Raw genomic sequence first — 203,855 nt, 5'->3', positions numbered from 1 at the left:
GGCCGCGCGGCCGGGGGGACCCCGCCGGGTGGACCGGGGCTGGCCGGATCCCCGGGGCCCCCGGGGGGCCCCCCCACGGGGGGGCCCGGCGGGGCACAGCGGGGGGGGTCGGGGGTCGTCGGGGGCCGCCCGGACGGCGCCGGCCCGCCCCGGCCCGCGGGGGACGCGGCCGATCCGGACCGGCGCCTTCGTGCGCTGCGGCGCCTTCGCGTGCCGCGGCGTCACGGGGTTCACGGCGCCACCGCGCCATGGCGCCACGGGGTCACGGGTTCACGGCATGCGCGCAATACGCGCCATACGTGTCACGCGCGTCGCGGATGCCACGGGCGCCATACGCGTCAGGCGCGGCCACGGATACCGCGGGCGCCGTGGGTGCCACGGGCGTCATGGCGCCATGCGTGCCACGGGCGCCATGCGCGCCACGGCGCACGGGTGCCACGGGGCCTCGCGCGCCACGGCGCACGAGTGCTACGGGCGCCGTAGGTGCCACGGGCGTCACGGCGCATGCGTGCCACGGGCGCCATGCGTGCCACGGATGCCATGCGTGCCACGGATGCCATGCGCGCCACGGGTGCCACGCATGCCAGTGGGCGCCCCGCGCGCCCCGCGCGCCCCGCGCGCCCCGCGCGGCCGCACCCCGGCTTCGCCGGTCAGCGGCAGCCGCTCACGCGTCCCTGGAGCAGGCGCGACAGGGCCGCGTGCACGTCGTCCAGGGAACGCTCCGGCTGGAACGACTTCCAGTCGAGGGCCGCCACCAGGACCATGCCGACCAGCGCCGCCGCCGTCAGCTGCACGTCGATCTCGTCGCTGAACTCGCCGTTGCCCACGCCCTCGCGCAGCACGTCCTCCACCACCGCGACGGCCTGCTGCCGGACCACCATCAGGGTCGACTGCCACGCCCGGTTCGTGCGCCACAGCTCCGCCACGTACAGCTGCGTGAAGGCCGGGTAGCGGTCGATGAAGACCAGTCCCGCGCGGATCATCGCGTCCAGGGCGTCGACCTTGCTGCCGCCCCGGCCCGCGGTCTGCTCGGCCGCGTCCCGCAGGGAGGCGGTGAGGAGGCCCACGCCGTGCCGCAGCAGTTCCTCGAACAGGACGGACTTGCTCGCGAAGTTGTAGTACACCGTGCCCTTCGCGACCCCGGCACGCTCGGCGATCTCGTCCACGGTCGTGGCGGAGAACCCCTGCTCGGCGATGAGCGTGACGGCCGCCTCGTAGAGCTTCTGCCGGGTGGCCTCGCGGCGCGTGCTGCCGCCCGACGCGGCACTGCTGCTTTCCATGGCCCTGATTGTCACAGGAACCTTTCCGGGAGAAGTGACGGAGGCACTCACAGGCTCAGCTCCGGGTGCAGCCGGTCCAGCGTCCACACCTGGCGCCTGCGGGCCGCCACGGCGGTCAGCGCGAGCGCGCCGGCGGTGAACGCGGTCAGCACCACGCACGCCTGCCACACCGGCCCGAGTCCGCCTCCCGTGATGAGCCGCCGCAGCGCCTCGACGACGTAGCTCATCGGCAGGTACGGGTGCAGCGCGTTGAAGAAGCCGGGGCTGGTCTGCACCGGGTACGTGCCGCCCGCCGAGGTCAGCTGCAGCATCAGCAGCGCCAGGACGAGGATCCGGCCCGCCGCCCCGAAGCGGGCGTTCAGCCACTGCACGATCGCCGCGAAGCACGCCGTCACGAGGAACAGGAAGGCCACCGTCCCGGCCGCCCGGACCATCTCCAGGCCGACGGCCCAGTGCAGCACCGACATCAGGGCGACCGTCTGGAGCACGCCGATCGCCACCACCGGCAGCCAGCCCGCCAGCGCGATCCGCCAGGCCGGGGCACCGGCCGCGAGGGCACGCCGGTTCATCGGCGTGATCAGCATGTACGCCACCATCGCGCCCACCCACAGCGACAGCGGGATGAAGTACGGGGCGAAGCCGGTGCCGTAGTTCGGCGCCTTGTGCAGGTCGTGGGAGGCCATGCGCACGGGGTCGGCCATGACCTCGGTGCGGCGGTCGCGGTCCTGCTTGTCGTAGTCGGGGATCTTCTCCGCCCCGTCGTGCAGGCCCCCGGCGAGCTTCCCGGAGCCGCCGACGAGCTGGTAGATGCCGCCGTTGAGGTCGTCCGCACCGGTCTTCAGCTTGCCGACGCCCTTGTCCAGGTCGGCGGCGCCGGTCTTGGCCTTGCCGAGCCCCGTGTGCAGCTTCTTGGCCCCCGCGGCGACCTTGGCCGCTCCGTCGTTCAGCTTGTTGATCTTCTTGACGGCGTCGTCGAGGTCCTCGGCGAGGTGCGGTGCGCGGTCGGCGAGCGCCTGGGACTGCTTCTGCAGGGTGGCCAGGTGCTTGTCCAGTCGGTCCAGGTCGCCGTCCTGGTCCGCGATCAGCGTGTTGAGGTCGTCCGCGATGAGGGTGACGTCCGCGGCGGCTTCCTTGGCCTTCTTCAGGTCGGCGCAGGCCGCGTCGGACAGCACCGGGTCGTCGCAGCGCCGGGCGTACACGTCGCTCAGCGTGCCGGAGGCGGCGCGGGCGTCCTTGGCGGCGGTGGGGGCTCGCTCCACCAGGGTGTCCAGGTGCTTGCGCATCACGCCCGAGAAGTCGGCGACCAGCCGGGCCGTGTCGCCGATGGCCTTCTCGTTGCCCTTGAGGAACGGACCCACCTTGCCGGCCGTGCCGTTGACCCGGTCGGCGAGCTGCTGCGTGCCGTCGGCGACACCCCGGGTGCCGTCCTCCACGGCACCGGCCCCCTTGGTGAGCTTCGTCAGGGCCGTGGACAGCTCGCCGCTGCCGTCCTTGGCGTCCTGCAGGCCGTCGGCGAGGTCCTTGGACCCCTTCTCTGCCTTGCCGATGCCGCCCTTGAGCCGGTCGGCACCCTTCGCCGCCTTCACGGTCTCGCCGTGGATGCCGGAGAACGACACGAAGATCTTGTCCAGGAAGTTCCGCGAGGTCTTCGTAGAGGCGGCCTGGCGCACCTCGCTGAAGACCGTCCGGGAGATCTGCCCGACGATGTAGTTGTTGGCGTCGTTCGTGCGGACCTGGAGGGCCCCGGTCTCCGGGGACTTGCCCGAGCTGGAGGCGATGCGCTCGCTGAAGTCGGCCGGCATGGTGAGCGACAGGTAGTAGGTGCCGTCCTCGACGCCCCGGCGGGCCTCCTCGGCGCTCACCTCGCGCCAGTCGAAGGTCTTGCTGTCGTGCAGCCGCTCCGTGATGTCGTCGCCCGCCGTGACCTTCTTCCCGTCGGCCGTCGCCCCCTTGTCGTCGTTCACCAGGGCCACCGGGATCCGGTCCAGCCGGCCGTACGGGTCCCAGAACGACCACAGGTACAACGCCCCGTACAGCAGCGGCAGGACGAGCAGCGCGACCAGTGCGGCGCGCGGCAGCTTCCCCCGGCCGAAGCGGCGCAGCTCAAGCGCGGCGAGTTTCGGCGAACGCATCGCCCGTCCCCTTCCCCTGTCCGGCCCGGCCGGTCTCGTCGGCGTGGCCGTCGTCGGCGGTGCCGGTCTTCTCCGCGGTGCCGGTCTTCTCCGTCATCTCGGTGGTCTCGGTGGTCTCGGTGGCCTCGGCGGACGGGCCGTTCCCCGCGGCCCGCCGGCCGGCGTCGTCGCTGTCGCCGGCGTCGTGGTCGCCGTCGCCCTCTCCGTCACCGTCGTGGTCCCGGTGCGTGGAGAGGCGGACGGCTCCCTCCGGTGCCTCGCTGCACACCGCCACCACCGTGGTCCCCGCCTCGGTGAGGGACCTCAACAAGTCCCACACCTGCGCCCGTTCGGGTCCGGCGAGCTTCAAGTCCGCGTCGTCGACGCCCAGGAGGCGGGGCCGGGCGATCAGTGCGAGGGCAACGGACAGCCGCAGCGCCTCCAGGCGCTCCAGGTCGCGCACCGCCGTGCGGGGCCCCTTCGGCAGTGCCTCGACGTCGAGCCCGGCGGCGTCCAGTGCCTCGTCGACGCGACGCCGCGACTCCGCCGCCCGCTCGCTGCGCGGACGCAGCAGCCCGCGCAGCGAACCGCCGAACCGCCGGTGGAGCAGCGCCCGTTCGCGCAGGTGCTCGCCGACGGTCAGGGCCGGGTCGAGGTCGGTGACCCCCGGGACGTGTGCCAGGGCGCTGAAGCGGCGTACCGCCGACAGCTGCTTCGGCAGCCTGGCCTCGCCGACCTCCGCCGTGCCCTCCGCGACCTTCATCCGCCCCGTCAGCGCCAGCAGCAGGCACGTGCGGCCGGACCCCGACGGGCCCTCCACCGCGACGAGCGATCCCGGCCCGGCGTCGACGGACACCCCGCGGACCGCCCAGCCCCGAGGCCCTTTCACCCCGAGCCCGTCGGCGACGATCCGCACCCCTCCCGTCCGTTCCCCCACGAGACTCCCCAATATTTGAACTGACTGGTCAGTGCAAAAACTACTCCGAACCTACGAGCGAGGCAAAACCGCAGGTCGGATCGGATTGTCAGTGCCATACCGCACGATGGGGGCATACGGCACTGACGTGCCGTCACACAGACGACAGGAGGTTCGTCATGGCCACCTACAACGCAGCAGCCGCCCGCCGGCGCCGCGCCACCGGCCCTGCCCCCTCACTGACCGGCCCGGCGAGCGATGTCCACCCCGTGCTGCGCAGGGCCTCGGCCCCGCCCGCCGCCCTCGACCTGCTCGCCCAGGCGCGCGCGGGTCTCGAAGAGGCCACCGTCCTGGAAACCCCCAACGAGCGCTACGCGACGGCCCATCTGGCCGCGCTGCGCACCGCCGCCGCCGTGCTCGCCGCCCGGGGCCGGCCCGAGACGTCTCCCCGGGCCCGGGCCAAGATCCGAAGCGCCTGGGAGGTGCTCCCGGAGATCGCGCCCGAACTGGCCGAGTGGAGCGCCCTCTTCGCCGCCGGCGCCCGGCGCCGCGCCCGTGCCGAGGCGGGCATCCAGGGCGCGGCCGGCGAGCGGGACGCCGACGACCTGATACGGGACGTGTCGATGTTCCTCCGCCTCGTGGAGCGCATGCTGGTCCTCCAGCCGGTGCTTCCGCAGCCCCGCGCGGACCAGGACCGCCCGGAGGGCCCGGACCGGGAGCGGGACATGCCGGACGCGGGCTGACGGACCCCGATCCTCGGGGTAGGGCCGGGTGCTCGCCGCGCGGCCGTCCACGGACCGGGGCAGCGGGTCGTCCCACCCGAGGCAATAGGGTGGGGGACGCCTGAGGTCTTCCCCGCCCGCTCGTACGGCGCCGGGGGAGGCACCCCGTTCGCGCCGCCGTGCAAGAGGCGGTGCCGCGCCGAGGAGTCAACTGCCGTGCCGGACCCGATGCGCCCCCGCGCCTCACTCCGTACCGCCGTGGTCTGGGAGGTCCTCCAGGACGCCCTGGACCGCCGGGTCAAGGCCACGGGCCGGGAGTCGCTCGACGTCCTCGACACCGGGGGCGGCAGCGGCAACTTCGCGGTGCCCGCGGCCCGCCTCGGCCACCGGGTCACGGTCGTCGACCCCAGCCCCAACGCGCTGTTCGCCCTGGAGCGCCGCGCCGCGGAGGCGGACGTCGCCGACCGGGTCAAGGGCGTGCAGGGCGACGCCCACGGCCTCTTCGACGTCGCCGAGCGCGGTGGCTACGACGCGGTGCTGTGCCACGGCGTCCTGGAGTACGTCGACGACCCGGCCGAGGGCATCCGCAACGCCGTGGCCGCGCTGCGCTCCGGCGGCGTCCTGAGCCTGCTCGCCGCCGGTCTCGGCGGTGCCGTGCTCGCCCGGGCCCTCGCCGGGCACTTCAAGGAGGCCCGGCAGGCCCTCGACGACCCGAACGGACGATGGGGCTCGGGTGACCCGGTGCCGCGCCGGTTCACCGCCGAGCAGCTCACGGACCTGGTCGAGGGCGCGGGCCTGCGGGTCGCCTCCGTGCACGGCGTGCGGGTCTTCGCCGACCTGGTGCCGGGCGTCCTGGTGGACACCGAGCCGGGAGCGCTGGAGGCCCTGCTGAAGCTGGAGGAGGCCGCCGCCGGCCTCCCGGCGTTCCGGTCCGTCGCCACGCAGCTCCACGTCCTGGCGGAGTCGGCCGGGGCCGAAGAGCCCGCCGGGGGCGCGGGGACCGGCGATGCCGGTGGGGCCACCGGGACCGCCGGGAGTTGAGCAGCCTCCTGAGGCACCGCCGCTGATCAGCGGCGCTGCTGCGCATGGAGTACGCCACAGGCCCCCCGAATGGGGGCTTCGCGCCGTATGATCGAGGGAGACCGTTCCGGCATGACGGGTCGGCCGCCGGGGAATGGAAGCCTCAGCGAGCCGGATGTCCATGGCGGGTGCCGGTTGGCAATTGGCGCAGAGGGGCGGGTTTCACGGGGGCGATTCCCTGCCTATCCTGAAGGGACCCCCCGGGTCGCCCCGGCGACTGCACGATGAGGAGGACTCCGTGCCGCTCTCGGAGCACGAGCAGCGCATGCTCGAGCAGATGGAGCGAGCGCTGTACGCCGAAGATCCCAAGTTCGCGTCGGCGCTCGAGGGAAGCGGGCTGCGTACGTACACCCGGCGGCGGGTCTACCAGGCGGTCGCGGGCTTCCTCGTAGGTATTGCGCTCCTCATGGCCGGAATGGTCGCCAAGCAGGTGTGGCTCAGTGTCGTGGGCTTCCTCGTCATGCTGGGCTGTGCCGTGCTGGCGGTGACCGGATGGCGCAAGGCGCCCAAGCCGGGCGAACAGCAGGCCGCCGGTGCCGCCGGAGGGCCGCAGGCCCGCCGTCAGGGCCGCTCGCGGCGCTCCATGATGGACCGCATCGAGCAGCGCTGGCAGAAGCGCCGTGACGAGCAGGGCGGCCACTAGCCCCTCGAATGGCCTCTTCCGCGCCACGTGATCCCATGTGTCAGGGGGTGACCACCGACTCGGTGGTCACCCCCTGACGCATGTGCGCGCACTAGCGGAAGCGGGCCGGAACCCGGGCGCCGGAAGGCCGGGGCCGACCCGCGGGCCCGGCCGGATGCCCGCGCGGTGCCTCAGCCCTGCTGGCCCGACGCCTTCCGCCAGGTCGGCCGCAGGGCCAGGGCCCGTGCCCGCACGCCCGACCACCAGGCCGATGCCGCCCACACCACGCGGACCGTGGAGCGGGGGGCCACACGGGCGCGCAGCCTCGTGGAGCGGCCGGCCGCCGCGCCGAGGCCCGCCGCCGCGAGCCGGACGTCCTCCGTCAGCCCCGCCACCGGCCGGGGCCGCGGCGCGTAGAGGGCCTGCTCCACGGCGTCCGCCAGCCGGTGCACCGAGGCCGCCGCGGTGGCGTCGAGCCGGCCGAGCCGGACGATCCGGGCGGCCGCCTTGCGCGGGGTCCAGGACTCCTCCGGCACGATGCCGAAGTCCCACGCCGTGTCGGTCAGCTCCTGCCACAGGGCCAGCGTGTGCGGCACGGCGTCCGCCTCACCCCGCCCGTGGGCCCCGAGCCGGGCCGCCCGGGTCCGCATGCGCCACAGCATCGGCGCCAGTGGCAGGGCCAGGACCGCCAGACCGGCCAGCGTCCAGAGCGCTAGCGCGTACCACTTCGGGCCGTCGTCACCGACGGGGAGCGCCGCCTGCGGGGACTCGCTCGCGCAGCCGCCGTCCAGCTTCTTCTGCTCCGGCGTGCACTCCTCGCTGCGCGAAGGCGCCGCGGACGGTGCCGCGGACGCCGACTCCGACGGCCGCGCGGACTCCGGCACCGAGCTGTCCGGGGTGTCGGGCAGGGTGTACGACGGCATCGAGCCCCGGTTCGGCGTGGGCTCGAACCGGGTCCAGCCCACCCCCTCGAAGTACAGCTCGGGCCAGGCGTGCGCGTCCCGCAGCCCCACCGACACCGAACCGTCCGCCTGCGGGGAACCCGGCGCGAAGCCCACCGCGACCCGGGCCGGTATGCCCAGCGAGCGGGCCATCGCCGCCATGGCGAACGAGAAGTGCACGCAGAAGCCCTGCTTGTCGCGCAGGAAGCGGGCGATGGCCTGCGAGCCGCTGCCGACCTGCACCTGCGTGTCGTACTCGAAGCCGCCGGTCACGGCGAACCAGTCCTGCAGCTTGACGGCCTGGGCGTACGGGTCGGCCGCGCCCGCGGTGACCTTGCGGGCGGTGCGCGGCACCGACGACGGCAGGGATTCGGGCAGCTCGGTGAAGTCGCGCAGGACGTCCGCGGGCGGCGGACCGGCCGACGCCAGCTGCTTGGCCGTCGGCTGCACGTCGAGGCTCTCCACCTGGTAGGTCAGCCCGCGGGTGTTCTGCCCGTGGTCGCCGACCAGGGTCATGCCCTGCGGTTCGTAGCGCCAGTTGCCGCCGATCCGCACGCTGCTCGGCGGGTACGGCATCGGCAGCCAGTCCTGGGCGTACCAGTCCGCCGCCGAGATCGTGGTGGCGACCTCGGTGCGCTTCACGTCGGGGCTGAGGCCGGCCGGCGTGGGGAACGTGCCGTCCGGGACGGCCGTGATGGACCGGCGGGACGGCTTCCAGGTGGTGCCGTCGAAGTCGTCCAGCGACACGATCCGCAAGTACAGGTCGGTGACGTCCGGCATCTTCGTCCGCACGGACAGCACCTGCCGGTCCTCGTCCGCGTTCAGGTTGTCGCGCAGCGACACCAGGGGGTTCACGGCGGAGATCGTGCCCCCGCCGCCCGCACCGCCGCCCGCGCCCGTCCCCACCGAGTCCAGCAGGCCGCCGTTCATCGCCGGCAGGCCCAGCGGCACCACCAGGGCGATGCCCAGCGCGACCACGCCGATGCGCCGGCCCGTGCGGACCGGGGCGACGGTGCCCGTCTCCTCGGCTCCGGCGGTGCGTGTGGGCCCGCCGAAGACCCGGCCCCACTGGGAGAGCCGGTCCCGGCCCTCGGCGAGCAGCAGCATGAGGTAGCCGGCGGCCGCCAGCACGAACCACAGCCAGTCCGTGCCGCCGTCGGAGAGCCCCGCCGCGACCGAGTACAACGCGAGCAGCGGAAGCCCGGCCGGGGCGGCGCTGCGGAAGGTCACCGCCAGGGTGTCCACCAGCAGGCCGATGATCAGCACTCCGCCGATGAGCATCAGCCGGATGCCGTCGGAGTCCAGCGGCGCCGGGATCGCGTAGCGGGCGATGTCGTCGCCGCCCTGCTGGAGCAGGACCGCGAAACGGTCCAGGGCCTGCGGGCCGGGGATCAGCCCGGCCAGGGCCTGCTCGCGCGCGAACAGGAAGGTCAGCAGCACGACCGTGACGACGGCCTGGGCCGCCACCGTCAGCGGCCGGGGCAGCGGCACCCTGCGGGCCGCCGTGCCGACGGCCGCCTGCACGGCGAGCAGGAACGCCGCCTGCACGATCCACGTGGCCGGCTGGACCAGGGGCAGCAGCGCGCACGCGGCCAGCATCGTGGCCGCCCAGGCCCCCAGGGTCAGTCGTATCCGCCCGCTCATCGCGGTCCCTCCCCGCCGCTCGCGGCGGCCACACCCCGGCGCTCCCGGTCCGCCTGCCGCCACAACCCGTCCAGGGAGGCGCCCCGCGGCACGCCCAGGGCCGTCCAGCCCGCCTCGCGCAGCATGCGCAGCCGCTCCCCGCTCATGTCCGACGGGCCGGGCACGTCGCTCGGTTCCCGCACCCACGTGCGGCTGTCCAGGACGAAGGCGACCGCCCCGGGGCTGCGCTGGCGCATCCGGCCCAGCACCGCGGCCTGCTCCTCGTCGAGGTCGCCGAGGAAGGCCACCAGCAGCCCCTCGTTGCCGCCGCGCAGCACGTCGTAGGCGCGGGACAGGCCCGCCCCGTCGGAGTGGTCGATCACCGCGAGGGTGTCCATCATCAGCCCGGCCGCGTCCGCCGACTCCTGGCTGACGCCGGCGAAGCCGTCACCGCCCTCGCCGGGCACCGTGCTGCCGGTGTCCGTCAGCAGCCGGACCGAGTAGCCCCGCTCCAGCATGTGCACCAGCACGGACGCGGCGCCCGTGACGGCCCACTCGAAGGCCGAGTCCGGTCCGGCGCCCCGGTAGGCGATGCCCCGGGTGTCGAGCAGCACCGTGCACCGGGCGCGCTGGGGCTGCTCCTCGCGGCGGACCATCAGCTCGCCGTAGCGGGCGGTGGAGCGCCAGTGCACCCGGCGCAGGTCGTCGCCGTAGCGGTAGCCGCGCGGGATCACGTCGTCCTCGCCGGCCAGGGCGAGGGAGCGCTGCCGTCCGTCGCCGTACCCCTGGGCCTCGCCGGCGAGCCGGACCGGTGTCAGGGGCTCCACCCGCGGGATGACCGTCAGCGTGTCGTACGACGAGAAGGAGCGGGTCAGCTCGCACATGCCGAACGGGTCGGTCAGGCGCAGCTGGAGCGGGCCCAGCGGGTAGCGGCCGCGCAGGTCGGAGCGGACGCGGTAGGACACCTCGCGCCGGCCGCCGGCCTCCACCCGGTCGAGCACGAAACGAGGCCGGGGCCCGAGCACGTAGGGCACCCGGTCCTGGAGCATCAGCAGGCCGGTGGGCAGCCGCGAGACGTTGTCCATCCGCAGGTGCACCCGCGCCTCGCTGCCGGCCGGCACGCGTGCGGGGGAGAGGCGGCGGCTGCCGGCGACCCGGTAGCGGGTGCGGTAGAGCACCGCCGCGCACACCAGCGGCAGCACCGCCAGGAGCAGGCCCACGCGCAGCAGGTCCCCCTGCCCGAGCACATAGCTGCACACGGCGGCCGCGACTCCGGCGGCCAGGAACGAGCGTCCGCGGGTGGTCAGACCGGCCAGGGCGGTGCGGATGCCGCCCTTCTCACCCCGGTCGGCCACCGCCTGCCCCGTCCCCGCGGCGCTCATCACAGCCTCCGGGGCGGGTGCGAGGGGTAGGCCGGTGCGGCCCGGCCCACCGCGCCGTAGCCGCTCTGCTGCGGCGTGGACGGGACCGGGGTGCCCTGCAGGATCTCCTCGACGACCTGCTCGGCCGTGCGGCGGTTGAGCTGAGCCTGGGCGGTGGGCAGCAGACGGTGGGCCAGGACGGCCACGGCGAGGGCCTGCACGTCGTCCGGCAGGGCGTACTCACGGCCGCTGAGGGCCGCGGACGCCTTCGCCGCGCGCAGCAGGTGGAGCGTGGCGCGCGGGGAGGCGCCCAGTCTCAGGTCCGGGTGCGTGCGCGTGGCACCGACCAGTTCGACCGCGTAGCGCCGGACCGGCTCCGCGACGTGCACCCCGCGCACCGCCTCGATCAGCTTGAGGATCTCGTGCGCGTGCGCCACGGGCTGGAGGTCCTCCAGCGGGGAGACGCCGCCGTGCACGTCCAGCATCTGCAGCTCGGCCTCCGCGCTCGGGTAGCCGACCGAGACGCGGGCCATGAAGCGGTCGCGCTGGGCCTCCGGCAGCGGGTAGGTGCCCTCCATCTCGACCGGGTTCTGCGTCGCCACCACCATGAAGGGGCTGGGCAGCTCGTAGGTCTTGCCGTCGATGGTGACCTGGCGCTCCTCCATCGACTCCAGGAGCGCGGACTGGGTCTTGGGCGAGGCGCGGTTGATCTCGTCGCCGATCACCACCTGCGCGAAGATCGCGCCCGGCTTGAACTCGAAGTCGCGCCGCTGCTGGTCCCAGATGGACACGCCGGTGATGTCCGACGGCAGCAGGTCGGGCGTGAACTGGATGCGCCGCACCGAGCAGTCGATGGACCGCGCCAGCGCCTTGGCCAGCATGGTCTTGCCGACCCCCGGGACGTCCTCGATCAGCAGGTGTCCCTCGGCCAGCAGCACGGTCAGCGAGAGCCGTACGACCTCGGGCTTGCCCTCGATCACGCCTTCCACCGACTCCCGCACGCGCTCCACCACGGCGGTCAGATCAGTGAGGCTCGCTCGATCGTCATAGGTCGTCACCCGGCCCTCCTCGGCCTTTCCCGCTCTCCCAGGGAGCACGGGTTACCCCAATTTCCCGGGCCGGCGCCGCATGGACGCGGGCCGGCCCACCCCGAACCACGGGCATCACGCGCGCACGGCCCCGCGCGACGCCACTCCCGCATTCTTGCTGCCGTTACCGATTCGTGTCACTCGACTGTGGACAACTGGCCGCGATATGTCGGCCTTGAGGCCATTCGAACACGTGACTGACAGGATTTCGACAGCGGGCCGTTTCCGTGGTCCTGCGGTGGGCGGCCCACGTCACCGGGCCGCGGGCCCCGGTCAGGAGGCCGGGTCGACCTCGCGCAGCAGGCCGGTCCTCACGTCGAACACGAAACCGCGCACGTCGTCGGTGTGCGGCACGAACGGCGAGGTGCGCACGCGCTGCATCGACTGCCGCACGTCCTGGTCGACGTCCCGGAAGGACTCCACCGCCCACGCCGGACGCTGGCCGACCTCGGCCTCCAGCTCGTTGCGGAAGTCCTCGGTGAGGCTCTCCAGGCCGCAGCCGGTGTGGTGGATGAGGACCACGCTGCGCGTGCCCAGCTTGCGCTGGCTGATGGTGAGGGAACGGATCACGTCGTCGGTGACGACGCCGCCCGCGTTGCGGATGGTGTGGCAGTCGCCCAGCTGCAGGCCGAGGGCCTTGTGCAGGTCGAGGCGGGCGTCCATGCAGGCCACGACGGCGACGTTCAGGACGGGGCGGGCGTCCATTCCCGGGTCGGTGAAGGAGGCGGCGTAGCGGGCGTTCGCCTCGACGAGACGGTCCGTGACCGTGCCGCCACCGTTCGCGGCGTTCTCCGAACCCGTGGGAACCGATGCAGAAGTCGTCATAGTCATGACGTTACTGGTCGGGCCCCCTGCGAACCTCCTGTGAGAGTGGACAAAAATTGTCAGCCGGACGGGGTTGTGAGGTATTGCACAGGCGTGCGCCGGCGGCTCCCGCGCCGGCGGCTGCGACGCGCAGGCCGGTTGATTGACCGCGAGACACCGTGGACTAAAGTGACGCGAAGCGGGAGGCGGGACCTCCTCGCTGCCATGACTTCCCCGGAGACCCCGGCGACGACCGGAGATCTCCCCGCGTGCGCGGCGCGTACGTACGGCTCGGCCTCCTCCCGCTCCCGGTCGGCTGACGCCCCCGGCGCCGCCGGATCTGAGAGGGCCCCTTGAGCCAGAGTCGACACGTCCCGGTGATGCTCCAGCGGTGCCTGGATCTGCTGGCACCCGCCCTGGAGGGCCCGGACGCGGTGGTCGTCGACTGCACCCTGGGTCTCGGCGGCCACAGCGAGGCCCTGCTGGAGCGGTTCCCCGGCGTCCGCCTCGTCGCCCTCGACCGCGACAAGGAGGCCCTGCGCCTGTCCGGCGAGCGCCTGGCACCCCACGGCGAGCGCGCCACCCTCGTGCACGCCGTCTACGACGAACTGCCCGAGGTGCTCGACCGGCTCGGCATCACGGCCGTGCAGGGCGTCCTGTTCGACCTGGGCGTGTCCTCCATGCAGCTCGACGAGGCCGACCGCGGCTTCGCCTACGCGCAGGACGCCCCCCTCGACATGCGCATGGACCAGACGACCGGGATGAGCGCCGCCGAGGTCCTCAACACCTACCCGCCGGGCGAACTCGTGCGCATCCTGCGGGCCTACGGCGAGGAGAAGCAGGCCAAGCGGATCGTCGCCGCGATCGTGCGCGAGCGCGAGAAGGAGCCGTTCACCACCAGCGCGCGGCTGGTCGAGCTGATCCGCGACGCCCTGCCGCAGGCCGCCAAGCGCACCGGCGGCAACCCCGCCAAGCGGACCTTCCAGGCCCTGCGCATCGAGGTCAACGGCGAACTGTCCGTCCTGGAGCGGGCGATCCCGGCCGCCGTGAAGGCCCTCGACGTGGGCGGCCGGATCGCCGTGCTGTCGTACCACTCGCTGGAGGACCGGCTGGTCAAGCAGGTCTTCGCGGCCGGCGCGGCCACCACCGCGCCGCCCGGGCTGCCCGTCGTGCCCGAGCGCTACCAGCCGCGGCTCAAGCTGCTGACCCGGGGTGCCGAACTCCCCACCGAGGAGGAGATCGCCGAGAACCGGCGTGCCGCTCCCGCGCGACTGCGTGGAGCACAGCGCATCAGGGCGGACGTCGAGTGAGCCGCGGCCGGCCGCCCCGGACCGAGGAGCGTGAGTGAGCAGCAAACCCGAACTGAAGGGCAGAGCGGCCCGTCTCGCGCGGCTCTTCCCGAACGGCCCGGGCCGGGCGGCCCGTACGCCCTTCGTCCTCCTGGTCGTCCTCCTCCTCGGCGGCGGACTCATCTGCCTGCTGGTGCTGAACTCCGCCCTGAGCGAAGGGGCGTTCAAGCTCGACGACCTCCAGCGCGAGACCAAGAGCCTCACCGACGAGGAGCAGGCCCTCCAGCGGGACATCGACGCCTACTCCGCGCCCGAGGCCCTCCAGCGCCGCGCCCGCGAACTCGGCATGGTCCCCGGCGGCGACCCCGTCTTCCTCGGCCCCGACGGCAAGGTCAAGGGCGTCCCGGGCCCCGCCTCCGGCGTCCGCCGCACCGACACCCGCATCCCCCCGGTCCTCGCCCCCGAGGCCATGACCGACGGCCCCACCCAGACCCCCGGCAGGTGACGGAAGTGTCCGACAGGGAACCGCCCCGCCGCCGCGTGCCCGGCCCCGCACGGCCGGCCCGCCCCGACGCCCGGCGCCGCCCCGGTCCGGGCGCCCGCCCCGCCCGGCGGCCGTCACCGGGCCGCCGCCCGGCCCCCGCCAAGCAGCTGCGGCTCGGCAGCCCGCGGCCCCGCCTGCGCCTGGTGGGGCTCGCCCTCACCCTGGTCCTGACCGCCTTCGTGGTGCGGCTGTTCCAGGTGCAGGCCGTCGACGCGAGCACCTACGCCGCCAAGGCCGAGCAGAACCGCTACGTCGGGCAGGTGCTGGCCGCCGACCGCGGCGAGATCACCGACCGGTCCGGCGTGGCCCTGGCCACCAGCGAGGACGCCTACGACATCACCGCCGACCCCACGATGTTCGCCCCGGACATGCTGAAGATCGACGACGGGCCCGAGCAGGCGGCGGCCCTCCTCGCCCCGATCCTCGGGCAGGACCAGGAGGACCTGGTCGGCAAGCTCCGCCCGAAGAACGAGGCCCTGCGCTACGTCAAGCTCGCCTCCCGGCAGACCCCGCAGGTCTGGAAGCAGATCAAGGACCTGAAGTCCGCGCTCGCCAAGAAGGCCGAGACCGACAAGTCCGCGCGCAACGTCCTCGGCGGTGTCTTCTCGGTCGCCACCAGCAAGCGGGTGTACCCCAACGGCGACCTCGCCGCCGGGATACTGGGCTGGGTCAACTCCGAGGGCAAGCCCGGCGGCGGCATCGAACTGCAACTGGACAAGCGCCTGGCCGGCAAGGACGGCAAGATCCGCTACGCCCAGTCCGGCGGCCGGCTCGTCCCCACCGCGGGGGGCGCCACCGAGACCCCCGCCGTCCCGGGCAGCGACGTCGAGCTCACCATCGACCGGGACATCCAGTGGGCCGCCCAGAAGGCCATCAGCGACCAGGTGAAGGAGTCGGCCGCCGACCGCGGCTACGTCATCGTCCAGGACACCCGGACCGGGCAGATCCTCGCCATGGCGAACTCGCCCGGCTTCGACCCGAACGACCTGTCCGGGGCGGATCCCGCCGCCCTGGGCAACGCGGCCCTCCAGGACGCCTTCGAGCCCGGCTCCACGGCCAAGGTCATGTCGATGGCCGCCGTACTGGAGGAGGGCGTGGCCACCCCGGCCACCCACGTCGTCGTGCCCAACCGGCTGCACCGCGGCGACCGGCTGTTCAAGGACGACATCGACCACCCCACCTGGGACCTGACGCTGAACGGCGTCCTCGCCAAGTCCAGCAACATCGGCACCATCCTGGCCACCGGCCAGCTCGGCAAAACCCAGGCCCGGTCCAACAAGGTCCTCTACGACTACCTGCGCAGGTTCGGCCTCGGCCACTACACCGGCCTGGGCTTCCCCGGCGAGACCCCGGGCATCCTCGCCCCGCCCGCCAAGTGGTCGACCTCGCAGCAGTACACGATCCCTTTCGGCCAGGGTGTGTCCATCAACGCGATGCAGGCGGCCTCCGTGTACTCGACCATCGCCAACGGCGGTGTACGCGTCGAGCCCACACTCGTGCGCGGCACCAGGGGACCCGACGGCCGCTACACCCCCGCCCCGAAGCCCGCGAAGACCCGGGTCGTCAGCGCGAAGACGGCCAGGACCCTCGCACAGATGCTGGAGTCCGTGGTGGACGACCAGGAGGGCACCGGCACCAAGGCGCGCATCCCCGGGTACCGCGTCGCGGGCAAGACGGGCACCGCCAACCGCGTGGATCCGGCCACCGGCAAGTACCACGGCTACACCTCCTCGTTCGCCGGGTTCGCGCCCGCCGACAAGCCCCGCATCACCGTCTACTGCGCCATCCAGAACGCCACGCAGGGCAGCTACTTCGGCGGGCAGATCTGCGGGCCGGTCTACAAGCAGGTCATGGAGTTCGCACTGAAGTCCCTCCAGGTCCCGCCGACCGGCGCCCCGCCCGCGAAACTCCCCGTCACCTTCGAGCGCTGACCGGCCCCAGGCCCAGGTCAGCACGGAACACACCAGGAACCACCTCGTGACGACGATCACTCCCGGCCCCGGGAACCACCACGGCCCCGGCCCCTCGCTTCGCCCGGAGGCGGGTACGCCCGGTACGCTCACCGCCGTGCCACACGCTGATCAGTCCCAAACCACCCAGAAGGGCCATCCCGTGACATACCCCGGGCCGCCCAGGCCGGTGCAGGTGTCCGCCACACCTCTCGCGGAACTCGCCGGTCAGCTGGGTGCTCCCGCGCCGCGGGGCGCCGCCGAGGTCACGGGCATCACCCACGACTCGCGCGCCGTCCGCCCCGGAGACCTGTACGCCGCCCTGCCGGGCGCCCGGCTGCACGGGGCGGACTTCGTCACCCAGGCCGCGGGCCTCGGTGCCGCCGCCGTGCTGACCGACCCGACCGGCGCGGAGCGCGCCGCCGCGTCCGGACTGCCGGTCCTGGTCGTCGACGACCCGCGCGGACGGATGGGCGAACTGGCCGCCACGATCTACGGGCACCCCGGCCGGGACCTGCTCCAGATCGGCATCACCGGCACCTCCGGCAAGACCACCACCGCCTACCTCGTCGAGGGCGGGCTGAGGACGGTCCGCGCCACCGGCCTGATCGGCACCGTCGAGATGCGCATCGGCGACGAGCGCATCAAGTCCGAGCGCACCACCCCCGAAGCCACCGACCTGCAGGCCCTGTTCGCCGTCATGCGCGAGCGCGGTGTCGAGGCGGTCGCCATGGAGGTCTCCAGCCACGCCCTGGTCCTCGGCCGGGTCGACGGCTGCGTCTTCGACATCGGCGTCTTCACCAACCTCAGCCCGGAACACATGGAGTTCCACTCCGACATGGAGGACTACTTCCGGGCCAAGGCGCAGCTGTTCACGCCCGAACGCGGCAAGCTCGGCGTGGTCAACGTCGACGACGAGTACGGCCGCAGGCTGGCCAACGAGGCCACCGTCCCGGTCGTCACCTACTCCGCCGAGGGCCACCCCGACGCCGACTGGCGCGCCGAGGACGTCGAGATCGGCCGGCTGGACTCGACGTTCACCGTCGTCGGCCCCAAAGGGGAGCGGATCGCGGCCAGGTCGCCGCTGCCCGGCCCGTTCAACGTGGCCAACACCCTCGCCGCGATCGTCGCCCTGGCCGTCGCCGGGCTCGACCCGCAGGCCGCCGCCGACGGCGTCGCCGCCGTCCCGGGCGTGCCGGGCCGCCTGGAGCGCGTCGACGCCGGCCAGCCGTACCTCGCGGTCGTCGACTACGCGCACAAGACCGACGCCGTCGAGTCCGTGCTGCGCGCCCTGCGCAAGGTCACCGAGGGCAAGCTGCACATCGTCCTGGGCTGCGGCGGGGACCGGGACACCACCAAGCGCGAGCCGATGGGCGCCGCCGCGGCCCGGCTCGCCGACACCGCCGTACTGACCTCCGACAATCCCCGCTCCGAGGACCCGCTCGCGATCCTCGCCACGATGCTGCAGGGCGCGGCGTCCGTGCCGGCGCACGAGCGCGGCGAGGTGCAGGTCTTCGAGGACCGGGCCGCCGCGATCGCCGCCGCCGTCGCCCGCGCCGAACCGGGCGACACCGTGCTGGTCGCGGGCAAGGGCCACGAGCAGGGCCAGGACATCGCCGGGGTGGTCCGTCCCTTCGACGACCGCCAGGTGCTCCGCGAAGCCATCCAGAAGACCCAGGGATGAAAATCCAGAAGACCCAGGGGATGAACTTGTGATCGCCCTCTCCCTCGCCGAGATCGCAGAAGTCGTCGGCGGGCAGACGCACGACATACCGGATCCGTCCGTCGAGGTCACCGGCCCGGTCGTCCGGGACTCCCGCGAGGCGGGACCGGGCAGCCTGTTCGTGGCCTTCGCCGGCGAGCGGGTGGACGGCCACGACTTCGCGGGCGCCGTCGTCGAGGCGGGAGCGGTGGCCGTCCTCGGCACCCGTCCCGTCGGCGTGCCCGCGATCGTCGTGGACGACGTGCAGAACGCCCTCGGCGCCCTCGCCCGGCACGTCGTGGCCCGGCTCGGCGCCACCCTCGTCGCCCTCACCGGCTCGGCCGGCAAGACCAGCACCAAGGACCTCATCGCGCAGGTGCTCCGGCGCAAGGCCCCCACGGTGTTCACGCCCGGCTCGCTCAACAACGAGATCGGGCTGCCGCTGACCGCGCTCAGCGCCACCGACGAGACCAAGTTCCTCGTCCTGGAGATGGGCGCCCGCGGCATCGGGCACATCCGCTACCTCACCGGCCTGACACCCCCCAAGGTCGGTCTGGTCCTCAACGTCGGCAGCGCCCACATCGGCGAGTTCGGCGGCCGCGAGCAGATCGCCCAGGCCAAGGGCGAGCTCGTCGAGTCCCTGCCCGCCGAGGCCGACGGCGGCACCGCGATCCTCAACGCGGACGACCCCTACGTCCGGGCCATGGCCTCCCGTACGAAGGCGAAGGTGCTGTTCTTCGGAGAGTCCGGCGAAGCGGACGTTCGTGCCGAGAACGTGCGACTCACGGACACCGGACAGCCCTCGTTCAGGCTTCACACACCCTCCGGTGCAAGTGATGTGACCATGCGCCTGTACGGTGAGCATCACGTGTCGAACGCGCTCGCCGCGGCCGCCGTCGCCCACGAGTTGGGCATGTCCGCAGACGAGATCGCCCTCGCGCTCTCCGAGGCGGGCTCCCTCTCCCGCTGGCGGATGGAGGTCACCGAGCGCCCGGACGGCGTGACGGTCGTCAACGACGCCTACAACGCGAACCCCGAGTCCATGAAGGCCGCGCTGCGCGCGCTGGTGGCGATCGGCAAGGGGCGTCGTACGTGGGCGGTGCTCGGCAAGATGGCCGAGCTCGGGGACGAGGCTCTCGCCGAGCACGACGCGGTCGGACGGCTCGCCGTCCGGCTCAACGTCAGCAAGCTCGTCGCGGTCGGTGGCAGGGAAGCCGCCTGGCTGCAACTGGGCGCATATAACGAGGGTTCGTGGGGTGAGGAGTCGGTGCACGTGTCCGACGCACAGGCGGCGGTCGACCTGTTGCGCAGCGAGCTGCGCCCGGGGGACGTCGTACTCGTGAAGGCGTCCCGTTCGGTCGGGCTCGAGACGGTGGCCCAGGCGCTGCTCGAGACCGGTGCCGAGGGTGAGGTTTCCGCCCGATGATGAAGCAGATCCTGTTCGCGGGAGTCATTGGTCTGTTCCTCACGCTGATCGGCACCCCGCTGCTGATCAAGCTCCTCGCGCGCAAGGGCTACGGCCAGTACATCCGCGACGACGGCCCGCGCGAGCACGCCAGCAAGCGCGGTACGCCGACCATGGGCGGTATCGCCTTCATCCTGGCGACCGTCGCCGCGTACTTCCTGGCCAAGGTGATCACCGGGTACGTGGATCCGGACGTCGACGCGGCGCCCACCTTCTCCGGCCTGCTGGTGCTCGGCCTGATGGTCGGCATGGGCCTGGTCGGCTTCCTCGACGACTACATCAAGATCGTCAAACGGCGTTCGCTGGGCCTGCGGGCCAAGGCGAAGATGGCCGGCCAGCTGATCGTCGGCATCGGCTTCGCCGTGCTGTCCCTGCAGTTCGCGGACAACCGCGGCAACACCCCGGCCTCCACCAAGCTGTCGTTCATCACGGACTTCGGCTGGACGATCGGCCCCGTGCTGTTCGTCGTCTGGGCGCTGTTCATGATCCTCGCCATGTCCAACGGCGTGAACCTGACCGACGGTCTGGACGGTCTGGCCACCGGCGCCTCGGTGCTGGTCTTCGGCGCCTACACCTTCATCGGCGTCTGGCAGTTCCAGGAGTCCTGCGCCAACGCGCAGACCCTCACCAACCCCGGCGCGTGCTACGAGGTGCGCGACCCGCTCGACCTCGCGGTGGTCGCCTCCGCGCTGATGGGCGCCTGCCTCGGCTTCCTGTGGTGGAACACCTCGCCGGCCAAGATCTTCATGGGCGACACCGGTTCGCTCGCGCTCGGCGGTGTGCTCGCCGGCCTCGCGATCTGCTCGCGCACCGAGCTGCTGCTCGCCATCCTCGGCGGCCTGTTCGTCCTGATCACCATGTCCGTGGTGATCCAGGTCGGTTCGTTCCGCCTCACCGGCAAGCGCGTCTTCCGGATGGCGCCACTGCAGCACCACTTCGAACTCAAGGGCTGGTCCGAAGTCCTGGTGGTGGTCCGCTTCTGGATCATCCAAGGCATCTGTGTGATCGTCGGACTGGGCCTCTTCTACGCGGGATGGGCAGCGGACAAGTGACCTCCTCGGAGCCCTTCGACTTCCAGGGCAAGCACGTCACCGTGGCCGGGCTCGGCGTCTCCGGCGTCCCGGCGGCCAAGGTGCTGCACGGCCTCGGCGCGCGCGTCACGGTCGTCAACGACGGCGCGGACGAGCGCGCGCGGGCGCAGGCCGCCGAACTGGAGGCGCTCGGGATCACCGTGCGCCTCGGCGACGGCGACAGCCTCCCGGAGGGCACCGAGCTGATCGTCACCGCGCCCGGCTGGAAGCCGGACAAGCCGCTGTTCACGGCGGCCGGGCAGGCGGGCGTGCCGGTCTGGGGCGACGTCGAACTGGCCTGGCGCCTGCGCGGCCCCGACGCGGCTCCCTGGCTCGCCGTCACGGGCACCAACGGCAAGACCACCACCGTCCAGATGCTCGCGTCGATCCTGAAGGCGGCCGGCCTGCGCACCGCCGCCGTCGGCAACATCGGCGTCTCGCTCCTGGACGCGGTCCTCGGCGAGGAGACGTACGACGTCCTGGCCGTGGAGCTGTCCAGCTACCAGCTGCACTGGGCGCCCTCGCTGCGCGCCCACTCCGCGGCCGTGCTGAACCTCGCCCCCGACCACCTCGACTGGCACGGCTCCATGGAGGCGTACGCCAAGGACAAGGGCCGCATCTACGAGGGCAATCGCATCGCCTGCGTCTACAACGTGGCCGACAAGGCCACCGAGGACCTGGTCCGCGAGGCCGACGTCGAGGAGGGCTGCCGCGCCGTCGGCTTCACACTCGGAACCCCGGCCCCCTCCCAACTCGGCGTCGTCGAGGGCATCCTGGTCGACCGCGCCTTCGTCGAGGACCGGCACAAGAACGCCCAGGAGCTCGCCGAGGTCGCCGACGTCGACCCGCCGGCCCCGCACAACATCGCCAACGCCCTTGCGGCAGCCGCCCTCGCCCGCGCCTACGGCGTCCCCGCCAAGGCCGTACGGGACGGCCTGCGGGCCTTCACGCCCGACGCCCACCGCATCGCGCACGTGGCCGAAGTGGACGGCGTGGCCTGGGTGGACGACTCCAAGGCCACCAACACGCATGCCGCGGAGGCCTCGTTGGCGGCGTACGAGTCCATCGTGTGGATCGCGGGCGGACTGGCCAAGGGCGCGTCCTTCGACGAACTGGTCGCCAAGTCGGCGCCCCGGCTGCGCGGCGCCGTCCTCATCGGCGCCGACCGCGCGCTCATCCGCGAAGCCCTGGCGCGACACGCCCCGGAAGTACCGGTCGTCGACCTCGACCGGACCGACACTGGGGCGATGCGCGCGGCGGTCGAGGAGGCCCGGCGGCTCGCCCGCCCCGGCGACACGGTGCTGCTGGCGCCGGCGTGCGCGTCCATGGACATGTTCGTCAACTACAACAAGCGCGGGGACGCTTTCGCGGACGCCGTTCGTGAACTCGGCTCCGCCGAGGGCTGACCCGGGTTCCGCCTCGCCCGGCGGGGACGCCGGACGTACCTGGGAGGGACGCGTGACACGGATGCGGCTGGTGCCCGAGCAGCGGCCTGACGGCCCGCACGGCAAGGCGATCCCCTCCGGCACGGCGGGGTGAGCGCGGATGCCCACCAGCCGCACCGGACGGCCCCCCGTGGCGCGCGCCCCCAAGCGCCCCGCCCCGTCCCGCTCCCTGCGCGACAACCCCGTCTCGGCCTTCTACGACCGGGCGCGCAGGGGCTGGGACCGGCCGCTCACGGCGTACTACCTCATCCTGGGCGGCAGCGCGCTGATCACCGTGCTGGGGCTGGTGATGGTCTACTCGGCCTCCCAGATCACCGCGTTGCAGATGTCCCTGCCCGGCTCCTACTTCTTCCGCAAGCAACTGCTCGCGGCCGCCATCGGCACCGGACTGCTGCTCGCCGCCTCCCGCATGCCGGTGCGGCTGCACCGCGCGCTGGCCTACCCCATCCTCGCGGGCGCCGTCTGCCTCATGGCCCTGGTGCAGGTGCCGGGGATAGGAGTGTCGGTCAACGGCAACCAGAACTGGATCGCCCTCGGCGGCTCCTTCCAGATCCAGCCCAGTGAGTTCGGCAAGCTCGCCCTGGTGCTGTGGGGCGCCGACCTGCTGGCCCGCAAGCAGGACAAGCGGCTGCTGAACCAGTGGAAGCACATGCTGGTGCCGCTGGTGCCGGCCGCGTTCATGCTGCTCGGCCTCATCATGATCGGCGGCGACATGGGCACCGCGATCATTCTCACGGCCATCCTGTTCGGCCTGCTGTGGCTGGCCGGGGCACCCACGCGGCTGTTCGCCGGCGTGCTGTCGGTCGCCGCCGTTCTGGGCCTGATCCTCATCAAGACCAGCCCCAACCGCATGGCGCGCCTGCAGTGTCTGGGCGCCACCGAGCCGCAGTCCGGCCCGGTCGACTGCTGGCAGGCCGTGCACGGCATCTACGCCCTGGCCTCCGGCGGGATCTTCGGGTCCGGGCTGGGCGCGAGCGTGGAGAAATGGGGCCAACTACCCGAAGCCCACACCGACTTCATCTTCGCCGTCACCGGTGAGGAACTGGGCCTCGCGGGGACGCTGTCGGTCCTCGCCCTCTTCGCGGCTCTAGGCTATGCGGGTATCCGCGTGGCCGGACGCACGGAGGACCCCTTCGTCAGGTATGCCGCGGGAGGCGTGACCACCTGGATCACGGCCCAGGCCGTGATCAACATCGGTGCGGTGCTCGGTCTGCTGCCGATCGCCGGTGTCCCCCTCCCGCTGTTCTCCTACGGAGGATCCGCCCTGCTGCCGACCATGTTCGCCATCGGGCTGCTGATCGCCTTCGCACGCGACGAGCCCGCTGCGCGGGCGGCGCTTGCGATGCGGCAACCCCGCTTTGGTAGAAAGCGGGGGGCTGGGGGCACCCGTTCCGGTCGGAGCCCCCGGAGATGGAACACGATGCGACGGCGTGCCTCGGTGGCGCGTCCGTCCGGAGAGCGGTGAATTTCGGTGCATGTCGTACTCGCCGGCGGAGGAACCGCGGGCCACATCGAGCCCGCGCTCGCCCTCGCGGACGCCCTGCGCAGGCAGGATCCGACCGTGGGGATCACGGCCCTGGGCACGGAACGCGGGCTCGAGACCCGTCTCGTACCCGAGCGCGGGTACGAACTGGCGCTGATCCCGGCCGTTCCGCTGCCGCGCAAGCCCACCCCCGAGCTGATCACCGTCCCGGGTCGGCTGCGCGGCACGATCAAGGCGACCGAGCAGATCCTGGAGCGCACCAAGGCGGACGCCGTGGTCGGCTTCGGCGGCTACGTCGCCCTGCCCGGCTACCTCGCGGCCAAGCGCCTGGGCGTGCCGATCGTCATCCACGAGGCCAACGCCCGCCCGGGCCTGGCCAACAAGATCGGCTCCCGCTACGCCAGCCAGGTCGCCGTGTCCACCCCGGACAGCAAGCTGCGCGGCGCCCGGTACATCGGCATCCCGCTGCGGCGCTCCATCGCCACCCTGGACCGCGCCGCCGTACGCCCCGAGGCCCGGGCCGCGTTCGGGCTGGACCCCAACCTGCCCACGCTGCTCGTCACGGGCGGCTCCCAGGGCGCCCGCCGGCTGAACGAGGTCGTCCAGCAGGTCGCGCCCTGGCTTCAGCAGGCCGGAATCCAGATCCTGCACGCGGTCGGACCGAAGAACGAACTGCCGCAGGTCCACCAGATGCCGGGAATGCCCCCTTACGTACCGGTAAGTTACCTGGACCGGATGGACCTCGCGTACGCCGCGGCCGACATGATGCTCTGCCGCGCGGGCGCGATGACCGTCGCCGAACTCTCCGCCGTCGGGCTCCCGGCCGCCTACGTCCCGCTGCCCATCGGCAACGGCGAACAGCGGCTCAACGCCCAGCCGGTGGTCAAGGCCGGCGGCGGGCTGCTGGTCGACGACGCGGAGCTGACCCCCGAGTGGGTCCAGCAACACGTCCTGCCCGTGCTCGCCGATCCGCACCGGCTGTACCAGATGTCCCGCGCCGCCGCCGAGTTCGGCCGCCGGGACGCCGACGACCTGCTCGTCGGCATGGTGTACGAGGCGATCGCCGCCGCTCGTGCACACCGCTAGGCCCGTATGACGGAAGGCAGGGGAGCGTGGCCGGATCGACCACCGCCGAGCGCGGTGAACGGCAGCAGAGGTCGTCCGGCCCGCCGCCCGCAAGACGCCTGCGGCGGCGCCACGTTCGTGTGATCGTCATCCTGGGCCTGGCCCTGGTCTTCCTCGGCATCCCGGGCGTCTGGCTGCTCTACGGCTCCGACTGGCTGCGCGCCGAGCACGTCTCGGTGTCGGGCACCCGGGTGCTGACACCGAAACAGGTCCAGGCGGCCGCGGACGTCCCGATCGGCGATCCGCTCGTCTCCGTCGACACCGGCGCGATCGAGGCGCGGTTGCGCCGGGAACTGCCCCGGATCGACTCGGTGGACGTCGTCCGTTCCTGGCCCCACGGAATCGACCTGGACGTGGTGGAGCGGACTCCGGTTCTGGTGATCCGCACAGGCGGCAAGTTTGTCGAAGTGGACGACGACGGCGTCCGTTTCGCCACGGTGCCCGAAGCGCCGAAAGGCGTACCCGCACTGGAGATGACGCTGTCCAGGTCCGGATCCGCCGCCGCGAGCCTGCGCCGCTTCGGCGAGCCCCGGCTCGTGCGCGAGGCCGTCGCCGTCGCACGCGCCGTCCCGGCCGCCGTCGCGCGCGACACACGGACCGTCAAGGTCCGTTCCTACGACGACATCTCGCTGGAGTTGCGGGACGGCCGCACCGTCGCGTGGGGCAGCAGTGAGAAGGGCCCCGCGAAGGCCCGTACCCTCACCGCCCTGATGAAAGCAACGCCCGATGCGGGGTACTTCGACGTGAGTGTGCCCACCGCTCCCGCGTCATCGGGGAGTTGACGCACATCAGCGCAGGCCAGCACCCTGGTTGGGCAGTGCTACGGCTGATCACATAGGGTGAAAAGAAAAACGGGAGGTTCGGCGTGTTCGTTGAACGTGCGCCACTTGTCGACTTAGTGTCCTGTTCAGAAGACTCCAAGGAACGGACACACTGGTAACCCTAAACTTCAGGGTTAGGGTTCGGGTCGGCGATACGGACCGTCCCATTCGGCATCAGTCGTCGGGTCGCGGGGCGCAAGGCGCCACGGTGAACCGGCGACACGTAACTCGAGGCGAGAGGCCTTCGACGTGGCAGCACCGCAGAACTACCTCGCAGTCATCAAAGTCATCGGTGTCGGCGGCGGTGGTGTCAATGCCATCAACCGGATGATCGAGGTCGGTCTCAAGGGCGTCGAGTTCATCGCCATCAACACCGACGCGCAAGCCCTGTTGATGAGCGACGCCGACGTCAAGCTGGACGTCGGCCGGGAACTCACCCGCGGACTCGGCGCCGGAGCCAACCCGGCCGTGGGCCGCAAGGCCGCCGAGGACCACCGCGAGGAGATCGAGGAGGTCCTCAAGGGGGCCGACATGGTCTTCGTGACAGCCGGTGAAGGCGGCGGCACCGGCACCGGCGGCGCGCCCGTCGTGGCCAACATCGCCCGCTCCCTGGGCGCCCTCACCATCGGTGTGGTCACGCGCCCGTTCACCTTCGAGGGGCGGCGCCGGGCGAACCAGGCGGAGGACGGCATCGCCGAGCTCCGCGAAGAGGTCGACACCCTCATCGTCATCCCGAACGACCGGCTGCTGTCCATCTCGGACCGCCAGGTCTCGGTCCTCGACGCCTTCAAGTCGGCCGACCAGGTCCTGCTCTCCGGTGTCCAGGGCATCACCGACCTCATCACCACCCCCGGCCTCATCAACCTGGACTTCGCCGACGTCAAGTCGGTCATGTCCGAGGCCGGCTCGGCCCTCATGGGCATCGGCTCGGCCCGCGGCGACGACCGCGCGGTGGCCGCCGCCGAGATGGCGATCTCCTCGCCGCTGCTGGAGGCGTCCATCGACGGCGCCCGCGGTGTCCTGCTCTCCATCTCCGGTGGCTCCGACCTCGGCCTGTTCGAGATCAACGAGGCCGCCCAGCTGGTCAGCGAGGCCGCGCACCCCGAGGCCAACATCATCTTCGGCGCGGTCATCGACGACGCCCTCGGCGACGAGGTCCGGGTCACCGTCATCGCCGCCGGGTTCGACGGGGGCCAGCCCCCGGCCCGCCGGGACAACGTCCTCGGCTCCTCCTCGGCCAAGCGCGAGGAGCCGGCCCCGGTCCGCCAGGCCGAGAGCCGCCCGTCCTTCGGGTCGCTCGGCAGCGTGACCCCGAAGGAGGACCCGGAGCCCGCGCCGAAGCCGGTCGAGGACATCCCGGTCGCCCCGCCGGTCCCGCCGGCGCCGCGGACCTACTCGGACAGCGCGGCCGAGGAACTGGACGTACCGGACTTCCTCAAGTGATCCTTCTGACGTGATAGGACAGCGCGAAAGCGTGAGCGGCGCGCACTTCGCCTTCACCGACCGGTGGGGCGGGGTGAGCGCCGCTCCGTATGAGGAGCTCAACCTCGGCGGAGCGGTCGGCGACGACCCCGATGCCGTACGCACCAACCGGGACCTGGCCGCCAAGTCCCTGGGCGTCGCACCCGACCTGGTCGTCTGGATGAACCAGGTGCACGGCGCGGACGTGGCGGTGGTCGACGGCCCGTGGGGATCGTCGGCCGGTCTTCCGTCCGTCGACGCGATCGTCACCACGCGCCCGGGTCTCGCCCTGGCCGTGCTCACCGCCGACTGCGTGCCGGTGCTGCTGGCCGACCCGGTCGCGCGGGTCGCCGCCGCGGCTCACGCGGGCCGGCCGGGCATGGTCGCCGGGGTCGTCCCGGCCGCGGTGCGCGCGATGACCGAACGGGGGGCCGAGCCCTCCCGCATCGTCGCCCGCACCGGACCCACCGTCTGCGGCCGGTGCTACGAAGTGCCCGGCGAGATGCGCGCCGAGGTGTCCGCCGTCGAGCCGGCGGCGTACGCCGAGACGAGTTGGGGCACGCCGGCGGTCGACGTGAGCGCCGGAGTGCACGCCCAGCTGGAACGGCTCGGGGTGCGCGACCGGGAGCGGTCACCGGTGTGCACGCTGGAATCGCACGATCACTTCTCGTACCGCCGCGACCGCACCACCGGTCGGCTCGCGGGCTACGTGTGGCTGGACTGAGGGACATGACGGAGCGCAAGGACGAACTCGCCGCGAACCTGGCGAAGGTGGAGCGGCGCATCGCCGACGCATGCGCGGCCGCGGGGCGGGCACGCGAGGAGGTGACCCTGATCGTGGTCACCAAGACCTACCCCGCGAGCGACGTCCGCTTCCTCGCGGAGCTCGGCGTGCGGCACGTCGCCGAGAACCGCGACCAGGACGCGGCCCCCAAGGCCGCCGACTGCTCGGATCTGCCCCTCACCTGGCACTTCGTCGGTCAACTCCAGACCAACAAGGTCCGTTCGGTGGTGAATTACGCGCATTTCGTGCAGTCCATCGACCGGGCCAAGCTGGTCACCGCCCTCTCCAAGGAGGCCGTCCGGTCGGGGCGCGAACTGGGCTGCCTGCTGCAGGTCGCCCTGGACGCCGGGGAGAGCGCCCGGGGGGAGCGCGGCGGCGTGGCGCCCGACGGCGTCGGCGAGTTGGCGGATCTGGTGGCCGGCGCCCCGGGGCTGCGGCTCGCCGGGCTGATGACCGTCGCGCCGCTCACCGGGGAGTACGCGGGACGTGAACAGGCGGCGTTCGGGCGGTTGATGGATTTGTCGACCGACCTGCGCCGGAGTCATCCGGCTGCCACCATGGTCTCGGCAGGGATGAGTGCGGACCTCGAGCAGGCCGTGGCGGCCGGAGCGACACATGTGCGCGTCGGCAGCGCGGTACTCGGAGTCCGCCCCAGGCTCCGGTAACGTCGCCAAGAAGTCGGACCACAGCAGAAAATATGGTCATTGCCGCCGAAAGGCGGATTCAAGGACCACGTGGATCGCAGGCACTTGGCAGTCGTCAGCCGATCCACCACAGAGCGGAGGACTCAGAGCATGGCCGGCGCGATGCGCAAGATGGCGGTCTACCTCGGCCTCGTGGAGGACGATGGGTACGACGGCCGCGGATTCGACCCCGACGACGACTTCGAACCCGAACTGGACCCGGAGCCCGAGCGGGACCACCGACGGCACGAGCCGTCCCACCAGCCGCACGTCTCACATCAGCCCCAAAGGGACGAAGAGGTACGAGTCGTACAGCCGCCCGCTCCCCGCGAACCGGCCGCCCGCTCCGCTTCGCTCCCCGCGGAATCCAGCCGCCCGGCGCGCATCGCGCCCGTGGCTTCCATCACACAAGAACGCGCAAATCTGGAGAAGAACGCACCGGTGATCATGCCCAAGGTCGTGTCCGAACGAGAGCCTTACCGGATCACCACACTCCACCCACGGACCTACAACGAGGCCCGTACCATCGGGGAACACTTCCGTGAGGGCACCCCGGTGATCATGAATCTGACTGAGATGGATGACACAGACGCGAAGCGACTTGTCGACTTTGCGGCCGGTTTGGTGTTTGGTCTTCACGGCAGCATCGAGCGGGTGACGCAGAAGGTGTTCCTGTTGTCGCCTGCTAACGTCGATGTCACGGCGGAGGACAAGGCCCGCATCGCAGAGGGCGGGTTCTTCAACCAGAGCTGAGACGCACCACCGGGAACATCAGTACACAACGCAACACAGCAGGGCACAGGGGAGAGGGAAGCAAGAGGTCATGGGCGTGGTTTTGGATGTCGTCTACATCGCGCTGATGTGCTTCCTCATCGTGCTCATCTTCCGGTTGGTCATGGACTACGTCTTCCAGTTCGCCCGCTCGTGGCAACCCGGCAAGGCGATGGTGGTCGTTCTGGAGGCCACCTACACTGTCACCGATCCACCGCTCAAGCTTCTGCGGCGGTTCATTCCGCCGCTGCGTCTCGGGGGCGTGGCGCTCGACCTGTCCTTCTTCGTACTGATGATCATCGTCTACATCCTGATCACACTCGTGCGGAACGCGATGTGAGCGATGTGACAGCTACGGTCTTGCCGACTGCCGACGACTACGTTGAGGTGAAGAGATGCCGTTGACCCCCGAGGACGTGCGGAACAAGCAGTTCACGACCGTCCGCCTCCGAGAAGGCTATGACGAGGACGAGGTCGATGCCTTCCTCGACGAGGTCGAAGCCGAACTGACCCGCCTGCTCCGCGAGAACGAGGACCTGCGCGCCAAGCTGGCCGCGGCCACGCGTGCCGCCGCGCAGAATCAGCAGAACATGCGCAAGCCCCCGGAGCAGCAGGACCAGCAGCAACAGCAGCAGGGCATGCGCGGTCCGGGCGGTCCCGTCCCCGCCGGCATATCGGGCCCGCCGCAGCAGCAGATGGGTGGCCCCATGGGTGGTCCGCCCCAGCTGCCGAGCGGTGCCCCGCAGCTGCCCGCCGGTCCCGGCGGTCAGGGCGGCCCCCAGGGTCCCGGCCCGATGGGCCAGGGTCCGGGTCCCATGGGCCAGCCCCCGATGCAGCAGATGGGCGGCCCGATGGGCGGCCCCATGGGCGGTCCGATGGGCGGCCCCGGTCAGCAGGGTCCCGGTGGCGACAGCGCCGCCCGTGTCCTGTCGCTGGCCCAGCAGACCGCCGACCAGGCGATCGCGGAGGCCCGTTCCGAGGCCAACAAGATCGTCGGCGAGGCCCGTTCGCGTGCCGAGGGTCTGGAGCGTGACGCCCGTGCCAAGGCCGACGCCCTGGAGCGGGACGCGCAGGAGAAGCACCGCGTCGCGATGGGCTCCCTGGAGTCCGCCCGCGCCACGCTGGAGCGCAAGGTCGAGGACCTGCGCGGCTTCGAGCGCGAGTACCGCACGCGCCTGAAGTCGTACCTGGAGTCGCAGCTGCGCCAGCTGGAGACCCAGGCCGACGACTCGCTGGCCCCGCCGCGCACCCCGGCGACCGCGTCCCTCCCGCCGTCCCCGGCGCCCTCGATGGCTCCGGCCGGCGCGAGCGCCCCGTCGTACGGCGGCAACCAGACGATGGGCGGCGCCCCTTCGCCGTCCGCCCCGTCCTACGGTGGCCAGCAGCAGATGTCCCCGGCGATGACCCAGCCCATGGCGCCGGTGCGTCCGCAGGGTCCGTCGCCGATGGGTCAGGCGCCCTCGCCCATGCGGGGCTTCCTGATCGACGAGGACGACAACTGACGGCCTGACGGCCGGTAGTACGGCGTAGCGGTCGGCAGCGTTCAGGGCGAGGCCCCGGGATCCCTCCCGGGGCCTCGCCCTTGTGCTACGCGCGTTCGCCTGCTCACCCGCCGGCGTTCGGCCGTACGCACCTGCGTTCACCGTCCGCGACCCCGTTCCGCGTACGCAACGCCGAAGGCCCGGTTCCGCCGAGATGTTCGGCGGGACCGGGCCTTCGACGGTGCGGCGGTTACGCCTTGCGCAGGCGGAACGTGAGGGTCAGGCCCTCGTCGGCGAAGGGCTCCCCGTAGGCGCCGTCCGCCTCGCCCTGGGCGAAGTCGACGGCGAGGACCTCGTCGGCGATCAGACCGGCGTGGTCGGTCAGGGCCTCCACCGTCGCCCGGTCCGTGGCGGTCCAGCGCAGCGCGATGCGGTCGGCCACGTCGAGGCCGCTGTTCTTGCGGGCCTCCTGGATCAGGCGGATCGCATCACGGGCCAGGCCCGCGCGGCGCAGCTCCTCGGTGATCTCCAGGTCCAGGGCGACCGTCGCACCGGAGTCGGACGCCACCGACCAGCCCTCGCGCGGGGTCTCGGTGATGATGACCTCGTCGGGGGCCAGCGTGACGGTCTCGCCGTCGACCTCGACGGACGCCGTGCCCTCGCGCAGCGCCAGGGACAGGGCGGCCGCGTCCGCGTTCGCGACGGCCTTGGCCACGTCCTGGACGCGCTTGCCGAACCGCTTGCCCAGCGCGCGGAAGTTGGCCTTGGCCGTGGTGTCCACCAGGGAACCGCCGACCTCGCTGAGCGTCGCCAGGGACTCGACGTTCAGTTCCTCCGTGATCTGCGCGCGCAGTTCGGTGTCCAGCGTCTCGAAGCCGGTCGCCGCGATCAGCGCGCGGGACAGCGGCTGCCGGGTCTTGACGCCCGACTCCGCGCGCGTGGCGCGGCCCAGTTCGACCAGGCGGCGCACCAGCACCATCTGCTTCGACAGCTCCGGGTCGATGGCGGACAGGTCCGCCTCCGGCCAGGACGACAGGTGGACCGACTCGGGGGCGCCCGGGGTGACCGGGACGATCAGGTCCTGCCACACCCGCTCGGTGATGAACGGGGTCAGCGGGGCCATGAGCTGCGTCACGGTCGCGACGACCTCGTGCAGGGTGCGCAGCGCGGCCTTGTCGCCCTGCCAGAAGCGGCGGCGGGAGCGGCGCACGTACCAGTTGGACAGGTCGTCGACGAACGCGGACAGCAGCTTGCCGGCGCGCTGGGTGTCGTAGGCGTCCAGCGCCTGGGTGACCTGGTCGGTGAGGGCGTGCAGCTCGGACAGCAGCCAGCGGTCCAGCACCGGGCGGTCGGCCGGGGCCGGGTCGGCCTCGGACGGGGCCCAGTTCGACGTACGGGCGTACAGGGCCTGGAAGGCGACCGTGTTCCAGTACGTCAGGAGGGTCTTGCGGACGACCTCCTGGATGGTGGTGTGGCCCACGCGGCGGGCCGCCCAGGGGGAGCCGCCGGCCGCCATGAACCACCGGACCGCGTCGGCGCCGTGCTGGTCCATCAGCGGGATCGGCTGCAGGATGTTGCCCAGGTGCTTGGACATCTTGCGGCCGTCCTCGGCGAGGATGTGACCGAGGCAGACCACGTTCTCGTAGCTGGACTTGTCGAAGACCAGCGTGCCGATCGCCATCAGCGTGTAGAACCAGCCGCGGGTCTGGTCGATGGCCTCGCAGATGAACTGTGCCGGGTAGCGGGCCTCGAACAGCTCCTTGTTCTTGTACGGGTAGCCCCACTGCGCGAACGGCATCGAGCCCGAGTCGTACCAGGCGTCGATCACCTCGGGCACGCGTGTGGCGGTCTTCCCGCAACCGCCCTGCGGGCAGGCGAAGGTGACCTCGTCGATGAACGGGCGGTGCGGGTCCAGGCCCGACTGGTCGGTGCCGGTCAGCTCGGTGAGCTCGGTCAGGGAGCCGACACAGGTCAGGTGGTCGTCCTCGCAGCGCCAGATGGGCAGCGGGGTGCCCCAGTAGCGGTTGCGGGACAGCGCCCAGTCGATGTTGTTGTTCAGCCAGTCGCCGTACCGGCCGTTCTTCACCGTGTCCGGGAACCAGTTGGTGCCCTCGTTCTCCGCGAGGAGGCGGTCCTTGACGGCGGTGGTGCGGATGTACCAGGACGGCTGGGCGTAGTAGAGCAGCGCGGTGTGGCAGCGCCAGCAGTGCGGGTAGCTGTGCTCGTACGGGACGTGCCTGAAGAGCAGGCCGCGCTCGTCCAGGTCGGCGGTGAGCTTCTCGTCGGCCTTCTTGAAGAAGACGCCGCCGACGAGCGGGACGTCCTCCTCGAAGGTGCCGTCCGGGCGGACCGGGTTGACCACCGGCAGGCCGTAGGAGCGGCACACCTTGAGGTCGTCCTCACCGAAGGCGGGGGACTGGTGGACCAGACCCGTGCCGTCCTCGGTGGTGACGTACTCGGCGTTGACGACGAAGTGCGCCTCGGCCGGGAATTCCACCAGCGCGAACGGGCGCTGGTACGTCCAGCGCTCCATCTCGGCGCCCGTGAACGTCTCGCCGGTGGTCTCCCAGCCCTCGCCGAGTGCCTTGGCGAGGAGCGGCTCGGCGACGACGAGCTTCTCCTCACCGTTCGTGGCGACGACGTAGGTGACCTCGGGATGGGCGGCGACGGCCGTGTTGGACACCAGGGTCCACGGGGTCGTCGTCCACACCAGCAGCGCGGCCTCGCCGGCGAGCGGGCCGGAGGTGAGCGGGAACCGGACGAAGACCGAGGGGTCGACGACCGTCTCGTAGCCCTGCGCCAGCTCGTGGTCGGACAGGCCCGTGCCGCAGCGGGGGCACCAGGGGGCGACGCGGTGGTCCTGGACCAGCAGGCCCTTGTTGAAGATCTCCTTCAGCGACCACCAGACCGACTCGATGTACTCGGGGTCCATCGTGCGGTACGGGTCGTTCAGGTCGGTCCAGTAACCCATGCGGGTCGTGAGCTCTTCGAAGGCGTCCGTGTGCCGGGTCACCGACGCACGGCACTTCTCGTTGAACTCGGCGATGCCGTACGCCTCGATGTCCTGCTTGCCGGAGAAGCCGAGCTCCTTCTCGACGGCGAGCTCCACCGGGAGGCCGTGGCAGTCCCAGCCGGCCTTGCGGGCGACGTGGTAGCCGCGCATGGTGCGGAAGCGGGGGAAGACGTCCTTGAAGACGCGGGCCTCGATGTGGTGGGCGCCGGGCATGCCGTTGGCGGTGGGCGGGCCCTCGTAGAACACCCACTCGGGGCGGCCCTCGGACTGCTCCAGGCTCTTGGCGAAGATCTTCTGCTCGCGCCAGAAGTCGAGCACGGCGTGCTCGAGGGCGGGCAGGTCGACCTGGGCGGGTACCTGGCGGTACGTCGGCGATGTCATCAGCGGGCTTCCTCCGGCGGACTTGCTGCCTTCCGTCCGGAGGGACGAGAGCTACGTCTGCCTGCGCCGCCTTCGGCGCGCTCCCGCGGTACCACCCTCCTTGGCCCCCCGGCACGGGGTGTGCGCCGGTGAGCCCCCTCATTGGGGTCGCGATGCCGGGTCTACTGGCCGCTGCCTGGGCTGCGGCGTTCTTCCGGCGGCTCCGGGGTGATCTTCACGTCGCGCTCGCCCCCGGGCTTCCACCGTCCCCGGGTCGCTCTGGGCTGCGTACGCCGCTACTCGTCCCCATCCACGCTTCTCGCTCCGCCCAGTGTACGGCGCCGGGCGGGCGGCGGCCGACCCGCTTTTCCGGGCCGGGCGGGGGCCGTCCGGAGGGCCGGGAGGTCCGCCGGGGGTGGAATGGGTTTGATGACCCGATTGGAGCGGGTATGGGTGTTCGGATCCTGGGACGCCCTGACCGGCGGATTACCAGGCGGGGAGCTGGGCACAACGGATGCAGGTCCGCCGCGCGGCGTGCGCGAGGCGGGCGAATCGGGCGGTGTGCCCCGTTGCCGCGGGACTCGAGTCGATTTATCGTCCCAGCACGATTCGCGAGCAAGATCACAATATGTGAAGGGGCCGCGGCCATGGTGGCGAAGAAGACCGCCGTACAGCAGCCGGCGTCCGGCAGATCCGCGAGGTCCGCCGGCGGCGCGGCCAAGGACGTCGGCGGGAAGAAGTCCGCGCAGGCGGGGTCGGCGGGGCGGGCGGCGAAGGGGGCGGCGCAGAAGGCGACCGAGGGGGCGAAGGCGGTCGTCCGCAAGACGAAGGCGGCGGTGAAGAGGACCTCCCCGGGCGGTACGGACGCCGAGGGCGGGACGGACACCCCGGGGGCGATCGAGGGCGGGAAGGCGGCGACGGAGACGCGGAAGCCCGCGGCCGGCAAGGCGGCGACGGAGGCCCGGAAGCCCGCGGCCGGCAAGGCGGCCGGGAGGGCGGCCGGAGGAGCGGCGGGCGGAGGGGCGCCCGTGGGGAAGGCGAGTGACGGTGAGGGCGGGCCGGTCCCGAGGCGGTCGGCGTCCGGGGAGGTGGATGCGCGGAAGCCCGCCGGCGGGGAGTCGGCGACCGGACCGGCCGTGGCCGGGAGGGCGGCGGGCGGAGAGGCGCCCGTGGGGAAGGCGAGTGACGGCGAGGAAGGGCCGGGCCCGAGGCGGTCGGCGTCCGCGGCGGCGGATGCGCGGAAGCCCGCCGTCCGGGAGTCGGCGACCGGAACGGCCGCGACCCCCAGGACCACCGCCAAGAGGGCCACCTCCGAGAAGGCCACCCCCAAGAAGGCTTCCGAGAGGGTCACCGCCAAGAAGGCCACCGCCAAGAAGGCCGACCCCGGGAAGGCGACGGGCAAGGAGGCCGCCGCCACGAAGACGCCGGGGAAGAAGAAGACCCCGGCGCGCAAGGCGGCGGGCGGCACGGCGAAGGCGGGGGAGACCGCCGCGGAGAAGGGCGCCCGGGGCCTCGCCGGGCAGGGCGCCGCGGACACGAGCACCACCACGCAGGGCGCGACCGGAAAGGGCACTGCCCGGACCGGCGCGGTCACACAGGACACGGCCGGCAGCAGCACGGCCAAGAAGGCGGGCGCGGCCCACGCCGCGCAGCAGACGGGAGCGACCACGGTGGGTGCGAAGAAGACTCCTGGCGCGGCGACGGCGGCCAAGACCGCCGTGCCGAAGGCGCGCGGCGCGGCCGAGCCCGGTGAACTCGCGGTACGTCCGGGCGAGGACCCCTGGACGGCGGAGGAGGTCGACGAGGCGCGGTCGGAGCTGATGTCGGAGGAGACGCGACTGCGGGAGGAGATCGCGTCCTCGGAGCGGTCGCTGGCCGGTCTGATGCGGGACTCCGGCGACGGCGCCGGGCACGACGAGGCCGACACCGGCAGCAAGAACATCACGCGCGAGCACGAGCTGGCCCTGGCCGCCAACGCGCGCGAGATGCTCGACCAGACCACGCGCGCGCTGGAGCGCCTCGACACGGGCACCTACGGCCTGTGCGAGAACTGCGGCAACCCCATCGGCAAGGCCCGGATGCAGGCCTTCCCGCGGGCCACGCTGTGCGTGGAGTGCAAGCAGAAGCAGGAGCGCAGGTACTGACCGGGGCCGAATGCCTCCTGAGCACGTGGATCGCGGCGGGCGTGTCGTACCCTCGTGCTCAGTCAGGCACCTAGGCGAGGGACTCACGTGGCAGAGGCGGAGCGCATCATCGGTACGCCGGACACTCCGGACGCGGCCGGGGCCGGGCGGGAGCGGCCCGGCGAGGACGCGGCGCCGGGCGGGCGCTCCGGTTCCGAGGGCGCTCCCGCCGCAGGGTCCGGCACCGACCGGACCCCGGCGGCCGCCGGCGCCGACGGGGCCGAGGGGTCCGAGGCCGCCGGGCGGCCCCGGGGCAGGCGCCGGATCGCGGTCCTGTTCGCGGTGGCCGCCTTCGCCTACGCCCTGGACCTGGTCAGCAAGCTGATCGTGGTGGCGAAGCTGGAGCACCACCCGCCGATCGAGATCGTCGGGGACTGGCTGAGGTTCGAGGCGATCCGCAACGCGGGCGCGGCCTTCGGCTTCGGCGAGGCCTTCACCGTGATCTTCACCGTGATCGCGGCGGCGGTGATCGTGGTGATCGCCCGCCTGGCCCGCAAGCTGTACAGCCTGCCCTGGGCGATCGCGCTGGGGCTGCTGCTCGGCGGTGCGCTGGGCAACCTCACCGACCGGATCTTCCGGGCTCCCGGCGTCTTCGAGGGCGCGGTCGTCGACTTCATCGCGCCCAAGCACTTCGCCGTGTTCAACCTGGCCGACTCGGCGATCGTGTGCGGCGGCATCCTGATCGTGCTGCTGTCGTTCAAGGGGCTCGACCCCGACGGGACCGTCCACAAGGACTGAGCGCGCGTACGGCCCTGCCGGAGCCGTCCGGCATACTCGACGGGTGAGCACGATTCCCGAGATCCGTACCCTGCCCGTGCCCGACGGCCTGGAGGGCGAGCGCGTCGACGCCGCCATCTCCCGCATGTTCGGCTTCTCCCGGACCAAGGCCGCCGAGCTGGCCGCCGCGGGGAAGGTCACGGTCGACGGGTCGGTGGTCGGCAAGTCGGAGCGCGTGCACGGCGGCGCCTGGCTGGAGGTCGAGATGCCGCAGGCGCCCGCGCCGGTGCAGGTGGTGGCCGAGCCGGTCGAGGGCATGGAGATCGTCCACGACGACGACGACGTGGTCGTCATCGTCAAGCCGGTCGGCGTGGCCGCGCACCCCTCGCCCGGGTGGACCGGCCCGACCGTCATCGGGGGCCTGGCCGCCGCCGGGTACCGGATCTCGACGTCCGGGGCGGCCGAGCGCCAGGGGATCGTCCACCGCCTCGACGTCGGCACGTCCGGCCTGATGGTGGTCGCGAAGTCGGAGTACGCGTACACGTCGCTCAAGCGCCAGTTCAAGGAGCGCACGGTCGACAAGCGGTACCACACGCTGGTCCAGGGCCATCCCGACCCGACCAGCGGCACCATCGACGCGCCCATCGGCCGGCACCCCCAGCACGACTACAAGTGGGCGGTCACCGCCGAGGGCAAGCCCTCGGTGACCCACTACGACCTGATCGAGGCGTTCCGCGCGGCGTCCCTGCTGGACGTGAAGCTGGAGACCGGCCGCACCCACCAGATCCGCGTTCACATGGCCGCCCACCGCCACCCGTGCGTCGGCGACCTGACCTACGGCGCGGACCCGACGCTCGCCAAGCGCCTGCGGCTGACGCGGCAGTGGCTGCACGCCGTGCGCCTGGGCTTCGAGCACCCCGGGGACGGCCGGTGGGCGGAGTTCTCCTGCGACTACCCGGAGGACCTCCAGCAGGCCCTGGACCAGGTCCGGGAGGAGACGTACGCGTGAGCACGGGGACGTACGTCGTGCGGGTCGCGGAGGACGCGGCGGACCGTGAGGCGTGCTTCGCGGTGCGCAAGGAGGTCTTCGTCGGCGAGCAGGGCGTTCCCGAGGACCTCGAGTACGACGCGTACGACGCCGGGGCCGTGCACGTGCTGGCCGTCCGGGAGGACGGGGTGCCGCTGGGGACCGGGCGGCTGCTGTGGGGAGCGGCGGCCGTGGCACAGACCGGTGCGGACCCCTCCGTGGGGTGTCTGGGCCGGCTGGCGGTGACGGCTCACGCGCGCGGGCTCGGGGTCGGGGCCGCCCTGGTGCGGGCCGTCGAGGAGGCGGCACGCGCCCGCGGGCTCGTGGCCATGGATCTGCACGCGCAGACGCACGCGCTCGGCTTCTACGCGCGGCTCGGCTACGCGCCGTACGGGCCGGAGTATCTGGAGGCCGGCATTCCGCATCAGGGGATGCGGCGTTCCCTCTGAGCCGTCCCGGGCAGTGCCGCGGGGGGTGCCGAAACGGTTTGCCCAGGCAGTCGCGTGGCAGTCTTGAGATCAGTCGTGTGCACCTCTGACCTCCCGGAGCGCTGACCGTGGATCAGCTGGCCCTGCTGTTCGTCCTGCTGCTCGGGGCCGTGATCAGTGTTCCGCTCGGGGACCGGCTCGGCGTCCCCGCTCCGGTGCTGATGACGCTCCTGGGCATCGTCCTGGCCCTGCTGGAGTTCGTGCCGAACGTCGAGATCCCGCCGGACCTGATCCTGCCGCTGCTGCTGCCGCCCCTGCTGTACGCGGCCGTACGGCGTACCTCGTGGCGGCAGTTCACGGCGAACAAGAGACCCATCTTCCTGCTGGCCGTGGCGCTGGTGTTCGTCACCATGGCCTGTGTCGCCGCCGCGGCCGACGCGATCGTGCCGGGCCTGCCGCTGGCCGCCGCGTTCGCGCTCGGGGCGCTGGTGGCGCCGCCCGACCCGGTCGCCGCGACCGCCGTGGCCGGCCAGCTCGGGCTGCCGCGCCGCCTGGTGTCCATCCTGGAGGGCGAGGGGCTGTTCAACGACGTCACGGCCATCGTGCTCTACCACGTGGCGATCGCCGCCGCCGTCAGCGGGACGTTCTCGCCCTGGAAGGCCGGTCTGGACCTGGTGCTGTCGGCCGTCGTCGCGGTGGCCGTGGGGCTCGCGCTGGGCTGGGGCGCCAACAAGCTGATGGACCTCCTCGGCGACGCGGTCCTGCAGATCGGGCTGACCCTGCTGGTGCCCTACGCCGCCTACGTGATGGCCGAGGAACTGCACGGCTCCGGCGTGCTCGCCGTGCTGACCACCGCGCTGTTCCTCGCCGAGCACGGCTCCGACGCCGACGACGTCATGACGCGGCTGGCCGGGCACACCTTCTGGAACATCGTCGACACCCTCGTCACCGGTGTCGCCTTCGGGCTGGTCGGCCTGGAGCTGCACAACGCGATCAACACCGCCTCCGGGCGGTGGGGCGAGCTGCTCGGCTGGGCGGCGATCGTGGTGTGCGTGGTCGTGTTCGTACGGCTGCTGTGGCTGCTGCCGGCGACGTGGCTGACCAAACGGCTGCACGCGCGGCGGGACTACGACGAGGACATCCCCGTCAGCTGGCGCGAGACCGTCGTCATGTGGTGGGCGGGGATGCGCGGGGTCGCGTCCGTCGCACTGGTGCTGGCGATCCCGCTGGAGACCGACAGCGGCGCCCCGTTCCCCAGCCGCGACGAGATCATCTTCATCGCGTTCGGCGTGATCATGGCCACGCTGGTGTTGCAGGGCCTCACCCTGCCCTGGCTGGTGCGGCGCCTCGGTGTGAAGGCCGACACCGACCACGAGAAGGAGTTCGCCAAGTCCCTGGCGCTGCGCGCCGCCAAGGCGGCCAAGGAGCGGCTGCGGGAGATCGAGGAGGACGAGGAACTGCCGGAGGAGCTGTCCGAGCAGATGCTGCGCCGGGCCATGGACATCGCGGTGCGCATCAGCCCGGAACTGGCCGAGGACGAGCGCCGCGAGGCGTACCGGGAGCGCGCCCGGCGGGTGAAGCGGGTCCGGCAGCTCCAGCAGCAGATGCTCAGCGCGGCACGCCACGAGGTGCTGTCGGCGCGCAGCGAGCCGGGCGCCGACCCGGAGGTGGTGGACCGGGTCCTGCGGCACCTGGACGTGCGCAGCCTGCGATGAGCTCGCGCCCGCCGCCTGACGGGTCGTAAGGTCGGGCGCATGGCACGCAACGTGGTGATCAGTGGTGGCGGCACGGGGATCGGGCTCGCGGCGGCGCGGGTCTTCGCGGCGGACGGCGACCGGGTGCTGCTGCTCGGCCGGCGGGCCGGGGTACTGGAGCAGGCCGGCGTGCCCGGCGCGCTGACCTACGCGGCCGATCTCGCCGAGCCGGACGAGGTGCGCGGAGTCGCCGCCTTCGTGCAGCGGGAACTGGGCGCCGTGGACGTGCTCGTCCACAGCGCCGGGGGCACCGGACTGCTCGAGGCGGACGCCGGGGGCGACGGCGACGCGCTGCGTGGCGTCGCCCACACCTGGACGGTCAACTTCCGGCTCAACCTGCTGACCGCCGTGCTGCTGACCGAGGCGCTGAAGCCGCGCCTGGCCGAGCCCGGCGGACGGGTGCTGTTCCTCGGGTCCATCGCCGCCTACCGGGGGTCGGGCAGCGGGGCCTACGCCGCGGCCAAGGCCGGACTGCACCCGTACGCCCACGACCTGGCCCGGGAGCTGGGCCCGCGCGGCATCACCGTGAACGTCGTCGCGCCGGGGTACGTCGAGGACACCGAGTTCTTCGGGGACGCGATGGCCGCCGAGCGGCGGGAGCGGCTCATCTCCGAGACGTCCACCGGGCGGGCCGGGACCCCCGGCGACGTCGCCGGGACCCTGCACTGGCTGGCCTCACCGGGCGCCCGGCACGTCACCTCGCAGATCATCCAGGTCAACGGCGGCGCCGAGCGCGGCCACTGACCACGCGAGCACGCGGGAGGGCCGCCCGCGTGCTCGCGGGCGGCCCTCCCGAGCGGGGGCGCGGGCCGGACTCAGCGGTCGGTGCGGCCCGAGCCGTGGTACCGGCGCTGCGGCACCGGCACGGCGTCGTGGGAGAAGCGGTGGCCGCCCCGGGACGGGGGCAGGACCGCGTCGGCGGTGTTCACCCGCGGCAGGGCGTAGGGGTGCTCCGCGGTCAGCCAGCGGATCATCTCCTCGCGGACGGTGACCCGGACGGTCCAGATGTCGTCCGCGTCCTTGGCCGTCACCAGCGCCCGCACCTCCATGGTGCTGGGGGTGCTGTCCGTCACGGACAGGCTGTAGGCGCGGCCGTCCCAGGCCGGGCACTCGCGCAGGATGTCGCGGAGCTTGTCGCGCATCGCCTCCACGGGCGCGGAGTGGTCGACGTGCCAGAACACGATGCCGGTCATCTGCGGCGTGCCGCGCGACCAGTTCTCGAACGGCTTGGACGTGAAGTACGACACCGGCATGGTGATCCGGCGCTCGTCCCAGGTGCGGACGGTCAGGAACGTCAGCGTGACCTCCTCGACCGTGCCCCACTCGCCGTCCACCACCACCGTGTCCCCGATGCGCACCATGTCGCCGAAGGCGATCTGGAAGCCGGCGAACATGTTGCTCAGCGTGGACTGGGCGGCGACACCGGCGACGATGCCGAGGATTCCGGCCGAGGCCAGCAGGGACGCGCCCGCCGCCTTGAACGCCGGGAAGGTCAGCAGCATGCTCGCCGCGGCCACCACGCCGACGATCGCGGACACCACCCGCATGATGAGCGACACCTGGGTGCGCACCCGGCGCACCCGGGCCGGGTCCCGGTGCGCCCGGGCGTGGGCGTACCGGCTGTAGGACGTCTCGACGATCGCCGCCGCGATCCGGATGACCAGCCAGGCGGTGGACCCGATCAGCACCAGCGTCAGCGTCCGGCCGACGGCCTCCTCGCGGCTCTGCAGGAGCTGCGCCTGGTCGTAGGACCCTCTCAGCAGGGCGGCGCACAGCACGAGCTGGTAGGGGATGCGGGCACGGCGGAGCAGACCCCACAGCGGGGTGTCGTGGTGCCGTCGGTCGGCCTTGCGCAGAAGGAAGTCGGTGGCCCAGCCGATCACCAGCGTGAGCACGACCGAGCCACCGACCACGATCAGCGGTCGTAGCAGGTTCTCCATGCCACCGAACCTAACCGGCTCACCGGGGGCATGAACATGTGACTTCCGCTGCGTCCTGGGTACTGCCGTGATCCCGGGCCCCCACACCCGGCTGGCACCATGGCCCCATGAACATCATGCTCTTTCACTCCACCTACGGGCTGCGGCCCGCCGTCCACCAGGCCGCCGACCGGCTGCGGTCGGCCGGGCACCAGGTGTGGACGCCCGACCTCTTCGAGGGGCGCACGTTCGAGGCGGTCGAGGAGGGCATGGAGCACAAGGAGAAGATCGGCAAGGACGAGCTGCTGAGGCGGGCGGTGCTGGCCGCCGCGCCCTACTCGGAGCGCGGGCTGGTCTACGCCGGGTTCTCGCTCGGCGCCTCCGTGGCGCAGACCCTCGCCCTCGGTGACGACAAGGCGCGCGGCCTGCTGCTCCTGCACGGCACGTCGGACATCGCCCCGGGCGCCACGGCCGAGGACCTGCCGGTCCAGCTGCACGTGGCGGAGCCGGACCCCTTCGAGACGGACGACTGGCTCAGTGCCTGGTACCTGCAGATGGGGCGCACCGGAGCCGACGTCGAGGTGTACCGGTACGCCGGGGCCGGTCATCTGTACACCGACCCCGACCTGCCGGACTACGACGCGGAGGCCGCCGAGACCACCTGGCGGGTGGCGCTCGGCTTCCTCGAGACCCTGTAGCCGTTACACCGGGTCGTAGGTGCGCTCGAGCTTCTGCGTGCCGCTGCGGGTGCGGTACGAGCGGGACCACTTGGCCGTCGCGTCGCGCTTCGCGCGGTCGGAGACGACGTAGAAGTCCATCTGCGCGCGCTCGGCCGTCAGGTCCAGGACGCCGAAGCCGTGCCGGTCGGTGTCGACCCAGTGCACGTGCCGGTTGGCCGCGCGGATCACCGGTGAGGCCACCGCGGAGACCGTGCCCTCCGGCACCTTCACGATGTCGTCGAGGTTGTCCGAGGTGACCGAGGTGACGACGAACTCCGTCGCGGCCGACGGGGACAGCGGGTAGGTGCCGGCGTCGACCGGCACGTCGTTGGCCCACGCCATGTGGATGTCGCCGGTGAGGAAGACCGTGTTGCGGATGGCGTTCGCGCGCAGGTGGGCCAGGATTTCGCGGCGGTCGTCGGTGTAGCCGTCCCACTGGTCGGTGTTCAGGGCGAGGCCCTCCTGCGGCAGGCCCAGCAGCTTGGCGAGCGGCTTCAGCAGGTCGGCGGAGAGCGAGCCGATGGCGAACGGCGAGATCATCACGGAGTTGCCGACCAGGCGCCAGGTGGTGTCGGACGCCTTCAGGCCCGCCTTGAGCCAGTCGAGCTGGGCGCGGCCGGTGAGGGTGCGGTCCGGGTCGTCGACCTCGCCGTTGCCGACCTTGACCTGCTGGGAGCGGAACGAGCGCAGGTCGAGCAGCGAGAGGTCGGCCAGCTTGCCGAAGCGCAGCCGGCGGTAGGTGGTGCCCGCGAGGGCGGGGCGCACGGGCATCCACTCGAAGTAGGCCTGCTTGGCGGCGGCCTGGCGGGCGGACCAGGTGCCCTCGGCGCCCTCCGTGTGGTTCTCCGCGCCGCCCGACCAGGTGTCGTTGGCGAACTCGTGGTCGTCCCAGATCGCCACGACGGGGGCCGCCGCGTGCAGCGCCTGGAGGTCCGGGTCGGTCTTGTAACGGGCGTGCCGGGTGCGGTAGTCGGCCAGCGTGACGATCTCGTGCGCCGGGGCGTGCGGGCGGACGACCTTGCCGCGGGTGCCGTACTCGCCGGTGCCGTACTCGTAGATGTAGTCGCCCAGGTGCAGCCAGGCGTCCAGGTCGCCGCGGGCCGCGAGGTGCCGGTACGGGGAGAACCAGCCGGCCTCCCAGTTGGCGCAGGAGACCACGCCGAAGCGCAGGCCCGTGACGGCCGCGTCGTGCGCGGGGGCGGTGCGGGTGCGGGCGGCGGGGGAGTCGGTGCCGCCGGCGGAGAAGCGGAACCAGTAGTCGGTGGCCGGCTCCAGACCGCGGATGTCGGCCTTCACGGTGTGGTCGGAGGCGGCCGTCGCGAGGGTGGAGCCCTTGGCGACGATGTGCGTGAACGCCTTGTCCCGGGCGACGATCCAGCCCACCTCGGTGTCCGGGCCGGTACCCGAGCCCGGTATCGCCTCGGGGACGGGCGTCACACGCGTCCACAGCAGGATGCCGTCCGGCAGGGGGTCACCGGAGGCGACGCCGTGCAGGAAGGCGGGGGCCTGGTCCACGGCGCGGGCGGGCAGGGTTGCCGCCAGCGGCCCGGCCAGGACGGCAGTCGCCGCCGCGGCCTTGACGACCGTACGGCGGCGTGGAGTGAGGGAGTTGAGGCCCTCGGACGTGTTCGATGATCTGTATCGACTGGTCACGGCCGATCAGGTTACCGGTCGGTATGACCCACGGCGGGCGAACTCCGGAAGTTCGCCCGCTGTTTGAGTAGTCGCTGCTCACATCCCCCCGGCCGGCCCGCGCGCGGCGCCGCTCCGTGCTACGGCGGACCGGGCACGCGGACCGGCCGGGGGGGGGCGTCCGCTGCGGCTACTTCTTGAGCGCGGCGTCGATCGCCTTGTTGAAGTCGGCGGTGGTCATCGGGGCGCTCTGGCCGTCGCTGCCGGTGACCTTCTTGCCGTCCATGACCAGCGAAGGCGTGCCCTGGAAGCCGTACTTCTCGCCGTCGGCGTCGAACTTCTCGCCCATGACCAGCGCCCACTTGTCGTAGGTGCCCTTCTTGACCGCCGTCTGGAAGGTCTTGTTGCCCTTCAGGCCGTCGACGGAGTTCGCCACCTTGATCAGGTAGTCGTCGTCCTTGAACTTGTCCTCGGTCTCCTCCGGGTGGAACTTCGTCGAGTACAGCGCCGTCTTGTACTCCAGGAAGGCCTCGGGGCTGACGTTCAGCGCGGCGCCGAGCGCGCTCAGGGCGTTCTTGGAGCCCACTCCCGGCACGTTCCTGTCGATGAACGTCGCACCGACGAACTGGATCTTGTACTTGCCGTCCTCGACGTCCTTGTCGACGGTCGGGCCGACGGCCTGCTCGAACGCGGCGCAGGCCGGGCAGCGCGGGTCCTCGTACATGACGAGGGTCTTCTCGGCGCTGTCCTTGCCGATGACGACCGTGGTGCCGTCCTTGCCGGACGTGTTCGCCGGCTTGACGAGCTTGGCGTCCTTGGCGGCGTCCCATCCGTCGGGCTCGTTGGCCTGGACGACCGCGTAGCCGATGCCGCCGGCTATCGCCAGGACGGCGACGATCGAACCGGCGACGATGACCTGCCGCCTGGTCTTCGCGCGCTTGGCCTCGCGCTCGCGCTCGATGCGCAGCCGCTCGCGGGCCGCCGTCTTGGCCGCCTGGCTGTTCCGCTTGCTCATGGTGGTGTTCTCCAGTGGGGGACGCGCACACGCCGGTGCGCGGACTGCGTGAGGGGGACTGCGGGTGCTCGGGGTGCGCCTCAGACGAGGGCGGGCGAGCACGGCGGTCCACGCCGTCCCAGGGAGTACGCGAGGAGCCGGCCGCGGGCGCCGGCCCCGCGGCGGGCCGCGGGTGCGGCCGGCCGGCGTCCGGCGGGGGACCGCTCCACCGCGACCGCGGCGACCGCCAGCAGCAGCGGCCGGAACGTCGTCGCCGCCACCGCCCGCAGCAGCTGCGCGAGGGCCCGCTCGCCCCGGCGCAGCCAGAGGGCGGCCGTGAGGCCGACCCCGAGGTGCGCACCGAGCAGCAGCCAGGCCGTGGCCGGGTCGGCGTGGGCGATCGTGGCGGCGAGCCGCTCGGTGCCGGTGGCGTCGGCCACCCGGGCCAGCGGACCGCCGACCTCGCCGCCGCCGCAGAGCACCTCCAGGCCGACCGAGCGCAGCGGGCCCGCGACCGGGCCGCCCGCCCGGCCGTAGCAGGCGTGCTGGCCGGTGGTGAACACGGTGTCGGCGGCCAGCTCCAGCGGGACCAGCAGGGCCGCGATCCGCGCGAAGGAGCGCTCGCGGCCCGCCAGGGCGAACGCGAGGGCGAACACGGCGGCGGCGACCGCGGTCACCGTGCCCACCGGCAGCGGGACCCGCGACAGCAGCACGTGCGACGCGGTGCTGAGCGTCACGACCACGGCCGTGAACAGCGCCGCGCGTACGGCTCTGAGCGGGATCCCGGATATGTCCATAGCGATAGGAGAGTCTGTCACGCGGGCCGGTAAGAGACCCCTAAAGGGTGCCTGTGAAAGGTGCCGTTCGTCACAGTCCCGGGATGCGGCCGTTGCGGAACAGGTCTACGAAGATCTGGTGGTCGGCCCGCGCGCGGGCGCCGTAGCCGTGGGCGAAGTCCACCAGCAGGGGCGCGAAGCCCTCCTCGTCGGCCGCGATCGCAGCATCGATGGCCCGTTCGGTGGAGAACGGCACCAGGGACTCGCCGGACTGGTCGTCGGCCGCCGCGTGCATGGCGGCCGTCGCCCGGCCGAGGTCCGCCACCACCTGCGCGATCTCCTCGGCCTCGTCGATGTCCCCCCAGTCGAGGTCCACCGCGTACGGCGAGACCTCGGCGACCAGCTGGCCCGCGCCGTCCAGCTCCGTCCAGCCCAGCCACGGGTCGGCGTGCGCCTGGAGGGCCCGCTGGGAGATGACCGTGCGGTGCCCCTCGTGCCGGAAGTAGTCGCGGATCGCCGGGTCGGTGATGTGCCGGGAGACCGCCGGGGTCTGGCCCTGCTTGATGTAGATCACCACGTCGTTCTCCAGGGCGTCGCTGTGCCCCTCCAGCAGGATGTTGTACGACGGCAGCCCCGCGGAGCCGATGCCGATGCCGCGCCGGCCCACGACGTCCTTCACGCGGTAGGAGTCCGGACGGGTCAGGGAGTCGTCCGGGAGCGTCTCCAGGTAGCCGTCGAACGCGGCGAGGACCTTGTACCGCGTGGCCGCGTCCAGCTCCACGGAGCCGCCGCCGGGCGCGAAGCGGCGCTCGAACTCGCGGATCTCCGTCATCGACTCCAGCAGCCCGAACCGGGTCAGGGAGCGGGCGTCGCGCAGCGCGTCCAGCAGCGGGCCCTGCGCGGTGTCCAGGGTGAAGGGCGGCACCTCGTCGCTCTTGGCGCCGGTCGCCAGCGCGCGTATCCGCTCCCGGTAGGCGACGGCGTAGACCGTCACCAGTTCGGAGATCTGCTCGTCGCTGAGCGCCTTGGCGTACCCGATCAGCGCGACGGAGGCGGCGAAGCGCTTCAGGTCCCAGGTGAAAGGACCGACGTAGGCCTCGTCGAAGTCGTTGACGTTGAAGATCAGGCGGCCGGTGGAGTCCATGTACGTGCCGAAGTTCTCCGCGTGCAGGTCGCCGTGGATCCACACGCGCGAGGTGCGCTCGTCCAGGTACGGCAGGCCGGGCGTGCTCCCGGCCCGCCCGGCGTCCTTCTCCTCGTCCAGGTCGTGGTAGAAGAGGCACGCCGTGCCCCGGTAGAAGGCGAACGCCGAGGCCGCCATCTTGCGGAACTTCACACGGAACGCGGCCGGGTCGGCGGACAGCAGCCGGCTGAAGGCGGTGTCGAAGACGGCGAGGATCTCCTCACCGCGTTGCTCGTCGCTGAGCTGCGGGAACGACATCGCTGGGTGCCTCCTGGTGCAGACGTCTGCGGGCGGCGGGTCCGCCCCTTGCCTAACGTGCGGTGGCCGGCGGGAGTGCCCGCGGCCCACGCCGAGACGGTACGCGGGTCAGCCCTCCGGCTGTCGGTGCCGAGGCATAGACTTCGACGCTGTCCCCCAGACTGTCCGCAGCCTGTCGGGCCCCGTCCGCCCACGTCTTCCCTGGAGGCCGCAGCCGTGTCGAAGCCGCCGTTCACGCACCTGCACGTCCACACCCAGTACTCGCTGCTGGACGGTGCCGCGCGGCTGAAGGACATGTTCGACGCGTGCAACGAGATGGGCATGTCGCACATCGCCATGTCCGACCACGGCAACCTCCACGGGGCGTACGACTTCTACCACTCCGCGCAGAAGGCCGGGATCACCCCGATCATCGGCATCGAGGCGTACGTCGCGCCCGAGTCCCGGCGCAACAAGCGCAAGATCCAGTGGGGCCAGCCGCACCAGAAGCGGGACGACGTCTCCGGTTCCGGCGGCTACACCCACAAGACGATGTGGGCCGTGAACAGCACCGGTCTGCACAACCTCTTCCGGCTCTCCTCCGACGCGTACGCCGAGGGCTGGCTGCAGAAGTGGCCCCGGATGGACAAGGAGACGATCTCCCAGTGGTCCGAGGGGATCGTCGCCTCCACCGGCTGCCCCTCGGGCGAGGTCCAGACCCGGCTGCGGCTCGGCCAGTTCGACGAGGCCCTCAAGGCCGCATCCGACTACCAGGACATCTTCGGCAAGGACCGCTACTTCCTGGAGCTGATGGACCACGGCATCGACATCGAGCACCGCGTCCGCGACGGCCTGCTGGAGATCGGCAAGAAGCTCGGCATCCCCCCGCTGGTCACCAACGACTCGCACTACACCTACGCGCACGAGGCGACCGCCCACGACGCGCTGCTGTGCATCCAGACCGGCAAGAACCTCTCCGACCCGGACCGCTTCAAGTTCGACGGCACCGGCTACTACCTCAAGTCCACGGACGAGATGTACGCCATCGACTCCTCGGACGCCTGGCAGGAGGGCTGCGCCAACACGCGCCTGATCGCCGAGATGGTCGACACGACCGGCATGTTCGAGAAGCGCGACCTGATGCCGAAGTTCGACATCCCGGAGGGGTACACGGAGGTCAGCTGGTTCCGCGAGGAGACCCTGCGCGGCATGCACCGCCGCTTCCCGGACGGCATCCCGGACGACCGCATGAAGCAGGTCGAGTACGAGATGGACACCATCATCTCGATGGGCTTCCCGGGCTACTTCCTCGTGGTCGCCGACTTCATCATGTGGGCCAAGAAACAGGGCATCGCGGTCGGCCCCGGCCGAGGCTCCGCGGCCGGCTCGATCGTCGCCTACGCGCTCGGCATCACCGACCTCGACCCGATCCCGCACGGCCTGATCTTCGAGCGGTTCCTCAACCCCGAGCGCATCTCCATGCCCGACGTCGACATCGACTTCGACGAGCGCCGGCGCGTCGAGGTGATCCGGTACGTCACCGAGAAGTACGGCGCCGACAAGGTCGCCATGATCGGCACGTACGGCACCATCAAGGCCAAGAACGCGATCAAGGACTCCGCGCGCGTGCTGGGCTACCCGTACGCGATGGGCGACCGCATCACCAAGGCCATGCCCGCCGACGTCCTCGGCAAGGGCATCCCGCTCTCCGGCATCACCGACCCGAACCACCCGCGCTACAGCGAGGCCGGCGAGGTCCGCGGGATGTACGAGAACGAGCCGGACGTGAAGAAGGTCATCGACACCGCCCGCGGTGTGGAGGGCCTGGTCCGGCAGATGGGCGTGCACGCGGCCGGCGTGATCATGTCCAGCGAGACCATCACCGACCACGTCCCGGTCTGGGTGAGGCACACCGACGGCGTGACGATCACGCAGTGGGACTACCCGAGCTGTGAGTCGCTCGGCCTGCTGAAGATGGACTTCCTCGGCCTGCGCAACCTCACGATCATGGACGACGCCGTCAAGATGGTGAAGGCCAACAAGGGGATCGACATCGATCTCCTGAGCCTCCCGCTCGACGACCCCACGACCTTCGACCTGCTCCAGCGCGGCGACACGCTCGGCGTCTTCCAGTTCGACGGCGGGCCCATGCGCTCCCTGCTGCGGCTGATGAAGCCGGACAACTTCGAAGACATCTCCGCCGTGTCGGCCCTGTACCGCCCGGGCCCGATGGGCATGAACTCCCACACGAACTACGCGCTGCGCAAGAACGGGCAGCAGGAGATCACGCCCATCCACCCCGAGCTGGAGGAGCCCCTCAAGGAGGTCCTGGACGTCACCTACGGCCTGATCGTCTACCAGGAGCAGGTGCAGAAGGCCGCCCAGATCATCGCCGGTTACTCGCTCGGCGAGGCCGACATCCTCCGCCGCGTGATGGGCAAGAAGAAGCCCGAGGAACTGGCGAAGAACTTCGTCCTCTTCCAGGAGGGCGCCCGCAAGAAGGGCTTCAGCGACGAGGCCATCCAGGCACTGTGGGACGTGCTGGTCCCCTTCGCCGGCTACGCGTTCAACAAGGCGCACTCCGCCGCGTACGGACTCGTCTCGTACTGGACGGCGTACCTCAAGGCGAACCACCCCGCCGAGTACATGGCCGCCCTGCTCACCTCCGTGAAGGACGACAAGGACAAGTCGGCCGTCTACCTCAACGAGTGCCGCCGCATGGGCATCAAGGTGCTCCCGCCGAACGTCAACGAGTCGATGTCCAACTTCGCCGCGCAGGGCGACGACGTGATCCTGTTCGGCCTGTCCGCCGTCCGCAACGTCGGCACGAACGTGGTCGAGTCGATCATCCGGTGCCGCAAGGCCAAGGGGAAGTACACCTCGTTCCCGGACTACCTGGACAAGGTGGAGGCGGTGGTCTGCAACAAGCGCACCACCGAGTCCCTGATCAAGGCCGGCGCCTTCGACTCCATGGGCCACACCCGCAAGGGCCTCACCGCCCAGTACGAGCCGATGATCGACAACGTGGTCGCGGTCAAGCGCAAGGAGGCCGAGGGGCAGTTCGACCTCTTCGGCGGCATGGGCGAGGCCGAGACCAGCGAACCGGGCTTCGGGCTCGACGTCGAGTTCTCCACCGACGAGTGGGACAAGACCTATCTGCTCGCCCAGGAGCGGGAGATGCTCGGTCTGTACGTCTCCGACCACCCGCTGTTCGGGCTGGAGCACATCCTGTCCGACAAGGCCGACGCGGGCATCTCCCAGCTGACCGGCGGCGAGCACGCGGACGGGGCGGTCGTCACCATCGGCGGCATCATCTCCGGCCTGCAGCGCAAGATGACCAAGCAGGGCAACGCCTGGGCCATCGCCACCGTCGAGGACCTGGCCGGCTCCATCGAGTGCATGTTCTTCCCCGCGACGTACCAGCTCGTCTCGACGCAACTCGTCGAGGACGCCGTGGTGTTCGTCAAGGGCCGGCTCGACAAGCGCGAGGACGTGCCGCGTCTGGTCGCGATGGAGCTGATGATCCCGGACCTGTCCAACGCCGGCGCGAACGCCCCCGTGGTCCTCACCATCCCGGCCACCCGGGTCACCCCGCCGCTGGTCAGCCGCCTCGGCGAGGTCCTCAGCCACCACAAGGGCGACAGCGAGGTCCGGATCAAGCTCCAGGGCCCGACCAAGACCACCGTGCTGCGGCTGGACCGGCACCGGGTCAAGCCCGACCCGGCGCTCTTCGGCGACTTGAAGGTGCTGCTCGGCCCGTCCTGCCTGGCCGGCTGAACCGGCCGGCGCGGACCTCCGGCGCGCGTGAGGGGCGTACCCGGTACCTGGTACGCCCCTCGTGCACGTGTGTGGGAAGGTCTAAAACCCTCTACACAGACGTCAGTTGTGGCCGAAGCTGCGCTTCCGCTTGCGGGTCGCCACGTCGCCGGGGGTCAACTCGACCTCGGGCTGGGCCTCCGCCTCGGCCGCCGGACGGCGGTCCGCCCGCTGCCCGCGGTCGGTCGGACGCTGCTGCTTACGGTCACGGTTCTTGTTCTTGGCCATGGTGATGCCTCCTGTGGGGGATCTAGGGGCCAGGGCCGGGACCAGATTCACACACGCCGGCAACGCTCGCATGTCGGGCAATCACCGTGCGTGACAGGGGTAGTCGGAGAAGGGCGGGGCGAAACGCCACGCCGAAGATCGAGTTCCGGCCGTTAACCTCCGCGCCGTCGGGCAGACTCGAAGCGAGCCCCGAAGCAAACCTCCTGGGAAGCGGGTGAGTCGCGTGGACCGCTGCATCGTCCTGGTGGACGCCGGATATCTGCTGGGAGCCGCGGCGAGCCTTCTCGCCGGGGAGCCCTCGCGGTCCCGCATCACCGTCGACCACACCGCCCTCATCCAGGCGTTGCGCGAGCGCGCCGAGTCCGACACCGCGCAGCCCCTGCTGCGCATCTACTGGTTCGACGGCGCCCCCGACCGCGTCCCCCAGCCCGAGCACCGCCGGCTGCGCGTCATGCCCCGGGTCACCGTCCGCCTGGGCGCACTGACCCGCAGCGACGGTCGCTGGGCACAGAAGGGCGTGGACGCGGCCATGCACGCCGAGCTCACCGAACTGGCCCGCAACCGCGCCTGCTCCGACATCGTCCTGGTCACCGGCGACGGCGATCTGCTGCCCGGCATGATGGCCGCCAAGGAGCACGGCGTCGCGGTGCACCTGTGGGCCGTCCAGGCCGCCGACGGCGACTACAACCAGTCCGAGGACCTGGTCGCCGAGGCCGACGAGCGGCGCGTCCTGGACCGGACGTGGATCACCAAGGCCGTCCGCGCCAAGGAGCACACGGGGGTGTGCGCCCCGCAGCCCGCGCCCCGGCCCGAGATCGCCGCGATCCTCTCCGCGCCCCTGCCGGACTCCGCCCTGTCCGCCCCGTCCGAGCGGCCCGCCTCGCAACCCGACCACCAGGTGGCCGGCCCCGCGGCCAACGGCACCGGCGAGCGGGTGCCCGCCGCCGCCAAAGGGGTCCCCACCCCCAAGGACCTGGCAGCCCTGCGGGCCCCCGGCGCCCAGCCCGAGCGGCAGCCCTCCTCCGCCACTCTGCGCTGGTCCTCCGACAAAGGGTGGGTCGACCGGCCCGCGCCCGAGCCCCCCGAGGCCGCCTCGATGCCGACGCTCGCCCAGCTGACCACCGCCGAGCAGCGCTGGGCCGACCGCGAGGAGGACATCACCACGGTCGGCGGCGACCCCTTCGAGGTGGGGCAGGTCTTCGCCCGGCGCTGGGTCGAGCGCCTCGGCGACCACGGCCACCTGCAGAAACTGTCCGGGATGTACCCCCGCATCCCGCACCGCGTCGACGGCGAGCTGCTGCGCTACGCCGCCCGCTTCGGTCTGCTCGCCCACAAGGACGACCAGATCGACGAGCGGGACCGCTACGCCATCCGGGCCGGCTTCTGGAAGGAGATCGGCGTCCGCACGGGTGTGGAGCACGCCCCGGCCGGCGACTGAGAATTCCCCGGGCGGATTTCCCCTCACCCGCCGCCCCGGGAGCGGGACGGGGTCCCGGACCCCGTAGTCTCGTCCCTTGTGAGTACGCGCGCGGCACAGGCATTTCGGCACGATGGGGACATCGTGTGCGCGGTGCGCGGGCTGACCAAGACGTATCCGGCCGGGCGGGGCCGGCGCGGAGTGCCCGCCACCCCCGAGGTCCGGGCCACGGACGACGTGCACGTGGACATCCGCCGGGGCGAGATCTTCGGCCTGCTCGGGCCGAACGGCGCCGGCAAGTCCACCCTCGTGCGGCAGCTCACCGGGCTCATGCGGCCCGACCGCGGCAGCGTGGAGATCCTCGGTCACGACATCGTGCGCCACCCGGAACGGGCCGCGCGGATCCTCGCCTACCTGGGTCAGGAGTCGACCGCCCTCGACGAGCTGACCGTGTCGCTCGCCGCCGAGACCACCGGGCGGCTGCGCGGACTGGACGCCGCGCGGGCCCGCGCCGAGCGGGACGCCGTCCTGGACGAACTGGGCCTCGCCCCGCTGGCCGGACGGCCGCTGAAGAAGCTCTCCGGGGGCCAGCGGCGCCTGGCGTGCTTCGCGGCTGCCCTGGTCGGGAAGCGGCCGCTGCTCGTGCTGGACGAGCCGACCACCGGCATGGACCCGGTGGCGCGGCGGGCCGTCTGGTCCGCCGTCGACCGGCGGCGCGCCGAGCACGGGACGACGGTGCTGCTGGTCACCCACAACGTCATCGAGGCCGAGACTGTGCTGGACCGGGTGGCCGTGCTGGACCGGGGACGGGTCATCGCCTGCGACACCCCGGCCGGGCTGAAGGAACGGGTCGCCGGCGAGGTGCGGGTCGACCTCGTGTGGCGTCAGGCCGCGCCGCTGCACGTCCCGGAGGTGGCCGCGCTGCGGGACCGGGTCGCGGAGTCGGGCCGCCGCTGGACGCTGCGGCTCGGGCCCGAGGAGGCCCGGGCGGTCGTGGCGACCGTCACCGGCGGGGCCGCCTTCGCCGCGCTGGACGACTTCACCCTGACCACGCCCAGCCTGGAGGACGTCTACCTGGCCCTGGGCGGGGCTGCGCAGCAGGGGCTGGTGAAGGCGTGAGCCGCGCCGGTCTTGAGCAGCCGGGCCCCACCGTACGTACCGACTGCCGCAGTGGACCCGACGAAGGGGAGCAGCGCGACGTGAGTGTCGTACCCGCCGATGTCCTGCCGGGCGGTGCCCTGGCCGCCGAGGAGCCCGCCGCGGGCGCGGCCGAGCTCGGTCCCCGGGCGCGGCTGTGGCCCTCGCTGGCGGCCGTGTACCGGGCGCAGCTGTCCCGGGCGCGGGTGGCGCGGATCCCGCTGCTGTTCGTGGCGACCTTCCAGTCGGTCGGGATCATGATCCTGATGCGCGGGGTCGTGGACGACGGGGCGGAGGCGCAGGCGGTCGTCGCCGGCTCCTCGGTCCTGGTCGTCGCCTTCGTGGCGCTGAACCTGCTCGCGCAGTACTTCGGTCAGCTGCGGGCGAGCGGCGGGCTCGACCACTACGCGACCCTGCCGGTGCCGCCGGCGGCCGTGGTGCTGGGCGCGGCGGGCGCGTACGCCTCGTTCACCGTGCCCGGGACGGTCGTGACGGCCGTGTTCGGCTGTGTGCTCTTCGGGCTGCCGCTGGCCCATCTGTGGATCCTTCTGGCCGTCATCCCCCTCGCGGGCGCCGCGCTCGCCGGTCTGGGGGCGGCCCTCGGGCTGCTCGCGCCCCGGCCCGAGCTGGCCACGCTGCTGGGGCAGCTGGGCATGTCGGCGGCGCTGCTGCTGGGGGTGCTCCCGGCGGACCGGATGCCGGAGTTCGTGCGCTTCGCGCGGGACCTGCTGCCGTCCACCTACGGGGTGGAGGCGTTCGCCCGGACGTTCGGGCCGGACCCCGACTGGGCGTTCGTGCTGGGGGACCTCGCCGTGTGCGGGGCCGTGGGCGTCGTCTCGCTGGCCGTGGCGACCTGGGCGTACCGCCGGGCGGCCGTCCGGTGAGTCGGGACGGGTCGTCCGGTGACGCGGCACACAGGCGGGCCTGGCACGATGACAGGGTGACCGCACCGCTGACTCCGCCACCGCCACCGCACGACCACTCCGCTCAGGGACCGTGGCAGCCGCCGGCCGACGGGCCCGTGGCACCCGGCTCCGAGCACGCCGGGCACACCGCAGACGGCTGGTACGGACAGGACGGCCCCGGCATGAGGACGGAAGTACGCGAGGCCGGTGTGGTCGCCGTGGCCGTGGCCCTCGGCGGGCTGCTGCTGGGCCTGCTGTGGTGGAAGCTCGCGCCGCACGTCCCGCTGGTCGGGGACGCGAGCGGCGGGAACTGGGTCGTCTACCTCAAGGACACCGAGGGTGAGCAGGCGATCGGCGTCGACGGCACGTTCGTGCTGCTCGCGCTGGCCTTCGGGCTGGTCAGTGCCCTGGTGGTGTTCTTGCTGCGCCGGCGCGGGGGCGTGCCGCTGGTGGTGGGGCTGGCCGTCGGCGGTCTGCTCGGCTCGCTGCTCGCCTGGCGGGTCGGGGTTTGGCTCGGACCCGAGCAGGACGTGATCGCGCACGCGCGGGAGGTCGGCAAGGGGGTGACGTTCTCCGCGCCGCTGAAGCTCGGGGCCAAGGGGGCGCTGCTGGCCTGGCCGCTCGCCGCCCTGGTGGTGCACCTCGGGCTCACGGCGCTGTTCGGCCCCCGGGACCCCGAGCCGGACTTCGCGGACGGGCCGCACGGAGGGCAGCCGCCGGCCACGTAGCCGGCCGGCGCCGAAACCGGCGGGGCTGCGGCGGCGCGGGGAGCGGTGGGACGGGCCCGTGCCGGTAGCTCGCGGGCCGGGGCCTCGCGAGCCGTACGTCGTCGTCCACCCGGGCGCCGCCGTTCCCGCCCGCGCCGGGCGCCGCCTGCCCTGTGGTGTCGTGCCGCGCCGCTCGCTCCGGGCGTCCCGAGCCGGGAACGGCGGGCATCGTCGCCGGGGAGCGGCGGCCCGTGCCGTGTCGTGAGGGCGGGGCGCCGCCCGCCCCGTGGGGTCGCGCCGCGCCGCCGCGCCGGCGTGGGGACGTGGTGCGGCCCGGCCGGGACGGGCGCCCGCGGCCGGGGGAGCGCGTCCGGTCAGGACGGGCGGCCGATCGGGGCCAGGACGGCCTGGGTGAGGGTCGCCAGGGTGTCCGGGGCGAGTTCCACCTCCAGGCCCCTCCGCCCCGCCGAGACGCAGATCGTCGCGTGGGCCGACGCCGAGGCGTCGAGGACGGTCGGGAGCCGCTTGCGCTGGCCCAGCGGGGAGATGCCGCCCCGGACGTACCCCGTGGTGCGTTCGGCGAGCGCCGGGTCGGCCATGGTCGCCCGCTTGCCGCCCACCGCCGCCGCCAGGGCCTTGAGATCCAGCTGGCCCGCCACCGGGACCACCGCGACCGTCAGCGCTCCGTCGACGTCCGCGACCAGGGTCTTGAAGACCCGGTCGGGGGAGACGCCCATGGCCTGGGCGGCCTCCTCGCCGTAGGAGGGGTGGGCGGGATCGTGGTCGTAGGCGTGGACCGTGTACCGCGCCCCGGCCGCCGTGAGGGCCACCGTGGCGGGTGTGCCGCCCTGCTGCTTCTTCGCCTTCTTCGCCATGCCGGTCCGCTCAGTTGAGACTCATCGGGCCGCGCGTCAGCTCCGACGCCGGCAACGACGGCAGATTACGGATGATCGCCGTCTCGGCGCGAAGGAGTTTCAGCTCGTCGCGCAGGCGGGACGCCGTGTCGGGCGCCTGGAGCAGCCGCTGCTTGGTCGGGGTGTCGAGCATCATCGCCGCGGCGACGAGGTAGGACACCACGCCCGGTTCGTCGGGCAGGTCCGCCCCGGTCGTCAGGGACCGCTCGCGGGCGCCCGCCAGGCGCTTCTGGTACTGGCGGAAGGAGCGCAGCACGCCCTCCGCCAGCGGCGCGGCCTCGTCGCCGGGTTCCTCCGTGAGCGGCTCCAGCTCGGCCGTGAGGAACGGGCCGGACGCCTCGACCGAGAGCAGCTTCACCCGGGTGGTGCCGGTCGCCAGCACCTCGAAGGAGCCGTCGGTGCGCTCCCGGAGGGTCGCCGCGTCCGCGATACAGCCGACCTTGTGGAACGCCTTGACCGGGTCCGGCCCGAAGCCCGCGGCGGGCCCGCGCTCGGGCACGGCGGTCGGATCGGGCATGCCGGGGGAGCTCGGGGCCACCTCGTGGCCGTCGCGGATCGCCACGACGGCGAACCGGCGCGGCTCGTCCTCGGGCGTCTTCAGCAGCTCGCGCATCATGGCGCGGTACCGCTCCTCGAAGACGTTGAGCGGGAGCACGAGCCCCGGGAACAGCACCGAGTTCAGGGGGAAGAGGGGGAGCCGGACGGTGGTCACGACCCCAGAGCCTAATGGTCGCCGCCGCGGACCCGTCCGCCCCGTTCACCCTGTGGATGCCGGGGCGGCTCCCCGGCCGCCGCTGCCATGACCTGCTCGCGCACGTCCAGGAAGTGGCCGAGCGGGTCGTCCGACATCCGGTCCCAGGGGAAGGAGGTGGCGTACGGGCCGTTCAGCCGCAGCTGTTCGCGGGCGTCCTGCCAGCGCTCCAGGCGCACCAGGACGAAGACCAGCAGGTTGCGCATCCGGGCGGGCCAGGGGTCGGCCACGGGCAGCAGCGGGGACAGGGCGATCGCCCGGTCGGCGGCCGCGTCGAGCCGTTCGCGCGGCACCTCGGGCCCGCAGCCGTCGGTGAGGTAGCCGAAGGCGGCCCTGACCGGCAGGGCCTGGACGAGTGCGCCGGCGGGTGCGTCCTGGGCGGCCCGGTCGGCGAAGTCGAAGCACTCGCGGTGCGAGCCGTGCCAGGAGGCGGCCAGGTAGCGCAGGGCCGCGACATGGCAGCCGTAGTGGTGCGGGGCGCGGCGGACGGCCGCCGCCCACAGTTCCTCGAAGTAGGTGTGCCCGGCCTGGGCGCCCCGGGCGTGGTCGAGTGCGAGGCGCCACGGCACGGGGTCGCGCTGGTCGCCCCGGGCCGCCGCCGTGATCAGCGGACTCACCTCGCGCAGCAGTTCGGCCCGGGCCGGGGAGTCCCAGGCGCGGTCGACCGCGAGCTGCGCCCCGACCAGGAGCGCGTCGGGGTCCTTCGGGGCGAGGGCCAGCCACGCGTCCAGCCAAGCGGGGCGCGAGCGGGCGAAGGCTGCCAGCCGGGTGACGTACCGGTCGCGTCGCTCCCACTCCCCGGCCGTCCGGGTGGCCAGGAGCAGGGCGGCGGCCGGGCCGTGCTCGCCGCGGGCGGCCGCGACCAGCGCCGGGCTCAGCCGTGCGTCGGGCGCGTCGAGCAGCACCTCGTCGTCGTCCGGCCGGCCGGCGGGGTGGGGGGTCCTTGTCATCCGGCTCGCGCGGATGAACGGCAACTGCATGGCCATGGTGCCGACCATTGAAAGTCGGCCGCTCGGGGCCGCGCCAGATCGTTCCGGCAAATCGACGAAAGTTGTATGCCCCGTGGTCAAGAGAAGGTAAAAACGTGACCGTTCTTCATCTTTGATCACAGGGTGCACATCACGTGCGCCGCAGCAGCCGGGTCGCGCCCGCCGCGACCGTCGTCGCCAGGATCCAGCCGAGCAGGATCATCGCCGTCGCCAGCCACTGCCACCCCCCGCGCAGCTGCCAGAAGCCCACCTGGCCCAGGTCGACGACCGGCAGCAGCAGGTCGAGGGTGAAGAGCACCGGACTCCACTCCGGGTGCTCGCCGCGCTTCATCGGCGGGTGCCCGGCCTGCGCGAAGGCGACGGAGCCCGCCGCCCACAGCACCACCATCCACACCGCCGCCCGCCCCGGCCGGTAGCCGTAGGCGACCGTCCAGTCCTGCGCGTAGCCCCACACCTTGGCCGCCGGCGGCAGGCTTTCGCGGTGCCGGCGCTGCTTGGCGAGCAGCACCTCGCGGGCGCCCTGGTCCTCCCCGCCCGCCCGCAGCACGGCCGCGAGCCGCTCGTACGGCTCCGGGTTGTACTCGGCGGTCGCCGCGGCGACCCACCGGAGCCGCTCGTCCAGCGGGAACGGCCCGCGCGGCACGAGGTTCTCGTAGGCGAAGCCGCCCATGTGCAGCCGCCCGGGGCCGGGCCAGGCGTCCGCCCGGTCCATCAGGTTGACGACCTTCGCCCCGGACAGCACCACCCGCCCGCGCGCCGGCCGCTCCCCGAGGAACCGCAGCTCCGGCGTCTGCACCCGGCGCAGCGACACCTCCTGGTCGTCCGCGAGGGTGAACCGGGCCAGCTCGAAGTCGACGGCGTCGCCGAACCGCCCGTCGTCCAGCCGCATCCCGCCCTCGCAGGCGAACCGCTGGATCCGGGTCCCCTCCGCCGGGGTCATCCCGCTCATCGCCTGCGCCCCCACGCCCGCCGGGGTCAGGTACAGACTGCGCTCGACGGTCAGCTGCGGGGCGTTCAGCGCCAGCCGGGCGTACGGGTGGGTCAGCCGGGCCCCGCGCAGGCTCAGCGACACGCCGACGGTCGCCGCGCGCAGGCTCAGCTCGCCGTGCGACTCCAGCAGCTCGGCCTGAAGGTCCTGGCCGACGGTCAGGCCGTCCGCCGCGATCGACCGGCCGCTGCGGTCCCGGTGCACGACCGCCTGGTTCAGCATCAGGTCCGTGCCGATCTGCGCGTCGGTGAGCCGGATGCCGTGGTGGAAGCGGCAGCGCGGCAGGTGCAGGTCCCCCTCCGTCTGCACCCGGGCCGCCTCCAGCCGCGGCACCGAGCAGTCCACCATCCGAAGGGTCGTGAAGCGGGCCTCCGGCAGCAGCACGTCCTGCTCGAACCGGCAGCGGCGCAGCTCCACATAGGGCTCCACCGTGCCGCCCGCGAGGTCCAGCGAGCCGCTGACCTGCACCCCGACCAGCTTCAGCGACGCCACCCGCCCGGCCAGGGCGGGCGGTCCGTCCAGCAGCAGCCAGCACACGATGCGCGCCCGCACGGTCCGCTCCGCGTCCCACGGCCCGCCCGCGTGCGGGTCGTCCGCCACGGCGTCCCCACTGCTCAGGTCGTACACGCTGCCGTTGCGGAACGCCTGCCACATGCCCGCCTCGGCGGCGGTGAGGTCGTCGGGCAGCTCCCCGGCGCGCACGCCGTCCCCCTCGGTCACAGGTCTCCCTCCCTCCCCGGATACTCGCGGGTTGGTCCCTTCGTACAACCGTTCATGCCCGCAGGGTGACGGTCCGAAAGCACGGAGTGAGGGCGAAATGAGGGCGGTCTTCCGGAATCCGCGGCGCGTTGTATCAGCCATTGATACGCGCGGACAGTGCCTCACCCGGGTCTGAGAGAATTGAGCACGTGATCTCCCGAATCGATCTGCGCGGCGACGCCCTCGTCGAGGGCCCCGCCCTGCGTGACCTGCTGCCCCGAGCCGACTTCGATGTACAGGCCGCCCTGGACAAGGTGCGTCCGATCTGCGAGGACGTGCATCATCGGGGCGACGCGGCGCTGATCGACGCGGCCGAGCGGTTCGACGGGGTCCGGCTCGACCAGGTGCGCGTCCCCGCCGCCGCGCTCACCCGCGCGCTGGAGGAGCTCGACCCGGCCGTGCGCGCGGCCCTGGAGGAGTCCATCCGCCGTGCCCGGACCGTCCACCGCGCGCAGCGCCGGTCCACGCACACCACCCAGGTCGTGCCCGGCGGAACCGTGACCGAGAAGTGGGTTCCGGTCGAGCGCGTCGGGCTGTACGCACCCGGCGGCCGGTCGGTCTACCCGTCCTCCGTGATCATGAACGTGGTGCCCGCGCAGGAGGCCGGCGTGGAGTCCGTCGCGCTCGCCTCGCCCGCGCAGGCCGACTTCGGCGGTCTGCCGCACCCGACGATCCTCGCCGCCTGCGCCCTGCTCGGCGTCGACGAGGTCTACGCGGCCGGCGGTGCCACGGCCGTCGCGATGTTCGCCTACGGCACCGAGTCCTGCGCCCCCGCGAACATGGTCACCGGCCCCGGCAACATCTGGGTCGCCGCCGCCAAGCGCTACTTCACCGGCAGGATCGGCATCGACGCCGAGGCCGGCCCGACCGAGATCGCGGTCCTCGCCGACGACACCGCCGACCCGGTGCACATCGCCTCCGACCTGATCAGCCAGGCCGAGCACGACCCGCTGGCCGCCGCCGTCCTGGTCACCGACTCCGCCGACCTCGCCGACGCCGTCGAGAAGGAACTGGAGCCGCAGGTCGCCGCCAGCAAGCACGTCGAGGACCGCATCGTCCCGGCCCTGTCCGGCAGGCAGTCGGCGATCGTCCTGGTCGACGGCGTCGAGGAGGGCCTGAAGGTGGTCGACGCGTACGGCGCCGAGCACCTGGAGATCCAGACCGCCGACGCCGCCGCGGTGGCCGACCGGGTCCGCAACGCCGGCGCGATCTTCATCGGCCCCTGGGCGCCCGTGTCGCTGGGCGACTACGCCGCCGGGTCCAACCACGTCCTGCCCACCGGCGGCTGCGCCTGCCACTCCTCGGGCCTGTCCGTGCAGTCCTTCCTGCGCGGCATCCACGTCGTCGACTACACGCGCGAGGCGCTGGCCGACGTCGCGCACCACGTGGTCACGCTGGCCGAGGCGGAGGACCTGCCGGCCCACGGCGCGGCGATCAAGGCGAGGTTCGACTGGAAGGTTCCGCAGGGCAAGTGAGCGACGTGACGATCGACGATCTCCCCGTACGCGACGAGCTGCGCGGCACATCCCCCTACGGCGCGCCCCAGCTGGACGTCCCCGTACGGCTGAACACCAACGAGAACCCCTATCCGCTGCCCGAGCCGCTGGTCGAGCGCATCGCCGAGCGGGTCCGGGAGGCGGCCAGGAACCTGAACCGCTACCCCGACCGGGACGCGGTCGAGCTGCGCACCCGGCTCGCCGCCTACCTGACCGACACCTCCGGCCACGAGGTCGGTCCGGCGAACGTCTGGGCGGCCAACGGCTCCAACGAGGTCATCCAGCAGCTGCTGCAGACCTTCGGCGGCCCGGGCCGCACGGCGATCGGCTTCGAGCCGTCGTACTCGATGCACGCGCTCATCGCGCGGGGCACCGGGACGGGCTGGATCTCCGGGCCCCGCGGTGCCGACTTCACGATCGACCTCGCCGCCGCCGAGCAGGCCATCGCCGAGCACCGGCCCGACGTGGTCTTCGTCACCACCCCCAACAACCCCACGGGCAACGCCGTCCCGCGCGAGACCGTCCTCGCGCTGTACGAGGCCGCGCAGGCGGCGAAGCCGTCGATGGTGGTGGTCGACGAGGCGTACATCGAGTTCAGCCACGGCGACTCGCTGCTGCCGCTGCTCGAGGGGCGCCCGAACCTCGTCGTCTCGCGCACCATGTCCAAGGCGTTCGGCGCGGCGGGCCTGCGCCTGGGCTACCTGGCCGCCCACCCGGCCGTCGTCGACGCGGTCCAGCTGGTCCGGCTGCCGTACCACCTGTCCGCCGTCACCCAGGCGACCGCCCTGGCCGCCCTGGAACACACGGACACGCTGCTCGGTTATGTGGAACAGCTGAAGGCCGAACGGGACCGCCTGGTCACCGAGCTGCGGGCGGCCGGCTACGAGGTCGTCGACTCCGACGCGAACTTCGTCCAGTTCGGGCGGTTCGACGGCGAGGGCGGCGCGCACGCGGCCTGGCGCTCGATCCTCGACCACGGGGTGCTGGTACGGGACAACGGCATCCCCGGGTGGCTGCGCGTGTCGGCCGGCACCCCCGAAGAGAACGACGCGTTCCTCGACGCGGTCCGTGCACTGAAGAAGGAGCAGAGTCAATGAGCCGCATCGGACGCGTGGAGCGGACGACCAAGGAGACCTCGGTCCTCGTCGAGTTGGACCTCGACGGCACCGGCAAGACGGAGATCTCCACCGGCGTCGGCTTCTACGACCACATGCTCGACCAGCTCGGCCGGCACGGTCTGTTCGACCTGACCGTGAAGACCGAGGGCGACCTGCACATCGACTCGCACCACACGATCGAGGACACCGCCCTCGCCCTCGGCGCCGCCTTCCGGCAGGCCCTCGGCGACAAGGTCGGCATCTACCGCTTCGGCAACTGCACGGTCCCGCTGGACGAGTCCCTCGCCCAGGTCACCGTCGACCTGTCCGGCCGCCCCTACCTCGTGCACACCGAGCCGGAGAAGATGGCGCCGATGATCGGCGAGTACGACACCACCATGACCCGGCACATCCTGGAGTCCTTCGTGGCCCAGGCGCAGATCGCCCTGCACGTGCACGTGCCCTACGGGCGCAACGCGCACCACATCGTGGAGTGCCAGTTCAAGGCGCTGGCCCGGGCCCTGCGCTACGCCTCCGAGCGCGACCCGCGCGCGGCCGGCATTCTCCCCTCCACGAAGGGCGCCCTGTGAGCGGCATCTCGACCCTGCTGATCGTCGTCGGCCTGTTCCTCGCCGGCGGTGTCTACTCGTTCGTGAAGCAGAAGATGCCCAAGGGCCTGATCGTGCTGCTGTCGATCGGCGCGGCCATGTGCCTCGTCGCCGGCGTCGTGCGACTGGAGGTGTGGAATTGAGCAGCCCCCTGAAGACGCGGAAGAAGGTCGTCGTCTTCGACTACGGCTTCGGCAACGTCCGCTCCGCCGAGCGCGCCCTCGCCCGCGCGGGAGCCGACGTCGAGATCACCCGTGACTACGACAAGGCCATGAACGCCGACGGCCTGCTCGTGCCCGGCGTCGGCGCCTTCGCCTCCTGCATGACGGGGCTGCGCGAGGCGCGCGGCGACTGGATCGTCGACCGCCGCCTGTCCGGCGGCCGGCCCGTCATGGGCATCTGCGTCGGCATGCAGATCCTCTTCGCGCGCGGCATCGAGCACGGCGTCGAGAGCGACGGACTCGACGAGTGGCCCGGGTCGGTCGAGCCGCTCCAGGCCGAGGTCGTGCCCCACATGGGCTGGAACACCGTGGAGGCCGCGCCCGGTTCGCGGCTGTTCGCCGGCCTCGACGCGGACGCCCGCTTCTACTTCGTGCACTCCTACGCCGTCCACGACTGGTCCCTGGAGACCCACAACCCGACGATCGAGGCCCCCAAGGTCACCTGGTCCACGCACGGCAAGCCGTTCGTCGCCGCCGTCGAGAACGGCGCCCTGTGGGCCACGCAGTTCCACCCCGAGAAGTCCGGCGACGCCGGAGCCCAGCTGCTGAACAACTGGATCGGAACCCTCTGATGGCTTCGAAGCTCGAACTCCTGCCCGCCGTCGACGTCCGTGACGGCCAGGCGGTCCGCCTGGTGCACGGCGAGTCCGGCACGGAGACCTCCTACGGCTCCCCGCTGGAGGCCGCCCTGGCCTGGCAGCGTTCCGGGGCGGAGTGGCTGCACCTGGTCGACCTGGACGCGGCGTTCGGCACCGGCGACAACCGCGAGCTGATCGCCGAGGTCGCCGGGGCCATGGACATCAAGGTGGAGCTGTCCGGCGGCATCCGCGACGACGACACCCTCGCCGCCGCCCTCGCCACCGGCTGCACCCGCGTCAACCTGGGCACGGCCGCCCTGGAGACCCCCGAGTGGGTCGCCAAGGTCATCGCCGAGCACGGCGACAAGATCGCGGTGGGCCTGGACGTGCGGGGCACCACCCTGCGCGGCCGCGGCTGGACCCGCGACGGCGGCGACCTCTACGAGACGCTGGAGCGCCTGAACAAGGAGGGCTGCGCCCGCTACGTCGTCACCGACATCGCCAAGGACGGCACCCTCCAGGGCCCCAACCTGGAGCTGCTGAAGAACGTCTGCGCGGCCACCGACCGGCCGGTCGTCGCCTCCGGCGGCGTGTCCTCCCTGGACGACCTGCGCGCGATCGCCGGTCTGGTACCGGCCGGTGTCGAGGGCGCGATCGTAGGGAAGGCGCTGTACGCGAAGGCGTTCACCCTGGAAGAAGCCTTGGAGGCTGTGTCGTCATGACGTCCGAAGCCGTACGGCGTGTGCAGAGCGGAAGTCCCTGGGAAGAGTCCTTCGGTTTTGCACGGGCCGTGGCGGCGGGTGACCGTGTGCTCGTCGCGGGCACGACCGCCTTCAAGGGCGACGTGCTCTACGGCGAGGGCGACCCCTACGAACAGGCCAAGGTGGCCTTCACCACCGCTCTGGAGGCGATCGCCGAGTTCGGCCTCACCGCCGACTCGGTGATCCGCACCCGGGTCCACCTGGCCCACGCGCGGGACGTGGAGGCGGTCGGACGGGCCCACCAGGAGCTGTTCGACGCCGTGCGCCCGGCCGCGACCCTGCTGGTCGTGCAGGGGTTCATCGACTCCCGGGTCCTGGTGTCGGTGGAAGTCGAAGCATTCAGAGGCACTCCCTCAGCGGAACACTAGAGGAGCACGATTCATGACCCTGGCGGTCCGAGTCATCCCCTGCCTGGACGTGGACAACGGCCGGGTCGTCAAGGGCGTCAACTTCCAGAACCTGCGCGACGCGGGCGACCCCGTCGAGATGGCGAAGGTGTACGACGCCGAGGGCGCCGACGAGCTGACGTTCCTGGACATCACCGCCTCGTCGGGCGACCGGGAGACCACCTACGACGTGGTGCGCCGCACGGCCGAGCAGGTGTTCATCCCGCTCACGGTCGGCGGCGGCGTGCGCACGGCCGAGGACGTGGACAGGCTGCTGCGGGCCGGTGCCGACAAGGTCGGCGTCAACACGGCGGCCATCGCACGCCCGGAGCTGATCCGCGAGATCGCCGAGCGCTTCGGCCGCCAGGTCCTGGTCCTGTCGGTCGACGCGCGCCGCACCGCATCGGGCTCCTTCGAGGTGACCACCCACGGAGGCCGCCGCGGCACCGGCATCGACGCCGTCGAATGGGCCCACCGGGCCGCCGAGTTGGGCGCGGGGGAGATCCTGCTCAACTCGATGGACGCGGACGGCACGAAGGACGGCTACGACCTGGAGATGATCCGCGCCGTCCGCAAGCACGTCACGGTCCCGGTCATCGCCTCGGGCGGCGCGGGCGCCCTGGCCGACTTCCCGCCGGCCGTCGAGGCGGGCGCGGACGCGGTCCTGGCCGCGTCGGTCTTCCACTTCGGCGACCTGCGCATCGGCCAGGTCAAGCAGACCCTGCGGGAAGCGGGCCACCCGGTGCGGTGAGCTCCCGCCCCACAGAGATGCCCCGGCCGCGCCACGCGACCGGGGCCTTCTCAGATCCCGAGCTGCTTCGACTGCCGGAGCTTGGTGATGGCGTTCTCGTCGCCGGCCAGGTCCACCTTGGCCGCGCTCTGGCGGCCGTAGGAGAACAGGACGAGTTCGGACGGCTCGCCGGTGACCGTGACGACCGGCGTGCCGCGGTGGGCGACCGCCGTCTGGCCGTCCGGGCGGCGCAGCACCAGGCCCGTCGGGACACCCCGGCCCATCAGCCGGGCGGTGCGCTCCAGGCGGGACCACAGCGCGTCCTGGAAGACCGGGTCGAGCTCGCGCGGGGACCAGTCCGGCTGGGCGCGTCGCACGTCCTCGGTGTGGACGTAGAACTCGACGATGTTCGACGCCTCGTCGACGGGCTTGAGGGAGAACGGGGAGAAGCGCGGCGGACCCGTGCGGATCAGCTGGATCAGCTCCTCGTACGGCTTGTCCGAGTACTCGGCCATCACCCGGTCGAGCCGGGACGCGAGCTGTTTGATCAGCATGCCTCCGGCGGCGTCCGGGCGGCGCTCGCGCACCACCACGTGGGCGGCGAGGTCCCGGGTCAGCCAGCCCTCGCACAGGGTGGGCGCGTCCGGGCCCGCGGTCTCCAACAGGTCGGCGAGGAGAAGTCGTTCACGCTTGGCATGGGTCGACATGCGGCCAGCCTACGACCGGCCCCCCGGTCCGCCCAGCGGACGTGCCGGTCGGACCGCCGCGCCGGTCCGCCCAGTGGACACCGGAGAGGGTCCGGCGGCGCGGCGCGGCACAATGGTCGGCATGACCAGCACGCCCGACCGGCCCGGCCGCCTCGACCCGGAGATCGCCGCGCGCCTCAAGCGCAGCGCCGACGGCCTCCTGCCCGCCATCGCCCAGCAGTACGACACCAAAGAGGTGCTCATGCTCGGCTGGATGGACGACGAGGCCCTGCACCGCACCCTGACCACCGGCCGGTGCACGTACTGGTCGCGCAGCCGCCGCGAGTACTGGGTCAAGGGCGACACCTCCGGCCACGTCCAGTGGGTGAAGTCCGTCGCGCTGGACTGCGACGCCGACACACTCCTGGTCCAGGTCGACCAGGTCGGCGCGGCCTGCCACACCGGGGCGCGCACCTGCTTCGACGAGGACGTGCTGCTGAAGGACGGCGGCACCGGCGCCCCCGGCACGGATCAGTAAGGTCACTGGCCATGGACCTCGAGACGTTCCGCAAGCTCGCCACCGACCGGCGGGTCATCCCCGTCACCCGCAAGCTCCTCGCCGACGGCGACACCCCGGTGGCGCTCTACCGCAAGCTCGCCGCGGAGCGCCCCGGCACCTTCCTGCTGGAGTCGGCGGAGAACGGCCGCTCCTGGTCCCGGTACTCCTTCGTCGGCGTCCGCAGCGCCGCCACCCTGACCGAGCGCGACGGCGAGGCCCACTGGCTCGGCGCCCCGCCCGTCGGCGTCCCCACCGGCGGCGACCCGCTCGCCGCGCTGCGGGCCACCATCGAGGCCCTGCACACCCCCCACCAGGAGGGCCTGCCGCCCTTCACCGGCGGCATGGTCGGCTACCTCGGCTACGACATCGTCCGCCGCCTGGAGAAGATCGGCCCCGGCGAGCGCGACGACCTCCGGCTGCCCGAACTGACCATGCTGCTGACCAGCGACCTCGCCGTCATGGACCACTGGGAGGGCTCGGTCCTGCTGATCGCCAACGCGATCAACCACAACGACCTGGAGACGGGCGTCGACGAGGCCCACGCGGACGCGGTGGCCCGCCTCGACGCCATGCAGGCCGACCTGACCCGCCCGGTCCCCCAGCCCCCGGCCGTGCTCCCGCCCTCCGAACTGCCCGCGTACACCGCGCTGTGGGGCGGCCCCGACTACCAGGAGGCCGTCGAGGACATCAAGGAGCGCATCCGGGCCGGCGAGGCCTTCCAGGTCGTGCCCTCCCAGCGCTTCGAGACGCCCTGCACGGCGAGCGCCCTGGACGTCTACCGGGTGCTGCGGGCCACCAACCCCTCGCCGTACATGTACCTCTTCCGCTTCGACGGGTTCGACGTCGTCGGCTCCTCGCCCGAGGCCCTGGTCAAGGTCGAGGACGGCCGGGCCATGGTGCACCCCATCGCGGGCACCCGCCGGCGCGGCGCCACCCCGCAGGAGGACCAGGCCCTCGCCGAGGAACTGCTGGCCGACCCCAAGGAGCGCGCCGAGCACCTCATGCTCGTCGACCTGGGCCGCAACGACCTGGGCCGCGTCTGCGAGCCCGGCTCGGTCGAGGTCGTCGACTTCATGTCCGTCGAGCGCTACTCGCACGTGATGCACATCGTCTCCACGGTCACCGGCCGGGTGGCGCCCGGCCGCAGCGCCTTCGACGTCCTCACCGCCTGCTTCCCGGCCGGGACCCTCTCCGGCGCCCCCAAGCCCCGCGCGATGCAGATCATCGACGAACTCGAGCCGTCCCGGCGCGGGCTGTACGGCGGCTGCGTCGGCTACCTCGACTTCGCCGGCGACTCCGACACCGCCATCGCCATCCGCACCGCCCTCCTGCGCGACGGCACCGCGTACGTGCAGGCCGGAGCGGGTGTCGTCGCCGACTCGGACCCCGTCGCCGAGGACACCGAGTGCCGCAACAAGGCGGCCGCGGTGCTGCGCGCGGTGCACACCGCCAACCGGCTGGGCGGGGCCTGAGACGAACCCCGGGTGACGTATCGCCCCGGGTTCAGGCGATAGTGGAGTACGTGACTGCCGTACCTCACCCCCGTTCCGAAGCCGCCGGACCCGCCCGGGCCGGCCGCCTGAGCCTCGCCGTCGCCCTGCTGGGCGGCGCGCTCGGCGCGGCCGTGGCCCTGCTCGCCACCCGGCAGCAGTGGTCGGAGGGCACCGCGACGGTGGCCGGCGGCGCGTTCCCCCTCACCGCCAGGGGCAGCGACGTCACGGGCGTCCCCGCGGCGCTCGCCATAGTCGGCCTCGCCGCGCTCGTCGCCGTGTTCGCCGTGCGCCGCGCCGGCCGCCTCGTCGTCGCCGCGCTGCTCGCCCTGTCCGGCGCCGGCATCGTCGTCGCGGCCCTGCTGGGCGCCTCCGACAGCTCCGCGCTCGACGAGCAGGCCGCCCAGGCCACCGGCGACACCTCCGCCTCCGTCGGCGCCCTCAGCCACACCGCATGGCCGTACATCGCGGCCGCCGGCGGCGTCCTGATCCTGCTCGCCGGGCTGCTCGCCCTGCGCTACGGCCGCCTGTGGCCGGGGATGTCCGGCCGCTACGAACGCGGCGCCGGCCGGCCCCAGCCGCGCCGCGCGGCCCCGGCCGCCGACCCCGAGCGGCCCGAGGACCTGTGGAAGGCGCTGGACCGGGGCGAGGACCCGACCGGCGCCTGAGCCGCACGGGTGAGCGCCGGGCCCACCCCCGGTGACCCGGCGGGCGCGCGTGCGGGACAATGTCCCCGAGCGTCCTGCTCAGACACGCACACAGCAACGAGGAGCAAGCAATGGCGGGCAGCAGCCACGGTCACACCCCGGCCGCCTGGACCGGTGTCATCATCGCCTTCATCGGTTTCTGCGTCGCGGGCGCCTTCATGGTGATGGACCAGCCCGCGGGCTTCTGGGCGGGCATCGCGCTCACCCTCCTCGGCGGTGTCGTCGGCGGCATCATGCGCATGATGGGCCTGGGCCAGCCGAAGGAGCACCACCAGCCGCACCAGACCACCGGCGACCGCGAGCCGGCGGGCGCCCAGGGCTGAGGACGGCGCCCTCGGGCGTCCTCGCACGAGGGGCGGCCGGCACGCACGTGCCGCGGCCGCCCCTCGCGCGTGCCCGGGGCACAATGCCTGGTGTGAACACCGACCGCCGCCGGGTGCCGACCGGCCTCCCGGGCCGTCTCGCGGTCCCCGCCGGGGTGCTCGCGGCCGTCGCGGCCGCCTTCGCCTACGTCGGCGCGGTGGACCCCAACGAACCCGGCCACTACCCGGCCTGCCCGCTGCTGCGCTACACGGGCCTGTACTGCCCCGGCTGCGGCGGGCTGCGCAGCGCCCACGCCTTCGTCCACGGCGACCTTTCCGCCGCCCTCCAGGGCAACGCCCTCGCGGTCGCCGGCTACCTCGCCTTCGCGGTGCTCTGGACCGTCTGGGTGGTCCACGCCGTCCGCGGGCGCCCGCTGCGGATCGACCCTCCCGCCGCGCTGATGTGGAGCCTCGGGGCATTGCTGCTGGTCTTCACGGTTGTCCGGAACCTGCCCTTCGGTGGCTGGCTCCATCCTTGATCCACTCCGGTATGTCCAGGTAGTGGGACCGGCGTCAACCGGATGTGAGGCCTACGCCCCGCTGCGGATACCATCGCAGTGACCATCGGTTTTCGATCGGTCGCTGGAACTGTCAAGAGTCTGGAAGGGGGCCGCTCGCGTGAGTGTGCTCGACGAGATCATCGACGGAGTCCGAGCCGACCTCGATGAGCGGCAGGCGCGCGTCAGCCTCGACGAGCTCAAGGAGCGCGCGGCGAAGGCTCCCGCCGCCAAGGACGGCGCGGCCGCACTGCGCGGCGACGGCGTCAAGGTCATCTGCGAGGTCAAGCGCTCCAGCCCCTCCAAGGGCGCCCTGGCCGCCATCGCCGACCCGGCCGGCCTCGCCGCGGACTACGAGGCGGGCGGCGCCGCCGTCATCTCCGTCCTCACCGAGCAGCGCCGCTTCGGCGGTTCGCTCGCCGACCTGGAGGCCGTGCGCGCCCGGGTGGACATCCCGGTGCTGCGCAAGGACTTCATCGTCACCTCGTACCAGCTGTGGGAGGCCCGCGCCTACGGCGCCGACGTCGCCCTGCTGATCGTCGCCGCCCTCGACCAGCCGGCCCTGGAGTCCCTCATCGAGCGGGCCGAGTCCATCGGGCTCACCCCGCTGGTCGAGGTGCACGACGAGGACGAGGTGGACCGCGCCGTCGACGCGGGCGCCCGGGTGATCGGCGTCAACGCCCGCAACCTGAAGACCCTCGAGGTCGACCGCGGCACCTTCGAGCGTGTGGCCCCCGAGATCCCGGACCACATCGTCAAGATCGCCGAGTCCGGCGTGCGCGGCCCGCACGACCTCATCGCCTACGCCAACGCCGGCGCCGACGCGGTCCTGGTGGGCGAGTCCCTCGTCACCGGCAAGGACCCGAGGACGGCGGTGTCGGACCTGGTGGCCGCCGGCGAACACCCCGCTCTCCGGCACGGCCGGAGCTGATCTGCCGCTAGGCTTGCCCCGATGACGACCATCCTGACGACCGTGGACCGGTACGCCCGCCTCGCGCGCGGCTGCCGCCCCCGCGGCTGCCGTGCGCCCGCCCGCCGGGTCCACGGCCGCCGCGTCCGGTACGTCATCGGCGACGAGCCGGGCCAGGTCAACGGCATGCGATGGCAGCGCGCCCGTTAGGGGCGCGGGGAACTGCGCGACGCCACACACGGCCCGCGGTCGACGACACAGCCCTGCCCCCACGGCGATCAGTGATCCACCCACACTCACCGTGAGGTATCCGCATGCCCAGCCAGTTCTTCATCCCCGACCCCGAAGGTCAATCACCCGACCCCGAGGGCTACTTCGGGGCCTTCGGCGGCAAGTTCATCCCCGAGGCCCTCGTCGCCGCCGTCGACGAGGTGGCCGTCGAGTACGACAAGGCCAAGCACGACCCGGAGTTCGCCAAGGAGCTCGACGGCCTCCTGGCCGACTACACCGGCCGCCCCTCCGCCCTCACGGAGGTGCCCCGCTTCGCCGAGCACGCCGGCGGCGCACGCGTCTTCCTCAAGCGCGAGGACCTGAACCACACCGGCTCGCACAAGATCAACAACGTGCTCGGCCAGGCTCTGCTCACCAAGCGCATGGGCAAGACCCGGGTCATCGCCGAGACCGGCGCCGGCCAGCACGGTGTCGCGACCGCCACCGCCTGCGCCCTCTTCGGCCTCGACTGCACCATCTACATGGGCGAGATCGACACGCAGCGCCAGGCCCTCAACGTGGCCCGCATGCGCATGCTCGGCGCCGAGGTCATCGCCGTGAAGTCCGGCAGCCGCACGCTCAAGGACGCCATCAACGAGGCGTTCCGGGACTGGGTCGCCAACGTCGACCGCACCCACTACCTCTTCGGCACGGTCGCCGGACCGCACCCCTTCCCGGCCATGGTCCGCGACTTCCACCGCGTCATCGGCGTCGAGGCCCGCCGCCAGCTCCTGGAGCGCGCCGGGCGCCTGCCCGACGCCGCGATCGCCTGCGTCGGCGGCGGCTCCAACGCCATCGGCCTGTTCCACGCCTTCATCCCCGACGAGGGCGTCCGCCTCATCGGCTGCGAGCCCGCCGGGCACGGCGTCGACACCGGCGAGCACGCGGCGACCCTCACCGCGGGCGAGCCGGGCATCCTGCACGGCTCCCGGTCCTACGTCCTGCAGGACGAGGAGGGCCAGATCACCGAGCCCTACTCGATCTCGGCCGGCCTGGACTACCCGGGCATCGGCCCCGAGCACTCCCACCTGAAGGACTCCGGCCGCGGCGAGTACCGCGCGGTCACCGACGACGCGGCCATGCAGGCCCTGCGCCTGCTGTCCCGCACCGAGGGCATCATCCCCGCCATCGAGAGCGCCCACGCCCTGGCCGGCGCCCTCGAGGTGGGCCGGGAACTCGGCGAGGACGGGCTGATCGTGGTCAACCTCTCCGGGCGCGGCGACAAGGACATGGACACCGCCGCGCGCTACTTCGGCCTGTACGACACCGACGCCCAGGTCGCCGAGGACGCCTCCGGCACCGCCGAGATCGAGGGGGACGCCAAGTGAGCGGCAACATCCGGCTGTTGAGCGACACCCTGGCCGCGGCCCGGTCCGAGGGGCGCGCGGCGCTGATCGCCTACCTCCCGGCCGGCTTCCCGACCGTGGACGGCGGCATCGACGCGATCAAGGCCGTCATCGACGGCGGCGCCGACGTCGTCGAGGTGGGCCTGCCGCACAGCGACCCGGTCCTGGACGGCCCCGTCATCCAGACCGCCGACGACATCGCCCTGCGCGGCGGCGTGAAGATCGCCGACGTGATGCGCACCGTCCGCGAGGCCCACGCGGCCACCGGCAAGCCCATCCTCGTCATGACGTACTGGAACCCCATCGACCGCTACGGCGTGGAGCGGTTCACGGCCGAGCTGGCCGAGGCGGGCGGCGCCGGGTGCATCCTGCCCGACCTGCCCGTGCAGGAGTCGGCGCTGTGGAGGGAGCACGCGGAGAAGCACGGTCTCGCCACCGTCTTCGTCGTCGCCCCCAGCAGCAAGGACGAGCGGCTCGCGCAGATCACCGCGGCGGGCAGCGGCTTCGTGTACGCCGCCTCCCTCATGGGCGTCACCGGCACCCGCGCCAGCGTCAGCAACCAGGCCCAGGACCTGGTGGAACGCACCCGGGCCAGCGGGACGGACCTGCCGGTCTGCGTCGGCCTGGGCGTCTCCACCCCCGCCCAGGCCGCCGAGGTCGCGGGCTTCGCCGACGGCGTGATCGTCGGCTCGGCCTTCGTCAAGGCCATGCTCGACGCGCCCGACGCGGCGGCCGGCGTCGAGGCCGTGCGCACGCTCGCCGGCGACCTCGCCCAGGGCGTGCGCGGACAGGCGTAGCACGACCGGAAGTCATACGGGTCCCTCGTACGGGTGGACCTGGAGCCGGGGAGGCGCGGTGCGTCTCCCCTGTTCGTTTCCGGGGTGTGAGCGAGAAGAACCGTGAGGGAAAGCGCACCGCCCGTGAGCGGCTGGCGGTCGAGCGCGAGAAGCAGAAGTCCGCGGACAAGCGCCGGCGCGCCCTGATCGTGGGCGGTGCCGTCGTCGGTGTCCTGGCACTCGCGGCGGTGATCGGCGTCGTCGCCGCCAACGCCGGGAAGGACGAGGGCGACGAGGCCTCGGGCCCGGTCGTGGCCCCCTCGGGAGCGCAGGGCAAGGACAGCCTGGCCATCCCGGTCGGCAAGGACGGCGCCAAGTCCACGCTCACGGTGTGGGAGGACTTCCGCTGCCCCGCCTGCAAGTCCTTCGAGACGGTCTACCGGCCGGTGATCCACGAGCTGACCGAGGCCGGCCGGCTCAAGGTCGAGTACCACCTGGTCACCCTCATCGACGGCAACATGCGCGGCAGCGGCTCGCGCAACGCGGCCAACGCGGCGGCCTGCGCCCAGGACGCCGGGAAGTTCCCCGCGTACCACGACGTGCTCTTCGACAACCAGCCGCAGGAGGTCGACGACGCCTACGCGGACAACGCCAAGCTGATCGAGCTGGCCGGCAAGGTGGACGGCCTGGACACGCCCGCGTTCCGCACGTGCGTCGAGAAGGGCACGCACAACGCCTGGGTCGCCAAGTCGCACCAGGCGTTCGACAAGGGCGACTTCTCCGGCACGCCGACCGTGCTGTTCGACGGCAAGAACATCTACCAGGACCGGACGATGACCCCGGCCAAGCTCAAGCAGATGGTGGAGCAGGCGAACCAGGGATAGGGGGGCGCCCCCCGGCCCCTGTTATGGACCCGTAGCCGGGCCGCCCGCCCCGGGCCCGGTCCGGCACGGTAGCGTCGACCTTGCCATGGAACTTGCCTTCATTCCCAGCCCGTCGCGCGGGGTGCTGTACCTCGGCCCCATTCCGCTGCGCGGCTACGCGTTCTGCATCATCATCGGCGTCTTCGTTGCCGTCTGGCTCGGCAACAGGCGGTGGATCGCCCGGGGCGGGCGGGCCGGCACGGTGGCCGACATCGCTGTCTGGGCCGTGCCCTTCGGCCTGGTCGGCGGGCGCCTCTACCACGTGATCACGGACTACGAGCTGTACTTCAGCGAGGGCCGTGACTGGGTGGACGCCTTCAAGATCTGGGAGGGCGGCCTCGGCATCTGGGGCGCGATCGCGCTGGGCGCGCTGGGTGCCTGGATCGGCTGCCGCCGCCGGGGCATCCCCATGCCGGCCTACGCCGACGCCGTCGCGCCCGGCATCGCCCTCGCGCAGGCCATCGGCCGCTGGGGCAACTGGTTCAACCAGGAGCTGTACGGCAAGCCCACCGATCTGCCGTGGGCCCTGGAGATCACCTCCTCCTCCGACGGGCGGGTCCCGGGCACCTACCACCCGACGTTCCTGTACGAGTCGCTGTGGTGCGTGGGCGTGGCGGTGCTGGTCATCTGGGCCGACCGCCGCTTCCGGCTGGGCCACGGCCGGGCGTTCGCCCTGTACGTCGCCGCGTACTGCTCGGGCCGCGCCTGGATCGAGTACATGCGAGTCGACGACGCGCACCACGTCCTGGGCCTGCGGCTGAACGTGTGGACCGCGATCCTGGTGTTCCTGCTCGCGGTGACGTACTTCGTGGTGTCGGCGAAGAAGCGGCCCGGCCGGGAGGACGTCGTGGAGCCGGGGGCGACGGCCCCGGCGGACGAGTCCGGAGCCGGTGCCGGAGCCGACGGCGAGGAGAAGACCGAGGCGGCGGACGAGGGCGGCGAGCCCGCCGGGAAGACCCCCGGCGAGCCGGCCGGCGCGGCGGAGAAGGACGAGGCCAGGGACGCGGCCCGGGACGAGGCGGGGTCGGGCAAGAAGACCTGACCGACTCTCCGTGCACGGCATCGAGGGCGCCCCGGGACGAACCGGGGCGCCCTCGCCGCGTCCCACCGGCGCCGTGCCGCACCTCGCGGACGCCCTCCCCGCGGCGAGCCGCGGGCGGCAGGCTCGGGGCCCGGCGGCGGAGCAGTAGCCCGGTGGCGGCTGCCGCGGGCCGCGGGCGGGGCGCCGGGGTACTCGCACGCGGCGCGCCCGGGACGTCACATGAGGCGCGCCCGGGAGGTCTCATGTGCGGCGGGCCCGGGCCTCCTCGGCGGTGGGCGGGGGCCCGGCGGAAGTCTCCCTCGCGGTGCCGCCGGCGGTCGTTCAGGTCGGCTGACCGCAGGTCGGGGGCGGGGTGCTGCGGGGTCTCGCAGGTGGCGAGGCCGGCGGGTCTCGCCGGGGGCTCACCCGTGGCGCGTTCCCGGGTGGGTGCCGGGGCGGTGGGTCAGGGAGAGGGTGCGCCGGGCCGCCGCCACCGTCGCCGCGTCGATGAAACGGCCGTCGGGCAGGGCCTGGGCGCCCGGGTCGGCCGCCGCCGCCTTGAGGACCGACTCGGCCCGTTCGATCTCCTCCTCGGTGGGCAGGTAGGCGCGCTCGATCACCGGGAGCTGGCGGGGATGGATCGCGGCCCGGCCGAGGAAGCCCAGTGCGCGGCCGTGGGCGCAGGAGGCGGCCAGACCCGGCAGGTCGCGGATGTCGGGGTGGACGGACTGGGCCGGTGGGGGCAGCCCCGCGGCACGGGCGGCCACGACCACCCGTGAGCGCGGCCAGTCCAGGCCCCGGTCGTCGCGCACGCCGAGGTCGGCCCGCAGGTCCGCCTCCCCGAGGGAGATGCCGCGCAGTCCCGGGTGGGCGGTGGCGATGGCGTACGCCCGTTCCACGGCGAGGGCCGACTCCACCAGGGCGTGCAGACCGGCGGTGACCCGGCTCGCGACCCGGACGATCTCCGCGGGCGAGGTCACCTTGGGCAGGCGCAGCCCGGACAGGCCGGGCGCCCGCCCGAGGGCGGCGACGTCCTCCTCGCCCCAGGCGCTGCCCGGGGCGTTGACGCGGACGTGGACCGGGACCGGCGGCGCCTCGGCGAGGAACTCGGCGGTGGCGGCCCGCGCGTACGCCTTGCGGTCGGGGGCGACCGCGTCCTCCAGGTCGATCACCACCGCGTCGGCGCCGTGGGTGAGGGCCTTCGCCACCACGTGCGGCCGGTCGCCCGGCGCATAGAGCCAGGTGAGGGGGTGCCCCGTCACAGGGCGCCCTCGGTGCGCAGTGCGGTGAGCTCGGCCGGGGTCAGGCCCAGTTCGGTGAGGACCTCGTCCGTGTCGGCGCCGTGCGGCCGGCCCGCCCAGCGGATCGCGCCGGGCGTGGCGGACAGGCGGAAGAGGACGTTCTGCATGCGCAGCGGACCCAGCTCCGGGTCGTCGACGGTGGTGACGGTGTCCAGGGCCTGGTACTGCGGGTCCGCCATCACGTCCCGGACGTCGTAGATCGGGGCCGCCGCCGCCTCGGCCTTCTCGAAGGCGGCCAGCACGTCGGTGCGGGTGCGCCCGGCGATCCAGGAGCCGACCGCCCCGTCCAGGACGTCGGCGTGCCGGGCCCGCTCGGCGCCGGTCGCGAACCAGGGCTCGTCGATCAGCTCCGGGCGGCCGACCAGGTGCATCACGCGCTCGGCGACCGACTGCGCCGAGGTGGAGACCGCGACCCAGGAGCCGTCCGCCGTGCGGTACACACCGCGCGGCGCGTTGTTGGGGGAGCGGTTGCCGGTGCGCGGCTGGACGTGGCCGAGCTGGTCGAACCAGAGGGGCTGCGGGCCGAGGGCGGCCAGGATCGGCTCGATCAGGGCCATGTCCACGACCTGGCCCTCGCCGGTCCGCTCGCGCGCCGCGAGGGCCGTCATCACGGCGTACGCCGTCGTCAGCCCCGCGATGGCGTCGGCCAGGCCGAACGGGGGCAGGGTCGGGGGCGCGTCCGGTTCGCCGGTGATCGCGGCGAAGCCGCTCATGGCCTCGGCGAGGGTGCCGAAGCCGGGCCGGTGTGCGTAGGGGCCGAACTGGCCGAACCCGGTGACGCGGGCCAGGACCAGCCGCGGATTGGCGGCCGACAGCTCCGGCCAGCCCAGGTCCCACTTCTCCAGGGTGCCGGGGCGGAAGTTCTCGACGATCACGTCGGCGGTGGCGGCCAGGCGCAGCAGCGTCGCGCGCCCCCCGGGCCTGGACAGGTCCAGGGTGATGGTGCGCTTGTTGCGGCCGAGCGTCTTCCACCACAGCCCCACGCCGTCCTTGGACGGGCCGTGGCCGCGTGAGGGGTCCGGCTTCGAGGGGTGCTCCACCTTGACGACGTCCGCGCCGAAGTCGCCGAGCAGGGTGGCGGCCATCGGGCCGGCGAAGAGGGTGGCGAGGTCGAGGACGCGCAGACCGGACAGGGGAGTGGGCTGGGGCACGGTCATGGGCGGTGCATCTCCCGGTGCGTGAGGTGGGCGAGCGTGTCGAAGCCGATGCCGTCGAAGTCGCCCACCGACGTGGCCAGACGGTTCTTCAGGGGGGCCGTCCAGTGGTCCGGCAGCGCCGCGGGGTGCCCGGCCAGCAGTCCCGCGATGCTGCCGGCCGTGGCGCCGTTGGAGTCGGTGTCCCAGCCGCCGCCGACCGCGCGGCTGATCGAGCCGCCGAAGTCGCCGTCGGCGTGGGTGAGGGCGGCGGCGATCAGGGCGGTGTTGGGGACGGCGTGCACCCAGTGGTGGCCGCCGGCGTGGACGGCGTGGAGTTCGTCGACGACCGTGTCGAAGTCCTCGTGCTCGCCCGCCAGTCGCACGGCGTGCCGGACGGCCGCGGCGAGGCGGGAGCGCGGGGGGACGACGGTGAGGCCGGCGTGCAGGCAGGCGTGCACGTCGTGGTCGCCGCTCGCGGCCGTCGCGATCGCGGCGGCGGTGAACATCGCCGCGTAGACGCCGTTGCGGGTGTGGGTCAACGTGGCGTCCCGGTACGCCTGTTCGGCGGCGGCGGCCGGGTCGCCGGGGTGGGTCCAGCCGTGGACGTCGGCCCGGATCAGGGCGCCGATCCACTCCCGGAACGGGTTGCGGTGGCGGGCGGTGTGCGGGGGTTCCAGGCCGCAGAGCAGATTGCGGTAGGCGACGCGCTCGGCGGTGAAGGTGCGGCCCGCGGGGAGTTCGTCGAGCCAGGTGCGGGCCACGTCGGCGGTGGTGAAGGCCGTGCCGTGGCGCCGGAGGAGGATCAGGTTCAGCAGCGGGTAGTTGAGGTCGTCGTCCTCGGGCATGCCGTCGATGTTCTCGGCGAGGGAGGTGGCGGCCGAGCGGCGGTTCCAGGGGTGCTCCCGCAGCAGGTCCGCCGGGACGCCGCGGGCGGTGAAGTAGCCGGCGAGGGGCCAGTTGCCGGTGGAGCGGGCGAGCCGGCGGACGGCGTCCAGGGGCAGCTTCTCCACCGGTTTGCCCAGCAGGCAGCCGGCGGCCCGGCCGAGCCAGGCGGCCTCCAGGCGATCGGGGGTGGTGGTGGGCCGGCTCACCGGGGCGGGCCAGTCGGGGCAGGCGGCCCTGATCGCCTCCAGACCGGTCGGCTCGTCGTCCGCCGACGCGCTGGGCAGGTCGGCCAGTTCGTCCAGGAGGTCCTCCGCCAGGCCCCGCAGGTAGCGGGAGGCCGGGGTGGGGGAGGCCCCGGCCGTCAGCGGGGCCTCGGGGCCGCCCGCCGCACGCCAGCGGGCCGCGATCCGCGACGGCTCGCGTCCGTCCTGGGCCGCCTGGCGCAGCTCGTGGCCGATCAGGTCCTCCGGCTGGACCCAGGTCAGTCGGAGCATTCCCGGCCTCCGAGCACGGCGAAGGCCCGCTCGTGGGCGCGGCGGCGGGCCACGTCCTTGGCGAAGATCTCGCGGGTCACGGCCGTCAGCGTCGCCGCGGGTTCCCACAGGTCCAGGCGGCTGGCCTCCGCCACCGTCTTCGCCCACTCCTCGGGCACCGGCGACCCGAGGGCGCCTGCCAGGGCGCCCGCCATGGTGGCGATCGAGTCGCAGTCGCGCCCGTAGTTGACGGCGCCCAGGACCGCGTGGCGGTAGTCGCCGCGCGCGACGGTCACCATGCCCAGGGCCACCGGGAGTTCCTCGATGGCGTGCAGCCGGGACGGGCGGCGGGCGCCGAGGGAGGGAGCCCGGTAGTCGGGGCCCACGGTGTCGTACGGGGCGACCGCCTCGCGCAGCGGGGTGAGGGCCGACTCGAAGTCGGTGTGGCGCGCGGCCTCCTCGCAGACCCGCTCGATCGCCGCGCGGGTGCCGTCCTTCGCCAGGGCCAGGCACGCGGAGACGACCGAGTCCGCACTCGCCCCGGGGGCACAGGCCGCCGCCACCGCCGCGGCCAGCACGCCCGCCGCCTCACGGCCGTACGACGACTGGTGCGCGCCGGCGATGTCCAGGGCCTCGGCGTACGCCGCCCGCGGGTCGGCCGCGTTGACCAGGCCCACGGGCGCGGCGTACATGGCCGCGCCGCAGTTGACGATGTTGCCGGTGCCCGCCTCGCGCGGGTCGGCGTGGCCGTAGTGGATGCGGGTGACCAGCCACTTCTCGGCGAGGAAGAGGCGCTGGAGGGGGAGCGCCTCGGTCTCCAGCTCCGGGATCCAGCGGGGTTCGGTCATCAGGTCGGGGACCAGGTGGTCGGCGATCGCGTAGGCGTCGAGGTGGTCGCGGACCCGGGCGTAGACGCGGATCAGGGCGTGCGTCATCAAGGTGTCGTCGGTGACGTGGCCGTCGCCCTTGTGGTACGGCGCCAGGGGGCGGGCGGTGCGCCAGTCGTCGCCGTGCCAGGGGCCGACGACGCCGTGGACGCGGCCGCCGTGGCGTTCCAGGATCTGCTCGGGGCTGTAGCCCTCGACGGGGCCGCCGAGGGCGTCGCCGACGGCCGCGCCGACGAGGGCGCCGGTGATCCGCTCGTCCAGTGAGGTGTTTTGGTGCGATTCGGGCTGCATGGGCGCATCATCCTCCCGGCCGGGCCGGTTGCGCGGCTTCCAGCAGCCCGGCGAGTTCCACGAGGTCGGTTCCGGTGAGGCGGGGCAGGACGCAGCCGGAGAGGGTGCGGCAGGTCTCCCGCCAGGGCGCCGGGACGGACGCGCCGCCGCCCAGGGCCCCGGTGAGGGCTCCGGCCAGGGCCGGTGCGGAGTCCGCGACACGGGACAGGCACGCCGCGGCCGGGACGGCCTCGGCGATGCAGCCCCGGGCGGCGGTGGCCAGGGCGAGGGCCACCGGCACGGTCTCGGCGGCGGCGATGCCGTAGCTGTAGACGTGGTCGACGATCTGGTGCTCCAGGGACGGGACCAGGGCGAAGGTGCTGTCCGCCGCGGCGGCCAGGTGCAGGGCGTGCCGGGCGTTGCGGCCGATCTCCGTGGACGCGGGCAGTTCGTCCAGGGCGGCCGCGACACAGGCGCCGACGTCCGCGCCGGCCAGGGCGAGGGAGAGGGCCGCCGCCATCGCGCGGGCGCCGTGCACGCCGTCGCCGTCCTGGGTGTAGCGGGCGTCGAACTCGGCCAGGGCGGCGGCGCTCGCGGGGTCGCCGGGGTGGGCCGCGGCCAGCACGCAGGCGCGGACGCAGGCGGCGTCGTCGAAGTAGTGGGGGTTGTCGTGGCCGGTGGCGGGCGGGCGCAGGCCGGTGGCGAGGTTGCCGAGGCCGGCGCGGACGGAGATGCGGGCCCGCAGGGGCAGGACGGCGGACTCGATCTCCGGGGCGCGGTCCGCCGCGGCGGCGACCTCCCCGGCGACGGCGTTCCAGGTGAGGTCGATCGCGGCGCGGATACGGCGGTCCCGGCCGAGGTCGTCCAGGACGGTGTCCTCGCCGGCGCTCAGGAGGGCCTCGGCGGCGAAGGCCGCCCACTCGGCGTCGTCGGACGGGCCGAGGCGCAGGGGCTCGGGGGGCTGGTTCAGGGCGATGGGGACGGGCAGGGTGGTCGTGGCGTTCTGCTCGGCGAAGGTGTCCAGTTCGCGGGTGAGGCGGCGGGTCCAGTCGGGCATGCGGGCGGCCCGGTGCCGGGCGGCGGGCCAGCCCGCGGCGTCGCCGGCGGCGAGACCCAGCAGGAGCCCTTCGGTCCGGCTCCCGGCCCCGGCTCCGCCGTCGGCCCGGCCGTCTCCCACCCGGGCACCGCCCGTGACGGTCACTCGCAGGGTCCTGGTCTCCCGTGGGGGGAGCGGGCCGTCGGCGGGCGGTGCGTCGTGCGGTGTGGCGGCTGCCTGCCGGGCACCACCGCGCTGTGTCAGCTGGTCCGCAGTCATACGCAGTCCTCCGTTTCGGTCCCCGCCGGGATGACGTCCGCAGGAACCGGCTGGGGAACCGGCGGGGAGGGTTCCGGGGACGCGGACGGTGACGTCAGAAGATCCGCCACGTCCAGGACGTGGTAGCCGGCCATCGCCGGGAGGCATCGCCCGCGCACGGGACCGATGGGCGCCGCCCACTCGGCGGGGATCGCCGGCACGCCTTGGGTCGCCCCGGCCAGGGCACCCGCCACCGCCGCCGTCGTGTCCGCGTCGCGGCCCATGTTGACCGCGGTCAGGACGGACTGCTGGAAGTCGCCGTCGGCCGCCGCGTACGCGCCGAAGGCGAGCGCGACCGCCTCGGGGGCGAGATCGGTCCAGGGGTAGCCGCCGATGACGACCGCGGAGCGCACGGCGCGTTCGCCGCGGTGGGCGGCCGTGACGGCCCGGCGCAGGCAGCGCGCGGTCCACGAGTCGTCGGGGACGACCGCGAGGGCCGCGGCCACCACCGCGATCACCTGGGCGCCCGCCATGGCCGCCGCGACGCCCGCCGCCACCGCCCGGCCCCCGTAGATGCCCTCGCCGTCGTGGCTCACCGAGCCGTCGATCGCGACCAGCCGGGCCGCCTCCGCCGGGCGGCCCGCGGCGAAGACGCCGAAGGGGGCCGCCCGCATGGCCAGGCCGTCGCTCCAGGCGTGCCGGTGCTGGGCGGAGATGGGTGCGGCCAGGCCCCGGCGCAGGTTCTCCAGCGTGCCGCGTTCGCTGAAGCCGGCGCCCCGGAAGGGGCCCTCGTCGCGGTCGGCGATCAGTTCGTGCCACGCCGACTCCACATGCGCCGGGGTGAGCGCGGAGCCGTGCCGGGCCAGCAGGAGGCCGGAGAAGATCGCGTACTCGGTGTCGTCCGTGCCCGCCGGGTGCTCGGCCACGTACCCGGTGATGCGGCCCCAGCGCGCCCGGATCTCGGAGGGCTTCATGTTCTCCGCGGGAGCCCCGAGCGCGTCACCGACGGCCAGGCCCAGCAGGGCGCCCCGGGCCCGGGCGCGCAACCCGGTGGCGTCCTGGGCGTCCGGGGCGGAGGGTGTGCCGGCGGTCGATGCCATGGGGCATGTGTCCCACCGGGGCGCGCGACGCGAGCATCGGCGGCCCCAGCATCACCCGGTCGATGCCGGGCAGGAGAATGGGCCCAGGGTTCCATGAAGGGTAAAACCGCAGGTTAGCCCAGCCTTTCCTTGCTGGCGGGGACGGAATTCCGGGCGTACTTTGGGGGTTGTACAAATCTGGAACCAGTCCAGACAAGGGGAGCGGATCTTTCATGGCGATCATCGAGACCGAGGCGGCGCTGCACGAGGCGCACCGGGACAACCACACGCACCGGGACGTCAACGGCGGCTGGCTGCGTCCCGCGGTGTTCGGCGCCATGGACGGCCTCGTCTCCAACCTGGCCCTGATGACCGGTGTCGCCGGCGGGGCGGCCGGTCAGCACACCGTCGTCCTCAGCGGACTCGCGGGCCTGGCGGCCGGTGCCTTCTCCATGGCCGCGGGCGAATACACCTCCGTGGCCTCCCAGCGCGAACTGGTCGAGGCCGAACTGGACGTGGAGCGGCGCGAGCTGAAGAAGCACCCGAAGGACGAGGAGGCCGAGCTGGCCGCCCTCTACCAGGCCCGGGGTGTCGAGCCGGGGCTGGCCAGGGAGGTCGCCCGGCAGCTGTCGAAGGACCCCGAGCAGGCGCTGGAGATCCACGCCCGGGAGGAGCTGGGCATCGACCCCGGCGATCTGCCCTCGCCCACCGTGGCCGCGGTGTCGAGCTTCGGCTCCTTCGCGCTGGGCGCCCTCGTCCCGGTGCTGCCGTACCTGCTGGGCGCGAGCACGCTGTTGCCGGCCGTGCTGCTCGCGCTGCTCGGACTCTTCCTGTGCGGCGCGGTCGTGGCCAGGGTGACCACGCGGACCTGGTGGTACAGCGGCCTGCGGCAGTTGCTGCTGGGCGGTGCGGCGGCCGGTGTGACGTACGCCCTGGGCACCCTGTTCGGAACGGCCGTAGGATAGCGCGGTCCGGACTTATGCAGTGAGCTGCATAGATTTTCGTTACTCGCTGGTTTCGACGGTGTGGCGACCGGGCATGAGCCGTAAGCGCCGCGGGCAATGACGCCCGTCGCGCACTCGACGGGGTGGGCGACGGCGCCCGCTCCGCCCCCCGGGCCGAGGCCGACTGATCCGACCGATCGTTCCCTCCGGTCTCCCACAACCTCCACCACCACCGGTTCGGTGACCCGTCCGCACGGCCGTGGTGTCCGCATGATGGAACGGATTATCCCGCTTCCCGAGAACCGATCCATCATGTAACCTGCACGAAATTTTGCGATCACGCGAGGGCCAACGTCGTCCCTCGGCACCTGCTCCCCCAGAGCCCAAGAGCCTGGGAGGGGCCCCCAGCCACCTGACGACGACGGGAGAGCCGATGCGTACGCCGCGCCAGCCGTCCCAGCACTCCACGAACGGCCGGAACTGGTCCTTCATGGATGCTCGCCCTGCTGCGCAGGGTATGTACGACCCCCGCAACGAGCACGACGCCTGCGGCGTCGGCTTCGTCGCCACCCTCACCGGCGAGGCGTCCCACACCCTGGTGGAACAGGCTCTGACCGTCCTGCGCAACCTCGAGCACCGAGGCGCCACCGGCTCCGAGCCCGACTCCGGCGACGGCGCGGGCATCCTCTCGCAGGTCCCGGACGCCTTCTTCCGTGACGTGGCCGGATTCGAACTGCCCGCGGCGGGCTCCTACGCCGTCGGCATCGCCTTCCTGCCGGAGGACTCCACCGCGGACGCCGTCTCGCACATCGAGACGCTCGCCGCCGACGAGGGCCTCACCGTCCTCGGCTGGCGCGAGGTGCCGGTCGCGCCCCAGCTGCTGGGCGCCACCGCCCGCTCCACCATGCCGGTCTTCCGCCAGCTGTTCGTCGCCGACGGCTCCGCCGCGCCCGCCACGGGCATCGCCCTGGACCGCAAGGCGTTCGTGCTGCGCAAGCGCGCCGAGCGCGAGGCCGGCGTCTACTTCCCGTCGCTGTCCGCGCGGACCGTCGTCTACAAGGGCATGCTGACCACCGGCCAGCTCGAGCCCTTCTTCCCGGACCTGTCCGACCGCCGCTTCGCCTCCGCGATCGCGCTCGTGCACTCCCGGTTCTCGACCAACACCTTCCCGTCGTGGCCGCTGGCCCACCCGTACCGCTTCGTCGCGCACAACGGTGAGATCAACACCGTCAAGGGCAACCGCAACTGGATGGTGGCCCGCGAGTCGCAGCTGGTGTCGGACCTGTTCGGGTCCGACGACAAGGCCATCGACCGGATCTTCCCGGTCTGCACGCCCGACGCCTCCGACTCCGCCTCCTTCGACGAGGTGCTGGAGCTGCTGCACCTGGGCGGCCGGTCCCTGCCGCACTCGGTGCTGATGATGATCCCGGAGGCGTGGGAGAACCACGACTCCATGGACCCGGCCCGGCGCGCCTTCTACCAGTACCACTCCACGATGATGGAGCCCTGGGACGGCCCGGCCTGCGTCACCTTCACCGACGGCACCCAGGTCGGCGCGGTCCTCGACCGCAACGGCCTGCGCCCCGGCCGCTACTGGGTCACCGACGACGGCCTGGTCGTCCTCGGCTCCGAGGTCGGCGTGCTGGACATCGACCCGGCCAAGGTCGTCCGCAAGGGCCGCCTCCAGCCCGGCCGCATGTTCCTGGTGGACACCGCCGAGCACCGCATCATCGAGGACGACGAGATCAAGGCCCAGCTCGCCGCCGAGAACCCCTACCAGGAGTGGGTGGAGGCCGGCGAGATCGAGCTGTCGGACCTGCCCGAGCGCGAGCACATCGTGCACACCCACGCCTCGGTCACCCGCCGCCAGCAGACCTTCGGCTACACCGAGGAGGAGCTGCGCGTCATCCTCGCGCCGATGGCCAAGGCCGGCGCCGAGCCGATCGGCTCGATGGGCACCGACTCGCCGATCGCCGCCCTGTCGGACCGGCCGCGCCTGCTGTTCGACTACTTCACCCAGCTGTTCGCGCAGGTCACGAACCCACCCCTGGACGCCATCCGCGAGGAACTGGTCACCTCCCTGCGCAGCTCCCTCGGCCCGCAGGGCAACCTGCTGGAGCCGAACGCGGCCTCCTGCCGCAGCGTCCTGCTGCCCTTCCCGGTGATCGACAACGACGAACTCGCCAAGCTCATCCACATCAACGCCGACGGCGACATGCCCGGCTTCAAGGCCGCGACCCTCTCCGGCCTGTACCGGGTGCACGGCGGCGGTGACGCGCTCGCCGCGCGCATCGAGGAGATCTGCGCCGAGGCCGACGCCGCCATCGAGAACGGCGCCCGCCTGATCGTCCTGTCGGACCGCCACTCCGACGCCGAGCACGCGCCCATCCCGTCGCTGCTGCTCACCGCCGCCGTCCACCACCACCTCATCCGCACCAAGCAGCGCACCCAGGTGGGCCTGCTGGTCGAGGCCGGGGACGTCCGCGAGGTGCACCACGTCGCGCTGCTCATCGGCTACGGCGCCGCCGCGGTCAACCCGTACCTGGCGATGGAGTCCGTCGAGGACCTGGTCCGCGCCGGCACCTTCCTGCCCGGCATCGAGGCCGAGCAGGCCATCCGCAACCTCATCCGCGCCCTGGGCAAGGGCGTGCTGAAGGTCATGTCCAAGATGGGCATCTCCACCGTCGCCTCCTACCGCGGCGCCCAGGTGTTCGAGGCCGTCGGCCTGGACGAGGCGTTCGTCGCCACGTACTTCAACGGCACCGCCACCAAGATCGGCGGCGTCGGCATCGACGTCGTCGCCAAGGAGGTCGCCGCCCGCCACGCCAAGGCCTACCCGGCCTCCGGCATCGCCCCGGCGCACCGCGCGCTGGAGATCGGCGGCGAATACCAGTGGCGCCGCGAGGGCGAGCCGCACCTGTTCGACCCGGAGACCGTCTTCCGCCTCCAGCACTCCACGCGCTCCGGCCGCTACGACATCTTCAAGAAGTACACCGAGCGCGTGAACGAGCAGTCCGAGCGGCTGATGACGCTGCGCGGCCTGTTCGGCTTCAAGTCCGGCCGCGCGCCGATCTCCGTCGACGAGGTCGAGCCGGTCTCCGAGATCGTCAAGCGCTTCTCCACCGGCGCCATGTCGTACGGCTCCATCTCGCAGGAGGCGCACGAGACGCTCGCCATCGCCATGAACCAGCTGGGCGGCAAGTCCAACACCGGTGAGGGCGGCGAGGACCCCGAGCGCCTGTACGACCCGGCGCGCCGGTCGTCCATCAAGCAGGTCGCCTCCGGCCGCTTCGGTGTGACCTCCGAGTACCTGGTCAACTCCGACGACATCCAGATCAAGATGGCCCAGGGCGCCAAGCCCGGCGAGGGCGGCCAGCTGCCCGGCCACAAGGTCTACCCGTGGGTCGCCAAGACGCGGCACTCCACGCCCGGCGTGGGCCTGATCTCCCCGCCGCCGCACCACGACATCTACTCCATCGAGGACCTCGCCCAGCTGATCCACGACCTGAAGAACGCCAACCCCCAGGCGCGCATTCACGTCAAGCTGGTCTCCGAGGTCGGCGTCGGCACGGTCGCGGCCGGTGTGTCCAAGGCGCACGCGGACGTGGTGCTCATCTCCGGCCACGACGGCGGCACCGGCGCCTCGCCGCTCACCTCGCTCAAGCACGCCGGCGGCCCCTGGGAGCTCGGCCTCGCCGAGACCCAGCAGACCCTGCTGCTCAACGGCCTGCGCGACCGGATCGTCGTGCAGACCGACGGCCAGCTCAAGACCGGCCGCGACGTGGTCATCGCCGCGCTGCTCGGCGCCGAGGAGTTCGGTTTCGCGACCGCGCCGCTCGTCGTCTCCGGCTGCGTCATGATGCGCGTGTGCCACCTGGACACCTGCCCGGTCGGCATCGCCACCCAGAACCCGGTGCTGCGCGAGCGCTACACCGGCAAGGCCGAGCACGTCGTGAACTTCTTCCGGTACATCGCCGAAGAGGTCCGCGAGATCCTGGCCGAGCTGGGCTTCCGCTCCATCGAGGAGGCCGTCGGCCACGCCGAGGCCCTCGACGTCACCCGCGCGGTCGACCACTGGAAGGCGCAGGGCCTGAACCTGGAGCCGCTGTTCCACGTGCCCGAGCTGCCCGAGGGCGCCGCCCGCCACCGGGTCGTCCCCCAGGACCACGGACTGGAGAAGGCGCTCGACAACGAGCTGATCAGGCTCGCCGCCGACGCGCTCGCCGCACCCGGCGCGGGCGAGGCCCAGCCGGTGCGCGCCCAGGTCGCGATCCGCAACATCAACCGCACGGTCGGCACCATGCTCGGCCACGAGGTGACGAAGAAGTTCGGCGGCGCGGGCCTGCCCGACGACACCATCGACATCACCTTCACCGGCTCCGCGGGCCAGTCCTTCGGCGCGTTCGTGCCGCGCGGCGTCACGCTGCGCCTGGAGGGCGACGCCAACGACTACGTCGGCAAGGGCCTGTCCGGCGGCCGGATCGTCGTCCGCCCGGACCGCGCGGCCGACCACCTCGCCGAGTACAGCGTCATCGCCGGCAACACCATCGGCTACGGCGCCACCGGCGGCGAGATGTTCCTGCGCGGCAAGACCGGTGAGCGGTTCTGCGTGCGCAACTCCGGCGCGACGGTCGTCTCCGAGGGCGTGGGCGACCACGGCTGCGAGTACATGACCGGCGGGCACGCGGTGGTGCTCGGCGAGACGGGCCGCAACTTCGCGGCCGGCATGTCCGGCGGCGTCGCCTACGTCATCGACCTCGACCGGGACAACGTCAACGCCGGCAACCTGGACGCCGTCCAGGCACTGGACGACGCCGACAAGCAGTGGCTGCACGACGTGGTCCGCCGCCACCGGGAGGAGACGGGCTCCACCGTCGCCGAGAAGCTCCTGGCCGAGTGGGACACCGCGGTGGAGCGCTTCAGCAAGATCATCCCCAGCACGTACCAGGCAGTGCTCGCCGCCAAGGACGCCGCCGAGCGAGCCGGTCTCTCCGAGACCGAGACCCACGAGAAGATGATGGAGGCGGCGATCAATGGCTGACCCGAAGGGCTTTTTGAACCACGGGCGCGAGCTCGCCACGTCCCGCCCCGTCGAGGAGCGCGTCCGGGACTGGAACGAGGTCTACGTCCCCGGCTCCCTGCTGCCGATCATCAGCAAGCAGGCCAGCCGGTGCATGGACTGCGGCATCCCGTTCTGCCACAACGGCTGTCCGCTCGGGAACCTCATCCCCGAGTGGAACGACTACGCCTACCGCGAGGACTGGGCCGCCGCCTCCGAGCGTCTGCACGCGACCAACAACTTCCCGGAGTTCACCGGCCGTCTGTGCCCGGCCCCGTGCGAGTCGGCGTGCGTGCTGGGCATCAACCAGGCGCCCGTCACCATCAAGAACGTCGAGGTCTCGATCATCGACAAGGCGTGGGAGACCGGGGACGTCGCCCCGCAGATCCCCGAGCGCCTGTCCGGCAAGACCGTCGCGGTCGTCGGCTCGGGCCCGGCGGGTCTGGCCGCCGCCCAGCAGCTGACCCGCGCCGGCCACACCGTCGCCGTCTACGAGCGCGCGGACCGTGTCGGGGGCCTTCTGCGGTACGGCATCCCCGAGTTCAAGATGGAGAAGCGGCACATCAACCGCCGTATCGAGCAGATGCGCGCGGAGGGCACCCGCTTCCGCACGGGCGTCGAGATCGGCCGCGACCTGAAGGCCACGGACCTGAAGAAGCGCTACGACGCGGTCGTCCTGGCCGTCGGCGCGACCACGGCCCGCGACCTGCCGGTGCCCGGCCGCGAACTCAAGGGCATCCACCAGGCCATGGAGTACCTGCCGCTGGCCAACAAGGTGCAGGAGGGCGACTACGTCACCACTCCGATCTCGGCCGAGGGCAAGCACGTCGTGGTCATCGGCGGCGGCGACACCGGCGCGGACTGCGTGGGCACCGCCCACCGCCAGGGCGCGGCCTCCGTCACCCAGCTGGAGATCATGCCCCGCCCGGGCGAGGAGCGGCACCCGCTCAACCAGCCCTGGCCGACCTTCCCGATGCTGTACAAGGTCACCTCGGCGCACGAGGAGGGCGGCGAGCGGGTCTACTCCGTCTCGACGACCCACTTCGAGGGCGACGAGGACGGCAACGTGCAGTGGCTGCACCTCACCGAGGTGGAGTTCATCGACGGCAAGCTGACCCCGAAGCCGGGCTCCGAGCGCAAGATCCCGGCCCAGCTGGTGACCCTCGCCATGGGCTTCACCGGCACCGACCGGGAGAACGGTCTGGTCGAGCAGTTCGGCCTGGAGCTCGACGAGCGCGGCAACATCGCCCGCGACGGCGACTACCGGACCAACGTGCCGGGCGTGTTCGTCGCCGGGGACGCCGGCCGCGGCCAGTCGCTCATCGTCTGGGCGATCGCCGAGGGCCGTTCGGCGGCGCGCGGGGTGGACCGCCACCTCACCGGCGCCAGCGACCTGCCGGCCCCGATCCGTCCCACGGACCGTGCGCTGATGGTCTGAGCGCACCCCCTGAACGTCCCGCACAAAGGCGTGCGGAACACCGACGGCGCCTGCCCACTGTCCCCGACCGGACCCCGGGCAGGCGCCGTCGAACTTCCCCCGGGCCCCGCCGCGGGCCCGGGCCTGTCCGCCCGGAACCTCAGCCGTCGCGGCCCTCGTCCGGCCACACCTGGATGTGGTCCTCCTCCAGCTCCAGCAGCACCCGGTCCCGCATGTCCAGGGCCGCCGTGTACTCGGCCGGCAGTTGCAGCCGGCCGGCCCGGTCGAGCATGGCGTACTCACGGGCCACCGTGGACTCCTCACCGGCCTCGTCGACCTCGGTGCGGCGCAGCACCTCCGTGGAGGTCCGGCCGTCGCGGATCGCCACCGTGCGGCGGACCTCGCCGGCGACGGCCTGGTCGTGCGTGACGACGACGATCGTGGTGCCCAGTTCCTCGTTGGCCCGGCGGAACGCCGCGAAGACCTGCCGCCCGGTCGCCGAGTCCAGTTCGCCCGTCGGCTCGTCGGCGAGCAGGACGGCCGGGTCGTCGGCCAGGGCGACGGCGATCGCCACCCGCTGCTGCTGGCCCCCCGACATCTGCGGCGGCCGCCGGTCCCGGCAGTCGGCGACCCCGAGCAGGGACAGCAACTCCTCGGCGCGTGACGCCCGTTGCCTGCGCGGACGCCCCGCCAGCTGCATCGGCAGGACGACGTTCTGCGCCGCCGTCATGTACGGCAGCAGGTTGCGGGCCGTCTGCTGCCACACGAAACCGACCACCTCGCGGCGGTAGCGCAGACGCGCCTTCGCGTCCATCGCCAGCAGGTCGCGCCCCGCGACCCGCGCCGTCCCCGCCGTGGGCACGTCCAGGCCCGCCAGGATGTTCATCAGCGTCGACTTGCCGCTGCCGGACGCCCCGACCAGGGCCATCAACTCGCCCTCGCGCACCAGCAGGTCGAGGCCCTGGAGCGCCTGCACCTCCATGGCGTCCCCGCCGCCGCGCCGGCTGAAGATCCGCACCAGCCGGTCGCAGGCGATCAGGGCGTCGTGGCCGTAGGCGGGCCGGTCGCGGTGGTGTGCCGCCCGCTGCTCCAGCTCCGCGAGCGACCGTGTCGTAGCGCTCAACGCAAGTCTCCTGCCCTGAGGTGGGTGATCGGTGTGCGGCGCCCCGCCCACCAGGCCTGTGCCACGGCCACCGCCGCGGCCAGCAGCAGCGCGCCCGCCGCCGGCAGGGCCAGTGACCACACGTCCGCGCGCAGCACGGCACCGCCCGGCACCGTGACCCCGTACGCGTCGGCCAGGGCGAGGCGGTCCAGGTCGATGCCCGGCGCGAGCAGCCGGACCGCCGCCCAGCCCACGGCCACGCCCCCGCCGGCCGCGAGCAGCGCCAGGGGAAGTGCCTCCAGGCCCAGCAGCCGCCTGCCCTGACGGGCCGTCAGGCCCAAGGTGCGCAGCCGGGCCAGCAGGGCCGCCCGCTCCGGTGCGGTCCGGACCATGCCGAGCACCAGGGACAGCAGGGCGTAGCCGGTGCTCGCGGCGACGGCCCACAGGTAGATCCGTTCGGCGCCGGACTGCAGCGGCGAGTCGGACAGCGCGGCGCGTTCCTCGCTGCGCAGGGTGACCGACAGCCCGGCGCCCGTGCCGCGCACCGCCGCCCGCAGCGCGGCCCCGTCCAGTCCGGGACCGGCCGCCAGCAGGGCCGTCGCGCCGCCGGAGCGGGGCAGACCGGCCGCGTCGACCAGCAGGAAGTCGCCCTCCGGGATGGCCGGGGTCCCCGGCCGCACGGCGGTGATCCGCACCGTGACAGGCCCGCCGTCCGTACCGATCCGGTGCGGGGCGCGGCCGAGCCGCTCGGCGACCCCGGGGGAGGCGACGGCGCCGAGCACCCCGCCCCCCGACGCCAGCCGGTCGGCGGTGAACCCCCCGAGGCCCGTGCGCCGGGCCAGTGCCGCGTAGGCGTCCGGCTCGACGGCGACGACCGTCAGCGACCGCTTGTCCTCGGACACGCGCTCCGCGGCGTAGGACACACCTACGGCCGCCACCTGCCGCACGCCCGGCACCTCCCGCACCGCCCGCTCCAGTCCCGCCGGGAGCGCCGAGCCGTCGGAGGTGTCCACCCGTGCGTCCGCGCCGGTGCGCAGCAGCGCCGCCCGGTCCCGGGCGTCCGCCACCCCGCTCAGCACCGAGCCGCCGAACGCGGCCGTCGTCAGGGCCGTCAGCAGGGCCAGCAGCGGCAGCGTGGCGACCGCCGCCGGTGAGCGGCCCGCCCGGGCCAGCGCCAGGAACCCCACCGCCCCGCGCAGCCGCCCGGCCGGGCCGGAGGCCCACCGCAGGGGCAGCGGATACAACCGCACCAGGACCAGCGCGGCGACCAGCCCGACCAGCACCGGGGCGGCGCTCACCAGCACGTCCGCCGTGTCCTCGGCTCCCCGGCGGCGCAGGGCCGCCACCGAGCCCGCGGCCAGCACCAGCAGGGTCAGTTCGGCGACCGTGCGCCGCCCCCCGGGCCGGGCGTGCGTGAGGTCGCCGCGCCCCGGGTGCGTGCGCGGCCTGCGGTGCGCCACCACCGCCCGCACCGGCAGCGCGGCGCAGGCGAGCACGGCCACGGCGCCCGCCCCGAGCACGGACGGCAGCAGCCGGGCCCCGTCCACGGCGAGCACCGCCAGCAGCAGACCGCAGGCGGCGGCCGGCAGCGCCGGGACCGCGCTCTCCGCCAGCAGCCGCCGGCCGATCCCGGCCAGGGAGCCGCCCCGGGCCCGCAGCAGGGCCAGCTCGGTGTCCCGGCGGGCCGCGGCCAGGCCACCGCTCATCACCAGGACGACCACGGCGACCGCGGCGATCCCGACGGCCCCGACGGCGACCACGGGCGTGATCGCGTCACGGGTCCGGGCGTACCCGCCCACGACCTCCTCCAGGCCGGTGAACACCTGCGCCGTCGGACCGGCGGCACCGCGCATGCGCACCAGTCCCGGGCCGTCCTCCAGGGACGCCACCCGGTCGAGCAGCGCCGGGGCGTCCGCCGCGGTCAGCCGCTGCGTGGCGGGCGCGAACCGCCAGTACCGCTCCGGCTCGCCCAGCCCGCCGAGCAGCGCCGGGGCCGCCTCCGGCGCGAGCAGGAGGCCCGCCTCCCAGTAGAACTGCGGCGGACGGCCCCCGTCGCTCGCCAGCGCCGGTGAGCGCACGATGGGCTCCGCCGACCAGTAGCTGCGTTCCGGATGCCGGGGTTCGAGGACGCCGGTGACCCGGACGGTGAGCGGCCGGTCCGGGAAACCGGCCAGGGTGAGCGTGGATCCGGCCCGCAGCCGCAGCGTCCGGGCCGTCTCGGCGGTCACGGCCCCCTCCACCGTCCTGGTGTCCACGCCCACCGGCCGGCCTGCGGCGGGCAGCCTGCCCTCGCGCACCGTGGCGTGAGCCGCCGCGCCCGACTGCGCGAGCAGGGTGAACCGGGGCGGCAGCCCGTCCGGGCGGGGCAGCCACGCGTCCAGGGCCTGCAGGCTCTTGCCGGTCCGCACGCCGTGCGCCGACTGGGCCGGGTCCACCCGCAGCGGCCGGGGCAGCAGCGACCGCGCCCGGGCGTCCACCTCGGCGAGCGCCTCCGGCCGGACCTCGTCCGCCCGCGCCCGCTCCGGCTGCTCCAGACCGGGCTGGGCCGTCTTCAGCTCCAGCACGGTCGACCCGGGGGCGGCCGAGACCACGGCCTCGCGCAGCCCGTGCGTCTCGTACGCCTCCACGGCCCGCGGCAGCACCGCCGCGAGGAAGGCCGTGACCAGCACCAGCACCCCGAAGGCGACGGTGGCCCAGGGGGCGGTCCGCAGCCGGGTGCGCACCCAGGAGGCGTCCGCGACGCGCGTGTCCCACGGCATGTCAGTCCTCCCCCTGATGCCGCAGCGCGACCGCCGGCTCGGCGCGCGGCAGCGCCGACGCGGCCGTGATCAGCACCAGCGGCGCGGCCACCCCGGCGACGAGCAGGGCCACCTGCCCCACCGGCAGTTCCACGAGGACGGGCGGCACCGGCCGCGCCGCCCCCGACGTCAGCACGATCAGCGGCACCACGGCCCGGGTCAGCACCGTGCCCAGCACGAGCCCGGCCAGCAGACCCACCCCGACGAGCAGGCTCTGCTCCGTGGCGACGAGCCGGGCGAGGTCCCGGCGGGGCGTGCCCAGGGCGCGCAGCACCGCGAACTCCGCCGACCGCTCCCGCCGCGCCCCGGCCGCGCTCACCGCGAAGCCCCCGGCGGCCAGGGCCACGGCCGCCACCGCCACCGCCGTCAGCGCCGCACGCGGCCCGGCGCCCAGCGGATCGCGCAGCAGATCCGCCGCGGCCTCGTCGCGCACCAGCACCTGCTGCGCCTCCAGGTCCGGCCGCGCCCGCAGCGCCGCCGCGACCTCGGCGGCCCTGCCGGGCGCGGCGCTCACCCACCACTCCGTGGGCGTGAGCGCCGTGGTGCCCCGCTGGGCCAGCACGGCGTCCACGGCCCGCAGGTCGAGCAGCAGCGCCCCGCCGGCCACGCTCCGCCCGGCCGTGTCGGTGCCGGTGGTGGGCAGTTCGCGCACCACCCGGGCGATCCGCACCCGCAACTGCTCCCCGGACAGCGGGACGTCGACGCTGTCGCCGGGCGCGGCACCCGAGGCCCGCAGGAAGTCCCGTGTGGCCACGGCGGCCAGGGTGCGCGGGGCCCGGGCGCCGGCGGTGTCGGCCCGCACCGTCCACACCGGCACCGCGCCGTACCCGTCGTCACCACCGGCACCGGTCGTGTACGACAGGGACAGCGGCGCCGTGTCCGACGCGGCCGGTGCGGCCGCGCGTGAGAGGACCTCGCCGTTGCGGGTCACGGTCCGGCCGCCCTGCCAGCGGGTCCCCGGGGCCACCCGCACGGTGCGCGCGGGACCGTCGGGACCCGTGGCGAGCAGCCGCTCGACGGTGAGGCGGTGCCGCTCGGCACGGTCGGCCGGAACGGTGTCGTCGAGCTGCAGACCGGTCAGCCGCAGCGGTCCGGCCGGAGCGGCACGGCGGCCCGTCGCCGTCCGGTCCAGCTCCAGCGCCACGCGGTGGACCCGGCCGTCCACCGGGACGTTCCCGGCGCCCAGCCGGTAGGCGATGCCGTAGGCGTCCTCGACCACCACCGTCAGCAGGGGCGTACGTCCCGACGGGGAGCGTCCGCCGGGGGCACGCTCGTCGGTGATCCGCACGTCCAGTGCCAGGCGCCGCGTGCCGTCGGGAAGCCGCACGGCCCGGTCCACGCCGGGCGGGGGCGGGGCCAGGGCCCGCAGCAACTCGTCCGGCGGCTCGTCGGCGAGGTCACCGCGCATCAGCATCCCGTCACCGGCGCGGGAGGTGTCCAGCGCGAGCACCGTCGCCTCGCGGTCCCCGGACAGACTCAGCGCGGCACGGTGCGCGGGGGCGGCCGCGCGGGCCCCGGGCAGCGCCGCGTAGAGCCCGCTCTGGCCGGGGCTGCCCGGCCGGTGGTCCAGCACCCGGACCGCGGCGCCCGTGCGGAAGTCGGCCTGGTCGTCCTGCGACCGGTCCCAGGACGCGCCGTGCCCGACGGCCAGCATGCCGGTGGCGACGGCGACGATCAGCAGCAGCACCGGACCCGCCCCGCGCAGCGGACGCCGGCTGAACTGCCAGCCCGCCAGCGCCGCCGGCAGTCCGCGTCCGCTCGCCGACCGGCGTTCCGCCAGCCGCGCCGCGAACGGCAGCACACGCAGCGTCAGCACCGTGCCCGCCAGCAGCGCCAGCGCCGGCGCCGCGACCAGCAGCGGGTCCAGGCCCAGCCGCCCGGCCCGGTCCCGGCCGATCACCCCGCCGCCCGCCGCGCCGGTCTGCCGCCGCAACTGCCAGTACGCCACACCCGCGATCAGCAGCAGGGCGAGGTCCGCGCCCGCCCGCACCGGGGCGGCCGACGTCGCCGCCCGCACCCGGCGCAGCCGCGCGGGCGCGTCCGCAGCCCCCGTCAGTGCGGGCGCCACCACCGCCACCGCGCACACCAGCGCGACCCCGCCCGCGACCAGCCACACCCCGCCCGACGGGGCGCCGCCGAGCCGGAGCCCGATCCGCTCCAGCGAGGACCACCCGGCGAGCAGCCGGGCCAGCGGCCCCGACAGCAGCGCGGCACACACCGCGGCGGGCACCGCGAGCAGCAGCGCCTCCAGCCCGGCCAGCGACGCGATCCGGCCCCGCGAGGCGCCCCGGGCCCGCAACAGCTCTGTCTCGCCCGCCCGTTCACTGCTCAGCAGCCGCGCCACCAGCAGCAGCGCGTACCCGGCGAGCAGCACCAGCTGCAAGGAGACGATCAGCAGGGTGGAGCGGGACACCAGCAGGGCCCGCTCGACGCGGTCCAGGACCTCGGGCAGCCCGGTGCGCACGTCCGCCGAGCCGCCCAGGGCCGGCTCCTCGCGCAGCAGGGCGGCCGACCGGACGGTCGCCGTGCGCAGGGCGCCGAGGGAGCCGGTGGTCAGCCCGCGGTGGTCGGCCGTCGCCACCCAGCCGGTGCCGCCCCGCGTGACACGGCCCGAGGCGAGCACCGCCCCGTCGGCCAGCAGCGGCCCGTACGTGGTGAAGGCGACCGTGCGCACCCCCTGGCCGCCGAGCGTGTCGGCCTGCCAGTACGGGTCGGAGCCGTCGGCCGCCCGGTACACGCCGGTCACCGCCACGCGCACCGGCTCACCGCCCAGCCGGTCGGTCAGGGTGAGGCGCGCCCCGGGCCGCAGCCTCAGCCGGTGGGCGGCCGCCTCCGGCACGGCGACGGGCACGGCTCCGCCCCGGGACGCCGCAGTCGCGGTGGGTAGCGCGCCCGCGACCAGCTCGACCCGGGACCGGTCCAGGGCGGCCAGCAACGTCAGATCGGGCTGCCCGGCACGCGCGTCCGCGCTCTGCAGCGACCGGGGCAGCGCGTACGGCCCGGAACGCTCCAGCCGCCGTACCGTCACCGGCAGCCCGCCGAACGCCTCGCGCGCCCCGCGCTCCACCGCACGCTGCGCCGCACCCCGCTTCCCGGGCGGCACGTCCGCCTCGACCACGAGGGAGGCGGCGGACCTGGACCTGCCGTCCAGCGTGGAGCGCAGCGCGGCGTCCCCGACGGAACCGGAGAAGGCCGTGAGCGCGGCGAGCACCGAGGTGGTCAGCAGGGCGGCGAGCAGGGCGGCGACGATCAGCAGCCGATGCGCGCGCAGACGCAGCAGCACCAAGCCTGTCACTGTTCCCCCACCCCGTCGGCCGAGCCGCTCCCTCCCCCGAACCCGCCATGCATATCACGGAGTCGGCGGCCCAGCACACGTGTGCGAAGGGGAAGCCGTTCCGCTCTTGACCATCCGGCGGGTTCCGTATGGGATGCGGTGATGACCGAGAACACCGGCCCCGCAACCGGCGCCGCCCTCGCCGACGGCCCGCCCGGCGAGCCGATGCTCCGGGTCGAGGACGTGCACCACTCCTACGGCACGGGCGCCGCCGCCGTGCACGCCCTGCGCGGGGCCTCGTTCGCCGTCCGCCGCGGTGAACTCGTCGCCCTCAAGGGCCGTTCGGGCTCGGGCAAGACCACGCTGCTGCACCTGATCGGCGGCCTGGACTCCCCGCAGAGCGGCCGCGTCGTCGTGGACGGCACCGACCTGTCGGCGCTGGACGACAGCGGACTGCTCGCGCTGCGCCGCGACCGGATCGGGTTCGTCTTCCAGTCGTTCGGCCTCATCCCCATCCTGACCGCCGCCGAGAACGTGGGCGTGCCGCTGCGGCTGCGCCGCGCCGAGGTACGCGAACGCGAGGAACGCGTGGCGCTGCTGCTGGCCCTGGTGGGTCTGGCCGGGCACGAGACACAGCGGCCCGCCGAGCTGTCCGGCGGCCAGCAGCAGCGGGTCGCCATCGCCCGGGCCCTCGCCAACCGCCCGGCCCTGCTCCTCGCCGACGAGCCGACCGGGCAGCTCGACGCCGCCACCGGCCTGGCGGTGATGGAACTGCTGCGGGCCGTGGTGCGCAGCGAGGGCGTCACCGCCCTCGTCGCCACCCACGACCCCCAACTCCTCGGCCTGGCCGACCGGGTGCTGGAACTGAGCGACGGAGTGGTCGTCGAGCAGTGAGAAAGTGACGCCATGGCCGCGATCAGTCTCAGCACGGTGCGGGAACGCGCACCCGCGCTCGTCGAGTCCTACACGAGCGCCGGAGTGTCCCTCGTGAAACACGGGCTGGACGGGCTGCGGGCCGCGGTCCATCTCGTCGTCGACCACTCCGGCTCCATGAGGCCGTACTACAAGGACGGCAGCGTGCAGGCGCTCGCCGACCGGGTGCTCGGCCTTTCGGCGCACCTCGACGACGACGGGACCGTGCCGGTGGTGTTCTTCTCCACGGACGTCGACGCCGAGACCGAGATCGCCCTGGCCGGACACGAGGGACGCATCGAGCAGATCGTGGCCGGCCTCGGCCACATGGGCAGGACCAGCTACCACCTGGCGATGGACGCCGTCATCGACCACTACCTCGACAGCGGCACGGCCGAGCCCGCCCTGGTCGTCTTCCAGACCGACGGCGGGCCGGCCGACAAGCTCGCCGCCGAGCGCTACCTGTGCAAGGCGGCCCGGCTGCCGCTGTTCTGGCAGTTCGTCGGCTTCGGCGACCCGCACAGCAAGCAGTTCGACTTCCTGCGCAGGCTCGACGAACTGGCCGTACCGGGCAAACGGGCCGTCGACAACGCCGGGTTCTTCCACGCCGGCACCGACCCCCGCACGGTGCCGGACGCCGAACTGTACGACCGGCTGGTGGGTGAGTTCCCCGCGTGGCTCACGGCCGCGAGGGCCGCCGGCATCGTCCGGGACCGCGGCACCCGCTGAACCGCACGCCCCCGCACGCCCCGGCCGGCACACCCGCCCGGCACGGCGTCACGTGTCGCACTCCAGCACGGCGTCACGTGTCGCACTCCAGCACACTCCGGCACAGCGCGCAGCGGGCCCGCACCCGGCCCTGCACCGGCACCCTGATCCGCTGCTCGCACGTCGGGCAGGGGAACGAGACCCGCAACCGCCCTCCCACGTCCGGCGAGAAGACGTACCGCACCCCCGGCTGCGGCCCCTCAGGCGCGAGCCGCCGGTCCCGGGCGTAGCGCCGCCGGCCCGCCCAGCCCGCCGCCGTCAGCGGCGGCTGCCGCCCGTCCCGCCGCGCCAGCTCCATCCCCCTGCCGTACGCCGTGTACGCCTGCGCGCTGGTGAACCACACCGACGGGTCCTCCCCGAACACCAGCGCCCGCTTGGCCAGCACGTACCCGAACTCCTCCGGCGTGAGGTACCCCAGCTTCTGCGACGACACCCCGTCCTCCCGGTAGGCGTCCAGCAGCAGCCAGCCCGCCCCCAGGTACGCCGCCGCCGTGTCGGTGAGGATCTCGTTGTCCCGCACGCCCGGGAACGACAGGTCCAGCCGGTGCAGGTACACATGCGTCACCTCGTGCGCGAGCGCCGCCCCGATGTCCCGCCGGTGCGTACGGAACCGGTCGTTCAGCTCCACGAAGTACTCCGGCCCCGCCGCCAGCTCCACGTTCGCCGCGTGCCGCATCTCCCGGAAACCCACGATCAGCCGCGCGTCCGGCAGCCGGTAGTGCCGCACCAGCTCCCGCGCCACCCGCTGCGCCCCCAGATGCAGGTCGTCCGTGTCGCAGAACGCCACGTCCGCCGGGACCACACTCGTCGCGAACGTCCGGACGGTGACGTGGGACAGCCGCCGGTACAGCGCCGTGACGGCGGCGCGCACCGTCTCCAGATGCGGGTAGCCGTGCTCGACCGGCCCGTCGTTCGCCACGCCTCACCCCCAGGACGCCCGGGAACCCGCTTCCACTGTACGAGGACGCCCCCGCCCCGGGCCGCCGAGGCGTGAGACGCCCCGCGGCCGGGCGGCCCCGTCCCCGTAGGCTTCCGCCCCATGACCACCAGCAACACCGGTACCGACGACGCCCGGCCCGGCGTCCGCGAGGAACTCGCGCGGCTGCGCGACAGCATCGACAACATCGACGCCGCCGTCGTGCACATGCTCGCCGAGCGCTTCAAGGCCACCCAGCAGGTCGGCCTCCTCAAGGCCCGGCACCAGCTGCCCCCCGCCGACCCCGCCCGCGAGGCCCGCCAGATCGCCCGCCTGCGCGCCCTGGCCGAGGACGCCAAGCTGGACCCGGCCTTCGCCGAGAAGTTCCTGAACTTCATCGTCGCCGAGGTCATCCGCCACCACGAGCGCATCGCCGAGGAGGCGCTCAACGGCACCGCCGAGGAGGCGCGCAACGGCACCGCCGTCCCCGCCGAGACCCCCGCCGCCACCGGCGACCGGCCACCGGGGGAGTGACACCGCCGCCCGCGCCGGGCATGCTGCGCTGAGCACAGCATGTCAGCCGGCGCGTACTGCGCGTCAGCGTCCCGGACCTACTCTGGTCCTCCACGAGGGAGGGGGCGTCGGGCCATGCCGTCGGATACCAGGATCCTCATCGTCGACGACCACGAGGACACGCTGTACGCGCTGGAGAGCGCCCTGGCCCCCCTGGGCCACCGCATCGGCCGCGCCACCAGCGGTGACGAGGCGCTCAAGCAGGTCCTGCGCGGCGGGGTCGGCCTGCTCCTGCTCGACGTGTGCATGCCCGGCCTCGGCGGCCTGGAGGTCGTGCGCTACATGCGCCGCGTCGAACAGACCCAGCACATTCCGGTCATCCTGCTGACCGGTTTCGGAGTCGACCACGCCCTGGCCACCACCGCCTTCCGCCTCGGCGTCGCCGACCTCCTCCTCAAACCCGTCGACCCCTGGTCCCTGCGCACCAAGGTCCGCTACCTCTACGACGCCCACCGCCGCCACCTCGCCCTGGAACGGGAGGTCCGCCGGCTGCGCGCCCTGGCCCGGGAGCACCCCGGCACCCCCGCCCACCCCGCGAGTCCCGTCCTGCCCCACCCCGGCGCCCACGTACCCACCCAGCGGCCCCAGGGGGCGCACGCCGGGGAGCTCGAGAAGGACCGCGGCTGAGACCGGACATTGCGCACGTACCGATCCGCCTCTGTGCCGTGCCGACCCCATCAGGCAGCATGTCTGCATGTCCGTACTGACGCGCGACGAAGCGCAGGCCCGAGCAGAGCTCCTCGACGTCCACCGCTACACCGTCGAACTCGACCTGACCGGCGGTGACGAGACCTTCGGCTCCCGCACCCTGATCACGTTCGCCGCCCGCGCGGCCGGGGACACGTTCGTCGAGGTCAAGCCCGCCGAGCTGCACTCCGCCACCCTCGACGGACAACCCCTGGACCCCGAGGCCCTCGACGGCAACCGGCTCCCGCTGAAGAACCTCGCCCCCGGCGAGCACGAACTGCGCCTGGACGCCCGCATGCGCTACTCCCGCACCGGCGAGGGCATGCACCGCTTCACCGACCCCACCGACGGCGAGACCTACGTCTACACACAGCTGTTCATGGACGACGTCCAGCGCGTCTTCGCCGCCTTCGACCAGCCCGACCTGAAAGCCGTCTTCGACCTGTCGGTCACCGCCCCGCAGGGCTGGACCGTCCTCGCCAACGGCCTCACCGAGCACCGCGACGGCGTGTGGCGGGCCGCCCCCACCCCCCTGATCTCCACCTACCTCGTCGCCGTCGCTGCCGGCCCCTGGCACTCCGTGCGCACCGAGCACCGCGGCCTGCCCTTCGGCCTGCACTGCCGCCGCTCCCTCGCCCCCCACCTGGACGCCGACGCCGACGAACTCCTCGACGTCACCCGCGCCTGCTTCGACCGCTACCACGAGAAGTTCGACGAGCCGTACCCCTTCGACTCCTACGACCAGGCCTTCGTCCCCGAGTTCAACGCGGGCGCCATGGAGAACCCCGGCCTGGTCACTTTCCGCGACGAATTCGTCTACCGCTCCGCCGTCACCGACACCGAGCGGCAGACCCGCGCCATGGTCATCGCCCACGAGATGGCCCACATGTGGTTCGGCGACCTCGTCACCCTCAAGTGGTGGGACGACATCTGGCTGAACGAGTCCTTCGCCGAGTACATGGGCTACCAGACCCTCACCGAGGCCACCCGCTTCACCGACACCTGGACCGACTTCGCCGTCACGCGCAAGTCCTGGGGCTACGACGCCGACCAGCGCCCCTCCACCCACCCCGTCGCCCCCGAAGCCGTCGACGACACCGCCTCCGCCCTGCTCAACTTCGACGGCATCTCCTACGCCAAGGGGGCCAGCGCCCTGCGGCAACTCGTCACCTGGCTCGGCGAGAAGGACTTCCTCGCCGGCATCAACGCCCACTTCGCCCGGCACAAGTTCGCCAACGCCACCCTCGCCGACTTCATCGACAACCTCGCCGGCGCCACCGACCGCGATGTCCACGCCTGGGCCGACGCCTGGCTGCGCACCACCGGCGTCGACACCCTCACCCCGCGGATCGTCCCCGGCGAACAGGGCCTGTGCGCCCTCGCCACCGACCGCGCCGGCAGCCGCCCGCACCGCGTCGCCGTCGGCCTGTACGACCGCGACCTCGGCGACGACGGCGGACAACTCGTCCTGCGCGAACGCCTCCACCTGGACCTCCCGCAGACCGCGGACCACCCCATCGGCAAGCGCCCCGCGCTGCTCCTCCTCAACGACGGCGACCTCACCTACGCCAAGGTCCGCTTCGACCCCGAGTCCTTCGACACCGTCCGCAAGGACCTGTCCGGCCTGCCCGAACCGCTCACCCGCGCCGTCGTCTGGAACGCCCTGCGCGACGCCGTACGCGACGGCGAACTCGCCCCCGCCGCCTACCTGGAGACCGCCCGGGCCCACCTGCCGCTGGAGACCGACCTGGCCGTCGTCCAGGGCGTCCTCGCGTTCGCCTCCACCCACCTCACCGACCGCTACCTCACCCCCGGCCGGCGGCCCGCCGCCCTCGCCACCCTGTCCGAGCTGTGCCGCGACCTCATCCGCCGCACCGAGGACGGCGACAACCCCGGGCTGCGCCTGATCGCGGTCCGCCACCGCATCGACGTGGCCGCCCACCCCGACACCATCGCCGCCTGGCTCGCCGACGGCACCGTCCCCGGCGGCCCCGAGCTCGACCCGGAGCTGCGCTGGCGCGTGCTCGCCCGGCTCGCCGTCCTCGGCGCGACCGACGAGGCCGCCATCGAGGCGGAACTCGCACGCGACCCGAGCGCCACCGGCCAGGAGGGCGCCGCCCTGTGCCGGGCCGCCCTGCCCGACCCGGAGGCCAAGGAACGCGCCTGGCAGGCCATGTTCGGCTCCGACGACCTGTCCAACTACCTCTTCACCGCCACCGCCCGCGGCTTCTGGCAGCCCGAGCAGAGCGACCTCGTCGGCCCCTACGTGCCGCGCTTCTACACGGACGCCGTCGCCCTCGCCGACCGGCGCGGTCCCGCCATGGCCGACGCGGCCGGCCGCTGGGCCTTCCCCGCACACGCCGTCGACCCGGACAACCTCCGCCTCGGCGAACAGTGCCTCACGCAGGCCGCCCCCAGCCCTGCCCTGCGCCGCAAACTGATCGACCAACTGGACGACCTCAGGCGCGCACTGCGGGTCAGGGACGCAGCGGAGAACTGACCCGGGGGACGCACGGCGGGCGGGACGGCCACGAGGACCGCCCCGCCCCGGGCATCGCAGCGGCCCGGGGGCACGGACGACCCCATCCCGGTGTCACCGGTAGCCGGCAGGACACGATGCCGGACCGGCCACCCCGGTGCCACCGGCACCCCGCGGGGCACGACGGCAAGTCGGCCGCGCCGATGCCACGGCACCCGGCATGACGCCACGCGGGAGCGCCCCCGGCATCCGGCACGACGCCACGCGGGGGCGCCCCCGGTGCCCGGTATGACGCGGCGGCGAGGCGGCCAGCCCGTGCGCCCTCCCCGCAACTGACGATTCGCGCAGGAACACCTCCGGCCCGGTTGCGTCGTTGGGCTGTTCGGGCGGTTCGCCCCGTGTCCCGGAGGTCAGCTCATGCGCACGCCGTCCCTCGCCTCGGGCCCCGAAGGGCCCCGCGCCCTGCGACCGCTGCTCGACACCGTGCTCGACGCGCTCGACACCGGTGGCCGGACCCGCGGCGGGCCCCTGCCGCCGGGCGGGCCGCAGGCGGTCGCCGCACGGCTGCGCCGGACGGTGGGGGAGATCCTCCCCGACCACGGCGACCCGCAGGCGCTGCACACCCTGGTCCGTGCCGTCGCCGAGGGCGCCGCCGACCCGGCCCACCCCCGCTGCGCCGGCCACCTGCACGGCCCGCCCCTGGCCGTCGCCGCCGCGGCCGACCTCGCCGCATCCGCCCTCAACCCCTCCCTGGACTCCTGGGACCAGGCCCCGGCCGCCTCCGAGCTGGAGGCGATGGTCACCCGGGCCCTCGCCCGGGAGATCCACGGGCCCGGCCCCGGCCCGGACGCGCTCGTCACCACCGGCGGCACCGAAGCCAACCACCTCGCCCTGCTGCTCGCCCGCGAGGCGGCCCGGGAGGCCGGCGGCGGGACCGTCCGGCTCGTCGTCGGCGGCAACGCCCACCACTCGCTGCCGCGCGCCGCCTGGCTGCTGGGCCTGCCCGACCCCGTCGTCGTGCCCGCCCCCGGCGGCAGACTGGACCCCGCAGCCCTCGACACGGCCCTCACCCGCACGAAGGGGCCCCGGCTCGTCGCCGCCACCGCCGGCACCACCGACGCCGGCCTGATCGACCCGCTGCCCGAGATCGCCGGCCGCTGCGCCTCCCACGGCGCCCGGCTGCACATCGACGCCGCCTACGGCGGAGCGATGCTGTTCAGCACCCGGCACCGCGCCCTGCTCGACGGACTCGACGCCGCCGACACCGTCACCCTCGACCTGCACAAACTCGGCTGGCAACCCGTCGCCGCCGGCCTCCTCGCCGTCCGCGACCCCCGCGACCTCGCCGCCCTGCGGCACCGCGCCGACTACCTCAACGCCGACGACGACACCGACGCCGGACTGCCCGACCTCCTCGGCCGCTCCCTGCGCACCACCCGCCGCCCCGACACCCTCAAGCTCGCCGTCACCCTCAAGACCCTCGGACGCAGCGGCCTCGGCGCGCTCGTCGACCAGGTCTGCGCCCACGCCCGGCAGTTCGCCGCCCTCGTCGACGCGCACCCCGGCTTCGACCTGCACGCGCCGCCCACCCTCAGCACCGTGCTGTTCCGCCCCGCCGGCGCCCCCGACACCACCGTCGCCGCCGTACGCCGCGCCCTGCTCACCGACGGCACCGCCGTCCTCGGCCGGGCCCGCCTCGACGGCCGGCTCTGGCTGAAGGCCACCCTGCTCAACCCCGCCACCGGCCCCGACGACCTGGCCGCCCTGCTGCACCTCGTGGCAGCACGCCGGGCGGCACTCGAGGAAGGACACACCCCCCGATGAACCCCGACCACATCCCGGCACCCCGCCCGCACCACGAACCCGACGCCCCGCGCGACCTCGTCGGCATCGGCATCGGCCCCGCCAACCTCTCCCTCGCCGCGCTCGCCCACCCCCTCGGCGACCTCGACACCGTCTTCTACGACCAGCGCCCCGCCTTCGGCTGGCACCCCGGGCTGCTCATCGACGGCGCCACCATCCAAGTGCCCTACCTCGCCGACCTGGTGACCCTCGTCGACCCCACCAGCCCCTGGACGTTCCTCAACTACCTCAGATCCCGCGAACGGCTCTTCCCGTTCTACTTCGCCGAGCGCTTCCACATCCACCGCGCCGAGTACGACGCCTACTGCCGCTGGGTCGCCGAGAACCTGCCCGGCCTGCACTTCGGCCACCAGGTCGACGCCGTGCGCTGGAACCCCGAACGCGACCTGTTCGAAGTCGACTTCACCCAGCTCGACGGCGACGGGGAAGCCGAAGCCCTGGGCCGCACCTACACCCGCAACGTCGTCCTCGGCATCGGCACCGAACTCTACGTCCCCGACCCGCTCAAACCCCTGGTCCAGGCCCCCGGCGTCCCCGTCGTGCACGCCGCCGACTACCTCGACCACCGCGACACCCTCCTGGCCGCGGGGCACGTCACCGTCGTCGGCACCGGCCAGTCGGGCGCCGAGATCTTCCTCGACCTGCTCCGCAACCGGCCCGCGGGCCGCGAGAGCCTCCACTGGCTCGGCCGCACCAGCGCGTTCACGCCGATGGAGTACTCCAAGCTCGGCCTGGAGCACTTCACCCCCGACCACACCCGCTACTTCCACGCCCTGCCCGAGGCCACCCGCGACCGGCTCGTCGCCGGGCAGTGGCACCTGCACAAAGGCATCGACGCCACCACCGTCGCCGCCATCCACGACGAGCTCTACCGCCGCACCCTGCACGGCGGCTGGCCCGACGCCGTCCTCACCCCCGGCGTCCGCGTCCGCACCGCCGGCCGGGTCGCCACCACCAAGGTGGAACTGCACCTGGAGCACGAACTGCAGGGCAGCCGCTCCCGCCTCACCACCGACGCCGTCGTCCTCGCCACCGGATACCGCGAGCGCCCCCTGGACCGCGTCCTGGCCGGCCTCGACCCCTACCTGCGCCGCGACAACGCCGAGCGGCCCCGCATCGACGAGGACTACCGCCTCGTCCTCGACCCGTCCGTCACCGGCACCGTCCACGTCCAGAACGCCGAGACCCACACCCACGGGGTCGGCGCCCCGGACCTCGGCCTCACCGCCTGGCGCGGCGCGATCATCCTCAACTCCCTGACCGGCAGGGAAGCCTACGGACTCCCGCGCCGCACCGCCTTCACCACCTTCGGCCTCACCCAGCCCCGCCACGTACCGCCGCCCCGCGAGGCACCGGCACTGACCCCGCTGGTCGACGACCGCAGGTGAACGGGCACGGCTCAGAAGACCGGCGCGCCCTCACGCGTCAGCTTCCAGTCCACCGCCGCGAACACGGCCGGGTCGATCGACCCCTTCGCCTTCACCCAGGCGATCATGGTGTTGCGGATCTCCTCCGAGTTCGACCACAGCACCGGGGCCGCGGCGACATGCGGGAAGTTCCCGCCGCCGTTGGCCCGGTAGTTGTTCACCGCGAACACGAACCTCGCGTCGTCCGCGAGCGGCTGCCCCTCGAACCGCACGTTCGTCACCCGCGACCCGGCCGGCTTCGCGATGTCGATCTCGTACGACAGCCCGCTCACCACGTCGTAGTTGTAGTCCGGGATGCCGCCCGCGTTGGTCAGCTTCGCCGGATCCACCGGCGCCCCGGCCGGCGTCTGCACGTAGTAGTTCGCCGAGAACTCCAGGTACGCCTTCATCTGCGCACCCGTCATCAGCCGCGCCTCCAGCGTGTTCTCGAAGACGTACAGCCCCGCCACGTCCCGGATCGTCACCTCGCCCGCCGGGATCCGCGCGCTGCGCGAGAAGCACGCCGCCTGCGACAGCACCGGCAGCGCCGCGTGCTCGGTGCCCGCCAGGGCCTGCTTCACCGTGTCGGCCTGGATGTGGTTGATCAGGTCGATGATCGGCACGTCCTTGTACGGCGCCTCGGCCGACGTCATCTCCGCCGCGTTCGTGCCGATGACCTGGTTGACGTACGCGACCACCTTCGCGTGCTCGTCCGAGAGCAGCTTGGTGATCTTCGTGTCCTCCTCCACCGTGTTGGAGTTGAGGACCTTCGCGCCCACCTTCTCGACCTTCCAGCAGCCCTTCTCGAAGACCAGCTCGAAGTCGAACAGCGTCAGCCGCTGACCCCACTTGAGCGGCTCCGACAGCACGACCTTCTTGCCGGTCTTCTTGTTCGTGACGAAGTACTCGGGGATCTCCGTGTGCGCGTGCCCGACCAGGATCGCGTCGATGCCCGGCACCTGCTCGGCCACCAGACCGGCCGCGTTCTCCACGTACGGCAGCTGGTCACCGTAGGACGACGTGCCCGACGAACCGCTGTGCGCCGAGACGATCACCACGTCCGCGCCCATCGAGCGCAGCTTCGGCACCCACTTCGCCGCCTGCTCCTCCAGGCCCGGGAACGTCATCTTCCCCTGCACGTTCGCCTTGTCCCAGATCGCGATACCCGGGTTCGTCAGCCCCAGCACCGCCACCTTCACGTCCCGCCCGTGCGGCGTGCGCAGCCGGTGCATGCTGTACGGCGCGAACGCCGGCCGCAGCGTCTTCGCGTCCAGCGCGTTCGCACCCAGCAGCGGGAAGTCGCACTGCTGCTCGAACTTGCGCAGCACCGGGATGCCGTAGTTGAACTCGTGGTTGCCCAGCGCCGCCGCGTCGTAGTCCATCGCGTTCATCGCCTGCGCCATCGGGTGCACCGGCCCGCCCGCGGCGGTGATCGGGTCCACCTTGGCGTAGTAGTACGACAACTGCGTGCCCTGGATGGTGTCGCCCGCGTCGATGAGCAGCGTGTTGCGGCGGCCCTTCTCCGCACGGACCCGGTTCACCAGGGTCGAGACCTTCGCCAGGCCCACGTCGTTGTGGTCCTTGTCGTCGAACTCCTTGTCCGTGAAGTAGTCCCAGTTGAAGACGTTGCCGTGCAGGTCCGTCGTGCCCATCACGGTGAACGCGTACCGCTTCGCAGGCCGCCCGCCCCGCGCCTCGGCCGCCTGGGCCCCCGGCGCCGCGACCGCACCGGCCAGCGCCACCCCCGCTCCGGTCACAGCGGACTTCCCCAGGAACTTCCGGCGGTTCAACGGCATGTCTGGCTCTCCTTGCGGAATCTGTGAACGCGCGTAGATAACGCGCGTAGATTCTGACCCGGTCATGACCGAACCGGCCAGACCCGGCAGGTTGCGATCTGGTGACTGGAATCCCCAACTCCGCCCCGGACGCCCGCCACACCGTGACAGAGTGGGACGTATGACCACCCCCACGGACACCCCCCAGCCCGCCCTCCCCTACGGCACCCCCGACGCCCCCCGCATAGCCGTCCGCGGCGAGGCACGCCTCGAAGTCGACCCCGAGATCGCCCGCATCGGCATCACCGTCACCGCCCGCGGCCGCGACCGCCGCTCCGCCCTCGACGACCTCACCCGCCGCAACTCCACCGTCCTCGACCTCGTCAAGTCCTACCCGGACGCCGTCGAACGCCTGGAGACCGGCGCCTTCTCCATCACCCCCGAACTCACCAAACACGGCCGCGGCGAACGCGTCCGCACCTACCACGGCAGCGTCCACGTCACCGCCGAACTCACCGACTTCACCGCCCTCGGCGAACTCACCACCCGCCTCGCCGACCTCGACCTCACCCACGTCGACGGCCCCTGGTGGGCCCTGCGCCCCGACTCACCCGCCCACCGCGACGCCCGCAAGAAAGCCGTGCACGAAGCCGTCCAGCGCGCCCGCGAGTACGCCGACGCCCTCGGCACCACCCTCGCCGCCCTCGTGGAGATCGCCGACATCGGCGCCGAGAACACCCCGCCGGCCCACCCCCAGGCCCCCGGACGCATGCGCTCCGCCGCCTTCGCCGGCACCGCCGAGGACACGCCCGCCCCCCTCGACCTCGAACCCCAGCGCCAGCACGTCCACGCCCAGGTGAACGCGCGCTTCACCATGGTCCCGCCGCGCCTGTGACATCCCGGCGGGGCCCTTTTCCGAAAACGCGACCGAATTCCCGCCGGACGCTCATCGGAGCGCCCCGCCGCACAATTCAACGGTTGTCAATAACGCTTCACGCAACGTCTGTTGAGTGGTCACGCCCGGCCAATTCACTACCAGTCGGTAACTCATAGGCTCGTACCATGCGCCGAGTGAAAATCGTCTGCACCCTGGGACCCGCCACCGACACCTACGACCGGATCAAAGACCTGGTCGGAGCCGGAATGGACGTAGCCCGCTTCAACCTCAGCCACGGCGAACACGCCGAACACGAGGAGCGCTACCACCGGGTCCGCAAAGCCGCCGACGAAACCGGCCGCAGCGTCGGCGCCCTCGCCGACCTCCAAGGCCCGAAGATCCGCCTCGGCCGCTTCACCGAAGGCCCCGTACTCCTCGAACGCGGCGACACCTTCACCATCACCGTCGAGGACGGCGCCGAGGGCGACCGCGACGGCTGCGGCACCACCTACGCCGGCCTCGCCGCCGACGTCACCACCGGCGAACGCATCCTCGTCGACGACGGCAAGGTCTGCCTCCAGGTCACCGGCGTCGACGGCCCCCGCATCCACACCACCGTCCGCGAAGGCGGCGTCGTCTCCGACCACAAGGGACTGAACCTCCCCGGCGCCGCCGTCTCCGTCCCCGCCCTGTCCAAGAAGGACGAGGACGACCTCCGCTGGGCCCTGCGCACCGGCTTCGACGTCATCGCCCTCTCCTTCGTGCGCAGCGGCCGCGACATCCAGGACGTCCACCGCATCATGGACGAGGAGGGCCGCCGCCTCCCCGTCATCGCCAAGATCGAGAAACCCCAGGCCGTGGAGAACCTGGAGGACATCGTCGCCGCCTTCGACGGCATCATGGTCGCCCGCGGGGACCTCGGCGTCGAGATGCCCCTCGAACAGGTCCCCCTCGTCCAGAAGCGCGCCATCGCCCTCGCCCGGCGCAACGCCAAACCGGTCATCGTCGCCACCCAGATGCTCGACTCGATGATCGACAACGCCCGGCCCACCCGCGCCGAGGCCTCCGACGTCGCCAACGCCGTCATCGACGGCACCGACGCGGTCATGCTCTCCGGGGAGACCAGCGTCGGCAAACACCCCGTCGGCACCGTGCGCACGATGGCCCGCATCGTCGAAGCCGCCGAGGAGGACATCCTGGCCCGGGGCCTGCCGCCGCTGACCGAACGCACCAAGCCCCGCACCCAGGGCGGCGCCGTCGCCCGCGCGGCCGCCGAGATGGGCGACTTCCTCGGCGCCCGCTTCCTCGTCGCCTTCACCCAGTCGGGCGACACCGCCCGCCGCCTCTCCCGCTACCGCTCGCCCATCCCGCTGCTGGCCTTCACCCCCGACCAGGCAACCCGCTCCCAGCTCAGTCTCAGCTGGGGCGTCGAGACGTTCCTCGGGCCGAGCGTGGAGTCCACGGACGCGATGGTCGACCAGGTCGACGAACTGCTGCTCGCGTACGGCCGCTGCCGCCCGGGCGACATGGTCGTCATCACGGCCGGCTCCCCACCCGGCGTCTCCGGCTCGACGAACCTGGTCCGCGTCCACCACATCGCCGAGGACGACGCCCCGCGCTAGCCGGCGGTCAGTACTTGGGCCCGACGTGGGCGTCCATGAGGGCGACGGAGGCTTTGCGGGCGACGGAGACGTTGTGCGCGTTCGCCTTCGTCCACTCGACTCCCACCTGGTCGAGCGCCGCGGTGAAGAGGCGGATGATGTCGTCCGAGCGGTTGGTGAAGAAGTACCGCGGATACTCGTAGCGCTTGCGTCGCCCGCCGACGATCCGGGTCGTCCAGTTGGTGACACGGCAGCCGTCGGAGTGGATCAGCCCTCGGACGAAGTCCCACGGGTGGTGGTCGACGATGGCCTGCTGCCATGGTTCGAGGGCGATCCGCCGCTCGTGCTTCCTGCCGGGACCGTGCTGGGGGAAGAGGGCCGGCCAGCTCCGGGAATAGCTGGTGACCGCGACGCAGCCCTGCTTCTGCACCACGTATACGCCGGTGCCGGGGCGTACGCGTTCGATGGCCTCGCGGCACTGTGCGATGAGCCCGGGCCAGGCGTCCGCACAGGCGATCCTGAGGTAATGGCCCCCGCGCGGATGAGTGCTGAGGCAGCCGTCCCCGAGATACAGGCCCAGCAGATAGGCATAGGCGGATTCATCGGCAGGCGGACCGGGGTCCGGCGGCGTCGTCCGTGAACGCGGTTCGAGGCGCTGGCGCCACGCGCGAATCGCGGCCCGGGAAATGCCTGTCTCGCGGCTCACCGAGTTGAGGCTGCGGCCTTGGCTCAGCAATGCGAGTGTTCGCTTGCGCGTGCTGATGTCGTACATGAGGGCCACTGTGAAAGTGACGGCACGGCGACACACAGCAAAAAGCGGATGTTCACGAGAACGTGGACATCCGCTTCGGAGTGGTGACCTTGGAATGGAAGGAAAAGTGCCCCGGGTCGGACTCGAACCGACACTGTATGGGTTTTGAATCCATTGCCTGCTGCCAATTGGGCTACCGGGGCCCGGTGAATCCAAGGTTGACGTCGACCCACTGCCCGACCACCATACCGCAGCTAGGTACGCTCTTGGGAGCAGTACCGGCCTGCCCCTACCAAGGAGCCCACGTGAGTGCCCCCGAGTCGCCCCAGCCTGTCGACGTGCCTGATGACGACAAGTCGCACGTGCCTCCGATGACGACGCGGGTCGTCATCGCCGAGGACGAGGCCCTGATCCGGCTCGATCTCAAAGAGATGCTGGAGGAGGAGGGGTACACCGTCGTCGGTGAGGCCGGTGACGGTGAGCAGGCCGTGGAGCTGGCCCGTGAGCACCGCCCCGACCTGGTGATCCTCGACGTGAAGATGCCGAAGCTCGACGGCATCTCGGCGGCCGAGAAGATCGCGGAGGAGAGCATCGCGCCGGTGCTGATGCTGACCGCGTTCTCCCAGCGGGACCTCGTCGAGCGCGCGCGGGACGCCGGGGCCATGGCGTACCTGGTGAAGCCGTTCAGCAAGAGCGACGTCGTCCCGGCGATCGAGATGGCCGTCTCGCGGTTCACGGAGCTGAAGGAGCTGGAGAAGGAGGTCGCCGACCTCACGCTCCGGCTGGAGACCCGCAAGCTGGTGGACCGGGCGAAGTCGGTGCTGCAGACGGAGTACGGGCTGACGGAGCCGGCCGCGTTCCGGTGGATCCAGAAGACGTCGATGGACCGCCGCATGTCGATGCAGCAGGTCGCGGAGGCGGTCATCCAGGACGCCGAGGAGAAGAAGGCCGGCAAGGGCTGATCCCCGGCCGAGCGGTACGGCGAAGGCCCGCTTCCCCTCCCTGACCGGAGGGGAAGCGGGCCTTCGTGTCGCGCGGTGGGACCTCAGTCCTCGCCGAGGTACGCCTTGCGCACCGATTCGTCGTGCAGCAGGTCCTGCCCCGTTCCGGACAGGACGATGTTGCCGACCTCCATGACGTGGCCCTGGTCGGCCAGGGACAGCGCGGCCTGGGCGTTCTGCTCGACCAGGAGGATGGTCGTGCCCTGGGACTTGAGCTCCGAGATCGTCGCCATGATCTTCTGCATCATGATCGGGGAGAGGCCCATGGAGGGCTCGTCGAGCATGAGCAGCTTGGGCTGGGACATCAGGGCGCGGCCCATGGCGAGCATCTGCTGCTCACCGCCCGAGAGGGTGCCGGCGGCCTGCTTGCGGCGTTCCCCGAGGATGGGGAAGAGGTCGTAGGCGCGCTGGATGTCCTTCTCGATGCCTTCCTTGTCCTTGCGGAGGAACGCTCCGAGCTGGAGGTTCTCCGCGATGGTGAGGCGGGGGAAGATGTGCCGGCCTTCGGGGGAGTGGGCCAGGCCGAGGGAGACGATCTTGTGGGCGGGGACCCCGTGGAGGGGTTTGCCGTCGAAGAGGATCTTTCCCGCGGTGGGCTTGAGCAGTCCCGAGAGGGTGCGCAGGGTGGTCGTCTTGCCGGCGCCGTTGGTGCCGATCAGGGTGACGACCTGGCCGGCGTCGACGCTGAAGGAGATGCCCTTGACGGCTTCGATCTTGCCGTAGGAGACCCGGAGGTCCTCGACTTCGAGGAGTGCGGTCACTTGGCTTCTCCCTTGGTGCTGCTGGTGGTGCTGGTCGCGTCGGCGGCGGCTTCGGCGGCCTCGACCTCGGCGGCTTCGGCCTCGCCGGGGTCGCCCTCGAAGGGCTCGCCCAGGTAGGCGGCGACGACGCGCTCGTCGGCCTGGACGACCTCGGCGGTGCCCTCGACGAGCTTCTCGCCCTGGACGAGGACGGCGACGCGGTCGGAGAGGTTGAAGACGAAGCGCATGTCGTGCTCGATGAGGAGGACGGCGATGCCCTTGTCGCGGATGGCGAAGACGAGTTCCTCGGTGGCCCGGGTCTCCTGGGGGTTCATGCCGGCGGTGGGCTCGTCGAGGAGCAGCAGGCCGGGCTCGGAGGCCATGGCGCGGGCGATCTCGAGCTTGCGCTGCTCGCCGTAGGGGAGGTTGCGGGCGAGGTGGTCGCGCTTGTGGGCGAGGCCGATGAACTCGAGGAGTTCCATGGCGCGTTCCTCGCTGGCGCGTTCGGCCTTCTTGAAGCCGGGGCCGCGCAGGAGGGCCGACCAGAGGCCTTCCTTGGTCCGCGTGTGGCGGCCGACGAGGACGTTCTCGAGGACCGTCATGTTGGCGAACAGGCGGATGTTCTGGAAGGTCCGGGCGATGCCGGCCTGGGTGACCAGGTGGGGCTTGGGCGGGAGGACGGTGCCCTTGTAGGAGACGGTGCCCTCGGTGGGGACGTACAGGCCGGTGAGGCAGTTGAAGAAGGTGGTCTTGCCGGCGCCGTTGGGGCCGATGAGGCCGACGATCTCGCCGGCGTTGACCGTGAAGTCGACGGAGCGGACGGCGGTGAGGCCGCCGAAGCGCATCGTGACGTCGCGGGCTTCGAGTACTGGTGTCGTCATGATGGTTACGCCCCCGCCTTGGTGACGGCCGGTTCGTCGGTCAGCGTGGTCTGTTTCGGTACGTCGAGTTGGCCGGTCTCGTGGAATTCGAGCTGGCGCCGGCGGTTGGCGATGATGCCTTCGGGGCGGAAGCGCATCAGGAGGATGAGCGCGATGCCGAAGGCGAGGAGCGACTTCTCCTGGAGGAAGACGAGCTTCTCGGGGAGCAGGTAGAGCAGGGCGGCGCCGAGGAGCGGGCCGGCGACGGTGCCCATGCCGCCGAGGACGACCGCGGCCAGGAGGAACGCGGAGTTGGGCGGGGTGGAGCCGGCGAACTGGTACGGCGTGGGGACCACGCTGTAGGTGACGTGGGCGCTGACGGTGCCGGCGAGGCCGGCGAGGGCGGCGCCGAGGGCGAAGGCGATGAGCTTGACGCGGAAGCCGTTGATGCCCATGGCGGTGGCGGCGGTCTCGTCCTCGCGGATGGCGATCCAGGAGCGGCCGATGCGGGAGTCCGCGGCGCGGGTGTAGACGAGGACGACGATGGCCATGATGAGGACCATCAGCAGGTAGTAGTTGGCGAACCGGCCGAGGGTGAACCCGCCGATCTCGTGGGCCTCTCCGAAGTTGAACCCGAGGAGGTTCAGGTCGGGGATGGAGGGGATGCCGTTGGGGCCGTTGGTGACGTCGGGTCCGGACTGGCCGTCCATGTTGTTGACGGCGATGCGGAAGATCTCTCCGAAGCCGAGGGTGACGATGGCGAGGTAGTCGCCGCGCAGCCGCAGGGTCGGGGCGCCGATGAGGACGCCGAAGACGAGGGAGGCGGCGGCGCCGGCCAGGGCGGAGGCCCAGAAGGGCAGGTGGACGCCGGAGATGGTGGAGAACTCGGAGCCGGAGACGAGGGCGGCGGTGTAGGCGCCGACGCCGAGGAAGGCGACGTATCCGAGGTCGAGGAGTCCGGCGAGGCCGACGACGATGTTGAGGCCGAGGGCCACGGTCCCGAAGATCAGGATGTTGACGCCGATGTTGGCGTAGTGGTCGTCGGTCTGGGTGAAGGGGAAGGCGATGGCCGCGGCGAAGCCCATGGCGAGGGCGAAGCTGCGGTTGGCGGCGATGAGCGCGGAGAAGCGGTCGAGGAGGCCGGCGGTGTGCAGGGCCCAGACGGCGAAGACGACGACGAAGAGGTAGCCGATGAAGAGTTCGCCGTACTCGGTGTCGATGCCGTAGGTGAAGACGCCGAGGCCGATGATCGTCGCGACGGTGATGACGGCCCGCTGGATCCAGGGCGCGGTGGCCTGGGCGGCGGGGATGCGCTCGGGCTTGGCGACGTAGTCCTTGAGGGCTGCCTTGGTGCCGGTGCCGGTGCGCTCCTGGGGGAGGGCGAGGGCGCCGAGGACGGGCAGCAGGGAGGCCACGGCCGCGATCCAGCCGCCGGGTTCGAGGTTGACGACGCCGCCGAGCGTGGAGCTGATGGCGATGACGGTGAACCAGGTGACGGTGAAGCCGCCGAGGGCGGTGAGCACGAGGGGTGCGTTGTTGCGGGCGGGCAGCAGCCAGCCGAGTCCGCGGATGCCGTAGGAGGCGAGGGCGAACAGGGCGGTGAGCAGGCCGGCGGTGAAGGTGAGCCACTGCAGGCCGCCGGGGTAGCCGTTGATCGTGAGGTCGCCGGGGAACTCGGCGGTCCAGGTCCAGGCGAGGAACGCGGAGGCCGCGGTGGCGATGCCGCCGCCGAGGAGGAGGCCGCGGGCGGCTGCGAGGGGCAGCGGGACGAGGCCGCTGGGTGCGGGCGTCGGGGTGGGGACGGCGTCCGGCACTTCGGTCTTGGTCGTCTCGGTCATGTGATCACGCCCTGTCCGCGACGCGCTCGCCGAGCAGGCCCTGTGGCCTGAAGAGGAGCACGAGGATGAGGAGGCAGAAGGCCCACACGTTGGCCCAGCTCTGGCCGCCGAGCTGCTGCATGCCGGGGATCTCGTCGATGTAGGCGGAGGCGAGGGTCTCGGCGATGCCGAGGACGATGCCGCCGAGCATGGCGCCGTAGATGTTGCCGATGCCGCCGAGGACGGCCGCGGTGAAGGCCTTGAGGCCCATCAGGAAGCCCATGCGGTAGTCGACGTTGCCGTACTTGAGTCCGTAGGCGACGGCGGCGACGGCGGCGAAGAAGCCGCCGATGGCGAAGGCGATGACGATGATGCGGTTGGTGTCGATGCCCATGAGCTGCGCGGTGTCGGGGTCCTGCGCGGTGGCCTGCATGGCGCGGCCGGTGCGGCTGCGGCGCACGAAGAAGGCGAGGGCGGCCATGCAGAGGACGGCGGCCAGGATGAGGAAGATGTCGGCGTCCTTGATGGTGACGGAGCCGATCTCGTGGGTGGCGTCGAGGCCGGGGAAGGCGCGGGCGCGGTCGGCGCCGGGGTAGAAGTTGCGCACGACCTCCTGGAGGGCCAGGGAGAGGCCGATGGCCGTGATGAGGGGTGCCAGGCGTGGTGCTCCGCGCAGTGGTCGGTAGGCGAACCGTTCCGCCCCGACGGCTATGAGGATGGCCACGAGGGCGCCGCCGAGGAGCATGAGCGGTACGGCGAGGGCCATCGAGGTGCCGTCGGGCAGGATGTAGAAGTAGACCGTGAGGGCGCCGAAGGCCCCGGTCATGAAGATCTCGCCGTGCGCGAAGTTGATGAGCTGGACGATGCCGTACACCATCGTGTAGCCGATGGCGATCAGCCCGTACATCGAGCCGAGAAGCAGCCCGTTGGCCAGCTGCTGCGGCAGGGTGTTCACCGCATGGCCTCCATGTCGCTGGTGGTCGTGTGCACTGGGTGCGTGCGTGGTCGCGTGCTGTGTGGGGGTGTGAAAAACGGGCCGCGCGGTCGGGGTCCTCCTTCCGCGCGGCCCGTGGGGCTTGCTGGGGGGCCGGACTACTGCAGGTCGGCGGTGCCGGTCTCGACGGCCTTCCAGGCGCCCTTCTCGACCTGGTACACCGTCAGCTGCTTGTTGGTGGTGTCGCCGTACTGGTCGAAGGCGATCTTGCCGGTGAGGCCTTCGAAGTCGGCCTTCTGGACACCGTCGACGACCTTGGAGCGCAGGTCGTTGATGTCGGTGGGCACCTTGCCGCCGTTGGCGTCGGCCGCGGCCTTCACGGCCTTGATGATGGCGGTGGTGGCGTCGTAGGCGTAGGCGCCGTAGGCGCCGTAGTCACCCTTGTAGCCCTTGTCCTTGTAGGTCTGGATGAACTGCTTGGCCGCGGGGAGGGTGTCGGCGGGGACACCGATGGCGGTGGCGAGGTCGCCCTCGGAGGACTTGCCGGCGGCCTCGATGTAGGTGGAGGCGAACATGCCGTCGCCGCCGAACAGCGGGATCTTGACGCCGGCGTCCTTGAGCTGCTTGGTGATCAGCGCGGACTCGTCGTACTGGCCGCCGTAGTAGAGCAGGTCGGCGCCGGAGTTCTTGATCTTCGTGACGAGGGAGCCGAAGTCCTTGTCGCCGGTGTTGACGTGATCGGTGCCGACGAGCTTGCCGCCGAGCTTCTTGTACTGCTCGCCGAAGATCTTGGCGAGGCCGGCGCCGTAGGTCTGCTTGTCGTCGACGACGAAGGCCTTCTTCTTCTTGAGGCCGTTGTACGCGTAGCCGGCGGCGAAGCTGCCCTGCAGTTCGTCGGTGGTGGCGGTGCGGAAGTACGTCTTGTAGGGACGCTTCTTGTCCGTCTGCCAGTTCTTGCCCTGGGTCAGCTCGGGGTTGGTGTTCGCCGGGGAGATCTGGACCATGTTGGCCGAGGCGAAGACCTGCTGCATCGTCTGGGCGACGCCGGAGTTCAGCGGGCCGACGGCGCCGACGGCGGTCTTGTCGCCGACGATGTTGGTCGCGTTGGACTGGCCGGTGGCCGGCTGCGCCTTGTCGTCGAGGGCCTTGAGCTTGAACTTCACGCCCGGGACCCAGTTGTTCTTGTTGGCGTCGTCGACGGCGATCTGGGCGCCGTACTGGATGCCGAGTCCGGTGGTGGAGTTCTCTCCGGACAGGGGCGCGTCCACGCCGATGGTCAGAGTGGTGCTGCTCCCGTTGTCTCCGCCCTTGTCACCGCTGTCGTCTCGGGAACCGCAGGCGGTGAGAGTCAGAGCTCCGGTCGTGAGAACGGAGGTAAGAATCACCAAGGAACGCTGTCGCACAATCAGTCCTTTCACAGGCAGGCCCGCCCTGGTCGGGGGGTGAGTGCCGCGCTGGTACCGAACTCCCGATGGAGCGGTGACTGGCCGTGACTCTAAGCCCGGGGTCAGGGCAGGGTCAGCGGCGTGGGCTCGCTTGTGACTTTCTTGTTATGACGCGATGGATGACCGGTCTCGACCGCGGATACTCTCGGCGGGTTTGGTGGATTTTCGCCGAAGTCCGCATTCTGAGAACGCGCACTTCCGGTTGGCCGTGGCTGAGATCGTGCTCTTGCCGGGTGTGCGGGCCGTGGACAAGATCGGAAAGGTTCCCGGGGTGAGCCCGGCCGAAGGTGGGAGTTCGGCCTTGTATTGCGTGCGCGTTACGCAGCGTCACGCCGGGAATTGCGTGTCCTATACACGGGAAACTCCCCGTATTCGGATTCGCCGATTTCCCCCCGACGGGCCGGGCGGGCGGCCCCCCGGGTCCGGGGCGTGGCCGTGTCTCACGGAGTGGACCGTCCTGCCCGCGTCGCGGCCGCTTTGCCGAGCAACATGTGGGTTTTCGGCGCTGGTTGACCCTGGCTGCGCCCGAACGGGCCGTTTCGTCAAGGGTGTTGATCGAGCGTCGATCGAGTGACCATCGGGGCCGGTGTGTCTCGCGTGTCGGTCCCCGGTGCCCCGCCGGCTCGCGTCGTGCAGGGCGAGCGGCGGGGCGGACGGCCGTCCGGTGGAGGCGGAACTGCCTTGTTGCGGACGGCTGTTGAGGTCGCCTACGGCAGCTTCACGAACGGGGACAGGAAGGCCCGGGCGCCGGGAGTGTCCAGGCGGTACGTCACGTTGGTGGCGTAGCAGGGGCTGTCCCCGGTGATGGTGGTGGAGGCCAGGATGCGCTTGCCGCCGATCATGGCGAAGTTGGGGCCGCCCGAATCGCCGTAGCAGGCGCCTCCGTTGCCCTGCGGCGCCGTCATCTGCAGCCGCACCCAGGAGTCGTTGAGGGCGTTGAAGGAGACCGGGGCCTTCATGCGGACGCCGCCGCCGGGGTGGGTCTGGCCGCCGGGGCCGTTGACGGCCTCCTGGGTGCCGTAGCCGGCGACGGTCCAGCCGGCGGCGTCCAGCCCCCGCGAGCCGAGCCGGCCGAGCTGGTTCGCGCCGGGCAGGGTGGCCGGGGTGAAGCTCCAGCGGGCCTTGACCGCGGCGGCGTCGAGCTGGATCACCGCGATGTCGTGGGTGTCGGAGGCGGGCCCCGGGTAGTCCGGGTGCGTGTGCGCGGTGCCCGGGACGGCGACGGCGGCGGCCTGCGCGGCGGGGTCCCCGGGGTGGGAGCGCGCCGCCGCGTCGAGCCCGGCCTGCACGTCCTGGTCCAGGGAGACGTGGAAGCGGACGTTGTCGGGCCAGTCCGAGGTGCAGTGCGCGGCGGTGAGGAAGGTGTCCGCGTCGATCATGGTGCCGGAGCAGACCCAGTCCACACGGTCGGGGGTGGCGGGGTCGCCGTCGTCGTCCCAGGTGGCCACGAGCGCGCCGACCTCGGTGCGCTCCGGGGCGGGCGTGGCGTTGTAGGAGTTGACGGCGGAGGACGGCAGCGCGGTGGCGAGGACGGTGGCGCAGGCCGCCGCGGTGACGGAGAGGGCGCGTACGGAGCTCAAGAGAAACCCTTCTGCGGTGGATCGGGTCGTCTCCTGTGGGGGGAGCGTCAGTGAAGCGCGCCGGGGCGGCCGCGACAAGGCCGCGGCCGCCCCGCCAGGGTTTTCCCTACGTCGTCAGCCGGCGTCGCGGACGATCTCCGCGTCGGCGGGCCGCACGTCGCGCAGCAGGCAGGTCAGCCGGGCGGTGCACACCCGCTTGCCGTCCCCGTCGCTGATCACGATCTCGTAGGTGGCGGTGGAGCGGCCCCGGTGCACGGGCGTGGCCACGCCGGTGACCAGGCCGGAGCGGACCCCGCGGTGGTGGGTGCAGTTCAGGTCCACGCCGACCGCGATCTTGGAGCTGCCGCCGTGCAGCATCGAACCGACCGAGCCGAGCGTCTCGGCGAGCACCGCGGAGGCCCCGCCGTGCAGCAGCCCGTACGGCTGGGTGTTCCCCTCCACCGGCATGGTGCCCACGACCCGCTCCGCCGAGGCTTCGATGATCTGCACGCCCATGCGGGTCCCGAGGTGGCCCGCGGAGAACAGGGCCGGGAGGTCCACACCGAGCGCTGCGTACTCGTCGACGACCTCTTGCGGGAACTTCACTTGCTGCTGCTCACCCATGGGGCCCGGCTCCGTTCGTCCTCGTCACTCGACCACTGTGCCTGAGCGAACGCTCAGTCGGTCGCCGATTGTTCCAGACGCACCACCACGGACTTGCTGGCCGGGGTGTTGCTGACGTCCGCAGTGGCGTCCAGCGGGACGAGCACGTTGGTCTCCGGGTAGTAGGCCGCGGCGCAGCCCCGGGCCGTCGGATAGTGCACGACGCGGAAGCCGGGCGCCCGGCGCTCCACTCCGTCGCGCCACTCGCTCACCAGGTCCACGTACGCGCCGTCGGCCAGCCGCAGCGCCCTTGCGTCCTCAGGGTTGACCAGCACCACCCGGCGGCCGCCCCGGATGCCCCGGTAGCGGTCGTCGAGGCCGTAGATCGTGGTGTTGTACTGATCGTGCGAGCGCAGGGTCTGCAGCAGCAGCCGGCCCTCGGGCAGCTCGGGGTACTCCACGGGCGCGGCCGTGAAGTTGGCCTTGCCGGTGGCCGTGGGGAAGCGGCGCTCGTCGCGCGGGGCGTGGGGGAGCGCGAAACCGCCGGGGCGGGCCACGCGTGCGTTGAAGTCCGCGAAGCCGGGGACCACGCGGGCGATGCGGTCCCGGATCGTCGCGTAGTCCTTCTCGAACTCCTCCCACGGGGTGGCGCTGTTCTCGCCCAGCACGCGGCGGGCCAGGCGGCAGACGATGGCCGGCTCGGACAGCAGGTGCCGGCTCGCCGGTTCCAGCCGGCCCCGGGAGGCGTGCACCATGCCCATCGAGTCCTCGACCGTCACGAACTGCTCACCGCCGCCCTGGACGTCGCGCTCCGTACGGCCCAGCGTCGGCAGGATCAGGGCCCGCGCGCCCGTGACGGCGTGCGAGCGGTTCAGCTTCGTCGACACGTGCACGGTCAGCCGGGCCCGCCTCATGGCCGCCTCGGTGACCTCGGTGTCGGGCGAGGCGGAGACGAAGTTGCCGCCCATGGCGAAGAACACCTTCGCCTCGCCGTCGCGCAGCGCGCGGATGGCCCGGACGACGTCGTAGCCGTGCCGGCGCGGCGGAGCGAAGCCGAACTCCCGCTCCAGGGCGTCCAGGAACGCCGGGGCGGGGCGCTCGAAGATGCCCATCGTGCGGTCGCCCTGCACGTTCGAGTGGCCGCGCACCGGGCACACGCCCGCGCCCGGCCTGCCGATGTTGCCGCGCAGCAGGAGGAAGTTGACGATCTCGCGGATCGTGGGGACCGAGTGCTTGTGCTGCGTGAGGCCCATCGCCCAGCACACGATGGTCCGCTCCGAGGCCAGCACCATCGCCAGGGCCTGCTCGATGTCCTGCCGGGTCAGGCCGGTCGCCGCGAGCGTCTCGTCCCAGTCGGCGGCGCGGGCGGCCTCGGCGAACTCCGCGAAGCCGTGCGTGTGCTCGCGCACGAACAGCTCGTCGACCGCGCCCTCCGTCGCCAGAATCAGCTTGTTGAGCAGGCGGAACAGCGCCTGGTCGCCGCCGATGCGGATCTGCAGGAACAGGTCGGTGAGCGCGGCGCCCCTGAGCATGCCCTGCGCGGTCTGCGGGTTCTTGAAGCGCTCCAGACCCGCCTCGGGCAGCGGGTTGACGCTGATGACCCGCGCGCCGCCCGCCTTGGCCTTCTCCAGGGCCGACAGCATGCGCGGGTGGTTCGTGCCCGGGTTCTGCCCGGCCACGATGATCAGATCGGCCTGGTACAGGTCCTCCAGCAGGACGCTGCCCTTGCCGATGCCGATGGTCTCCGACAGGGCCGAGCCGGACGACTCGTGGCACATGTTCGAGCAGTCGGGCAGGTTGTTCGTGCCGAGCTCGCGGGCGAACAGCTGGTAGAGGAACGCGGCCTCGTTGCTGGTGCGGCCCGACGTGTAGAACACGGCCTCGTCCGGGGAGCCGAGGGCGGCGATCTCCTCCGCGACGATGGCGAAGGCGCGCTCCCAGGTGACCGGCTCGTAGTGCGTGCCGCCCTCGGGCAGGTACACGGGGTGGGTGAGCCGGCCCTGCTGGCCCAGCCAGTAGCCGCTGCGGCCGGCCAGGTCGGCGACCGGGTGCGCGGCGAAGAACTCGGGCGTGACCCGGCGCAGGGTGGCCTCCTCGGCCACGGCCTTCGCGCCGTTCTCGCAGAACTCCGCCTTGTGCCGGTGCTCCGGCTCCGGCCAGGCGCAGCCCGGGCAGTCGAAGCCGTCCTTCTGGTTCACGCTCAGCAGGGTCAGCGCGGTGCGCCTGACGCCCATCTGCCGCTGCGCCATGCGCAGGGTGTGCCCGATCGCGGGGAGCCCGGCCGCCGCGTGCTGCGGCCCGGCGACCTGCGGCGCGTCCTGAACCGGATCACTCTTGGGCGGCTTGGAGGCCATCGCCCGCTCCCCTTCCACTGCGCTGTGAGGTACGTCTCCGATCCTCGCACGCGGGGGTGACAGGGCACGGGGCCGGGCGGGATCGCGGACGGCCCGGGCCACCGGCCCCCCGGGGTGCCTGACCGGTCGGCGGCCGTTCGCGTGCGCCGGGAGCGGGGCGGGGCGGAGTGTCAGTGGGGCGTGGCAGGATCGGGGGCGTGGCAGAGACAGCATCGAAGACGACCGACCAGACCTCCGGCGGCAGCCGGCCGCGACTGATGCTCATGGACGGGCACTCGCTGGCCTACCGCGCGTTCTTCGCGCTGCCCGCGGAGAACTTCACCACCGCGACGGGCCAGCCGACGAACGCGATCTACGGCTTCGCGTCGATGCTGGCCAACACCCTGCGCGACGAGGCGCCCACGCACTTCGCCGTCGCCTTCGACGTCTCCCGCAAGACCTGGCGCTCCCAGGAGTTCACGGAGTACAAGGCGAACCGCTCCAAGACCCCGGACGAGTTCCGCGGCCAGGTCGACCTCATCTGCGAGCTGCTCGACGCCATGGGCGCCGCGCGCTTCGCCGTGGACGGTTTCGAGGCCGACGACGTCATCGCCACGCTCGCCACCCAGGCCGAGGCCGAGGGCTTCGAGGTCCTGATCGTCACCGGCGACCGGGACTCCTTCCAGCTCGTCAGCGAGCACACGACCGTCCTGTACCCGACCAAGGGCGTCTCCGAGCTGACCCGCTTCACCCCGGAGAAGGTGTTCGAGAAGTACGGGCTGACGCCCGCGCAGTACCCCGACTTCGCGGCCCTGCGCGGCGACCCCTCGGACAACCTCCCCGGCATCCCCGGGGTCGGTGAGAAGACCGCCGCGAAGTGGATCAACCAGTTCGGCTCCTTCGCCGAGCTCGTCGAGCGCGTCGACGAGGTCAAGGGCAAGGCCGGGCAGAACCTGCGCGACCACCTGGAGTCGGTCAAGCTCAACCGCCGCCTCACCGAGCTGGAGCGCCGGGTCGAGCTCCCCAAGGGCGTCACCGAGCTGGAGCGCGCCCCGTACGACCGCAAGGCCGTCGCGATGGTGCTGGACACCCTGGAGATCAGGAACCCCTCGCTGCGCGAGCGGCTCTTCGCCGTCGATCCGGGCGGCGAGCAGGCCGAGGCCACCCCGATCAGCACGGAGGGCGTGCAGCTGGACGGCACGGTGATCGCCACCGGGGAGCTGACCGCCTGGCTCACCGAGCACGCCGCCGAGCCCCTCGGCGTCGCCACGGTCGACACGTGGGCGCTGGGCACCGGCTCGGTCGCCGAGGTCGCGCTGGCCGCCCCGGGCGGTGCCGCCGCCTGGTTCGACCCCTCCCAGCTGGACGAGGCCGATGAGAGGGCCTTCGCCGCCTGGCTCGCCGACGCCGGCCGGCCCAAGGTCTTCCACAACGCCAAGGGCGCCATGCGCGTCTTCGCCGAGCACGGCTGGAGCGTCGAGGGCGTGCGCATGGACACGGCCCTCGCCGCGTACCTGGTCAAGCCCGGCCGCCGCTCCTTCGACCTGGACGCGCTCTCCCTGGAGTACCTGCACCGCGAGCTGACCCCGGCCGCCTCGGCCGACGGGCAGCTCGCCTTCGGCGCCGACGAGGCCGCCGAGGCCGAGGCCCTGATGATCCAGGCCCGTACCGTCCTCGACCTCGGGGAGGCCTTCGAGGGCCGCCTGGAGGAGGTCGGCGCCGCCGACCTGCTGCGCGACATGGAGCTGCCCACGTCGGCCCTGCTCGCCCGCATGGAGCGGCACGGCATCGCGGCCGACCGGTCCCACCTGGAGGCCATGGAGCAGATGTTCGCCGGCGCGGTCCAGCAGGCGGTCAAGGAGGCCCACGCGGCAGCCGGGCACGAGTTCAACCTGGGCTCGCCCAAGCAGCTCCAGGAGGTCCTCTTCGGCGAGCTGGCCCTGCCCAAGACCAAGCGGACCAAGACCGGCTACACCACGGACGCCGACGCCCTGGCCTGGCTCGCCGGCCAGACGGACAACGAGCTTCCGGTGATCATGCTGCGCCACCGCGAGCAGGCCAAGCTCCGTGTCACCGTCGAGGGCCTGATCAAGACGATCGCCGCGGACGGCCGCATCCACACGACGTTCAACCAGACCGTCGCCGCCACGGGCCGTCTCTCCTCGACGGACCCGAACCTGCAGAACATCCCGGTCCGCACGGACGAGGGCCGGGCGATCCGCCGCGGTTTCGTCGTCGGCGAGGGCTTCGAGTCGCTGATGACGGCCGACTACAGCCAGATCGAGCTGCGGGTGATGGCCCACCTCTCCGAGGACGAGGGCCTGATCGAGGCGTTCACCTCCGGCGAGGACCTGCACACCACGGCGGCCTCCCAGGTCTTCGCGGTCGAGCCGACCGCGGTGGACGCCGAGATGCGCCGCAAGATCAAGGCCATGTCGTACGGTCTGGCCTACGGTCTGTCCGCCTTCGGCCTGTCCCAGCAGCTGAACATCGAGGCGGCGGAGGCCCGCGCCCTGATGGACGCCTACTTCGAGCGGTTCGGCGGCGTCCGGGACTACCTGCGCCGGGCGGTCGACGAGGCCCGGGCCACGGGCTACACGGCGACCCTGTTCGGACGCCGCCGCTACCTGCCCGACCTCAACAGCGACAACCGCCAGCGCCGGGAGGCCGCCGAGCGGATGGCCCTCAACGCGCCCATCCAGGGCACGGCGGCGGACATCGTCAAGATCGCCATGCTCAAGGTCGACGACGCCCTGCGGGAAGCGGGCCTGTCCTCCCGCATGCTCCTCCAGGTCCACGACGAAGTCGTCCTGGAGATCGCCCCGGGCGAGCGGGCGGCCGCGGAGGAACTGGTGCGCTGCGAGATGTCCAACGCCGTGGAGCTGCGCGTCCCGCTGGGCGTCTCGGTCGGAGCGGGCACCGACTGGGAGTCGGCGGCCCACTAGCGGCGCGGGGAGGACGACGTCACGGAGCTGCGCCGGGCCGGGCGGGACGACCTCCCGCCCGGCCGGGCCCACCGGACGGCTCCCTCACTGCCCCGAAACCCGAGTGGCCGCCGGACGTCCCCCTTCCGAGGTGCCCAAAGCCGCTCGCTGCCCTGGCGCACCCCGCCCGTCCAGTCACCCGGCGGGACCCCGGCAAGGCACCCAAAGCCGCTCGCTCCCCTGGCGCACGCCTCCGGTCCAGTCATCCGCGTGGACCCGTCACCCGGCGAGGCTCCCAAAGCCGCTCGCTGCCCTCGCGCACCCCACCCGCCCAGTCACCCGGCGGGACCCGGTGAGGCGCCCGGAGCTGCTCGCTCCCCTGGCGCACGCCTCCCGTCCAGTCATCCGCGTGGGCCCGGCACCTGGCGAGGCTCCGAAAGCCGTTCGCTGCCCTCGCGCACCCCGCCCGTCCAGTCACCCGGCGGGACCTCGGTGAGGCGCCCGGAGCTGCTCGCTCCCCTGGCGCACGCCTCCCGTCCAGTCATCCGCGTGGGCCCGGCACCCGGCGAGGCTCCCAAAGCCGCTCGTTGCCCTCGCGCACCCCGCCCGTCCAGTCACCCGGCGGGACCCGGTGAGGCGCCCGGAGCCGCTCGTTGCCCTCGCGCACCCCACCCGCCCAGTCACCCGGCGGGACCCGGTGAGGCGCCCGGAGCTGCTCGCTGCCCTGGCGCATCCCACCCGCCCAGTCATCCGCGTGGGCTCGGCACCCGGCGAGGCTCCCACAGCCGCTCGTTGCCCTCGCGCACCCCACCCGCCCAGTCACCCGGCGGGACCCCGGCAAGGCGCCCAAAGCCGCTCGCTCCCCTGGCGCACCCCTGCCCCGTCACCCGCGTGGCTCCCGGCAAGGCGTCCCCAACCCCTCGTCGCCCTCCGCGGTCCCGCCCCGCCACGTCACTCGCGTGGACCCCGACAAGACGCCCCCGGCTCCGAGCGTGGTCAGGATGCGGGGCATGGGTATACGCACGCTCCTCAGCCGCACGGCAGCCGGCACGGCGCACGCGTCGGTTCCGGCGTTCGAGGCCGCCGCGAGTACGGTCCGTGTTCCCTTCACCCTCACCGCAGCCCTGAGCGAGGCGACGGCGGGCCTGCGGCGGCGCCTCGCCCCGGGCGGGCCATCCGCCGACCCGGCCCGTGCCGGCGCCCCCGCCACCACCCCGGGCATCACCGGTCCCCGCGACCTGGCCGCCCTGCTAGGTCTCGACGACCCGGCCGACCTGCCCGCAGCCCTCGGTCTCACCGACCAGGGGGACCTGACCGCGGCGCTCGGTCTGACCGGCCCCGCGTGCGACCGGCCGGCCACCGTCGCGCCACACGGCGTGACCGGCCCGGGCGGCGCTTCTGCCGCAGCGCGACACTCGGCCCGGGGCGGGCTCGCCCGGCCCTGGACCCGGCGGGCCCGGGACTACCTCACGTACGTGCTCACGCTGTTTCCGCGGCCCCGCCCGGCGCACACCACCACCATCACCGTGTACATCACGACACCCGGCGGCCCGCCGGGGGAGCTGCCGGACGGCTCGGCTCCGTACCGGCGTCGCGGGCAGGATCCGCAAGGACCGGAGCCGGACGCCACAGCCTGACCCCCGCGGCGTACAGCGGCAGTGCCACCGCGAGTCCCGCGCCCGCGCCGAAGCACACCGTCGGGATGAGCTCCCACGGCTTGGCCATGGCCCCCCAGTACGCCCACCAGCGCGACGCGCGCTGCACCGCCCCCGCCAGCGCGACACCGCCGATCACGGCGGCGGCCGCCCACCGGTCCGGCCCCGACAGCACCGGCACCCCGACCGGCTCCCCACCCGGCACCCGCCGCAGCGCCCGTACGACGAACACGGCGAGCACGGCGGCGGCCAGGGCCGAACCGCCGTACTGCAGGTACCAGTACAGCGGTGAGCCCGCCACCTCCCGGCCGAGCACCGGGAACAGCCGCATGCCCCACCGGTCGAGATGCGTGAACGCGTCCCACACGACGTGCGTCAGCGCCCCGAGCACGGCGGACACGTACCACCGCGCCACCAGCGACGGCCGCACCCGGGCGCGCGGGACCCCGCACCGCAGCAGGGCGGCCACCCGCCCCTGCCGCCCGCGCGGCAGCAGCGCCACCAGCGGCTCCCTCACGAACAGCCACAACCCCACCAGCGCCCAGGCGATGAGCACGTCGACCGTGAACACCCCCGGCAGGCCGTGCGTGACGTCACCGAACTCCATCGCTCCGGACAGCACACTCGCCGCGTAGTAGGTCATGTCGGGCGCGAAGGACCCCGCCACTAGAGCGGCCGGCACCAGCCGGCCCCGGCCCGTCCCGTCGCTGCGGACGGCGGGCAGTACGGCGGCCGCATGGCTCAGCGTGAACGGCAACTCGGCTCCTTGCGCAGGTGGTCGGGCAGCCCGGTGACGGGCCCGGCAGCCGGCGGTCCGGTGTGCGGGACGCCGCCGTGCCGGACCGTCACGATTCCACATGGCCGATCGGTGAAGACCGGTCACGAACGGGTGCCCGGGGAAACGAAGTTGTCGTAGGGTCGCCAGAGTCGCCGCGCCGGCGCGCTGCACACCGCACGGGGACGGCGCACGCAGGGCACGCGAGGGACCGCAGAACGCGCAAGAGAACAGAGAGGTGACCGTCCGAGGGCAACCACTCGGGCGGCCCGATCGTCACAACAGGGCGAACACTGCAGGCGGAGATCGGACGTCACGGCGTCCACGGGAGGGGTTCACTCTATGGCGGCGCATTTCGGCAGGAGGCTGCGCAAGGGAGCGGCAACCACCGCCGTGGCCGCGGCAGCGGTCGCGGCTCTGTCCGCTTCCCAGGCTCCGGGCGTCAACGACCACGGCAGACAGACCGCCGCGGACGCCATTCCCTCACCGGAGGCCACCGCCTCCGACGACAGCGCCACCGGCAACTCCCCGTACTACACGGACCTGCCACCGCTCAAGAGCCCCAACCCGTCGCCCACCACGGGAACCGGGCCGATCGCGCAGGGCGGCACCGAATCCGGGATCCCCGCGACCGTCCTCGACGCCTACAAGAAGGCCGAGGCGGCCCTGCGCGAGAAGAAGCCGGGCTGCAACCTGCCCTGGCAACTGCTCGCCGCCATCGGCCGGGTGGAGTCCGGCCAGGCCCGCGGCGGCCGCGTGGACGCCGAAGGCACCACGCTCGGGCGGATCCTCGGCCCCCAGCTCGACGGCAACGGCTTCGCCCTCATCAAGGACACCGACAACGGCGCCTACGACGGCAACAGCTCCTACGACCAGGCCGTCGGCCCCATGCAGTTCATCCCGTCCACCTGGGCCTGGGCGGGCCGCGACGGCAACGGCGACGGCAAGAAGGACCCCAACAACGTCTACGACGCCGCGCTCGCCGCGGGCCACTACCTGTGCCGCAACGACTGGGACCTGTCCGACCAGGGCGACCTCGACCGGGCGATCCTCAGCTACAACAACTCGCGCGAGTACCTCAACCTCGTGATGAGGTGGCTGGACTACTACCGCAAGGGCGCCCACGAGGTCCCCGACGGCACGGGCACGCTGCCCGGCAACCGCAGCGACGGCGGCGCCGGGGCGGGCACCGGCCGTACGAGCCCGAGCACGCCCACCGTCCCGAGCGCTCCCGGCACCCCGGGTGCCACCAAGCCACCGGCCACGTCCAAGCCCGATCCCGGACCGGGCCCGAGCAAGCCGGGCAAGCCGGGCGGCGGTACGACCACGCCGAAGCCGCCCACCACACCGCCCGGCACCGGCGACCCGAGCACCCCGCCCACGACGCCCCCCACGCCCACCGACACGGTGCACCACCTCGAGAACGCCGGCACGGCGAAGCTCACCGCCATGGCCGGCGACGCGTTCGCGCAGCGGATCAGCACCCGCGCCGAGACCGAGGCCGGCAAGGCCGTCGGCAAGGTCCGGGTCCGGTTCACGATCCTCGGCGACACGGACACGACCTTCACCGGCGGTGAGAGCGTCGCCACGGTCTCCACGAACAGCTCCGGAGTCGCGGTCGCCCCCGTCCTGAAGGCAGGGGAGAAGACCGGCACCGTCACCGTCCGGGCCACCGTCGTGGGCCGCACGGTCGCGGGCCTCGACTACAAGGCCACCGTCACCGAGCGCGCCGCCGACAAGCTCACCCGGACCGGCGACGCGGCCCTGACCTGCGCCCCCGGCGGGGAGTTCGCGAACCCGGTGCAGGTGAAGGCGACCTACGGCGGCGCCGTCGCCGACGGCGTCGCGGCCACGGCCACGCTCGTCAAGTCGGCGCAGGACGCCGCCGCCAACGACAAGGGCCCCTACTTCAAGGGCGCCGACGGCAAGCCCGTGCGCACCCTGGCGGGCCTGAAGACCGACGCGAAGGGCCTGCTGACGCTGCCGAAGCTCTACGCGGACGACACCAGCGGCACGTTCCTGCTGCGCGTCACCACCGCGGGCGGCGCGACCCTCACCGTCGAGCTGACCGTGGCGGCCGCCGGGACGAGCGCACCGAGCCCCTCGGCCGAACCGGCCGCCTGACGCACCGGCACGACGCCCCTCCCCGACCGGGAGGGGCGTCGTCGTGCGCCTTCCGCTGGGCCGGTGGGGGAGGGCGCCGTCCCGTCAGCGCCTCTGCCGCGCGCTGGTGTGCCGGGTCGGTTCCGCCCCGGCCGGGTCCTCGGGCCACGGATGCTTCGGATACCGCCCCCGCAGCTCCGCCCGCACCCCCCGGTAGCCGTCCCGCCAGAAGGAGGCGAGGTCGGCGGTCACGGCCGCCGGGCGCCCCGCCGGGGAGAGCAGGTGCACCAACAGCGGCACCCCGGCGATCCGGGGCGACTCCTGCAGCCCGAACATCTCCTGCAGCTTCACCGCCAGCACCGGCTGCTCCGGCCGCGCGTAGTCGATCCGGATCCGCGACCCGCTGGGCACCGTCATCCGCTCCGGGGCCAGCTCGTCGAGCCGCCCGGCCTCCCCGGAAGCCCACGGCAGCAGCCGGGCGAGCGCCTCCCCGGCGTCGATCCGCGCCAGATCCGCCCGCCGCCGTGCGCGGCTCAGCTCGGGCTCCAGCCACTCGTCCACGCGCGCGTGGAGCGACGCGTCCGACACGTCCGGCCAGGGCTCCCCGAGGTGCAGCCGCAGGAACGCCAGCCGCTGCCGCAGGACGACGGCCTCCGCCGGCCAGCGCAGCAGTCCCAGTCCGTCCCGCCGCAGCCCGTCGAGCAGCGCCTCGCGCACGAGCCCGGGATCGGCGTCCCTCAGCGCCCGCACCGTCAGCTCCACCGCCCCGAGCCGCTCCACCCGCCGCGCGACGACGTCCCCGCCGTCCCAGCGCACCTCGTCCCGCTCCCCGTGCAGCGCGCCCGCCGCGAGCCGGGCCGTCTCCTCGTCGACGACGGCCCCCAGCTGCACGCGCGCGTGGCCCTTCCCGACAGGCCGGTCCGCGACCGCCACGGCGATCCAGGGCGCCCCGCGCAGGGCGCTCGCGTCACCGGCCTCGGCGCGGGTGCCGGAGACCATGAGGTACGACCCGCCGTCCGCCCGCGCGACCCGCTCGGGAAAGGCGAGGGCGGCCACCAGCCCCACCTGCCGCTCCTCGGACAGCCCCTGCCACGCCCCGGCCGCGGAGGAGCCGGACAGCCCGGAGCCGACCGCCCGCAACCGCCGCACCTCGGCGCGCCACCGCGCGGCGTAGGCGTCCCCGCCGCGCCGGGCACGGCGCAGGGCACCGGCCAGGTCGTCGCCGTACTCCCGCGGGGTCTCCTCACTGAGCAGCGCGACCACTTCAGCGGCCCGCTCGGCCCCCACCAGCGGCACGGAGTCGAGCAACGCCCTCCCCAGCCGGGGATGCAGCCCCAGCCGGGCCAGCGCGGCCCCGCGCTCGGTCGCACGCCCCTCGTGGTCCAAGGCCCCCACGGCCTCCAGCACGTCCCGTGCCGCCGCCATGGCCCCGGAAGGCGGTGGATCCAGCAGCGCCAGCCCCGAGGCGTCCGGATCCCCCCAGCACGCCACCTGCAACGCGAACGCCGTCAGGTCGGCCACCTTGATCTCCGGAGCCGGGAAGCGCGGCAGACGGGCGTCCTCCGCCTCCGCCCAGCACCGGTACACCGTCCCCGGCGCCTCACGACCGGCCCGGCCCGCCCGCTGCCGCCCGGCCGCCCGTGACGCCCGCACCGTCGCCAGCGCGCTCAGCCCGCGCGCGTGGTCCACCCGCGGCTCCCGCGCCAGACCCGAGTCCACGACGACCCGCACGCCCGGCACCGTCAGGGACGACTCGGCCACGGACGTCGCCAGCACCACGCGCCGGCGCGCCCCGGGCACCAGCACCGCGTCCTGGACCGCGGCCGGCGCCCGGCCGTGCACCTGGAGCACGTCCACCCCGTCCGGCGCACCGAGCTGCCCGGCGACCCGGGCGATCTCGCCGACGCCGGGCAGGAAGCACAGGACGTCCCCCTCGCGTTCGGCCAGCGCCCGCCGCACCACGGCCGCCACGTGCGCGAGCAGCGCCGGATCGACCCGCGTCCCGTGCGGCGGCCGGACCGGTCGGGCCGGCGGCGCCCACACCACCTCCAACGGATGCGCCGCGCCCTGCGCCTCCACCACCGGCGCCCCGCCCAGCAGCGCGGCCCAGCCCTGCGCGTCGGTCGTCGCCGAGGCCGCCACCAGCCGCAGCTCCGGCCGCAGCGTCTGGCGCACGTCCCACAGGAACGCCGCCGCCGTGTCCGCGTCCAGGTGCCGCTCGTGGCACTCGTCGAGGACCACCACGTCGGTACCGGCCAGCTCCTGGTCGCGCTGCAACCGCTGCACCAGCACACCGGTCGTGACGACCTCCACGCGCGTGTGCCGCCCGACGACCCGCTCACCGCGCACGGTGAAGCCGACGCTCTCGCCGGTCCTCTCGCCCAGCAGCCACGCCATCCGCCGCGCCGCCGCCCGGGCCGCGATCCGCCGCGGCTCCGCCACGACGACCCGGCGCCGCGGCCCGTCCCCGACCAGCCCGGCCAGGACGAGGGGCACGAGGGTGGTCTTGCCGGTGCCGGGCGGCGCGACGAGCACGGCGGTGCCGTGCCCCTCCAGCGCGTCGTCCAGGGCGGGCAGCGCACCGCGTACGGGCAGGGCGTCCAGGGCGTCGTAGCGGATCACGCCCTCAGTGTCGTACGCCCGGCGAGGCGCCTCCCACGCGCGGGTGGGTCCGTCCCCGCCCGCGCCGGGTCAGCCGCGCTCGCAGACGAAGACGGCCGTTCCGGGGATCAGGTTGCCGCGCAGGGGCGACCAGCCGCCCCACTCGGAGGTGTTCCACGCCGGCCACTCCGGCTCCACCAGATCGACCAGGCGGAAGCCCGACGCCACGACGTCCCGGACGCGGTCGCCGAGGGTGCGGTGGTGCTCCACGTAGACGGCCCGGCCCTCCTCGTCCTGTTCGACGTAGGGCGTGCGGTCGAAGTACGACGCCGAGACGGTCAGCCCCTCGGGCCCCGGCTCGTCCGGGAACGCCCAGCGGATCGGGTGCGTCACCGAGAAGACGAGACGGCCCCCCGGGCGCAGCACCCGGCGCACCTCCCGCAGCACCTGGCGCGGATCGGCGACGAAGGGCAGCGCCCCGTACGCCGAGCAGACCAGGTCGAAGGAGCCGTCCGCGAAGGGCAGGGCACCGGCGTCCGCGCACACCAGCGGGAAGGAGCCGCCGATGCGCAGGGCGTGCTGGAGCTGCCGGTGCGAGATGTCCAGGGCCACCGGGCGCGCCCCCTGGGCGGCCAGCCAGCGCGAGCACTGGGCGGCGCCGGCGCCGATCTCCAGGACGTCGCGGCCCTTCAGCTCCTCGGGCGGGCCCAGCAGCTCGGCCTCGACCTCGTCCAGCCCCTCGGGGCCCCAGACGAAGCGGTCGTCGCCGAGGAAGGTGCCGTGCTCGACCTGGTACTCGTCCGCGTTCCGGTCCCACCAGCCGCGATTGGCGCGGGAGCTCTCCGAGGCCCCGGCGGCGCGGCGGGTGGCCTCGGGTTCGGACGCTTCGGGCTCTTGGATGATCGGCTCCCTCGTCGTACTCTTCCGTCCAGCCGGTCCCGGCGACGTCGCAAAAGGGGGCTTCATGCCCCCTGCGTGGCCTCGCACGACACGAATTGTGCCGGGTATGCGCCGTTCCGCCCCCGGTGGGCGGCTTCGCGCATTGACCCTGCCCGGCTGCCCCCGTATGCTACAAGTTGCGCTGCGGGCCTGCGCACCTCAGACGTAGCAGGCTGCGCTCGCATCTGTATGTATGTCCCCTCGGTTGTCGAGGCGCCACCGTTCTTGTGTGGCGCTTCCTTGGCTGTCCGGCTTCTGCAGAGCGAAACGGGCTCCCGGCGTAGCAGTACCTACGACTTCAATGTCCGTACCGGAGCCCTTTCCCACATGACGAGCAGCACCGAGACCACCGCCACCACCCCGCAGGTAGCGGTCAACGACATCGGTAACGAGGAAGCCTTCCTCGCCGCGATCGACGAGACGATCAAGTACTTCAACGACGGCGACATCGTCGACGGCGTCATCGTGAAGGTCGACCGGGACGAGGTCCTGCTCGACATCGGTTACAAGACCGAAGGCGTGATCCCGAGCCGCGAGCTCTCGATCAAGCACGACGTCGACCCCAACGAGGTCGTCGCCGTCGGTGACGAGATCGAGGCCCTCGTCCTCCAGAAGGAGGACAAGGAAGGCCGCCTGATCCTCTCGAAGAAGCGCGCCCAGTACGAGCGTGCCTGGGGCACCATCGAGAAGATCAAGGAAGAGGACGGGATCGTCACCGGTACCGTCATCGAGGTCGTCAAGGGTGGTCTCATCCTCGACATCGGCCTCCGTGGCTTCCTCCCGGCCTCCCTGGTCGAGATGCGCCGCGTCCGCGACCTCCAGCCCTACGTGGGCAAGGAGCTCGAGGCCAAGATCATCGAGCTGGACAAGAACCGCAACAACGTGGTCCTGTCCCGCCGTGCCTGGCTGGAGCAGACCCAGTCCGAGGTCCGCCAGACGTTCCTCACCACCCTCCAGAAGGGTCAGGTCCGTTCCGGCGTCGTCTCCTCGATCGTCAACTTCGGTGCCTTCGTGGACCTGGGTGGCGTCGACGGTCTGGTCCACGTCTCCGAGCTCTCCTGGAAGCACATCGACCACCCCTCCGAGGTTGTCGAGGTCGGCCAGGAAGTCACCGTCGAGGTCCTCGACGTCGACATGGACCGCGAGCGTGTCTCCCTGTCGCTGAAGGCGACCCAGGAAGACCCGTGGCAGCAGTTCGCCCGCACCCACCAGATCGGCCAGGTCGTGCCCGGCAAGGTCACGAAGCTGGTTCCGTTCGGTGCGTTCGTCCGCGTGGACGAGGGCATCGAGGGTCTGGTCCACATCTCCGAGCTGGCCGAGCGCCACGTGGAGATCCCGGAGCAGGTCGTCCAGGTCAACGACGAGATCTTCGTCAAGGTCATCGACATCGACCTCGAGCGCCGTCGCATCAGCCTCTCGCTGAAGCAGGCCAACGAGTCCTTCGGTGCCGACCCGTCGGCGGTCGAGTTCGACCCGACCCTGTACGGCATGGCCGCGTCCTACGACGACCAGGGCAACTACATCTACCCCGAGGGCTTCGACCCCGAGACCAACGACTGGCTCGAGGGCTACGAGACCCAGCGCGAGGCGTGGGAGACCCAGTACGCCGAGGCGCAGCAGCGCTTCGAGCAGCACCAGGCGCAGGTCATCAAGTCCCGCGAGGCGGACGAGAAGGCCGCTGCCGAGGGTGGCGAGGCTGCCGCTCCGGCCGCGTCCGGTGGCGGTTCGTACTCCTCCGAGGGCCCGGACAACTCCGGTGCGCTGGCCTCGGACGAGGCGCTGGCCGCGCTTCGCGAGAAGCTGGCCGGCGGGCAGAGCTGAACGCTCGCCGCTGAGGCATAGCCGATAGCCGAGGGGCCGTACCTTCCGAGGTACGGCCCCTCGGTGTTGCCGGGGGCAGGTCCGGGCGCTGCCGTGCGCGGGCCGTCGCCGCCGAGAAGATCATGAATCTGCTCCTCCGGGAATGCCCCTGCCCGCAACGGCGTTGTGGACGGTGAACACGAGGAGGAGCGGTCACTGTGCTTGATCCCCAGGATTTGTACGCATGGGAGCCGAAGGGCCTGGCCGTCGTCGACATGGCGCTCGCCCAGGAGTCGGCCGGACTTGTCATGCTCTACCACTTCGACGGGTACATCGACGCGGGCGAGACCGGCGACCAGATCGTCGACCGGCTGCTCGACTCACTGCCGAACCAGCTCGTGGCCCGCTTCGACCACGACCGGCTCGTGGACTACCGCGCCCGTCGCCCCCTGCTGACCTTCAAGCGCGACCGCTGGAGCGACTACGAGGACCCCGCCATCGAGGTGCGGCTCGTCCAGGACGCGACCGGCGCGCCCTTCCTGCTGCTGTCCGGACCCGAGCCGGACGTGGAGTGGGAACGCTTCGCCGCCGCCGTACGGCAGATCGTGGAGCGCCTCGGCGTCCGCCTGTCCGTGAACTTCCACGGCATCCCGATGGGCGTCCCGCACACCCGCCCGGTGGGCCTCACCCCGCACGGCAACCGCACCGACCTCGTCCCGGGCCACCGCAGCCCCTTCGAGGAGGCCCAGGTGCCCGGCAGCGCCGAGTCCCTCGTCGAGTACCGCCTGCTCCAGGCCGGCCACGACGTCCTGGGCGTCGCCGCCCACGTCCCGCACTACATCGCCCGCTCGCCGTACCCGGACGCGGCCCTCACCGTGCTCGAGGCCATCACCGCGGCCACCGGACTGGTCCTGCCCGGGATCGCCCACGCCCTGCGCTCGGACGCCCACCGCACCCAGACGGAGATCGACCGGCAGATCCGCGAGGGCGACGAGGACCTCACCGCGCTCGTCGAAGGTCTGGAGCACCAGTACGACGCGGTCGCCGGTGCCGAGACCCGCGGCAACATGCTCGCCGAACCGGTGGACATCCCCTCCGCGGACGAGATCGGCCGCGAGTTCGAGAAGTTCCTGGCGGAGCGGGAAGGCGAGAACTGACGGCACACCCCGCGCGATGCGCCGAACGGCACCCTTCTCCCCTGTGGTCCCGGTGGAGGGTCTAGGCTGCGGCTCATGCTGAAGGTGGGCCTGACCGGCGGTATCGGTGCCGGCAAGAGCGAGGTGTCGCGGCTGCTCGTGGAGTGCGGAGCCGTACTGATCGACGCGGACCGCATCGCGCGGGAGGTCGTCGCACCGGGGACACCCGGCCTCGCGGCGGTCGTCGACGCCTTCGGCGAGGGGATCCTCGCCGAGGACGGCAGTCTGGACCGCCCGCGGCTCGGCTCGATCGTCTTCGCGGACGCCGCCAAGCTCGCCACGCTCAACTCCATCGTGCACCCGCTGGTGGGCGAGCGGTCCCGCACGCTGGAGGAGGCCGCCGCCGAGGACGCGGTCGTCCTGCACGACGTCCCGCTCCTCACGGAGAACGGCCTGGCCCCGCTGTACGACGTGGTGATCGTCGTCGACGCCTCCATCGACACCCAGCTCGACCGGCTGGTACGGCTGCGCGGCATGACCGAGGAGGACGCCCGCGCGCGGATGGCAGCCCAGGCCGGCCGCGAGCAGCGCCGCGCGATCGCGGACATCGTGATCGACAACGACGTCCCGCTGGCCGAGCTGGAGCAGCGCGTGCGGGAGGTGTGGTCCGAGCTGGTGCGCAGGTCGAAGACGCCCCGCGAGGAGCAGCCGTCGAAGGCGCCCCGCGAGGGACGGTCGCAGCCGGACGCGGAATAGCAGCCCTCTCACGGGGCGTTGAACTGCTCCAGTGAGGGAAGGACTCTGCCGTGCCCGAGACCAGCGGTTCCGCCGGACGTACCCCGGAGACCCACGTCATCGACTTCCGTGCCGCCGAGCAGCTCCTGGCGGCCCGGGACCCGCGGGGTGCGGTGAAGCTGCTCGACAAGGTCATTGCCGCGCATCCCGAGAACACCGCCGCGCGACTGCTGCGCGCCCGTGCCTTCTTCGCGGCGGCGCAGCTGAGGCCCGCGGAGCTGGAGTTCTCGATCGTCCTGGAGCGGGAGCCCGACAACGCGTTCGCGCATTTCGCCCTCGCACGCACCTATGAGCGGCAGAACCGCCCCGAGCAGGCCAAACGCCATTTCCGTCTGGCGGCCGCGCTGGATCCCAACCCGGAGTTCCTGAAGGCGGCCCACTTCGACTCGTAGCCGGCGGCACCCCGCGGCCAGGTCCGGGTGCGCGTCTCAGCGGCGGGCGTCCGGCGGCTCGTACGGCGGAATGTCCGGGCCCGGCTGGTAGTGGGGGCCCTGGCGGATGTGCCGGAGGACGACGGTCAGGTCGATCGTCACGATCAGCAGCAGCACCCCGCATGCGACGGCCCAGCCGGTCCGTCCGACCAGGGCGAACGCCACCGTGCCGAACAGCGCCCAGACCAGCCCCCACACGCTCAGCCAGAAGCGCGCCCGCAGGGCACTGCGCGCGGTCCTCGGTTCACTGCCTGTACGCATCGCGATCACCACTCCTGTCTGCAACGTACTCCGCGCCACGGGTGCTGACCAATGGGGCGGACCGGGCCCACCGAGACCCTCGGTCACTCGGTCGGGTGAACGGGGTGGGAGTGGGAACGGGCGTACGGGCACGGCCCGTTGGACGGGCATGAAGCAGAAAGTGCGCGAGGGATACGAGGGGACGGGCCCCGGGGCGATCACCCCGGACGGCTGCGCCGTGGAGTTCTACGCACGACTGCCCGTCGGGGACGAGCCGGAGATCATCGCCGCGGCGGTGCCCCAGGGCGCGCGCATCCTGGAGCTGGGCAGCGGGGTCGGCCGGATGACCCACGCCTTGCTGGAGCGCGGGTTCACGCTGACGGCGGTGGACGAGTCCGCCGAGATGCTGGCGCGCGTGCGCGGGGCCCGCACGATACGCAGCCCGATCGAGGAGCTCGCCCTCGACGAGACGCTCGACGTCGTGCTGCTCGCGTCGTTCCTGGTGCACGCGGGCGACGCCGAGGTGCGCCGGGGCATGCTGCGCACCTGCGCCCGCCATGTCGCCGACGGCGGCTGCGTCCTGATCCAGCGGGAGGGCGAGGACTTCCACGCGAACGTGCCGCGCGAGCGCGTGGATCCCGGTGGCTTCACCGTGCGGGTCGTGTCGTCCGAGCCGATCGGTGACGGTGTGCGCTCCGTCCGGGCGGAGTACGCGTTTCCCGATGCCGTCTGGACGCAGACGTTCCGCTCGCGCCCCCTGAGCAGGGAGCAGTTCGAGGCGGCACTGAGCGAGGCGGGACTGCGGGTGGACCGCTATCTGACGGAGGACCGGATATGGGTGCGGGCGGTGCCGGACACGCCAGCCACGCCAGCCACGCCGGGAGCGTCCTCGTCCGCCGTGCGGCGATGAGTTTTCGGGACGAGGGCGGTCCATTCCCGTGACACCAGCGGATCGCTTCCCAGGAGACCTCCATGTCCAAGACCGCCGTTCCCGCTCCCGCCTCCGCCACCTCCCCGTCCGGCCGGGCCGGTGCCGTCGTCGCCGGGTCCGCGACCGCGCGCGGGCGGCGTGCGCGTATAGCCCTGCGCGCCCTGCAGATCCTGCTGGCCTTGTTCTACGCGGTCGCCAGCGCCCTGCCGAAACTGATCGGGCACGCCTCGGCCGCCGAGTCCTTCGACCGGCTCGGCTGGGGCAGTGCGGGGATGTACACGATCGGCGCGCTCGAACTGGCCGGTGCCATCGCCCTGTTGACACCGGTGCTCCAGTCGGTGGCGGCGATGGCGCTGGGCGCCCTGATGGTGGGCGCGTTCGTGGTCCAGGTGACCGTGTTCGACGGGCAGAACGCGGCGACGCCGCTGATCCTGCTCGTGCCGCTCGCCTTCATCGCCTGGGCGCGGCGCGGGCACAACGCGGACCTGCTGCGCCTGCTTCGGGTGCGTGCGTGACGGCGCCCTCAGGGCTTGGGCTTGCCTCGGCCCTTGCCGGGGCCCGGCCCGGAAGCCGGGTCAGGGCCCCGACCCGGGCCGCTGCCGAAACCGCCCCCGGGAGCAGCACCCCCGAAACCGGGCAGCCCTCGCAGGCGTTCCAGTTCGCGGCGGTCGCGCTTGGTCGGGCGGCCCGCGCCGCGGTCGCGGATGCCCGCGGGGGCGACGGCCTCACGAGGAGGCGGCGGCGGGGAGTTGTCGACGTAACACTGGACGGCTACCGGAGCGCCGACGCGCTTGCGGATCAGCCGGGTGACGACGACGACCCTCTCGCGGCCCTCCTGGCGCAGGCGCACCTCGTCACCGATGCGCACGGCGTGGGCGGGCTTCACGCGCTCGCCGTTCACACGGACGTGGCCGCCCCGGCATGCGGTGGCGCCCATGGAGCGGGTCTTGACCAGGCGTACGGACCAGATCCAGCTGTCGACGCGGACGCTCTGGCCGCTCTGCGGGCCTGCGGCCTCGGCGGCGGCGATGGCCGCGGCGACCTTGGGGTCGAGGGCCTGGTCTCCGGCTCGGGCGGGTCCGGGGCCGGGGCCGGTGGCAGGGGTGCCGGCGGACGTATCGGCGGACGCGTCGGTGGCGGGGGCCGTGGGGGAGGAGTGCGGGGACGACGCGTCGGCGGGCGACCCGGGCTCGGGTGCCTTCTCTGCGGGCGCCGCGTTCGCTGCCGCGTCCGTATCGCCGTACTCCGTACCGTCGTACTCCGAGCCTCGAGAAGCCATGCCTTCGACCTTAGTCCTCCTGCGGGGCCGACCGGACGGGATTTTCGTGCACCCCGGCCGGGTCCCCCAAAGAACTTTTGCAAAAAGTCTTTTGCTGAATGCCTCCGGCCCCTACGCTCCCGGCATGGAGAGCGACGAGCACAAGCGCGTACTCGACCCGGAGCACGACACCGCCGCCCTGAAGGCCCTCACGCACCCCCTGCGGATCCGGCTGCTCGGGCTGCTCCGCCAGGACGGGCCGGCGACGGCCAGTGAACTGGCGGTGCGGACGGGGGAGTCGTCGGCGTCGGCCAGCTACCACCTGCGGGTGCTGGCGAAGTACCGGTTCATCGCCGAGGCCGAGCACCGGGACGGCCGGGAGCGGCGCTGGCGGGCGCTGCACACGGTGACGTCGTGGAGCAACGAGTCGATGGAGTCGTCCTCGGCGGGGCGCGCGTTCGTCAGCCTGGCGCGGCGGAGGCAGATCGAGCACCTGGAGTCGTCCCTCGCCCAGCACGAGTCGGACATGGCCGCCGGACGGCTGGGCCCGGAGTGGGTGGAGCCGTCCGGGATCAGTGACCTCATGCCCCGGCTGACGCCCGGGTCGGTCGAGGAGCTCTGGGCCGCCGTCGCGGCGAAGCTGGAGGAACTGACCGCGCGTGACGCGGACGACCCGGACGCACAGCGGGTCGTGCTCCTCACCGCCGCACTGCCGGTCGCCCCCCACGAGCAGGGGGACCTCGACCTCGGCGCTACCGGGAGCGCCCTGAGTGCCGGGAGTGCAGGGAGTGCCGGGAGCGCCGAGAGCGGCGGGGACGAGGGCGACGACTCATGACGGGGTCCCGCCTCCCCGGAACCGCCGGTCCGTCCGGCTCCCCGGGGATACGGAGCGCCCGGCGGCGCTACGTCACGCTCTGTGCGCTCCTCTGGCTGCCGCCGGGTCTGGGCATGGCCTCGATGGTGCTGCTGTTCAGCGAGCGCGGCATGTCCGTGGCCGCGATCGCGGCGCTGTTCGCGGTCCACTCGCTGACGGTGGCGGCCCTGGAACTGCCCACCGGGGGACTGTCCGACGTCCTCGGGCGCAGGCCGGTGCTCGTCGTGGCCGGTGTGCTGAACGTGGCGGCCGGCCTCCTGCTCGGCCTCGGTGGCACGGCCTGGGTGCTCACCGCCGGCATGGTGCTCATGGGCGCCGCCCGGGCGCTGTCCAGCGGCACGGCCGAAGCCTGGTACGTCGACACCGTCCACGCGTGCTCCGGGCCGGACGCCGAGCTGCGCACCGGGCTGGCCCGGGGCGGCTCCTCGACCTCCGCCGCCCTCGCGGCCGGCATCCTGCTCGGTGGCGCGGTGCCCTGGCTGCTCGGCCTGGGGCCCGATCCCGGAGCCCTGTCGAGCGGGGCGACCGGCGGGATGGTGCCGCCCCTGGCCGTCCCCTTGCTGCTCGGCGTCGTGGTCCGGGTCGTCTTCATCGGCTACGTCCTGACTGTGCTGCGGGAGCCCCCGCGGCCGCCGGCCACCGTGCGTGCCGTGGTGAGGGGGGTTCCGGCCACCGTCATGGACGGGCTGAGGCTCGGCGGGCGGGACTCGGTGGTCCGCCGCGTGCTGCTCAGCGCCGCGGCCGCCGGCAGTGCCCTGGCCGCCGTCGAACTGCTCGTGCCCGGGCGCACGGCCCAGGTGACCGGGGCGCCGGACTCCGGTGCGATGGTCTATGCCGCGCTGTCCTGCGCCGGTTTCCTGTGCAGTGGGGCCGGCAGCCACCTCGCGCCCTTCAGCGCCCGGGTCGCCGGCAGTGGTGAACGGGCCGTGCTGGCCGGTCTCGGGACCGGGGCGGCCGGACTGCTGCTGCTCGGGATCACCGCGGCCTCCGGACACCCGACGGCCACGGCCGTCGCGGTCGCCGGGTTCTGCCTGGTCTACCTCGGGCTCGGTGCCGCGTCCCCGAACGAGAACGAGTTGCTGCACCGCCGCGTCTCCAGCGCGGGCCGGGCCACCGCCCTGTCCGTCCAGTCCCTCGCCCAGCAACTGGTCGGCGCACTGACGGGGTTGGCCGTCGGGGTGCTGCGCCCGGGGCCGCTGCCCTGGCTGCTGACCGGTGCCGTGCTGCTCGCCGGAGCCCTGCTGTGGCTGCGGCGCACCGGTGAACGGACTGTGCGGGTGACCGCCGCCGGGGGTGCGGCCGGCCCCCTGCCCTCAGCCGCATCCGCCGATGATCGCGCCCCCCGAAGGACCCGCCCCGCGCCTCGTCCTACGGTGGAGTGATGGACACCAGCGGCCTTCCCGTTCTCGACGGGCGCATCGCGGAGTGCCGGGCCTGCCCGCGGCTGGTCGCCTGGCGCGAGGAGACGGCCCGGGTGAAGCGGGCGGCCTTCGCGGACTGGACGTACTGGGCACGGCCGGTGCCCGGGTTCGGGCCGGCCGACGCGCGGCTGCTGATCGTGGGCCTGGCCCCGGCCGCGCACGGCGGGAACCGCACCGGACGGATGTTCACGGGCGACCGCTCCGGAGACGTCCTGTACGAGGCGCTGCACGACGTCGGTCTCGCCTCCCAGCCGACCGCCGTGCACGCCCACGACGGACTGGAGCTGTACGGCGTCCGCGTGACCTCGCCGGTGCACTGCGCCCCGCCCGCCAACAAGCCCACCCCCGAGGAGCGGGACACCTGCCGCCCCTGGCTCGTGCAGGAGTTGCGGCTGCTGCGCCCGACCCTGCGGGCCGTGCTCGTGCTGGGCGCCTTCGGCTGGCAGGCCGCGCTGCCCGCGTTCGCCGAGGCGGGCTGGCCGGTGCCGAAGCCGCGCCCCGCGTTCGCCCACGGCAGCCGGGTCCGCCTGGACGGGCTGGACCTGTTCGGCTGCTACCACGTCAGCCAGCGCAACACCTTCACCGGCCGTCTCACGCCGGTGATGCTGCGGGACGTGCTGCGCACGGCCGCGCAAGCGGCGGACCTCCCGGTGAACGGCTAGCCGCGCGGACGGCCGGCGGCGTCGGCGGACATCGCGGACGCGCGCAGCCCCTGGTCGGGGACGACGGCTGTCGCGGTGATCTCCACCAGCTGGCCCGTGTACCCGAGGCACGCCACGCCGATCAGCGTCGACGAGTGCGGACCCGCGCTGAGCCCGGAGGCCTCGACCACGGCCCACACGGCGGACAGCACCGCAGGATCGGCGCTCACCACGTACACGTCGGTCGTCACGACGTGGGACGGATCGCTGCCGACGGCGTCCAGCTGCTCCCGCAGGTTGGCGATGACCTGCTCGGCCTGCCGCACCGGATCCTGCGGGCCGACGAGCTCGCCCTCCGCGTCGAGGGGCACGGACCCGGCGAGGAACGCCAGCCGCGTGCCGGCCTCGACGACGGACGCGTGGGAGTAGGTGGGCGGCGGGAACAGGCTCGGGACGGTGACACGACGGATCACGGCAATCCTCCGATCGGGGACGGCGAAGCGGGCGACCCGCCGATCATGCGCGGCCACGGCACCCGGCCGCACCCGTATTTCGCTTCCCACGACCAGGGCGTTCCCCTACCCTGCCCGGAACCCCGACCGACCAGGAGCGAGCCTGCCGTGTCCACCGTTGCGGACCAGACCTTCCTCGACAGCACGGCGGACCGCCTCGCCGCCCTGCCCACCGTCCGGGCCGTCACCCTCGGCGGCTCCCGCGCACAGGGCACCGAACGTCCCGACAGCGACTGGGACCTGGCCGTCTACTACCGCGGTGCGTTCGACCCCGCCGATCTGCGCGCCATCGGCTGGCAGGGCGAGGTCTCCGAGGTGGGAGCGTGGGGCGGAGGCGTCTTCAACGGCGGAGCCTGGCTGACGGTCGAGGGCCGCAGGGTGGACGTCCACTACCGCGACCTCGACGTCGTCGAACGCGAGTCGGCCGAGGCGGAGGCGGGCCGCTTCCGGGTCGAACCCCTGATGTTCCACCTGGCGGGCATCCCGACCTACCTCCTGCTCGCCGAACTGGCGATCAACAAGGTCCTGCGCGGAGACCTGCCCCGCCCCGGCACCTACCCCCCGGCCCTGCGCGCCGCCGCCCCACCGCACTGGCACGGCATGGCCACGGCCACCCTCGCCTACGCCGGAGCAGGCCACGCCCCGAAGGGCGCGGCCACCCAGGTCGCCGGCGCGATCGCCCTGGCCACCACCCAGACGGCCCACGCCGTCCTGGCGGCCCGGGGCGAGTGGGTGACCAACGAGAAGGGGCTGGTGGCCCGGGCGGGCCTGGAGGAGGCCGACGCGCTCGTCGGGCGGCTGACGAGCCGACCGGACGGGCTCGCCCGGATCCTCCGCGAGGTGGGGGAACTGCTCGGCCGGGCCGTGGAAGCAGCTCGCACCTGAGGTTGCGTTCATAAAGAACCCCCACCGCGCGCCCCTCCGACACGTTCCCGAAACCTCGTGGTGGGTGACCCGGCCTACCCTGGAGGTCCTCACCCCGCCCCGGTCGCCGTCGCCCGAAGGCCCGCCCCGCCTGAGCCGAGACGACAGGAGCCCCGTGTCCCGCCGCACCACCCCCCGTCTTCCGCCGTGGCTCGCGCACGCACTGCGTGCCCAGCGGGGGCCCGTGCCCTGGAGCGCGGTGACCCGCGGGGCCCTGTCGGCCGGCCCGTTGCTGCTGGTCGCGGTGCAGGCCGGGCGCACGTCGCTGGGCGTCGTCGCCGCCATCGCCGCCATGCTGGCCGGGATCAACGACCGGCCCGGGAGCCGGCGGGCCTCCGTCGAGCGCCTGGGTGTGCCCGCTCTGGGCGGTGCCGTGGGGCTGGTCGCCGGGACGTACGCCGGGCAGGGCACCGGCGCGGTCGTGCTGACCGTGATCCTCACGCTCGTGGGTCTCGTCGCCGGTGCGATCAGCGCCGTCGGGCCGGTCGCCTCCGCCACCGGCACGCAGCTGCTCGTCGGCGCCGCGGTCGGGGCGGGGATGCCCCTGCCCGAACCCGGCTGGGAGCGCGCGCTCGCGTTCCTCGCCGGGGCCGGCTGGCTGCTCCTGCTGCGGCTCGCCCTGCCCACCCCCGGCTCCCTCGGCGGCGACTTCCGCTTCGACGGGGAACGCGAGGCCGTCGCCGGGGTCTACGACGCCGTCGCCGCACTGCTCGACGCCGTCGGCGGACCGGACGCCATCCCCCGGCGCGCCGCGCTCACCGCCGCCCTCGACCATGCGCAGGACGCCCTCGCCGGGCCCCGGCTGCGGCGGTATGCGTCCTCCTCCGCCGAGCGCCGGCTGCACGCCCGGTACGCCGCCGCCCTGCCCCTCGCCGAGGCCGCGACCGCCCTCGCCTGGGCCGGCGAGCCCGTCATCGAACGCGCCCGGCAAGGCCCGCGGCGACTCGCCGCGGCGGTGCGCGCCGATGCCCACACCGGGCCGCTGCCCGCGTCCGTCCGGTCCGCGCCCGCCCTGCGCGCCCTCGACGACGCCCTGCTGCACGCCGCCGAGGTCTTCGACCAGGGCCGCGGCGGCGACCTGCACACCCGCCCCCGCCTCGCCCGGCTCCGGCTGCGCGCCGCCCTCGGCAGCGCCGGGCGGGAGTACGGGCTGCGCGTGGCCCTGAGCTTCGGGGCCGCAGCGGCGGTCGCCCAGGCCCTGCACCGGACGCAGTGGTACGGGCAGCACGACCACTGGTACTGGCTGCCCGCCACGGCCGTCTTCCTCGTCAAGCCCGACCTCGGGCCGCTGGCCTCGCGCGTGCTGAACCGGGCCGCCGGGACCGTCCTCGGCGCCCTCCTCTTCGCCGGGCTCGCGACCGTCCTGCCCCGCCCCGAGGGGCTCGTCGCGCTGGTCGCCCTCAGCGGGGCGCTCATCCCCGTCGCCACCCGGCACTTCGCCGCCCAGACCGCCGTCGTCACCGTCCTCGTCCTCGCCCTGGTCATGGTCGGCGGCGAGCCCCAGGCCTCCGCCGGCCGCATCGGCGAGACGCTGCTGGCCTGCGTGATCGTGCTGCTCGTCGGGCACCTGACGATGCCCGGGCAGAAGGGCGGCGGCGTACGCGGCAGGCTCACGGCGGCCGCCGACGCCGCGTACGCCTACCTCGCCCACGTCCTGGCCGAAGCCGGCGCCCCGCACAGCGGCCCGGCCACCGTGCCCGCGGACCACGACGGCCCGCGCGCGTCCGCCGGCGCCCGGGCCGGCGCGACGCCCACCGGCCGGCGCCCGGGACCGCCGGGCCCCCACACGGCCGCCGACGACCGCGCCGGCCGCTGGACGCTGCGCCGCGAGGCCTACCGGACCCTCGCCGAGGCCCGGTCCGCCATCACCCTGGCCGCGCACGAACTGCCCGCCGTGGCCCGGCACACCGAGGGCGCGGACGAGGTGGCCGATCTGCTCGAACGTCTCGTCGACACCACCACCGCCTGCGCCGTCCACCTCGACGACACGGGCCGCATCGGGCCGGGACACACCGAGCGGCTCACCGCTCTGCTCGGCGAACTCGCCGGACCCGGTGCGCGGCTGGGACTGCGGCTGCCCCGGGCACCCCTGGCCGGATAGCGCCCGGACCCCGCCCCGAGCAGTCGCCGCTGGGCGGCCCTCACCCGATCCGCACCCACACCGGCGCGTGGTCCGAGCCCGGCACACCCCGGCGGGTCGCCGGGTCCGGGCCGATCGACGGCAGGCCCGGCGGGCCCTCCTCCGGCAGTCCCGTGCCCGCCGCCGACGCCCGGCGGACCAGGCGGTGGCTCAGCAGCACATGGTCGATCAGCTCCCGGCGCCCGGAGTTCACGCGCGAGTAGCGCTGCCCGGGCGGGATGAGCGGGGCCACGTCCCACAGCCGTGTTGCGTCGCCCCGGTCGGGGCGGTCGTAGCCCGGGGTGCCGATCTCCGAGCCGGGCGGGCCCAGCAGGATCTGGGTCGTGGCCGCCTGCACCTCGTCGTTCAGGTCGCCGACCAGCGCCACGTCCCGCCCCTGCCCGTCCCCGGCCAGCAACTCGTCGGCCAGGGCGCGCAGCGCCGCCGCCTCGGCCGCCCGCCGGTACAGCGCGTACGCGCCGTAGCGGGCCCGTTCACCCTCGTCGCGCGGCTGGAAGCGGCCGTCCGGGTACGACAGCAGCTTGGACTTGAGGTGACAGACCGCCACCCGCAGCGACCCGCTCCCGGCGGACTCGCCCTCCCGGGCCTCCACGGCGAGGAAGCCCCGTCCCGCCGCGGTCACCGTCGTCCCCGCGTCGTCCACCTGCACGGGACGCAGCTCCGCCGGGAAGGAAGCCGTGTCCGCCACCACCGTCAGCGGCACGCGGCTGAGGAAGCCGACCCGTATGCCGCGGCTGTCGGCGTGATCCGACAGGGCGAGGTGCCAGTCGTCGTCCAGCATCCCCGTCAGGTCCTTCAGGGCCTCCGGGTCGCCGACCTCCTGCACGCCCAGCAGGGTGGGGTCGAGTTCCGTGATCACGGCGGCGAGCGCGGCGAGCTTCGCCTGGTAGGCGGCCTCGTCCTCGGGGCCGTACGGGCCGCCGGGGCGGTAGAGGTTCTCCAGGTTCCAGGTGCCGAGGAGCATGCCGGGCTCCTTTCCGAAGCCGACAGACGGGGTGGTGAGGCCAGGGTGCGCGCCCGGCCCGCCCCGCGACAGAGCCGTGACGGGATGCGCGGTTCGGCTCATGTCGCCCCACGACACAGTCGTACGTTGACGTGATGACGCCTTCTGCCGCGGACGGTCCCGCCGAGCTCATCATCAGCGCATGTACGGTCCTCGTGCACGACGATCAAGAGCGGATCGGGTTCGCCGAGGACGCCGCGATCGTCGTGCGCGACGGGCTCGTCGACGCCGTCACCACCGCCGCAGCGGTCGTGGACCTGCCCGCCGCCGAGCGCGTCGACGCCCGCGGCCAGGTCGCCCTGCCCGGGCTGATCAACTGCCACACGCACGCGCCGATGGTCGCCCTGCGCGGTCTCGCCGAGGACCTGCCGACCGAGGAGTGGTTCAACGACGTCGTGTGGCCGGTGGAGTCCAACCTCACCACCCGGGACGTGGAGTTGGGGGCGCGGCTGGCCTGCGCCGAGATGATCCGGGCCGGCGTCACCTGCTTCGCCGACCACTACTTCGCCATGGACGCCGTCGCCCGGGTCGTCGCGGAGTGCGGGATGCGCGCCCAGCTGGGAGAGGCCTTCTTCTCCTCGCAGGGGCCCGAAGGCCTGGCGCGTTCCCTGGAGTTCGCGCTGCGCCACCGCGGTGCGGCCGACGGGCGCATCACCACCGCCCTCGCGCCCCACGCCCCCTACACCGTCGACGACACCGACCTCGCCGCCACCGCCCGCCTCGCCCACGCACACGGCCTGCCCGTGCACCTGCACGCCGCCGAGAACCGCGACCAGACCGACACCAGCCTCGCCCGCCACGGCGTCACCCCGATCGAGGTGCTGCAACGCACCGGCATTCTCGACACCGACGTCCTCATCGCCCACGGCACCGGCATCACCGACCGCGACCTGCCCCTGCTGCGCCGGGCGGACGGACGTACGGCCGTCGCGAGCGCGCCGCGCGGGTACCTCAAGTTCGCCTGGCCCGGCACCACGCCCGTGCGGGCCCTGCGCGAGATCGGCGTCGACGTCGGACTCGCCACCGACGGGGCCGCCTCCAACAACTCCCTCGACGTGTGGGAGTCCATGGCCCTCACCTCGCTGCTCCAGAAGTCGGCCGAGGGCGACCCCCGCTGGCTGACCTCCCGTCAGGCCCTGCACCACGCGACGTCGCAGAGCGCCCGGGCCGTCGGCCTCGGGGACAGCGTGGGGGCCGTCGCACCGGGACGCCGGGCGGACATCGTCCTGGTGGACCTCACCGGCCCGCACACCCAGCCCGTCCACGACCTCGCCGCGACCCTCGTGCACAGCGCCCGCTCCGCCGACGTCCGCACCACGATCGTCGACGGCCGGATCCTGATGCGCGACCGGGAACTGCTGACGATCGACGTGCCGGAGGTCGTGCGGGAGCTGGGCGAGCGACTGCCCGCACTCGTCGAGCGCGGCCACGGCCGGCGCATCCAGCGCTACGACACCTGACCTTCCGTGGGTCCCGCGGAAAACGTCCCTCGGCGGCGATGAGTTCCGCCCGCGCGCCCGGTCTGCACGGGGGACGGACCGTTGTCACAGGAGGGCCCATGTCGCTTCCGGAGATCGTCTCGCGCGAACAGTGGCGCGCCGCGCGCGCCGACCTGCTGGTCCAGGAGAAGGCCGCGACCCGCGCGCGGGACGCGCTCAACGCCGAGCGGCGCAGACTGCCCATGGTGGAGGTCGCTCAGGAGTACGTCTTCGAGGGCGGCGACGGCAAGGCCACCCTGCTCGACCTGTTCGAGGGCCGGCCCCAGCTCGTGGTCTACCACTTCATGTTCGCGCCCGAGTGGGACGCGGGCTGCCGCAGCTGCTCCGCGTTCCTGGACCAGATCGGGCACCTCGCCCATCTGAAGGCGCGCGGTACGTCCTTCGCCGTCGTGTCCCGGGCGCCGTACCCGAAGATCCTTCCCTTCAAGGCGCGGATGGGCTGGACGCTGCCCTGGTACTCCTCGAACGGCAGCGACTTCAACCGGGACTTCGAGGTGACCCTGGAGCACGAGGGCGAGCCGGTCGAACGACCGGGCCTGAGCTGTTTCCTGCGCGACCGCGACCGCGTCTTCCACACCTATTCGACGTACGAGCGCGGCCTCGACGGGCTCGGCTCGACCACCAGCCTGCTGGACCTGACCGCGCTCGGCCGGCAGGAGGAGTGGGAGGAGCCCGAGGGACGCGCCTCGGCCTGCGGAGCGCCGGCGGGAACCGAGCGCGTCCGGTATCACGACGAGTACGACGACTGACACCCGCAGTGAGCAAATCAGCCAAGCGGCTGAGAACTTCCTCACACTTCACGGTGAACGCGTGTCGATAACGTCTCAGAACCGTCACTTCGCGAGCCGTTCACCCCATGGTTGGCGTTTAACTACACGAGTACAGCGCTACATGGAGGTGCAGGGTGAACGGGCGAACAGTGCTCGAGCGCTTCCCCGCCGGCGGACCGCGAGGCTCCTGGCCTGCGGAGGAGTTCGCGCAGGCGCGGCGTCTGGAGGGCATGCCCGCCGAGGTCGTGATGGACCTGGCCACGGACATGTTCCTGGTGATCGTCCGCAGGGGTGACGCCGCCGACGCCACCGCCTGAGGCGCGTCAGCCCGCCTTGGGTGCCGGCACCTTCCTCACCGGTGGCACCGCCGTGGCCGACGGGGAGAACTGCTCCGCCTGGAGCGCGTACAGCTCGGCGTAGAGCCCGCCCGTCGCCAGCAGCTCGTCCGGGGTGCCGGACTCCACCAGCCGGCCCTGGTCCAGGACGTGCACCAGGTCGGCGTGGCGCACCGACGCCAGCCGGTGCGTGATCAGCACGACCGTCTGGCCGCTGTCGGCCAGGGCGCGGATCCGCTCGAAGACCTCCAGCTCGGCCCGGGCGTCCAGGGCCGCCGTCGGCTCGTCCACGATCAGGATGCGGCCCCGGCGGTAGGCCGCCCGGGCGATGCCCAGCCGCTGCCACTGGCCGCCCGACAGCTCGTGCCCGCCGCTGAAGTTGCGGGCCAGCAGCGTGTCCAGCCCGCGGGGCAGGTCCGCCACCACGGGTTCCGCCCCGGCCTCGGCGATCGACGCCGCCAGCCGCTCCTCGCTCACCGGGGTGGAGGTGCGGCCGAGGGCGATGTTCACCCGGGCCGTGAACGGCCACCGCTTGAAGTCCTGCGCCACCATCGCGATCCGCTCGGCCAACCGGTGCCGGTCCGCGGTGGCCGCGTCCACGTCGTCCCACAGGATCCGGCCCCGGTCCGGCGTGTACAGCCCTGCCAGCAGCTTCACCAGCGTCGTCTTGCCCGAGCCGTTCTCCCCGACCAGGGCGACGATCCGGCCGAGCGGCAGGCTGAGCGACACGTCGTCCAGTGCGGGGCGGGCCGCGTCCCCCGGGTAGCGGAACGTGACGTTCTCGAAGCGGATCTCGCGGGGTTCCTCCGGCAGGGCCCGGCCGCCCTGCGGGATCGCCCGCTCGGCCGCCTCCGCGTACAGCCGGTGCAGGTCGCCGACGAACAGGGCCTCCTCGTGCAGCGCGTTCACCTCGATCACGAGCGTGTCGAGGCTCTGCGAGCCGGTGCGGATCGCGATCACCGCCGTCCCCGCCACGGACAGGGCCATCGCCCCGGCCAGCAGCAACCCGCCGAGCGTCGCGTACGTCGCCACGGTGGCGACCCCCGTCCACGCGGCCGCGAACAGCCCGGTCCGGGCGGCGAGCCGGGCCAGCCGGGCCTGCTCGGCCTCGGCCGTCTCCGACATCGCCCGGAAGTGCCTCAGCAGGAAGCCGCCCACCCCGTGCACCCGGATCTCGGGGGCCGCCTCCGGCTCGATGAGCAGGCTGCCCAGCAGCCGGCCCGCCCGGGCGTGCTGCACCCAGGCGTGGAAGGACTCGTAGCGCCGCCGGGCCAGGGTCAAGGCGCTCCAGGCGCTCGGCAGGGTCATCGTGACCAGCAGCGGCAGCAGGGCCGGGTGCAGCACGGTCAGCACACCCGCCGCCGCGATCAGGGAGATCATCGCGTTGATCACGCGCGTCCCGTAGGAGATCATCCGGCGGGCGGAGGCGGCGCCGTACTGGGCGGTGTCCAGCAGTTTGTGGAAGGCGTGGTCCTCGATCGCGGACAGCTCCACGGCGGCGGCCCGTTCCAGGTACCGCTCGGTCGCGACCCGCTCCACCTTCGGCTCAAGACGGCCGGTGGCGTAGGTGCTGGCCGCCCGCAGCAGGGCCGCGACCAGCATCACGGCGGCGACCGTGACCAGGGCCGGGGCGGCCCCGCGCAGCCGCTCGTCGACCGGGCCGCCGCCCATCAGCCGGGCCAGCACGCTGTTCACGGCGAGCAGGCTCACCGCCTGCGCCACGCCCCGGCCCGCCTCGGCGGCCAGGACCGTCCGCGCGGCACCGGGATCGGCCTGCCGGGCGAGCTGGAGGCTGGACGCCAGCAGGGACGGCAACCGCCGGATCATGGCGCGGAAGTCCAGCTCGAGGAACGCGTCGGCGTGCTGGCTCCAGCCCATGTCGTAGCGCAGCGGCCCGCCGAAGAGCAGCCGCTCCGACTCGGACACCTCCGGCGCGGTCCGCTTCTTCGCCACCGTCGACCGACCTCCCGTTCGTGGTCCGCTCGGGTCCGCGCAGGTTCGTGCGCGGGTGAACGGTCACTATCGCGGGGGCCGAGCGGGCCCGTGCAGGGCGCAGTCCGGGGCGCCGGAGGCGCGCGGGCGCACGGCCTCATGCCAGGAGGCACGGGGCGGCGCGGGGGGTGGGGGGTGGGGGTGTCCGGCGCAGCGGAGGCTGCGGGGTTCCGGCGGGTGCCGGGTGGTGGGGTGACGGGCGCAGCGGGGTCTCGGCGGTGCCGGCGGTGTCGGGCGGCAGGGGGTGTCTGGCTCGGCGGACGCTGCGGGGTGCCGGCGGTGTCGGGGCTGTCTGGCGCAGGGGGCGCTGCGGGGTGCCGGCGGTGCCGGGTGGTGGGGGTGGCTGGCGCCGCGGAGGCTGCGGGGTTCCGGCGGGTGCCGGGCAGCGGGCGTGACGGGCGCAGCGGGGTCTCGGCGGTGGCCGCGATGTAGGGCGGGTCTGGCGTAGCGGACGCTGCCGGGTGCCGGCGGTGTCGGGCGGCGGGCGGGTCCTACGCGCTGACCGGTCGCGACCAGGACGGAGCGGTGCCGGTCACGCGGCACAGCGCCAGGTACAGGGGGATCGGCGGGGTGTAGGGCAGGGTGCCCTCCGGGCGGTGGACCAGTTCGGGCAGCCGCCCGGCGTCGGGGACGACCGCACCCGTGGCGTACTGCGCCGGGGCGGGCCACTCCAGTGCCTGGTCGGAGTCGGCCGGCACCAGCCACCACCAGTGCGTCCCGTCGGCGTAGACACAGCCCACGCGCGGCAGACGGGTCATGACCCGGTGGCCGAGACGGGCGGGCATCGCGACCGCGTCGCAGCCGAGCGGGGCCGTCATGCCCTCCGGCACGGGCAGCCGCAGGACCGGGCCCGGCGCGCGCAGTCCGCGGCCGAGGCGGACCAGTGTGTCCAGGCTCAGCACGGGACCGCCGCGCGGGGCGCTCACGCCGGCCCCCGCTCCGTGCGGCGCTCCTGTGCGGGGACATCCCGGGCACCGGAGGTGCGGCGCGACGCCTGGGGGTCGGGGCCCTCCCCGTCCTCCGGGTCGCCGGAGGCGCCCCGCTTGGGGCGGGTGCCCCAGCCGAGGTCGTTGCGCGGTTCGTCACGGGGCGGAGCCGTGCGGTGGCGGTCGGGTTCGTCCCGGCCCGGGGCGTCCGCGGGGCCGTCCCGGTGGCCGGGCTCTCCCCAGCCGAGGTCGTTCCACGGCCCGGTGGGGTCGGTGGAGGGGTCCGCCTTGCGCGGCAGTTCGGCCCAGACCAGCAGTCCCGGGCCGTGCTCGTGCGCGCCCCAGGCATGACAGAGGGCGTCGACGAGAAGCAGTCCCCTCCCGTGCTCCTCCTCGGGCCGGGTACGGCTGGCGGCGTGGGGCTGGCCCGGGGCGCAGCCCTCGTCACGCACGGCTATGCGCACCAGGTCGTCGCCGTCGTGCAGCTCGCACACTATGTGGGTGCTCGCCGTGTGCACGATGGCGTTGGTGACCAGCTCGGAGACCACCAGGGCCGCGCTGTCGCACGTGTCCTCGCACACCGACCAGCCGGTCAGCCGGGCCCGCGTCAGGCGTCTGGCCTGAGCGGGGGAACCCGGATGTGCGGCCAGCTCGAAGCGGAACCGGCGCTGGGCAGCGGCCCCGAGGGGGTCTGCTCCGGCACCGAGGCCGGGAAGGCCTGCGGCGGCGTCTGTTCCTAAGGGCGCGGACGGAATCACGCTTGCCACTATCTCCCCGGCGTGAACACTTGGCAAGTGTCACTCTGAAAATTGCAGAGTGCTGTGTGACGGTCTGGAACGGCGTGGCACACTGCTCGCAACAGCACCCCGCGCGGCGCCAGTTGAGATCGTCGAAGATCCGTTCGAAAAACCTGTTCGAACATACTCTCCGACGGGTTCTCGAAGGGCGCCGCCGGGCTGTCAGCGTGCTCGAACGGCCGATTCGTCAACAGTGTGGAGGTGGGGCGTGAGCGAACCGCGGTCCGCACCGACGGTCGGCCAGGTCGTCCTCGGCCGGCGCCTGCTCGACCTGCGCGAACGCGCCGGGATGAAGCGCGAGGAGGCCGCCCGCATCCTGCGCGTCGCCCCCGCCACCGTCCGCCGGATGGAGATGGCCGAGGTCGCGCTCAAGATCCCGTACCTGCAGCTGCTGCTGAAGGCCTACGGAATCTCCGACGAGGAGGCCGAGGCCTTCGTCCTGCTGGCCGAGGAGGCCAACAAGCCCGGCTGGTGGCAGCGCTTCCACGACATCCTGCCCGGCTGGTTCTCGATGTACGTGAGCCTGGAGGGCGCGGCCAGCGTCATCCGCAGCTACGAGCCGCACTTCGTCCCCGGGCTGCTGCAGACCGAGGACTACGCGCGCGGCGTCCTGCGCTCCGGAGCCATCGGCCAGACCCGGCCCGAGGACATCGAGCGCCACGTCGACCTGCGCATGCAGCGCCAGGACCTGCTCACCCGCGAGGACGCGCCCCGGCTGTGGGTCGTGATGGACGAGACCGCCCTGCGGCGTCCGGTCGGCGGCCCCGAGGTGATGCGGGCCCAGATCGACCGGCTGCTCGAGGCCACGCACCTGCCGAACGTGACGCTGCAGGTGGCGCCGTTCGCCAGTGGTCCGCACCCGGGGACCTACGGGCCGTTCGTGCTGTTCCGGTTCGCCATGCCCGAACTGCCGGACATGGTCTACAGCGAGTACCTGACCGGCGCCGTCTACCTCGACGCGCGCCCGGAGGTGGCGACCCACCTCGAGGTCATGGACCGCATGGCGGCGCAGGCCGCCACGGCACATCGCACGAAGGAGATCCTCCGGGATCTCCGCAAGGAGCTGTGAATGGATCGCATCAAGCCGCGCAAACACGTCTACAACGGCATGCCCGCGCGCGACTTGGGCAGCGAAGGCTGGCACAAGCCGTGGAGCGGGGGGAACGGGGGGAACTGCCTGGAGGCGATGAAGCTCGCCGACGGCCGCATCGCCGTCCGCCAGTCCACCGACCCGGACGGGCCGGCGCTGATCTACACCACCGCCGAGATGACGGCCTTCATCGAGGGGGCGAAGGCGGGGGAGGCGGACTTCCTGCTGTCCTGACGCGACCGGCTCTGCTCCCGGTCGGTCCATCGCTGTCCGTGTTCCTCTCCGGCGCCTCTCTCGTGTCCCGTCCTCTGCTCCCTCTTGTTCCCTCTCGTGCTGAACAGCCGGTGCCGCATTGACCATCCTCTGTGCCTTATGGAGTGCCTCATGACCGGGCAGGACCCCACGTCGGCCACGCCGATCGACACCACCAGGCCGCATCCCGCGCGGATGTACGACTGGTACCTCGGCGGCAAGGACAACTACCCGGTCGACGAGGAGATGGGACGCCAGATGCTCACCCTCGACCCGAGGGTGCCGGTGATGGCGCGCGTCAACCGCGCCTTCATGCACCGGGCCACGCGCTGGCTCGCCGGCAAGGGTGTGCGCCAGTTCCTCGACATCGGCACGGGCATACCGACCGAGCCGAACCTCCACCAGGTCGCCCAGCGGGTCGCGCCCGACGCCCGGGTCGTCTACTGCGACAACGACCCCATCGTCCTCGCGCACGCGGCGGCGCTGCTGCGCGGCACGGACGAGGGGACGACCGAGTACCTCCAGGCCGACGTCCGCGACCCGGACGCCATCCTGGAGGGCGCCCGGAAGGTCCTGGACCTGACCCGGCCCGTCGCCCTGTCGCTGATCGCGCTGCTGCACTTCGTCCCCGACGAGGACGGCGCGCACGAGCTGGTCGGCCGGCTGCTCGCCGCGCTGCCCTCCGGCAGCCACCTGGTGATGACCCACGCCACCTCCGACTTCACGCCGGAGGAGTCCGCGGCCGCCACCGAGAAGCTGCGCGCCGCCGGTGTCACCCTCGCCCTGCGCAGCCGGGAGGAGTTCACCCGCTTCTTCGACGGTCTCGAACTCGTCGAGCCCGGCATCGAGGTCCCGCACCTGTGGCACCCCGAGCTGGGCGAGCCCGTGCCCGGGCAGGACGACGGGATCATCCCGGGCTACGGGGCGGTGGCGCGCAAGCCGTAGCCGGGGCGCGGGCGACCGCGTCGGGGCGGCGGGCGGGCGCGCCGGTTGGGCGGGGCATGGAGGGGCGATGCACGCCGCATGGCCTGGTCACGGCGGGGCGGCGGTGCGCGCCGCACGGACCGGTCACGGAGGGCAGCGGTGCACGCCGCACCGGCCGGTCACGGCGACGGGAGTGCACGCCGCACGGGCGGGTCGCGGCAGCGGCGGTGCTCGCCGCACGCACCGTCACAGCGTGGGGGCCGTGCGGGCCGCACGGGCCGGTCACGGCGATCGCAGTGCACGGGCACGGGCGGGTCATGGCGGCGGCAGTGCACGCCGCGCCCGCCGGTCACGCTGGCGGCGCCACGCCGCCCCGCCCCGGTCACAGGGGCGGGAGTGCGCGTACGAGCTGTTCACGGCGGGGGAGTGCCCGCACAAGGGCGGGTCACGGCGGCGCGGCATGCGCGTGCGGGGGCGGGAATGGCGGCGGCTGCACGCCGCCCGTAGACCGGTCACGGCGGCGGCAGGGCGCCGCACAGTGCCTCCAGGGCCGCTCCGTAGGCGTGTTCGGAAGGCGTCGCGTAGCCGACGACCAGGCCGTCGGTCGCCGGCATGTCCGTCTCCGGGTGCCGGAACGCGGCCAGACCGTCGAGGGCGACGCCCTGCCACGCGGCCGCCTTGACGGCGGACGCCTCGCTCCCGGGTGGCAGGCGCAGCACCGCGTGCAGCCCCGCGGCGACGCCGGTGACCTCGATGTGCGGCGCCTGCCCGGCGAGCGCCGCGACGAGCCGGTCCCGGCGGCGGCGGTATCGCTGCCGCATCCGCCGGACATGCCGGTCGTAGGCGCCCGACGCGATGAAGTCCGCCAGGCACAGCTGGTCCAGGACACTAGCCCACGCCTCGCGCTCCCCCTTCGCCGCCAGGACGGCGTCGACCAGCCGCTCCGGGAGCACCATCCAGCCGAGCCGGACCGCCGGAGACAGGCTCTTGCTGACCGAACCGAGGTGGATCACACGCTCCGGGTCGAGGCCCTGCACCGCGCCGACCGGCTTGCGGTCGTACCGGAACTCGCCGTCGTAGTCGTCCTCCAGGACCAGCCCGCCACGCGTGCGTGCCCAGTCGATCACGGCGGCCCGGCGCGCGGCGTGCAGCGGCCCGCCGGTCGGGAACTGGTGCGCCGGCGTGAGCAGCACAGCCCGCTCGCGCCCCAGCCGGTCCACCCGGGCGCCGTCCTCGTCGAGCGGGAGCGGCACCGTGCGCACCCCGGCCGCGGCCAGCACCTCCCGGTGGAACCCGAGCCCGTACGCCTCCACGGCCAGCGGCCCGCGCAGGACGCCCCCGCCGAACAGCAGCCGCAACGCGTGCGCGAAACCCGAGCAGATCACGATCCTGCCGGGCTCCGTGCGCACACCACGCGCGCGTGCCAGGTACTCGGCGAGCGCCTCCCGCAGCTCGGCACGCCCCGCGGGGTCACCCGGGCCGAACACCTCGCCGGGCGCCCGCTGCAGGGCCCGCCGGTAGGAGGCGAGCCAGGCGGTGCGCGGGAACGCGGAACTGTCCGGGCTGCCCTGGCGCAGGTCGTGCCGGGGGCCCTGGGCGCGGTGCGGCGCCTTCTTCGGCGTGCGCGCGGTGGGCCGCAGCGGCTCGGCACGCTCCGCGACCCGCGTCCCCGACCCCTGCCGGGCGGTCAGCCAGCCCTCGGCGACCAGCTCGGCGTAGGCGTCCGCGACCGTGTTCCGGGCGACACCGAGGTCCGCCGCGAGCGAGCGGTACGGCGGCAGCCGCGTGCCCGGGGCCAGCCGCCCGTCACGCACCGCGTCCCGCAGCGCACGGGTCAGCGCCGCGCGCCGGCCGCCCGGCCCGGTCAGCTCGAGGTGCAGGTCCGACCCGACCGGCTCCGCCCGATTGACCCATGAATCCATCACGGGAATGCACCCTACAGCCGGTCTTTGCGGCCCATAGCCTGAACGCATGACGACGAAACCCGGCACGACCACCACCGAAGTCGCCACTCTCCGGCCCGAGTTCGCCAAGAACGCGCCCAAGGCCTTCCGGGCGCTCATCGCGTTCGACGCCGCCGCCCGGGAAGGGCTCGACCCCGCCCTCGTCGAACTGATCCAGATCCGCGCCTCGCACCTCAACCACTGCGCGTACTGCCTCCACATGCACACCAACGACGCCCGCAAGGCCGGCGAGAGCGAGGACCGGCTGCACATGGTCGCCGTGTGGCGCGAGGCCCGCCCCTTCTTCACCGAACGCGAGCAGGCGGCCCTCGCCCTGACGGACGCGGTGACGCGCGTGGCCGACGCGGGCGTCCCCGACGACGTCCACAACGAGGCCGCGGCTCACTTCGACGAGCGGGAACTGTCCCAGATCCTCGCCCTGATCTGCGCGATCAACACCTGGAACCGGGTGGCCCTGGCCACCAGGAAGGCAGCGGGCACGGACGAGCGGTGAGCGGGGGCCGGCGGGGGAGCAAGGCCCGTGGGGGCGGGGGAGCGGGGGGTTCAGACCGACATGGGCCGGTCGTACGGCCCGATCGGAGCCGGCAGGACCGAAGCACCCGTCAGATGACGGTCCACGGCAGCCGCCACCGCCCGCCCCTCGGCGATCGCCCAGACGATGAGCGACTGCCCCCGGGCCGCGTCACCCGCGGCGAACACACCGGGCACGTTGGTGGCGAACTCCGCGTCCCGCGCGATCGTGCCGCGCGGCTCCAGCTCCAGTCCCAGCTGGTCGACGAGGCCGTCGTGCCGGTCCGGGCCGGTGAAGCCGAGGGCGAGCAGCACCAGGTCGGCGGGGAGCGAACGCTCCGTGCCGTCCACCGGGCGGCGCCGCGCGTCCACCTCGACCAGATGCAGCGCGCGTACCCGCCCGCTGCCGTCGCCCTCGAAGCGCAGGGTGGACGCCGCGAACAGCCGGGCGTCCGCGTCCGCCAGCGGAGCGGTGCGCAGGTCACGGGCCTCCTCGTGCGCCGCGGACAGCCGGTAGAGCCGCACCGGGTACGTCGGCCACGGCTCGCCGTCCTCGTCGCGCTCCCGCTCCGGCAGGGCGTAGATGTCCAGCTGCGTCACCGACGCGGCAGCCTCCCGCACGGCGGTGCCCAGGCAGTCGGCGCCCGTGTCACCACCGCCCACGATGACGACGTGCCGTCCGGCCGCCGACAGCGGGGACGCCGCCAGGTCCCCCTCGCGCACCCGGTTGGACAGCGGCAGGTACTCCATCGCCTGGCAGACACCCGTCAGTTCCCTTCCCGGGACGGGCAGTTCGCGCCACGCCGTCGCTCCCGTGGCGACGACCACGGCGTCGTAACGCGTCCGGAGCTCGTCCGCGCCGATGTCCCGCCCCACCGAGGTCGACGTACGGAACTTGGTCCCCTCGGCCCGCATCTGCTCCAGCCGCCGCTCCAGATGGTGCTTCTCCATCTTGAACTCGGGGATGCCGTACCGCATCAGGCCACCCAGCCGGTCGTCGCGCTCGTACACCGCCACCGTGTGCCCGGCCCGGGTCAGCTGCTGGGCCGCGGCCAGGCCCGTCGGGCCCGAGCCGATCACCGCCACCGTCCTGCCGGACAACCGCTCCGGCGGCCTCGGCGGCGCGAAGCCCTCCTCCCAGGCCCGGTCGGCGATCGCGCACTCGACGTTCTTGATCGTGACGGCCGGCTGGTTGATCGCCAGCACGCAGCCCGCCTCGCACGGCGCGGGACACAACCGCCCGGTGAACTCGGGGAAGTTGTTCGTCGCGTGCAGCCGGTCCGCGGCCGCCCGCCAGTCCCCCCGCGCCACCAGGTCGTTCCAGTCCGGGATCAGGTTGCCCAGCGGGCAGGCGTCGTGGCAGAAGGGGATGCCGCAGTCCATGCACCGGCCGGCCTGCCCGCCGACGATCGGCAGCAGCGCTCCGGGGACGTACACCTCGTCCCAGTCCCGCACCCGTTCCTCCACCGGCCTGCGCGGCCAGTCCTGCCGGGGCGTGGTCAGGAAACCCTTGGGATCGGCCATGGCCGTCTTCCTTGCGTGTGCGGGTGACGGGCCGTGCGTCGTCGGGCGGCGCTCCTTTCGCCACGATACGTCCGCGTCCGCCCCGGTGCCCGCCGCCGCGTGCGCTCAGGTCAGGGCCAGCACGTACGACAGGGTTGCTCCCGCCGAGGCGAGGGTGCGCAGGTGGTTCCACCGCGTCCACTCGCGCACGTAGACCGGCCAGTACGCCGCCGCCCGGGGCGACCCGGGTTCGAGGCGGGCCAGCGCGTCGTTGCGCGGCACGTTCGCCGCCACGGTGAGCCCGAACGAGCCGAACAGATACAGCGCGCTGCCCACCAGCGCCTCCACCGCTCCCCGCTCCGGCCGCAGCACGAGGGTCACGACGGCGATCACCGCGCACAGCACGGCCGTGCCGAGGAACACGATCATGAAGGGCGGTCGCACCGCCGCCCTGTTGATCGCCTGCATCGCCGCGGCTCCCCGCTCCGGTGGAAGGGCCGCGAGACCCCGCATGACGAAGGTCGAGAAGCCGCAGAACACCCCGGCCACCAGACCCGTCCCCAGCACTCCCAGCACTCCCAGCATCGTCAGCGCGGCGTGCGGTCCGTCGATCATGTCCTCTCCCACCCGTCGGGGCGGATGCCGTCCGCCCGCTCCGCCCGCACATTAGTGAAGGGCCTGACGGCTCCCGGGGCCATGGCCGAGCGGCACAGAGCCATGCGCGAGCGTCCATCACCCGATGACTTCCCGGTGGCCGAGGGGCCGGGTGGTCTCGTCCTTCGTCCCGGCGAACGCCGGGGCGGGAGGGCCGTCCTCACCCCGCCGAGCCCAGCCCCGCTCCTGACCAGCTCCGCAACACCGTCCGCACCGCCGGGGCGATCCGCCGCCGGGCCTCCTGCCGCGGCACCCCACTCATCAGCAGCCGGTCGTACGGCGTGTCGAGATGCCGCACGGAGGCCACGACCGCCGCCGTCACCGCCTCCTCCGACAACGCCCGCCCCGCCGCACTGCGGCCCACCCGGCCGCTGCCCCGCTCCGAGGCGTGCGCGGCGACGGCCAGGGCCCGCTCGGCCGGGCACCCGGGGAACAGCCGCAGTATCTCCGCCGCGAACGCCCGCGCGAACAACGCGTCCTGGGCCGCCCGTCGCCGCGCGTCCCGCGTGCGGCGCCGACGCCGGGCCTCGGCGTCCGCGAGGCACCGCTGCTCGGCCCGGGCGAGCGCCGCCTCCTCGACCAGGACACCCTGCCGCTCGTAACGGTCCTTGCGGCGGTTGAACCGCACCACCACCGCCGACAGCGAACTCTCCTCCCGGGCCCGGCGCGTCAGCGCGGTGTCGCCGCTCGGCAGGAACACCAGATGCCCGAGGTCGGCGCAGTCGAGACAGCGCGGAGCACCCTCCTCGAGGGCGAGCAGCGGCAGGGGGCCGCGCCGGCACTCGGCGCAGTACCGCCGCTCGAGCGGCTGGTAGGCGACCAGTCCGCCGAGGGGTGGGAGCGTCACGCCGGGGACCATGAGGAGTTCATTCCCTCTGACGCGGTGCCCACCACGTCCACGGCACGAGACCCGCCCGATCAGGGAGCGGGACCGGGCCGCCGCCCTCCCGGCCGCCCCTCGAGCCCTCCCGCTCGCGCGGGGGCCAGTGATGTTCGCGCCGCCTCCCCTGTCGCTTCCTGACGCATCATGGGCCGTGTGCGACTCGAAGCGATCACCTGGGACCGGCTCGGCAACCTGCTCGCCGAGCGCCTGCTCGAACTGAAGCCCGCCGACGGCAGTCCCTGGCCTCGTGTCGCCTTCGACGGCGCCCCCGCCGCCCGCCCCGGCGACCTCGCCCGGCGCGTCGGGGAGGCGCTGCGCGTACGCGGCCGTCCCTCGCTCGTCGTCGGCACGGAGGGCTTCCTGCGCCCCGCTTCCGTGCGTCTGGAGTACGGCCACCGGGACGTGGAGGCCTACTACGGCGGCTGGTACGACACCGGCGCCCTGTGGCGCGAGGTGTTCGGCCCCCTCGAAGCCGAGGGCGACGGGCGGGTCCTGCCCGACCTGTGGGACCCGGCGACCGACCGCGCCACGCGCACCCCCTACGTCCAACTCCCGCCCGGCGGCGTCCTGCTGCTGCACGGTCCCTTCCTCCTTCGGCACTGGTTCCCCTTCGATCTCAGCGTCCACGTCCTCCTCTCCCCGGGCGCCCTGCGCCGCCGTACACCCGAGGACGAGCACTGGACCCTCCCGGCCTTCGAGCGCTACGAGCAGGAGACCGACCCGGTCCACACGGCCGACGTCCTGGTGAGGGCGGACGACCCACGGCACCCCGCGTGGGGCGGCTGAGCGGATCCGGCCGACCGCGGCCGTGTCGCGGGCACCGGCCGAGCGAGACGTCCCCGGGCCTCGGAGCTGCAGCGCGCGGGTGCGCCGACGGCCTCCGTGTGCGGGCCCGTCGAGGCGCGGCGAGAATAGAGGGCCGGGACTCGCGGCGCGTCCCGCGCCGCACCGGCCGTCCGGCACCGGGAGGCAGCCCATGACCACCGCCGGAGACATCATGCACCGCGGCGCCCAGTGGATCCCCGCGCACGAGACCCTCGACCGCGCCGCCCAGCTCATGCGCGAGCTGAACGTCGGTGCCCTGCCCATCAGCGACGAGGACGAGCGGCTGTGCGGCATCCTCACCGACCGCGACATCGTCGTCGGCTGCGTCGCCATGGGGCACGACCCCGCCCGCGTCACCGCCGGCGACCTGGCCAAGGGAACGCCCCGCTGGATCGACGCGGACGCCGACGTCAGCGAGGTGCTCCACGAGATGCAGGAACACCGCATCCGCCGGCTCCCCGTGATCCAGGACAAGCGCCTGGTCGGCATGATCAGCGAGTCCGACCTGGCCCGGCACCTGACGGACGGCCAGATGGCCTCCTGGGCGGAGAGCGTCTACGCCAGGACCACGGCCTGACCCGGTTCAGAGCCAGCCGGTGCGCCGGAAGGTCCGGTACAGCGCCAGGCAGGCGACGGATATGACGGAGAGGACCATGCCGTAGCCGTACCGCCAGTGCAGCTCCGGCATGTGGTCGAAGTTCATGCCGTAGACCCCGCACACCATCGTCGGCACGGCGACGATCGCGGCCCACGCGGTGATCTTCCGCATGTCCTCGTTCTGCGCGACCGTGACCTGTGCGAGGTGCGCCTGCAGGATGGAGTTGAGCAGTTCGTCGAAGGCGGCGATCTGCTCCTTCGCCCGCAGCAGGTGGTCGGCCACGTCGCGGAAGTACGCCTGTATCTCGGGGTCCACCGCCCGCAGCGGCCGGGTGGCGAGATCCTCCAGCGGCCGGCTGAGCGGCACCACCGCCCGCTTCAGTTCGAGCAGTTCCCGCTTCAGCTGGTAGATGCGCCCGGGGTCCGCCCGCGCCCCGGTCTCCGCGAACACGTCCGTCTCGACCTGTTCGATGTCCAGTTGCACCGCGTCGGTGACGCTCAGGTAGTCGTCCACCACGTGATCCGCGAGGGCGTGCAGCACCGCGGACGGGCCCTTGGCCAGCTGCTCCGGCTGCGACTCCAGCTCCTCGCGCAACGGCCCGAGTGAGCCGTGCCTGCCGTGCCGCACGGTGATGACGAAGTCGTGCCCGACGAACACCATGATCTCGCCCGTGTTCACCACCTCGCTGGTGGCGGTGAGTTGCTCGTGCTCCACGTAGCAGACCGTCTTGAACACCGCGAAGAGCGTCTCGCCGTACCGCTCCACCTTCGGACGCTGGTGGGCCTCGACCGCGTCCTCCACCGCCAGCGGGTGAAGGTCGAAAAGCTCGGCGATGCCCGCGAACTCGGCGTCCGTGGGCTCGTGCAGACCGAGCCAGACGAACCCCTCCCGGTGTTTGCGCACCCGCTCCACGGTCTCCACCAGATCGCCGCGCGCGGTCACGCGCACGCCGTCCCGGTACGTCACGCAGTTGACCACCGAGGAGCCCAGGGGGGACCGCGCGGGGTGACTCAGGTCGACACGCGGACGCCGCCGGGCCAGACGGGCCACCTTGCGCAGGCCGCCGACCCTGCCGAGGCTCGTGACCTTCCGCAGATTCCCTGCCATGGACATCCGGATCTCCTTGCGTGGACTTCTCGCGCCGTCCTGCGCCTTGGCGCGCCAGTCTGCCAGCCTCGGGCGAACGGTGTGCGGGCCTGTGGACAGGGCTCGTTCCGCTTGGTTCCCGGCTGTGGAAAACCAGGTCGCGGCGGCCGTGAGTCCTGACATGACGGCCCCACACGACGGCCCCGACACGACGGCCTCGACACGACGGCCCCGACACCGATGGGCCCGACGCGACAGCCCCGGCGCACCGATCGCTTCGACGCCCGGCGGGTGCCACACGGTTCTCCGCCCCGGAGCGTCGACCGGTACGACAAGTAGCGTCAAATGGGATGATCCCGGCATGACGCACACCGACGGACACCTCCTCGACGACCGGAAGCACGAGGCGGTGGAGCACTTCAGCGCCTTCGCCGCCCTCTTCGACCCCACGACGTTCCGGCACCTCGACGCCCTCGGCGTGGGGTCGGGCTGGCGGTGCTGGGAGGTCGGCGCCGGCACCACCGTCGTCTCCTGGCTCGCCAAGAAGGTCGGCCCGACCGGACGCGTCGTGGCGACCGACACCGACACCGCACGGCTCGCCATCGCCGCCCGGCCACCGGTCGAGGTGCGGGTGCACGAACTCGGCGCACAGGACCCGCCCGGGGAGGGTTTCGACCTGGTGCACGCCCGGCTGGCCCTGGTCCACGTCACCGACCGGGAGCGGGCGTTGCGGACCATGGTCAGGGCGCTGCGCCCCGGCGGACGCCTCCTCGTCGAGGACGCCGACCCCGCCCTCCAGCCCCTGCCCTGCCCCGACGAGCACGGCCCCGAACAGCAGCTCGCCAACCGGCTGCGCCAGGGCTTCCGCAAGCTCCTCGCCGAACGCGGCACCGACCTCCCCTGCGGCCGGGCCCTCCCTCGCCTCCTGCGTGAGGCGGGACTGGGCCGCGTCCAGGCCGACGCCTACTTCCCCCTGGCCTCGCCGGCCTGCGCCGCGTTGGAAGCCGTCACCATGCGCCAGATCCGCGACCAGCTCGTCGGCTCCGGCCTCGCCACGGAGCAGGAGATCGACCGGCACCTGTCGAACGTCACGTCCGGCACGCTCGACCTGACGACGGCTCCGATGATCTCGGCGTGGGGGCGCAAGCCGTAGCCGGGCGGCGGGGAGACGTGCCGCGGGCGCGGAGCGCCTCGGCAGGCGCCCGCGCGCGGACCCGCACCGCCTCGGCAGGCGCCCCCGCACACCTGCCCGCACCTCACCCGCTCGCCGGCGGTCTGCCGCCCACCCGCTCCACCGCGAGCGCACCGGCCCGGCACCCCTGCGCCGCGGCGTCCTCGGGACCGGCTCCCGCCAGCAGAGCGGCAAGGAACCCACCGGTGAACGCGTCACCGGCACCCGTGGTGTCGACGGGTGCCGCCGGTACGGCCGGGACGCGGGCGGTCACCTTCCCCGCACGCGCCACGAGCGCCCCCACGCAGCCCTGCTTGATCACCACCAGCGGCCCGCGCAGGCTCAGCTCGGCCGCCGCGTCGGACGCGTCACCGAGCCCCGTCAGCAGGCACGCCTCGTCCCGGCTCGGCAGCAACACGTCCACGCCGTCGACGAGCGACAGGAACCGCGCCGGGCCCAGAACGCCGAGGAAGCCGGCCGACGCGGGATCCACGCTCACCGGCACTCCACGCGCGCGTGCGGCCCGCAGCGCCACCGCCACCAGCGCCCGGCTCGGTTCGGAGAACAGGAGGTAGCCCGAGAGGTGCATCCGGGCCACCCCGTCGAGCAGCCCGTCCGACCAGTCGGCGGCGTCCAGCCGCAGTGACGCGCCGCTGTCCGTCAGGAACGTCCGCTCCGCCGCCGCGCTCTCGTCCACCATGCAGATCACCGTGCCGGTGGGCACTTCGGCGTCGACGACGAGCCGGGGACGCACCCCGCGGGCCACCAGTTCCCGTTCGTGCCACGCGGCCGCGTCCGCGCCCACGCGCCCCAGCAGCCGCACGTCGGCCGCTCCCTGGTGAGCCGCCCAGCAGGCGACGTTGGCCCCGGCCCCGCCCGGCACCGTGCGGATCGACGCGGCCGTGTCCGTACCGGCCGCCAGCGGACCGCGGTGCCGGGCGACGACATCGGTGATGACGTCCCCGACGACCAGCAGGGCCCGCCCCTGAGCGCGGCCCCCTATGCCCGCACCGACCGCCGCGGCCGGAGCGCCGTCCCCCTCGGTCTTCGCGGCGCCGGTGCCGCCCGTTTCAGCCCTCGCGGAGCCGGTGCCGCCCGCTTCAGCTCCCGGGGAGGCGGCGCTGGTCGCTTCAGCCCCCGCAAAGCCGGTGCCGGTCGCCTCGGGCCTCCCGGAGCCCCGGCCACCGGCGCCGGACGCCGCCGAGCGGCCGGCCGCGCTCATCCCCGCGCCCAGGCCGCCGCGATCCGGGCCGCCAGGCGCACATTGCCGCGCACCGCCGCCAGGTTGGCGCCGAGGGACGCCCCGTCGGTGTGCCGGACCAGGTAGTCCAGCAGGAAGGGCGTCACCGCCTGCCCGGTGACGCCCTCGGTCTCGCAGGCGTGCAGCGCGTCCGCGAGCACGCGCGCGTGCAGGTCCGGGTCGAGCTGTTCCTCCTCGGGGACGGGGTTGGCGACGATCAGCGCGGAATCCGGCCCGGCGAGCCCGTCCTGGGCCCGCATCACGCCCGCGACCTCCTCGGGCGTCCGCAGTGTCCAGTCGACGGGATGTCCCGAGTCGGAGAGGTAGAAGCCGGGGAAGCGGTCCGTGCCGTACCCGGCGACCGTGACGCCCAGCGTCTCCAGCCGCTGCAGGGTCGCCGGCACGTCCAGGATCGACTTCACACCGGCGCACACCACGGTGATCCGCGTGCGCGCCAGCAACCCCAGGTCGGCCGACTCGTCCTGCGTCACCGTCCACTCCCGGTGCACCCCGCCCAGCCCGCCCGTCGCGAACACCCGCACGCCCGCCGCGGCGGCGAGCAGCGCCGTGGCCGACACCGTGGTCGCCCCGCTCGCACCCGACGACACCGCCGGCGGCAGGTCGCGGTGGCCGAGCTTGCGGATGCCGTCCTCGTTGGCGACCCGCTCCAGCTGCTCCTTGTCGAGCCCGACACGGGGCCGTCCGTCCAGCACGGCGATCGTCGCGGGTACCGCGCCCTCCTGCCGCACGACCGACTCCAGCTCCCGCGCGACCTGGAGGTTGCGCGGCCGCGGCAGGCCGTGGGCGATGATCGTGGACTCCAGGGCCACCACCGGACGCCGCTCCTCGATCGCCGCCCGTACCTCTTCCGACACCACCAGCACCACGCGCCCGCCTCCTGTCAGTCGGCCAGTCGGTTCACCCTCATCCCTGGCGAGCGGCGCCCCGGGCCAAACCCCCGCGTCCGGACGGGCCCTCCCCGCCTGCCGTGCTCTCGCGCGGTTCCGGCCCTGCCTGAAGCCCGAGCCCTCCGCCCCCGGGGCCGGGCCCTTGCGAGTCGCGTCCGCGATCAAGGAGTCTGGGACGCATGAGCGATCACACGCCGCGTCTCGACCACGTCGTCCTCTGGGTGCGCGACCCTGTCGCCGCCGCGCGCTTCTACGAGGGGGCGGTCGGCCTGGAGCCGGTGCGGCTGGCCGAGTTCACCGCCGGCGAGGTGCCCTTCCCGTCGGTTCGCGTCAACGCCGAGACCCTCCTCGACCTCATGCCGCTGACCTTCACCCCGCGCATGACGATGCTGCCGGGCTCGGTCGAGAGCGCCGGGCACCCCGTGAACCACGTGTGCCTGTCCCTGCCGCGCGGCGACTTCGACGCCCTCCTCGACCGGCTCCGGGAGCGCTCGGTCCCCGTGTCGGAGCCGTCGTACGACTCCTTCGGCGCCCGCGGCAGTGCCAGGCGCAGCTTCTACTTCCGCGACCCGGACGGCAACGTGCTGGAGGCCCGCCACTACGACTGACCGCGCGCGCCCGCGCTCAGAACAGCGGCTCGGGAAGCACCCCTTCCAGGGCGAGCAGCTGCCGCTTGGTCTCCAGGCCGCCCCCGAAGCCGCCGATGCCTCCACCGCTCTCGACGACCCGGTGGCAGGGGACCACCACGGGCAGCGGATTGGCGCCCATCGCCATCCCGACGGCCTGCGCGGCACCGGGCTGCCCGACCCGGCCGGCCAGATCGCCGTACCCCACCACCGTGCCGTACGGGACGCCGGAGGCCAGCGCGCGCAGCACCTCGCGGGGGAAGCCGGAGATCAGCGACCAGTCCAGCGGCAGGTCGAAGACGCGCCGCTCACCGGCGAAGTAGGCCTCGAACTGGCGTATCGCCTCGGCCAACAGCGGGGAATCGGGCGCCTCGACGGGCTCGGTGCCCAGCCGCGACGCCAGCCGCTCGACCGCGCGGTCCCGGACCGGGTCCGTGGCGTGGAAGACGACGTTGACCAGGCCGTCCCGGCCGGCGGCCAGCAGCAACGGCCCGATGCGGCTCTCGACGACCGTCCACTCCACCCGTGGCCCGGCCTGCCCCTGACTGTCCATGCGCCCACCGTACGACGCACCACCGACAACGCCGGACGGCGCGGCACCCGGGGCCGACGCCCGGTCACCCGCCCACGGCGTCCCGCACCACGTCCGGCCGGTTCGTGAGGATCCCGTCGACGCCGTACGCGGCGACCCTGCGGGCCGTCGTCGCGTTGTCCACGGTCCACACGAAGACCTTCAAGGGCCGGCCGTGCGGTCCGGAGAACGACTGCACCGAGGCCACGTAGGCCGGCGAGAGCGAGCTCACCGACGGGTTGACCTGGTCGGTGAAGCGGGCGTAGTCGAGCAGGTCGGACACCGGCGGTGTCCCGAGGACCGCGGTCCGTACCGAGGGCCTCAGCTCGTGCACCGTCCGCACGCTGTCCGGGCTGAAGCTCTGCACGATCAGCCGGGCCGACACGTGCGACCGGTCCAGCCAGCCCTCGTTGCTGAGGACCTTCAGCGTCTGCCACTCGATGCCCGGATACAGCTCCGGGTTCTTGATCTCCAGCACCAGTTTCTGGTGCCGGAGCTCCAGGCGGTCCACGAACTGCTCCAGCGTCGGCACGCGTGCGCCCGCGTACGCGGACCCGAACCAGCTGCCGGCGTCCAGGCGGGCGATCTCCGCGGCGGTGAAGTCCTTCACCTTCCACGGCGCGCGGTCGGGGAAGACCTCCTCGGCGTCGGTGGTGCGCCGCAGGTTGTCGTCGTGGACGACGACCAGCTCGCCGTCCCGGGTGCGCTGGACGTCGTTCTCCACCCAGCGGATGCCCAGCTCCGCCGCCTTGTCCACGGCGGCCAGCGTGTTCTCGGGCGCGTACGCGGAAGCCCCCCGGTGCGCGATCACCAGGGGCACCGGAGTGTCGTCGGCGGCCCGCGCGGGGGAGTGGGGGAAGAGGAGGGCGGCGGTCCCCAGGAGTGCTGTGGTCGAAGCGGCGACAACGCGCGCGTGCATGCGTACTCCTCGTGTCGAGCGGTGGGCGGCATCACGGACAGCACCACTGTGACAGCAGAGAGTCGCCGGCAGAGGGGCGCGAGATGGCCACACGCTGAACAGCGGGGGCCCAACTCCGCTCACTGGTACCGCACACCTGCGGCGGGGCCGTGTTTCTTTGCCGGAAAGTCGTTCGACCATTCCGGTGGGGGTCATACTCTTCGCGTCGACCCTGACCGCCCGTGCGGTCCCGGGAGGGGGGCGCACATCAGGATTGCGGGAAGCAAACGGCGGGAAGGGCAGCCGCGCATGCAGGGCACGGTCGACGGATTCAGCTACGGCCTGGTCACACCCCTGGTGGCCTACCTCATGGCCTGCCTCGGCGGGGCACTGGGCCTGCGGTGCACCACCAGATCCATGCTCGTCACCCAGTCCTGGCGCCCCGGCTGGCTCGCCCTCGGCTCGGCCGCCATCGGCTCCGGTATCTGGACCATGCACTTCGTCGCGATGATGGGCTTCACCGTCCACGGCAGCCCGATCCACTACGACATGGCGATGACCTTCGCGAGCCTGGCCGTCGCGATCGTGATGGTGGGCGTCGGGATCTTCATCGTCGGCTACAAGGGCGCCCGCGGAACGGCCCTGTTCACCGGCGGCACGCTCACCGGCCTGGGCATCGCCTCCATGCACTACCTCGGGATGGCCGGTATGCGACTGCGCGGGCGGCTGGAGTACGACACCCTCACCGTCGGCCTGTCCGTGGCGATCGCCATGGGCGCCGCCACCGCGGCCCTGTGGGCGGCGGGCCAGGTCAGAGGGTGGCTGTGGAGCGTCGGCGCGAGCCTCGTCATGGGCCTTGCGGTGACCGGCATGCACTACACCGGGATGGCCGCCCTCGACGTCCACCTGCACGGCACCGCCGGGCCCGTCGCGGGGGAGTCGCCCGCCGCCCTGCTCGCCCCCATGATGATCGGCCCGCTCGCCTTCCTGCTGCTCGCCGGGGTCGTGGTGATCTTCGACCCGATGATGGTCATGGGCCGGCCTGCCGTCGTCGCCCCCGAGCGCAGGCCCGGCGTCCCCGCCCACCCCCGCGCCACCGTCCGGCACTCCGCCCGCCGCCTGCGTCTGCGGCCCCACCGTCCCGCCGGGCACCGGAGCGCCCGCGCACTGCAGAAGCGCTGATCAGAGCTGGTTGTCAGTGGGGGGTCGTACCGTTGATGTCATGCGGCCCGTTTCACAGATCGAACGCTCGGTGGCGCCCTTCGAGGTCGTCAGTCCCTACCAGCCCAGTGGCGACCAGCCCGCGGCCATCGCCGACCTCGCCCGGCGCGTCCAGGCGGGCGAGAAGGACGTCGTCCTGCTCGGTGCGACCGGCACCGGCAAGTCCGCCACCACGGCCTGGATGATCGAGAAGCTGCAGCGCCCCACGCTCGTCATGGCGCCGAACAAGACACTGGCCGCCCAGCTGGCCAACGAGTTCCGCGAACTGCTGCCGAACAACGCCGTCGAGTACTTCGTCTCGTACTACGACTACTACCAGCCCGAGGCGTACGTCCCGCAGTCGGACACCTACATCGAGAAGGACTCCTCGATCAACGAGGAGGTCGAGCGCCTGCGCCACTCCGCGACGAACTCGCTGCTCACCCGGCGGGACGTGGTCGTGGTCGCCTCCGTGTCCTGCATCTACGGCCTGGGCACCCCGCAGGAGTACGTCGACCGCATGGTCCCGCTCCGCGTCGGTGAGGAGATCGACCGGGACGAGCTGCTGCGCCGCTTCGTGGACATCCAGTACACGCGCAACGACATGGCCTTCAGCCGCGGCACGTTCCGCGTCCGCGGCGACACCATCGAGATCTTCCCGGTCTACGAGGAGCTCGCCGTCCGCATCGAGATGTTCGGCGACGAAATCGAGGCGCTGTCCACCCTGCACCCGCTCACCGGCGAGATCATCAGCGACGACCAGCAGCTCTACGTCTTCCCGGCCTCCCACTACGTCGCGGGCCCCGAGCGCCTGGAGCGGGCCGTCAACGACATCGAGAAGGAGCTGGGCGAGCGCCTGGCCGAGCTGGAGAAGCAGGGCAAGCTCCTGGAGGCCCAGCGCCTGCGCATGCGCACCACCTACGACATCGAGATGCTCCGCCAGATCGGCACCTGCTCCGGCGTGGAGAACTACTCGATGCACTTCGACGGCCGCCTGCCCGGCTCCCCGCCCAACACCCTGCTGGACTACTTCCCGGACGACTTCCTCCTCGTCATCGACGAGTCGCACGTCACCGTGCCCCAGATCGGCGCCATGTACGAGGGCGACGCCTCCCGCAAGCGCACCCTCGTCGACCACGGCTTCCGGCTGCCCTCCGCCCTGGACAACCGCCCCCTGAAGTGGGAGGAGTTCCAGGAGCGCATCGGCCAGACCGTCTACCTGTCGGCCACCCCCGGCACCTACGAGATGTCCCGCGCGGACGGCTACGTCGAGCAGATCATCCGCCCCACCGGCCTCATCGACCCGGAGGTCGTCGTCAAGCCGACCGAGGGCCAGATCGACGACCTGGTGCACGAGATCCGGCAGCGCACCGAGAGGGACGAGCGCGTCCTGGTCACGACCCTCACCAAGAAGATGGCCGAGGACCTCACGGACTACTTCCTGGAGCTCGGCATCCAGGTGCGCTACCTGCACAGCGACGTCGACACCCTGCGCCGCGTCGAGCTGCTGCGCGAGCTGCGCGCCGGCGAGTACGACGTGCTGGTCGGCATCAACCTCCTGCGGGAGGGACTCGACCTGCCGGAGGTGTCCCTGGTGGCCATCCTGGACGCCGACAAGGAAGGCTTCCTGCGTTCGGGCACCTCCCTGATCCAGACCATCGGCCGCGCCGCGCGCAACGTCTCCGGCCAGGTCCACATGTACGCCGACAAGATCACGCCGGCGATGGAGAAGGCCATCGACGAGACCAACCGCCGCCGCGAGAAGCAGATCGCGTACAACACGGAGAAGGGCATCGACCCCCAGCCCCTCCGCAAGAAGATCAACGACATCGTCGCGCAGATCGCCCGCGAGGACATCGACACGGAGCAGCTCCTCGGGTCGGGCTACCGCAAGTCCCGCAAGGACGGCGGCGGCACGAAGGCGCCCGTGCCGGCCCTCGGCAAGGCGACCGCGTCGGTCAAGTCCGCCAAGGGCAAGGGGAAGGCGGCCGAGCCTGCCGTGACCGACCGCCCCGCGGCCGAACTCGCCGAGCAGATCGAGGAACTCACCACGCGCATGCGGGCCGCCGCGGCCGACCTCCAGTTCGAGATCGCGGCCCGGCTGCGCGACGAGGTCTCCGAGATGAAGAAGGAGCTGCGTCAGATGAAGGAGGCCGGCCTGGCCTGACGACGTGCCCTGTACGTGCTGTGTTGCAAGACCGACACAAAGTACGTCCGGGGCTACGTCACTGTCAGTGGCCCTGCGTAGGGTTCTGGTCAACCGCGACCGCGCGGCAACAGGGGACGTTCGAGAGGGGAATCAGCGCGTGACCGTCAACATGACCAAGGGTCAGGCCATCAGTCTGCAGAAGAACGACGGGGGCAGCCTGACCGCGGTACGCATGGGTCTCGGCTGGCAGGCGGCTCCCCGGCGCGGCCTGTTCGGCTCGCGCACGCGAGAGATCGACCTCGACGCCTCCGCCGTGCTGTTCGCGGACAAGCAGCCGGTCGACGTGGTCTTCTTCCGCCACCTCGTGAGCGACGACGGCTCGGTGCGCCACACCGGTGACAACCTCGTCGGCGGTGTCGGGCAGGGCGGCGACGACGAGGCGATCCTCGTCGACCTCGCGCGGATCCCGGTCCACATCGACCAGATCGTCTTCACCGTGAACTCCTTCACGGGACAGACCTTCCAGGAGGTGCAGAACGCGTTCTGCCGCCTGGTCGACGAGACCAACGGCCAGGAGCTCGCCCGCTACACGCTCGCCGGCGGCGGCCAGTACACCGCGCAGATCATGGCCAAGGTGCACCGCTCCGGCAGCGGCTGGACGATGACGGCCCTGGGCAACCCGGCCAACGGCCGCACCTTCCAGGACCTGATGCCGGCGATCCTGCCGCTCCTCTGAGGGCACGCCGGCCCCGGCCGGCGGGCAGCACACGACACCACACAACGACACAGGGGGACGAAGGCGATGACGGCCGAGCTGGTGCGGGGGCAGAACCACCCGCTCTCCCAGGCCCGTCTCGAGATCCGGATCTCGGCCGGCACGCCGATCGTGGCCGCGGCCGCGCTCAGCGACGAGAACGGCCGGATCCACGGCGTGGAGTGGGTCGCCCACCCGGGCGCACCCACCCAGCCGGGTCTCGAGGTCTCCCGGCAGGCCGCCGCGGCGCACCGCCTCGCGGTGGACCTGGACGCCGTACCGGAGGCCGTGCACCGGGTCGGCGTCCTGCTCGCCCTGCCCACGGGCGGGGCCGGCCCGATCCGTTTCGGGGCCGTCGCCGCCCCCTTCACCGCCGTCACCGGCCTCGACGGCACCGAGATCGCCAGCTTCACCCTCACCGGCCTGGACACCGAGTCGGCCGTCGTCGCCCTGGAGCTCTACCGCAGGCAGGGCGCCTGGAAGGTGCGCGCGGTCGGCCAGGGCTACGCCGGCGGCCTGGCCGACCTCCTCACCGACCAGGGCCTGCCGCAGGCCCGGCAGCTCGCGGCCGACATCAACGAGGCGGTCGCCCAGGGCCTGTCCCGCTCGGTGCAGGCACCGCCCCCGCGCACCGCGGACGGCGACCGCTCACGCCGGACCGCGGCCCCCGCTCTCGGCCCCGACCACGGGAGCACCACGCCCCAGCCCGGCCCGGTCCCCCCGAGGTCCCCGTACGACGGTCAGCTGCCCGGCGCACCGGGGGAGCCCGCACCACAGCACCCGTACGCGGGGAGCACACCCGACGCGGGTCCGGCCACCCAGCCGTCCGCGCCGACGGCCGGCGGCCCCATCGACTACAGCCACCCGCGCCGGCAGAACGCCGCACCGCCGCCGCCCCCGCCGGCCGCGCCCCCGGCCGCACCCGGGCAGCCCGCCCGTCCCGTCGCGGGCGACGCCACCGGCTGGTCCCTGGACGAGCGGCTGTACAACCAGGTCTGGGGCATGTTCGAGGACCTGGCCCGCACCACCGCCGCCTACCGCAGCGCCGTCGACTTCGCCGAGTCCCGCATGGACAAGGAGCTCGAGCAGGTCCTGTCCGACCCGCGCAACCGGATCGGCGGGCAGGGCGACGCCGCCCGCGAGACGGCCAGGGCCCGCCACGCCCAGCTCGTCGACCAGGCCAGGGAGGCCCTCGACCGGGACCTCGCCCAGCTCAAGGCCGAGGCCGACGTCGTCGAACCGGCCCTGCCCGCGGCGTACGCCCGCTGGGACAACCCTGTCTGGCACGCCTACCGGGTACCGATGGAGATCCCGATGGCCCTGCGCCTGGGCGACCTGCACCTTCCCGAGGCGGAGGAGATCCGCATCCCCATGCTGGTCCGGCTGCCGCTGGAGCGCGGCCTGTGGATCGACAGCGGACGGGTGCCGTCCGCCGACGGTTCCCTCACGGACACGCACGCGATGGGGCGCCTGGCCATGGAGACGGCCGTCGCGCACGCCGCCCGGCTCCTCGCCGTCTATCCGGCCGGCGAGTTCACCGTCCACGTCGTCGACCCGGCCGGAGCGGGCGCGCAGGCCCTGGCTCCGCTGGTGCGGACCGGTGTGCTGGCGGGCCCTCCGGCGGCGGGTGCCGCCGGGGTGGCGGACGTGCTGGGCCGGCTCACCGAGCGGGTCGACCTGGTGCAGATGGCCGTGCGCGGCGGTGCAGCGGACGCCCTTCCGCCCGGGTTCGACACCGCGCAGCAACTGCTGATCGTGAACGACTTCCCGCACGGCTTCGACGACCGGGCCGTGAACCAGCTGCGCTACCTCGCCGACGAGGGGCCGGCCTTCGGCGTCCACCTGATGATGGTGGCCGACCGCGAGGAGTCCTCGGCCTACGGACCTCTGCTCGATCCGCTGTGGCGTTCGCTGCTGCGACTGACGCCCGTGGCGGACGATCACCTCGCCGACCCCTGGGTCGGCCATGCCTGGACGTACGAGCCGTCGCTCGTTCCGCCCGGCAGTCAGGTGCTCCAGCAGGTGCTCAGCCAGGTCGCGGCGGCCCGTGCCAAGCATTGGTAAAGACCTCTGACCTGGGATCTTGGCCGTTCTTTGGCCAATCGCTTTACTCGTTCTTGGTGATTGGGTACTGTTGGCGGCACGGAGGGGAGTACTCCCTGTCTGCTGCGGCGTACCCGTCAATACGGATCAGGCCAGATCCCGGGGCGTCGGCCCAACCTTGGGTGGAAGAGACCTCCGGCAGCGATGACGCTGACATTTGCCGTTACGACTGCCGGAGGCGCAGTGGATGTTTCCGTGACCCTATGGGTCCTGACGATCGTGGGCCTCGCCGCCCTCATCGCGGTCGACTTCTTCATCGGCCGCAAGCCGCACGACGTGTCGATCAAGGAAGCCGGGATCTGGACGGCCGTCTGGATCGTCCTCGCCGCCCTGTTCGGACTGGGCCTGCTCGTGTTCGCGGGCGGGCAGCCGGCCGGTGAGTTCTTCGCCGGCTTCATCACGGAGAAGTCGCTGAGTGTCGACAACCTCTTCGTGTTCGTCCTGATCATGGCCAAGTTCGCGGTGCCTACGCAGTACCAGCAGCGCGTGCTGCTGATCGGTGTGCTCATCGCCCTGGTCCTGCGTGCGATCTTCATCGCCGCCGGTGCGGCGATCCTCGCCAGCTTCTCGTGGGTGTTCTACATCTTCGGCGCCTTCCTCATCTGGACCGCCTGGAAGCTCATCCAGGAGGCCCGGGCCGACGACGAGGACGAGGAGTTCGAGGAGAACAAGCTGCTCAAGGCGGCCGAGCGCCGCTTCGGTGTGGCGGACCGGTACCACGGCACCAAGCTGTGGATCGAGGAGAACGGCAAGCGGGTCATGACCCCGATGCTGGTCGTGATGCTCGCGATTGGCACCACCGACGTGCTGTTCGCCCTCGACTCCATCCCCGCGATCTTCGGTCTGACGCAGGACCCGTACATCGTCTTCACGGCCAACGCGTTCGCCCTGATGGGCCTGCGCCAGCTGTACTTCCTCATCGGCGGCCTGCTGAAGAAGCTGGTCCACCTGAGCTACGGACTGTCGATCATCCTGGGCTTCATCGGCGTGAAGCTGGTGCTGCACGCCTTGCACGAGTCCGGGGTGCACGTCCCCGAGATCAGCATTCCGGTCTCGCTCGGCGTGATCTGCTCCGTCCTGATCGTCACCACGATCACCAGTCTGCGCGCCTCCAAGAAGCAGGCGGCGGCCGAGGCGGCGCAGGACAAGGGCGGCGACGCCACGAAGGACAGCGTCGACGTCTGATCGCGCCCGCCGTGCAGCGCAACCACCGCCGCCGGGAGCGGAGTGCGGCGAATTGCCGACCTCCGCTCCCGGTGCTTGCTTGGTCGCAGGCGCGTTCCCGGCCCGGGGACGCCGTGGCCGGCGGGAGACACCATGAAATTCGTCCAGATCATCGACTTCGAGACCGAGCGCCTGGAAGAGATGCAGCGGGAGGTCCGGGAAGCGGGGCAGCGCAACGCCGGCCGCTCCGGCGGCCCGACGCGCAGCGTGCTGCTCAAGGACCGGGACAAGCCCCACCGCTACCTGGCGCTGATCGAGTTCGATTCGTTCGAGGAGGCCATGCACAACAGTGATGACCCGGAGACTAGCGCCATGGCGGAACGACTCGACGCACTCAGCATCGGCGAGCGGAGGTACACCAACTGCGATGTGGTGGACGAGCATGACCTCACCTAGCCCGGCCGCACGTCTTCACGAACCCGGCGTGACCGGAGTGCGGGGCCCCCTCGCCTCTGGGACGATCACCGCATGACCGCTCGGCGCAGGCCGCTCGCAGCGCAGTGGACGACCTTGGTGCCGCTGCTCGCTGTCGTGCTGCTGGTCCTCACCTGGGGGCGTGATCTGCCGGCGGCGGTCGTCGCCCTGGTGACCCTCGTCCTGGCGGGTGCCGTCCTGGCGGCGGTCCACCACGCCGAGGTGGTGGCCCACCGGGTGGGAGAACCGTTCGGCTCGCTCGTCCTCGCCGTGGCCGTGACGATCATCGAGGTCGCGCTCATCGTCACCCTGATGATCGACGGCGGTGACAAGAGCGCGACCCTGGCGCGGGACACCGTCTTCGCGGCCGTGATGATCACCTGCAACGGCATCGTCGGGCTGTGCCTGCTCGTCGCCTCCCTGCGGCACGGCACGGCCGTCTTCAACCCCGAGGGCACCGGCGCCGCGCTGGCGACCGTCGCGACGCTGGCCACGCTCAGCCTGGTGCTGCCCACGTTCACCACCAGCAAGCCGGGGCCGGAGTTCTCCACCGTCCAGCTGACCTTCGCGGCCTTGTCCTCACTGGTCCTCTACGGCCTGTTCGTCGCGACGCAGACCGTACGGCACCGGGACTACTTCCTGCCGATCACCCGGCACGGCGAGGTCATCACCGCCGAGGAACACGCCGAGGCGCCCACCGCCCGCACCGCGATGATCAGCCTCGGACTGCTGGGCCTCGCCCTCATCGGTGTGGTCGGCCTGGCCAAGGGCGTCTCGCCCACCATCGAGTCGGGAGTGGAGGCCGCCGGGCTGCACCACGCCGTCGTCGGCGTGGTCATCGCGCTGCTCGTGCTGCTCCCGGAGACCATCGCCGCCCTGCGCTCCGCCCGCCGCGACCGGGTGCAGACCAGCATGAACCTCGCCCTGGGCTCGGCCATGGCCAGCATCGGCCTCACCATTCCCGCCGTGGCCCTCGCGTCCCTGTGGCTCTCCGGCCCACTGGTGCTCGGCCTGGGAGCCACGCACATGGTGCTGCTCGCCCTCACCGTGGTGGTGGCCTCGCTGACGGTCGTGCCGGGACGGGCCACCCCATTGCAGGGCGGAGTGCACCTGGTGCTGTTCGCGGCGTACCTGGAGCTCGCGATCAACCCGTAGGCGCGCACGTCCCGAAGAGGGCCGGCAGGCCCGAGGAGGGGGAGAGCACGGCGATCCGGTCGCCCGGGGACGGCTTGGGCGGGTACGTCGGGCTGATCGGGCTCGTCATGCCCGGAGACTACGGCCGGACGGGCCGTCGGCGCACCGTGATAAACCGGCGGTGAGCAGCGGTCCGTCACGGGCCGCCCACCCCGTCCGGACCGGAGGAACCGTGCCCCGCACCCTGGCCAACGCCCCGATCATGATCCTCAACGGCCCCAACCTGAACCTGCTCGGCCAGCGGCAGCCGGAGATCTACGGCTCCGACACCCTCGCCGACGTCGAGGCCCTGTGTGTGAAGGCGGCGGCCGCGCACGGCGGCACGGTCGACTTCCGGCAGTCCAACCACGAGGGGGAGCTGGTCGACTGGATCCAGGAGGCGCGGCTGCACCACTGCGGCATCGTGATCAACCCCGGCGCCTACTCGCACACCTCCGTCGCCCTCCTGGACGCTCTCAACACCTGCGACGGCATGCCGGTGCTGGAGGTCCACATCTCCAACATCCACCAGCGCGAGTCGTTCCGGCACCACTCCTACGTGTCGCTGCGCGCCGACGGTGTCATCGCGGGCTGCGGCGTGCAGGGGTACGTGTTCGGAGTCGAGCGGGTGGCCGCGCTGGCCGGGACGGGGATGGCGGACGCGTAGGACCGTCGGACAGGGTGGCCACCCTGGCTGCGCCCCGCGCGAGCCTTCACGCCCCACGCGGGCACCCGCGCCCCTGCTTCACCACCCGCGTGCGCGCCACTCGGGGAGTTGCGGACGCTCGGCGCCCAGGCTGGTGTCGTGGCCATGGCCCGGGTAGACCCAGGTCTCGTCCGGCAGGACGTCGAAGATCTTCGTCTCGACGTCGTGGAGGAGGCTGGCGAACGCCTCCGGATCCTGGTGGGTGTTGCCCACACCTCCGGGGAAAAGGCAGTCCCCCGTGAACACATGGGGGTGCCCGTGTGGATCGTCGTACACGAGGGCGATCGAGCCGGGCGTGTGCCCGACCAGGTGGCGCGCGGTGAGTTCCACGCGCCCCACCTGGACGGTGTCGCCGTCGTCGACGAGCACATCGGTGCGTACGGGAATGCCCTCGGCGTCCTCCCGGCCCGCGTATGTGCGGGCCCCTGTCGCTCCCACCACCTCGGCGAGCGCCTGCCAGTGGTCGCCGTGCCGGTGGGTCGTCACGACCGAGGCGATGCCGTCGCTCCCGATCATGCCGAGCAGGGCGGACGCGTCGTTCGCGGCGTCGATCAGCAACTGCTCGTCCGTGGCCCGACAGCGCAGCAGATAGGCGTTGTTGTTCATCGGGCCGACCGCGATCTTGGTGATCATCAGGTCCTTGAGCTCGTGCACGTCGGCAGGCCCGCCGACCGTCACCTGTCCGCTGTACGTCATGCCCGTCAGCCTATAGCGGGGGAGCGGCCCGGGTCCTAGAGCGGCGGCAGCGCCGGGAGCGGACCGCCGTCCACGGTCAGTGCCGCTCCGGTGCGGCGGCCGGCGAGCCACCCCACGAGATCGGCCGGGGAACCCGTGACGGTCACCGCGGCACCGCCGTCCTCCGCCGCAGCGCCGTCGGCGGCGCGACCGGTGCTCCACGCGCGCGTGCCGTCCGTGACGCGGGTCGGCGGCACGTCGGGGTGGCCGCTGAACCGTGCGGTGAGGAACTCGATCTCCCGTTCGGTGAACTCGGCCGGCAGGTCCTCCAGGTCGTACCCGATGCCCAGGTCGACGTGGTGCAGCTCCACCTCGACCCAGCGCCGGAACGGCACCCGGGACGCGGAGTCCGTGACACCGTTGCGCAGCTCCACCGTGCGCGACCAGTCCGCGGGGGCGTCCCCGGTGTCCTGGAAGCGGGCCGCGCTCTCGCGCAGGTCGGCGAGCTGGACGTCGAGGGCGCGCGGGGCGTCCCGCTCGATGTCGTGGTCCCGGGCTTCGGCGGAGACGTACATGGGCCGTCCCTGGAGGACGTTCACGAGGGCGTCCGCGTTGCGGGCCAGGTGGGCCAGCACGTGACCCCGGCTCCAGCCGGGCAGCCGTGACGGCTGCGTCACAGCCGCGTTGTCCAGTTTGCCGACTGCGGTCAGCAGCCGTTCCGTCGCGTCACGTACAGACGCCAGGTCATGAGCGTGATCAATCATGGTGCTGACCCTAGCCCCGCCACTCGTTCGGGTGAAGGTGGTGAAGGAGTGCCGTTATTCGAAAGCACGTGCTATATGGTCGGACGTGGCGTCGGGCATGCTGGAGAGCCGGGGATTGTTGACACCCGTGAATCCTTCCGGCGTTGTCAGTGGCTCCCCCTAGTCTGGGAAAGACGGGGGCCTCGCCCCTGTCACTTCTCTCAAGAAAGGTGCGGACCGGCGTGGCCGACCGTCTCATCGTCCGTGGAGCGCGCGAGCACAACCTGAAGAACGTCTCGCTCGACCTCCCGCGCGACTCGCTCATCGTCTTCACGGGCCTGTCGGGGTCGGGCAAGTCCTCGCTGGCCTTCGACACGATCTTCGCCGAGGGGCAGCGGCGTTACGTCGAGTCGCTCTCCTCCTACGCCCGGCAGTTCCTCGGCCAGATGGACAAGCCGGACGTCGACTTCATCGAGGGCCTCTCCCCGGCCGTCTCCATCGACCAGAAGTCGACCTCGCGCAACCCGCGCTCCACGGTCGGCACCATCACCGAGGTCTACGACTACCTGCGGCTGCTCTTCGCCCGCATCGGCAAGCCGCACTGCCCCCAGTGCGGCCGCCCCATCTCCCGCCAGTCGCCGCAGGCCATCGTCGACCGGGTCCTGGAACTGCCCGAGGGCAGCCGCTTCCAGGTGCTGTCGCCGCTGGTGCGCGAGCGCAAGGGCGAGTTCGTCGACCTCTTCGCGGACCTGCAGACCAAGGGCTACTCCCGCGCGCGCGTGGACGGCGAGACGGTGCAGCTGTCGAACCCGCCCACGCTGAAGAAGCAGGAGAAGCACACCATCGAGGTGGTCGTCGACCGCCTCACGGTCAAGGACGGCGCCAAGCGCCGCCTCACCGACTCCGTCGAGACGGCCCTGGGCCTGTCCGGCGGCATGGTCGTGCTGGACTTCGTCGACCTCCCCGAGGACGACCCCGAGCGCGAGCGCATGTTCTCGGAGCACCTGTACTGCCCGTACGACGACCTGTCCTTCGAGGAGCTGGAGCCCCGCTCCTTCTCCTTCAACTCGCCCTTCGGCGCCTGCCCGGAGTGCACCGGCATCGGCACGCGCATGGAGGTCGACCCGGAGCTGATCGTCCCGGACCCGGACAAGAGCCTCGACGAGGGCGCCATCCACCCCTGGTCCCACGGTCACACCAAGGACTACTTCGCCCGTCTGATCGGTGCCCTCGCCGACGCGCTCGGCTTCCGCACGGACATCCCCTTCGGCGGCCTGCCGCAGCGCGCCAAGAAGGCCCTGCTGTACGGCCACAAGACCCAGGTCGAGGTGCGCTACCGCAACCGCTACGGGCGCGAGCGCCGCTACACCACGGCCTTCGAAGGTGCCGTCCCCTTCGTCAAGCGCCGGCACAGCGAGGCCGAGAGCGACTCCAGCCGCGAGCGCTTCGAGGGCTACATGCGCGAGGTGCCCTGCCCCACCTGCGAGGGCACGCGACTGAAGCCGATCGTCCTCGCGGTCACGATCATGGGCAAGTCCATCGCCGAGGTCTCCGCCATGTCGATCAGCGACTGCGCCGACTTCCTGGGCGAGCTGAAGCTCACCGCCCGCGACAAGAAGATCGCCGAGCGCGTCCTGAAGGAGGTCAACGAGCGGCTGCGCTTCCTGGTCGACGTCGGCCTGGACTACCTCTCCCTCAACCGCGCGGCCGGCACCCTCTCCGGCGGCGAGGCCCAGCGCATCCGCCTGGCCACCCAGATCGGCTCCGGCCTCGTCGGCGTGCTCTACGTCCTCGACGAGCCGTCCATCGGCCTGCACCAGCGCGACAACCACCGGCTCATCGAGACCCTGGTCCGGCTGCGCGACATGGGCAACACGCTCATCGTCGTCGAGCACGACGAGGACACCATCAAGGTCGCCGACTGGGTCGTCGACATCGGCCCCGGCGCCGGTGAGCACGGCGGCAAGGTCGTGCACAGCGGATCCCTGAAGGAACTGCTGGCCAACGACGAGTCGCAGACCGGCCAGTACCTGTCCGGCAAGAAGGCCATCCCGCTGCCCGAGATCCGCCGCCCGCTGGACCCCTCCCGGCAGCTCACCGTGCACGGAGCCCGGGAGAACAACCTCCAGGACATCGACGTGTCCTTCCCGCTGGGCGTCTTCACCGCCGTCACGGGCGTGTCCGGTTCGGGCAAGTCGACCCTGGTCAACGACATCCTGTACACGCACCTGGCCCGCGAGCTGAACGGCGCGAGGAACGTGCCCGGGCGGCACACGCGCGTGGAGGGCGACGACCTCGTCGACAAGGTCGTCCACGTCGACCAGTCGCCCATCGGCCGCACCCCGCGGTCCAACCCGGCGACGTACACCGGCGTCTTCGACCACATCCGCAAGCTGTTCGCCGAGACCACCGAGGCGAAGGTCCGCGGCTACATGCCCGGCCGCTTCTCCTTCAACGTCAAGGGCGGCCGCTGCGAGAACTGCGCCGGCGACGGCACCATCAAGATCGAGATGAACTTCCTCCCGGACGTCTACGTCCCGTGCGAGGTCTGCCACGGCGCCCGGTACAACCGGGAGACCCTGGAGGTCCACTACAAGGGCAAGTCCATCGCTGAGGTCCTGAACATGCCCATCGAGGAGGCGACCGACTTCTTCGAGGCCGTCCCCGCGATCGCCCGGCACCTCAACACCCTCAAGGACGTCGGCCTCGGCTACGTCCGCCTCGGCCAGGCCGCGACGACCCTGTCCGGCGGCGAGGCGCAGCGCGTGAAGCTCGCCAGCGAACTGCAGAAGCGCTCCACCGGCCGCACGGTCTACGTCCTGGACGAGCCGACCACAGGTCTGCACTTCGAGGACATCAGCAAGCTGCTGAAGGTCCTCTCCGGCCTGGTCGACAAGGGCAACACGGTCATCGTCATCGAGCACAACCTCGACGTGATCAAGACGGCCGACTGGATCGTCGACATGGGTCCCGAGGGCGGCGCGGGCGGCGGACTGGTCGTCGCCGAGGGCACGCCCGAGCAGGTCGCCGCCGTTCCGGCCAGCCACACCGGCAAGTTCCTGCGGGAGATCCTCGGGGCGGACCGCGTCAGCGACGCGTCCTCGTCCTCGGTGAAGGCACCGCGCCGCACGGCAAAGAAGACGGTCCCGGCGCAGTCCAGGGCCACCCGAACCGCCACCACGTCGGTCGGCGCCGCCAAGAAGGCCGCGGCCAAGAAGTCCGCGACCACGAAGTCCGGGACCACGAAGTCCGGGACCACGACCACGAAGGCCGCCGCGAAGAAGACGACGCGGACGGCCAAGGGCTGATCCCGGCGATCGGCGTCCGCGCACGCCGATCGCCTGCCGATGATGCGCCGTGCCCCCACCGGGACCTCCCGGGGGCACGGCGCGTCGTTGTTTGTCGGGCCGCACACCGGGGCCCGGTCGATAGGACGCTCGGCGAGCCCACCAGGGGTCCGCCCTCCGGAGGGTCTTGCCTCCCGGGCCTCCGGATTTGCGGGGGGTCCGGCTTTGCGGGACTGATGCCCGTCAGTCCTCCAGTTCGCGGGCGTACGGCGGCTCCGCGCCCGCCCGTGAGCACGTCACCGCCGCCGCACGGGCCGCGAACCGCAGCAGCTCCGTCCAGCCGTCCTCGCCCAGACCGGTCACACCCCGGTCGGTGAGGGCGTCACGGACGGCGAGTCCGTGCAGCAGCGCCGCGTTCACGGTGTCGCCCGCGCCGATCGTGTCGACGACCTCGACCCGCTCGCCCGGCACGGCGTACTCGCCGCCGTCGCGCGTGTACGCGGTCAGACCGGCACCACCCCGGGTGACCACGACGGCCGCCGGTCCGGATGCCAGCCACTCCTGGGGGGTGCCGCCGAGCCACTCGGCGTCCTCCGCGGACAGTTTCAGCAGCGACACCGACGGCAGCCAGCTCTTGAACCGTGCCCGGTAGGCGTCCGGGTCCGCGATCAGCCCCGGTCGGATGTTCGGATCAAGGGCCGTGAACACGCCATGCCCGGCGGCCGCACGCATCAACTCCTCGTACGCGCTCGCCCCTGGCTCCAGTACGAGCGAGCACGTCCCGAACGAGACGGCACGGGTCCCGGGCGGCAGCGCCGTCGGTGCCGTGAACAGGCGGTCCGCCGTCCCTTCGACGTAGAACGCGTACGCGGCGGACCCGTCCTCGTCGAGCGTCGCCACGGCCAGCGACGTGGGTTCGCCACCACGCTGCACCGACGACACGTCCACTCCGGTCGTGCGGAGCCGGTCCAGCAGGGCCTCACCGAAGGCGTCGTTCGACACCCGCGAACAGAACGCGGTGGGGGAGCCGAGACGGCCGAGCGCCACGGCCGTGTTGAACGGGCCGCCGCCGAGCGCGGGCTGCAGCGCCGCCAGGGCGCCCGCGCCCTGCGGTACCAGGTCGATCAGTGCCTCACCGGCGACGACGATCACGACGGGGTCCCTTCTCCGGACGGATGGATGCGAGGACGAGTCCTCGGGCGGGTTCACGGGCAAGTTCTGGGGCGGGTTCGCATGCGAGTTCCCGGGCGGGTCCACGGGTGACTTTTCCGACGGGTTCACCGGCGGGTCTCGACGTCGGACGGATCGTCGCTCGGCTTCCCGGGGCGTTTGTGCGGCACGCTCGTGGCCGGGCTCTCCGACGGGTCGGGGCAGCCGCAGGACGTGCGGTGGACGAAGGTGCAGGGGAGCCGCACGGTCCGGGCGGGCCGGTCCGGCTCGCCCAGGCGCTCCAGCAGCACGCGGACGGCCCGGGCACCGATCTCCTTGCTGGGCTGGGCCACGGCGGTGAGCCGGGGCGAGAACAGGTCCGCCCACGCGAAGTCGTCGAAGCAGCACAGCGCCATGCCGTCCGGCACGGACACGCCGCGGGCGCGCAGGGCCCGCAGGGCGCCGATGGTCATGGCGTTGTTGCCGGTCACCAGAGCGGTGGGGGGCGCGCCGCTGGAGAGCAGGTCGGCGGTCGCCCGCTCGGCGCCGGCCGACTCGGAGTCGCCGTGTACCAGGAGCCGCTCGTCGTACGAGAGCCCCGAGAAGGCGAGACCACTGCGGTAGCCCATGATCCGTTCGCTGGTGGTGCTGAGCCCCGGCAGCCCCGCCACCAGCCCGATCCGCCGATGTCCCAGCCCTGCGAGATGGGTGACCAGCCGGGACATCGGTTCGGCGTTGTCAGCGCACACCTGGTCGAAGCGGGGGCCGCCCTCCGCGTTCGGCGGATCCACCAGCCGGTCGAGCAGCACGGCCGGCACACAGTGCCGCGACAGGTAGGCCAGCAGCTCGCGCGGCTTTGCCGAGGGCGCGACGATCATGCCGTCCACCCGGCGTTCGTGGAGCAACTGGACGACCTTGCGCTCGTGCTCGGGGTCGTCGTGCGGATCGGCGATGAGCAGGCTGTAGCCGGCCTCCAGAGCCGCCGCCTCGACGCCCTGCAGGATCTCCGTGAAGTACGGGTTGCTGATCGCCGACACGGCCAGGCCGATGGACCGGGTACGAGCCGTCACCAGGGAACGGGCCAGCGTGTTCGTCGTGTAGCCCAGCTCCTCCACGGCGTCCAGCACTGCCTGGCGGGTATGGGGGAGCACCGGCCGCGTGTCGTTCAGGACGTGTGAGACGGTCGCCACGGAGACTCCGGCGCTCCGCGCGACGTCGGCCATGGTGGCCATGCCGCTCCCCTCTCTTCTCCGATCGGGCTCAGGCGGGGAAGGTATCGCATTGCGGGGGGTGCGTAAACGCTTACGTAAGCGTTTACGTCGCCGAGTTTCTAAGCCCGCCGCTGCGGTGCGCACGCGTCCGGGTGGCGGGTGGCGGGTGGCGGGCGGCGGGCCGGTGGGCGCGAGGGTAAGCAAGCGAGCAAGGGTATGCGTGCGTTGGTGAGGGGCGTTCGCGCAAGCGCCTACGCGAGCGTTTACGCCGATGACGTCCGCCGCCGCAGCGCCTCACACCACCGACTGCGCGAACGCTGTCGCAAGCGCTTACACGAGCTGCGGCAGCGGCATGAGCGCTGCGGTCGTGCGCCCCGTAAGCGCCTACGCAAGCGCTTACGCGCGACCGGCCCCAGCCCTCCCACCCCCCACCCCCACCCCTACTCCCAATCCCACCCGATCCCCAGGAACCCGGATCGAACCCGAGGCTCGACCAGGTGGACCGAGCGGTGGTGCCCGCTGATCGGCAGCTCCTGGCACCCGCTGCGCGGTGCCGCCGCCGAGTGCTGGGCGAAGCGGTGGCAGCGCTGTGGGAGGGCGGCGGCGTCGAAGGAGACCTGGAGTGCGTACTGGCCGCCGGGGGAGTCGAAGCCGCGGACGTACTCCCGTGACACGCCGGCCGTTCCGTCCTCCACGCCGTAGCGGAAGAGGAATGTGTCCCCGGAGCGCAGCCGGGTGTCGAACAGCAGCTCGGCCGCCAGGACGCCCGTGTCGCTGTGCCGGCGCACGCGCCCGAGGCGGCAGTTCTCCAGGGGGTGCACCCGTATGCGCTCCGGGACGGCGCCCCGGTCGCCGTGGTGGACGGCGATGAAGCGGTCGACGCCGTCGCGGTGGGCGCGCACGATGTGGTGTGACTCGCGTTCGGCCAGCTCGCGCCGGGCCCCGATCCGCAGGCGTTCGTGGTGGGCGAGGGTGTGCAGCCCGGCGTCCGCAGGGCTGTCCAGTTCGGCAAGCAGCTGGTCGAGGACCCCCGAGGCCTCGACGAGGGAGCGGTAGGAGCGGGCGGCGGACCGCTGCCCGGCCGGGCCGTCGCCGGGTCCGGCCAGCAGCCGGATCAGCGACTCCTCGGGCAGGTCTAGGATCTCCTCCAGGGCCCGCACGGCACGCAGGGACTCCGGGCGCTGCGGGCGGCGGGCACCCTGCTGCCAGTAACTGAGGCTGGTGACGCCCACTTTCACGCCCCGACGGGACAGGTGGTGCTGCACGCGTTGCAGCGGCAGCCCCCGGGCGGCGATCGCGGCACGCAGGGCGACGTGGAAGGGCCCGCCCCGCAGGACCGAGTCCAGTTCCGTGGGAGCGACGTCGGCGAGCTGTGTGGCGTGCGGCATGCAGGGGCCTCTCTGTGAGTCGGCAACGGCTGGTCAGACCGTTCGCACAGTGCTCCCGGGGCGCCCCGTCGGGGTGGGCAGAGGTTCTTCACATCCGTACGCCGACGTTCAGGCCCCGAGTTCCCCCGCATTGAAGCGTGTTGACCTGGTCCCGACAACACCTGATGCCGGACAGTGACGCACTCCCGGCCGGAGCGTTCCGGACAGTGACGCACTCGAGCCGGGTCGGGCGGGGACGGGCCGGGACAGGACCGGCCAGGACGGGACGGGACGGTACGGGCCGGATCGGGCCGGGACATGCGAACGCCCGGGGCGTGCGCCCCGGGCGTTCAAGGTGACGGTGTGCTTCCAGACCGTGTCTCTAGGTGCGTTCGTTCCCGGCACGCTCCTCGAGGGCCAGCCTCTTGGCCCGCACTATGTCGGGGTCACGGGGGTCCAGCGCGTCGCCCAGGGCGAACGGCTCGTCCGCGTACCGGCGGGCACGGGTCGTGCGCCGGTTCTTCTCGATCCGCATCCGCTTCATCCGCGCAGCCCTCCGACCCGTGGCCCGTACCGCCCCGCGTGGGAGCGGCCGGTCCGCCTGACAACCTGTGTCTGCACCGACACGCCTCCGCCCGCCCGGACGTCGCCGTGCCCCGTGGGAAGCCTGCATTCCCGCTCCCGGGCCCCGGTAATCCCGGAGCGGGACATGCCGTTGGAAACTGCCCGCTCACCGGACTCCGGGCAGGACCCGCCGCCCGGCCGCGCTGTCGGTCCTCGCCAGTAGGGTGTGAGCATGGCCGACCCCTCCAGCTACCGCCCGAAACCGGGCGAGATCCCCGACTCGCCGGGGGTCTACAGGTTCCGCGACGAGCACCGCCGGGTGATCTACGTCGGAAAGGCGAAGAGCCTGCGCCAGCGCCTGGCGAACTACTTCCAGGACCTGGCCGGACTGCACCCGCGCACCCGCTCCATGGTCACCACGGCGGCGTCCGTGGAGTGGACGGTGGTGTCCACGGAGGTCGAGGCGCTCCAGCTGGAGTACTCGTGGATCAAGGAGTTCGACCCCCGGTTCAACGTCAAGTACCGCGACGACAAGAGCTACCCGTACCTCGCGGTGACGATGAACGAGGAGTTCCCGCGTGTGCAGGTGATGCGCGGTCACAAGAAGAAGGGCGTGCGCTACTTCGGGCCGTACGCGCACGCGTGGGCGATCCGCGACACGGTCGACCTGCTGCTGCGCGTCTTCCCCGTGCGCACGTGCTCGGCGGGTGTCTTCAAGAACGCCGCCCGCACCGGCCGCCCCTGCCTCCTCGGTTACATCGGCAAGTGCTCCGCGCCCTGCGTGGACCGGGTCTCCCCCGAGGAGCACCGCGAACTGGCCGACGAGTTCTGCGACTTCATGACGGGCCGGACGACCACGTACATCCGCCGCCTGGAGCGGCAGATGGGCGAGGCGGCCGAGGAGATGGAGTACGAGCGGGCGGCCCGCCTGCGCGACGACATCGAGGCCCTGCGGAAGGCCATGGAGAAGAACGCGGTCGTGCTCGCCGACGCGACCGACGCCGATCTGATCGCCGTCGCCGAGGACGAGCTGGAGGCGGCCGTCCAGATCTTCCACGTGCGGGGCGGTCGCGTACGGGGTCAGCGCGGCTGGGTCACCGACAAGGTGGAGGAGATCACCACCGGCGCCCTGGTGGAGCACGCGTTGCAGCAGCTCTACGGCGAGGAGACCGGCGACGCCGTGCCGAAGGAGGTGCTGGTCCCCGCCCTGCCCGACCCGGTCGAGCCGGTGCAGGAGTGGCTGGCCGGGCGGCGCGGGTCGAACGTGTCCCTGCGCATCCCGCAGCGCGGTGACAAGAAGGCCCTCATGGAGACGGTGCAGCGCAACGCCCAGCAGGCGCTGGTGCTTCACAAGACCAAGCGCGCCTCCGACCTGACCACGCGCTCGCGCGCCCTGGAGGAGATCGCCGACGCGCTCGACCTCGACGGCGCCCCGCTGCGGATCGAGTGCTACGACATCTCGCATCTCCAGGGCGACGACGTGGTGGCCTCCATGGTCGTCTTCGAGGACGGGCTCGCCCGCAAGAGCGAGTACCGGCGCTTCCAGATCAAGGGCTTCGCCGGGCAGGACGACGTCCGCTCCATGCACGAGGTGATCACCCGCCGCTTCCGCCGCTACCTGGCGGAGAAGGAGAAGACGGGCGAGTGGACGGACGGAGCCGACACCGGATCGGGTGAGACGCCGCTCACCAGTACGGACGCCCTCGCTGATACGGAGACCCCGGCAGGCCAGGACGCCCTCCCCGCCGCAGGGACCCCGGCTCCAGACACGCTCGCTCAGGCCCCGGACGCCCTCGCCCCGACCCCCGAGGGCCCCGGCACCCCCGAAGAGGCCGCTCCCGACGTGCTCACTGCCTCCGGCGCCCCGGTCGCCCCCGGGGGACTCACCGAGGAGGACGGCCGCCCCAGGAAGTTCGCCTACCCGCCGCAGCTCGTCGTCGTCGACGGCGGCGCCCCGCAGGTCGCCGCCGCCCGGCGGGCCCTGGACGAGCTGGGCATCGACGACATCGCGGTGTGCGGGCTGGCCAAGCGCCTGGAGGAGGTCTGGGTCCCCGGGGACGACGACCCGGTCGTCCTGCCCCGCAGCAGCGAGGGCCTCTACCTGCTCCAGCGGGTCCGTGACGAGGCTCACCGGTTCGCCATCACCTACCAGCGCGCCAAGCGCTCCAAGCGCTTCCGTTCCAGCCCCCTGGACGACGTCCCCGGTCTCGGGGACACGCGCAAGCAGGCGCTCCTGAAGCACTTCGGCTCGTTGAAGAAGCTGAGGGCCGCCACGATCGACCAGATCTGCGAGGTCCCCGGCATAGGCCGCAAGACGGCCGAGACGATCGCCGTCGCGCTGGCCCGCTCGGCCCCGGCCGCACCCGCCGTCAACACGGCGACTGGAGAGATCATGGAAGAGGAACCGGGCACGATGGGTTCCGGTGGGGAGCCCGTGGCAGCGGGCGCCCCGGACGAACGACGGGGGCAGGAGACATGAATGTGAACGAGCACCACGGGCCGGACGAGCAAGCCGGGGACGGAGCACAGGTGAGTACGGGCAAGCCCAACGACAAGGCCCAGGTCCCCGAGCCGGCCATCCCCGAGCTGGTGATCATCTCCGGCATGTCCGGGGCGGGCCGTTCGACGGCCGCGAAGTGCCTGGAGGACCTCGGCTGGTTCGTCGTCGACAACCTGCCGCCCGCCCTGATCCCCACCATGGTGGAGCTCGGCGCCCGCTCCCAGGGCAACGTGGCCCGCATCGCCGTCGTCGTCGACGTGCGCGGCCGCCGCTTCTTCGACAACCTCCGCGAGTCCCTCGCCGACCTGGAGGCCAAGCACGTCACGCGCCGGATCGTCTTCCTGGAGTCCTCGGACGAGGCCCTGGTGCGGCGCTTCGAGTCGGTGCGCCGCCCGCACCCGCTCCAGGGCGACGGCCGCATCGTCGACGGCATCGCCGCCGAGCGCGAGCTGCTGCGCGAGCTGCGCGGCGACGCCGACCTGGTGATCGACACCTCCAGCCTGAACGTGCACGAGCTGCGCGCCAAGATGGACGCCCAGTTCGCCGGCGAGGAGGAGCCGGAGCTGCGGGCCACGGTGATGTCGTTCGGCTACAAGTACGGCCTGCCCGTCGACGCCGACCTCGTCGTCGACTGCCGCTTCCTGCCGAACCCGCACTGGGTCCCCGAGCTGCGCCCCTACACGGGTCTCAACGAGGAGGTCTCGGGCTACGTCTTCAACCAGTCCGGCGCCAAGGAGTTCCTCGACCGCTACACGGAGCTGCTCCAGCTCGTCGCGACCGGCTACCGCCGCGAGGGCAAGCGCTACGTGACCATCGCCGTGGGCTGCACGGGCGGCAAGCACCGCTCGGTCGCCATGTCGGAGAAGCTGGCCGCCCGGCTCGCCGCCGAGGGCGTGGAGACGGTGGTCGTACACCGGGACATGGGACGCGAATGACACCACGTACACCGCGGCTGGGCCGGCTGCGCCGGGTGGTGCCCGAGGGCGGCACCGGGCACCGGGGCGGCCGGCCCGCCGAGGCCCGGGGCGGCCGGCCGCGCCGCCGCGGCGCCCAGCCCAAGGTCGTCGCCCTGGGCGGCGGCATGGGCCTGTCCGCCTCGCTCGCCGCACTGCGCCGGATCACCGGCGACCTCACCGCCGTCGTCACCGTCGCCGACGACGGGGGCTCCAGCGGGCGGCTGCGCGACGAGCTGGGCGTGCTGCCGCCCGGCGACCTGCGCAAGGCGCTGGCCGCGCTGTGCGGGGACGACGACTGGGGCCAGACCTGGGCCCGTGTCATCCAGCACCGCTTCCAGTCGCAGGGCGACCTGCACGAGCACGCCGTCGGCAACCTGCTGATCGTCGCGCTGTGGGAGCAGCTCGGCGACCACGTCCAGGCCCTCGACCTGGTGGGGCGCCTGCTGGGCGCCCAGGGCCGGGTGCTGCCCATGTCGGCGGTGCCGCTGGAGCTGGAGGCCCTGGTCAGGGGCCACGACCCGGCGCGCCCCGACGAGGTCGACACGGTCCGCGGCCAGGCGACCGTGGCCCTCACCCCGGGCGAGGTCCAGTCCGTGCACCTGGTGCCCTGCGACCCGCCGGCCGTCCCCGAGGCGGTCGAGGCCGTCCTGGACGCCGACTGGGTGGTGCTGGGCCCCGGCTCCTGGTTCTCCTCGGTCATTCCGCACCTCCTGGTGCCCGAGCTGCTGGACGCGCTCTCGCAGACCAAGGCCCGCCGGGTACTCTCGCTGAACCTCGCCCCGCAGCCCGGAGAAACCGAGGGCTTCTCCCCGCAGCGTCATTTGGAGGTTTTGGGACGACACGCCCCTAAACTCGCCCTGGACGTGGTGCTGGCCGACGAGGCCGCCGTGCCCGACCGCGACTCCCTGACCGACGCCGCCAAGCGCTTCGGGGCCGCGGTCGAGCTGGCGCCGGTGGCCAGGCCCGACGGGACCCCGAGGCACGACCCGGAGCTGTTGGCCGCCGCGTACGACCGTATTTTTCGGATGCATGGAAGGATCGGCCCATGGCGATGACGGCAGCGGTGAAGGACGAGATCAGCCGGCTCCCCGTCACCCGGACCTGCTGCAGAAAGGCGGAGGTCTCCGCCATCCTGCGGTTCGCCGGCGGCCTCCACCTGGTGAGCGGCCGCATCGTGATCGAGGCGGAACTGGACACCGCGATGGCGGCCCGCCGCCTCAAGCGGGACATCCTGGAGATCTTCGGCCACAGCTCCGAACTGATCGTGATGGCACCGGGCGGTCTGCGCCGCGGCTCGCGGTACGTGGTGCGCGTGGTCGCCGGCGGTGACCAGCTCGCCCGCCAGACCGGTCTGGTCGACGGGCGGGGCCGCCCGATCCGCGGTCTGCCCCCGCAGGTGGTCTCGGGGGCCACCTGCGACGCCGAGGCCGCCTGGCGCGGCGCGTTCCTCGCACACGGCTCGCTCACCGAGCCCGGCCGCTCCTCCTCCCTGGAGGTGACCTGCCCGGGCCCCGAGGCCGCGCTCGCCTTGGTGGGCGCCGCCCGGCGCCTCCAGATCCCCGCGAAGGCCCGAGAGGTGCGCGGCGTGGACCGGGTCGTCGTCCGTGACGGTGACGCGATCGGCGCCCTGCTGACGCGTCTCGGCGCCCATGAGTCGGTGCTGGCCTGGGAGGAGCGCCGGATGCGCCGCGAGGTGCGCGCCACGGCGAACCGGCTCGCCAACTTCGACGACGCCAACCTGCGCCGTTCGGCCCGTGCGGCCGTCGCCGCCGGCGCCCGTGTGCAGCGTGCCCTGGAGATCCTCGGCGAGGACGTGCCCGAGCATCTCGCCGCGGCCGGCCGGCTGCGCATGGAGCACAAGCAGGCCTCCCTGGAGGAGCTGGGCGCCCTCGCCGATCCGCCGCTGACCAAGGACGCGGTCGCCGGGCGGATCCGCCGCCTGCTGGCGATGGCCGACAAGCGCGCCTCCGACCTCGGCATCCCGGGGACCGAGGCCAACCTCAGCGACGAGCTGGCCGACAACCTCGTCGGCTGACCTCACGGACCGTCACCCCGCCGGTGCCGACGCCCACTTGGGTGGTCGGCGCCGGTGTTTCGCGTGTCCGAGGCCCCCTTGACTCGATCATGGTCTGTCATGAGCCTGGCATCTGTTCGCTGCTGTGGCGGACCCACGCTAGGGGGGTTCATGAGACGAAGAGCGAGATCGATCCTCGCTGTCGGCGCGCTCCTGTTCGGCGGAGCGAGCATCGCACCCATCGCCCAGGCACAACCCGGGAGTCCGGCCCCGTCCGACCCGGACGAGGTCAAGGTCTTCCGCGCCGACGTCACACAGAAGCAGGTACCCCTGCTGCTGGCGGCCGGCCAGGACGGCCACGAACTCGGTGAGCGCGTCCCCGAGAACGGCACCGCCACCGTCGAGGTCTACCTGACGGACCAGCAGGCGCGGAAACTGGAGAAGCAGGGCGTCGACCTCACCGAGCACGACCTCACGGCCACGGCCGAGAAGCGCGTCGACGCCGCCGCCGAGGGCGTGTTCCGGCCGTACCGCGGCAAGGGCGGGCTGCGCGAGGAGCTGCTGCGCACCGCCCAGGAGAACCCGGACCTCACCAAGGTCGTCTCCATCGGCAAGACGGTCAAGGGCCAGGACATCCTCGCGCTGAAGCTGACCAAGGGCGCGAAGCGGAGCAAGGACGGCTCCAAGCCGGCCGTCCTCTACATGTCCAACCAGCACGCGCGTGAGTGGATCACGCCGGAGATGACCCGGCGCCTGATGCACCACTACCTGGACAACTACAAGAAGGACCGGCGGATCAAGAAGATCGTCGACTCCACCGAGGTGTGGTTCCTGCTGTCGGCCAACCCCGACGGCTACGACTTCACCTTCGCCGACCCCGCCAACCGCCAGTGGCGCAAGAACCTGCGGGACGTCAACGGGGACGGCACCATCACCACCGGCGACGGCGTCGACCTCAACCGCAACTTCGCCTACAAGTGGGGCTACGACGACGAGGGCTCGTCCCCGAACCCCACCAGCCAGACCTACCGGGGCGCCGGGCCGAACTCCGAGCCGGAGACCAAGGCCCTCGACGCCTTCGAGAAGCGGATCGGCTTCACGTACGGCATCAACTACCACTCCGCCGCCGAACTCCTCCTCTACGGGGTCGGCTGGCAGGTCGCGACGCACACCCCGGACGACGTGCTGTACAAGGCGCTCGCCGGCACGCCCGAGAACTCCGCCGTCCCCGGCTACCACCCGCAGCTCTCCTCCGAGCTGTACACCACCAACGGCGAGGCGGACGGCCACGCGGCGAACGTCAACGGCATGGCGATGTTCACGCCCGAGATGTCGACCTGCCAGAGCGCCTCGGACCTGGACCCGAACGACGAGTGGAAGGCGTCCGACTGCCAGTCGGTGTTCACCTTCCCGGACGACGAGAAGCTGATCCAGCAGGAGTTCGCCAAGAACGTCCCGTTCGCGCTCTCCGTCGCCGAGACCGCCGCGCACCCCGACCGGCCGTCCTCCTCCGTCGGGCTGAAGGCCGCCGACTTCACCCCGGCCGCGTTCGGCACGTCCTACTCCCGCGGCGCCGACCAGGAGGTGTCCGTCGTCGTGCGCAAGTCCGTGCGCGACAAGGAGCTCAAGTACCGCGTCGACGGCGGCCGCACCCGCGACATGGCGCTGCGCCCCTGGAAGGGCGGCGAGACCTACGGCGGAGAGGACAACCTCTACTTCGACGAGTACCGCGCGAAGGTCAAGGACGGCGAGCCGGGCGACGAGGTCGAGGTCTGGTTCACCGGCGAGGCGAAGAACGGCAAGAAGGTCTCCAGCGACCACTTCACCTACACCGTCGCCGAGCGGCCCCGCGCGGACGCCCTCGTCGTCGCCGAGGAGGGCGCGACCGCGACCCAGGCCCAGAAGTACGTCGACGCGCTCAAGGCCAACGGCCGCAGGGCGCTCGTCTGGGACGTGGCCCGGCAGGGCGCGCCCGACGCGCTGGGCGTGCTGAGCCACTTCGACACCGTCGTCCACTACACCGGCGCGAGCACCCCGGGCGTGGCCACCCAGCTGCAGCTGCGGGCCTTCCTCAACGAGGGCGGCCGGCTGATCGAGGCGGGCGAGCAGGCCGGCGGCAGCGTCGACCTCGGCGGCGCCCTGTCGAACGACTTCAGCCAGTACTACCTGGGCGCCTACACCCGCACCTCCACCCCCGGGGCCACCGCCTTCACCGGCTCCGGTGAACTGGGCGACGTCACCGCCCCGCTCGGCGCGGCACCCGGCAACCCGCTCGACAAGGCGGGTACCTACAGCGTCACCTCCGACGAACTGCCCGTCGCGCAGTACCCGCAGTTCGCTAGCAAGGGGGCCGGGCAGTTCGCCGGGACCGTCAATCCGTACGGTCCCTACGCGGGCAGCGGGATGGCCGCCGCCGTCCACACCGACGACGCCTACAAGCGCCTCGGCCGCACCGTGGACCTCGGCGGCACCACCGCCGCGGAGCGGCCCACGCTGCGCACCCAGCTGCTGTGGGACACCGAGGCCGGCTACGACCACGTCGTCGTCGAGGCGCGCACCGCCGGCGCCGACGACTGGACGACCCTGCCCGAGAAGGGCGGCGCGACCAGGAGCACCGTGCCGACCGAGTGCGAGGGCGGGTTCTACATCGGCGAGCACCCCTGGCTGAAGCACTACCTGACCCAGGGTGCCGACGGCTGCACCGCCACCGGCACCACCGGTGCCTGGCACAGCCTGACCGGCTCGTCCGGCGGCTGGCAGCAGGTGGAGTTCGACCTGAGCGCCTACGCGGGCAGGACGGTCGAGCTGTCGATCGCCTACGTCACCGACCCGGGCACCGGCGGGCGCGGTGTGCTCGCCGACAACGCCTCGCTCGTCGTCGGCGGCGCGGCCAAGGACACCGAGGGCTTCGAGACCTCGCTCGGGGCCTGGGAGGTCACCGGACCGCCCGAGGGCAGCCCGGCCGTCCTCAAGGACTGGGCGCGCACCGGCGCCCTGTTCCAGACGTACGGCGCCGTCACCACGGACGACACCGTGCTGCTGGGCTTCGGCCTGGAGCACGTCACCGCGGCGGCCGACCGGGCGGCGCTGATGAGGAAGGCACTGGCCTCCCTGGACGTGTGACACCCCGGTCGGCGGGGACCCGGACCGTGGGCGGGATCGGCTGATCCCCCTTCGGCGGTGGGCGGTCCGTACCCCTACTGGCGGGTACGGACCGCCCTGCCGTGTATGAGGCATCTGGATGTCACCACCCGGGCTCCAGGGAGGTAGGGTCGTAGGCGGTCGGGGACATCCCAAACAGAGCTCGCCGGCACCTCATGGCCGGCGTACCAACGAGGAGATCGGTTCGTGACGATCCGCGTAGGCATCAACGGCTTCGGCCGCATCGGTCGTAACTACTTCCGCGCGCTGCTGGAGCAGGGTGCAGACATCGAGATCGTGGCTGTCAACGACCTGGGTGACACCGCGACCACCGCTCACCTGCTGAAGTACGACACCATCCTCGGCCGCCTCAAGCAGGAGGTCACGCACACCGAGGACACCATCACCGTCGGCGGCAGGACCATCAAGGTCCTCGCCGAGCGCAACCCCGCCGACATCCCCTGGGGCGAGCTGGGCGTCGACATCGTCATCGAGTCGACCGGCATCTTCACCAAGAAGGCGGACGCCGAGAAGCACATCGCGGGCGGCGCCAAGAAGGTCCTCATCTCGGCTCCGGCCAAGGACGAGGACGTCACCATCGTGATGGGTGTCAACCAGGACACGTACGACCCGGCGAACCACCACGTCATCTCCAACGCCTCCTGCACCACCAACTGTGTGGCGCCGATGGCCAAGGTCCTCGACGAGAACTTCGGCATCGTCAAGGGCCTGATGACGACGGTGCACGCGTACACGAACGACCAGCGCATCCTGGACTTCCCGCACAAGGACCTGCGCCGCGCCCGTGCCGCCGCGGAGAACATCATCCCCACCACCACGGGTGCCGCCAAGGCCACCGCGCTGGTCCTGCCGCAGCTCAAGGGCAAGCTGGACGGCATGGCCATGCGCGTGCCGGTCCCGACCGGCTCGGTCACCGACCTGGTGCTGGAGCTCGGGCGCGAGGTCACCAAGGAAGAGGTCAACGCCGCCTTCCAGAAGGCCGCCGAGGGCGAGCTGAAGGGCATCCTCGAGTACACCGAGGACCCGATCGTCTCGTCCGACATCGTCAACGCCCCGGCGTCCTGCACCTTCGACTCCTCCCTGACCATGGTCCAGGAGGGCAAGAACGTGAAGGTCATCGGCTGGTACGACAACGAGTGGGGCTACTCCAACCGCCTCGTCGACCTCACCGTCTTCGTCGGCAACCAGCTCTGATCGAATAGACCAGGCACCACGGTGTGAGAGCAGGGCTCGGGCAGCGCGCGGTCGCGCCGTCCGAGCCCTGACGCACGTACAGATCAGAGCTGTTCGATCACGAGCGCTTACGAGCGCTCACGAGCTCTTTCAGGAGTCCCCTTTCATGAAGACGATCGACGAACTCCTCTCCGAGGGAGTGGCGGGCAAGCGGGTCTTCGTCCGCGCCGACCTGAACGTCCCGCTGGACGGCACGACCATCACCGACGACGGCCGCATCCGCGCGGTGCTGCCCACGGTCGAGGCCCTCGCCGCGGCGGGCGCCCGCGTGGTCGTCGCCTCGCACCTGGGCCGTCCCAAGGGCACCCCGGACCCGGCCTTCTCCCTGGCCCCGGCCGCCGCGCGCCTCGGTGAACTGCTCGGCGCCGACGTGGCCTTCGCGACCGACACGGTCGGCGAGTCCGCCCAGGGCGTCGTCGCCGGCCTGGCCGACGGGCAGGTGGCCGTCGTGGAGAACCTGCGCTTCAACGCCGGCGAGACCAGCAAGGACGACGCCGAGCGCGGCGAGTTCGCGGACCGGCTGGCCGCCCTCGCCGACGTCTACGTCGGTGACGGCTTCGGCGCGGTGCACCGCAAGCACGCCTCGGTCTACGACCTCCCGGGCCGCCTGCCGCACTACGCCGGCCACCTCATCGCCACCGAGGTCGGTGTCCTCAGGAAGCTCACCGACGACGTCAAGCGCCCCTACGCGGTCGTCCTGGGCGGCGCCAAGGTGTCCGACAAGCTGGCCGTCATCGACCAGCTGCTCGGCAAGGCCGACCGCCTGCTCATCGGCGGCGGCATGGTCTTCACCTTCCTCAAGGCCAAGGGCCACGAGATCGGCACGTCCCTGGTCCAGGAGGACCAGCTCCCGGCCGTCCGGGAGTACATCGAGCGCGCCGAGAAGAACGGCGTCGAGCTGGTCCTGCCCGTGGACGTCGTGGTGGCCCCCGAGTTCCCGGACCTGAAGACCAAGGCACCGGCGCAGCCCAGCACCGTGGCCGCCGACGCCATGCCGGGCGGCCAGATGGGGCTGGACATCGGCCCCGAGTCCCGCAAGCTGTACGCATCGAAGATCGCCGACGCCGCCACCGTCTTCTGGAACGGCCCCATGGGCGTCTTCGAGCACCCCGATTTCGCCGAGGGCACCAAGGCGGTCGCCCAGGCTCTCCTCGACTCCCGGGCCTTCACCGTGGTCGGCGGTGGCGACTCCGCCGCGGCCGTCCGCATCCTGGGCTTCGACGAGAATGCATTCGGCCACATCTCGACCGGTGGCGGCGCCTCCCTCGAATACCTCGAGGGCAAGACGCTCCCCGGCCTCGCCGCACTGGAGGACTGACCCTTTATGAGCACGCGCACGCCGCTGATGGCGGGCAACTGGAAGATGAACCTCAACCACCTCGAGGCCATCGCGCACGTCCAGAAGCTCGCCTTCGCCCTGGCCGACAAGGACTACGAGGCCGTCGAGGTCGCCGTCCTCCCGCCCTTCACCGACCTGCGCTCCGTGCAGACCCTGGTCGACGGCGACAAGCTCAAGATCAAGTACGGTGCCCAGGACATCTCGGCCCACGACGGCGGTGCCTTCACCGGTGAGATCTCCGGCCCCATGCTGGCCAAGCTGAAGTGCACGTACGTCGCCATCGGCCACAGTGAGCGCCGCCAGTACCACGCCGAGACCGACGAGCTGGTGAACGCCAAGGTCAAGGCCGCCTACAAGCACGGCATCACCCCGATCCTGTGCGTCGGCGAGGAGCTGGAGGTCCGCGAGGCGGGCAACCACGTCTCCCACACCCTCGCCCAGGTCGAGGGCGGTCTGAAGGACCTCCCCGCCGAGCAGGCCGAGACCGTCGTGGTCGCCTACGAGCCGGTGTGGGCCATCGGCACCGGCAAGGTCTGCGGCGCCGAGGACGCCCAGGAGGTCTGCGCGGCGATCCGCGGCAAGATCGCCGAGCTGTACTCGCAGGAGCTGGCCGACAAGGTCCGTATCCAGTACGGCGGCTCCGTGAAGTCGGGCAACGTCGCCGAGATCATGGCCCAGGCCGACATCGACGGCGCCCTGGTGGGCGGTGCCTCGCTGGACGCCGACGAGTTCGTCAAGATCGTGCGCTTCCGCGACCAGTGAGTATGCGCTAACGGCGATTCGTCGTACCCTTGCGGGGTCCAGCGCCGTGCTGGGCCCCGCGTCGTCCGTCCGCATTCCGAGGAAGTTGGTCCAGCCGTGGTTTTGGGGTTCTCGATCGCCCTGATCGTCTTCAGCCTGCTGCTGATGCTGCTGGTGCTGATGCACAAGGGGAAGGGCGGCGGCCTCTCCGACATGTTCGGTGGCGGCATGCAGTCCTCCGTCGGCGGCTCCTCGGTCGCCGAACGCAACCTCGACCGGATCACCGTGGTGATCGGTCTGCTGTGGTTCGCGTGCATTGTCGTGCTCGGCATCCTGATGAAGATGAACAACTGACCGAGCGGCACTCCGCACGGACTCGTACGTAAAGCCCCATGTCGGGTACGCGCAGGTGAGCGCGGCCTATCATGGGGCTTGCGTCTAGGGGTGAGGGTTGTAACTCCAATCACTGGACGCGCGTTGGGCCTTACGTAGACTGAGGCGCTCGCAGCGAAGCGGAACGCCGAATCGCTTCGCGGCACCATCACGCAGGGAGTTACGACCGTGGCAAGTGGCAACGCGATCCGGGGAAGCCGGGTCGGGGCGGGGCCGATGGGCGAGGCCGAGCGCGGCGAGTCCGCGCCGCGGCTGCGCGTCTCCTTCTGGTGCTCCAACGGACACGAGACCCAGCCGAGCTTCGCCAGCGACGCGCAGGTGCCGGACACCTGGGACTGTCCCCGCTGCGGCTTTCCGGCCGGCCAGGACCGGGACAACCCCCCGGACCCGCCGCGCACCGAGCCCTACAAGACGCACCTGGCGTACGTCCGGGAGCGGCGCAGCGACGCGGACGGCGAGGCGATCCTCGCCGAGGCGCTGGCCAAACTGCGGGGCGAGATCTAGAAGTCGACACCGGCCGGGCACCCACAGGTGCCCGGCCGGATCTGCCTGAGGCCCTCGGCCCCGGCCGGTTGTCAGTGCCACCCCCTACGGTGTGCGCATCGGATGAACCGGAGGGGGAGCGGTCGTCACGGTGGAGGCGGGGCAGGCCCGTGCGCCCGCATGGCGCGGCAGTTTCGGGCGGCTGTGGAGCGCGGCGGTGCTGTCCAGTTTCGGGGACGCGCTGCGCACGTCCGCGCTGCCGCTGCTCGCCGTCACCCTGACCGACGAGCCGCTGCTCGTCGCCTCCGTCACCGCCTGCGGCTACCTGCCCTGGATCGTCTTCGGCCTGCTCGGCGGGGCCGTCGCCGACCGGGTGGACCAGCGGCGCGCGATGTGGACGGTCGACGCGGTGCGCGGCCTGTTGACCGGCGCCTTCGCCGTGGCCGTCGCCCTCGGCCACGCCTCGATCGGCCTGCTCGTCGCCCTGGCCTTCGCGCTCACCACCTTGCAGACCCTCTTCGACAACGCGGCCACGGCCCTCCTGCCCGACCTGGTCGACCGGGACGCCCTGGGCAGCGCCAACGCCCGGCTGATGACCGGCCAGCGCATCGTCGGCGGCCTGCTCGGGGGGCCCGTGGTGCCGCTGCTGCTCGCGGCGGGGGCGGCGGTGCCGTTCGCGGCGGACGCCCTCACCTACCTGGTGGCCGCCGCCCTGATCGCCTCCCTGCCCGCCGCCCGGTCCGAGCGGGCACCGCGGCCTGCGGGCAGCACCCTGCGCGGCGAGATCGCCGAAGGTCTGCGCCACCTCCGGCACGACGGCCCGCTGCGCGGACTGTGCGCCGCCACCGCCCTGTGCAACATCGGCATGGGCGGCCTGCTGGCGCTGCTCGTCGTCCTCGTCACCGACTGGCTGGGAGCGGGGCCCGCGGGCTACGCGGCGGCCGGCACCGCGTTCACCGTGGGCAGCCTGACCGGGGGAGTGCTGAACGGCCGGATCGTGACGCGGCTCGGCCGCCTGCGCTCCGTGCTGCTCGCCGGGGCGGTGCAGACCGGCGCCCTGGTCCTCATGGGCACCGTGCGCAGCCTGGCCGTCCTCGTGTGCGCGCTGGCGGTCTTCGGGTTCATGGGCATGGTGTGGAACGTCAACACCACGACCCTGATGCAGGAACGCGCCCCGGCGGGCATGCTCGGCCGGGTCAGCTCCGCCTTCCGGACCCTCGCCCTCGCCGGAGTGCCCCTGGGCGCACTGCTGGGCGGGGCCGCCGCCACCTTCTGGGGACCCAGTACCCCGCCCCTGCTGACGGCCGCCTTCTTCGTCTTGTCCGTCCTCGCACTGATACCGGCGCTGCGCGCGGACGTATCTGTCGTCGAGCCGGACCCCGGCGCCACGGCGACCGACGTCACGCGCTGATCAATTAGGTTGGGACCGGCAGCGGGGCAAGGTACGCAGGCAGGACAGGAAAGAAGGCTGAAGACCGGGATGAACGCAGACGGCCGTACCAGGCTCAACCAGACGCCCGAGTGGACCGCACTGGCCCAGCACCGCGAGGAACTCGGCGGCGTCGGGCTGCGCGAGCTGTTCGCCGCCGACTCCGGCCGCGGCAGCGCCTACACCCTGCGCGTGGGCGACCTGTACATCGACTACTCCAAGCACCTCGTCACCGACGACACCCTGCGGCTGCTGCGGGAACTGGCCGTGGCGACGGACGTGTTCGGGTTGCGGGACGCCATGTTCCGCGGTGAGCGGATCAACACCACGGAGAACCGGGCCGT

172 protein-coding genes, 1 tRNA gene and 1 pseudogene are annotated in these 203,855 nt (G+C 72.8%); 109 read left to right on the top strand and 65 right to left on the bottom strand.

Going from position 1 to position 203,855, the window contains the following annotated elements; genetic code table 11:
* Positions 1–650: 650 nt before the first annotated feature.
* Genes ACH4C6_RS31475 through ACH4C6_RS31465 form a run of 3 tightly spaced genes read right to left on the bottom strand, consistent with a single transcriptional unit; the run spans position 651 to position 4,328 of the window.
* Entirely contained in the window at positions 651–1,280 is a 630-nt protein-coding gene (locus tag ACH4C6_RS31475; RefSeq protein ID WP_398112056.1) for a TetR/AcrR family transcriptional regulator, read from the bottom strand.
* A 47-nt stretch (positions 1,281–1,327) separates the two neighbouring features.
* Positions 1,328–3,412 (bottom strand): YhgE/Pip family protein, encoded by a 2,085-nt coding sequence (locus ACH4C6_RS31470; protein WP_398112055.1) that lies wholly within the window; start codon positions 3,410–3,412, stop codon positions 1,328–1,330.
* A complete protein-coding gene (locus ACH4C6_RS31465; RefSeq protein WP_398112054.1) occupies positions 3,384–4,328 on the bottom strand; it encodes an ATP-binding cassette domain-containing protein in 945 nt (314 codons plus the stop codon). Before ACH4C6_RS31465 ends, ACH4C6_RS31470 begins: the two co-directional genes overlap by 29 nt.
* Before the next feature lie 158 nt (positions 4,329–4,486).
* Here ACH4C6_RS31465 and ACH4C6_RS31460 point away from each other — a divergent pair, with 158 nt between their 5' ends.
* The 3 genes from ACH4C6_RS31460 (at position 4,487) to ACH4C6_RS31450 (ending at position 6,752) form a co-directional block, all read left to right on the top strand.
* The gene (locus ACH4C6_RS31460) at positions 4,487–5,050 is read left to right on the top strand and encodes an SAV_6107 family HEPN domain-containing protein (protein ID WP_398112053.1); all 564 of its coding nucleotides are present in this window, start codon (positions 4,487–4,489) and stop codon (positions 5,048–5,050) included.
* 195 nt (positions 5,051–5,245) lie between these two features.
* Entirely contained in the window at positions 5,246–6,070 is an 825-nt protein-coding gene (locus tag ACH4C6_RS31455) for a methyltransferase (RefSeq protein WP_398112052.1), read from the top strand.
* 277 nt (positions 6,071–6,347) lie between these two features.
* A complete protein-coding gene (locus ACH4C6_RS31450) occupies positions 6,348–6,752 on the top strand; it encodes a DUF3040 domain-containing protein (RefSeq protein ID WP_376323727.1) in 405 nt (134 codons plus the stop codon).
* 170 nt (positions 6,753–6,922) lie between these two features.
* On the opposite strand, the gene ACH4C6_RS31445 is transcribed toward ACH4C6_RS31450, so the two are convergent.
* From ACH4C6_RS31445 to ACH4C6_RS31430, 4 genes are all read right to left on the bottom strand, one after another.
* Entirely contained in the window at positions 6,923–9,316 is a 2,394-nt protein-coding gene (locus ACH4C6_RS31445; RefSeq protein WP_398112051.1) for a DUF3488 and DUF4129 domain-containing transglutaminase family protein, read from the bottom strand.
* The gene (locus tag ACH4C6_RS31440; RefSeq protein WP_398112050.1) at positions 9,313–10,677 is read right to left on the bottom strand and encodes a DUF58 domain-containing protein; all 1,365 of its coding nucleotides are present in this window, start codon (positions 10,675–10,677) and stop codon (positions 9,313–9,315) included. Before ACH4C6_RS31440 ends, ACH4C6_RS31445 begins: the two co-directional genes overlap by 4 nt.
* Positions 10,677–11,714 carry an AAA family ATPase gene (locus ACH4C6_RS31435; protein ID WP_398112049.1) on the bottom strand — a complete coding sequence of 346 codons (1,038 nt, stop codon included), beginning with the start codon at positions 11,712–11,714 and terminating at the stop codon, positions 10,677–10,679. The genes ACH4C6_RS31440 and ACH4C6_RS31435 overlap by 1 nt, the downstream gene beginning before the upstream one ends.
* 303 nt (positions 11,715–12,017) lie before the next feature.
* The gene (locus ACH4C6_RS31430) at positions 12,018–12,569 is read right to left on the bottom strand and encodes a beta-class carbonic anhydrase (RefSeq protein ID WP_398112048.1); all 552 of its coding nucleotides are present in this window, start codon (positions 12,567–12,569) and stop codon (positions 12,018–12,020) included.
* Positions 12,570–12,901: 332 nt separating this feature from the next.
* On the opposite strand from ACH4C6_RS31430, the gene rsmH reads away from it, so the two are divergent.
* The 16 genes from rsmH (at position 12,902) to ACH4C6_RS31350 (ending at position 30,642) form a co-directional block, all read left to right on the top strand.
* On the top strand, positions 12,902–13,858 hold the full coding sequence (rsmH, locus tag ACH4C6_RS31425; RefSeq protein WP_398112046.1) for a 16S rRNA (cytosine(1402)-N(4))-methyltransferase RsmH: 957 nt from the start codon (positions 12,902–12,904) through the stop codon (positions 13,856–13,858).
* A gap of 34 nt (positions 13,859–13,892) precedes the next feature.
* A complete protein-coding gene (locus ACH4C6_RS31420) occupies positions 13,893–14,342 on the top strand; it encodes a septum formation initiator family protein (RefSeq protein ID WP_398112045.1) in 450 nt (149 codons plus the stop codon).
* 5 nt (positions 14,343–14,347) lie between these two features.
* Positions 14,348–16,312, top strand: coding sequence for a peptidoglycan D,D-transpeptidase FtsI family protein (locus tag ACH4C6_RS31415; RefSeq protein ID WP_398112044.1), 1,965 nt, complete (start codon positions 14,348–14,350; stop codon positions 16,310–16,312).
* 181 nt (positions 16,313–16,493) lie between these two features.
* Positions 16,494–18,014: a UDP-N-acetylmuramoyl-L-alanyl-D-glutamate--2,6-diaminopimelate ligase gene (locus tag ACH4C6_RS31410; RefSeq protein WP_398112043.1), complete on the top strand. Its 1,521-nt coding sequence runs from the start codon at positions 16,494–16,496 to the stop codon at positions 18,012–18,014.
* 28 nt (positions 18,015–18,042) lie between these two features.
* Positions 18,043–19,458, top strand: coding sequence for a UDP-N-acetylmuramoyl-tripeptide--D-alanyl-D-alanine ligase (murF, locus tag ACH4C6_RS31405; RefSeq protein ID WP_398112042.1), 1,416 nt, complete (start codon positions 18,043–18,045; stop codon positions 19,456–19,458).
* On the top strand, positions 19,458–20,549 hold the full coding sequence (gene mraY, locus ACH4C6_RS31400) for a phospho-N-acetylmuramoyl-pentapeptide-transferase (protein ID WP_333931308.1): 1,092 nt from the start codon (positions 19,458–19,460) through the stop codon (positions 20,547–20,549). The genes murF and mraY overlap by 1 nt, the downstream gene beginning before the upstream one ends.
* Positions 20,531–21,973: a UDP-N-acetylmuramoyl-L-alanine--D-glutamate ligase gene (gene murD / locus ACH4C6_RS31395; RefSeq protein WP_398112041.1), complete on the top strand. Its 1,443-nt coding sequence runs from the start codon at positions 20,531–20,533 to the stop codon at positions 21,971–21,973. Before mraY ends, murD begins: the two co-directional genes overlap by 19 nt.
* Positions 21,974–22,112: 139 nt before the next feature.
* Positions 22,113–23,477, top strand: a complete 1,365-nt coding sequence (gene ftsW / locus ACH4C6_RS31390) for a putative lipid II flippase FtsW (protein WP_398112040.1) — start codon at positions 22,113–22,115, stop codon at positions 23,475–23,477.
* A gap of 6 nt (positions 23,478–23,483) precedes the next feature.
* Positions 23,484–24,581 (top strand): undecaprenyldiphospho-muramoylpentapeptide beta-N-acetylglucosaminyltransferase, encoded by a 1,098-nt coding sequence (gene murG / locus ACH4C6_RS31385; protein ID WP_398112039.1) that lies wholly within the window; start codon positions 23,484–23,486, stop codon positions 24,579–24,581.
* A gap of 26 nt (positions 24,582–24,607) precedes the next feature.
* Positions 24,608–25,402 (top strand): cell division protein FtsQ/DivIB, encoded by a 795-nt coding sequence (locus tag ACH4C6_RS31380; protein ID WP_398112038.1) that lies wholly within the window; start codon positions 24,608–24,610, stop codon positions 25,400–25,402.
* Between the two features lie 288 nt (positions 25,403–25,690).
* Complete coding sequence (gene ftsZ, locus ACH4C6_RS31375; RefSeq protein ID WP_369196222.1) at positions 25,691–26,884, top strand: cell division protein FtsZ; 1,194 nt, start codon at positions 25,691–25,693, stop codon at positions 26,882–26,884.
* A gap of 10 nt (positions 26,885–26,894) precedes the next feature.
* On the top strand, positions 26,895–27,626 hold the full coding sequence (gene pgeF, locus ACH4C6_RS31370; RefSeq protein WP_398112037.1) for a peptidoglycan editing factor PgeF: 732 nt from the start codon (positions 26,895–26,897) through the stop codon (positions 27,624–27,626).
* Between the two features lie 5 nt (positions 27,627–27,631).
* Positions 27,632–28,351 carry a YggS family pyridoxal phosphate-dependent enzyme gene (locus ACH4C6_RS31365; RefSeq protein WP_398112036.1) on the top strand — a complete coding sequence of 240 codons (720 nt, stop codon included), beginning with the start codon at positions 27,632–27,634 and terminating at the stop codon, positions 28,349–28,351.
* Between the two features lie 129 nt (positions 28,352–28,480).
* The gene (locus ACH4C6_RS31360) at positions 28,481–29,122 is read left to right on the top strand and encodes a cell division protein SepF (RefSeq protein ID WP_062926338.1); all 642 of its coding nucleotides are present in this window, start codon (positions 28,481–28,483) and stop codon (positions 29,120–29,122) included.
* A gap of 70 nt (positions 29,123–29,192) precedes the next feature.
* Positions 29,193–29,480 (top strand): YggT family protein, encoded by a 288-nt coding sequence (locus ACH4C6_RS31355; protein ID WP_369196225.1) that lies wholly within the window; start codon positions 29,193–29,195, stop codon positions 29,478–29,480.
* A 55-nt stretch (positions 29,481–29,535) separates the two neighbouring features.
* Positions 29,536–30,642 (top strand): DivIVA domain-containing protein, encoded by a 1,107-nt coding sequence (locus ACH4C6_RS31350; protein WP_376323764.1) that lies wholly within the window; start codon positions 29,536–29,538, stop codon positions 30,640–30,642.
* Between the two features lie 229 nt (positions 30,643–30,871).
* On the opposite strand, the gene ileS is transcribed toward ACH4C6_RS31350, so the two are convergent.
* Complete coding sequence (ileS, locus tag ACH4C6_RS31345) at positions 30,872–34,015, bottom strand: isoleucine--tRNA ligase (RefSeq protein WP_398112035.1); 3,144 nt, start codon at positions 34,013–34,015, stop codon at positions 30,872–30,874.
* 626 nt (positions 34,016–34,641) lie between these two features.
* Here ileS and ACH4C6_RS31340 point away from each other — a divergent pair.
* The 6 genes from ACH4C6_RS31340 to ACH4C6_RS31315 all read left to right on the top strand — a co-directional run bounded on the left by ACH4C6_RS31340 (position 34,642) and on the right by ACH4C6_RS31315 (position 40,847).
* The gene (locus tag ACH4C6_RS31340; RefSeq protein ID WP_398112034.1) at positions 34,642–36,138 is read left to right on the top strand and encodes a TraR/DksA C4-type zinc finger protein; all 1,497 of its coding nucleotides are present in this window, start codon (positions 34,642–34,644) and stop codon (positions 36,136–36,138) included.
* A gap of 87 nt (positions 36,139–36,225) precedes the next feature.
* The gene (lspA, locus tag ACH4C6_RS31335) at positions 36,226–36,915 is read left to right on the top strand and encodes a signal peptidase II (RefSeq protein WP_398112032.1); all 690 of its coding nucleotides are present in this window, start codon (positions 36,226–36,228) and stop codon (positions 36,913–36,915) included.
* Between the two features lie 43 nt (positions 36,916–36,958).
* Positions 36,959–37,903: an RluA family pseudouridine synthase gene (locus tag ACH4C6_RS31330; RefSeq protein ID WP_398112030.1), complete on the top strand. Its 945-nt coding sequence runs from the start codon at positions 36,959–36,961 to the stop codon at positions 37,901–37,903.
* Positions 37,900–38,370 (top strand): GNAT family N-acetyltransferase, encoded by a 471-nt coding sequence (locus ACH4C6_RS31325; RefSeq protein WP_398112029.1) that lies wholly within the window; start codon positions 37,900–37,902, stop codon positions 38,368–38,370. The genes ACH4C6_RS31330 and ACH4C6_RS31325 overlap by 4 nt, the downstream gene beginning before the upstream one ends.
* A gap of 107 nt (positions 38,371–38,477) precedes the next feature.
* Positions 38,478–40,064 (top strand): Na+/H+ antiporter, encoded by a 1,587-nt coding sequence (locus ACH4C6_RS31320; protein WP_398112028.1) that lies wholly within the window; start codon positions 38,478–38,480, stop codon positions 40,062–40,064.
* Positions 40,065–40,103: 39 nt separating this feature from the next.
* Positions 40,104–40,847, top strand: coding sequence for an SDR family NAD(P)-dependent oxidoreductase (locus tag ACH4C6_RS31315; RefSeq protein WP_398112027.1), 744 nt, complete (start codon positions 40,104–40,106; stop codon positions 40,845–40,847).
* A gap of 71 nt (positions 40,848–40,918) precedes the next feature.
* Here ACH4C6_RS31315 and ACH4C6_RS31310 read toward each other — a convergent pair whose 3' ends face one another.
* Complete coding sequence (locus ACH4C6_RS31310; RefSeq protein ID WP_398112026.1) at positions 40,919–42,043, bottom strand: mechanosensitive ion channel family protein; 1,125 nt, start codon at positions 42,041–42,043, stop codon at positions 40,919–40,921.
* Positions 42,044–42,150: 107 nt separating this feature from the next.
* Here ACH4C6_RS31310 and ACH4C6_RS31305 point away from each other — a divergent pair, with 107 nt between their 5' ends.
* Positions 42,151–42,720 carry a dienelactone hydrolase family protein gene (locus tag ACH4C6_RS31305; protein WP_398112025.1) on the top strand — a complete coding sequence of 190 codons (570 nt, stop codon included), beginning with the start codon at positions 42,151–42,153 and terminating at the stop codon, positions 42,718–42,720.
* Positions 42,721–42,723: 3 nt separating this feature from the next.
* Here ACH4C6_RS31305 and ACH4C6_RS31300 read toward each other — a convergent pair whose 3' ends face one another.
* From ACH4C6_RS31300 to ACH4C6_RS31285, 4 genes are all read right to left on the bottom strand, one after another.
* Positions 42,724–44,394, bottom strand: a complete 1,671-nt coding sequence (locus ACH4C6_RS31300; protein WP_398112024.1) for an alkaline phosphatase D family protein — start codon at positions 44,392–44,394, stop codon at positions 42,724–42,726.
* 169 nt (positions 44,395–44,563) lie between these two features.
* Positions 44,564–45,388, bottom strand: a complete 825-nt coding sequence (locus tag ACH4C6_RS31295; protein WP_398112023.1) for a thioredoxin domain-containing protein — start codon at positions 45,386–45,388, stop codon at positions 44,564–44,566.
* 80 nt (positions 45,389–45,468) lie between these two features.
* Positions 45,469–46,164 (bottom strand): hypothetical protein, encoded by a 696-nt coding sequence (locus tag ACH4C6_RS31290; protein ID WP_398112022.1) that lies wholly within the window; start codon positions 46,162–46,164, stop codon positions 45,469–45,471.
* Between the two features lie 70 nt (positions 46,165–46,234).
* Positions 46,235–47,584 (bottom strand): DUF2252 domain-containing protein, encoded by a 1,350-nt coding sequence (locus tag ACH4C6_RS31285; protein WP_398112021.1) that lies wholly within the window; start codon positions 47,582–47,584, stop codon positions 46,235–46,237.
* Positions 47,585–47,800: 216 nt separating this feature from the next.
* Between ACH4C6_RS31285 and dnaE the strand changes: the two genes are divergently transcribed.
* Positions 47,801–51,340, top strand: coding sequence for a DNA polymerase III subunit alpha (gene dnaE / locus ACH4C6_RS31280; RefSeq protein WP_398112020.1), 3,540 nt, complete (start codon positions 47,801–47,803; stop codon positions 51,338–51,340).
* A 102-nt stretch (positions 51,341–51,442) separates the two neighbouring features.
* Here the strand turns inward: dnaE and ACH4C6_RS31275 are convergent, their stop codons facing one another.
* On the bottom strand, positions 51,443–51,607 hold the full coding sequence (locus ACH4C6_RS31275; RefSeq protein WP_369196239.1) for a hypothetical protein: 165 nt from the start codon (positions 51,605–51,607) through the stop codon (positions 51,443–51,445).
* 223 nt (positions 51,608–51,830) lie between these two features.
* Between ACH4C6_RS31275 and ACH4C6_RS31270 the strand changes: the two genes are divergently transcribed.
* From ACH4C6_RS31270 to ACH4C6_RS31255, 4 genes are all read left to right on the top strand, one after another.
* Positions 51,831–53,045 (top strand): NYN domain-containing protein, encoded by a 1,215-nt coding sequence (locus tag ACH4C6_RS31270; RefSeq protein WP_398112019.1) that lies wholly within the window; start codon positions 51,831–51,833, stop codon positions 53,043–53,045.
* A gap of 123 nt (positions 53,046–53,168) precedes the next feature.
* Positions 53,169–54,143 carry an ABC transporter ATP-binding protein gene (locus tag ACH4C6_RS31265; RefSeq protein WP_398112018.1) on the top strand — a complete coding sequence of 325 codons (975 nt, stop codon included), beginning with the start codon at positions 53,169–53,171 and terminating at the stop codon, positions 54,141–54,143.
* A gap of 80 nt (positions 54,144–54,223) precedes the next feature.
* On the top strand, positions 54,224–55,045 hold the full coding sequence (locus ACH4C6_RS31260; protein WP_398112017.1) for an ABC transporter permease: 822 nt from the start codon (positions 54,224–54,226) through the stop codon (positions 55,043–55,045).
* 56 nt (positions 55,046–55,101) lie between these two features.
* Entirely contained in the window at positions 55,102–55,794 is a 693-nt protein-coding gene (locus ACH4C6_RS31255; RefSeq protein WP_398112016.1) for an AAA family ATPase, read from the top strand.
* A gap of 353 nt (positions 55,795–56,147) precedes the next feature.
* On the opposite strand, the gene ybaK is transcribed toward ACH4C6_RS31255, so the two are convergent.
* From ybaK to ACH4C6_RS31235, 4 genes are all read right to left on the bottom strand, one after another.
* The gene (gene ybaK, locus ACH4C6_RS31250) at positions 56,148–56,648 is read right to left on the bottom strand and encodes a Cys-tRNA(Pro) deacylase (protein WP_398112015.1); all 501 of its coding nucleotides are present in this window, start codon (positions 56,646–56,648) and stop codon (positions 56,148–56,150) included.
* Between the two features lie 10 nt (positions 56,649–56,658).
* Positions 56,659–57,399, bottom strand: coding sequence for an LON peptidase substrate-binding domain-containing protein (locus ACH4C6_RS31245; RefSeq protein ID WP_398112014.1), 741 nt, complete (start codon positions 57,397–57,399; stop codon positions 56,659–56,661).
* Positions 57,400–57,410: 11 nt separating this feature from the next.
* A complete protein-coding gene (locus tag ACH4C6_RS31240) occupies positions 57,411–58,436 on the bottom strand; it encodes a hypothetical protein (protein WP_398112013.1) in 1,026 nt (341 codons plus the stop codon).
* 121 nt (positions 58,437–58,557) lie between these two features.
* Complete coding sequence (locus tag ACH4C6_RS31235; RefSeq protein WP_398112011.1) at positions 58,558–60,135, bottom strand: oxidoreductase; 1,578 nt, start codon at positions 60,133–60,135, stop codon at positions 58,558–58,560.
* Between the two features lie 188 nt (positions 60,136–60,323).
* Between ACH4C6_RS31235 and hisD the strand changes: the two genes are divergently transcribed.
* Genes hisD through hisF form a run of 8 tightly spaced genes read left to right on the top strand, consistent with a single transcriptional unit; the run spans position 60,324 to position 66,072 of the window.
* The gene (hisD, locus tag ACH4C6_RS31230) at positions 60,324–61,649 is read left to right on the top strand and encodes a histidinol dehydrogenase (protein WP_398112010.1); all 1,326 of its coding nucleotides are present in this window, start codon (positions 60,324–60,326) and stop codon (positions 61,647–61,649) included.
* Entirely contained in the window at positions 61,646–62,767 is a 1,122-nt protein-coding gene (locus ACH4C6_RS31225) for a histidinol-phosphate transaminase (protein ID WP_398112009.1), read from the top strand. Before hisD ends, ACH4C6_RS31225 begins: the two co-directional genes overlap by 4 nt.
* The gene (gene hisB, locus ACH4C6_RS31220; RefSeq protein ID WP_398112008.1) at positions 62,764–63,357 is read left to right on the top strand and encodes an imidazoleglycerol-phosphate dehydratase HisB; all 594 of its coding nucleotides are present in this window, start codon (positions 62,764–62,766) and stop codon (positions 63,355–63,357) included. Before ACH4C6_RS31225 ends, hisB begins: the two co-directional genes overlap by 4 nt.
* Positions 63,354–63,518 carry a hypothetical protein gene (locus ACH4C6_RS31215; protein WP_398112007.1) on the top strand — a complete coding sequence of 55 codons (165 nt, stop codon included), beginning with the start codon at positions 63,354–63,356 and terminating at the stop codon, positions 63,516–63,518. The genes hisB and ACH4C6_RS31215 overlap by 4 nt, the downstream gene beginning before the upstream one ends.
* An 8-nt stretch (positions 63,519–63,526) precedes the next feature.
* The gene (hisH, locus tag ACH4C6_RS31210) at positions 63,527–64,168 is read left to right on the top strand and encodes an imidazole glycerol phosphate synthase subunit HisH (protein ID WP_398112059.1); all 642 of its coding nucleotides are present in this window, start codon (positions 63,527–63,529) and stop codon (positions 64,166–64,168) included.
* On the top strand, positions 64,168–64,896 hold the full coding sequence (gene priA / locus ACH4C6_RS31205; protein WP_383503571.1) for a bifunctional 1-(5-phosphoribosyl)-5-((5-phosphoribosylamino)methylideneamino)imidazole-4-carboxamide isomerase/phosphoribosylanthranilate isomerase PriA: 729 nt from the start codon (positions 64,168–64,170) through the stop codon (positions 64,894–64,896). Before hisH ends, priA begins: the two co-directional genes overlap by 1 nt.
* Positions 64,893–65,303 (top strand): RidA family protein, encoded by a 411-nt coding sequence (locus tag ACH4C6_RS31200; RefSeq protein ID WP_398112006.1) that lies wholly within the window; start codon positions 64,893–64,895, stop codon positions 65,301–65,303. Before priA ends, ACH4C6_RS31200 begins: the two co-directional genes overlap by 4 nt.
* Positions 65,304–65,316: 13 nt before the next feature.
* On the top strand, positions 65,317–66,072 hold the full coding sequence (gene hisF / locus ACH4C6_RS31195; RefSeq protein WP_398112005.1) for an imidazole glycerol phosphate synthase subunit HisF: 756 nt from the start codon (positions 65,317–65,319) through the stop codon (positions 66,070–66,072).
* A 50-nt stretch (positions 66,073–66,122) separates the two neighbouring features.
* On the opposite strand, the gene ACH4C6_RS31190 is transcribed toward hisF, so the two are convergent.
* Positions 66,123–66,758, bottom strand: coding sequence for a TIGR03085 family metal-binding protein (locus tag ACH4C6_RS31190; RefSeq protein WP_398112004.1), 636 nt, complete (start codon positions 66,756–66,758; stop codon positions 66,123–66,125).
* A gap of 121 nt (positions 66,759–66,879) precedes the next feature.
* Between ACH4C6_RS31190 and hisI the strand changes: the two genes are divergently transcribed.
* From hisI to lgt, 11 genes are all read left to right on the top strand, one after another.
* Positions 66,880–67,275, top strand: a complete 396-nt coding sequence (gene hisI / locus ACH4C6_RS31185) for a phosphoribosyl-AMP cyclohydrolase (protein ID WP_398112003.1) — start codon at positions 66,880–66,882, stop codon at positions 67,273–67,275.
* An 11-nt stretch (positions 67,276–67,286) separates the two neighbouring features.
* The gene (locus ACH4C6_RS31180) at positions 67,287–68,768 is read left to right on the top strand and encodes an anthranilate synthase component I (RefSeq protein WP_398112002.1); all 1,482 of its coding nucleotides are present in this window, start codon (positions 67,287–67,289) and stop codon (positions 68,766–68,768) included.
* Positions 68,769–68,809: 41 nt separating this feature from the next.
* Complete coding sequence (locus tag ACH4C6_RS31175) at positions 68,810–69,454, top strand: TIGR02234 family membrane protein (RefSeq protein WP_398112001.1); 645 nt, start codon at positions 68,810–68,812, stop codon at positions 69,452–69,454.
* A gap of 110 nt (positions 69,455–69,564) precedes the next feature.
* Complete coding sequence (locus ACH4C6_RS31170) at positions 69,565–69,816, top strand: HGxxPAAW family protein (RefSeq protein ID WP_398112000.1); 252 nt, start codon at positions 69,565–69,567, stop codon at positions 69,814–69,816.
* A gap of 83 nt (positions 69,817–69,899) precedes the next feature.
* The gene (locus tag ACH4C6_RS31165) at positions 69,900–70,334 is read left to right on the top strand and encodes a DUF2752 domain-containing protein (protein ID WP_398111999.1); all 435 of its coding nucleotides are present in this window, start codon (positions 69,900–69,902) and stop codon (positions 70,332–70,334) included.
* A gap of 139 nt (positions 70,335–70,473) precedes the next feature.
* Positions 70,474–71,283, top strand: coding sequence for an indole-3-glycerol phosphate synthase TrpC (gene trpC / locus ACH4C6_RS31160; protein WP_398111998.1), 810 nt, complete (start codon positions 70,474–70,476; stop codon positions 71,281–71,283).
* 21 nt (positions 71,284–71,304) lie between these two features.
* Positions 71,305–71,472 (top strand): tryptophan biosynthesis modulator TrpM, encoded by a 168-nt coding sequence (gene trpM / locus ACH4C6_RS31155; protein WP_398111997.1) that lies wholly within the window; start codon positions 71,305–71,307, stop codon positions 71,470–71,472.
* A 104-nt stretch (positions 71,473–71,576) separates the two neighbouring features.
* Positions 71,577–72,860, top strand: coding sequence for a tryptophan synthase subunit beta (trpB, locus tag ACH4C6_RS31150; RefSeq protein ID WP_398111996.1), 1,284 nt, complete (start codon positions 71,577–71,579; stop codon positions 72,858–72,860).
* The gene (trpA, locus tag ACH4C6_RS31145; protein WP_398111995.1) at positions 72,857–73,675 is read left to right on the top strand and encodes a tryptophan synthase subunit alpha; all 819 of its coding nucleotides are present in this window, start codon (positions 72,857–72,859) and stop codon (positions 73,673–73,675) included. The genes trpB and trpA overlap by 4 nt, the downstream gene beginning before the upstream one ends.
* A gap of 86 nt (positions 73,676–73,761) precedes the next feature.
* Positions 73,762–74,538 carry a thioredoxin domain-containing protein gene (locus tag ACH4C6_RS31140; protein WP_398111994.1) on the top strand — a complete coding sequence of 259 codons (777 nt, stop codon included), beginning with the start codon at positions 73,762–73,764 and terminating at the stop codon, positions 74,536–74,538.
* 85 nt (positions 74,539–74,623) lie between these two features.
* Complete coding sequence (gene lgt / locus ACH4C6_RS31135; RefSeq protein ID WP_398111993.1) at positions 74,624–75,619, top strand: prolipoprotein diacylglyceryl transferase; 996 nt, start codon at positions 74,624–74,626, stop codon at positions 75,617–75,619.
* Between the two features lie 401 nt (positions 75,620–76,020).
* Here the strand turns inward: lgt and ACH4C6_RS31130 are convergent, their stop codons facing one another.
* The 6 genes from ACH4C6_RS31130 to ACH4C6_RS31105 are packed head-to-tail and all read right to left on the bottom strand — an operon-like array spanning position 76,021 to position 82,944.
* A complete protein-coding gene (locus ACH4C6_RS31130; RefSeq protein WP_398111992.1) occupies positions 76,021–76,860 on the bottom strand; it encodes an HpcH/HpaI aldolase/citrate lyase family protein in 840 nt (279 codons plus the stop codon).
* Positions 76,857–78,056: a CaiB/BaiF CoA transferase family protein gene (locus ACH4C6_RS31125; RefSeq protein WP_398111991.1), complete on the bottom strand. Its 1,200-nt coding sequence runs from the start codon at positions 78,054–78,056 to the stop codon at positions 76,857–76,859. The genes ACH4C6_RS31130 and ACH4C6_RS31125 overlap by 4 nt, the downstream gene beginning before the upstream one ends.
* Entirely contained in the window at positions 78,053–79,414 is a 1,362-nt protein-coding gene (locus ACH4C6_RS31120) for an ADP-ribosylglycohydrolase family protein (RefSeq protein WP_398111990.1), read from the bottom strand. The genes ACH4C6_RS31125 and ACH4C6_RS31120 overlap by 4 nt, the downstream gene beginning before the upstream one ends.
* Positions 79,402–80,571 (bottom strand): ADP-ribosylglycohydrolase family protein, encoded by a 1,170-nt coding sequence (locus tag ACH4C6_RS31115; protein ID WP_398111989.1) that lies wholly within the window; start codon positions 80,569–80,571, stop codon positions 79,402–79,404. Before ACH4C6_RS31115 ends, ACH4C6_RS31120 begins: the two co-directional genes overlap by 13 nt.
* A 7-nt stretch (positions 80,572–80,578) precedes the next feature.
* On the bottom strand, positions 80,579–81,865 hold the full coding sequence (locus tag ACH4C6_RS31110) for an ADP-ribosylglycohydrolase family protein (protein ID WP_398111988.1): 1,287 nt from the start codon (positions 81,863–81,865) through the stop codon (positions 80,579–80,581).
* Entirely contained in the window at positions 81,862–82,944 is a 1,083-nt protein-coding gene (locus tag ACH4C6_RS31105) for an ADP-ribosylglycohydrolase family protein (RefSeq protein WP_398111987.1), read from the bottom strand. The genes ACH4C6_RS31110 and ACH4C6_RS31105 overlap by 4 nt, the downstream gene beginning before the upstream one ends.
* A 212-nt stretch (positions 82,945–83,156) precedes the next feature.
* Between ACH4C6_RS31105 and ACH4C6_RS31100 the strand changes: the two genes are divergently transcribed.
* From ACH4C6_RS31100 to ACH4C6_RS31090, 3 genes are all read left to right on the top strand, one after another.
* A complete protein-coding gene (locus ACH4C6_RS31100; RefSeq protein WP_398111986.1) occupies positions 83,157–83,888 on the top strand; it encodes a VIT1/CCC1 transporter family protein in 732 nt (243 codons plus the stop codon).
* Positions 83,889–84,300: 412 nt separating this feature from the next.
* Positions 84,301–88,908 carry a glutamate synthase large subunit gene (gltB, locus tag ACH4C6_RS31095; protein WP_398111985.1) on the top strand — a complete coding sequence of 1,536 codons (4,608 nt, stop codon included), beginning with the start codon at positions 84,301–84,303 and terminating at the stop codon, positions 88,906–88,908.
* The gene (locus tag ACH4C6_RS31090; RefSeq protein ID WP_398111984.1) at positions 88,901–90,364 is read left to right on the top strand and encodes a glutamate synthase subunit beta; all 1,464 of its coding nucleotides are present in this window, start codon (positions 88,901–88,903) and stop codon (positions 90,362–90,364) included. Before gltB ends, ACH4C6_RS31090 begins: the two co-directional genes overlap by 8 nt.
* A 139-nt stretch (positions 90,365–90,503) precedes the next feature.
* On the opposite strand, the gene ACH4C6_RS31085 is transcribed toward ACH4C6_RS31090, so the two are convergent.
* From ACH4C6_RS31085 to ACH4C6_RS31075, 3 genes are read right to left on the bottom strand one after another with little or no spacing between them, the layout of a single operon-like run.
* Positions 90,504–91,466: an ABC transporter ATP-binding protein gene (locus ACH4C6_RS31085; RefSeq protein ID WP_398111983.1), complete on the bottom strand. Its 963-nt coding sequence runs from the start codon at positions 91,464–91,466 to the stop codon at positions 90,504–90,506.
* On the bottom strand, positions 91,463–94,204 hold the full coding sequence (locus ACH4C6_RS31080) for an ABC transporter permease (RefSeq protein ID WP_398111982.1): 2,742 nt from the start codon (positions 94,202–94,204) through the stop codon (positions 91,463–91,465). The genes ACH4C6_RS31085 and ACH4C6_RS31080 overlap by 4 nt, the downstream gene beginning before the upstream one ends.
* Before the next feature lies 1 nt (position 94,205).
* Entirely contained in the window at positions 94,206–97,538 is a 3,333-nt protein-coding gene (locus ACH4C6_RS31075; RefSeq protein WP_398111981.1) for an FtsX-like permease family protein, read from the bottom strand.
* Between the two features lie 141 nt (positions 97,539–97,679).
* Between ACH4C6_RS31075 and ACH4C6_RS31070 the strand changes: the two genes are divergently transcribed.
* Both ACH4C6_RS31070 and ACH4C6_RS31065 read left to right on the top strand, forming a co-directional pair.
* Positions 97,680–98,411, top strand: a complete 732-nt coding sequence (locus ACH4C6_RS31070) for an ABC transporter ATP-binding protein (protein WP_398111980.1) — start codon at positions 97,680–97,682, stop codon at positions 98,409–98,411.
* A 12-nt stretch (positions 98,412–98,423) separates the two neighbouring features.
* Complete coding sequence (locus ACH4C6_RS31065) at positions 98,424–99,158, top strand: vWA domain-containing protein (protein ID WP_398111979.1); 735 nt, start codon at positions 98,424–98,426, stop codon at positions 99,156–99,158.
* A 73-nt stretch (positions 99,159–99,231) separates the two neighbouring features.
* Here ACH4C6_RS31065 and ACH4C6_RS31060 read toward each other — a convergent pair whose 3' ends face one another.
* Positions 99,232–100,116: a hypothetical protein gene (locus tag ACH4C6_RS31060; RefSeq protein WP_398111978.1), complete on the bottom strand. Its 885-nt coding sequence runs from the start codon at positions 100,114–100,116 to the stop codon at positions 99,232–99,234.
* 120 nt (positions 100,117–100,236) lie between these two features.
* Between ACH4C6_RS31060 and ACH4C6_RS31055 the strand changes: the two genes are divergently transcribed.
* The 5 genes from ACH4C6_RS31055 to ACH4C6_RS31035 all read left to right on the top strand — a co-directional run bounded on the left by ACH4C6_RS31055 (position 100,237) and on the right by ACH4C6_RS31035 (position 107,103).
* The gene (locus ACH4C6_RS31055; RefSeq protein WP_398111977.1) at positions 100,237–100,647 is read left to right on the top strand and encodes a chorismate mutase; all 411 of its coding nucleotides are present in this window, start codon (positions 100,237–100,239) and stop codon (positions 100,645–100,647) included.
* A gap of 114 nt (positions 100,648–100,761) precedes the next feature.
* The gene (locus tag ACH4C6_RS31050) at positions 100,762–101,313 is read left to right on the top strand and encodes a two-component system response regulator (protein WP_398111976.1); all 552 of its coding nucleotides are present in this window, start codon (positions 100,762–100,764) and stop codon (positions 101,311–101,313) included.
* A gap of 67 nt (positions 101,314–101,380) precedes the next feature.
* Positions 101,381–103,873, top strand: a complete 2,493-nt coding sequence (gene pepN / locus ACH4C6_RS31045) for an aminopeptidase N (protein ID WP_398111975.1) — start codon at positions 101,381–101,383, stop codon at positions 103,871–103,873.
* A gap of 396 nt (positions 103,874–104,269) precedes the next feature.
* On the top strand, positions 104,270–105,676 hold the full coding sequence (locus tag ACH4C6_RS31040; protein ID WP_398111974.1) for a pyridoxal phosphate-dependent decarboxylase family protein: 1,407 nt from the start codon (positions 104,270–104,272) through the stop codon (positions 105,674–105,676).
* Positions 105,673–107,103, top strand: coding sequence for a lysine N(6)-hydroxylase/L-ornithine N(5)-oxygenase family protein (locus tag ACH4C6_RS31035; protein WP_398111973.1), 1,431 nt, complete (start codon positions 105,673–105,675; stop codon positions 107,101–107,103). Before ACH4C6_RS31040 ends, ACH4C6_RS31035 begins: the two co-directional genes overlap by 4 nt.
* 11 nt (positions 107,104–107,114) lie before the next feature.
* On the opposite strand, the gene ACH4C6_RS31030 is transcribed toward ACH4C6_RS31035, so the two are convergent.
* Positions 107,115–108,917 carry a bifunctional metallophosphatase/5'-nucleotidase gene (locus tag ACH4C6_RS31030; RefSeq protein ID WP_398111972.1) on the bottom strand — a complete coding sequence of 601 codons (1,803 nt, stop codon included), beginning with the start codon at positions 108,915–108,917 and terminating at the stop codon, positions 107,115–107,117.
* Between the two features lie 160 nt (positions 108,918–109,077).
* Here ACH4C6_RS31030 and ACH4C6_RS31025 point away from each other — a divergent pair, with 160 nt between their 5' ends.
* Together ACH4C6_RS31025 and pyk are read left to right on the top strand one after the other, a co-directional pair.
* On the top strand, positions 109,078–109,791 hold the full coding sequence (locus ACH4C6_RS31025) for an SIMPL domain-containing protein (protein ID WP_398111971.1): 714 nt from the start codon (positions 109,078–109,080) through the stop codon (positions 109,789–109,791).
* 167 nt (positions 109,792–109,958) lie between these two features.
* A complete protein-coding gene (gene pyk, locus ACH4C6_RS31020; protein WP_398111970.1) occupies positions 109,959–111,395 on the top strand; it encodes a pyruvate kinase in 1,437 nt (478 codons plus the stop codon).
* Between the two features lie 7 nt (positions 111,396–111,402).
* Here pyk and ACH4C6_RS31015 read toward each other — a convergent pair whose 3' ends face one another.
* A complete protein-coding gene (locus tag ACH4C6_RS31015; RefSeq protein ID WP_398111969.1) occupies positions 111,403–112,146 on the bottom strand; it encodes a helix-turn-helix domain-containing protein in 744 nt (247 codons plus the stop codon).
* Positions 112,147–112,253: 107 nt separating this feature from the next.
* Positions 112,254–112,328, bottom strand: a tRNA-Leu gene (locus ACH4C6_RS31010).
* A 102-nt stretch (positions 112,329–112,430) separates the two neighbouring features.
* Here ACH4C6_RS31010 and ACH4C6_RS31005 point away from each other — a divergent pair.
* Positions 112,431–113,087 carry an ANTAR domain-containing response regulator gene (locus ACH4C6_RS31005; RefSeq protein ID WP_369196289.1) on the top strand — a complete coding sequence of 219 codons (657 nt, stop codon included), beginning with the start codon at positions 112,431–112,433 and terminating at the stop codon, positions 113,085–113,087.
* Between the two features lie 83 nt (positions 113,088–113,170).
* On the opposite strand, the gene ACH4C6_RS31000 is transcribed toward ACH4C6_RS31005, so the two are convergent.
* The 8 genes from ACH4C6_RS31000 to ACH4C6_RS30965 form a co-directional block, all read right to left on the bottom strand.
* Complete coding sequence (locus ACH4C6_RS31000; RefSeq protein WP_398111968.1) at positions 113,171–113,887, bottom strand: ABC transporter ATP-binding protein; 717 nt, start codon at positions 113,885–113,887, stop codon at positions 113,171–113,173.
* The gene (locus ACH4C6_RS30995) at positions 113,884–114,747 is read right to left on the bottom strand and encodes an ABC transporter ATP-binding protein (protein WP_190897995.1); all 864 of its coding nucleotides are present in this window, start codon (positions 114,745–114,747) and stop codon (positions 113,884–113,886) included. The genes ACH4C6_RS31000 and ACH4C6_RS30995 overlap by 4 nt, the downstream gene beginning before the upstream one ends.
* A 5-nt stretch (positions 114,748–114,752) precedes the next feature.
* The gene (locus tag ACH4C6_RS30990) at positions 114,753–116,564 is read right to left on the bottom strand and encodes a branched-chain amino acid ABC transporter permease (protein WP_398111967.1); all 1,812 of its coding nucleotides are present in this window, start codon (positions 116,562–116,564) and stop codon (positions 114,753–114,755) included.
* 4 nt (positions 116,565–116,568) lie between these two features.
* Positions 116,569–117,498 carry a branched-chain amino acid ABC transporter permease gene (locus ACH4C6_RS30985; protein WP_398111966.1) on the bottom strand — a complete coding sequence of 310 codons (930 nt, stop codon included), beginning with the start codon at positions 117,496–117,498 and terminating at the stop codon, positions 116,569–116,571.
* A 137-nt stretch (positions 117,499–117,635) separates the two neighbouring features.
* On the bottom strand, positions 117,636–118,865 hold the full coding sequence (locus tag ACH4C6_RS30980; protein WP_398111965.1) for a branched-chain amino acid ABC transporter substrate-binding protein: 1,230 nt from the start codon (positions 118,863–118,865) through the stop codon (positions 117,636–117,638).
* Positions 118,866–119,629: 764 nt separating this feature from the next.
* The gene (locus tag ACH4C6_RS30975) at positions 119,630–120,502 is read right to left on the bottom strand and encodes a trypsin-like serine protease (protein ID WP_398111964.1); all 873 of its coding nucleotides are present in this window, start codon (positions 120,500–120,502) and stop codon (positions 119,630–119,632) included.
* 114 nt (positions 120,503–120,616) lie between these two features.
* Entirely contained in the window at positions 120,617–121,105 is a 489-nt protein-coding gene (locus ACH4C6_RS30970; RefSeq protein ID WP_398111963.1) for a PaaI family thioesterase, read from the bottom strand.
* A 53-nt stretch (positions 121,106–121,158) separates the two neighbouring features.
* Positions 121,159–123,438 (bottom strand): FdhF/YdeP family oxidoreductase, encoded by a 2,280-nt coding sequence (locus ACH4C6_RS30965; protein WP_398111962.1) that lies wholly within the window; start codon positions 123,436–123,438, stop codon positions 121,159–121,161.
* A gap of 197 nt (positions 123,439–123,635) precedes the next feature.
* Between ACH4C6_RS30965 and polA the strand changes: the two genes are divergently transcribed.
* Positions 123,636–126,362 (top strand): DNA polymerase I, encoded by a 2,727-nt coding sequence (gene polA / locus ACH4C6_RS30960; RefSeq protein WP_398111961.1) that lies wholly within the window; start codon positions 123,636–123,638, stop codon positions 126,360–126,362.
* Between the two features lie 989 nt (positions 126,363–127,351).
* On the top strand, positions 127,352–127,978 hold the full coding sequence (locus ACH4C6_RS30955) for a hypothetical protein (protein WP_398111960.1): 627 nt from the start codon (positions 127,352–127,354) through the stop codon (positions 127,976–127,978).
* Here the strand turns inward: ACH4C6_RS30955 and ACH4C6_RS30950 are convergent.
* The gene (locus ACH4C6_RS30950; RefSeq protein WP_398111959.1) at positions 127,875–128,753 is read right to left on the bottom strand and encodes a DUF4184 family protein; all 879 of its coding nucleotides are present in this window, start codon (positions 128,751–128,753) and stop codon (positions 127,875–127,877) included. The two genes, ACH4C6_RS30955 and ACH4C6_RS30950, sit on opposite strands and share 104 nt — an antisense overlap.
* Positions 128,754–129,113: 360 nt before the next feature.
* Here ACH4C6_RS30950 and ACH4C6_RS30945 point away from each other — a divergent pair, with 360 nt between their 5' ends.
* Complete coding sequence (locus ACH4C6_RS30945; protein ID WP_398111958.1) at positions 129,114–130,895, top strand: lytic transglycosylase domain-containing protein; 1,782 nt, start codon at positions 129,114–129,116, stop codon at positions 130,893–130,895.
* A gap of 84 nt (positions 130,896–130,979) precedes the next feature.
* On the opposite strand, the gene hrpB is transcribed toward ACH4C6_RS30945, so the two are convergent.
* Positions 130,980–133,496 carry an ATP-dependent helicase HrpB gene (gene hrpB / locus ACH4C6_RS30940; RefSeq protein WP_398111957.1) on the bottom strand — a complete coding sequence of 839 codons (2,517 nt, stop codon included), beginning with the start codon at positions 133,494–133,496 and terminating at the stop codon, positions 130,980–130,982.
* Between the two features lie 69 nt (positions 133,497–133,565).
* A complete protein-coding gene (locus ACH4C6_RS30935; protein ID WP_398111956.1) occupies positions 133,566–134,441 on the bottom strand; it encodes a class I SAM-dependent methyltransferase in 876 nt (291 codons plus the stop codon).
* Positions 134,442–134,741: 300 nt separating this feature from the next.
* Between ACH4C6_RS30935 and rpsA the strand changes: the two genes are divergently transcribed.
* The 4 genes from rpsA (at position 134,742) to ACH4C6_RS30915 (ending at position 138,537) form a co-directional block, all read left to right on the top strand.
* The gene (gene rpsA / locus ACH4C6_RS30930; protein ID WP_366709539.1) at positions 134,742–136,235 is read left to right on the top strand and encodes a 30S ribosomal protein S1; all 1,494 of its coding nucleotides are present in this window, start codon (positions 134,742–134,744) and stop codon (positions 136,233–136,235) included.
* 197 nt (positions 136,236–136,432) lie between these two features.
* Entirely contained in the window at positions 136,433–137,371 is a 939-nt protein-coding gene (locus ACH4C6_RS30925) for a PAC2 family protein (RefSeq protein WP_398111955.1), read from the top strand.
* 75 nt (positions 137,372–137,446) lie between these two features.
* Complete coding sequence (gene coaE / locus ACH4C6_RS30920; protein WP_398111954.1) at positions 137,447–138,106, top strand: dephospho-CoA kinase; 660 nt, start codon at positions 137,447–137,449, stop codon at positions 138,104–138,106.
* Positions 138,107–138,156: 50 nt separating this feature from the next.
* A complete protein-coding gene (locus ACH4C6_RS30915) occupies positions 138,157–138,537 on the top strand; it encodes a tetratricopeptide repeat protein (protein WP_369196304.1) in 381 nt (126 codons plus the stop codon).
* A gap of 36 nt (positions 138,538–138,573) precedes the next feature.
* Here ACH4C6_RS30915 and ACH4C6_RS30910 read toward each other — a convergent pair whose 3' ends face one another.
* Positions 138,574–138,837, bottom strand: coding sequence for a DUF6343 family protein (locus ACH4C6_RS30910; protein WP_398111952.1), 264 nt, complete (start codon positions 138,835–138,837; stop codon positions 138,574–138,576).
* Between the two features lie 148 nt (positions 138,838–138,985).
* Between ACH4C6_RS30910 and ACH4C6_RS30905 the strand changes: the two genes are divergently transcribed.
* Both ACH4C6_RS30905 and ACH4C6_RS30900 read left to right on the top strand, forming a co-directional pair.
* Positions 138,986–139,726 carry a class I SAM-dependent methyltransferase gene (locus ACH4C6_RS30905; RefSeq protein WP_398111951.1) on the top strand — a complete coding sequence of 247 codons (741 nt, stop codon included), beginning with the start codon at positions 138,986–138,988 and terminating at the stop codon, positions 139,724–139,726.
* A gap of 62 nt (positions 139,727–139,788) precedes the next feature.
* Complete coding sequence (locus ACH4C6_RS30900) at positions 139,789–140,262, top strand: DoxX family protein (RefSeq protein ID WP_398111950.1); 474 nt, start codon at positions 139,789–139,791, stop codon at positions 140,260–140,262.
* Between the two features lie 8 nt (positions 140,263–140,270).
* On the opposite strand, the gene ACH4C6_RS30895 is transcribed toward ACH4C6_RS30900, so the two are convergent.
* Complete coding sequence (locus ACH4C6_RS30895; protein WP_398112058.1) at positions 140,271–140,777, bottom strand: RNA-binding S4 domain-containing protein; 507 nt, start codon at positions 140,775–140,777, stop codon at positions 140,271–140,273.
* A gap of 373 nt (positions 140,778–141,150) precedes the next feature.
* Here ACH4C6_RS30895 and ACH4C6_RS30890 point away from each other — a divergent pair, with 373 nt between their 5' ends.
* Genes ACH4C6_RS30890 through ACH4C6_RS30880 form a run of 3 tightly spaced genes read left to right on the top strand, consistent with a single transcriptional unit; the run spans position 141,151 to position 143,962 of the window.
* A complete protein-coding gene (locus ACH4C6_RS30890) occupies positions 141,151–141,840 on the top strand; it encodes an ArsR/SmtB family transcription factor (protein WP_398111949.1) in 690 nt (229 codons plus the stop codon).
* A complete protein-coding gene (locus ACH4C6_RS30885) occupies positions 141,837–143,261 on the top strand; it encodes an MFS transporter (RefSeq protein ID WP_398111948.1) in 1,425 nt (474 codons plus the stop codon). The genes ACH4C6_RS30890 and ACH4C6_RS30885 overlap by 4 nt, the downstream gene beginning before the upstream one ends.
* Complete coding sequence (locus ACH4C6_RS30880) at positions 143,261–143,962, top strand: uracil-DNA glycosylase (RefSeq protein ID WP_398111946.1); 702 nt, start codon at positions 143,261–143,263, stop codon at positions 143,960–143,962. Before ACH4C6_RS30885 ends, ACH4C6_RS30880 begins: the two co-directional genes overlap by 1 nt.
* On the opposite strand, the gene ACH4C6_RS30875 is transcribed toward ACH4C6_RS30880, so the two are convergent.
* Positions 143,959–144,414, bottom strand: coding sequence for a RidA family protein (locus ACH4C6_RS30875; RefSeq protein WP_398111945.1), 456 nt, complete (start codon positions 144,412–144,414; stop codon positions 143,959–143,961). The genes ACH4C6_RS30880 and ACH4C6_RS30875 overlap by 4 nt on opposite strands.
* A gap of 147 nt (positions 144,415–144,561) precedes the next feature.
* Here ACH4C6_RS30875 and ACH4C6_RS30870 point away from each other — a divergent pair, with 147 nt between their 5' ends.
* Positions 144,562–145,338 carry a nucleotidyltransferase family protein gene (locus tag ACH4C6_RS30870; protein WP_398111944.1) on the top strand — a complete coding sequence of 259 codons (777 nt, stop codon included), beginning with the start codon at positions 144,562–144,564 and terminating at the stop codon, positions 145,336–145,338.
* A 154-nt stretch (positions 145,339–145,492) separates the two neighbouring features.
* Entirely contained in the window at positions 145,493–147,478 is a 1,986-nt protein-coding gene (locus ACH4C6_RS30865) for an FUSC family protein (protein WP_398111943.1), read from the top strand.
* 40 nt (positions 147,479–147,518) lie between these two features.
* Here ACH4C6_RS30865 and ACH4C6_RS30860 read toward each other — a convergent pair whose 3' ends face one another.
* The gene (locus ACH4C6_RS30860; RefSeq protein WP_398111942.1) at positions 147,519–148,481 is read right to left on the bottom strand and encodes an endonuclease/exonuclease/phosphatase family protein; all 963 of its coding nucleotides are present in this window, start codon (positions 148,479–148,481) and stop codon (positions 147,519–147,521) included.
* A gap of 134 nt (positions 148,482–148,615) precedes the next feature.
* Between ACH4C6_RS30860 and ACH4C6_RS30855 the strand changes: the two genes are divergently transcribed.
* From ACH4C6_RS30855 to ACH4C6_RS30845, 3 genes are all read left to right on the top strand, one after another.
* Complete coding sequence (locus tag ACH4C6_RS30855) at positions 148,616–149,980, top strand: amidohydrolase (protein WP_398111941.1); 1,365 nt, start codon at positions 148,616–148,618, stop codon at positions 149,978–149,980.
* A gap of 98 nt (positions 149,981–150,078) precedes the next feature.
* Positions 150,079–150,768, top strand: coding sequence for a DUF899 domain-containing protein (locus tag ACH4C6_RS30850; RefSeq protein WP_398111940.1), 690 nt, complete (start codon positions 150,079–150,081; stop codon positions 150,766–150,768).
* A 155-nt stretch (positions 150,769–150,923) separates the two neighbouring features.
* The gene (locus tag ACH4C6_RS30845) at positions 150,924–151,106 is read left to right on the top strand and encodes a hypothetical protein (protein ID WP_369196318.1); all 183 of its coding nucleotides are present in this window, start codon (positions 150,924–150,926) and stop codon (positions 151,104–151,106) included.
* A gap of 6 nt (positions 151,107–151,112) precedes the next feature.
* On the opposite strand, the gene ACH4C6_RS30840 is transcribed toward ACH4C6_RS30845, so the two are convergent.
* The 3 genes from ACH4C6_RS30840 to ACH4C6_RS30830 all read right to left on the bottom strand — a co-directional run bounded on the left by ACH4C6_RS30840 (position 151,113) and on the right by ACH4C6_RS30830 (position 154,809).
* Positions 151,113–153,002, bottom strand: coding sequence for an ABC transporter ATP-binding protein (locus ACH4C6_RS30840; RefSeq protein ID WP_398112057.1), 1,890 nt, complete (start codon positions 153,000–153,002; stop codon positions 151,113–151,115).
* 605 nt (positions 153,003–153,607) lie between these two features.
* Positions 153,608–154,042: a hypothetical protein gene (locus tag ACH4C6_RS30835; RefSeq protein ID WP_398111938.1), complete on the bottom strand. Its 435-nt coding sequence runs from the start codon at positions 154,040–154,042 to the stop codon at positions 153,608–153,610.
* Positions 154,039–154,809: an ATP-binding protein gene (locus ACH4C6_RS30830; protein WP_398111936.1), complete on the bottom strand. Its 771-nt coding sequence runs from the start codon at positions 154,807–154,809 to the stop codon at positions 154,039–154,041. Before ACH4C6_RS30830 ends, ACH4C6_RS30835 begins: the two co-directional genes overlap by 4 nt.
* Before the next feature lie 238 nt (positions 154,810–155,047).
* Between ACH4C6_RS30830 and ACH4C6_RS30825 the strand changes: the two genes are divergently transcribed.
* The 3 genes from ACH4C6_RS30825 (at position 155,048) to ACH4C6_RS30815 (ending at position 157,126) form a co-directional block, all read left to right on the top strand.
* On the top strand, positions 155,048–155,908 hold the full coding sequence (locus tag ACH4C6_RS30825; RefSeq protein WP_398111935.1) for a helix-turn-helix transcriptional regulator: 861 nt from the start codon (positions 155,048–155,050) through the stop codon (positions 155,906–155,908).
* Positions 155,909–156,163 (top strand): DUF397 domain-containing protein, encoded by a 255-nt coding sequence (locus ACH4C6_RS30820; RefSeq protein WP_030246665.1) that lies wholly within the window; start codon positions 155,909–155,911, stop codon positions 156,161–156,163. It abuts the gene before it with no gap.
* Positions 156,164–156,313: 150 nt separating this feature from the next.
* Entirely contained in the window at positions 156,314–157,126 is an 813-nt protein-coding gene (locus tag ACH4C6_RS30815) for an SAM-dependent methyltransferase (RefSeq protein WP_398111934.1), read from the top strand.
* Positions 157,127–157,617: 491 nt separating this feature from the next.
* Here ACH4C6_RS30815 and ACH4C6_RS30810 read toward each other — a convergent pair whose 3' ends face one another.
* Entirely contained in the window at positions 157,618–159,030 is a 1,413-nt protein-coding gene (locus ACH4C6_RS30810; protein ID WP_398111933.1) for a PLP-dependent aminotransferase family protein, read from the bottom strand.
* A gap of 46 nt (positions 159,031–159,076) precedes the next feature.
* Here ACH4C6_RS30810 and ACH4C6_RS30805 point away from each other — a divergent pair, with 46 nt between their 5' ends.
* Positions 159,077–159,562: a carboxymuconolactone decarboxylase family protein gene (locus ACH4C6_RS30805; protein ID WP_398111932.1), complete on the top strand. Its 486-nt coding sequence runs from the start codon at positions 159,077–159,079 to the stop codon at positions 159,560–159,562.
* A 50-nt stretch (positions 159,563–159,612) separates the two neighbouring features.
* On the opposite strand, the gene ACH4C6_RS30800 is transcribed toward ACH4C6_RS30805, so the two are convergent.
* The 3 genes from ACH4C6_RS30800 to ACH4C6_RS30790 form a co-directional block, all read right to left on the bottom strand.
* Entirely contained in the window at positions 159,613–161,103 is a 1,491-nt protein-coding gene (locus tag ACH4C6_RS30800) for a glutamate synthase subunit beta (RefSeq protein WP_398111931.1), read from the bottom strand.
* Positions 161,104–161,208: 105 nt separating this feature from the next.
* Complete coding sequence (locus ACH4C6_RS30795; RefSeq protein ID WP_398111930.1) at positions 161,209–161,697, bottom strand: DUF1772 domain-containing protein; 489 nt, start codon at positions 161,695–161,697, stop codon at positions 161,209–161,211.
* A gap of 199 nt (positions 161,698–161,896) precedes the next feature.
* Positions 161,897–162,595, bottom strand: a complete 699-nt coding sequence (locus ACH4C6_RS30790; RefSeq protein ID WP_398111929.1) for a DUF2293 domain-containing protein — start codon at positions 162,593–162,595, stop codon at positions 161,897–161,899.
* 168 nt (positions 162,596–162,763) lie between these two features.
* On the opposite strand from ACH4C6_RS30790, the gene ACH4C6_RS30785 reads away from it, so the two are divergent.
* Positions 162,764–163,405: a uridine kinase gene (locus ACH4C6_RS30785; protein ID WP_398111928.1), complete on the top strand. Its 642-nt coding sequence runs from the start codon at positions 162,764–162,766 to the stop codon at positions 163,403–163,405.
* Positions 163,406–163,595: 190 nt separating this feature from the next.
* Positions 163,596–164,021, top strand: coding sequence for a CBS domain-containing protein (locus tag ACH4C6_RS30780; RefSeq protein ID WP_398111927.1), 426 nt, complete (start codon positions 163,596–163,598; stop codon positions 164,019–164,021).
* A gap of 6 nt (positions 164,022–164,027) precedes the next feature.
* On the opposite strand, the gene ACH4C6_RS30775 is transcribed toward ACH4C6_RS30780, so the two are convergent.
* Positions 164,028–165,155 carry a magnesium and cobalt transport protein CorA gene (locus ACH4C6_RS30775; RefSeq protein ID WP_398111926.1) on the bottom strand — a complete coding sequence of 376 codons (1,128 nt, stop codon included), beginning with the start codon at positions 165,153–165,155 and terminating at the stop codon, positions 164,028–164,030.
* 334 nt (positions 165,156–165,489) lie between these two features.
* Between ACH4C6_RS30775 and ACH4C6_RS30770 the strand changes: the two genes are divergently transcribed.
* A complete protein-coding gene (locus ACH4C6_RS30770) occupies positions 165,490–166,281 on the top strand; it encodes a class I SAM-dependent methyltransferase (protein ID WP_398111925.1) in 792 nt (263 codons plus the stop codon).
* A 103-nt stretch (positions 166,282–166,384) separates the two neighbouring features.
* Here ACH4C6_RS30770 and ACH4C6_RS30765 read toward each other — a convergent pair whose 3' ends face one another.
* Both ACH4C6_RS30765 and ACH4C6_RS30760 read right to left on the bottom strand, forming a co-directional pair.
* Entirely contained in the window at positions 166,385–167,521 is a 1,137-nt protein-coding gene (locus ACH4C6_RS30765; RefSeq protein WP_398111924.1) for a carbohydrate kinase family protein, read from the bottom strand.
* On the bottom strand, positions 167,518–168,426 hold the full coding sequence (locus ACH4C6_RS30760; RefSeq protein ID WP_398111923.1) for a pseudouridine-5'-phosphate glycosidase: 909 nt from the start codon (positions 168,424–168,426) through the stop codon (positions 167,518–167,520). Before ACH4C6_RS30760 ends, ACH4C6_RS30765 begins: the two co-directional genes overlap by 4 nt.
* 200 nt (positions 168,427–168,626) lie before the next feature.
* Between ACH4C6_RS30760 and ACH4C6_RS30755 the strand changes: the two genes are divergently transcribed.
* A complete protein-coding gene (locus ACH4C6_RS30755) occupies positions 168,627–169,055 on the top strand; it encodes a VOC family protein (protein WP_398111922.1) in 429 nt (142 codons plus the stop codon).
* Positions 169,056–169,071: 16 nt separating this feature from the next.
* Here the strand turns inward: ACH4C6_RS30755 and ACH4C6_RS30750 are convergent, their stop codons facing one another.
* A complete protein-coding gene (locus ACH4C6_RS30750) occupies positions 169,072–169,626 on the bottom strand; it encodes a methylated-DNA--[protein]-cysteine S-methyltransferase (RefSeq protein WP_398111921.1) in 555 nt (184 codons plus the stop codon).
* Positions 169,627–169,690: 64 nt separating this feature from the next.
* Positions 169,691–170,563: a glycerophosphodiester phosphodiesterase gene (locus ACH4C6_RS30745; RefSeq protein ID WP_398111920.1), complete on the bottom strand. Its 873-nt coding sequence runs from the start codon at positions 170,561–170,563 to the stop codon at positions 169,691–169,693.
* 288 nt (positions 170,564–170,851) lie between these two features.
* Between ACH4C6_RS30745 and ACH4C6_RS30740 the strand changes: the two genes are divergently transcribed.
* From ACH4C6_RS30740 to aroQ, 8 genes are all read left to right on the top strand, one after another.
* Complete coding sequence (locus ACH4C6_RS30740; RefSeq protein ID WP_398111918.1) at positions 170,852–171,724, top strand: MHYT domain-containing protein; 873 nt, start codon at positions 170,852–170,854, stop codon at positions 171,722–171,724.
* 40 nt (positions 171,725–171,764) lie between these two features.
* Positions 171,765–173,909: an excinuclease ABC subunit UvrB gene (gene uvrB / locus ACH4C6_RS30735; RefSeq protein ID WP_398111917.1), complete on the top strand. Its 2,145-nt coding sequence runs from the start codon at positions 171,765–171,767 to the stop codon at positions 173,907–173,909.
* Positions 173,910–174,048: 139 nt separating this feature from the next.
* Complete coding sequence (locus ACH4C6_RS30730; RefSeq protein WP_369196340.1) at positions 174,049–174,627, top strand: TerD family protein; 579 nt, start codon at positions 174,049–174,051, stop codon at positions 174,625–174,627.
* 66 nt (positions 174,628–174,693) lie between these two features.
* The gene (locus ACH4C6_RS30725; RefSeq protein WP_398111916.1) at positions 174,694–176,709 is read left to right on the top strand and encodes a TerD family protein; all 2,016 of its coding nucleotides are present in this window, start codon (positions 174,694–174,696) and stop codon (positions 176,707–176,709) included.
* Between the two features lie 222 nt (positions 176,710–176,931).
* The gene (locus tag ACH4C6_RS30720; protein WP_398111915.1) at positions 176,932–177,933 is read left to right on the top strand and encodes a TerC/Alx family metal homeostasis membrane protein; all 1,002 of its coding nucleotides are present in this window, start codon (positions 176,932–176,934) and stop codon (positions 177,931–177,933) included.
* Positions 177,934–178,065: 132 nt separating this feature from the next.
* The gene (locus tag ACH4C6_RS30715) at positions 178,066–178,368 is read left to right on the top strand and encodes a hypothetical protein (RefSeq protein WP_398111914.1); all 303 of its coding nucleotides are present in this window, start codon (positions 178,066–178,068) and stop codon (positions 178,366–178,368) included.
* 72 nt (positions 178,369–178,440) lie between these two features.
* Entirely contained in the window at positions 178,441–179,541 is a 1,101-nt protein-coding gene (locus ACH4C6_RS30710) for a calcium:proton antiporter (RefSeq protein WP_398111913.1), read from the top strand.
* 211 nt (positions 179,542–179,752) lie between these two features.
* Entirely contained in the window at positions 179,753–180,226 is a 474-nt protein-coding gene (gene aroQ, locus ACH4C6_RS30705; protein ID WP_398111912.1) for a type II 3-dehydroquinate dehydratase, read from the top strand.
* Positions 180,227–180,304: 78 nt separating this feature from the next.
* Here aroQ and ACH4C6_RS30700 read toward each other — a convergent pair whose 3' ends face one another.
* Positions 180,305–180,961 (bottom strand): MBL fold metallo-hydrolase, encoded by a 657-nt coding sequence (locus ACH4C6_RS30700; protein WP_398111911.1) that lies wholly within the window; start codon positions 180,959–180,961, stop codon positions 180,305–180,307.
* A gap of 35 nt (positions 180,962–180,996) precedes the next feature.
* On the bottom strand, positions 180,997–181,704 hold the full coding sequence (locus tag ACH4C6_RS30695; protein ID WP_398111910.1) for a maleylpyruvate isomerase family mycothiol-dependent enzyme: 708 nt from the start codon (positions 181,702–181,704) through the stop codon (positions 180,997–180,999).
* A gap of 221 nt (positions 181,705–181,925) precedes the next feature.
* Here ACH4C6_RS30695 and uvrA point away from each other — a divergent pair, with 221 nt between their 5' ends.
* Positions 181,926–184,991 (top strand): excinuclease ABC subunit UvrA, encoded by a 3,066-nt coding sequence (gene uvrA, locus ACH4C6_RS30690; RefSeq protein WP_398111909.1) that lies wholly within the window; start codon positions 181,926–181,928, stop codon positions 184,989–184,991.
* A 222-nt stretch (positions 184,992–185,213) separates the two neighbouring features.
* Here the strand turns inward: uvrA and ACH4C6_RS30685 are convergent, their stop codons facing one another.
* From ACH4C6_RS30685 to ACH4C6_RS30670, 4 genes are all read right to left on the bottom strand, one after another.
* Positions 185,214–186,122, bottom strand: coding sequence for a carbohydrate kinase (locus ACH4C6_RS30685; protein WP_398111907.1), 909 nt, complete (start codon positions 186,120–186,122; stop codon positions 185,214–185,216).
* Positions 186,123–186,247: 125 nt separating this feature from the next.
* A complete protein-coding gene (locus ACH4C6_RS30680; protein ID WP_398111906.1) occupies positions 186,248–187,351 on the bottom strand; it encodes a LacI family DNA-binding transcriptional regulator in 1,104 nt (367 codons plus the stop codon).
* A 419-nt stretch (positions 187,352–187,770) separates the two neighbouring features.
* On the bottom strand, positions 187,771–188,718 hold the full coding sequence (locus tag ACH4C6_RS30675; RefSeq protein WP_398111905.1) for a hypothetical protein: 948 nt from the start codon (positions 188,716–188,718) through the stop codon (positions 187,771–187,773).
* A gap of 361 nt (positions 188,719–189,079) precedes the next feature.
* Entirely contained in the window at positions 189,080–189,241 is a 162-nt protein-coding gene (locus ACH4C6_RS30670; protein WP_398111904.1) for a hypothetical protein, read from the bottom strand.
* Between the two features lie 252 nt (positions 189,242–189,493).
* Here ACH4C6_RS30670 and uvrC point away from each other — a divergent pair, with 252 nt between their 5' ends.
* The 12 genes and pseudogenes from uvrC to ACH4C6_RS30610 form a co-directional block, all read left to right on the top strand.
* Positions 189,494–191,740: an excinuclease ABC subunit UvrC gene (gene uvrC / locus ACH4C6_RS30665; protein WP_398111903.1), complete on the top strand. Its 2,247-nt coding sequence runs from the start codon at positions 189,494–189,496 to the stop codon at positions 191,738–191,740.
* Positions 191,737–192,696, top strand: coding sequence for an RNase adapter RapZ (rapZ, locus tag ACH4C6_RS30660; protein WP_398111902.1), 960 nt, complete (start codon positions 191,737–191,739; stop codon positions 192,694–192,696). Before uvrC ends, rapZ begins: the two co-directional genes overlap by 4 nt.
* Positions 192,693–193,772, top strand: a complete 1,080-nt coding sequence (gene yvcK, locus ACH4C6_RS30655; RefSeq protein ID WP_398111901.1) for a uridine diphosphate-N-acetylglucosamine-binding protein YvcK — start codon at positions 192,693–192,695, stop codon at positions 193,770–193,772. Before rapZ ends, yvcK begins: the two co-directional genes overlap by 4 nt.
* The gene (gene whiA / locus ACH4C6_RS30650; RefSeq protein ID WP_398111900.1) at positions 193,763–194,752 is read left to right on the top strand and encodes a DNA-binding protein WhiA; all 990 of its coding nucleotides are present in this window, start codon (positions 193,763–193,765) and stop codon (positions 194,750–194,752) included. The genes yvcK and whiA overlap by 10 nt, the downstream gene beginning before the upstream one ends.
* Before the next feature lie 150 nt (positions 194,753–194,902).
* Positions 194,903–197,854: a M14 family zinc carboxypeptidase gene (locus ACH4C6_RS30645; RefSeq protein ID WP_398111899.1), complete on the top strand. Its 2,952-nt coding sequence runs from the start codon at positions 194,903–194,905 to the stop codon at positions 197,852–197,854.
* Positions 197,855–198,079: 225 nt separating this feature from the next.
* On the top strand, positions 198,080–199,087 hold the full coding sequence (gene gap / locus ACH4C6_RS30640) for a type I glyceraldehyde-3-phosphate dehydrogenase (RefSeq protein ID WP_398111898.1): 1,008 nt from the start codon (positions 198,080–198,082) through the stop codon (positions 199,085–199,087).
* A 145-nt stretch (positions 199,088–199,232) separates the two neighbouring features.
* Positions 199,233–200,444 (top strand): phosphoglycerate kinase, encoded by a 1,212-nt coding sequence (locus tag ACH4C6_RS30635; protein WP_398111897.1) that lies wholly within the window; start codon positions 199,233–199,235, stop codon positions 200,442–200,444.
* Between the two features lie 6 nt (positions 200,445–200,450).
* Positions 200,451–201,227: a triose-phosphate isomerase gene (tpiA, locus tag ACH4C6_RS30630; protein WP_398111896.1), complete on the top strand. Its 777-nt coding sequence runs from the start codon at positions 200,451–200,453 to the stop codon at positions 201,225–201,227.
* Positions 201,228–201,323: 96 nt separating this feature from the next.
* The gene (gene secG / locus ACH4C6_RS30625; protein ID WP_369196361.1) at positions 201,324–201,560 is read left to right on the top strand and encodes a preprotein translocase subunit SecG; all 237 of its coding nucleotides are present in this window, start codon (positions 201,324–201,326) and stop codon (positions 201,558–201,560) included.
* A 207-nt stretch (positions 201,561–201,767) separates the two neighbouring features.
* Positions 201,768–202,103: an RNA polymerase-binding protein RbpA gene (locus ACH4C6_RS30620; protein WP_078066843.1), complete on the top strand. Its 336-nt coding sequence runs from the start codon at positions 201,768–201,770 to the stop codon at positions 202,101–202,103.
* Between the two features lie 130 nt (positions 202,104–202,233).
* Positions 202,234–203,493 (top strand): MFS transporter, encoded by a 1,260-nt coding sequence (locus ACH4C6_RS30615; protein WP_398111895.1) that lies wholly within the window; start codon positions 202,234–202,236, stop codon positions 203,491–203,493.
* Positions 203,494–203,562: 69 nt separating this feature from the next.
* Positions 203,563–203,855 (top strand): annotated as a pseudogene (locus tag ACH4C6_RS30610) (glucose-6-phosphate isomerase); the annotation flags it as partial.

This window comes from Streptomyces sp. NPDC017943 (assembly GCF_044328425.1).
Lineage (GTDB): Bacteria > Actinomycetota > Actinomycetes > Streptomycetales > Streptomycetaceae > Streptomyces > Streptomyces djakartensis_A.
Note: the sequence above shows the minus strand (reverse complement) of the source record. Positions and strands in the feature narration are given on the sequence as shown.

Coding starts and splice junctions, on each gene's coding strand:
- ACH4C6_RS31475 (WP_398112056.1), bottom strand. CDS start 1,280: ATGGAAAGCAGCAGTGCCGCGTCGGGCGGCAGCACGCGCCGCGAGGCC.
- ACH4C6_RS31470 (WP_398112055.1), bottom strand. CDS start 3,412: ATGCGTTCGCCGAAACTCGCCGCGCTTGAGCTGCGCCGCTTCGGCCGG.
- ACH4C6_RS31460 (WP_398112053.1), top strand. CDS start 4,487: ATGGCCACCTACAACGCAGCAGCCGCCCGCCGGCGCCGCGCCACCGGC.
- ACH4C6_RS31445 (WP_398112051.1), bottom strand. CDS start 9,316: ATGAGCGGGCGGATACGACTGACCCTGGGGGCCTGGGCGGCCACGATG.
- ACH4C6_RS31440 (WP_398112050.1), bottom strand. CDS start 10,677: ATGAGCGCCGCGGGGACGGGGCAGGCGGTGGCCGACCGGGGTGAGAAG.
- ACH4C6_RS31430 (WP_398112048.1), bottom strand. CDS start 12,569: ATGACGACTTCTGCATCGGTTCCCACGGGTTCGGAGAACGCCGCGAAC.
- mraY (WP_333931308.1), top strand. CDS start 19,458: ATGAAGCAGATCCTGTTCGCGGGAGTCATTGGTCTGTTCCTCACGCTG.
- murD (WP_398112041.1), top strand. CDS start 20,531: ATGGGCAGCGGACAAGTGACCTCCTCGGAGCCCTTCGACTTCCAGGGC.
- ftsW (WP_398112040.1), top strand. CDS start 22,113: ATGCCCACCAGCCGCACCGGACGGCCCCCCGTGGCGCGCGCCCCCAAG.
- ACH4C6_RS31365 (WP_398112036.1), top strand. CDS start 27,632: ATGACGGAGCGCAAGGACGAACTCGCCGCGAACCTGGCGAAGGTGGAG.
- ACH4C6_RS31360 (WP_062926338.1), top strand. CDS start 28,481: ATGGCCGGCGCGATGCGCAAGATGGCGGTCTACCTCGGCCTCGTGGAG.
- ACH4C6_RS31355 (WP_369196225.1), top strand. CDS start 29,193: ATGGGCGTGGTTTTGGATGTCGTCTACATCGCGCTGATGTGCTTCCTC.
- ACH4C6_RS31350 (WP_376323764.1), top strand. CDS start 29,536: ATGCCGTTGACCCCCGAGGACGTGCGGAACAAGCAGTTCACGACCGTC.
- ileS (WP_398112035.1), bottom strand. CDS start 34,015: ATGACATCGCCGACGTACCGCCAGGTACCCGCCCAGGTCGACCTGCCC.
- ACH4C6_RS31340 (WP_398112034.1), top strand. CDS start 34,642: ATGGTGGCGAAGAAGACCGCCGTACAGCAGCCGGCGTCCGGCAGATCC.
- ACH4C6_RS31315 (WP_398112027.1), top strand. CDS start 40,104: ATGGCACGCAACGTGGTGATCAGTGGTGGCGGCACGGGGATCGGGCTC.
- ACH4C6_RS31310 (WP_398112026.1), bottom strand. CDS start 42,043: ATGGAGAACCTGCTACGACCGCTGATCGTGGTCGGTGGCTCGGTCGTG.
- ACH4C6_RS31305 (WP_398112025.1), top strand. CDS start 42,151: ATGAACATCATGCTCTTTCACTCCACCTACGGGCTGCGGCCCGCCGTC.
- ACH4C6_RS31295 (WP_398112023.1), bottom strand. CDS start 45,388: ATGAGCAAGCGGAACAGCCAGGCGGCCAAGACGGCGGCCCGCGAGCGG.
- ACH4C6_RS31290 (WP_398112022.1), bottom strand. CDS start 46,164: ATGGACATATCCGGGATCCCGCTCAGAGCCGTACGCGCGGCGCTGTTC.
- ACH4C6_RS31285 (WP_398112021.1), bottom strand. CDS start 47,584: ATGTCGTTCCCGCAGCTCAGCGACGAGCAACGCGGTGAGGAGATCCTC.
- ACH4C6_RS31275 (WP_369196239.1), bottom strand. CDS start 51,607: ATGGCCAAGAACAAGAACCGTGACCGTAAGCAGCAGCGTCCGACCGAC.
- ybaK (WP_398112015.1), bottom strand. CDS start 56,648: ATGGCGAAGAAGGCGAAGAAGCAGCAGGGCGGCACACCCGCCACGGTG.
- ACH4C6_RS31240 (WP_398112013.1), bottom strand. CDS start 58,436: ATGGTCGGCACCATGGCCATGCAGTTGCCGTTCATCCGCGCGAGCCGG.
- hisB (WP_398112008.1), top strand. CDS start 62,764: ATGAGCCGCATCGGACGCGTGGAGCGGACGACCAAGGAGACCTCGGTC.
- priA (WP_383503571.1), top strand. CDS start 64,168: ATGGCTTCGAAGCTCGAACTCCTGCCCGCCGTCGACGTCCGTGACGGC.
- ACH4C6_RS31200 (WP_398112006.1), top strand. CDS start 64,893: ATGACGTCCGAAGCCGTACGGCGTGTGCAGAGCGGAAGTCCCTGGGAA.
- hisF (WP_398112005.1), top strand. CDS start 65,317: ATGACCCTGGCGGTCCGAGTCATCCCCTGCCTGGACGTGGACAACGGC.
- ACH4C6_RS31190 (WP_398112004.1), bottom strand. CDS start 66,758: ATGTCGACCCATGCCAAGCGTGAACGACTTCTCCTCGCCGACCTGTTG.
- hisI (WP_398112003.1), top strand. CDS start 66,880: ATGACCAGCACGCCCGACCGGCCCGGCCGCCTCGACCCGGAGATCGCC.
- ACH4C6_RS31180 (WP_398112002.1), top strand. CDS start 67,287: ATGGACCTCGAGACGTTCCGCAAGCTCGCCACCGACCGGCGGGTCATC.
- ACH4C6_RS31170 (WP_398112000.1), top strand. CDS start 69,565: ATGGCGGGCAGCAGCCACGGTCACACCCCGGCCGCCTGGACCGGTGTC.
- ACH4C6_RS31165 (WP_398111999.1), top strand. CDS start 69,900: ATGCCTGGTGTGAACACCGACCGCCGCCGGGTGCCGACCGGCCTCCCG.
- trpM (WP_398111997.1), top strand. CDS start 71,305: ATGACGACCATCCTGACGACCGTGGACCGGTACGCCCGCCTCGCGCGC.
- trpB (WP_398111996.1), top strand. CDS start 71,577: ATGCCCAGCCAGTTCTTCATCCCCGACCCCGAAGGTCAATCACCCGAC.
- lgt (WP_398111993.1), top strand. CDS start 74,624: ATGGAACTTGCCTTCATTCCCAGCCCGTCGCGCGGGGTGCTGTACCTC.
- ACH4C6_RS31125 (WP_398111991.1), bottom strand. CDS start 78,056: ATGACCGTGCCCCAGCCCACTCCCCTGTCCGGTCTGCGCGTCCTCGAC.
- ACH4C6_RS31120 (WP_398111990.1), bottom strand. CDS start 79,414: ATGCTCCGACTGACCTGGGTCCAGCCGGAGGACCTGATCGGCCACGAG.
- ACH4C6_RS31115 (WP_398111989.1), bottom strand. CDS start 80,571: ATGCAGCCCGAATCGCACCAAAACACCTCACTGGACGAGCGGATCACC.
- ACH4C6_RS31110 (WP_398111988.1), bottom strand. CDS start 81,865: ATGACTGCGGACCAGCTGACACAGCGCGGTGGTGCCCGGCAGGCAGCC.
- ACH4C6_RS31105 (WP_398111987.1), bottom strand. CDS start 82,944: ATGGCATCGACCGCCGGCACACCCTCCGCCCCGGACGCCCAGGACGCC.
- ACH4C6_RS31100 (WP_398111986.1), top strand. CDS start 83,157: ATGGCGATCATCGAGACCGAGGCGGCGCTGCACGAGGCGCACCGGGAC.
- gltB (WP_398111985.1), top strand. CDS start 84,301: ATGCGTACGCCGCGCCAGCCGTCCCAGCACTCCACGAACGGCCGGAAC.
- ACH4C6_RS31090 (WP_398111984.1), top strand. CDS start 88,901: ATGGCTGACCCGAAGGGCTTTTTGAACCACGGGCGCGAGCTCGCCACG.
- ACH4C6_RS31080 (WP_398111982.1), bottom strand. CDS start 94,204: ATGCCGTGGGACACGCGCGTCGCGGACGCCTCCTGGGTGCGCACCCGG.
- ACH4C6_RS31070 (WP_398111980.1), top strand. CDS start 97,680: ATGACCGAGAACACCGGCCCCGCAACCGGCGCCGCCCTCGCCGACGGC.
- ACH4C6_RS31065 (WP_398111979.1), top strand. CDS start 98,424: ATGGCCGCGATCAGTCTCAGCACGGTGCGGGAACGCGCACCCGCGCTC.
- ACH4C6_RS31055 (WP_398111977.1), top strand. CDS start 100,237: ATGACCACCAGCAACACCGGTACCGACGACGCCCGGCCCGGCGTCCGC.
- ACH4C6_RS31050 (WP_398111976.1), top strand. CDS start 100,762: ATGCCGTCGGATACCAGGATCCTCATCGTCGACGACCACGAGGACACG.
- pepN (WP_398111975.1), top strand. CDS start 101,381: ATGTCCGTACTGACGCGCGACGAAGCGCAGGCCCGAGCAGAGCTCCTC.
- ACH4C6_RS31040 (WP_398111974.1), top strand. CDS start 104,270: ATGCGCACGCCGTCCCTCGCCTCGGGCCCCGAAGGGCCCCGCGCCCTG.
- ACH4C6_RS31035 (WP_398111973.1), top strand. CDS start 105,673: ATGAACCCCGACCACATCCCGGCACCCCGCCCGCACCACGAACCCGAC.
- ACH4C6_RS31030 (WP_398111972.1), bottom strand. CDS start 108,917: ATGCCGTTGAACCGCCGGAAGTTCCTGGGGAAGTCCGCTGTGACCGGA.
- ACH4C6_RS31025 (WP_398111971.1), top strand. CDS start 109,078: ATGACCACCCCCACGGACACCCCCCAGCCCGCCCTCCCCTACGGCACC.
- pyk (WP_398111970.1), top strand. CDS start 109,959: ATGCGCCGAGTGAAAATCGTCTGCACCCTGGGACCCGCCACCGACACC.
- ACH4C6_RS31015 (WP_398111969.1), bottom strand. CDS start 112,146: ATGTACGACATCAGCACGCGCAAGCGAACACTCGCATTGCTGAGCCAA.
- ACH4C6_RS30995 (WP_190897995.1), bottom strand. CDS start 114,747: ATGACGACACCAGTACTCGAAGCCCGCGACGTCACGATGCGCTTCGGC.
- ACH4C6_RS30990 (WP_398111967.1), bottom strand. CDS start 116,564: ATGACCGAGACGACCAAGACCGAAGTGCCGGACGCCGTCCCCACCCCG.
- ACH4C6_RS30970 (WP_398111963.1), bottom strand. CDS start 121,105: ATGGGTGAGCAGCAGCAAGTGAAGTTCCCGCAAGAGGTCGTCGACGAG.
- ACH4C6_RS30965 (WP_398111962.1), bottom strand. CDS start 123,438: ATGGCCTCCAAGCCGCCCAAGAGTGATCCGGTTCAGGACGCGCCGCAG.
- ACH4C6_RS30955 (WP_398111960.1), top strand. CDS start 127,352: ATGGGTATACGCACGCTCCTCAGCCGCACGGCAGCCGGCACGGCGCAC.
- ACH4C6_RS30945 (WP_398111958.1), top strand. CDS start 129,114: ATGGCGGCGCATTTCGGCAGGAGGCTGCGCAAGGGAGCGGCAACCACC.
- ACH4C6_RS30935 (WP_398111956.1), bottom strand. CDS start 134,441: ATGAAGCCCCCTTTTGCGACGTCGCCGGGACCGGCTGGACGGAAGAGT.
- rpsA (WP_366709539.1), top strand. CDS start 134,742: ATGACGAGCAGCACCGAGACCACCGCCACCACCCCGCAGGTAGCGGTC.
- coaE (WP_398111954.1), top strand. CDS start 137,447: ATGCTGAAGGTGGGCCTGACCGGCGGTATCGGTGCCGGCAAGAGCGAG.
- ACH4C6_RS30910 (WP_398111952.1), bottom strand. CDS start 138,837: ATGCGTACAGGCAGTGAACCGAGGACCGCGCGCAGTGCCCTGCGGGCG.
- ACH4C6_RS30905 (WP_398111951.1), top strand. CDS start 138,986: ATGAAGCAGAAAGTGCGCGAGGGATACGAGGGGACGGGCCCCGGGGCG.
- ACH4C6_RS30900 (WP_398111950.1), top strand. CDS start 139,789: ATGTCCAAGACCGCCGTTCCCGCTCCCGCCTCCGCCACCTCCCCGTCC.
- ACH4C6_RS30890 (WP_398111949.1), top strand. CDS start 141,151: ATGGAGAGCGACGAGCACAAGCGCGTACTCGACCCGGAGCACGACACC.
- ACH4C6_RS30885 (WP_398111948.1), top strand. CDS start 141,837: ATGACGGGGTCCCGCCTCCCCGGAACCGCCGGTCCGTCCGGCTCCCCG.
- ACH4C6_RS30880 (WP_398111946.1), top strand. CDS start 143,261: ATGGACACCAGCGGCCTTCCCGTTCTCGACGGGCGCATCGCGGAGTGC.
- ACH4C6_RS30860 (WP_398111942.1), bottom strand. CDS start 148,481: ATGCTCCTCGGCACCTGGAACCTGGAGAACCTCTACCGCCCCGGCGGC.
- ACH4C6_RS30855 (WP_398111941.1), top strand. CDS start 148,616: ATGACGCCTTCTGCCGCGGACGGTCCCGCCGAGCTCATCATCAGCGCA.
- ACH4C6_RS30850 (WP_398111940.1), top strand. CDS start 150,079: ATGTCGCTTCCGGAGATCGTCTCGCGCGAACAGTGGCGCGCCGCGCGC.
- ACH4C6_RS30840 (WP_398112057.1), bottom strand. CDS start 153,002: ATGGGCTGGAGCCAGCACGCCGACGCGTTCCTCGAGCTGGACTTCCGC.
- ACH4C6_RS30820 (WP_030246665.1), top strand. CDS start 155,909: ATGGATCGCATCAAGCCGCGCAAACACGTCTACAACGGCATGCCCGCG.
- ACH4C6_RS30815 (WP_398111934.1), top strand. CDS start 156,314: ATGACCGGGCAGGACCCCACGTCGGCCACGCCGATCGACACCACCAGG.
- ACH4C6_RS30805 (WP_398111932.1), top strand. CDS start 159,077: ATGACGACGAAACCCGGCACGACCACCACCGAAGTCGCCACTCTCCGG.
- ACH4C6_RS30800 (WP_398111931.1), bottom strand. CDS start 161,103: ATGGCCGATCCCAAGGGTTTCCTGACCACGCCCCGGCAGGACTGGCCG.
- ACH4C6_RS30795 (WP_398111930.1), bottom strand. CDS start 161,697: ATGATCGACGGACCGCACGCCGCGCTGACGATGCTGGGAGTGCTGGGA.
- ACH4C6_RS30790 (WP_398111929.1), bottom strand. CDS start 162,595: ATGGTCCCCGGCGTGACGCTCCCACCCCTCGGCGGACTGGTCGCCTAC.
- ACH4C6_RS30785 (WP_398111928.1), top strand. CDS start 162,764: ATGGGCCGTGTGCGACTCGAAGCGATCACCTGGGACCGGCTCGGCAAC.
- ACH4C6_RS30780 (WP_398111927.1), top strand. CDS start 163,596: ATGACCACCGCCGGAGACATCATGCACCGCGGCGCCCAGTGGATCCCC.
- ACH4C6_RS30775 (WP_398111926.1), bottom strand. CDS start 165,155: ATGTCCATGGCAGGGAATCTGCGGAAGGTCACGAGCCTCGGCAGGGTC.
- ACH4C6_RS30770 (WP_398111925.1), top strand. CDS start 165,490: ATGACGCACACCGACGGACACCTCCTCGACGACCGGAAGCACGAGGCG.
- ACH4C6_RS30765 (WP_398111924.1), bottom strand. CDS start 167,521: ATGAGCGCGGCCGGCCGCTCGGCGGCGTCCGGCGCCGGTGGCCGGGGC.
- ACH4C6_RS30755 (WP_398111922.1), top strand. CDS start 168,627: ATGAGCGATCACACGCCGCGTCTCGACCACGTCGTCCTCTGGGTGCGC.
- ACH4C6_RS30750 (WP_398111921.1), bottom strand. CDS start 169,626: ATGGACAGTCAGGGGCAGGCCGGGCCACGGGTGGAGTGGACGGTCGTC.
- ACH4C6_RS30745 (WP_398111920.1), bottom strand. CDS start 170,563: ATGCACGCGCGCGTTGTCGCCGCTTCGACCACAGCACTCCTGGGGACC.
- ACH4C6_RS30740 (WP_398111918.1), top strand. CDS start 170,852: ATGCAGGGCACGGTCGACGGATTCAGCTACGGCCTGGTCACACCCCTG.
- uvrB (WP_398111917.1), top strand. CDS start 171,765: ATGCGGCCCGTTTCACAGATCGAACGCTCGGTGGCGCCCTTCGAGGTC.
- ACH4C6_RS30725 (WP_398111916.1), top strand. CDS start 174,694: ATGACGGCCGAGCTGGTGCGGGGGCAGAACCACCCGCTCTCCCAGGCC.
- ACH4C6_RS30715 (WP_398111914.1), top strand. CDS start 178,066: ATGAAATTCGTCCAGATCATCGACTTCGAGACCGAGCGCCTGGAAGAG.
- ACH4C6_RS30710 (WP_398111913.1), top strand. CDS start 178,441: ATGACCGCTCGGCGCAGGCCGCTCGCAGCGCAGTGGACGACCTTGGTG.
- ACH4C6_RS30700 (WP_398111911.1), bottom strand. CDS start 180,961: ATGACGTACAGCGGACAGGTGACGGTCGGCGGGCCTGCCGACGTGCAC.
- ACH4C6_RS30695 (WP_398111910.1), bottom strand. CDS start 181,704: ATGATTGATCACGCTCATGACCTGGCGTCTGTACGTGACGCGACGGAA.
- ACH4C6_RS30680 (WP_398111906.1), bottom strand. CDS start 187,351: ATGGCCACCATGGCCGACGTCGCGCGGAGCGCCGGAGTCTCCGTGGCG.
- ACH4C6_RS30675 (WP_398111905.1), bottom strand. CDS start 188,718: ATGCCGCACGCCACACAGCTCGCCGACGTCGCTCCCACGGAACTGGAC.
- ACH4C6_RS30670 (WP_398111904.1), bottom strand. CDS start 189,241: ATGAAGCGGATGCGGATCGAGAAGAACCGGCGCACGACCCGTGCCCGC.
- uvrC (WP_398111903.1), top strand. CDS start 189,494: ATGGCCGACCCCTCCAGCTACCGCCCGAAACCGGGCGAGATCCCCGAC.
- rapZ (WP_398111902.1), top strand. CDS start 191,737: ATGAATGTGAACGAGCACCACGGGCCGGACGAGCAAGCCGGGGACGGA.
- yvcK (WP_398111901.1), top strand. CDS start 192,693: ATGACACCACGTACACCGCGGCTGGGCCGGCTGCGCCGGGTGGTGCCC.
- whiA (WP_398111900.1), top strand. CDS start 193,763: ATGGCGATGACGGCAGCGGTGAAGGACGAGATCAGCCGGCTCCCCGTC.
- ACH4C6_RS30645 (WP_398111899.1), top strand. CDS start 194,903: ATGAGACGAAGAGCGAGATCGATCCTCGCTGTCGGCGCGCTCCTGTTC.
- ACH4C6_RS30635 (WP_398111897.1), top strand. CDS start 199,233: ATGAAGACGATCGACGAACTCCTCTCCGAGGGAGTGGCGGGCAAGCGG.
- tpiA (WP_398111896.1), top strand. CDS start 200,451: ATGAGCACGCGCACGCCGCTGATGGCGGGCAACTGGAAGATGAACCTC.